100 protein-coding genes and 1 pseudogene (2 of these 101 only partly in view) are annotated in these 230,686 nt (G+C 73.2%); 34 read left to right on the forward strand and 67 right to left on the reverse strand.

The genetic code is table 11. The annotated features are described in order from the left end of the window. The 4 genes and pseudogenes from OG494_RS13735 to OG494_RS13750 form a co-directional block, all read right to left on the reverse strand. A pseudogene (locus OG494_RS13735) lies at positions 1 to 1,380 on the reverse strand (SDR family NAD(P)-dependent oxidoreductase) (its annotated part extends 4,758 nt beyond the left edge of the window); the annotation flags it as partial. Positions 1,381 to 1,434: 54 nt separating this feature from the next. Further along, entirely contained in the window at positions 1,435 to 21,528 is a 20,094-nt protein-coding gene (locus OG494_RS13740; RefSeq protein ID WP_328455590.1) for a type I polyketide synthase, read from the reverse strand. 187 nt (positions 21,529 to 21,715) lie between these two features. After that, entirely contained in the window at positions 21,716 to 41,929 is a 20,214-nt protein-coding gene (locus OG494_RS13745) for a type I polyketide synthase (protein WP_328455592.1), read from the reverse strand. Between the two features lie 23 nt (positions 41,930 to 41,952). Next, positions 41,953 to 50,349: a type I polyketide synthase gene (locus OG494_RS13750; protein WP_328455594.1), complete on the reverse strand. Its 8,397-nt coding sequence runs from the start codon at positions 50,347 to 50,349 to the stop codon at positions 41,953 to 41,955. Between the two features lie 290 nt (positions 50,350 to 50,639). On the opposite strand from OG494_RS13750, the gene OG494_RS13755 reads away from it, so the two are divergent. Genes OG494_RS13755 through OG494_RS13765 form a run of 3 tightly spaced genes read left to right on the forward strand, consistent with a single transcriptional unit; the run spans position 50,640 to position 53,821 of the window. Further along, positions 50,640 to 52,049, forward strand: a complete 1,410-nt coding sequence (locus OG494_RS13755; protein WP_328455596.1) for a glycosyltransferase — start codon at positions 50,640 to 50,642, stop codon at positions 52,047 to 52,049. Positions 52,050 to 52,074: 25 nt separating this feature from the next. Further along, positions 52,075 to 53,064: an ATP-binding cassette domain-containing protein gene (locus tag OG494_RS13760; RefSeq protein ID WP_328455598.1), complete on the forward strand. Its 990-nt coding sequence runs from the start codon at positions 52,075 to 52,077 to the stop codon at positions 53,062 to 53,064. Further along, positions 53,054 to 53,821 (forward strand): ABC transporter permease, encoded by a 768-nt coding sequence (locus OG494_RS13765; protein WP_328455600.1) that lies wholly within the window; start codon positions 53,054 to 53,056, stop codon positions 53,819 to 53,821. Before OG494_RS13760 ends, OG494_RS13765 begins: the two co-directional genes overlap by 11 nt. A gap of 267 nt (positions 53,822 to 54,088) precedes the next feature. On the opposite strand, the gene OG494_RS13770 is transcribed toward OG494_RS13765, so the two are convergent. The 4 genes from OG494_RS13770 to OG494_RS13785 form a co-directional block, all read right to left on the reverse strand. Then, positions 54,089 to 63,733: an SDR family NAD(P)-dependent oxidoreductase gene (locus tag OG494_RS13770; protein WP_328455602.1), complete on the reverse strand. Its 9,645-nt coding sequence runs from the start codon at positions 63,731 to 63,733 to the stop codon at positions 54,089 to 54,091. A gap of 7 nt (positions 63,734 to 63,740) precedes the next feature. Continuing rightward, positions 63,741 to 89,210, reverse strand: coding sequence for a type I polyketide synthase (locus OG494_RS13775; RefSeq protein WP_328455604.1), 25,470 nt, complete (start codon positions 89,208 to 89,210; stop codon positions 63,741 to 63,743). 26 nt (positions 89,211 to 89,236) lie between these two features. Further along, complete coding sequence (locus OG494_RS13780) at positions 89,237 to 116,377, reverse strand: type I polyketide synthase (protein WP_328455606.1); 27,141 nt, start codon at positions 116,375 to 116,377, stop codon at positions 89,237 to 89,239. Positions 116,378 to 116,566: 189 nt separating this feature from the next. Next, positions 116,567 to 117,601 (reverse strand): GDP-mannose 4,6-dehydratase, encoded by a 1,035-nt coding sequence (locus OG494_RS13785; protein WP_328455608.1) that lies wholly within the window; start codon positions 117,599 to 117,601, stop codon positions 116,567 to 116,569. Positions 117,602 to 117,796: 195 nt separating this feature from the next. On the opposite strand from OG494_RS13785, the gene OG494_RS13790 reads away from it, so the two are divergent. Continuing rightward, positions 117,797 to 118,855, forward strand: a complete 1,059-nt coding sequence (locus tag OG494_RS13790) for a DegT/DnrJ/EryC1/StrS family aminotransferase (protein ID WP_328455610.1) — start codon at positions 117,797 to 117,799, stop codon at positions 118,853 to 118,855. 165 nt (positions 118,856 to 119,020) lie between these two features. On the opposite strand, the gene OG494_RS13795 is transcribed toward OG494_RS13790, so the two are convergent. From OG494_RS13795 to OG494_RS13840, 10 genes are all read right to left on the reverse strand, one after another. Continuing rightward, positions 119,021 to 119,305: an HPr family phosphocarrier protein gene (locus OG494_RS13795; protein ID WP_328455612.1), complete on the reverse strand. Its 285-nt coding sequence runs from the start codon at positions 119,303 to 119,305 to the stop codon at positions 119,021 to 119,023. Between the two features lie 37 nt (positions 119,306 to 119,342). Next, the gene (gene ptsP, locus OG494_RS13800; RefSeq protein ID WP_328455614.1) at positions 119,343 to 121,010 is read right to left on the reverse strand and encodes a phosphoenolpyruvate--protein phosphotransferase; all 1,668 of its coding nucleotides are present in this window, start codon (positions 121,008 to 121,010) and stop codon (positions 119,343 to 119,345) included. 36 nt (positions 121,011 to 121,046) lie between these two features. Further along, positions 121,047 to 122,105: a zinc-dependent dehydrogenase gene (locus OG494_RS13805; protein ID WP_328455616.1), complete on the reverse strand. Its 1,059-nt coding sequence runs from the start codon at positions 122,103 to 122,105 to the stop codon at positions 121,047 to 121,049. Then, positions 122,102 to 122,557 (reverse strand): PTS sugar transporter subunit IIA, encoded by a 456-nt coding sequence (locus OG494_RS13810; RefSeq protein ID WP_328455618.1) that lies wholly within the window; start codon positions 122,555 to 122,557, stop codon positions 122,102 to 122,104. The genes OG494_RS13805 and OG494_RS13810 overlap by 4 nt, the downstream gene beginning before the upstream one ends. Further along, complete coding sequence (locus tag OG494_RS13815; protein ID WP_247051679.1) at positions 122,547 to 122,855, reverse strand: PTS lactose transporter subunit IIB; 309 nt, start codon at positions 122,853 to 122,855, stop codon at positions 122,547 to 122,549. Before OG494_RS13815 ends, OG494_RS13810 begins: the two co-directional genes overlap by 11 nt. Positions 122,856 to 122,889: 34 nt before the next feature. Further along, entirely contained in the window at positions 122,890 to 123,999 is a 1,110-nt protein-coding gene (gene mtlA / locus OG494_RS13820) for a mannitol-specific PTS transporter subunit IIC (RefSeq protein ID WP_328455622.1), read from the reverse strand. Between the two features lie 92 nt (positions 124,000 to 124,091). Continuing rightward, the gene (gene pfkB / locus OG494_RS13825) at positions 124,092 to 125,027 is read right to left on the reverse strand and encodes a 1-phosphofructokinase (protein WP_328455624.1); all 936 of its coding nucleotides are present in this window, start codon (positions 125,025 to 125,027) and stop codon (positions 124,092 to 124,094) included. Positions 125,028 to 125,386: 359 nt separating this feature from the next. Next, positions 125,387 to 126,109, reverse strand: a complete 723-nt coding sequence (locus tag OG494_RS13830) for a helix-turn-helix transcriptional regulator (RefSeq protein ID WP_328455626.1) — start codon at positions 126,107 to 126,109, stop codon at positions 125,387 to 125,389. A gap of 327 nt (positions 126,110 to 126,436) precedes the next feature. Beyond that, the gene (locus OG494_RS13835) at positions 126,437 to 129,256 is read right to left on the reverse strand and encodes a helix-turn-helix transcriptional regulator (protein ID WP_328455628.1); all 2,820 of its coding nucleotides are present in this window, start codon (positions 129,254 to 129,256) and stop codon (positions 126,437 to 126,439) included. A 6-nt stretch (positions 129,257 to 129,262) separates the two neighbouring features. After that, complete coding sequence (locus OG494_RS13840; protein WP_328455630.1) at positions 129,263 to 132,181, reverse strand: AAA family ATPase; 2,919 nt, start codon at positions 132,179 to 132,181, stop codon at positions 129,263 to 129,265. 268 nt (positions 132,182 to 132,449) lie between these two features. On the opposite strand from OG494_RS13840, the gene OG494_RS13845 reads away from it, so the two are divergent. Continuing rightward, positions 132,450 to 133,085 carry a DUF742 domain-containing protein gene (locus tag OG494_RS13845; RefSeq protein WP_328455632.1) on the forward strand — a complete coding sequence of 212 codons (636 nt, stop codon included), beginning with the start codon at positions 132,450 to 132,452 and terminating at the stop codon, positions 133,083 to 133,085. A 51-nt stretch (positions 133,086 to 133,136) separates the two neighbouring features. Further along, the gene (locus OG494_RS13850; RefSeq protein WP_328455634.1) at positions 133,137 to 133,802 is read left to right on the forward strand and encodes an O-methyltransferase; all 666 of its coding nucleotides are present in this window, start codon (positions 133,137 to 133,139) and stop codon (positions 133,800 to 133,802) included. Positions 133,803 to 133,875: 73 nt separating this feature from the next. Here the strand turns inward: OG494_RS13850 and OG494_RS13855 are convergent, their stop codons facing one another. The 7 genes from OG494_RS13855 to OG494_RS13885 all read right to left on the reverse strand — a co-directional run bounded on the left by OG494_RS13855 (position 133,876) and on the right by OG494_RS13885 (position 141,001). Beyond that, the gene (locus tag OG494_RS13855; RefSeq protein ID WP_328458937.1) at positions 133,876 to 134,946 is read right to left on the reverse strand and encodes an HAD-IIIC family phosphatase; all 1,071 of its coding nucleotides are present in this window, start codon (positions 134,944 to 134,946) and stop codon (positions 133,876 to 133,878) included. Between the two features lie 26 nt (positions 134,947 to 134,972). Further along, on the reverse strand, positions 134,973 to 136,094 hold the full coding sequence (locus tag OG494_RS13860) for an acyl-CoA dehydrogenase family protein (RefSeq protein WP_328455636.1): 1,122 nt from the start codon (positions 136,092 to 136,094) through the stop codon (positions 134,973 to 134,975). Then, a complete protein-coding gene (locus OG494_RS13865; protein WP_247051670.1) occupies positions 136,087 to 136,362 on the reverse strand; it encodes an acyl carrier protein in 276 nt (91 codons plus the stop codon). Before OG494_RS13865 ends, OG494_RS13860 begins: the two co-directional genes overlap by 8 nt. Beyond that, entirely contained in the window at positions 136,359 to 137,222 is an 864-nt protein-coding gene (locus OG494_RS13870) for a 3-hydroxyacyl-CoA dehydrogenase family protein (protein ID WP_328455639.1), read from the reverse strand. Before OG494_RS13870 ends, OG494_RS13865 begins: the two co-directional genes overlap by 4 nt. 162 nt (positions 137,223 to 137,384) lie before the next feature. Then, complete coding sequence (locus OG494_RS13875; RefSeq protein ID WP_328455641.1) at positions 137,385 to 137,633, reverse strand: hypothetical protein; 249 nt, start codon at positions 137,631 to 137,633, stop codon at positions 137,385 to 137,387. A gap of 249 nt (positions 137,634 to 137,882) precedes the next feature. Beyond that, positions 137,883 to 140,651: an AAA family ATPase gene (locus OG494_RS13880; protein ID WP_328455643.1), complete on the reverse strand. Its 2,769-nt coding sequence runs from the start codon at positions 140,649 to 140,651 to the stop codon at positions 137,883 to 137,885. Positions 140,652 to 140,725: 74 nt separating this feature from the next. Next, positions 140,726 to 141,001, reverse strand: a complete 276-nt coding sequence (locus OG494_RS13885; protein ID WP_328455645.1) for a hypothetical protein — start codon at positions 140,999 to 141,001, stop codon at positions 140,726 to 140,728. 186 nt (positions 141,002 to 141,187) lie between these two features. On the opposite strand from OG494_RS13885, the gene OG494_RS13890 reads away from it, so the two are divergent. Further along, complete coding sequence (locus tag OG494_RS13890) at positions 141,188 to 141,994, forward strand: thioesterase II family protein (RefSeq protein ID WP_328455647.1); 807 nt, start codon at positions 141,188 to 141,190, stop codon at positions 141,992 to 141,994. Positions 141,995 to 142,037: 43 nt separating this feature from the next. Further along, positions 142,038 to 142,799: a DeoR/GlpR family DNA-binding transcription regulator gene (locus OG494_RS13895; protein WP_247051664.1), complete on the forward strand. Its 762-nt coding sequence runs from the start codon at positions 142,038 to 142,040 to the stop codon at positions 142,797 to 142,799. A 7-nt stretch (positions 142,800 to 142,806) separates the two neighbouring features. Here the strand turns inward: OG494_RS13895 and OG494_RS13900 are convergent, their stop codons facing one another. Next, entirely contained in the window at positions 142,807 to 143,967 is a 1,161-nt protein-coding gene (locus OG494_RS13900; protein WP_328455649.1) for a cytochrome P450, read from the reverse strand. Between the two features lie 167 nt (positions 143,968 to 144,134). Here OG494_RS13900 and OG494_RS13905 point away from each other — a divergent pair, with 167 nt between their 5' ends. From OG494_RS13905 to OG494_RS13915, 3 genes are all read left to right on the forward strand, one after another. Further along, positions 144,135 to 144,395: a hypothetical protein gene (locus OG494_RS13905; RefSeq protein WP_328455651.1), complete on the forward strand. Its 261-nt coding sequence runs from the start codon at positions 144,135 to 144,137 to the stop codon at positions 144,393 to 144,395. Positions 144,396 to 144,444: 49 nt separating this feature from the next. After that, on the forward strand, positions 144,445 to 146,265 hold the full coding sequence (gene glmS, locus OG494_RS13910) for a glutamine--fructose-6-phosphate transaminase (isomerizing) (protein ID WP_328455653.1): 1,821 nt from the start codon (positions 144,445 to 144,447) through the stop codon (positions 146,263 to 146,265). Positions 146,266 to 146,361: 96 nt separating this feature from the next. Next, on the forward strand, positions 146,362 to 147,219 hold the full coding sequence (locus tag OG494_RS13915; protein ID WP_328455655.1) for an NAD-dependent epimerase/dehydratase family protein: 858 nt from the start codon (positions 146,362 to 146,364) through the stop codon (positions 147,217 to 147,219). 305 nt (positions 147,220 to 147,524) lie between these two features. On the opposite strand, the gene OG494_RS13920 is transcribed toward OG494_RS13915, so the two are convergent. The 6 genes from OG494_RS13920 to OG494_RS13945 form a co-directional block, all read right to left on the reverse strand. After that, on the reverse strand, positions 147,525 to 148,190 hold the full coding sequence (locus tag OG494_RS13920) for an HAD family hydrolase (RefSeq protein ID WP_328455657.1): 666 nt from the start codon (positions 148,188 to 148,190) through the stop codon (positions 147,525 to 147,527). Positions 148,191 to 148,207: 17 nt separating this feature from the next. Continuing rightward, positions 148,208 to 149,083, reverse strand: a complete 876-nt coding sequence (locus OG494_RS13925; protein ID WP_328455658.1) for a LysR family transcriptional regulator — start codon at positions 149,081 to 149,083, stop codon at positions 148,208 to 148,210. A gap of 42 nt (positions 149,084 to 149,125) precedes the next feature. Continuing rightward, on the reverse strand, positions 149,126 to 149,878 hold the full coding sequence (locus tag OG494_RS13930; protein WP_328455659.1) for an alpha/beta fold hydrolase: 753 nt from the start codon (positions 149,876 to 149,878) through the stop codon (positions 149,126 to 149,128). A gap of 19 nt (positions 149,879 to 149,897) precedes the next feature. Further along, a complete protein-coding gene (locus tag OG494_RS13935) occupies positions 149,898 to 150,266 on the reverse strand; it encodes a DoxX family protein (protein ID WP_328455660.1) in 369 nt (122 codons plus the stop codon). 59 nt (positions 150,267 to 150,325) lie between these two features. After that, positions 150,326 to 152,677 carry a glycosyl hydrolase family 95 catalytic domain-containing protein gene (locus tag OG494_RS13940; RefSeq protein ID WP_328455661.1) on the reverse strand — a complete coding sequence of 784 codons (2,352 nt, stop codon included), beginning with the start codon at positions 152,675 to 152,677 and terminating at the stop codon, positions 150,326 to 150,328. Positions 152,678 to 152,789: 112 nt separating this feature from the next. After that, the gene (locus OG494_RS13945) at positions 152,790 to 153,995 is read right to left on the reverse strand and encodes a lipase family protein (protein WP_328455662.1); all 1,206 of its coding nucleotides are present in this window, start codon (positions 153,993 to 153,995) and stop codon (positions 152,790 to 152,792) included. 111 nt (positions 153,996 to 154,106) lie between these two features. Between OG494_RS13945 and OG494_RS13950 the strand changes: the two genes are divergently transcribed. Then, positions 154,107 to 154,718, forward strand: coding sequence for a TetR/AcrR family transcriptional regulator (locus tag OG494_RS13950; protein ID WP_328455664.1), 612 nt, complete (start codon positions 154,107 to 154,109; stop codon positions 154,716 to 154,718). A gap of 36 nt (positions 154,719 to 154,754) precedes the next feature. Beyond that, positions 154,755 to 156,185 (forward strand): carotenoid oxygenase family protein, encoded by a 1,431-nt coding sequence (locus OG494_RS13955; protein WP_328455666.1) that lies wholly within the window; start codon positions 154,755 to 154,757, stop codon positions 156,183 to 156,185. On the opposite strand, the gene OG494_RS13960 is transcribed toward OG494_RS13955, so the two are convergent. From OG494_RS13960 to OG494_RS13970, 3 genes are all read right to left on the reverse strand, one after another. Further along, on the reverse strand, positions 156,182 to 156,943 hold the full coding sequence (locus tag OG494_RS13960) for an SDR family oxidoreductase (protein WP_442874403.1): 762 nt from the start codon (positions 156,941 to 156,943) through the stop codon (positions 156,182 to 156,184). The genes OG494_RS13955 and OG494_RS13960 overlap by 4 nt on opposite strands. A gap of 97 nt (positions 156,944 to 157,040) precedes the next feature. Then, positions 157,041 to 160,646 carry a discoidin domain-containing protein gene (locus tag OG494_RS13965; RefSeq protein WP_328455668.1) on the reverse strand — a complete coding sequence of 1,202 codons (3,606 nt, stop codon included), beginning with the start codon at positions 160,644 to 160,646 and terminating at the stop codon, positions 157,041 to 157,043. A gap of 332 nt (positions 160,647 to 160,978) precedes the next feature. Then, entirely contained in the window at positions 160,979 to 161,413 is a 435-nt protein-coding gene (locus OG494_RS13970) for a winged helix-turn-helix transcriptional regulator (RefSeq protein WP_328455670.1), read from the reverse strand. Positions 161,414 to 161,546: 133 nt separating this feature from the next. On the opposite strand from OG494_RS13970, the gene OG494_RS13975 reads away from it, so the two are divergent. Beyond that, positions 161,547 to 162,743, forward strand: a complete 1,197-nt coding sequence (locus OG494_RS13975) for a thiolase family protein (RefSeq protein WP_328455673.1) — start codon at positions 161,547 to 161,549, stop codon at positions 162,741 to 162,743. Between the two features lie 12 nt (positions 162,744 to 162,755). Here OG494_RS13975 and ligD read toward each other — a convergent pair whose 3' ends face one another. Beyond that, positions 162,756 to 163,697, reverse strand: coding sequence for a non-homologous end-joining DNA ligase (ligD, locus tag OG494_RS13980; RefSeq protein ID WP_328455675.1), 942 nt, complete (start codon positions 163,695 to 163,697; stop codon positions 162,756 to 162,758). Positions 163,698 to 163,736: 39 nt separating this feature from the next. Between ligD and OG494_RS13985 the strand changes: the two genes are divergently transcribed. Beyond that, positions 163,737 to 164,573 carry a PHP domain-containing protein gene (locus tag OG494_RS13985; RefSeq protein ID WP_328455677.1) on the forward strand — a complete coding sequence of 279 codons (837 nt, stop codon included), beginning with the start codon at positions 163,737 to 163,739 and terminating at the stop codon, positions 164,571 to 164,573. 207 nt (positions 164,574 to 164,780) lie between these two features. Here OG494_RS13985 and OG494_RS13990 read toward each other — a convergent pair whose 3' ends face one another. The 7 genes from OG494_RS13990 to OG494_RS14020 all read right to left on the reverse strand — a co-directional run bounded on the left by OG494_RS13990 (position 164,781) and on the right by OG494_RS14020 (position 181,324). Continuing rightward, on the reverse strand, positions 164,781 to 166,820 hold the full coding sequence (locus OG494_RS13990) for an MDR family MFS transporter (RefSeq protein WP_328455678.1): 2,040 nt from the start codon (positions 166,818 to 166,820) through the stop codon (positions 164,781 to 164,783). A gap of 334 nt (positions 166,821 to 167,154) precedes the next feature. Then, positions 167,155 to 167,610 (reverse strand): GNAT family N-acetyltransferase, encoded by a 456-nt coding sequence (locus tag OG494_RS13995; protein WP_328455680.1) that lies wholly within the window; start codon positions 167,608 to 167,610, stop codon positions 167,155 to 167,157. A 47-nt stretch (positions 167,611 to 167,657) separates the two neighbouring features. Next, positions 167,658 to 168,821, reverse strand: coding sequence for a glycosyltransferase (locus tag OG494_RS14000; protein ID WP_328455682.1), 1,164 nt, complete (start codon positions 168,819 to 168,821; stop codon positions 167,658 to 167,660). Next, positions 168,821 to 169,627 (reverse strand): alpha/beta fold hydrolase, encoded by an 807-nt coding sequence (locus OG494_RS14005; RefSeq protein WP_328455683.1) that lies wholly within the window; start codon positions 169,625 to 169,627, stop codon positions 168,821 to 168,823. The genes OG494_RS14000 and OG494_RS14005 overlap by 1 nt, the downstream gene beginning before the upstream one ends. Next, a complete protein-coding gene (locus OG494_RS14010; protein ID WP_328455685.1) occupies positions 169,624 to 169,929 on the reverse strand; it encodes an acyl carrier protein in 306 nt (101 codons plus the stop codon). The genes OG494_RS14005 and OG494_RS14010 overlap by 4 nt, the downstream gene beginning before the upstream one ends. Further along, on the reverse strand, positions 169,926 to 174,233 hold the full coding sequence (locus OG494_RS14015; RefSeq protein WP_328455687.1) for a type I polyketide synthase: 4,308 nt from the start codon (positions 174,231 to 174,233) through the stop codon (positions 169,926 to 169,928). The genes OG494_RS14010 and OG494_RS14015 overlap by 4 nt, the downstream gene beginning before the upstream one ends. Before the next feature lie 5 nt (positions 174,234 to 174,238). Continuing rightward, positions 174,239 to 181,324 (reverse strand): SDR family NAD(P)-dependent oxidoreductase, encoded by a 7,086-nt coding sequence (locus tag OG494_RS14020; protein ID WP_328455689.1) that lies wholly within the window; start codon positions 181,322 to 181,324, stop codon positions 174,239 to 174,241. A 778-nt stretch (positions 181,325 to 182,102) separates the two neighbouring features. Between OG494_RS14020 and OG494_RS14025 the strand changes: the two genes are divergently transcribed. Together OG494_RS14025 and OG494_RS14030 are read left to right on the forward strand one after the other, a co-directional pair. Beyond that, the gene (locus OG494_RS14025) at positions 182,103 to 183,224 is read left to right on the forward strand and encodes a threonine synthase (protein ID WP_328455691.1); all 1,122 of its coding nucleotides are present in this window, start codon (positions 182,103 to 182,105) and stop codon (positions 183,222 to 183,224) included. Further along, positions 183,221 to 183,838 carry a helix-turn-helix transcriptional regulator gene (locus OG494_RS14030; protein WP_328455693.1) on the forward strand — a complete coding sequence of 206 codons (618 nt, stop codon included), beginning with the start codon at positions 183,221 to 183,223 and terminating at the stop codon, positions 183,836 to 183,838. Before OG494_RS14025 ends, OG494_RS14030 begins: the two co-directional genes overlap by 4 nt. Here the strand turns inward: OG494_RS14030 and OG494_RS14035 are convergent. Continuing rightward, positions 183,835 to 184,737, reverse strand: coding sequence for a glutaminase (locus tag OG494_RS14035; RefSeq protein WP_328455695.1), 903 nt, complete (start codon positions 184,735 to 184,737; stop codon positions 183,835 to 183,837). The two genes, OG494_RS14030 and OG494_RS14035, sit on opposite strands and share 4 nt — an antisense overlap. 170 nt (positions 184,738 to 184,907) lie before the next feature. Between OG494_RS14035 and OG494_RS14040 the strand changes: the two genes are divergently transcribed. From OG494_RS14040 to OG494_RS14050, 3 genes are all read left to right on the forward strand, one after another. After that, positions 184,908 to 186,299 carry an amino acid permease gene (locus OG494_RS14040; protein ID WP_328455697.1) on the forward strand — a complete coding sequence of 464 codons (1,392 nt, stop codon included), beginning with the start codon at positions 184,908 to 184,910 and terminating at the stop codon, positions 186,297 to 186,299. 155 nt (positions 186,300 to 186,454) lie between these two features. After that, positions 186,455 to 189,268: a glycoside hydrolase family 2 TIM barrel-domain containing protein gene (locus OG494_RS14045; protein WP_328455699.1), complete on the forward strand. Its 2,814-nt coding sequence runs from the start codon at positions 186,455 to 186,457 to the stop codon at positions 189,266 to 189,268. 60 nt (positions 189,269 to 189,328) lie between these two features. Next, positions 189,329 to 189,949: a hypothetical protein gene (locus OG494_RS14050; RefSeq protein ID WP_328455701.1), complete on the forward strand. Its 621-nt coding sequence runs from the start codon at positions 189,329 to 189,331 to the stop codon at positions 189,947 to 189,949. A gap of 18 nt (positions 189,950 to 189,967) precedes the next feature. On the opposite strand, the gene OG494_RS14055 is transcribed toward OG494_RS14050, so the two are convergent. Continuing rightward, positions 189,968 to 190,657, reverse strand: coding sequence for a TetR family transcriptional regulator (locus OG494_RS14055; RefSeq protein WP_328455703.1), 690 nt, complete (start codon positions 190,655 to 190,657; stop codon positions 189,968 to 189,970). Between the two features lie 90 nt (positions 190,658 to 190,747). Between OG494_RS14055 and OG494_RS14060 the strand changes: the two genes are divergently transcribed. Then, positions 190,748 to 191,893 (forward strand): FAD-dependent monooxygenase, encoded by a 1,146-nt coding sequence (locus OG494_RS14060; RefSeq protein ID WP_328455705.1) that lies wholly within the window; start codon positions 190,748 to 190,750, stop codon positions 191,891 to 191,893. 110 nt (positions 191,894 to 192,003) lie between these two features. Here OG494_RS14060 and OG494_RS14065 read toward each other — a convergent pair whose 3' ends face one another. Further along, positions 192,004 to 192,681 (reverse strand): NUDIX hydrolase, encoded by a 678-nt coding sequence (locus tag OG494_RS14065; RefSeq protein ID WP_328455707.1) that lies wholly within the window; start codon positions 192,679 to 192,681, stop codon positions 192,004 to 192,006. 85 nt (positions 192,682 to 192,766) lie between these two features. Here OG494_RS14065 and OG494_RS14070 point away from each other — a divergent pair, with 85 nt between their 5' ends. The 5 genes from OG494_RS14070 to OG494_RS14090 all read left to right on the forward strand — a co-directional run bounded on the left by OG494_RS14070 (position 192,767) and on the right by OG494_RS14090 (position 197,264). Continuing rightward, positions 192,767 to 193,768: an SPFH domain-containing protein gene (locus OG494_RS14070; RefSeq protein WP_328455709.1), complete on the forward strand. Its 1,002-nt coding sequence runs from the start codon at positions 192,767 to 192,769 to the stop codon at positions 193,766 to 193,768. Further along, positions 193,765 to 194,634, forward strand: coding sequence for a hypothetical protein (locus tag OG494_RS14075; protein ID WP_328455711.1), 870 nt, complete (start codon positions 193,765 to 193,767; stop codon positions 194,632 to 194,634). Before OG494_RS14070 ends, OG494_RS14075 begins: the two co-directional genes overlap by 4 nt. A gap of 140 nt (positions 194,635 to 194,774) precedes the next feature. Beyond that, the gene (locus tag OG494_RS14080; RefSeq protein WP_328455713.1) at positions 194,775 to 195,080 is read left to right on the forward strand and encodes a DUF6403 family protein; all 306 of its coding nucleotides are present in this window, start codon (positions 194,775 to 194,777) and stop codon (positions 195,078 to 195,080) included. Then, on the forward strand, positions 195,073 to 196,398 hold the full coding sequence (locus tag OG494_RS14085) for a hypothetical protein (protein ID WP_328455715.1): 1,326 nt from the start codon (positions 195,073 to 195,075) through the stop codon (positions 196,396 to 196,398). Before OG494_RS14080 ends, OG494_RS14085 begins: the two co-directional genes overlap by 8 nt. After that, on the forward strand, positions 196,395 to 197,264 hold the full coding sequence (locus tag OG494_RS14090) for a hypothetical protein (protein WP_328455718.1): 870 nt from the start codon (positions 196,395 to 196,397) through the stop codon (positions 197,262 to 197,264). The genes OG494_RS14085 and OG494_RS14090 overlap by 4 nt, the downstream gene beginning before the upstream one ends. On the opposite strand, the gene OG494_RS14095 is transcribed toward OG494_RS14090, so the two are convergent. From OG494_RS14095 to OG494_RS14160, 14 genes are all read right to left on the reverse strand, one after another. Then, a complete protein-coding gene (locus OG494_RS14095; RefSeq protein ID WP_328455720.1) occupies positions 197,252 to 199,474 on the reverse strand; it encodes a glycoside hydrolase family 15 protein in 2,223 nt (740 codons plus the stop codon). The two genes, OG494_RS14090 and OG494_RS14095, sit on opposite strands and share 13 nt — an antisense overlap. A gap of 258 nt (positions 199,475 to 199,732) precedes the next feature. Beyond that, positions 199,733 to 200,431: a TetR/AcrR family transcriptional regulator gene (locus OG494_RS14100; RefSeq protein WP_328455722.1), complete on the reverse strand. Its 699-nt coding sequence runs from the start codon at positions 200,429 to 200,431 to the stop codon at positions 199,733 to 199,735. 35 nt (positions 200,432 to 200,466) lie between these two features. Continuing rightward, on the reverse strand, positions 200,467 to 201,567 hold the full coding sequence (locus OG494_RS14105) for a glycerate kinase (protein ID WP_328455724.1): 1,101 nt from the start codon (positions 201,565 to 201,567) through the stop codon (positions 200,467 to 200,469). After that, positions 201,564 to 201,941: an allophanate hydrolase-related protein gene (locus OG494_RS14110; RefSeq protein ID WP_328455726.1), complete on the reverse strand. Its 378-nt coding sequence runs from the start codon at positions 201,939 to 201,941 to the stop codon at positions 201,564 to 201,566. Before OG494_RS14110 ends, OG494_RS14105 begins: the two co-directional genes overlap by 4 nt. Before the next feature lie 8 nt (positions 201,942 to 201,949). Continuing rightward, a complete protein-coding gene (locus tag OG494_RS14115) occupies positions 201,950 to 203,401 on the reverse strand; it encodes an NCS2 family permease (RefSeq protein ID WP_328455728.1) in 1,452 nt (483 codons plus the stop codon). Between the two features lie 125 nt (positions 203,402 to 203,526). Continuing rightward, on the reverse strand, positions 203,527 to 204,009 hold the full coding sequence (locus tag OG494_RS14120) for a nucleoside deaminase (protein ID WP_328455730.1): 483 nt from the start codon (positions 204,007 to 204,009) through the stop codon (positions 203,527 to 203,529). A 7-nt stretch (positions 204,010 to 204,016) separates the two neighbouring features. After that, the gene (gene pucD, locus OG494_RS14125) at positions 204,017 to 206,320 is read right to left on the reverse strand and encodes a xanthine dehydrogenase subunit D (RefSeq protein WP_328455733.1); all 2,304 of its coding nucleotides are present in this window, start codon (positions 206,318 to 206,320) and stop codon (positions 204,017 to 204,019) included. Continuing rightward, positions 206,317 to 206,787, reverse strand: a complete 471-nt coding sequence (locus tag OG494_RS14130) for a (2Fe-2S)-binding protein (RefSeq protein ID WP_323327814.1) — start codon at positions 206,785 to 206,787, stop codon at positions 206,317 to 206,319. Before OG494_RS14130 ends, pucD begins: the two co-directional genes overlap by 4 nt. Then, entirely contained in the window at positions 206,778 to 207,647 is an 870-nt protein-coding gene (locus OG494_RS14135) for an FAD binding domain-containing protein (RefSeq protein WP_328455735.1), read from the reverse strand. The genes OG494_RS14130 and OG494_RS14135 overlap by 10 nt, the downstream gene beginning before the upstream one ends. A 259-nt stretch (positions 207,648 to 207,906) precedes the next feature. Next, positions 207,907 to 209,598, reverse strand: a complete 1,692-nt coding sequence (gene gcl, locus OG494_RS14140) for a glyoxylate carboligase (protein WP_328455737.1) — start codon at positions 209,596 to 209,598, stop codon at positions 207,907 to 207,909. A 1-nt stretch (position 209,599) separates the two neighbouring features. After that, a complete protein-coding gene (locus OG494_RS14145) occupies positions 209,600 to 210,487 on the reverse strand; it encodes a 2-hydroxy-3-oxopropionate reductase (RefSeq protein ID WP_328455739.1) in 888 nt (295 codons plus the stop codon). After that, the gene (locus OG494_RS14150; protein ID WP_328455741.1) at positions 210,484 to 211,302 is read right to left on the reverse strand and encodes a hydroxypyruvate isomerase family protein; all 819 of its coding nucleotides are present in this window, start codon (positions 211,300 to 211,302) and stop codon (positions 210,484 to 210,486) included. The genes OG494_RS14145 and OG494_RS14150 overlap by 4 nt, the downstream gene beginning before the upstream one ends. 107 nt (positions 211,303 to 211,409) lie before the next feature. Next, a complete protein-coding gene (locus OG494_RS14155) occupies positions 211,410 to 211,928 on the reverse strand; it encodes an NADH-quinone oxidoreductase subunit NuoE family protein (protein ID WP_328455743.1) in 519 nt (172 codons plus the stop codon). Continuing rightward, positions 211,925 to 212,914 carry a 2-dehydropantoate 2-reductase gene (locus OG494_RS14160; protein WP_328455745.1) on the reverse strand — a complete coding sequence of 330 codons (990 nt, stop codon included), beginning with the start codon at positions 212,912 to 212,914 and terminating at the stop codon, positions 211,925 to 211,927. Before OG494_RS14160 ends, OG494_RS14155 begins: the two co-directional genes overlap by 4 nt. Before the next feature lie 249 nt (positions 212,915 to 213,163). On the opposite strand from OG494_RS14160, the gene OG494_RS14165 reads away from it, so the two are divergent. Next, a complete protein-coding gene (locus OG494_RS14165; RefSeq protein ID WP_328455747.1) occupies positions 213,164 to 213,901 on the forward strand; it encodes a GntR family transcriptional regulator in 738 nt (245 codons plus the stop codon). A gap of 31 nt (positions 213,902 to 213,932) precedes the next feature. Here the strand turns inward: OG494_RS14165 and OG494_RS14170 are convergent, their stop codons facing one another. The 4 genes from OG494_RS14170 to OG494_RS14185 form a co-directional block, all read right to left on the reverse strand. Continuing rightward, positions 213,933 to 215,312: an OFA family MFS transporter gene (locus OG494_RS14170; protein ID WP_328455749.1), complete on the reverse strand. Its 1,380-nt coding sequence runs from the start codon at positions 215,310 to 215,312 to the stop codon at positions 213,933 to 213,935. A gap of 102 nt (positions 215,313 to 215,414) precedes the next feature. Then, a complete protein-coding gene (locus OG494_RS14175) occupies positions 215,415 to 217,541 on the reverse strand; it encodes an acetate--CoA ligase family protein (RefSeq protein ID WP_328455751.1) in 2,127 nt (708 codons plus the stop codon). Beyond that, complete coding sequence (gene frc, locus OG494_RS14180) at positions 217,542 to 218,771, reverse strand: formyl-CoA transferase (RefSeq protein WP_328455753.1); 1,230 nt, start codon at positions 218,769 to 218,771, stop codon at positions 217,542 to 217,544. A gap of 11 nt (positions 218,772 to 218,782) precedes the next feature. Then, a complete protein-coding gene (locus OG494_RS14185; RefSeq protein WP_328455755.1) occupies positions 218,783 to 220,513 on the reverse strand; it encodes a thiamine pyrophosphate-binding protein in 1,731 nt (576 codons plus the stop codon). Between the two features lie 322 nt (positions 220,514 to 220,835). Here OG494_RS14185 and sucC point away from each other — a divergent pair, with 322 nt between their 5' ends. From sucC to OG494_RS14215, 6 genes are all read left to right on the forward strand, one after another. Continuing rightward, the gene (gene sucC, locus OG494_RS14190; RefSeq protein WP_328455757.1) at positions 220,836 to 221,981 is read left to right on the forward strand and encodes an ADP-forming succinate--CoA ligase subunit beta; all 1,146 of its coding nucleotides are present in this window, start codon (positions 220,836 to 220,838) and stop codon (positions 221,979 to 221,981) included. A gap of 3 nt (positions 221,982 to 221,984) precedes the next feature. Continuing rightward, complete coding sequence (sucD, locus tag OG494_RS14195; protein WP_328455758.1) at positions 221,985 to 222,866, forward strand: succinate--CoA ligase subunit alpha; 882 nt, start codon at positions 221,985 to 221,987, stop codon at positions 222,864 to 222,866. Then, positions 222,866 to 223,345, forward strand: a complete 480-nt coding sequence (locus OG494_RS14200; protein WP_328455760.1) for a beta-class carbonic anhydrase — start codon at positions 222,866 to 222,868, stop codon at positions 223,343 to 223,345. The genes sucD and OG494_RS14200 overlap by 1 nt, the downstream gene beginning before the upstream one ends. Further along, positions 223,345 to 224,160 (forward strand): LysR family transcriptional regulator, encoded by an 816-nt coding sequence (locus OG494_RS14205; RefSeq protein ID WP_328455762.1) that lies wholly within the window; start codon positions 223,345 to 223,347, stop codon positions 224,158 to 224,160. Before OG494_RS14200 ends, OG494_RS14205 begins: the two co-directional genes overlap by 1 nt. A 4-nt stretch (positions 224,161 to 224,164) precedes the next feature. Further along, positions 224,165 to 225,100, forward strand: a complete 936-nt coding sequence (locus tag OG494_RS14210; protein WP_328455764.1) for a LysR family transcriptional regulator — start codon at positions 224,165 to 224,167, stop codon at positions 225,098 to 225,100. Positions 225,101 to 225,203: 103 nt separating this feature from the next. Continuing rightward, positions 225,204 to 226,361 (forward strand): NAD-dependent formate dehydrogenase, encoded by a 1,158-nt coding sequence (locus tag OG494_RS14215; protein ID WP_328455766.1) that lies wholly within the window; start codon positions 225,204 to 225,206, stop codon positions 226,359 to 226,361. A gap of 40 nt (positions 226,362 to 226,401) precedes the next feature. Here the strand turns inward: OG494_RS14215 and OG494_RS14220 are convergent, their stop codons facing one another. Beyond that, positions 226,402 to 227,697, reverse strand: a complete 1,296-nt coding sequence (locus tag OG494_RS14220) for an MFS transporter (RefSeq protein ID WP_328455767.1) — start codon at positions 227,695 to 227,697, stop codon at positions 226,402 to 226,404. Between the two features lie 911 nt (positions 227,698 to 228,608). Beyond that, the gene (locus OG494_RS14225; RefSeq protein WP_328455768.1) at positions 228,609 to 229,019 is read right to left on the reverse strand and encodes a histone-like nucleoid-structuring protein Lsr2; all 411 of its coding nucleotides are present in this window, start codon (positions 229,017 to 229,019) and stop codon (positions 228,609 to 228,611) included. A 208-nt stretch (positions 229,020 to 229,227) separates the two neighbouring features. On the opposite strand from OG494_RS14225, the gene OG494_RS14230 reads away from it, so the two are divergent. After that, positions 229,228 to 230,115: a class I SAM-dependent methyltransferase gene (locus tag OG494_RS14230; protein ID WP_328458939.1), complete on the forward strand. Its 888-nt coding sequence runs from the start codon at positions 229,228 to 229,230 to the stop codon at positions 230,113 to 230,115. 32 nt (positions 230,116 to 230,147) lie between these two features. On the opposite strand, the gene dinB is transcribed toward OG494_RS14230, so the two are convergent. Continuing rightward, positions 230,148 to 230,686, reverse strand: the end of a protein-coding gene (dinB, locus tag OG494_RS14235; protein WP_328455770.1) for a DNA polymerase IV. 652 nt of this gene lie beyond the right edge of the window; only the last 539 of its 1,191 coding nucleotides appear in the window; its start codon lies off the right edge, out of view; it ends in the stop codon at positions 230,148 to 230,150.

A 230,686-nucleotide genomic window follows, 5' to 3' on the forward strand; every position in this document is an offset into this window, starting at 1 on the left:
GGCTTCAACCGGCAGGGCCTGTTCCAAAACAACATGGGCGTTGGTGCCGCTGACGCCGAACGACGAGACGGCGGCCCGGCGCGGAGCTCCGGTGCGAGGCCACGGCCGGGACGTCGTCAGCAGCTCGACGTCACCCGCGGCCCAGTCGACGCGCGACGACGGCGTCTCGGCGTGCAGGGTGCGCGGCAGGACGCCGTTGCGCATGGCCAGGATCATCTTCATCACGCCGCCGACACCGGCGGCGGCCTGGGTGTGCCCGATGTTCGACTTGAGCGAGCCCAGCCACAGCGGCCGGCCCTCGGGCCGGTCCTGACCGTAGGCCGCGATCAGCGCCTGGGCCTCGATCGGGTCGCCGAGCGACGTGCCGGTGCCGTGGGCCTCGACGACGTCCACTTCGGACGGTGAGAGTTTCGCGTCGGCCAGCGCCTGGCGGATCACCCGCTGCTGCGACGGGCCGTTGGGGGCGGTCAGGCCGTTGGACGCGCCGTCGGAGTTGACGGCCGAGCCGCGCAATACGGCCAGGACCTCGTGGCCGTTGCGCCGCGCGTCGGACAGCTTTTCGAGCGCGAGCATGCCGACGCCTTCGGACCAGCCGGTGCCGTCCGCGCCCTCGGCGAACGCGCGTGAGCGGCCGGTCGGCGACAGCGCGCCCTGGCGGCTGTACTCGATGAACACCATCGGCGTCGACATCACGGCGACGCCGCCGGCCAGCGCCAGCGAGCACTCGCCGCGGCGCAGCGCCTGGGCCGCGAGGTGCATGGTGACCAGCGACGACGAGCACGCCGTGTCGACGCTGACGGTCGGGCCCTCGAAGCCGAACGTGTAGGAGATCCGGCCGGAGGCGACGCTGCCGGCGCTGCCGTTGCTCTGGTAGCCCTCGAGGTCTTCGGTGACACCCTGCAGCGCGATCGCGTAGTCGTTGTACATCACGCCGACGAACACGCCGGTGTCGCTGCCGCGCAGCGTGTGCGGGTCGATCCCGGCGGATTCGCAGGCCTCCCAGGAGGTTTCGAGCAGCAGCCGCTGCTGCGGGTCGGTGGCCAGCGCCTCACGCGGGCTCATCCCGAAGAACGCCGGGTCGAAGCCGCCGGCGCCGTGCAGGAAGCCGCCCTCGGCGGTGGCGGACGTCCCGGGGGCGCCGGGTTCGCCGAGCAGGTCGGCCAGCGGCCAGCCGCGGTCCTCCGGGAAGCCGGAGATCGCGTCGACCCCGCCGTCGACCAGCCGCCACAACGCTTCGGGCGTGTCGACGTCGCCGGGGTAGCGGCAGCTCATGCCGACCACCGCGATGGGTTCACCGCCCGCGGATTCCGCCTCCACCAGCCGCTCGCGCGTGCGGGTCAGATCGGCGGTCACCCGCCGGAGGTAGTCGAGGAGTTTGGCCTCGCTCATCGAACCATCCGTTCGGTCCGGCTGCGGCGTCTCGGTCGCCACTGGTCACCTCACACCCAGGTCGTTGTCGATGAACGCGAACAGGTCGTCGGCGGTGCTGAGCTCCGGGACCGACGAGTCGCCGGCGTCGCGGGCGTCGCCCGAGCCGGTCCACTTGACGAGCAGGGCCTGCAGCCGCACGGTGATCGCGGCGCGGGCGTCGTCGTCGGCGTCGACCGCGGACAGCAGGTTTTCGAGCTTCTGGAGTTCCGCCAGTGCCGGGCGGGCGGCCGCGCCGTCGCCCAGCGCGGACGTGACGAGCAGGTCCGCCACCCGCGTGATGGTCGGGTGGTCGAAGACGAGCGTCGCCGGCAGCCGCAACCCGGTGCGGGCTTCGAGGCGGTTGCGCAGTTCCACCGACGTCAGCGAGTCGAAGCCGAGTTCGGTGAAGCTGCGGTCGGGCCCGACGGCGTCATCGTGGCCGAGCACGGCCCCGACCTGCTTGCCGACCAGGCCGATCGCGAACGGCAGCCGGTCGTCCTGGGGCAGTTCGGCCAGCCTCGTGGCCAGGTCCGCTCCCCCGGGTTCGAGGGCCGCGGCCGCGGCACGCCGCGGTGCGGTGGTGACCAGACCGCGCAGGGCCGGCAGGAGCGGGTCCTGCCCGCGCAGCACGGCGAGGTCGAGCCGCAGCGCCGCCACTGCGGGTGACGTCGTGGCGAGGGCGGCGTCGAACAGCGCGACGCCCTCTTCGGTGGCCAGCGGGGGCATGCCGGACCGCTGCATCCGTGCCAGCTCGGCGTCGGTGAGCGCGCCGGTCATGCCGCTGCCGGCGTGCCAGGCGCCCCAGGCGATCGAGACGGCCGCCTGGCCCGCGGCGGCCCGCTGGTGGGCGAGCGCGTCGAGGAAGGCGTTGGCGGCGGCGTAGTTCGCCTGCCCGGCCGCGCCGAGCGTGCCCGCGATCGAGGAGAACAGGACGAACGCGCTCAGGTCGCGGCCGGCGGTGAGTTCGTGCAGGTGCCAGGCGGCGTCGACCTTCGGCGCGAACACCGTGCCGAGCCGCTCGGGCGTCAGGGCGCCGAGGACGCCGTCGTCGAGGACGCCGGCGGCGTGCACGACGGCGGTCAGGTCCGGCACCGTGCCCAGGACGGCGGCCAGGGCCGCGCGATCGGCGGCGTCGCAGGCCGCGACGCGGACGTCCGCGCCCAGCTTGGCGAGTTCGTCGACGAGGTCCGGGACGCCGGGGGCGGCGTCACCGCGGCGGCCGAGCAGCAGCAGGTGCCGCACACCGCGTTCGGTGACGAGGTGCCGGGCGAAGGTCGCGCCGAGCCCGCCGGTGCCGCCGGTGATGAGGACGGTGCCGTCGGGGTCCCACAGTGCGGGTTCGGCGGCCGGTTCGGCCCCGGCCAGGCGGGCCGTGTGGAGGTGACCGTCGCGCAGCGCGACCTGCGGTTCTCCGGCCGCGAGGGCGCCGGCCACGGCGGCCGCCGGGAGATCGCCGTCGTCGAGGTCGAGCAGGACCAGGCGGCCCGGGTTCTCCAGCTGGGCCGCGCGCAGCAGGCCCCAGACGGCGGCCTGCGCGAGGTCGACGTCTTCGGTGCCGACCGCGACGGCGTGGCGCGTGACGACCACCAGCACCGCACCGGCGGCCCGGTCGTCGGCGAGCCACTGCTGGGTCTGGAGCAGGACGTCGGTCGTGACGGTGCGAACCGCCACGGGCACCGGCATGCCGGGCGGAGCCGCGGTGACCGGCAGCAGGACGACCGGCGGCACGGGCTCGGCGGACTCCAGCAGCGCCACCAGGCTCGGGTACTCGTCGGCGCCTTCGGACGTCAGGCCCGGTCCGGCGATCACCGACGTGCCGGCGGTGACGAGCGTCGCTTCCGGCAGCTGCGGCCAGGTGAGCCGGTAGCCGGTCGTGGTGCGCGCCGGGACGGCGATCCCGGTCGGGACGGCCCGCAGCGCCAGCGACTTCACCGCCACGACGGGCGTGCCGTCCACAGTGGACGCGGTGAGGGCGATGGCGTCGCCCTCCTGCGGCGTGATCCGGACCCGCAGGCCGGTCGCGCCGGCGGCCAGGAAGGACGCGCCGGACCAGCTGAACGGGAGCCGTCCGGCGCCGTCCGCGGACAAGCGGGTGAGCGACGCGGCGTGCAGCGCGGAGTCCAGCAGCGCGGGGTGCACAACGAACGACGCGGCTTCATCGCGGTCGTCCTCGGCGAGGGCGACCTCGGCGTAGACGTCGTCGCCGTGGCGCCAGGCGCGGGTCAGCCCCTGGAACATCGGGCCGTACCCGAGGCCGCGCTCGGCCATCGTGTCGTAGAAGCCTTCGAGGTCGACGGCTTCAGCACCCTCCGGCGGCCAGGTGATCGGGTCGGCGGGCTCGACGTCGGCGGCGGGCACGAGCGTGCCGCTCGCGTTCCGGATCCAGGCCGCGTCCGGGTCGCCGTCGGCCCGCGAGTAGATCCGCAGCGAGCGACGGCCTTCGTCGTCCGCTCCGGCCACCGCGACCTGCAGGACCACGCGGCCCGCGTCCGGCACGACCAGCGGGGCTTCGAGGGTGAGCTCGTCGACCTGCGGGCAGCCTGCCTGGTCGCCTGCGCGGACGGCGAGTTCGAGCAGCGCCGTGCCGGGGACCACGACGGTGCCGCCGACGGTGTGCCCGGTCAGCCACGGCTGCGCCGCGACCGAAAGCCGGCCGGTGAACAGCAGCCCACCGGTGTCGGGCAGCTCGACGGCCGCCCCGACCAGCGGGTGCCCGGCCGCCCACAGCCCGGCGGCGGAGACGTCGCCCGCCTGGGCGAGCAGGCCCTGCGGCCAGATGTGCTGGTGCTGGAATGCGTAGGTCGGCAGCGGGACGGTCCGCGCGGGGCCGAACACCGCGGGCCAGTCCGCGGTGACGCCGGCGACGTGCAGCCGGCCGAGCGCCTCGGTCGCCGCGGTGGCTTCGGGCCGGTCGCGGCGCAGGAGCGCGACGGTGGTCTGACCGGCGTCGAGCGACTCGGCGGCCATGGCCGCCACGGTGCCGTCCGGGCCGATCTCGGCGAAGACGGTGACGCCCAGCTCGGCCAGGCGGCGCACGGCGGGGCCGAACCGCACCGGGCGGCGGACCTGCTCGACCCAGTGGTCGGCGGACGCGAGGACTTCGGCGGTGACCAGGTCGCCGGTGACCGTGGAGACGATCGGCACCGTCGGCGCGGCGGCCGTCAGCCCGGCAACGACCTTGCGGAAGTCGTCGAGCATTCCGTCCATCCGGGGTGAGTGAAAGGCGTGGCTGACACGCAGGCGGCGGATCTTGCGGCCGTCCGCGGCGAACCGCGCGGCGATCTCCTCGACGCGCCCGGCCTCGCCGGACAGGACGACCGACGACGGCCCGTTGACCGCGGCGAGGGCGACCTCGTCCTCGCGGCCGTCGAGCAGCGGCCGGACCTCGTCCTCGGTGGCCTGGACGGCGATCATCGCGCCGCCCTCGGGCAGCTGCTGCATGAGCCGGCCCCGGGCCGCGACCAGCGTGCAGGCGTCGTCGAGGCCGAACACGCCGGCGACGTGGGCGGCGGCGATCTCGCCGACCGAGTGCCCGGCCAGGTACTCCGGCTCGACGCCCCAAGAGCGGACCAGCCGGTACAGCGCGACTTCCAGCGCGAACAGCGCCGGCTGCGCGTACCGCGTCTCGTCGAGCGCGGCCGCGGCCTCGGTGCCCTCCTCGGCGAAGAGCAGTTCCCGCAGCGGGCGGTCGAGTTCGCGGTCGAGCCGGGTGACGACCTCGTCGAGAGCGTCGGCGAACGCCGGGAAGGCGTCGGCCAGTTCGCGGCCCATCCCGGCTCGCTGGCTGCCCTGACCGGCGAAGAGGAACGCCGGCACGGCTTCCCCGGAGGTCCCGGTGACAAGGCCGGCCGAGGAGCCACCACGGGCCAGAACCTCAAGCCGCGCTTCGAGTTCTTCGCGGGTGCTGCCGACGATGACGGCCCGCTCGGCGAAGTGCGTCCGGGTCGTGGCGAGCGCGAGGCCGAGGTCGGCGGCGGACGCGGGGTGGGCCTTGGTGTGTGTGAGCAGCCGTTCCGCCTGGTCGCGCAGGGCGTCCGGGGTACGGCCGGACAGGAGCCACGGCACGACCGCGGGTTCCGGCCGGACGTCCACCGGCGCCGCCGCGACGGTGGGCGGCTGCTCGATGACGGTGTGGGCGTTGGTGCCGCTGATGCCGAACGACGAGACGGCCGCGCGGCGCGGGCGGCCGCGGTCGGGCCAGGCGCGGGACTCGGTGAGCAGCGCGATCGTGCCGTCCGACCAGTCGACGTGCGTGGACGGCTCGGTGACGTGCAGGGTGCGCGGCAGCGTGCCGTGGCGCATGGCCTGGACCATCTTGATGATGCCGGCGACGCCGGACGCGGCCTGTGTGTGGCCCAGGTTCGACTTGATCGACCCGAGCAGCAGCGGGTCGGCGTCGCCGCGTTCCCGGCCGTAGGTGGCCATCAGCGCCTGGGCCTCGATCGGGTCACCCAGCGTCGTGCCGGTGCCGTGCGCCTCGACGACGTCGATGTCCGAAGTGGACAGTCCGGACGCGGCGAGCGCCTGGCGGATGACGCGTTGCTGCGAAGGGCCGTTCGGCGCGGTAAGGCCGTTGGACGCGCCGTCGGAGTTGACCGCCGACCCCTTCACCACGGCCAGGATGTCGTGGCCGTTGCGGCGGGCGTCCGACATCCGTTCCAGGACGAGGATGCCGGCGCCTTCGGACCAGCCGACGCCGTCGGCGGTGTCCGAAAAGGACTTGCAGCGGCCGTCGGCGGAGAGGCCGCGCTGGCGGCTGAAGCCGATGAACGTGCTCGGCGTGGACATCACGGTGACGCCGCCGGCGAGCGCGAGCGAGCATTCCCCGTTCTGCAAGGCGCGGGCCGCGAGGTGCAGTGCGACCAGCGACGACGAGCACGCCGTGTCCACGGTCAGCGTCGGGCCTTCCAGACCGAGCGCGTAGGCGACGCGGCCGGAGGCGACACTCGGCGCGCTGCCGTTGCCCTGGTAGCCCTCGGTGTCCGGGCTGCCCTGCAGCAACATCCCGTAATCGGAGTACATGACGCCGACGAACACACCGGTCCGGGACCCGCGCAGCGACGCCGGATCGACGCCGGTCCGCTCGACGGCTTCCCACGACACTTCGAGCAGCAGCCGCTGCTGCGAGTCCGTGGCCAGGGCTTCACGCGGGCTCATGCCGAAGAACGCCGGGTCGAACTCCCCCGCCTCGTGCAGGAAACCGCCGCTGCGGGTGTAGGACGTGCCGGGGTGGTCGGGGTCCGGGTGGTAGATGCCTTCGACGTCCCAGCCGCGGTTGGCCGGGAAGTCCGAGACGGCGTCGACGCCGCCGTCGACCAGGCCCCACAGGTCCTCGGGCGAGGTGACGCCGCCCGGGTAGCGGCAGCCCATGCCGACGATGACGATCGGGTCGTCGTTGACAGCCTTCGCCGGGACGACCACCTGGGCGGGCACGTCGGCCTCACCGGCGATCTCGCCGATCAGGAACGCGGCGAGCGCGGCGGGGCTCGGGTAGTCGAAGGTTAGGGTCGCGGGCAGGCGCAGGCCCGTCGCGGCGTCGAGGCGGTTGCGGAGTTCGACGGCGGTCAGCGAGTCGAAGCCGAGCTCGCGGAACGGGCGGTCGGCGGACACGCCGGCCGACGTGCTGTGCCCGAGCACCGCGGCGACCTGCCCGCGGACCAGGTCGAGCACCGCGCGGGACCGTTCGGCGGGGTTCATCCCAGCGAGCGGGTCGTCCAGCCGCGGCAGGTTGGCCGCGGTCTGGCGGACCGGCGTCCGGACCAGGCCGCGCAGCAGGTGCGTGACCTCGGGCTGGACGCTGAGCGCGGCGAAATCGAGCCGGACCGGCAGCACGGTGTCGAGACCGGTGGCGCAGGCCGCGTCGAACAGGGCCAGTGCCTGCCCGGGTTCGAGGGCGGGCATGCCGGACGCGGCCATCCGCCGCAGGTCGGTGTCGGTGAGGGTGGCGGTCATGCCACCGGCGCGGGACCACGCGCCCCAGCCGAGCGACAGCGCCGGGAGGCCGGCCGCGCGACGGCGCCGCACGAGCGCGTCGACGGCGGCGTTGGCCGCGGTGTAGTTCGCCTGCCCGGCCGCGCCGAAGGTGCCCGCGACCGAGGAGAACACGACGAACGCGGCGAGGTCGCCGGTCAGGTCGTCGAGGTGCCAGGCGGCGTCGAACTTCGGCGCGAACACCGTGTCGAGGCGCTCGGGGGTGAGGGAGCCGAGGATGCCGTCGTCGAGGACGCCGGCGGCGTGCACGACCGCGGTCAGCGGGTGCGCGGCCGGGATCTCGGCGAGGACCCGCGCGAGGTCGGCGCGGTCGGCGACATCGGCCGCGGCGGCCGTCACCTCGGCACCCGACTCGGCCAGCTCGGCGATCAGGTCCGCCGCGCCCGGGGCGTCCGGGCCGCGACGGCTGACGAGCAGCAGCCGCCGGGTGCCGTGCGTGGTCACGAGGTGGCGGGCCAGGGTCGCGCCCAGTCCCCCGGTGCCGCCCGTGATCAACACGGTGCCGTCGCCGTCCCAGGCGATCGGCGTGACGTCGTCGCGGCGCGGGGCCCGGGCGACGCGAGCGGCGGTGATCTCGCCGGCACGCACGCGCACCTGGGGCTCGCCAGTGGCGAGGACGGCTGCGAGGGAGTCGGTGTTGTCGGTGTTGTCTACGTCAGCCAGCACGAACCGGCCGGGGTTCTCGCGCTGAGCCGAGCGCACGAGGCCCCAGACGGCGGCGGCCGCGAGGTCGGTGTCGGCCTCGGTGGTGACGAACACCAGCCGTGAGCCGGTCAGTTCCGGCGCCGCCGACCAGGCCTGCAGCAGGGCGAGCGCGTCGACGGTCGCGGCGCGGACACCTTCGGGGTCGCCGGCGCGGGCCGGGACCGGGTAGATGACGACCTCGGGTGCGGCCGCGACGACGGCGGCGAAGTCCGGCAGGTCGGCGCCGAGGACGGCCCAGTCCGGGCCTGCTTCGACGTCCGGGCGGGGTACCGGGATCCAGTCGAGGTGGTAGAGGGAGTCGGTGTCGTGGCCGACCTTGGCCACGGCCGCGGGGCGCAGCACCAGCGAGTCGATCGTGGCGACCGGGTCGCCGGCCGCGTCGCGCAGTTCGATCGCGACGGAGTCCTCGCCGCGCCGGGTGATCTTGGCCCGGACGACGGCGGCGCCGCTCGCGTGCAGCGTGACGCCGCTCCACGCGAAGGGCAGCCGGCCACCGTCCACTTCGGTCAGTCCGGCGTGTTCGGACGCGTGCAGGACGGCGTCGAGCAGCGCCGGGTGAACGCCGAACGCCGCCGCGTCGCGCTCGGCTTCCTCGGGCAGGACGACGTCGGCGAAGACCGCGTCCTGCCCGCGCCAGACGGCTTTGAGGCCGCGGAACAGCGGGCCGTAGGCGAACCCACCGGAGGCGAGGCGTTCGTAGAAGCCGTCCAGGGAGACGGGTTCCGCGTCGGCCGGCGGCCAGGTGCGGTCGCCGTCGGTGGGCTGCGTCGTGCCGGTGCCGAGGCGGCCGCTCGCGTGCCGCGTCCACGGCTGCTCGCCGCCGCCGGCGGGGCTGGAGTAGACGGCAAGGTCGCGGTCGCCCGCGGACCCGGCTGGGCCGACAACGACCTGCAGGCGCACAGCGCCCTCGGGCGGCAGGACCAGCGGGACTTCGAGGGTGAGTTCGTCGACGCGGGCGCAGCCGACCTGGTCGGCGGCGCGGATGGCGAGGTCGAGGTAGGCGGTGCCGGGCAGCAGGGCCGCGCCGAGCACGAAGTGGTCGGCCAGCCACGGGTGCGTCCGCAGCGAAAGCTGGGCGGTGAACAGGAACCCGCCCGAGCCGGGCAGTTCGACACCGGCGCCGAGCAGCGGGTGTCGGGCGGCGGTCAGGCCGACCGAGCCGAGGTCACCGGGGACCGCGCCGGTGGTGCGGGGCCAGTAACGCTCCCGCTGGAACGGGTAAGTGGGCAGGTCCGGGCCCGACCCGGCGGCCGGCCCGAAGAAGGACGTCCAGTTCACGGTCACACCCGCCACGTGCAGGCGGCCGAGTGCCCGGACGAGGGCGATTTCTTCGGCCTGGTCGCGGCGCAGCAGCGGGACACACGCGACGTCGGCGGCCAGGGACGCGGTGGTGGCGGCGGACAGCGAGCCGTCCGGGCCGAGTTCGACGACGGCACCGGCACCGTACTCGCCGAGCGCGGCGACGGCGTCGGCGAACCGGACGGGCCGGCGCACGTGGTCGACCCAGTACTCCGGCGAGCGCAGCTCGGCAGCTTCGGCGAGGCGGCCGGTCACGGTCGACACGATCGGCAGCCGGGGCTCGCCGAACTCCAGGCCGGCCAGGACGGCGGCGAAGTCCTCGAGCATCGGGTCCATCAGCGGCGAGTGGAAGGCGTGGCTGACCGAGAGTTGCCGGACGCGGTACCCAGCGGCGGTCAGGGCGGTGCTGCTGAGCTCGACGGCGTCGGCCGTGCCCGCGATGACGACTGCGTCGGGGCCGTTGACGGCCGCGATCGACGTGCCGTCGGCCAGGAGCCCGCGGACGTCGGCCTCCGGCGCGCGCACCGAGGCCATCGCCCCGCCGGCCGGGAGCGCGGCCATCAGCCGGCCGCGGGCGGCGACGAGCGTGCAGGCATCGGCGAGGGACAGGACCTCGGCGACGTGGGCCGCGGCGATCTCGCCGACGGAGTGGCCGACGAGCCAGGACGGCTTGACGCCGAAGGATTCCAGCAGCCGGTACAGCGCGACGCTCAGGGCGAAGGTGGCGGGCTGGGTCCAGTCGGTCCGGTCGAGCAGCGCGGCCTCGGGGGTACCCGGCTCGGCGAACAGGACTTCCCGCAGCGGGCGGTCCAGGTGCGGGTCGAGGTGGGCGCAGACGGCGTCGAGCGCGTCGGCGAACACCGGGAACCGCCGGTACAGCTCGTGTCCCATGCCGGGACGCTGGGCACCCTGACCGGCGAAGACGAACGCGCTCTTGGCCCGCGACCGCGCGGGCGGACCGGCGGGGGTCTCCCCCGCGGCGAGGGCGGCGAGTTCGGCCAGCGGATCGTCGCCGACGATCGCGGCGCGGTGCTCGAAAGCCGTGCGCGTGGTGGCCAGCGCCCGGGCGAACCCGACGGGTGCGGGCTCCGCGGACAGGAGGTCGTGCAGCTGCCCGGCCTGCGCGGCGAGGGCCTGCGGGCTGCGCGCGGACAGCAGCAGCGGCACGGTCGCGGGCTCCGCCGCGACGGGAGCTTCCGGCGCGGGCGGGGCTTGTTCGAGGATCGCGTGGGCGTTGGTGCCGCTCAGGCCGAACGACGAGACACCCGCGCGGCGCGGGCGGCCGGTCTCGGGCCAGGTCTGGTGCTCGGTCAGCACCTTCACGGCCCCGGCGGTCCAGTCGACGCGGCTCGAGACCTCGTCGACGTGCAGCGTCCGCGGGAGTTCGCCGTGGCGCAGGGCGAGGATCATCTTGATGACCCCGGCGACACCCGCGGCGGCCTGGGTGTGGCCGAGGTTGGACTTGACGGCGCCGAGCCACAGGGGCTCGCCGTCGCGGTCGCGGCCGTAGGTGGCCAGCAGCGCCTGCGCCTCGATCGGGTCGCCCAGCACCGTGCCGGTGCCGTGGGCCTCGACCGCGTCGACGTCCGATGTGGACAGTCCGGCGTCGGCCAGGGCCTGGCGGATGACGCGCTGCTGGGCCGGGCCGTTGGGGGCCGTCAGGCCGTTGGACGCGCCGTCGGAGTTGACGGCCGTGCCGCGCAGCACCGCCAGCACCGGGTGCCCCAGCTCGCGGGCGGCGGAAAGCCGCTCCACCACGAGCATGCCGGCGCCTTCGGACCAGCCGGTGCCGTCGGCGGCGTCGGCGAAGGGCTTGCAGCGGCCGTCCGCGGCGAGGCCGCCCTGGCGGGCGAACTCGGCGAAGGAGTTCGGGGTGGACATCACCGTGACGCCGCCGACGAGTGCGGCGCCACACTCGCCGCGGCGCAGGGCCTGCGCAGCCCAGTGCAGCGCGACCAGCGACGACGAGCACGCGGTGTCGACGGTGACCGACGGCCCTTCCAGGCCGAGGGTGTAGGACAGCCGCCCGGACATCACGCTCGCGGTGTTGCCGGTGGCGAGGTGGCCCTGGACGTCTTCGCCGGAGGTGGCGAGCAGGTTCACGTAGTCCTGGCCGTTGGTGCCGACGAACACGCCGGTGTCGCCGCCGCGCAGGGTGGCCGGATCGATGCCGGCGCGCTCCAGCGCTTCCCACGAGACTTCCAGCAGCAGCCGCTGCTGCGGGTCCATCGCGACCGCTTCCCGCGGCGAGATGCCGAAGAAGTCCGCGTCGAAACCCGCGACGCCGTCGAGGAAGCCGCCGGTCAGCGCGTACTCGTAGCCCGACGCCAGCATGCCGAGGTCCCAGCCGCGGTCGTCCGGGAACGCGGCGATGCCGTCTTCGCCGCCGGCGAGCAGGCGCCAGTAGTCCTCGGGACCGTCGACGCCGCCGGGGAACCGGCAGCCCATGCCGACGATGACGATCGGGTCGTCGTCCGCCGCCGCGGCGCCCGTGACCAGTCGGACCGGCGTTTCGAGGGTGCCGGCCAGCTCACCGAGCAGGTACTCGGTCAGCACCTCGGGGGTCGGGTGGTCGAAGACCAGCGACGGCGGCAGGTCGAGCCCGGTCGCCAGGGTCAGCGTGTTGCGCAGTTCGACCGCGGTGAGCGAGTCGAAGCCGAGGTCGCGGAACGCGCGGTCGGCCGCGACACCGCCGGTCCCGGCGTGCCCGAGGACCAGGGCGACTTGTTCCAGCAGCAGGCCGAGCAGGAAGTCGAACCGGTCGTGCTCGGGCACGGCCGCCAAGCGGGCGCGAAGGCCTTCGTCGCCGCGCGGCGACGAGCCGCGCAACGCCGCCAGGACGTCTTTCGCGGCCGGGATGCCGCTGAGCAGCGGGCTCGGCCGCAGCCCGGAAAGCACGGGTGCGTAACGGTTCCAGTCGATGTCGGCGACGGCGACCGTGGTGTCGTCGTGCCCGAGCGCCCGCTCCAGCGCGGCGCTCGCGCGTTCGGGGTCCATCGGTGTGAGACCACCGCGGCGGGCGCGCTCGGCGACCCCGGCTTCGAGCATGCCGTCGCCCGTCCACGGGCCCCACGCGACGGATGTCGCGGTCAGGCCGAGGCCGCGGCGGTGCTCGGCGAGCGCGTCGAGGGTCGTGTTCGCGGCCGCGTACCCGGCCTGGCCGGCGGACCCGAAGGTGCCGGCGACCGAGGAGAACAGCACGAAGTTCGCGAGGTCGGCGGTGCGGGTCAGCTCGTGCAGGTGCATCGCCGACGTGACCTTGGCGCGGTGCACGACCTCGAGCTGGTCCGCGGTGAGCGTGTCGAGGACGGCGTCGTCGAGGACGCCGGCGGTGTGCACGACCTCCGTCAGCGGCCGGTCCCCGGGGATCGCGGCCAGCACGGCCGCGAGGGCGTCGCGGTCGGCGACGTCGCACGCGGCGATCGTCACCTCGGCGCCCAGCTCGGTCAGCTCGTCGCGGAGTTCAGCCGCGCCTGGTGCGTCGGCCCCGCGGCGGCTGAGCAGCAGCAGGTGGGTGCGGCCGGCGCCGGCCAGGAGACGGGCGGTGACGGCGCCGAGCGCTCCGGTGCCGCCGGTGATCAGGGTGGTGCCGCCGGTGACGTCGGCGCGCGACCGGCGGGTGGTGACCGGAGCGGCGACGACGCGGCGGCCGAACACCCCGGCGGAGCGGATCGCCAGCTGGTCCTCGCCGTCGGCACCGGCCAGCGCGGCGGAGAGACGTCTAGGCACCTCGGTGTCGAGGTCACCCGGGAGGTCGATGAGGCCGCCCCAGCGCCGCGGCAGTTCGAGCGCCGCGGCGCGGCCGAGACCCCAGACCGCGGCCTGGGCGGGCCGGGCGACCGGCTCGCCCGGCGAGACGGCGACGGCGTCGCGGGTCACGCACCACAGCGGCGCGCCGATCCCGGCGTCCCCGAGGGCCTGCAGCAGCGTGTTCGTCGCGGTCAGCCCGGCCGGGACGCCGGGGAAGCCGGATTCGTCCAGTGCCAGCAGGGAAAGCACCCCGGTGACGTCGTTCGTCAGGAGCGCGGCGACCCCGGCGCGGTCCAGCGCCGGGTCGAGGACCAAGGGTGCCGTGCCGAAGTACCCGGCGACGGTGGTGACCCACGGGTCGTCGGCCAAGGCAGCCGGCACGACGACGAGCCACGACGTGTCGAGGGCGCCGGAACGGCCGGCGTTGACCGGGGTCCAGGTCGCGCGGTAGCGCCATCTGTCCACAAGGGACTCGTCGGCGCGGGAGCGGCGGTAGGAGGACAGGGCGGGCAGGATCGCGCCGACGGAGGCGTCGTCGACGTCGAGGCGCGCGGCGAGGCCGGCGGTGTCCAGGCGCTCGACGGCGGCCCAGAACTCGGCGTCGGCGGACTCGGCGCCGGCCGGGATCGCGGGGGCGGCCGGCGGCCAGAACCACTCGTGCTGGAAGGCGTAGGTCGGCAGGGTGACGCGGCGGGCGCCGGTGCCGGCGTAGAAGGCGGGCCAGTCGACGCGGGCACCCTCGATGGACAGCTGCCCGAGGGCGCCGACGAGCGTCTCGACGTCGTCGCGGTTGCGGCGGGCGATCGCGACCGCGGGCACGTCGGGGAGGATCTCGGTGACCATCGCGGACAGCACGGCGTCCGGCCCGACCTCGACGAACAGGCCGGTCCCGGCCTCGCGCAGCCGGGTCGTGACGTCGGCGAAGCGGACGGGCTCGCGGACGTGGGCGACCCAGCGTTCCGGGTCGGTGACGTCGCCGTCGGCGATCAGCGGCAGCGTCGGGGCGTGGAAGGTCAATCCCGCCACGACCTCGCGGAACGCCGGCAGCATCGGGTCCATCAGGGCCGAGTGGAACGCGTGCGAGACCGTCAGCCGTTTGGTCTCCTCGAAGTGGCCGGCGGCGGCGAGCACGGCCGCCTCGGTGCCGGAGAGCACGACCGAGCGCGGGCCGTTGACCGCGGCGAGCGAGACGTCGTCGTCCAGGTACGGGGCGACCTCGTCTTCGGTGGCGCGGACGGCGACCATCGCGCCGCCCGGCTCGAGCCGCTGCATCAGCGACGCGCGCGCCGTGACCAGCGTGCAGGCGTCCTCAGCGGACAGCACCCCGGCGACATGCGCCGCGGCGATCTCGCCGACGGAGTGGCCGGCGACGAAGTCGGGCCGGACGCCCCAGGCGGCGAGCAGCTTGGCCAGCGCGACCTCGACGGCGAACAACGCGGGCTGGGCGAACTCGGTGCGGGACAACGCCTCGGCGTCGTCCGACCAGAGGACGTCCCGCACGCGCGGGTCGAGGCGGTCGAGCAGCTCGTCGAGGGCGGCGGCGAACACCGGGTACCGCTCGTAGAGCCCGCGGGTCATCCCGGGTCGCTGGGCGCCCTGGCCGGTGAAGACGAACGCGGTCTTCGGGATCGACTTTGCTTCACCCAGGCTGACCAGCGGAGACGGCCGCCCGCCGGCCAGTGCGGCCAGGCCGTCGGCGGCCGACGCGGCGTCGGTCGCGCGGACGACGGCGCGGTGGTCGAAGGCCGACCGTGTGGTGGCGAGGGAGAACCCGAGGTCGGCCAGCGGGGTCCCGCTGACGACGTCGAGCAGGCGGGCGGCCTGGTCGCGCAGCGCTTCGGGGGTGCGGCCGGTGACGACCAGCGGCACGCAGCTCAGCTCGGCGGGCTCGCCGGCGACGGGCGACGCGGCGGGCGGCTCTTCGATGATCGTGTGGGCGTTGGTGCCGCTGATGCCGAACGACGAGATGCCGGCCCGGCGGGGGCGGCCGGACGAGGGCCACGGCTGGGCGTCGGTGAGCAGTTCGACGTTCCCGGCGGTCCATTCGACGTGCGTCGAGGGTTCGGTGACGTGCAGGGTGCGTGGCAGCGTCTCGTGGCGCATGGCCTGGACCATCTTGATGATCCCGGCGACGCCGGCGGCGGCCTGCGCGTGCCCGATGTTGGACTTGATGGAGCCCAGCCGCAGCGGGGTCTCGCGGTCCTGGCCGTAGGTGGCGAGCAGGGCCTGGGCCTCGATCGGGTCACCCAGGGTGGTGCCGGTGCCGTGCGCCTCGACGACGTCGACGTCCGCAGTGGACAGTCCGGACGCGGCCAGCGCCTGGCGGATCACCCGCTGCTGCGAGGGGCCGTTGGGGGCGGTCAGGCCGTTGGACGCGCCGTCGGAGTTGACCGCCGAGCCGCGCACGACGGCGAGGATGTCGTGGCCGTTGCGGCGCGCGTCCGACATCCGCTCCAGGACGAGGATGCCGGCGCCTTCGGACCAGCCGACGCCGTCGGCGGTGTCCGAGAAGGACTTGCAGCGGCCGTCTTCGGCGATGCCGCGCTGACGGCTGGAGGCGATGAACGATCCCGGCGTCGACATCACGGTGACGCCGCCGGCCAGGGCCAGGGAGCACTCCCCCTGCCGCAGGGCCTGCGCGGCCCAGTGCAGCGCGACCAGCGACGACGAGCACGCGGTGTCGACGGTGACCGTAGGCCCTTCGAGGCCCATCGTGTAGGCGATCCGGCCCGAGGCGACGCTCGGCGCGCTGCCGTTGCCTTGGTACGCCTCGGCTTCCGGGCTGCCCTGCAGCAGCATCCCGTAGTCGGAGTACATCACGCCGACGAAGACGCCGGTGCGGGAGCCGCGCAGCGACACCGGGTCGACCCCGGCACGCTCGACGGCTTCCCAGGAGACCTCGAGCAGCAGCCGCTGCTGCGAGTCCGTGGCGATGGCTTCGCGCGGGCTCATCCCGAAGAACGCCGGATCGAACTCCCCCGCCTCGTGCAGGAAGCCGCCGCTGCGTGTGTAGGACGTCCCGGGGTGGTCGGGGTCGGGGTTGTAGAGGCCTTCGACGTCCCAGCCGCGGTTGACCGGGAAACCGGACACCGCGTCGACGCCGCCGTCGACCAGGCCCCACAGGTCTTCCGGCGAGCCGACTCCGCCCGGGTAGCGGCAGCCCATGCCGACGATGACGATCGGGTCGTCGGACACCGGGCGCAGCGTCGCCGGCGTGTCCGGCGTCTGGGCGGCGCCGCCGGTCAGTTCCCGGTCGAGGTGGGTGGCCAGGGCTTCGGGGGTCGGGTAGTCGAAGACGAGGGTCGCGGGCAGGCGCAGACCGGTCGCGGCGTCGAGGCGGTTGCGCAGCTCGACGGCGGTCAGGGAGTCGAAGCCGAGGTCCTTGAACGCGCTGCGGACGTCGACGGTGTCGGTCGCCGCGTAGCCGAGCACGAGGCCCGCTTCGGCGCGGACGAGGTCTTCGAGGACCCGCGCCCGGTCGGCCGGGTCGAGTGCGCCGAGGCGTTCGGCCAGCGCGGACGCCGGGACCGCGCCGGCCGCGGCCCGCGCGCCGCCGGGCACGAGCCCGCGCAGCAGCGGCGGGATGCCCGGACGACCGCGCAGGGCCGCGAGGTCCACGCGCATCGGCAGTACGGCGGGTTCGTTCTCGGCCAGCGCGGCGTCGAACAGCGCGAGGCCCTGGGCGGGGTCGAGAGACGGCAGGCCGGCGGCGGCGAGGCGGCGGTGGTCGGCGTCGGACAGGTGCGCGGCCATGCCCGCGTCACCGGCCCAGGCGCCCCAGGCCAGGGACAGGCCGGGCAGGCCCGACGCGCGGCGGCGCTGGGCGAGCGCGTCGAGGAAGGCGTTGGCGGCGGCGTAGTTGCCCTGGCCGGGGCTGCCGAGCACACCGGCGGCCGAGGAGAACAGGACGAACGCGCCGAGGTCGTGGTCGCGGGTCAGCTCGTGCAGCGCCCAGGCCGCGTCGACCTTGGCGCGGAAAACGGTGGCGACGCGTTCGGGCGTCAGGGTTTCGATGACGCCGTCGTCGAGGACGCCGGCGGTGTGCACGACGGCGCCCAGCGGGTGCTCGGCCGGAATATCGGCCAGCAGAGCGGTCAGCGCGTCGCGGTCGGCGGCGTCGCACGCCACCACGGACGCCTGCGCGCCGAGCGCGGTCAGCTCGGCGACGAGGTCGGTCGCGCCGGGCGCGTCCGGGCCACGACGGCCGGCGAGCAGCAGGTGCCGGACGCCGTGCTCGGTGACCAGGTGCTTCGCGACCAGGCCGCCCAGTCCCCCGGTACCACCGGTGACGAGGACCGTGGCGCCGTCCGGGATGCGCGACGCGGCAGGCTCGCCGACGGGCAGCCTGGCCAGCCGCGGCAGCACGATGCCGCCGTCGCGGATCGCGGCCTGGGACTCGCCGGAGCCGAGCAGCCGCGGCAGGACCGCGGCGAGGTCGTCGGGGTCGGTGACGTCGACCAGCACGAACCGGTCCGGGTGCTCGGCCTGGGCCGCGCGCACGAGACCCCACACCGCCGCGGCGGCGGGATCGACGTCGTCATCGGAGAGGACCGCCTCGGCGCCGCTGGTGACGAACACCAGCCGCGAGCGGCCGAAGTCCTCGTCGGCGAGCCAGCTCTGCAGCAGTTCGAGGGCCCAGGAGGTGGCGGCGTGGGCCGCGGCCGCGTCGCCCTCGCCGGTCGGCACCGGGGCGAGCACGACGGCGGGCGGGGTGTCGGCGGCGATCCGGATGGTGCGCAGGTCGTCGAACACGGCCGGGGCGGAGAAGCCGAAGTCCGCGCCGTGGCCGAGGAGCACCCAGTCCGCGTCGTCGGCGGGCTTGGTCATCGAGACGGCCGGGACCGGCGTCCACACCGTGCGGAACAGCGATTCGTGGCGGGTGGCCCGGACTTCGCCGGCGCTGACCGCGCGGAAGGTGAGCGATTCGGCGGCCAGCACGGGGTTGCCCGCCGCGTCGGTGACCGCGACGGAGACGGCGTTGTCGCCGGCCGGGGCGAGCCGGGCTCGCAGCGTCGAGGCGCGAGTGGGCTGCACGCCGACGCCGCGCCAGGAGAACGGGAGGCCGTCGCGGTCTTCGTAGTGGGCCGACGCATGCAGGACCGCGTCCAGCAGCGCCGGGTGCAGGCCGAACGACGACGCCTCGGCCTCGTGCTCCGGCGGCAGCGCGACCTCGGCGTAGATCTCCTCGCCGACGCGCCAGGCGGCGCGCAGGCCGCGGAACGCCGGGCCGTAGTCCAGGCCCTGGTCGACGAGCCCGTCGTAGAAGCCGTCGAGGACGATCGGCTCGGCCCCGGCGGGCGGCCACTGCGGGCCGATCGTGGCGGCCGGGGCGCCGCCGACGCCGAGGCGGCCGCCCGCGTGCCGCACCCAGGTCTGGGCGTCGCCGTCGTCCTGCTGTGAGAAGACGCTCAGCGAGCGGCTGCCGTCGACGTCGGGCGGGCCGACGACGACCTGCAGCCGCACCCCGGTCGTCGCGGGCAGGACCAGCGGGGCCGCCAGGGTGAGTTCTTCGACGCGGGCGCAGCCGACCTGGGCGCCGGCGCGGCCGGCCAGCTCCAGGAACGCCGTGCCGGGCAGGAGTTTCGCGCCGAGGACCACGTGCTGACCCAGCCACGGCTGGCGGTTCACCGACAGCTGGCCGGCGAAGAGGAACCCGCCCGACTCGGGCAGCTCCACGGCGGCGCCGAGCAGCGGGTGCCCGGCCGCGTCGAAGCCGTGCCGGCTGAGGTCGCCGCCGGTGCCGGCTTCGAGCCAGTAGGTGCGACGCTGGAAGGCGTACGTCGGCAGCTCGACCGTCCGGGCGCCGGTGCCCTCGTGCCACGCGGTCCAGTCGAACTTGCCGCCGCGGACGTGCCAGCGGGCCAGGGCCGAAAGGAGCGTGGTGGTCTCGTCACGACCGCGACGGGAGGTGGGGATGCAGTCGGTGTCGAGCGCCGGGTCGAGCAGCTCCGCCGTCATCGCGGACAGCGTCGCGTCCGGGCCGACTTCGAGGAAGGTGCGCGCACCGCGCGAGACGAGGTCCGCGACCGTGTCGGCGAACCGGACGGCGTCGCGCACGTGCGAGACCCAGTAGTCCACAGTGGACACGTCGCCGTTCGCGGCGAACGGGATCGTCGGAGCGGCGAACTTCAACCCGAGCAGCACCCCGCGGAACTGGTCGAGGATCGGGTCCATCAGCGGCGAGTGGAACGCGTGGGACACCTTGAGCCGCTTGGTCTTCTCGAAGTGCCCGGCCACGGCCAGCACGGCGTCCTCGGTGCCGGAGAGCACCACGGCCTGCGGGCCGTTGACGGCCGCGATCGCGACGCCGTCGGTCAGCAGCGGCAGCACGTCCGCTTCGGCGGCCTGCACGGCGACCATCACGCCGCCGGCCGGCAGGGCCTGCATGAGCCGGCCGCGGGCGGAGACGAGGGTGCACGCGTCGGCCAGGGACAGCACCCCGGCGACGTGGGCGGCGGCGATCTCGCCGACCGAGTGGCCGGCGACGTAGGCGGGCCGCACGCCGAGGGATTCGAGCAGGCGGTAGAGCGCGACCTCGAAGGCGAAGAGGGCGGGCTGGGCGACGCCGGTACGGTCCAAAGCAGACTCGTCGGCGCCGGTCAGCGCGTCGCGGACCGGCGGGTCGAGCAGCGCGAGGACCTCGTCGAGGGCCGCGGCGAACACCGGGAACGCGGCCGCGAGAGTGCGGCCCATCCCGGCCCGCTGCGAGCCCTGGCCGGTGAACAGGAACGCCGCGTCGCCGGTGTGCAGCGCCGAGCCGGTGTGCACGCCGGGGACGACGGTGCCGGTGGCGAGCGCGCGCAGGCCGTCGAGGAGCTCGTCTCGGGTGGTGCCGGTGACGACGGCCCGCTGCGGGAACGCGACACGGGTGTCCGCCAGCGAGTGGGCGACGTCAAGGGCGCTCTGGTCGCCGAGGTGGGCGAGCAGGCGCGCGGCTTGATCGCGCACGGCGTCCGGGGTGCGGCCGGAGATCGGCCACAGGTACCCGGCGGGCTCGCGCCGCGGCTCGGCCGCTTCGACCGGGGTTTCGCCCGGCTGCTCGAGGATGATGTGCGCGTTCGTGCCGCTGATGCCGAACGACGACACGGCCGCGCGCCGGGGCTTCCCGGTCTCCGGCCAGGGCCGCTGCTCGGTGAGCAGCGAGACGGCGCCGGCCGTCCAGTCCACATGGGACGTCGGGGCGTCGACGTGCAGGGTCTTGGGCAGGACGCCGTGGCGCATGGCCATGATCGTCTTGATGATGCCGCCGACGCCGGCCGCGGACTGCGTGTGCCCGACGTTCGACTTGAAGGAGCCCAGCCACACCGGCCGGCCGGCCGGGCGGTCGCCGCCGTAGGTGGCCAGCAGGGCCTGGGCCTCGATCGGGTCGCCGAGGACCGTGCCGGTGCCGTGGGCCTCGACGGTGTCGATGTCGGCGGGCGCGAGGCCGGCGTTGTCGAGGGCCTGGCGGATCACGCGCTGCTGCGACGGGCCGTTGGGGGCGGTGATGCCGTTGGACGCGCCGTCGGAGTTGACCGCGGACCCGCGGAGCACGGCGAGCACCTGGTGCCCGTTGCGGCGCGCGTCGGAAAGGCGTTCCAGCAGCAGCATCCCGGCGCCTTCGGAGAACCCGGCGCCGTCGGCCGCGTCGGCGAACGACTTGCAGCGGCCGTCGGAGGCGAGGCCGCCCTGGCGGTCGAACTCGCCGTACAGGCCGGGGGTCGCCATGACCGTGACGCCGCCGGCCAGCGCGAGCGAGCACTCGCGGGCCCGCAGCGAGCGGGCGGCCCAGTGCAGCGCGACCAGCGAAGACGAGCAGGCGGTGTCGACCGTGACGGCCGGGCCTTCCAGGCCGTAGAAGTAGGCGATCCGGCCGGAGATGACCGAGCATTCGGTGCCGGTGACCAGGTAACCCTCGACGCCGTCGGGCAGCGCGGCGAGGCCGCGGCCGTAGTCCTGCGACGCCGCACCGACGTACACGCCGCCGGCGCTGCCTTCGAGGCTGCCGGGGTCGATCCCGGCGCGCTCGAACGCTTCCCAGGCCAGCTCCAGCACGATCCGCTGCTGCGGGTCCATCGCCAGCGCTTCCCGCGGCGAGATGCCGAAGAACGCCGGGTCGAAGTCGCCGGCCTGGTGCAGGAATCCGCCCTGGTGGGCGCTCTCGGGCCAGCCACGGCCGTCCGGGAAGCCGGACACCGCGTCGACCCCGTCGGCGACCAGCCGCCACAGCTCGTCCGGGGACGCGACCCCGCCCGGGTAGCGGCAGCTCATCGCGACGATCGCGACGGGCTCGCTCGACGTCGAGAGGAGATTCTGGTTCTGTCGCCGCAGCTGCTGGTTCTCCTGGACGGCGACGCGCAACGCCTCGACAACTCGATCGGACCCGGCCGGCATAGTCTTCTCCACGGTGAGCGCATCGGTGTTGACGGTTACCTGGGTAGCGCCACCGCGTCGGCGTTCTCCTCTGGACCGGCGGCGGGCGAACGTCCTTCTTGGCGAGTGAGTCAACCGCACGGCAGACCCGGAAACGTCTAGTTGTTGCCCGTCCCCGGGGCCGCCATCCGGCCTAGACCCGCTGCTCTCAGTCCTGTCCGCCCAGCACGAAGCGGACGAGATCGTCCGCATCCATGTCGCCGATATCGCCGTCGTCGCCGGTCTCCGCCGCGGATTCCTCGTCGTAGGTCCGCTCCGACCGGTCGACCGCCTCCACCAGCAGGTCCATCAGGCCCAGCGAGCGGAGCTGGTCGAACGAGACCGCCGCCAGGAATTTCCGGACGCGGGTCTCCTCCTCGGACAGGGGACCGTCGTCGAGGTCGCCGAACAGCTCGCTGTGGAGGTGCCCGGCGATGGCGTTCGCGGTCGGGTAGTCGAACACCAGCGTCGACGGCAGCCGGACGCCGGTCCGTTCGGCCAGCACGTTCCGGACCTCGACGGCGGCGAGCGAGTCGACGCCCATCTCCCGGAACGCCTGCGACGGCTCGATGTCCGACCCGTCGCCGTAACCGAGCAGCTCGGCCGCCACCGACCGCACCAGCGTCAGCAGCGCCTCGCGCCGCTCCGCCGGCTCCAGGTGGGCCAGTTCCTCGTGCAGGGTCGCCTCGGCCACGACGGCGTCGCGTTCGACGATCGTGTCCGCGCCGAGTGCCTGCCGGACCTCCGGCAGCTCGCGCAGCAGCGCGCTTTCGCGGGGCAGGGTGAACGTCAGGGCGAAGCGGTTCCAGTCGAAGTCCGCGGCCAGCACGGAGCCCTGGAAGCCCAGGGCCCGGCCGAACGCCGTCATCGCCTCGGCCGGGGCCAGCGGGACCAGGCCGTGGCGCTGCATGTGGTCGAGCATGTCGCCCTGCATCGCCATCCCGGTCTCGCCCCAGAGCCCCCAGCCGAGCGAGGTGCCGCGCAGCCCGCGGCGCACCCGGTCCTCGGCCAGCGCGTTCAGGTAGGCGTTGGCCGCGGCGTAGGCGCTCTGCTTGCCGCTGCCGAGCATGCCCGCGACCGACGAGTACAGCACGAAGAAGTCGAGCTCCCGGTCCCCGACGAGCTCGTCGAGCAGCCGCGCTCCGGCCACTTTGGACTTGAGGACGGCTTCGACGTCGTCGAGGGTCAGGGCGACGACGTCAGCGCCGCCCTGCGGGACCCCGGCGGAGTGGACGACACCCCGCAGCGGGTGCTCGTCCGGGATCGCGTCGAGCAGCGCGGCGAGCTGGTCGCGCTCGGCGACGTCGCAGGCCACGACGGACGCCTCGGCGCCCCGCCCGGCCAGCTCCTCGACGAGCTCGGCGGCGCCCGGCGCGTCCGGGCCGCGGCGGCTGGTCAGCACCAGCCGCTTGACGCCGGCGTCGGCGAGCCAGCGCGCCGTCTCCGAACCGAGCGCGCCGGTGCCGCCGGTGATCAGGACGGTGCCGGGCCCGGCCAGGGCCGGGGTGATCACCGGGGTCTCGGCCGCGGTGGTGCGGCGCAGCCGCCGGCCGAGGATCCGGCCGGACCGCAGGCACACCTGGTCCTCGCCGTCGATCCCGGTGAGCACCAGCGGCAGGTTCTTCAGGTCGCCTTCACTCGGTTCGGCCGTGAGGTCGACCATGCCGCCCCAAGCCGCGGACAGCTCCAGGGCGACGGTGCGGCCGAAGCCCCAGACGGCGGCCTGTTCGACGGTGTCCGCCGCCGCCGGATGGTCCTCGACGCCCAGCGCCTCGCGCGTCAGGCACCACAGCCGGACGCCGGCCGCGAACCGGTCGGACTCCTTGATGAGCGCCTGGACCAGGACGGCGGTGAGGGTCATCCCGGCCGGGGCCGTCGGCGCGCCCGGCAGCGGTTCCGAACGCAGGGCCAGCAGTGAGACGACGCCGTCGAACTCGCCCGGCAGGGCGTCGATCCGGGCCGCGAGGGCGACCGGGTCGGGTTCGGCGACCGGCAGGACCGTGACGGCACCGGGCAGCGCGCCGAGCACCTGCCCGACCCACGGCTGGTCCTCGGTGCCCTCGGCGACGACGGCCAGCCACCGGCTCGGCGCCGCCGCTTCCGCCGGCACCTTGAGCGGCGTCCAGTCGATCCGGTACCACCAGCGGTCGATCGCGGCGTCGCTGCGCAGCTTCTCCCGCCAGGACGTCAGCGCGGGCAGGACCGAATCGAGCGCCGTCCGGTCGACGTCCAGCACCGAAGCCAGGGTGTCGACGTCGGCGGCGGCGACCGTGCTCCACAGCCGCGCGTCGGCGGCGCTCTCCCCCGCCTCGGGCGCGGCCTTCGGCTGGGCCTCGGGCCAGTAGTTCTTGCGCTGGAAGGCGTACGTCGGCAGCGGGACACCGGCGGTGACGCCGGCGCGCTCGAAGTGGGCGCGCCAGTCGATCGTGACGCCCTGGGCGTGCGCCCCGGCGACCGCGGTCACCATCCGGCGCCAGTCACCTTCGCCGGTGCGCAGGGTCTCCTGGAACACCAGCGGCTCGCCGGTGGGGTCCATGGTCTGCTCCAGCGCCATCTTCAGCACCGGGCTCGGGCTGGGCTCGATGAACGCCGCGGTCCCGTCGGCCACCATCGCGGCGGACGCGTCGCCGAACAGCACGGTCTGGCGGATGTTGCGGTACCAGTACCGGGCGTCCAGCTCGGCGGTGTCCAGCAGCCCACCGGTCACCGACGAGTAGAACCGCACGGTGCTGCTGCGCGGCGTGATCGGCGCCAGCTGTTCCAGCAGGTCGTCCTCGAGCAGTTCCACCTGCGGCGAGTGCGCGGCGAAGTTCACCCCGGCCAGGCGCCAGCGCATCATGCCGGCGGCCGACAGGCGCTTCTCCAACGCGGTCAACGCGCCTTCGTCACCGGAGACGGTGATCAGCTTCGGCCCGTTGACCGCGGCGATCGAGACTTCGTCACCGAGGTCGGCGAGCAGCTCGCGGACGTCGTCGACCGGCGCCACCACCGACAGCATCACACCGGTGCGGGCAAGCTTCTGCCGGATCAAGCGACTGCGCAGGGCAACTACCCGGGCGCCGTCGGACAGGCTCAGGGCACCGGCGACACAGGCCGCGGCGATCTCACCCTGCGAGTGCCCGACCACGGCGGCCGGCTCGACGCCGAACTCACGCCACAGCGCGGCCAGCGACACCATCACCGCCCACAGCGCGGGCTGGACGATGTCGACCTCTTGCAAGGCCTCGTCGTCCTCCAGGACTTCGAGCAGCGACCAGTCGACGAACTCGGACAGCGCCGCGGCGCACTCGGCCATCGTCCCGGCGAAGACCGGGGACGCGGCCAGCAGGTCGCGGGCCATCCCGGCCCACTGCGAGCCCTGGCCCGGGAACACGAACGCCGGGGCGCGGGTGCCGAAGGTGCGGCCGGTCACGACGTCCGGGGCGGCCTCACCGGCGGCGACGGCGGCGAGTGCGGCCGTCAGGCCCGCACGGTCCTCGCCGACCAGGACGGCCCGGTGCGGGAACGCCGACCGGCCGGCCAGCGCGCGGCCGATGGTGGCCGCGCCGGCGTGCTCGGGCAGGTGCGCCAGCAGCCGTTCGGCCTGGCCGCGCAGCGCGGCCGACGTACGGCCCGAGAGCACCCACGGCACGATCGCCGGGGGCGTCTCCGGCGCGGGCACGGGCACCGGCGCGGGGGCGGCTTCGAGCACGGTGTGGGCGTTGGTGCCGCTGATGCCGAAGGACGACACCGCCGCGCGGCGCACCCGCCCGGCGTCCGGCCACGGCCGGGCCTGCGACAGCACCTCGACGCCGCTGTCCTGCCAGTCCACGTGGGACGACGGGGTGGCGGCGTGCAGGGAGCGCGGGAGGACGCCGTGGCGCATGGCGAGGATCATCTTGATGATCCCGGCCACGCCGGCGGCGGCCTGCGTGTGCCCGATGTTGGACTTGACCGAGCCGATCGGCAGCGGGTTCTCGCGGTCGCGGCCGTAGGTCGCGATGAGCGCCTGCGCCTCGATCGGGTCGCCGAGCTTGGTGCCGGTGCCGTGCGCCTCGATCGCGTCGATGTCCGAAGTGGACAGTCCGGCCGCGGCGAGCGCCTGGCGGATGACCCGCTGCTGCGCGGGTCCGTTGGGCGCGGTGAGGCCGTTGGACGCGCCGTCGGAGTTGATCGCCGAGCCGCGGACGACCGCGAGGATCTCGTGGCCGTTACGCCGCGCGTCGGACATCCGCTCCAGCAGCAGCATCCCGACGCCCTCGGCGAAGCCCAGGCCGTCGGCGTCGTCGGAGAACGCCTTGCAGCGGCCGTCGGTGGCGAGGCCGCGCTGGCGGCTGAACCCGACGAACGTGCCCGGCGTGGCCATCACGGTCGCGCCGCCGGCCAGCGCCAGCCCGCACTCGCCGTTGCGCAGCGCCTGCGCGGCCAGGTGCAGGGTGACCAGCGACGACGAGCACGCCGTGTCGACGGTCAGGGTCGGGCCTTCGAAGCCGAAGGTGTAGGCGACCCGGCCGGAGGCGACGCTCGGCGAGCTGCCGTTGCTCTCGTAGCCGTCGGTGTCGGCCAGGTGGTTCAGCGTCAGGCCGTAGTCGTTGTACATCACGCCGACGAACACGCCCGTGCGGCTGCCGCGCAGGGTGGCCGGGTCGATCCCGGCGCCCTCGACGGCCTCCCAGCCGGTCTCCAGCAGCAGCCGCTGCTGGGCGTCGGTGGCCAGCGCCTCGCGCGGGTTCATCCCGAAGAACTCCGGGTCGAACTCGCCCGCGTTGTGCAGGAAGCCGCCTTCGCGGGTGTAGGTCGTGCCGGGGTTGTCGGGGTCCGGGTGGTAGAGCGAGGCGATGTCCCAGCCGCGGTTGGCCGGGAACGCGGTGATCGCGTCCCGCTCCTCGGTCAGCAGCTGCCAGAGGTCTTCGGGCGAGGAAACCCCGCCCGGGAACCGGCAGCTCATGCCGACGATGACGATCGGGTCGCCGGCCACCGCGGCGGGCACGGCGGTTTCGTCGGTCACCGCGCCGGAGCCGAGCAGGGCTTCGAGGAGGTGCCCGCCGAGCGCGGCGATGGTCGGGTAGTCGAACACCGCGGTGGCACTGAGCCGGACGCCGGTCGCGCCGTCGAGCCGGTTGCGCAGCTCGAGGGCGGTCAGGGAGTCGAAGCCGAGCTGCTGGAACGTCTGATCCGCGTCGAGCCCGCCGGTGTCGGCGTGCCCGAGGACCTGGGCGACCTGCGCGGTGATCAGCTCGCGCAGGGCCCGGACGCGCCCGGCCTCGTCGAGCGCGCCGAGGCGGCGGACGAGACCGACCGCGGCCTCACCACCCGCCGCGGCGGCGGACCGGCGCAGCGGGACGCGGATCAGGCCGCGCAGGATCGGCGGGACCTCGCCCATGGCCCGCAGCACGGGCAGGTCGAGGTGGACCGGCGCCAGGTCGGGCACGCCCGCGGCCAGGGCCGCGTCGAACAGCCGCGTGCCCAGCTCGGCCGGGATGGCCGGGGTGCCGGCGCGGGCCATCCGGGCGAGGTCGGCTTCGGTCAGCGCGCTCGTCATGCCGCTGCCGGCGGCCCACGGGCCCCAGGCGAGCGAGGTGGCAGGCAGGCCTTCTGCGTGGCGACGGCGGGCGAGCGCGTCGAGGAACGCGTTCGCCGCGGCGTAGTTCGCCTGGCCCGCGGTGCCGACCGTGCCGGCGACCGAGGAGAAGACCACGAACGACGTCAGGCCGAGGTCCTTGGTCAGCTCGTGCAGGTTCCACGCGCCCTGGGCCTTCGGCCGCAGCACGCGGTCGAAGCGCTCGGCGGTCAGCGAGTCGAGGACGCCGTCGTCGACGACACCCGCGCTGTGCACGACCGCGGTCAGCGGCTGCTCGGCCGGGATGCCGGCGAGCAGCGTGGCGAGGGCGTCGCGGTCGGCGACGTCGCACGCGGCGACGGTCGCTTCGGTGCCGTGCGCGGCGAGTTCGGCGATCAGCGCGGTGACCTCGTCGACGTCGCCGCCGCTGCGGCTGACCAGCAGCAGGCGGCGCATGCCGTGCTCGGAGGCCAGGTGCCGGGCGAACAGAGCGCCCAGTCCCCCGGTGCCGCCGGTGATCAGGACGGTCCCGTCGGGGTCGCCGAAAGCGTCGGCTTCGGCCACGGCGACGCGGGCGAGACGGCCACCGTGCACCTGACCGTTGCGCAGGACGACCTGGGGTTCGTCCGTGGCGAGGGCAGCGGCCAGGCCGGTTGTGTCGTCGGCGAGGTCGACCAGCGTGACGCGGCCCGGGTGCTCGGCCTGGGCCGAGCGCACGAGACCCCAGACGGCCGCCGCGGCGGGGTCGCCGTCGGTGGCCCCGCGGGTGAGGACGACGAGCCGGGTGTCCCGCAGCCGATCTTCGGCCAGCCATTCCTGGAGGAGTTCGAGAGTGCGGGACGTCAGGGCCCGGGCCGACTCGGCCGCGTTGTCGTGCAGCTGGTCCAGAAGCGGAAGGACGACCAGGTTCGGTGCGGCCGCGGCCGCCGCTTCGACGTCGGCGAAGACCGTCTCGATTCCGGCGGTGGTCAGGAGTTCTGTCGTGTCGCCCAGCACACCGGCCGTGGCGAAGCCGGACGGCTCCGCGGCCAGCGGGGTCCAGGTGAGCCGGTACAGGTGTTCCTGGCCCACCGGGCCGGGACGGGACGCGGTCAGCGGGCGCAGCCGCAGCGACGCGGCCTCCGCGACCGGCTGCCCGGCCGGGTCGGCGACGGCGATCGCGACGCCAGCGCCGGACCGGGAGATCCGGACCCGGACGTTCGCCGCGCCGGTCGCGTGCAGCTGGACGCCTTCCCAGGCGAACGGCAGCTCGGCGGCGCCGCTTTCGGTGCCCAGCAGGCCGATCGCGTGCAGGCAGGCGTCGAACAGGGCCGGGTGCAGGCCGAACGCGCCCGCCTCCCCTGCCTCGTCTCTCGGGAGCGCGACGTCGGCGAAGACGTCGTCGCCGAGCTGCCACGCGGCGGTCAGGCCGCGGAACGCTCCGGTGTAGGCCAGACCGGCGTCGGTGAGGCGCTCGTAGTGGCCGTCGAGGCCGACCTCGACGGCGCCGGCGGGCGGCCACTCCCCCGCGTCGAACGCCGTCGCCGGGCGTGCGGGCCCGAACACGCCCGTGGCGTGCTGGATCCACGCCAGGTCGTCGGCGGCCTCCGGTCGCGAGTGGACGGTGAGCGCGCGACGTCCGTCGGCGCCCGGCTCGGCCACGCGCAGCTGCACCTGGACGCCGCCACGCTCGGGCAGGACCAGGGGCGCGGTGAGGGTGAGTTCTTCGAGGCACGGCGTGCCGGCTTCGTCGCCGGCGCGCAGGGCGAGTTCGGCGAAGACCGTGCCGGGCAGCACCACGCTGCCGCCGACGACGTGCCCGGCCAGCCACGGGTGCCCGGACACGGACAGGCGGCTGGTCAGCAGGATCTCGCCCGAACCGGCCGGGCGCACCACGGCGCCGACCATCGGGTGCCCGCCGACGCCGAGGCCCGCGGCCGTGGCGTCACCGCGTGGGGTCGCGCCGCCCTTCGGCCAGAAACGTTCCCGCTGGAACGCGTACGTCGGCAGTGCGGTGCGCCGGCCACCGGCCAGCACCGCGGCCCAGTCGACCCGGACGCCGGTGACGTGCAGGCCACCGAGCCCGGCGAGCGCGGCTCGCGGTTCCGGGGTTTCCTTGCGCAGCAACGGGACCGTGACGGTGTCGGACGGGAGGGTCCCGGCGGTCATCGCCGACAGGACGCCGTCCGGGCCGAACTCGGCGAAGACGCGGACGCCGCGCCCGTGCAGGGCCGTGACGCCGTCGGCGAAGCGGACCGTGCGGCGGACGTTGTCGACCCAGTGGTCCGGGCCGACGGCGTCCAGCAGCTCGCCGGTCACCGTCGACATCAGCGGGATCTGCGGCGACGCGTAGGTCAGCGACTCGGCCACCGCGCGGAACTCGTCGAGCATCGGGTCCATCAGCGGCGAGTGGAACGCGTGACTCACCTTCAGCCGCGTCGTCTTCTCGAACTGCGCGGCGACGGCCAGCACGGCGTCCTCGACGCCCGCGAGCACGACGGCTTCGGGGCCGTTGACCGCCGCGATGGCGACGTCCTCGCCCAAGAGCGGGCGCACTTCTTCTTCGGTAGCCCGCACGGACACCATCGCGCCGCCGGCCGGCAGCGCGCCCATCAGCGAAGCGCGGGCACCGACCAGCGTGCAGGCGTCGGCCAGGGACAGCACACCCGCGACGTGCGCGGCCGCGATCTCCCCCACCGAATGCCCGAGCACGTAGTCCGGCCGTACACCCCACGACTCGAAGAGCCGGTAGAGCGCCACTTCGAGCGCGAACAACGCGGGCTGCGCGGAGGCGGTGCCGGCCAGTGCGCGGGAGTCCTCGCCCCAGACGATGCCGGCCCAGTCGCCGGGCAGCAGTTCGACGACCGCGTCCCAGGCCTGGGCGAACGCGGGGTAGCGGGCGTAGAGCCGGCGGCCCATGCCGAGGCGCTGGGCGCCCTGCCCGGCGAACAGGGCGGCGAGCTTCGCCGTCTCGTCCGCCTGGCCGGTGACGACGGCCGGGTGCGGCTCCCCCGCGGCCAGAGCTTCGAGCGCGGCAGTGAGTTCGCCGCGGTGCTCGGACAGCACCACCGCGCGCTGGTCGAACGCGGTCCGGCCGGTCGCGAGGCTGTAGCCCGCGTCGACGCGGTTCACGTCGGCGACGTGCTCGGCGAGCCGGGCGGCCTGCGCCCGCAGCGCGGGTTCGGTGAACGCGGACAGCGGCCACGGCACGACCCCGGCGTCCGGCGGCGCGTCCGGCAGGTTCGTGTCCGGGGCCTGCTCGATGATCGTGTGGGCGTTGGTGCCGCTGATGCCGAACGACGACACCGCCGCGCGGCGCGCCCGGCCGGTCTCCGGCCAGGGGCGGTTCCCGGTGACGACCTCGACGTCGCCGGCGGCCCAGTCGACGTGCGTGGACACCTCGCCGGCGTGCAGGCTCGGCGGGACGACGCCGTGCCGCAGCGCCTCGACCATCTTGATGATCCCGGCGACGCCGGCGGCGGCCTGGGTGTGGCCGATGTTGGACTTGACGGATCCCAGCAGCAGCGGGGTTTCCCGGTCGCGGCCGTAGGTCGCGAGCAGCGCCTGGGCCTCGATCGGGTCGCCCAGCGTGGTGCCGGTGCCGTGGCCTTCGACGACGTCGACGTCCGAAGTGGACAGTCCGGACGCCGCGAGGGCCTGGCGGATCACGCGTTGCTGCGACGGGCCGTTCGGGGCGGTGAGGCCGTTGGACGCGCCGTCGGAGTTGACCGCCGAACCCTTCACCACGGCGAGCACGGGGTGGCCGTTGCGGCGCGCGTCGGACAGGCGCTCCAGCAGCAGCATGCCGGCGCCCTCGGACCAGCCGACGCCGTCGGCGTCGTCCGAGAAGGACTTGCAGCGGCCGTCGGCGGAGAGGCCGCGCTGGCGGGAGAAGCCGACGAACGTGCCCGGGGTGGACATCACGGTGACGCCGCCGGCGAGGGCGAGCGTGCACTCGCCGGAACGCAGCGCCTGCGCCGCCCAGTGCAGCGCGACCAGCGACGAGGAGCACGCCGTGTCCACGGTGACGGCGGGACCTTCGAGGCCCAGCACGTACGAGACGCGGCCGGAGGCGACGCTGCCCGCGCTGCCGTTGCCCTGGTAGGCCTCGAGGTCGCCGCCGGAGACGAGGCTGTTGTAGTCGTTGTACATCACGCCGGCGAACACGCCGGTCCGGCTGCCGCGCAGGACGCGCGGGTCGATGCCGGCCCGCTCGATCGCCTCCCACGAAACCTCCAGCAGCAGCCGCTGCTGGGTGTCGGTGGCGACGGCTTCGCGCGGGCTCATCCCGAAGAACGCGGCGTCGAACTCGGCGGCGTCGTGCAGGAACCCGCCGTGGCGCGTGTAGGACGTGCCGGGGTGGTCCGGGTCGGGGTCGTAGAGGGAGTCGACGTCCCAGCCGCGGTCGGACGGGAACTCCGTGATGGCGTCGGTACCGCCGGTGACCAGCTCCCACAGCTGCTCGGGCGTGGTGACGCCACCCGGGTAGCGGCAGCTCATCGCGACGATCGCGATCGGCTCGTCGAGCGTGGCCGCCACGGCGGGTGTGGCGTCCTGGTGGTCGTCGTCCGCGCCGGCCAGCTGGCCGGTCAGGTGCCGGGCCAGCGCGGTCATCGTCGGGTAGTCGAAGACGGTCGTGGCCGGCAGCGCGACGCCGGACGCGGCGGTCAGCTTGTTGCGCAGGTCGACGGCGGTCAGGGAGTCGAACCCGAGCTCCTGGAACGTCTTCGCGGCCGGGATCGCGGCGGCGTCGGCGTGCCCGAGCACCAGGGCGACCTGGCCGCGCACGAGGTCGAGCACGGCCTCGGCCCGCTCGTGTTCGCTCAGCCCGGCCAGGCGGCGCACCAGGCCCGCGGCGGCCGGTCCGCCGCCGGCGAGACGGCGCCCGGAGACCCGCACCAGGCCGCGCAGCAGCGGCGGGATCTCCGGCTGGGTCCGGATCACCGGCAGGTCGAGGCGCACCGGCAGCAGCACGGCGCGGTCGGTGCTCAGCGCGCGGTCGAACAGCCGGATGCTCTGCTCCGGCTGCAGCACCGGCATGCCGAGCCGGGCCATCCGCTCGATGTCGGCGTCGCTCAGGGCCCGGGTCATCCCGGTCGCGGCGGCCCACGGGCCCCAGCCCAGCGACTGCGCCGGACGTCCTTCGCCGGTGCGGCGCAGGGCGAGCGCGTCCAGGAACGCGTTGGCGGCGGCGTAGTTGGCCTGCCCGGCGCCACCGAAGGTGCCGGCGACCGACGAGAAGGAGACGAACGCGGCGAGGTCGAGGTCGCGGGTCAGCTCGTGCAGGTTCCAGGCCGCGTCCACCTTGGGGCGCAGCACGGTCGCGAGCCGCTCGGGGGTCAGCGACCCGAGGACGCCGTCGTCGAGCACCCCGGCGGTCTGCACGACGGCGGTCAGCGGGTGCTCGGCCGGGATCCCTTCCAGGAGGGCTCGCAGCGCGTCGCGGTCGGCGATGTCGCAGGACCGCACCTCGACGTCGGCGCCGGCCTCGGTGAGGTCGGCGACCAGTTCGGGAGCGCCGTCGGCGGCCAGGCCACGGCGGCTGACGAGCAGCAAGTGCCGGGCGCCGCGCTCGGTGACCAGGTGGCGGGCCAGCAGCCCGCCGAGACCACCGGTGCCACCGGTGATCAGAACGGTGCCGTCGGGGTCCCCCAAGCCGTTAAGTTCGTGTGAGGCCGTCGCACTTTCATAGGGAAAGCTCGGCTCCGCGCGGGTGAGGCGGGCCGCGCGCAGGTCGCCGTCGACCAGCGTGACCTGCGGTTCGCCTGCGCCGAGGGCCGAGGGCAGCGCGGCCAGGGACTCGGCCGTGCCGTCGAGGTCGACGAGCACGATCCGGCCCGGGTGCTCGACCTGGGCGGTGCGGGCGAGGCCCCAGACGGCGGCCGCGGGCAGGTCGGCCCCGGTCGTCGCGCCGCGGGTGACGAGCACCAGCCGCGCCGCGGTGAACCGCTCGTCGGCCAGCCAGTCCTGCAGCAGGGCCAGGACGTGCGTGGTCAGTTCGTGCGTTTCCTGGACGACCTCAGCATTCTCGTCGCCGGCGACCGGATACACGACGAACGGCGGGACGTCGCCGTCGAACGCGAGCAGACCGGAGACGCGCGCCGCGTCCGGGAAGACCCCGGCGACGCCGAGCTGGTCGACACCCGCGACGGCGACCGCGCCGGTCTCGGGAGCGCCCGGGGTGAACGGGATCCAGTCGAGCTGGAACAGGGAGTCCCGGTCGGCGGTGTTGTCGACCGCGCCGGACGGCAGCGGCCGCAGCACCAGCGAGCGCACGGACGCGACGGGGGTCCCGTCGAAGTCGGTGACCTGCAAGGCAACCGCGTCATCCCCGGCGGGCGAGACCCGCACGAGCACCGAGGTCGCGCCGGCCGCGTGCACGGAGACGCCTTCCCACGCGAACGGCAGCGAACCGGGCCGGACGGCGGTGCTGAACGACGTCGCGTGCAGGCAGGCGTCGAGCAGCGCGGGGTGCAGCCCGAACGACGCCGCGTCGGCGTGCTCGTCCTCGGGTAGCCGGACTTCGGCGTAGACGTCTTCGCCGTGCCGCCACGCGGCGGTCAGGCCGCGGAAGGCCGGGCCGTACTCGAAGCCCTGGTCGGCGAAGCCGTCGTACAGCGCGGTCAGGTCCACTTCGTCCGCGTTGCCGGGGCGGCCGACCGGTTCCGGCGCGGGTTCGGCGGTGCCCAGCAGGGTGCCGCTCGCGTGCCGGGTCCACGGCTGGTCGATGGCGTCTTCGCGGCGCGAGTAGACGGTGACCGGCCGGTCGCCCGCCTCGTCGGGCGGGCCGACGGCGACCTGGACGTGGGTGCCGGTCTCGTCGGCCAGCACCAGCGGTGCTTCCAGGGTCAGCTCGCCGACGCCCGGGCAGCCGAGCTGGTCGCCCGCGCAGACCGCGAGTTCGAGCAGCGCGGTGCCGGGCAGCAGGACGGAACCGGCGATGCGGTGCCCGGCCAGCCACGGGTGGGTGGCGAGCGAAACCCGGGCGGTGAACAGGAAGCCGCCCGACTCGGGCAGCTCGATGCCGCCGCCGAGCAGCGGGTGGGCGACGGCGCCGAGGCCGATCGCGCCGACGTCGCCGGGCAGCACGGCCATCCGCGGCCAGAAGCGTTCGTGCTGGAAGGCGTAGGTGGGCAGGGCGAGCTGGTGGCCGCCGACGAAGTAGGCGTCCCAGTCGACGTCGACGCCGTGCCGGTGGAGCGCGCTGAGCGCGTCGACGACCGTCTCGATGTCCTCGCGGTCGCGGCGCAGGGCCGGGACCGCGACGGCTTCGGCAGGCAGGACGGCAGCGGCCATGGCGCTGAGCACGCCGGCCGGGCCGACCTCGAGGAACGCCGTGACGCCGTCGGCGACCAGGGCCGCGACGCCGTCGGCGAACCGGACGGCCTCGCGGACGTGACGCACCCAGTAGTCGGCGGTGCCCAGCTCGTCGCCGGCGATCGCGCCGGTCAGGTTCGACACCACCGGCACCTCGGCCGGGGCGTACTCGATCGTCTCCGCGATCGCGCGGAAGTCGTCGAGCATCGGGTCCATCAGCGGCGAGTGGAACGCGTGGCTGACCTTGAGCCGGCTGGTCCGGTGGCCGGCCTCGACGAAGGTCGCGGTGATCTCCGTGACGGCGTCCTCGTCGCCCGACAGGACGACCGACTCCGGCCCGTTGACCGCGGCGATCGACACTCCGGCGCGGCCTTCGATCGCCCCGGCGACCGCCTCTTCGGTCGCGTTGATCGCGACCATCGCACCGGTCGCGGGCAGCGCGGCCATCAAACGGCCGCGCGCCGCCACCAGGCGGGACGCGTCGGCGAGGGAGAAGACCCCGGCGACGTGCGCGGCGGCCAGCTCGCCGATCGAGTGGCCGAGCAGCAGGTCCGGCGTGACGCCCCAGGAACGCAGCAGGCGGTACAGCGCGACCTCGATCGCGAACAGCGCGGGTTGCGCGACGTCCGTCGGTTCGAGCGACGCGTCGGCGTCGAACATGCGCTCCCGCAAGGAGAACCCGAGTTCCGGGTCGAGGTGCGCGCAGACGTCGTCGAGGGCGGCGGCGAACGCCGGGAACCGCTCGTACAGCTCACGCCCGGCCCCGGCGCGCTGCGCGCCCTGGCCGGTGAACAGGAACGCGGTCCGCGCGCCCGGGGTGGCCGGAAGTGGCACGTCCTCCCCCGCCGCGAGGGCGGTGAGCGCGGCGACCGGGTCGCCGGTGAGCACCGCGCGGTACTCGAACGCGGTGCGGGTGGTGGCCAGTGACCACGCGACGTCCCGGGCGTCGGCGTCGCCGACCGCGGTCAGGAGCCGTTCGGCTTGGGCGCGCAGGGCTTCCGGGGTCCGGGCGGCCAGCAGCCACGGCGCGGGCCGGTCGTCCCGGGTCACCACGGGTGCCGGTTCGGCGGCCGGGGCCTGCTCCAGCACGACGTGGGCGTTGGTGCCGCTGATGCCGAACGACGACACGGCGGCCCGCCGTGGGCGGCCGGTTTCCGGCCACGGCCGGGTGTCGGTCACGAGCTGGATGTCGCCGGCGGTCCAGTCCACGTGGGACGACGGCGCGTCGATGTGCAGGCTCTTCGGGACGATCCCGGCGCGCATGGCGAGCACGGACTTGATCACGCCCGCGACGCCGGCGGCGGCCTGGGTGTGGCCGAGGTTCGACTTGACCGAGCCGAGCAGCAGCGGCTGGAACTCGTCGCGTTCCTGGCCGTAGGTGGCCAGCAGCGCCTGCGCTTCGATCGGGTCGCCGAGGGTGGTGCCGGTGCCGTGGCCTTCGACGACGTCCACTTCGGACGGTGTCAGCCCGGCGGCGCCGAGCGCCTGGCGGATGACCCGCTGCTGCGACGGGCCGTTCGGGGCGGTGAGGCCGTTGGACGCGCCGTCGGAGTTGACCGCGGAGCCGCGGACCACGGCGAGCACGGGGTGACCGTTGCGGCGTGCGTCGGACAGCCGCTCCAGCACGAGGACGCCGACGCCCTCGGACCAGCCGACGCCGTCGGCACTGTCCGCGTAGGACTTGCAGCGGCCGTCGGCGGCGAGGCCGCGCTGGCGGCTGAAGTCGATGAACGTGCCGGGCGTGGCCATCACGGTGACGCCGCCGGCCAGGGCCAGCTCGCACTCGCCGCGTTGCAGGGCGGTCGCCGCCATGTGCAGCGCGACCAGCGAAGACGAGCACGCGGTGTCGACGGTGACCGACGGGCCTTCCAGCCCGAAGACGTAGGAGATGCGGCCGGACAGCACGCTGCCCGCGTTGCCGGTGCCGAGGTAACCGAGCGAGTCGGCCGGGAACTCGACGTTCGCGCCGAGGTAGTCGTGGTACATGATCCCGGCGTAGACGCCCGTGCGGCTGCCGCGCAGGGTGCCCGGCCGGATCCCGGCGCGTTCCAGGGCCTCCCACGACGTCTCCAGCAGCTGGCGCTGCTGCGGGTCCATCGCGAGGGCTTCACGCGGCGAGATGCCGAAGAAGCCGGGGTCGAAGCCCGCGACGTCGTCGAGGAAGCCGCCGTCGCGGGTGTAGCTGGTGCCCGCGTGGTCGGGGTCGGGGTGGTAGATGGCGTCGACGGGCCAGCCGCGGTCGCCGGGGAAGCGCGAGATGCCGTCGCCGTCGCCGACGACGAAGTCCCACAGCTCGTCCGGGGACGTGATGCCGCCCGGGTAGCGGCAGCCCATCGAGACGATGACGACGGGGTCGGACTCGACGGCGGCCGCGGTACGCACCGGTGCCCGGTCGACGGCATCCAGGGAGCCGAGCGAGCCGACGAGTTCGTCGTGCAGGTGGCGGGCCAGGGCGAGGACGGTCGGGTAGTCGAAGACGAGTGTCGCGGGTAGCCGCAGGCCGGTCTCGGCCTGCACGGCGTTGCGCAGCTCGACCGCCGACAGCGAGTCGAAACCGAGGTCGGCGAACGACTGGGCGGGCTCGACCTGGCTGATCGAGCTGTACCCGAGCAGGCCGACGACGTGCGTGCGCACCAGGTCGACGAGCGCGCGCTGCCGGTCGGCCGGGGCCAGTGCGGCGAGCCGGGCGGTGAGGCCCGAGTCGGCCTTCGGGCGGCGTCGCGCCGAGCCGCGGACCAGGCGTCGCAGCAGCGGCGGGACCTCGGGCGCGGCCGAGAGCGTGTCGAGGTCGAGGCGGACCGGGGCGAGCAGGGCGTCGTCGGCGCCGAGCGCGGCGTCGAACAGGCTCAGCGCCTGGTCGAGGGCGAGCGGGGGCGTGCCGGCGCGGGTCATCCGCTCGATGTCGGCGTCCGCGAGGGTGCCGGCCATGCCGAGATTGCCGCCCTCGGACTCCCAGGGCGCCCACGCGCCCCAGGCCAGCGAGACGGCCGGAAGTCCTTGTGTGCGGCGGTGGTCGGCGAGGGCGTCGAGGAAGGCGTTGGCGGCGGCGTAGTTGCCCTGCCCGGCCGCGCCGAAGACCCCGGCGACGGACGAGAAGAGCACGAACGCCGTGACGCCGGGGCGGTCGGCGGTCAGTTCGTGGAGGTGCCAGGCGGCGTCGACCTTGGGCCGCAGGACGGCGTCGACCTGCTCGCCGGTGAGCGACGGGAAGGTCGCGTCGGCGAGGACACCCGCGGTGTGCACGACGGCGGTGATCTCGTGGTCGGCGAAGACCGAGGTCAGAGCGTCGCGGTCGGCGACGTCGCAGGCGAGCGCCGTGGCGTCGGCGCCCAGCTCGGCGAGGTCGGCGCAGAGGCGGTCGGCGCCCGGGGTGTCCGGGCCGCGGCGGCCGAGCAGCAGCAGCCGGCGGACGCCGTGTTCGGTGACGAGGTGCCGGGCGACCTGGCCGCCGAGCCCGCCGAGGCCACCGGTGACGAGCACCGTCGACGTCTCGTCGAACACCGGCGTCGCATCGGCGGTGACGGCGGCCCGCGCGAGCCGGGGCACGCACAGCTTTCCTTCGCGGATGGCGATCTTGGGCTCGCCCAGCGCAACGGCCGCGCTCAGCAGCTCCGCGGACGCGGGGTCGTCGTCCAGCTCGACCAGGGTGATCCGGTCCGGCTGCTCGGCCTGGGCCGAGCCCAGCAGACCCCACAGCGGTGCCGTGACGAGGTCGCCGTGGGTCACGACGACCAGCCGGGAGCGGGCGAACCGCTCGTCGGCCAGCCAGTCCTGGACGGTGCTCAGGGCCGTGTGGACGGCTTCCCGGACCGCACTGGGAGTTTCGCCGTCCGGGACGACCGGGGTGTAGCGGACGTGCGCCGGGATCTCCGGGCCGAAGTCGGCGCCGAGCGCGGGCCAGTCCGCGACGGCGGGGGCCGCACCGGCCGGGACCGGGACCCACTCGACCGTGAAGAGCGATTCGTGGCGTGCCTTGCGTCCGGTGTTCGTGGAAACCGGGCGCAGGGCAAGGGAATCCACCGTCGCCACGGGCTCGCCGGCGGCGTCGGAGACGTTCAGGGAGACCGAAACCGGGTTGGTCGCGTCGATCCGGACGCGCAGCGCGGACGCGCCGGCGGCGTGCAGGGTGACGCCGGACCACGCGAAGGGCAGCAGGCGGTCCGCGTCCTCGGCCCGGCCCGCCGCGCCGAGCGCGTGCAGGGCGGCGTCGAGCAGCGCGGGGTGCAGGCCGTAGGAGTCGGCGGCGGTCGCCTGACGCGGACGCGAGACTTCGGCGAACACCTCGTCGCCGCGGCGCCACACGCGCTCCAGGCCCTGGAACGCCGGCCCGTAGCCGAACCCGACGGAGGCGAGGCCGTCGTAGAAGCCGGTGATGTCGATCTCGTCGGCGCCGGCGGGCGGCCAGGCCTCCGCGGCCGGGACCGTGACCGGCTCCCCCGGAGCCAGGACGCCGCTGGCGTGGCGCTCCCAGGCCGTGTCCTCGGGTTCGTCGTCGAGTCGCGAGTGGACGGTGATCGGGCGGCGGCCGGCGTGGTCGGCCGCGCCGACGATCAGCTGCAGCCGCACCCCGCCACGCTCCGGCACGACCAGCGGCGCTTCGAGGGTCAGTTCGGCGACCTGCGGGCAGCCGACGCTGTCGCCGGCGCGCACGGCCAGCTCCAGGAACGCCGTGCCCGGCAACAGGATCGAGCCCATGATGACGTGGTCGGCGAGCCACGGCGTGGCCGCCGCGGTGAGCCGGCCGGTGAACAGGTACCCCTCGCCGTCGGCCAGGCCGATCGCGGTGCCGAGCAGCGGGTGCCCGGCCGCGGTGAGGCCGAGACCGGCCGGGTCGGTGGCCGCCGCGCCCGGCGGCGTCGCCTCGGGCCAGTAACGCTCGTGCTGGAACGCGTAGGTCGGCAGGTCCATCCGCTCGGCGCCGGTGCCGGCGTAGAACCCGGCCCAGTCCACGGGAACCCCGGCGACGTGCAGCGCCGCGACCGCCGTGGCGACGGTCTGCTCCTCCGGCCGGCCGGACCGCAGCAGCGGGACGCAGCGGACGTCGTCGCTCACGGTCTGCTGGGCCATCGCGCTGAGCACGCCGTCCGGCCCGAGTTCGACGAACCGGGTGACGTCGCGTTCGGCCAGCCACCGGACACCGTCGCCGAAGCGGACGGCTTCGCGGACGTGCGAAACCCAGTACGCCGGGTCCTGCAGCTCACCCGGCGTCGCGACGCGGCCCGTGCGGTTCGAGACGACCGGGATGCGCGCCTCGCCGTAGGTGATCCCCCGAGCTACCGCGGCGAACTCGCCGAGCATCGGCTCCATCAGTGGCGAGTGGAAGGCGTGGCTGACGCGCAGCCGCTTGGTCCGGCGGCCGCGCGCGGTCAGCTCGGCGGCGAGCTCGTCGATCGCCGTCTCATCACCGGAGAGCACGACGGAGTCCGGGCCGTTGATGGCCGCCAGCGAGACCGAGGCTTCACGACCGGCGAGCAGTTCGAGGGCTTCGGCCTCGGGGATCTCGGCGGCGAGCATCGCGCCGCCGGCGGGCAGCGCCTGCATGAGCCGGCCGCGGGCCGAGACGAGCGCACCGGCGTCCTCGAGGGAGAACACGCCGGCGACGTGCGCGGCGGCGATCTCGCCGACGGAGTGGCCGAGCAGGTAGTCCGGGCGCAGGCCCCACGACTCGGCGAGCCGGAACAACGCGACTTCCAGCGCGAACAGGGCGGCCTGCGCGTACTGGGTGTCGTCGAGGTTTCCGGCGCCGCGGACGACGTCGGTGAGTGCCGGGTCGAGGTGCGCGCACGCGGCGTCCCAGGCCTCGGCGAACACCGGGAACGCCTGGTACAGCTCGGTTCCCATGCCTACGCGCTGGGCGCCTTGGCCGGTGAACAGGAACGCGACGGCGCCTGCGGCGGCGACACCGGTGGTGCCGTTCCCGGCGGCGAGGGCGGCCAGACCTTGGCGGAGGTCGTCGAGCCCGGCGCCGGTGACGACCGCGCGGTGCGGCAGCGCGGCCCGGGTGGTGCCGAGCGAGTACGCCAGGTCCAGTGGCGCGACCTCTCCATCCACAAAGGACAGCAGACGCGCGGCCTGGGCGCGCAGCCCGGCCGCGTTCTTGCCCGCCAGGGGCCAGTTCAGCACGCCCGGGACGCGGACGTCCGGCGAGGACTCCCGCTCGGGGATCGCCGGGGCCTGCTCCAGGATGATGTGGGCGTTCGTGCCGCTGAGGCCGAACGACGAGACGCCCGCCCGGCGCGGGCGGCCGGTCTCCGGCCACGCGCGGGTGCCGGTGACCAGGGCCAGACCGCTGGAGTCCCAGTCGAGGGCCGGGGTCGGCGCGTCGACGCCGAGGGTCTCGGGCAGCACGCCGTGCTGCAGGGCGAGCACCATCTTCAGCACGCCGGCGACGCCGGCGGCGGCCTGGGTGTGACCCAGGTTCGACTTCACCGAACCGAGCCACAGCGGCTCGCCGGTGCGGTCGCGCCCGTAGGTCGCGGCCAGGGCGCGGGCCTCGATCGGGTCGCCGAGGGTGGTGCCGGTGCCGTGGGCCTCGACGGCGTCGACGTCGGCCGGGGTGAGCCCGGCGCCGGCGAGCGCCGCCCGGATCACGCGTTCCTGCGCCGGGCCGCTCGGGGCGGTGAGGCCGTTGGACGCGCCGTCCTGGTTGACCGCGCTCCCCCGCATGACGGCGAGGATGCGGTGGCCGTTGCGTTCGGCGTCGGACAGCCGTTCCAGGACGAGGACGCCGGCGCCCTCACCCCAGCCGGTGCCCTCGGCGCCGGCGGCGAACGAGCGGCAGCGGCCGTCGGGTGCGAGGCCGCGCTGGCGGCTGAAGGCGATGAACAACGTCGGGGTGGCCATGATCGTCGCGCCGCCGGCCAGGGCCAGCGAGCAGTCGCCGCGGCGCAGCGCGTGCGCGGCCAGGTGCATCGCGACCAGCGACGCCGAGCACGCGGTGTCGACGGTGATCGCGGGGCCTTCCAGGCCGAGCGCGTAGGCGACGCGCCCGGACAGCACGCTGGAGGCGTTCGCCGTGGACAGGTAGTCCTCGGCGCCTTCGGCCGCGCTGGCCGCGAGGTGGATGTAGTCCTGGAAGTTCGTGCCGGTGAACACGCCGGTCGACGAGCCGCGCAGCGCGGCCGGGTCGATCCCGGCGCGCTCGATCGCCTCCCAGGAGATCTCCAGCATCAGCCGCTGCTGCGGGTCCATGACCAGCGCTTCGCGCGGCGAGATGCCGAAGAACGCAGGGTCGAAGTCCCCCGCGTCGTGCAGGAACCCGCCGTGGCGCACATACGACGTGCCGCGCGTGGTGCCGTCGGCGTCGTGCAGCCGGTCGACGTCCCAGCCGCGGTCGTCCGGGAACTCGGTGATCGCGTCGCGGCCCCCGGACAGCAGCTCCCACAGGGCCTCGGGACTCGAAGCCCCGCCTGGGAAGCGGCAGCCCAGGCCGACGATCGCGATCGGCTCCTGGTCCGCCGTCTCGGCTTCGCGCAGCTTTTCGCGGGTCTCCTGCAGCTCCACGGTGACGCGCTTGAGGAAGTGCCGAAGCTTCTCTTCGTTGTCCATGAACCCTCGCCCATCGTGGCTGTTCACGAGATCCCGAACTCCTTGCCGAGCAGGTCGAACATTTCGTCGTCCGAGGCCGCGAGGACGACGTCGCCGGCGACGCGGTCGGACCGCATCCCGTCGAGCAGCCCGTGCAGCCGTCGGGTGAGGTCGTCCTTGCGGATGTCGCTGAGCTGGGCGCCCGCCAGGGCCCGTTCCAGCCGGTCCAGTTCTTCGGTCAGCGGATCGGCCGCGGGCCGGTCCGCCGGCACCAGCTCGGTCCGCAGGTACTGCGCGAGCGCGAGCGGCGTCGGGTGGTCGAAGACGATGCCCTGCGCCAGGTTCAGCCCGGTGCGGCGGGCCAGGAGGTTGCGGAACTCGACCGCGCTCAGCGAGTCGAAGCCGAGGCCGCCGAACTTGGCCTCCGGCTCGATCGCGTCGGGTGAGGAGTGCCCGAGGATCATCGCGGCCGCCGTCCGCACCGCGCGGGACAGCGTGCTGACCCGCTCCGGTTCGGACATCGCGGCGAGTTCGTCCACCAGGGACTCTTCCGTGGATTCCGGTTCGCGCCGAGCGGCCTCGACGGCGGCACGGGCGGCCGGGACCCCGTCGAGCAGGTGGGTCATCCGCATCAGCGCCATGCCCGGCGCGTAGCGGCTCCAGTCGATGTCGGCGACGGTCAGCGAGACGTCACCGCGGCGCAGGGCCTCACCGAGGGCGAGGAGCGCGCGTCTCGGCGCGAGGGCCGCGGCGCCACTGCGGCGCATGCGTTCCTGGATCGCCGGGTCGGCCGCCATGCCGACCTCGCCCCACGCGCCCCAGGCGACCGACGTCGCGGCCAGCCCGTCCCGGGCGCGTTGTTCGGCGAGGGCGTCGAGCACGGCGTTGGCGGCGGCGTAGCTGCCCTGGCCGGGCCCGCCGACGGTGCCGGCGATCGAGGCGAACAGCACGAACAGGCTCAGGTCGTGGTCTGCGGTCAGCTCGTGCAGATTGAGCGCGGCGGCCGTCTTCGGCCGCAGCACGGTCTCGAAACGGCCCGGGTCGACGGCGTCGACCACGCAGTCGTCGAGCACACCGGCGGCGTGCACCACGCCCCGCAGCGGGAACTCCTCCGGCAGACCGCTGATGAGGCCGGCCAGCGCGGTCTTGTCGGAGACGTCGCAGGCTGCGACGGTCACCCGGGCCCCGGCCGCGGTCAGGTCGTCGGCGAGTTCCCGCGCACCGGGCGCGTCGAGGCCGCGGCGGCTGGTGAGGACGATGTGCCCGGCGCCTTCGTCGGCGAGCCAGTGCGCGAGCTTCCCGCCCAGCGCACCGGTACCACCGGTGACGATGACCGTGCCGTCCTTCGGGACGGCGGCCCGGTCCGGGACCGGCGCTCCGGCCGGGGCGGGGACGAGACGGCGGACGTGCGCGCCGCCGGGGCGCAGGGCGAGCTGGTCCTCCTCCCCCGCCGCGGCCAGCGTCGCGGGCAGGCGGGTGAGCGCACGGGGGTCGAAGTCGGCGGGCAGGTCGACGAGACCGCCCCAGCGGCCGGGGTACTCCATCGCGGCCACCCGGCCGAGGCCCCAGACGGCGGCCTGCGCCAGGCTCCCGGCCGCGTCGGCCGGGCCGATCCGGACAGCGCCGGTGGTCACGCACCACAGCGGCGCGTCGACCCCGGCGTCGCCGAGGGCCTGGACGAGCGCGGCCGTCGTCGCGAGCCCGGCAGGCACCGACGGCGTGTCGGCCGCGGGTTCCTCGTCGAGCGCGACCAGGGACAAGACTCCTGCCGGGCGCGGGAAGCTTCCGAGCAGGGCGGTGATCCGGTCGTGGAGGACGTCGCGGTCGGGCGTGTCGACGACCAAGCGGACGGTGTCGGCGCCGAGCGCGTCCACGATGACGTCGATCCGCTCGTCGCCGTCGAGGGCAGCGGGTACGGCGACCAGCCAGTCTTCGCGGCGCGGCGCGGCGGTGGCCGTCAGGGGCTGCCAGTCGACGCGGTAGCGCCAGCCGTCGGTGATCGTGCGGTCCACGTGGCCCTTGCGGCGTGCGGAAAGCGCGGGCAGGACACGGGCGAGTTCGTCGGCGTCCGCGTCGAGTTCCGCGGCCAGTCCGGCGAAGTCGGCACCGTCGAGGGCGGCCCAGAACTCTTCGTCGCCACCGCTCTCCACCGGCGTCGCGACGGCTGCCGGCTGCGGCCAGAACCGCTCCCCCGCGAACGGGTAGGTCGGCAGGCTGACGCCGCGCGCGTCGGCTCCGGCGAAGAACGCGTCCCAGGCCACGTCGACGCCGTCGGTGTGCAGGCGGGCCAGCGCGGTGACGACCGTGGTCTCCTCGTCGCGGCCCGACCGCAGCAGCGGCACGAGCAGGGCGTCGTCCAGGGTCTCCGCGGCCATGCCGGACAGCACGCCGTCCGGGCCGACCTCGACGAACCGGGTGACCCCGCGGGCGGCGAGGTCGGCGACGACGTCACCGAACCGGACGGTCTGGCGGACGTGGTCTACCCAGTACTGCGCGGTGGCCAGCAGCTCGCGCTCGGGCCGCCCGGTCACGGCGGACACGATCGCCCGGCGCGGCACACGCAGGTCGAGCCCGGCGACGACCTTGGCGAAGTCGTCCAGCATCGGTTCCATCAGCGGCGAGTGGAAGGCGTGGCTGACGGTGATCCGCCGGGCCTTCTCGAAGTGCGCGGCGACGGCTTCGGCGGACGCTTCGGTCCCGGCGATCACGACGGACGCGGGCCCGTTAACGGCGGCGAGCGAGACGTCCGGGCCGAGCAGCGGCCGTACTTCGTCGGCGCTCGCCCGCAGCGCGATCATCGCGCCGCCCTCGGGCAGCTCCTGCATCAGGCGGGCGCGGGCGGCGACGAGCGTGCACGCGTCTTCCAGGGACAGCACCCCGGCGCCGTGCGCGGCGGCGATCTCGCCGATCGAGTGGCCGGCGAAGTGGTCGGCCCGCACGCCCCAGGATTCGATCAGCCGCAGCAGCGCGACTTCCAGCGCGAAGATCGCGGGCTGCGCCCAGCCGGTCGTGTCGAGCAGCGCCGCGTCGTCGCCGAAGACGACGTCCCGCAGCGGTCCGTCGAACTGCGCGCAGACCTCGTCGAAGGCGTCGCGGTAGACCGGGAAGCGGGCGTGCAGGTCGCGGCCCATGCCGAGCCGCTGCGAGCCCTGCCCGGTGAACAGCAGCGCGAGACCACCGTCGCGGGCGGTGCCCTCGACGACGTTCCCGGCCTCGTCACCGGCGGCCAGCGCGGCCAGGCCGGAGCGCAGCGCGGCCGGGTCGGCGCCGACGACGACCGCGCGGTGGTGCAGTGCGGCACGGTGAGTCGCGAGGGCGAGGCCAGTGGCGGCGAGCGGCGTGCTGTCCGTGTCGATCAGCCGGGCGGCCTGCACGTCGAGCGCGGAACGGCTCGCCGCGGACAGCACCCACGGGACGACCGCGGGCTCCGGGTCCGGCTTGCGTGCCGGGGCGGCCGGGGCCTGTTCCAGGACGACGTGGGCGTTCGTGCCGCTGACGCCGAACGCGGAGACGCCGGCGCGGCGCGGGCGTTCGGCGGCGGGCCATGGCGTCGGCTCGGTGACCAGCTCGATGGCGCCGGTCGTCCAGTCCACATGGGACGACGGCGCGTCGACGTGCAGGGTCGGCGGCACGACGCCGTGCCGCATCGCCTGGACCATCTTGATGATCCCGCCGACTCCGGCGGCCGCCTGGGTGTGCCCGATGTTGGACTTGAAGGAACCGAGCAGCAAGGGGTTCTCGCGGTCCTGGCCGTAGGTGGCCAGCAGCGCCTGCGCCTCGATCGGGTCACCCAGCGTGGTGCCGGTGCCGTGCGCCTCGACGACGTCGACGTCCGATGTGGACAGTCCGGCGTCTTCCAGCGCGGCGCGGATGACCCGGCGCTGGGACGGGCCGTTGGGGGCGGTGATGCCGTTGGACGCGCCGTCGGAATTGACCGCGGAGCCGCGCACCACGGCGAGGACCTCGTGACCGTTGCGGCGGGCGTCGGAGAGGCGTTCGACGACGAGCATGCCGACGCCTTCGGCCCAGCCGGTGCCGTCGGCCGCGTCGGCGAACGCCTTGCAGCGCCCGTCCGGGGCGAGGCCGCCCTGCTGGCTGGTGCCGAGGAAGTAGTTGGCGCTGGACATCACGAGCACGCCGCCGACGATGGCCAGCGAGCACTCGCCGCCCCGCAGCGCCTGGCTCGCGAGGTGCAGCGCGACCAGCGACGAAGAGCACGCCGTGTCGACGGTCATCGACGGGCCTTCCAGCCCGAGCACGTAGGACACCCGGCCGGAGACGGCGCTCGCCGCGTTGCCGAGGCCCGCGTGCGCGCCGACGTCGGCGTCGCTGCCGGCGAGCACACTCGCGTAGTCCTGGCCGTTGGTGCCGACGAACACGCCGGTGGCGCTGGCGCGCAGGCCGAGCGGGTCGATCCCGGCGTCTTCCAGGGCTTCCCACGACGTCTCGAGCACTTGGCGCTGCTGCGGGTCCATGGCGAGGGCCTCGCGGGGCGAGATGCCGAAGAAGGAGGCGTCGAAGCGGTCGATCTCGTCGAGGAACCCGCCGTAGGTGGTGGCGGACGCGCCCGCGGCGAGCGTGGCGAGGTCCCAGCCGCGGTCGGCGGGGAACGGGCCGACGGCGTCGTCGCCGTTCGAGACCATGGTCCAGAGGTCGGCCGGGGACCGGACGCCGCCGGGATAGCGGCAGCTCATCCCGACGATGACGACCGGGTCGTCGCCGCGCGCCCGGGTGCGGCGGACCGGGCCGGTGCGCTCGGCTTCCCCGAAGAGGCCGGCGAGCAGCAGCTGGGCGACGTCGGCCGGGGTGGGGTGGTCGAACACGAGCGTGGCCGGCAGGTCGAGGGTCGTCGCGGCGGTCAGGCGGTTGCGGAGTTCGACCGACATCATCGAGTCGAAGCCGAGGTCGGTGAACGGCTGGCCGGTGCCGACCGCGCCGGTGTCGCCGTGGCCGAGCACGGCCGCGACGGTGGTGCGGACCAGGTCTTCGGCCGCGCGGGTGCGGTCGGCCTCGCCGAGGTCGGCCCAGTTCCCGGCCAGCGGGCTGGCGGCGACGCGCGGCACGGGCCCGGCGGCCAGGCCGGACAGATCCGCCAGGCCGGTGCCGCCGGCGAACTCGACCTCGCCGGCCACGAACACCGGCCGGTCCGCGGAGTCGAGCAGGGCCAGGCTCACGGATGCGTCGCCGAGCGGCGCCACCCGCAGCCGCAGCCGGGTCATGCCCTGGGCGTGCAGGGAAACACCGCGCCAGACCCGGGGTTCCGGGGCGGGCTCGCCGTCGGCGACGCAGGCGCGCAGCGCCTCGGCCAGCAGGAGCGGGTGGAGGTCGAAGTGCCCGTCGAGGGTGTCCGGCAGGGTGATGTCCGTGCGGTACGCGCCTTCGGTCAGCACCGCGGGTTCCGGACCGGGGCCGGCGGCGAGGGTGCCGGTGGCGTGGTGGGTCCAGTCCGGCACGTCGGTGCCGGCGGGCGCGCTGTGGACGTCGATCGGGCGGCTGCCGTCGGCCTCGGGCGAGCCGACCCGCACCTGCAGCACCAGGGCGTCGGACGGGCCGAGCACCAGCGGCGTGGTGAGCGTCAGCTCGGCGATCTCCGGGCAGCCGAGGTTGCGGGCCGCACGCAGGGCGAGTTCGAGGAATCCGGTGCCGGGGAACGTGATCCGGCTTTCGTCGAGGTGCGCCGCGAGCCACGGCTGGGTGGCCAGCGAGAGCGTGCCGGTGAGCAGGGACTCGGTCGTGCCGGCGACGTCGAGGGCGGCGCCGAGCAGCGGGTGGCGGACGGCGGCGAGACCGAGCCCGGCGGCGTTGCCGGCCCGGACGGTGAGCGTGGGCCAGTACCGCTCGCGCTGGAACGGGTAGGTGGGCAGGTCGACCAGGCGGGCCCCGGGGAGCACGGCCGTCCAGTCGACGGTGCCGCCGCCGACGTGCAGCGCGGCGAGCCCGGTGACCAGCGTGGTGTCCTCGTCGTGGTCGCGGCGGGACAGGGGTACGACGACGGCCGCGTCGACCAGGCCGGACAGCACGGCGTCCGGGCCGATCTCGGCGAACCGCGTCACGCCGGCTTCGGTGAGCCGGGACAGGGCGTCGCCGAAGCGGACGGTGTCGCGGACCTGCCGGACCCAGTACTCCGGGTCGGTGACGTCGCCGGCCGAGACGACCGGGACGCGCGGGGCGGCGAAGGCGAGTTGCGCGACGACCTGGCGGAACTCGTCCAGCATCGGCTCCATCAGGACCGAGTGGAAGGCGTGCGAGACGCGCAGGCGACGGTGCTTGGCGAACTTCGCGGCGACCGCGACGACGGCGTCCTCGACGCCGGAGAGCACGACCGACTCCGGGCCGTTGACGGCGGCGATGTCGACGCCCTCCTCCAGCACCAGCTGAACGTCCACTTCGGACGCGCGCACGGCGACCATCACGCCGCCTTCGGGCAGCGCGCCCATCAGCCGGGCGCGGGCCGCGACCAGCGTGCAGGCGTCGTCCAGGGTCAGGACCCCGGCGACGTGCGCGGCGGCGATCTCGCCGACCGAGTGCCCGGCGACGTGGTCCGGGCGCACGCCCCAGGTGTCGAGGAGCCTCGCCAGCGCGACTTCGAAGGCGAAGAGAGCGGGCTGCGCGAACTCCGTCCGGTCGATCCGGTCGTCGCCGAGGGCGTCACGCAGGTTCGGGAACCTCTCGACGATCTCGTCGAAGGCGGCCGCGAAGACCGGGTGCACCTCGGACAGGCGGCGGCCCATGTCCCGGTGCTGCGCACCCTGGCCGGAGAACAGGAACGCCGTCTCGCCGCGGACCGCGGACGCCGTGGTGACGCCGGGAGCCGCGCCCTTGCTGAGCCAGCCACGCAGGGCTTCGCGCAGGGTCGCGGAGTCCGGGCCGACGGCGGCCAGGCCGTGTTCGAACCCGGCGCGCGTCACGCCCGTGGACAGAGCGACGTCGGCGGCGGGTGTGCTGTCGGCCGTCGCGGCGAGAAGGCGCTCGACCTGGGCCCGCAACGCCCTCTCGGAGCGGGCCGACGCGAACCACGCCACGGGACCGGTGGTGGTCACGGACTCGACGGGTTCGGGTTCGGGAGCCTGCTCGACGATCGTGTGGGCGTTGGTGCCGCTGACCCCGAACGACGACACCGCCGCGCGGCGCGGGCGGCCGGTCTCGGGCCAGGACACCTGCTCGGTGACCGGGGTGACGGCGCCGGCGGACCAGTCCACCTGGGACGACGGCGTCTCGGCGTGCAGCGTGCGCGGCACTTCGCCGTGGCGGATCGCCATGACCATCTTGATGATCCCGGCGACCCCGGCGGCGGCCTGGGTGTGGCCGAAGTTCGACTTGACCGACCCGAGCAGCAGCGGCGTCTCGCGGTCCCTGCCGTAGGTGGCCAGCAGGGCCTGCGCCTCGATCGGGTCGCCCAGTTTCGTGCCGGTGCCGTGGGCTTCCACGACGTCGACGTCGTTCGTCGTCAGGCCGGACGCGGCGAGCGCGGAGCGGATCACGCGTTGCTGCGACGGTCCATTGGGGACGGTCAGGCCGCTGCTGGCGCCGTCGGAGTTCACGGCGGTGCCGCGCAGGACGGCGAGCACCGGGTGGCCGTGGCGCCGAGCGTCGGAAAGCCGTTCCAGGACGAGGATCCCGGCGCCTTCGGACCAGCCGACACCGTCGGCGCCGTCGGCGAACGCCTTGCAGCGGCCGTCCGGCGCGAGGCCGCCCTGCTTGCTGAACTCCGCGAACGCCTCGGGCGTCGCCATCACCGTGACACCACCGGCGAGCGCCAGGGAACACTCACCGGAGCGCAGGGACTGCGTCGCCCAGTGCGCGGCGACCAGCGAGGACGAACAGGCCGTGTCGACGGTGACCGAGGCGCCTTCGAACCCGAAGGCGTAGGCGATCCGGCCGGACAGCACGGCGGCGGTGTTGCCGGTGCCGGTGTGCCCTTCGACGGTCTCGCCGGACGCGGCGAGGAGTTTGCCGTAGCTCTGGCCGTTGGTGCCGACGAAGACGCCGGTGCGGCTGCCGCGCAGGCTCGCGGGGACGATCCGGGCGCGTTCGAGGGCCTCCCAGGTGACTTCCAGCAGCACCCGCTGCTGCGGGTCCATGGCGAGGGCTTCACGCGGGGAGATGCGGAAGAACCCGGCGTCGAAGCGGTCGGGCTCGTCGACGAAGCCGCCACGCCAGGCGTCGACGTCACCGAGGCTGACGGTGCTGCGGTCGACGCCGGCGAGCAGCGCGTCCCAGCCGCGGCCCGCGGGCAGCGGCCCGATCGCGTCGGTGCCGGCCGCGACGAGGTCCCACAGCTGCTCCGGCGAGGAGACGCCGCCGGGGAACCGGCAGCCGATCCCGATCACCGCGATCGGCTCGGTCGCGGCCGTCTCGAACTCGCGGACGCGCTGCCGGGACCGGTGCAGGTCGGCGGTGACGCGCTTGAGGTAGTCACGAAGCTGGCTCTCGCTAGCCATCCTGGCCTCTCGGTGTCGTCCGGACGGGTCCGGCGGCGCCGGATCCCGGGGCCGGGTCCGGATTCCGCATCGCGTGATTCAAACCCACCCCGCGCCCGCAAACCCTTAGTCTTTCCGGCCGCACCCGGCGGCCACACCGGCCGACACGCGCGCGGGAGTGGTCGATTCGGTCCGCGAGTCGGCCGCTCCCCCAGCGCCGCGGACCGCGCGCAACAGTAGGTAAATCACGGAAACACCGCTGTTACGGTCGCCCGGTCCGCGCGCCCCCCGTCCGTGAAAGGTGCTCGACCATGAGCCGAGATCGGCGCCCGATCCTCTTCGTCAGCTCGCCGGACAGCGGACTGATCAACCCCCAGCTGGTGCTGGCGGCCGAGCTGTCCCGGCGGGACGTGCCCGGCCTGTACTTCGCCACGAGCGACAACCGCCGTGAGGAGGTCGAAGCGATCGGCGCCGACGGGACCGGCAGCACGGTCGCGTTCCGGTCGCTCGGCGCGCCGATCCCCGAGCTGTCCTCGGGCGCCTGGGACGACGAGACCTACGCGGCCGTCACCCAGCAGTCGCGCTGGAAGGCGCACAAGGCGCTGATGCGCCAGACGTTCGACACGCGTTTCCGCAACGCTTCCTACCGCGCGCTCGAGAAGATCGTCCGCGAGGTCGAGCCGGCGCTGATGGTGATCGACTCCCTGCTGCACGCGGGTTTCGAGCTGGCCGTCACCTACGGGATCCCGTACGTCGTCAGCGCGCCGTTCTCGCCGAGCAACCTCGTCAACAAGCTCCCGAAGACCTTCCCGGCCCCGCACTCCGGGCTGCCGCTGGACATGACGCCCCAGCAGCGCCGGGAGAACAACGCCTTCCGCCGCCGCCGAGGCCGTCTCTTCATCGCGGATTCGCTGCTGCGCAAGCGGGTCGTCGAGTACGTCAAGTCCAACAAGGAGCTGGGCGTGTCCCGCCTGGCCGCGAAGTACACCTCGCGCATCGACCAGGCCCGGCTGGTGTTCAGCTACACGCTGGCCGAGCTCGACTACCCGCTCGAGGTCCCGGAGCACTTCCGGATGCTCGGCGCGATCCTGCCGCCGATCCCGGAGCTGCCGGACGAGCAGGACGTCAAGGGCTGGCTCGACCGGCACGAATCCGTGGTGTACATGGGGTTCGGCACGGTCGCCCGGCTGGGCGCGACCGAGGTCGCGAACCTCGTCGAGGTCGTGCGGCGGCTCTACGGCGACCACTCCGTGCTCTGGCGGCTGCCGGCCGCGGCCCACAAGCTCCTGCCGGACGACCTGCCGTCGAACCTGCGGATCGAGAAGTGGCTGCCGTCGCAGCTGGACGTCCTCGCCCACCCGCACGTGCGCGCCCACTTCACCCACGGTGGCGGCAACGGGTTCGTCGAAAGCCTCTACTTCGGCAAGCCGCTGCTGACCCGTCCGCTGTTCGTCGACTGCTACGACCAGGCCGTGCGCGGCCGGGACCTCGGCGTCGGCCTGGTGGTCGACCGGCCCGAGATCGTCGACGTCGACGACACCGTCGCGAAGCTGACCGAGGTGCTGCGGAACCCGGAGTTCACCACCCGGGCCCGGGAGATCGCCCGGCTGCAGCACGAGCCCGGCCGCGGCCGGGAAGCCGCCGCCGACCTGCTGCTGTCCCTCGTCGCGGACGAGCACGCCGCACCCTCACCCACCCCGTCGGCCCGGCTCGCCCGGTGACCGGCCGGCGCACCCGGAGGTATCGATGATCAAGGCCCAGGGGCTGGCCCGGACCTTCACCGCGCAGGGCCGCACGGTCGAGGCGGTGCGCGGGGTCGACCTGGACGTCGGCGCCGGCGAGATCGTGGCGTTCCTCGGCCCGAACGGCGCCGGGAAGACCACGACCATGCGGATGCTGACGACGTTGATCAAGCCGACGGCCGGCACGGCCACGATCGCCGGTGCCGACCTGCTCACCGAGCCGACGAGCGTGCGCCGGCACATCGGCTACGTCGCCCAGGGCGGCGGCACGGTCGAGGAGCGCAAGGTCAGCGAGGAGCTGGTGCTGCAGGGCCGGTTGTACGGCCTGAACAAGACCGACGCGACCGAGCGGGCGCGGGAGATCTCGCACCAGCTCGACCTCGACGGCCTGCAGGAGCGCCTCACGGTGACGCTCTCGGGTGGCCAGCGGCGCCGGCTCGACCTGGCGCTCGGCATGGTCCACAGCCCGACGCTGCTGTTCCTCGACGAGCCGACCACCGGCCTCGACCCGCAGAGCCGCGCCCACCTGTGGAGCCACATCCGGCGGCTGCGCGACGAGCAGGGCGTCACCGTGTTCCTCTCGACGCACTACCTCGACGAGGCCGACGCGCTGGCCGACCGGATCCAGATCATCGACAACGGCGTGATCGTCGCCGAGGACACCCCGGACGCGCTGAAGTCCCGGCTGCTCGGCGACGGCGTCGAGGTCACGGTGCCCGAGGAGCTCGCGGACCACGCCGAGCTCGTCGTCGCCGGGCTGGGTTCGGCGGAACGCCTCCGCCGCGACGGCGCGACCCTGCACTTCCAGGTCGCGCACAGCGAGGAGGTCCTCTCGCCGCTGGTCCGGGCGCTGGACCAGGCGGACATCCCGCTGGTCGCCCTGCGCGTCCAGCGCCCGACGCTCGACGACGTCTTCTTCACCCTCACCGGCCGGAGCCTGCGCGAGCCGGCCGCCGCCGGACTCGAACCCGACGGAGTGACCGATGCTGCGTGAAGCGATCCTGATCTACCGCAGCGAACTCGCGGTCACACTGCGGAACAAGCCGTACCTGATGATGGGCATGATCCAGCCGGTGCTGTACCTGGTGCTGTGCGGGCCACTGCTGGCGGTGCTGGTGACACGCGCGCCGGGCACCCCGGCGGGCACGTCGTGGGTGGACCTGACCCCGGCGCTGATCGTCCAGATCGCCGCGACCAACGGCATCTACGGCGGCTACATCCTGCTGAGCAACCTCCGCAACGGCACCCTGGACCGGCTGCGCGTCACCCCGGTCAGCCGGACGTCGCTGAGCCTGGGCAAGGCCCTGCCGTCGGTGACGCTGTCACTGATCCAGAGCGTGATCATCCTGGTCCTGGCGGGCGGCGTCTTCGGCGTCTCGCTGAGCGTCGTGGGTGTCCTGCTGGTGCTGGCGATCGCGGCGCTGACGTCGATGACGATCGCCTGCTGCTCGCACGCGATCGTGCTGAAGCTGAAGAACGAGGACGCGTTCTCGTCGCTGGTGAACATCGCGATCCTGCCGCTGACGCTGCTGTCGGGCATCCTGCTCCCGATCACCCCCGACCGCGCGCCGACGTGGCTCTACGTCCTCTCGCGTCTCAACCCCCTGGCGTACATCGTGGACATCAGCCGGGCGAGCTTCCGCGAGACGCTCCCGCTGGTCCCGACGTTGATGGGCGCGGTGATCATCATCGCGCTGGCGGCGTTGGCCCTGCGCTGGAACACCCGCACCTTCCAGACCGAAACCGCCTGAGTTTCGCTTCACAGCCGGGCCGGGGACACGTTCCCCGGCCCGGCTTTCTGCTGCCCGCACCGTGTCGGCCGTTCCGGTACCGGCAGGCTCGCGTACCCAGACAGTCGGCTCGCGTACCCAGACAGTCGGCTCGCGTACCCAGACAGTCGGCTCGCGTACCCAGACAGTCGGCTCGCGTACCCAGAGGGTCGGCTGGCGTACCTGGACAGTCGGCACAACGGAACGGGGCCGTCGGCGTTAGCCGGCGGCCCCGTTTCGGTCTTGGGGTTACGAGAGTTCGGAGTCGATCAGGCGGAACAGCTCGCCGTCGCTGGCCGAGTCCAGGGAGTCGAGGAACTCGTCGCCGCCGGCGTCCAGGCGGTCCAGCAGCGCGCGGAGGCGGGTGGTCAGGGTGGTCACCGCGGCCGGTGGGAGGTCCGGGGTTTCCGCCAGGTGCTCGAAGCGGGCCAGTTCGGCCAGGACGCGTTCCGCGGGGTCGGTCGCCTCGGGGCTCAGGAGGTCGCGCAGGTGCTCGCTCAGGTCGCGGGGGTTGGGGTGGTCGAACAGGACCGTCGCCGGGAGGGTGAGGCCCGTCGCGTAGCTGAGGCGGTTGCGCAGCTCCACCACCGTCAGCGAGTCGAAGCCGATCTCGGTGAAGCCGACGTCCGGGTCGATCGCCTGCGGGGTGTTGTGGCCCAGCACGCTGGCCGCCAGTTCGCGGACCAGCCCCAGCAGCTCCTTCTGCTGCGCCGCCGGCTCGAGGTCACCCAGCTGCGGCACGAACGACCGCAGGCCCTCTTCGCTGATCTTGGCCGTGCGGCGGACCTTCGGGACCAGGCCGTGCAGCACCGGCGGGACGACGTGGCCGCGCAGGATCGCGAGGTCCAGGGCCACCGGGACGATCGTGGCCGCGCCGGAGCGAACCGCCGCGTCGAACAGGGCCAAGCCCTCCTCCGGACGCAGGCGCCGCATCCCGGACTTCTCCAGCCGCTGCGCGTCGACGTCGGCGAGCGTGCCCGCCATGCCGTCCGCCTGGGCCCACGGCCCCCACGCCAGCGACAGCGCCGGCCGACCCTCGTCGCGCCGCTGTTCGGCCAGTGCGTCGAGGAACGAGTTGGCCGCGGCGTAGTTGCCCTGGCCGACGCCGCCGAGCAGGCCGCTCGCCGACGAGTACAGGACGAACGCCGAGAGGTCGAGTTCGCGGGTCAGGTCGTGCAGGTGCCAGGCGCCGTCGACCTTGGGGCGCAACACCTTCTTGAGCCGCGCCGGGGTCAGCGAGCCGACGACGCCGTCGTCGAGGACGCCGGCCGTGTGCACGACCGCCGTCAGCGGGTGGTCGACGGGCACCGACGCGAGCAGGTCCACGACGTCCTCGCGGTCCGACGTGTCGCACGCGGCGACCCGGACGTCGGCGCCGAGTTCCTTCAGCTCCGCCACCAGTTCCGCGGCTCCGGCGGAGCCGAGTCCGCGACGGCTGGCGAGCAGCAGGTGCCGGACGCCGTGGGTGGTGACGAGGTGCCGGGCCAGCAGGCGGCCCAGTCCCCCGGTGCCGCCGGTGACGAGCACCGTCCCGGCACCGAGGTCGAAGTCCGCAGCCGCCGCGGCAGGCGCTCGCACCAGGCGAGCCCGGTGCGGGACGCCGTCGCGGACCGAGATCTGGGTCTCCCCCGACGCCACGATCACCGGCAGCAGGTCCGCGTCGGAAGTCCCGAGGTCGGCCAGCAGGAACCGGCCCGGGTTCTCCGACTGCGCGGCCCGGACCAGCCCGTGCACCGCGGCAGCGACCGGGCCGCCGCCGCGGGTGACGAACACCGCCGGGACGCCGTCAAGGCCGTCGGCAGCCAGCAGGAGCTGCAACTGGTCCAGGACGGTCGTGGTCGCCCGGTGCGTGACGGCGGCCAGGTCGTCGCCCTCGGTCGCGACCGGGATGACGAGCACCGCGTCGTCGCTCGCCGCGGCCACCAGACCGGGCAGGTCGGCGTGCGTTTCGGCGTCCGGGAAACCCGCGGCGTCGCCGAGCACGAGCCAGCGGGCCGCCCGAGGCGACGGCGTTTCGGGCAGCGGCGTCCACTCCAGGTGGAACAGCGAGTCGGAGCCCGATTCCCGCGGCGCGACAGCGGCTTCGCCGAGCACCACCGTCTCCGCCGAGGCGACGAGCGCGCCGGCGGCATCGGTGAGGTCGAGCGTGATCGTGTCTTCGGCCGTGCGCCGGACGTGGACGCGAGCGGCCGCCGCGCCGGTGGCGTGCAGCGCGAACCGCGTCCAGCCGGTCGCCGCGCGGGACGTCGAATCCAGCAGCGACACGGCTTGCAGCGCCGCGTCGAGCAACGCCGGGTGCAGCCCGAACTTCGCGGCGTCGTCCTGCCGCTCGGCGGGCAGCGCGATCTCGGCGAACACCTCGTCCGCCCCCAGCCACGCCGTCCGCAGGCCGCGGAACGCGGCGCCGACGACGTGCCCGCGCTCGGCGAGCCCGTCGTAGAAGTCCGCGAGATCGACTTCGGTCGCGTCGGGCGGCCACGTCGGATCGACCGCGGGTTCGCCGGCCCCCATCGAGAGCCGGCCGGACGCCGTGCGCGTCCACGACGCCTCGCCGACACCCTCGGGCCGGGTCCAGATGGTTAGAATCCGGTCGCCCGCGGGGTTCGCGGCGCCGACGACGACCTGGGCGTGCACCCCACCGACTGGCGGGAGGGTCAACGGCGTCTCGATGGTCAGCTCGTCGACGACGTCGCAGCCGACCTCGTCACCCGCCCGCACGGCGAGTTCGACGAACCCCGCCTCCGGGAACACGATCGTCCCCTCGACGGTGTGGTCGGCGAGCCACGGCTGCACCTGCGGCGACAGCGCGCCGGTGAACAGGAACCCGCCGGACTCCGGCAGCGCGACCCCGGCGCCGAGCAACGGGTGCTCGGCGGAGTGCAGACCGGACAGGCGCAGGTCGCCGCCCGCGCCGTGGAACCCCTCGGGCCAGTACCGGTCGGCCGCGAAGGGGTAGGTGGGCAGGTCGACCGGGACTCCGCCGCCGAAGAACGCGGCCCAGTCCAGGGGCACGTTCCGGGCGTGCAAGCGGGTCAGCGCGGTGGTCAGCGCGCGGCACTCGTCGCCGTCGGCGCGAACGGCCGCGACGACCTCCCCCGTGTCCTCGGCCAGGCTGTCGGCCGCCATCGCGGCGGCGACGCCGTCCGGGCCGACGTCGAGGAACGTCGTCGCCCCCGCCTCGGCGAGCGTGGTGACGGCGTCCGCGAACCGCACGGCCTCGCGGGCCTGGCGCACCCAGTACTCCGGCGAGTCCAGCTCGGTCGCGAGGACGCCGGTGACGCCCGAGACGATCGGGATCGACGGCGCCGCGAATTCCAGCTCCGCCACGACCTTGCCGAACTCGTCCAGGGCGGGCTCGATCAGCGGCGAGTGGAAGGCGTGCGAGACCGACAGCCGCCGCGTCTTCGCGAAGTGCGCACCCAGCGCGAGCACGGCTTCTTCGGTGCCGGAGACGACGACGGACCGCGGGCCGTTGAGAGCGGCGATCGCGACGTCGTCGGTGAGCAGCGGCCGGACCTCGTCCTCGGTCGCCACGAGCGACAGCATCGCGCCGCCGGGCGGCAGGGCCTGCATGAGGCGACCGCGCGCGGCGACCATCCGGCACGCGTCGGCCAGGCTCAGCACGCCGGTGACGTGCGCGGCCGCGATCTCGCCGATCGAGTGTCCCGTCACGAAGTCCGCCCGCACGCCCCACGACTCGAGGAGCCGGTAGAGCGCGACTTCGAAGGCGAAGATGGCGGGCTGGGCGTAGCCGGTTTCGTTGAGCAGATCGGTCTGCATCACCTCGCGCAGCGGGCGGTCGAGTTCGACGTCGAGGTGGGCGAGCACGGCGTCGAGCGCGTCGGCGAACACCGGGTACGCGGCGGCGAGGTCGCGGCCCATGCCCGGGCGCTGGCTGCCCTGTCCGGCGAACAGGATCGCGAGCTTCCCGCCGGCCGGTCCGGCCGCGGTGGGCGCCCGGGTTCCGCGCGCCAGCACGGTGAGGCCGTCGAGGAGTTCGTCACGGTCGCCCGCGACGAGACCGGCGCGGTGGTCGAACTGCGTACGGCCCGCCAGCGCCGCGGCCAGGTCGGCGACGGCGACGTCCGGGTGCTCGGTGACGAACGAGGCGAGACGCTCGGCCTGCGCCGCGAGCCGCTCGGGCGTGCGAGCCGAGACCACCACGGGCACCGGACCGGCGACCGAAGCAGGCGTCGAGTCCAGGGCCGTGGCTTGTTCCAGGATCACGTGGGCGTTGGTGCCGCTGACACCGAACGACGACACACCCGCGCGACGCGGCCGCCCGGTCTCGGGCCAGTCCTGCTGGTCGGAAAGCAACGTGACGGCGTCCGGCTGCCAGTCCACTTTGGACGTCGGCGCGTCGAGGTGCAGGGTCTTCGGCAGCACGCCGTGGCGGATCGCCTCGACCATCTTGATCACCCCGGCGACGCCGGCGGCGGACTGCGAGTGGCCGATGTTGGACTTGATCGAGCCGAGCAGCAGCGGCCGTTCACGGCCGGTGCCGTAGGCGGCGATCAAGGCCTGGGCCTCGATCGGGTCGCCCAGCTGCGTGCCGGTGCCGTGCGCCTCGACGGCGTCGACCTCGGTGCCGGTCAGGCCCGCGTTGGACAGGGCCTGGCGGATGACGCGCTGCTGCGACGGCCCGTTGGGGGCGGTGAGGCCGTTGGACGCGCCGTCGGAGTTGACCGCGGTCCCGCGCACGACGGCGAGCGGGGTGTGGCCGTTGCGGACGGCGTCGGACAGGCGCTCCAGCAGGAGCAGCCCCGTGCCTTCGGACCAGCCGGTGCCGCCCGCGGCCTCGTCGAACGACCGGCAACGGCCGTCGGCCGCGAGGCCGCCCTGGTAGCTGAACTCGACGAACGCGCTGGGCGTCGCCATCACCGTGACACCGCCGGCGACGGCCAGGGAGCACTCCCCGGACGCCAGGGCCCGTGCGGCCATGTGCAGCGCGACCAGCGAAGACGAGCACGCGGTGTCGACGGTGACCGACGGCCCTTCGAGGCCGAAGAGGTAGGAGATCCGGCCGGACAGGACGCTCGTGGCCGCGCCGGTGAGCAGGTGCCCGGCGAGTTCCGGTGGCGGCGAGTAGCCGTTGCCGGAGCCGCCGACGTAGACGCCGGTGTCGCTGCCGCGCAGGCTGTCCGAGCCGATTCCGGCGCGTTCGAACAGCTCCCAGGCCGCTTCGAGCAGCTGGCGCTGCTGCGGGTCCATGGCGAGCGCTTCGCGGGGTGAGATGCCGAAGAAGCCGGCGTCGAAGTCTGCGACGCCGTCGACGAACCCGCCTTCCTGGACGTACGACATGCCGCCGCTGAGGCCGAGCAGATCCCAGCCGCGGTCGACGGGGAACTCCGTGATCGCGTCGGTGCCGTCGGCGACGAGGCGCCACAGGTCCTCGGGCGAGCGGACGCCGCCCGGGTAGCGGCAGCTCATGCCGACGATGACGATCGGGTCGCCGTCGACGATCCCCGACGCCGCCGGGGCGGCCGTGAGGTCGCCGCCTCCGAGCAGTTCGGTCGCCAGCAGGCGCGCGACGGCGTCCGGGCGCGGGTGGTCGAACACGAGCGTGGAGGGCAGCGTGAGGCCGGTCGCGGCGTTGATCCGGTTCCGCAGCTCCACCGAGGTGAGCGAGTCGAAGCCGAGGTCGCGGAACGGGCGGCGGGCCTCGATGGCGGCGCCGCCCGCGTAGCCGAGCAGGCCCGCGACCTGGTCGCGGACGAGGTCGAGCAGCGCGTCTTCGCGTTCACGCTCGGACAGCCCACGCAGCCGGTCCAGCAGCGCCGACGCGGTCGAGACGGCGTCGGCGGACGGCCCTTCCGCCAGTTCACGTACCTCGGGCAGTTCGTCGAGCAGCGTGCCCGCGCGGCGGGAGGTCAGGGCCGGGACGAACCGGTCCCACCGGACGTCGGCGAGCACGACGGCGGTGTCGTCGTGGGCGACGGCCTGGCCCAGCGCGAGCAGCGCCTGGTCCGGGTCGAGGGGAGGCAGGCCGCGGGCTCGCAGGAACTCGGCGGTCTCTTCATCGGCGGCGACGCCGGTGCCGGCCCACGCGCTCCAGGCGATCGACGTCGCGGCCAGGCCGCGGTCGCGGCGGTGGCGGGCCAGGGCGTCCAGGCCGGTGTCGACGGCGGCGCGGTCGCGCTGGCCTTCGGCGCCCCAGATCGCGGACACCGACGAGAACAGCACGAACGCTTCGAGGTCGTGGTCGTGCAGCACGTCGTCGAGGAGGACGGCGGAGTCGTAGGCACCGGCTTCCGCCATCCCGGCGGTGTGCAGCACGGCGGTCAGGGGCCGATCCTCGGGCACGGTGGCGAGCAGGGCGGTCAGCGCGTCGCGGTCGGCGAGGTCGTCCGGGCCCGCGTGCAGGACGTGGGCGTCGGTGAGCCAGCGGGTGACGTGCTCGCCGAACCCTTCGTGGCCGCCGGTGACCAGGACGGTGCCGTGCGGGCGCCACGGCTCGGCCGCTCCCCCGGCCGCGGAGCGGACCAGACGGCGGCCGAACAGGCCGGAGGCACGCACGGCGACCTGGTCTTCGGGCCCGCCGACGGCGGCGGCGAACCGGGCCGTGGCCCGGGCGTCAAGCATCTCGGGCAGGTCGATCAGGCCGCCCCAGGCGCGCGGGAATTCCAAGGCCAGCACCCGCCCGGCGCCCCAGAGCGCGGCGCGGGCGGGGTCGCGCACCGGCTCGGACCGGCCGACCGACACCGCGCCGCGGGTGACGCACCACAGCGGCACGACGGCTTCGGCCTCGGCCAGGGCCTCGGTGAGCGCGGCCGTCGTCGCGAAGGACGTCCCGTCGAGGTCGAGCAGCGAGAGGACGCCGGTGTAGTCCTGACCCGGCAACGCGTCGCGCAGCGCGTCGACGGCGTCGGCCTCGACGCGGACCTGGACGGCGTTCAGCGTGTCGAGGGCTTCCGCGATGTCGGCGGGCAGGTCGGTGGGGACGAGCGCGAGCCACCGGCCCGGCGCGGACGTCTCGGCCGACAACGGCTTCCACGTGATGCGGTAGCGCCAAGCGTCCACAGCGGACTGTTCGCCGCGGCGGCGTCGCCACGACGAGAGCGCGGGCAGCACCCGGGTGAGCGCGTCCTCTTCGACGTCGAGGGTGGTGCTGAGCGCGGCGAAGTCGGCGTCGTCGACGGCGGTCCAGAACTCCGCCTCCGCCGGGTCCGCGGCCGTGTCGGCCGAAGCGGGCTCGGGCCAGTAGTACTCGTGCTGGAAGGCGTAGGTGGGCAGCGGGACGATGTGCGCGCCGGTGGCCAGCAGCGTCTTCCAGTCCGGGCTGACGCCGCGGACGTGCGCCTCGGCGACCGAGGTCAGGAACCGGTCGAGGCCGCCGTTGTCACGGCGCAGCGTGCCGGTGACGACCGCGCGGGCCTCGGCGGATTCGGCGGTGTCCTGGATCGCGACGGCCAGCACCGGATGCGAGCTGATCTCGAAGAAAACCTGGTACTGCAAGGAAAGCAGCTCACGGACGGCGTCTTCGAAGCGGACGCGCTGACGCAGGTTCCGGTACCAGTAGGCGGCGTCCATCTTGGTCGTGTCGAGCCAGTCGCCGTCGACCGTGGAGAAGAACGGGATGTCCGACTGGCGCGGCGCGAGCCCGGCCAGCGCGGTGTGCAGCTCCTGCTCGATCAGCTCGACGTGCGCGGAGTGCGACGCGTAGTCGACGTCGACGCGGCGGACGCGGATCTCGGCCGTCGTCAGCTCGGCGATGAGCTGCTCCCCCGCCTCCGGGTCCCCGGCGACGACGACGGACGACGGGCTGTTGACCACGGCGACCGACAGCTTGTCCGCATAGGCCTCGAGCCGCGTTTCGACGTCGGCGACCGGCAGCGCCACCGAAATCATGCACCCGGCACCGGCCAGCCGGCGGGCGATGGCCTGGCTGCGCAACGCGACGACGCGGGCGGCGTCGGCCAGGCTCAGCGCGCCGGACACGCACGCGGCCGCGATCTCGCCCTGGGAGTGACCGACGACGGCGTCCGGCCGGATCCCGGCGGACTGCCAGAGCGCGGCCAGGCCGACCATCACGGCGAACGACGCGGGCTGGATGACGTCGACCCGGTCCAGCTTGGGCGCGTCGGCGGCACCGCGCAGGACGGCGGTCAGCGACCAGTCGACGTGGGCGGACAAGGCTGCGTCGCACTCGGCGATCCGGGCCGCGAACACCGGCGACTCGGCCAGGAGCCGCGCGCCCATGCCGGCCCACTGCGCGCCCTGGCCGGGAAAGACGAAGACGATCTGGCCGTCGACGTCGGCGGCGCCGGTGGTCACCGCTGGGTCCGGGGTGCCGGAGGCGAGTGCCGCGAGGCCCACGCGGGGGTCGTCGGCGACGATCACCGCGCGGTGGTCGAGGGCGGCGCGGGACGCGGCCAGCGACCACGCGAGGTCGGGCGCGTCGAGGTCGCCGTCGCCGAGGTGGGCGAGCAGTCGGGCGGCCTGGGCTTTCAATGCGGCTTCGGTGCGGCCGGCCAGGACGAACGGGCGGACCCCGGCGGGCGCGACTTCCCCGCCGGTCGCTTCGGCGGGCGCGGCCTGTTCGAGGATGACGTGGGCGTTGGTACCGCTGATGCCGAACGACGAGACGGCGGCGCGGCGCGCGCGGTCCACCTCCGGCCAGGCGGTGTTCTCGGTGACGACCTCGACGGCGCCCGCGGTCCAATCGACCTGCGACGACGGGCCGTCCAGGTTGACCGACTTCGGCACCACGCCGTGGCGCAGCGCCTGGACCATCTTGATCACGCCCGCGACGCCGGCGGCGGCCTGGGTGTGGCCGATGTTCGACTTCACCGACCCGAGCAGCAGCGGCGTCTCGCGGCCGCGGCCGTAGGTGGCCAGCAGGGCCTGCGCCTCGATCGGGTCACCCAGCGGCGTGCCGGTGCCGTGGCCTTCGACGACGTCCACATCGGACAGTCCGAGGCCGGCGCCGGTCAGCGCCTGGCGGATGACCCGCTGCTGCGACGGGCCGTTGGGGGCGGTGATGCCGTTGGACGCGCCGTCCTGGTTGACCGCGGATGCACGCAGCAAGGCCAGGACTTCGTGGCCGTTGCGGCGCGCGTCCGACAGGCGCTCCAGCATGACCAGGCCGACACCCTCGGACCAGCCGACGCCGTCCGCGGCGTCCGCGTAGGACTTGCAGCGGCCGTCGCGCGCGAGGCCACCCTGCGCGGAGAAGTCGACGAACGAGCCCGGCGTCGCCATGATCGTGACACCGCCGGCGAGGGCCAGGTCGCAGTCCCCCGCGCGCAGCGCCTGCGCGGCCCAGTGCATCGCGACCAGCGACGACGAGCACGCCGTGTCGATCGTGACGGCCGGGCCTTCGAGGCCGAGCGAGTAGGAGACGCGGCCGGACATGACGCTGCCCGCGGTGCCGACGCCGAGGAAGCCGAGGGCCTCTTCGGGGAACTGGGCACCCTGGCCGTAGTCGTGGTACATCACGCCGGCGAAGACGCCGGTTTTGCTGCCGCGCAACGAAAGCGGGTCGACGCCCGCGCGTTCGATGGCCTCCCACGACGTCTCCAGCAGGAGTCGCTGCTGCGGGTCCATCGCCAGGGCTTCGCGCGGCGAGATGCCGAACAGACCGGGGTCGAACTTCCCGGCACCATCGACGAAACCGCCTTCGCGGACGTACGAGCGGCCGCGCTCGGAGCCGAACAGGCTGTCAAGGTCCCAGCCGCGGTCCTCCGGGAACCCGGCGATGCCGTCCCCGCCGTCGAGGACGAGGTCCCACAGGTCTTCCGGCGACCGCACGCCGCCCGGGTAGCGGCACGCCATCGACACGATCGCGACCGGTTCCTGCTCCGCCGACTCCAGCTCCTCGACCCGCTTGCGCGTCTTGGCGAGGTCGGCGGTGACCCACTTGAGGTATTCGACGAGCTTCTTGTCCTCGGTCATGGCGGCCTCAGCCTTCCTGGTCGAAGGGGGACCCGGGTGCGTCACCGAGCCGGCCCAGTTCGTTGTCGATGAAGGCGAACACCTCGTCGGTGCTGGCCGCGTCGATCCGGTCGGTGACGTCTTCGGGCGCGGCCGCGCCGCCGATCTTCGCCAGGATCCGGCGCAGCCGGGCCGCGACCTCGGCCTGGGCGACGTCGTCGGCCGAGCTGGCCTCCATCAGCTCGTCGAGCCGGTCGAGCTCCGCCGGCAACGACGTCGCCGCGGCGGGAGCGGGCGCGAGCTCGGTCCGCAGGTACCGGGCGAGCCCGGCCGGGGTCGGGTAGTCGAAAACGAGCGTCGCGGACAGCGTCAGGCCGGTGGCCGCGGCCAGGCGGTTGCGGAACTCGACGGCGGTCAGCGAGTCGAAGCCGAGTTCGCGGAACTCGAGGCCGCCGTCGATCCGGTCGGCCGGGTGGCCGAGCACGGCCGACACCTGGGCGCGTACGAGCGTCAGCAGCGTCCGGTCCTGCTCGTTCTCCCGCATCCCGGCGAGCTTCAGGCGCAGGTCGCCGGCCGCGGCCCGGTCGGCCTCGGCGGCGGCGCTGCGCCGGCCCGGACGGCCGATCGGCCGCAGCAGCCAGGGCAGCTCACCGCGCGTACGCAGCACCGGCAGGTCGACGAGCACCGGCACGAGCGCCGACTCGGTCGACGCCACGGCGCGGTCGAACAGCTCCGCACCCTGCTCACGCCCGAGCGGCGGCATCCCGCCGCGGACCATGCGTTCGCGCTCGGCGTCGGTCAGGTCGCCCGTCATCCCGGTGTCCCAGGCGCCCCAGGCCAGCGACAGGCCGGGCAGGCCCCGGTCGCGGCGCAGGTCGGCGAGGGCGTCGAGGAACGCGTTGGCCGCCGCGTAGTTCGCCTGACCCGGCGTGCCGATGGTGCCGGCGACCGAGGAGAACAGGACGAACCCTTCCAGCGGCAGGTCGGCGGTCAGCTCGTGCAGGTGCCAGGCGGCGTCGAGCTTCGGCGCGAACACCGTGTCCAGGCGCTCGGCCGTCAGCGAGCCGACGACGCCGTCGTCGACCACCCCGGCGGTGTGCACGACAGCGGTGAGCGGATGCTCGGCCGGGATGCCCGCCAGCAACGCGGCCAGGGCGTCGCGGTTAGCGACGTCGCAGGCCTCGACGCGGACGTCGGCCCCGGCGGTCTCGAGTTCGGCGACCAGCTCGGCGACGCCGTCGGCGGCCGGGCCGCGGCGGCTGGCCAGCAGCAGGTGCCGGGCGCCGCGGCTGACGAGGTGCCGGGCGAAGACCCGGCCCAGGCCACCGGTACCGCCGGTGATGAGCACGGTGCCGTCGGGGTCCCAGGTCGTCTCGGTGGTCTCCAGGGTCGCGCGGGCCAGGCGGGCCACGTTGAGGACGCCGTCGCGCAGGACGAGCTGAGGTTCGCCGGTAGCGACCGCGGCACGCAGCGCGTCCGCGTCGGGCTCGTCGACGTCCAGGAGCACGAACCGGCCGGGGTCCTCCGACTGGGCCGAGCGCACCAGGCCCCAGACGGCGGCGGCCGCGACGTCGGTGCGGCCCGGACCGGCGGCACCGCGCGTCACGAACACGACCTTGGTGGCCGAGTCCGTCTGGAGCTGGTCGAGCACCGACGCGGTGAGCGCGTGCGCAGAGGCTCCGGCGTCCGCTTCACCGGCCACCGGGACGGCGACCACTCCGGCACCGGACGCCACGGCGGCGGCCAGGTCCGGGTGGGAGTCGCAGCCCAGGGTCTCGGCCAGGCCGAAGCCGTCGCCGACCACGGCCCAAGTGCCGTCGTCCGGCTCGGGAACCGGGACGGGCAGCCAGTTCAGGCGGAACAGCGGGTCGGCCGCGTCCGGCGCGGTGGCCGCGCGGAGGGTGACGCCGGTGGCGGACAGGACGGGCTTGCCCGCCTCGTCGGCGATGGTCAGGGACACGGAGTCGCCGCCGGCGGGCGAGATCCGGACGCGGGCGCGGCTCGCGCCGGCCGCGTGCAATGACACGCCGGTCCAGGCGAACGGCAGCCCGGCCGGAGCGCCTTCGCCGAAGCCGATGGCTTGCAGGGCGGAGTCGAGCAACGCCGGGTGCAGCCCGAACCGCGCGGCCTCCTGGCCCTCGGGCAGCGCCAGCTCGGCGAAGACGTCGGCGCCGTCCTGCCAGACGCGGCTGAGGCCCTGGAACGCCGGCCCGTAACCGAATCCGGCCTCGGCGGACGTTTCGTAGAAGCCCGTCAAGTCCACTTCGGACGCTTCGGCGGGCGGCCAGGTCTCGGGGATCGGCTCGGCGGCCACCGCCTGCGGCGCCAGCGTGCCGGTCGCGTGGCGGACCCACTCGTCGCTGTCGTCGGCGCGGGAGGAGATCGTCAGCTCGCGACGGCCGCCTTCGTCCGGCTCCCCCGCGGACAGCTGCAGGACGACGGCGCCGTCCGGCTCGAGGACCAGGGGCACGGACAGGGTCAGGTCGGCCACCGACGCGCAGCCGACCTCGTCGGCTGCACGCACGGCCAGTTCGAGGAAAGCCGCGCCCGGGAACAGGATCCGGCCGCCGATGACGTGGTCGCGCAGCCACGGCTGGGTGGCTGCGGACAGCCGGCCGGAGAACAGGACGCCGAGCGAGTCGGCCAGCGTCACGGTCGCGCCGAGCAGCGGGTGGCCCGTCGGTGCGAGGCCGAGGCCGGTGGCGTCGCCCCCGGCGGCCGGCAGCGGCCAGAACCACTCGTGCTGGAACGCGTACGTCGGCAGGGCGACGCGGTGCGCGCCGGCGAAGTAGTCGTCCCAGCCGACGGCGACGCCGGCGACGTGCAGCCGCGCGATCGCCTCGGTGACCGCGACGGCTTCGTCACGGTCCTTGCGCAGCAACGGGATCACGCTCGCGGACGGCTCGTCGACGGACGCGGACAGGGTCGCGTCCGGGCCCACCTCGGCGAAGACGGTGACCCCGGCTTCGGTGAGCCGCTCGACCGCGTCGCCGAAGCGGACGGTGTCGCGGATCTGGCTGACCCAGTACTCCGGCGACGTGACGTCCCCGGCCGAGACGACCGGCACGCGCGGCTTCGCGAACTCCAGGTTCGCCACGACCTCGCCGAACTCGGCGAGCATCGGCTCCATCAGGACGGAGTGGAAGGCGTGCGACACCCGCAGGCGGCGCTGCTTGGCGAACTTCGACGCCACCGCGACGACGGCGTCCTCGTGCCCGGACAAGACCACCGAGCCCGGGCCGTTGACGGCCGCGACGTCGACGCCCTCGCCGAGCAGCGGCAGGACGTCCGACTCGGACGCGCGCACCGCGACCATGACACCGCCGGTCGGCAACGCGCCCATGAGCCGGGCGCGGGCGGACACCAGGGCGCACGCGTCGGGCAGGGAGAGCACGCCGGCCACGTGGGCGGCGGCGATCTCGCCGACGGAGTGCCCGGTCACGAAGTCCGGGTGCACGCCCCAGGACTCCAGGAGGCGGAACAAGGCGACCTCGAAGGCGAACAGCGCGGGCTGCGCGAACTCCGTGCGGTCGATCAGGTCCGCGTCGCCCAGTGCGTCGCGGACAGCCGGGTCGAGCTGGGCGAGGATCTCGTCGAACGCGCCCGCGAACACCGGGTACACCTCGTGCAGGCGGCGGCCCATGCCGATCCGCTGCGAGCCCTGCCCGGCAAAGAGGAACGCGACCGGCGGGGCGACCCGCGCCTCACCACGCACCACTCCGGCGGGGGTCTCACCGGTGGCCAGGTCACGCAGGCCGCTGACCAGGCCGTCGAGGTCGTCGGCGACGACGGCCGCGCGCTGGGCCAGCGCCGCGCGCGTCACCGCGGCGGAGTAGGCGAGGTCGGCCGGGGCGAGGGTCTCGTCGGCCTCGATCCGGTCGGCCAGGCGTGCGGCCTGGGACCGGAGGGCCTCCGGAGTCCGCCCGGAGACGACGACGGGCACCGGGCGGGACACCGGGCTCACGGCACGCGGCGCGGGCCGGTCGGCCGGGGCGGGCTGCTCCAGGATGACGTGCGCGTTGGTGCCGCTGATGCCGAACGACGACACCGCGGACCGGCGGACGCGGTCCACCTCGGGCCAGGAAGTGTTCTCCGGCACCAGCGAGACCGCGCCTTCGGTCCAGTCCACGTGGGTCGACGGCTCGGCCGAGAACCGGGACTGCGGGACGACGCCGTGGCGCATGGCCTGCACCATCTTGATCACGCCCGCGACACCGGCGGCGGCCTGGGTGTGGCCGATGTTCGACTTCACCGAGCCCAGCAGCAGCGGCGTCTCCCGGTCACGGCCGTAGGTGGCCAGCAGGCTCTGGGCCTCGATCGGGTCGCCCAGAGGCGTCCCGGTGCCGTGGCCTTCGACGACGTCCACATCGGACACCGACAGCCCGGAGACCGACAGCGCCTGGCGGATGACTCGCTGCTGTGACGGGCCGTTCGGGGCGGTCAGGCCGTTGGACGCGCCGTCCTGGTTGACGGCGGAGCCGCGCAGCACGGCGAGGACTTCGTGGCCGTTGCGACGCGCGTCGGACAGGCGTTCCAGCATGACCAGGCCGACCCCTTCGGCCCAGCCGACGCCGTCGGCGGAGTCGGAGAACGACTTGCACCGGCCGTCACCGGCCAGGCCGCCCTGCGCCGAGAAGTCCACGAACGCGCCCGGCGTCGCCATCACGGTCACGCCGCCGGCGAGCGCCAGCTCGCAGTCACCGGCCCGCAGCGCCTGCGCGGCCCAGTGCATCGCGACCAGCGACGACGAGCACGCCGTGTCGATCGTGACCGCCGGGCCTTCCAGGCCCAGCGCGTAGGAGACGCGGCCGGACATCACGCTGCCCGCGGTGCCGATCCCGAGGAAGCCGAGGGCCTCTTCCGGGAACTGCACACCCTGGCCGTAGTCGTGGTACATCACCCCGGCGAAGACGCCGGTGCGGCTGCCCCGCAGCGAAACGGGGTCGACGCCGGCGCGTTCGATCACTTCCCAGGACGTCTCCAGGAGGAGGCGTTGCTGCGGGTCCATCGCCAGCGCTTCGCGCGGCGAGATCCCGAAGAGCCCAGGATCGAAGCTTCCCGCACCACCGAGAAAACCGCCTTCACGAACATAAGAACGTCCCCGATCCGCCCCGAAGAGGCCACTGAGGTCCCAGCCGCGGTCGGCTGGGAAGGGTCCGACGCCGTCGCCGCCGGTCAGGACCATGTCCCACAGGTCCTCCGGCGACGTCACGCCGCCGGGGTAACGGCAGGCCATCGACACGATCGCGATCGGCTCGTCGGCCACTGGCGTGGTCGTGGTCCGCGCGCGCAGCACCGGCGCGGCGTCCGCGCCGGACAGCTCGTCGCGGAGGTACCCGGCCAGCACGACCGGCGTCGGGTGGTCGAAGACCAGCGTCGCGGGCAGCCGCAGGCCGGTCGCGGAGGCGAGGTGGTTGCGGAACTCGACCGCGGTCAGCGAGTCGAAGCCGAGGCCGCGGAACTCGCGGGCGACGTCGACGGTGGCGGCGTCGAACCCGAGCACCGCGGCGACCTGCGCGCGGATGACGTCGAGCAGCACCTTCTGCTGCTCCCCCTCGCGCAGGCCGGACAGCCGGTCGCGCAGCGCGTTCGCGGTCGGCGTCGACCGGCCCGCACCGCGGCGGCCCGGGCGGCCGACCGGGCGCACCAGCCACGGCGGCTCGGCCTGCGAGCGGATCAGCGGCAGGTCCATCAGCACCGGCACCAGGGCCGGTTCGCCGGATTCCAGGGCGCGGTCGAACAGCTCGCAGCCCTGCTCGACCGGCAGCGGCGGCATGCCCGCGCGGGTCATCCGCTCGCGGTCGGCGTCGGTCAGGGTGCCGGTCATGCCGGTCTCCCACGCGCCCCACGCGAGTGAAGTCGCGGCCAGGCCGCGGTCGTGCCGGTGGGCGGCGAGCGCGTCGAGGAAGGTGTTGGCGGCGGCGTAGTTCGCCTGGCCCGGCGAGCCGATCGTGCCGGCCACCGAGGAGAACAGCACAAACGCGGCGACGTCGCCGGCCAGCTCGTGCAGGTGCCACGCGGCGTCGGCCTTCGGGCGCAGCACGGTGTCGAGGCGGTCGGCGTCGAGGGAGCCGATGACGCCGTCGTCGAGGACACCGGCGGCGTGCACGACGGCCGTGAGCGGCCGGTCGGCCGGGATGCCGGCGAGCAGCGCGGCGACGGCGTCGCGGTCGGCGAGGTCGCAGGCCTCGACGCTGACCTCGGTGCCGTGCGCGGCGAGTTCGGCGACCAGCTCGACGAGCCCGTCGGCGGCACCGCCGCGACGGCTGGCCAGCAGGACGTGCCGGGCGCCGTACTCGGCGGCGATGTGCCGGGCGAACACCCGGCCCAGGCCACCGGTACCGCCGGTGATGAGCACGGTGCCGTCGGGGTTCCAGGCGGCACTTTCACGTGAAAGTGCCGCATTCGGACGGCCGAGGCGGGCGACGCGGGCGGTGCCGTCGCGCAGCAGCAGCTGGGGTTCGCCGGTGGCCACCGCGGCGGGCAGGCCGGGCAGGGACACGTCGTCGACGTCGGCGAGCACGAACCGGCCCGGGTCCTCCGACTGGGCCGAGCGCACGAGGCCCCAGGCGGCGGCCGCGGCGAGGTCCGTCGGGGCGGTGCCGACGGCGCCGTGGGTCACGAAGACGACCCGGCCGAGGCCGCGTTCACTCGCGGCCTGCACCACGGCCAGGACGTCGGCGGTGACGCGGCGGAGAGCGTCGGGAACGTCTCCGGTGCCGTGGACCGGGACGACGAGGACGTCCGGGTCCGCGGCCAGGGCGGCGTCGAGGTCCGGGTACTCCGGGCCGAGGTCGCCGAGGCGGGTGTCGCGGCCGAGCACGGCCCACAGGCCGTCCGCTTCGCCGGCGGGCACCGGCAGCGGCACCCAGTCCAGGCGGAACAGCGGCTCGGGACCGGAGGCGGCCTGGGTCGTCGCACGCAGCGTCAGGGCGTCGACCGAGAGCACGGGCGCGCCGGACTCGTCGGTCAGGGTGAGCGCGACGGCGTCGTCGGCGGCCCGGGTGATCCGAGCGCGGACCTTCTCCGCACCGGTCGCGTGGAGCACGGCGCCGGCCCAGGAGAACGGCAGGCCGCCAGGGACGGAGTCCACAAAGGACACCGCTTGCAGGACCGAGTCGAGCAGGGCCGGGTGCAGGCCGAACGCGTCGGCGTCCTCGCCGGGCAGCTCCGCCTCGACGAAGACTTCGCCGTCGCGCAGCCAGACGCGCTGCAGGCCCTGGAACTCCGGGCCGTACGCGAACCCGGCACCGGCGAAGTTGTCGTAGAACGCGGTGAGGTCGACCGGCTCGGCGCCGGACGGCGGCCACTCGATGTCCGGTGCGGCGGTCGGCAGCGTGCCGGGGGCGACGATGCCGGTGCCGTGGCGGACCCATTCGGCGTCCGGGCCCTCGGCTCGCGACGAGACGCCGACCTCGCGACGGCCCGAAGCGTCAGGGGCGCCGACGACGAGCTGCACCAGGCTGGCGGTGTCATCGAGCACGAGCGGCGCGGCGACGGTGAAGTCCTCGACCTGGCCGCAGCCGACCTGGTCCCCGGCCCGCACGACCAGCTCCAGGAAACCGGCGCCCGGGAACAGGACCTGACCGCCGATGACGTGGTCACCCAGCCAGGGCGTCGTCTTCAGTGACAGCCGGCCGGAGAACACCAGGTCACCGGACCCCGCGACCTCGGTGATCGCGCCGAGCAGCGGGTGCCCGGCCGCGGTCAGGCCGAGGCCGCCGAGCTGGCCCGCGCCGGCCACGAGCCGCGGCCAGAAACGCTGCCGCTGGAACGGGTAAGTGGGCAGTGCGACGCGCCGGGCGCCGGTGCCCTCGAACAGCGCGGCCCAGTCGACGGAAACGCCGGCGGTGTGCAGCGCGGCCAGCGCGGTGACGGCGGCCGTCTCCTCGTCGCGGCCGGCGCGCAGCACTGGTGCGAGGACCTGGTCGTCGCCGTCGACGAGGGCGGTGAGCACGGCGTCCGGGCCGAGTTCGACGAACGCGCTGACGCCCGCGTAGGTGAGCCGGGTGACGGCGTCGGCGAAGCGGACGGTGCCGCGGACCTGGCCGACCCAGTACTCCGGCGACGTGACATCGCCGTCGCACACCACCGGGACGTCCGGCTCGGCGAAGGTCAGCGTCTCGGCGACCGCGCGGAACTCGGCGAGCATCGGGTCCATCGCCGCGGAGTGGAAGGCGTGGGACACGGTGAGCCGCTTGGTCTTTTCGAACCGCGCGGCGACGGCCAGCACGGCATCCTCGACACCCGAGAGCACGACGGCCTCGGGTCCGTTGACGGCGGCGAGCGAGACGTCGTCGTTGAGGAACGGCCGGATGTCGTCTTCGGTGGCCCGGATCGCCACCATCGCGCCACCCGAAGGCAGGGCCTGCATCAGGCGGGCACGGGCGGCGACGAGCGTGCAGGCGTCGGCGAGGGACAGCACGCCCGCGCAGTGGGCGGCCGCGATCTCGCCGACCGAGTGCCCGGCGAGGAACGCGGGCCGCACGCCCCACGAGCGCACGAGCCGGAACAGGGCCACTTCCAGCGCGAACAGCGCGGGCTGCGCCCAGCCGGTCTCGTCGAGCGCGGCCGCGTCTTCGCCGAAGACGACGTCGCGCAGCGGGCGCGGCAGCTCCGTGTCGAGGTGGGCGCAGACGGCATCGAAGGCGTCCGCGAACACCGGGAAACGCTCGTAGAGCCCGCGGCCCATGCCGAGCCGCTGCGAACCCTGGCCGGTGAAGAGGAACGCGGCCGTGCGCTCGCGGGCGACGCCACGGGCGACCTGGTCGCCGGGGGCGAGCAGCACCGCGCGGTGCTCGAACGCCGCCCGCGTCGTGACCAGGGAGAATCCAGTGTCGATCGGGTCGAGGTCGCGGGGCAGGGCCGCGAGCTGCGCGTCCAGGGCGGCTTCGGACCGGCCGGACAGCACCCACGGCACGACACCCGGGGTGACGTCGCGGCGCGGTTCGACCGGCACGGAGACGGGCGCCTGCTCGATGATCACGTGGGCGTTCGTGCCGCTGAGGCCAAAAGAGGACACAGCCGCGCGGCGCGGGTGGCCGTTCTCGCGCCACTCGGTCGCCTCGGTGACCAGCCGGATGTCGCCGCCCGTCCAGTCCACATGGGACGACGGCTCGGTGACGTGCAGCGTCGCGGGCACGAGTTCCCGTTGCAGGGCAAGGACCATCTTGATGATCCCGGCGACACCGGCCGCGGCCTGGGTGTGCCCGAGGTTGGACTTGACCGAGCCGAGCAGCAGCGGCCGCTCGCGGTCCCGGCCGTACGCGGCGAGCAGCGCCTGGGCCTCGATCGGGTCGCCCAGGGTGGTGCCGGTGCCGTGGCCTTCGACGACGTCCACTTCGGACGGCTGCAGCCCGGCCGACGCGAGCGCCTGCCGGATCACGCGCTGCTGCGAGGGCCCGTTCGGGGCGGTGAGGCCGTTGGACGCGCCGTCGGAGTTGATGGCCGAGCCGGCGACGATCGCCAGGACGTCGTGACCGTGGCGACGCGCGTCGGACAGCCGCTCGACGACGAGGACGCCGACGCCTTCGGACCAGCCGGTGCCGTCGGCGGAGTCGGAGTAGGCCTTGCAGAGGCCGTCCGGCGCGAGGCCGTTCTGGCGGCTGAAACCGACGAAGCTGACCGGCGTGGACATCACCGTGACGCCCCCGGCGAGGGCGAGTTCGCACTCGCCGGCACGCAGGGCCTGGGCGGCGAGGTGCAGCGCGACCAGCGACGACGAGCACGCCGTGTCGATCGTCATGGCCGGGCCTTCGAGGCCGAGCGCGTAGGACAGCCGGCCGGAGACGACGCTCGCCGCGACGCCGGTGCCCGCGTGGGCCTCGACGTCGGTGGCGGAGTTGACGATCACCCCGGCGTAGTCCTGGCCGTTGGTGCCGACGAACACGCCGGTGCGGCTGCCGCGCAGGCCGCTCGGGTCGATGCCGGTCCGCTCGACGGCCTCCCACGACGTCTCCAGCAGCAGCCGCTGCTGCGGGTCCATGGCGAGGGCTTCACGCGGGGAGATGCCGAAGAACTCCGGGTCGAACTCGGCCGCGTCGGGCAGGAAGCCGCCGCGGTCGACGTAGCTGCTCCCCCGGCCCTGGCCGCCGAGGGCGGTCATGTCCCAGCCGCGGTCGGCGGGGAAGCCCGTGATCGCGTCGCGCCCGTCGGCGAGGAGGTCCCACAGGTGTTCCGGGGTCCGGACGTCGCCGGGGAAGCGGCAGCTCATGCCGACGATGACGATCGGGTCGTCGGTGACCAGGCCGGGCGTCAGGGCGACGGGCAGGTCGGTGCCGTCCCCGATCAGCTCGCCGAGCAGGAATTCGGCCAGGGCGGCCGGGTTCGGGTGGTCGAAGACGAGGGTGGCGGGCAGGCTCAGGGCGGTCGCGGTTTCCACGCGGTTGCGCAGTTCGATGGCGGTCAGCGAGTCGAAGCCGAGGTCGGAGAACGCCCGCGTGGCGCCGATTTCGCCGGTGCCGGTGTGACCGAGGACGGCCGCGACGTGGTCACGCACGAGGTCCAGCAGCACGGTGACGCGCTCGGCCGCGGGCGAGGTGAGCAGGCGTGTGGCCAACGCGCTGGTGCCGGGCGCCGGGGCCGAGTCCAGTTCGGCGACCACGCGGCGGACCGCGGGGAGGTCGGCCAGGAGCGGGCTGCGGCGGATGCTGAGCAGGGAGCGCAGGACGTCGGCGTTCTGGATGTCCGCGACGACGAGCTGCGCGGCGGGCCCGCCGGCGTCGGCCAGGACCGTGGCGGCCAGGTCCGGGTCGAGGCCGCCGCCGAGGCCGGCGGCCATGCCGTCGCCCGCCCAGGCGCCCCAGGCGATCGACGTCGCGGCCTGGCCGCGGGCCCGCCGGGTTTCGGCGAGCGCGTCGAGGACGGCGTTGGCGGCGGCGTAGTTGGCCTGGCCGGGGTTGCCGACGGCGCCGGCGACCGAGGAGAACAGGATGAACGCGTCGAGGTCGCCGGCCAGCTCGTCGAGCAGGACCGCGGACTCGACCTTGGCGCGGAACACCGCGGCGAAGCGGTCGGGCGTCAGGCTGCCGAGCACGCAGTCGTCGAGCACCCCGGCCGCGTGGATCACGGCGCTGGGGCGGTGCTCGGCGAGCAGCGCGGTGAGCTGGGCGCGGTCGGCGACGTCGCAGCGGGCGATGACGATCCGCTCGTCGTCGCCGGGTTCGCCACCGGAGCGGCTGGCCAGCACGACCCGCTGGGCCCCCTGGGCCAGGAGCCACTTCGTGACGTGGCGGCCGAGCGCGCCGGTACCGCCGGTGACGAGGACGGTGCCGCGGGGCTGCCACGGCGAAGGCGCGGCAGCGGCCGGAACGAGCCGCCGCCCGTAGACGCCGGAAGCGCGGACGGCGATCTGGTCGTCGTCGCCTTCCAGGGCCCCGGCGAAGCGGGTGAGCAGCCGTGCGTCGAGGTCGGCGGGCAGGTCGGCGAGACCGCCCCAGCGGCGCGGGTATTCGAGGGCCGCGACGCGGCCGAGGCCCCAGGTCGCGGCCTGGGCCGGAGCGGTGAGGCGGTCGGCCGGGCCGGTGGTGACGGCGCCGCGCGTGACGCACCAGAGGGTGGCGTCCGCGCCGAGGTCGTCGAGGGCCTGGACGAGGGCGGTGTTGCCGGTGAGGCCCGTGGCTTCGTCGAGCGCGAGCAGCGAGACGACGAGGCCCGCGACCCGGTCGCGCAGCAGGTCGGCGAGGGTGTCGCGATCGGCGTCGGCGGGGACCTCGAGGGTCGTGCCGAGGGCGTCGGCGACCTGCCGGGCCCACGGGTCGCCGGCGTGGGACGCGGGGACGAGCACCAGCCGCTCCCCCGCGGTCGCCGGCGTGACGTCCAGGGGACGCCACTCGACGCGGTAACGCCAGCCGTCCACAAGGGACTGTCGCTGCCGCCGGGCCCGCAGCGCGGACAGGGCGGGCAGGACGGTTTCCAGGGCGGGGGCGTCGACCTGGAGGTCGGCGGCCAGGTCGGCGAGGTCGCCGCCTTCGACGACCGCCCAGAAGGCGTCGTCACCGGTCGAGGTGCGGACGGCCGCTTCCGGCCAGTAACGACGGTGCTGGAAGGCGTAGGTGGGCAGGTCGACGGTCCGCGCGCCGGTGCCGGCGAACCAGGCGGTCCAGTCGATCCGCACACCCGCGACGTGCAGCGCGGCAACCGCGGTGGCGACCGCGTCGCGCTCGTCCCGGCCGCGGCGCAGGACGGGGACGGCGGTCGCGCCGGGCACGTCGACCAGCCCGGTGAGGACGGCGTCCGGCCCGACCTCGACGAACGTCGTGACCCCGGCGTCGGCCAGCCGGCCGACGGTGTCGCCGAACCGCACGGTGGCCCGCACGTGCTCGACCCAGTACTCCGGCGACGTGACGTCTCCGGACGCGACCACCGGCAGCTGCGGCTGCGAGAACTTCAAGGCCGAGACGACCTGGCGGAACTCCGCCAGCATCGGGTCCATCAGGTGCGAGTGGAACGCGTGGCTCACCTTGAGCCGCTTGGTCTTCTCGAACCGCGCCGCGACCTCGAGCACGGCGGCTTCGACGCCGGACAGCACGACCGAGCGCGGGCCGTTGACCGCGGCGATGTCGACGCCGTCGATCAGCACGGCGCGAACGTCCTCTTCGGACGCTTCGACCGAGACCATGGCGCCGCCGGCCGGCAGCGCCTGCATGAGCCGGCCCCGCGCCGAGACCAGCGCACACGCGTCGGCCAGCGACAGCACACCCGCGATGTGGGCAGCGGCGATCTCGCCGATCGAGTGGCCCGCCACGTAGTCGGGCCGGATGCCCCACGAGTCCAGGAGCTTCGTCACCGCGATCTCGATCGCGAACAGCGCGGGCTGCGCCCAGCCGGTCTCCGCGATCAAGCCCGCGTCGGTACCCCAGACGACGTTGCGCAGCTCCGGGTCGAAGTACGCCAGCACCTCGTCGAGGGCCTCGGCGAACACCGGGTACGTCTCGGCCAGCTCGCGGCCCATGCCGAGCCGCTGCGCGCCCTGGCCGGTGCACAGGAACGCCTGGACGGGCTGGTGCGCGGTCTCACCGGTGACGGCCCCCGCGGCGAGCTCACCGTCGGCGAGGGCCCGCAGCGCACGGACGGCCGTGTCGGTTTCGTCGGCGACGATCGCCGCGCGGTGCGCGAAGCTCGTCCGGGTGGTGGCCGCCGCGAAGGCGACGTCGAGCAGGTTCGAATCGCCGGCCAGGACACTCAGAAGCCGTCCCGCTTGGGCGCGGAGCGCGTCCTCGGTCCGGCCGGAGACGAGCAGCGGCACCGTCGTCGCGGCCGGGGTCTCGCGCGGCAGCTCCGGAGCGTCCTCGGGGGCCTCGATGATGATGTGGGCGTTGGTGCCGCTGATGCCGAACGACGAGATCCCGGCGCGGCGAGCGCGGCCGGCGGCCGGCCATGCGGTGGCCTCGGCCACGACCTCGACGGCGCCGGCCTCCCAGTCCACATGGGACGACGGCTCGCCCACGTGCAGCGACTTCGGCACGATCCCGTGCCGCATCGCCTCGACCATCTTGATGATCCCGGCCACGCCGGCGGCGGCCTGGGTGTGGCCGAAGTTCGACTTGATCGAGCCCAGCAGCAGCGGCGTTTCCCGGTCCTGCCCGTAGGTCGCCAGGAGGGCCTGGGCCTCGATCGGGTCGCCCAGCACCGTGCCCGTGCCGTGCGCTTCGACGACGTCGACGTCCGAAGTGGACAGTCCCGCGTTGGCCAGCGCCTGGCGGATGACCCGCTGCTGCGACGGGCCGTTCGGCGCGGTCAGGCCGTTGGACGCACCGTCCTGGTTGACCGCGGAACCACGCACGACGGCGAGGATCCGGTGGCCGTTGCGGAGGGCGTCGGACTGGCGCTCGACCACGAGCAGGCCGACACCTTCGGACCAGCCGGTGCCGTCGGCGTCGTCGGAGAACGCCTTGCAGCGGCCGTCCGGGGCGAGGCCGTTCTGGCCGCTGAAGCCCACGAACCCGCCGGGCGTCGCCATCACGGTCACGCCGCCGGCCAGCGCCAGCTCACACTCCCCGGCGCGCAGCGACTGCGCGGCCAGGTGCAGCGCGACCAGCGACGACGAACACGCCGTGTCCACCGTCATCGCCGGGCCTTCGAGGCCCAGGACGTACGACAGGCGGCCCGACGCGACGCTCCCGGCGATGCCGGTGCCGGTCTGCCCGCGCAGGTCGGCGTCGGTGCTCAGCAGCAGGTCGGAGTACGACTGCCCGTTCGTTCCCACGAAGACGCCGGTCCGGGAGCCGCGCAGCGTGGACGCGTCCAGTCCCGCGCGCTCGAACGCCTCCCAGGAAACCTCCAGGAGCAGGCGTTGCTGCGGGTCCATCGCGACCGCTTCGCGCGGCGAGATGCCGAAGAAGCCCGCGTCGAACTCGGTCGCGTCGTAGAGGAACCCGCCCGCCTGCGTGTCGCTGCCGGCGAGCGAGACGACGTCCCAGCCGCGGTCGGCCGGGAAGCCCGAGACGGCGTCACCGCCGGAGGCCACCAGGTCCCACAGCTCGTCGGGGCCGGTCACGCCGCCCGGGAAGCGGCACGCCATCCCGACCAGCACGATCGGGTCGCCTTCCACGGCCGCGGTCGTCACGACGGCGTCGGCGCCGCGGGCGCCGAACAGCTCGCCCAGCACGAAGCCCGCCACCGCGACCGGCGTCGGGTAGTCGAAGACCAGCGTGGACGGCAGCCGCAGCCCCGTCACCCCGGCCAGCCGGTTGCGGAACTCCACCGCCGTCAGGGAATCGAAGCCCAGCTCCCGGAATTCGCCGGTGGTGTCGACGTTCTCCGGTGCGTGCCCGAGCACGGTCGCGACCTCGGCGACCACCCGGCCGGTGAGCACGCGCAGCTGCTCGGGCTCGCGCATCCCGGCGAGCTGCTCGCGCAGCGACCCGCGGACGTGCGCGGCGTCGCCACCGGCGCGACGCCGGCCGGGCTGGGTGACCGGGCGCAGCAGCCACGGCAGCTCACCCTGGGCGCGCATGGCCGTCATGTCCACGCGCATCGGGACGACGACGGCGCTCGGCGAGCGGGTCGCCCGGTCGAACAGCCGCATGCCGTGCTCGACGGTCAGCGGCGGCACGCCACCGCGCGCCATCCGCTCGCGGTCGGCGTCGCTGAGGGTGCCGACCATGCCGGTTTCCCAGCCGCCCCAGGCCAACGAGGTTGCGACGCGGCCTTCGGCGTGGCGGTGGGCGGCGAAGGCGTCGAGGAACGCGTTGGCGGCGGCGTAGTTGCCCTGCCCGGCCGAGCCGACGGTGCCGGCGACCGAGGAGAACACCACGAACGCGGCCAATTCCAGGTCGCGGGTCAGCTCGTCGAGGTGGACGACGGCGTCGGCCTTGGGCCGCAGCACGCGGTCGAGCCGGTCGGCATCGAGGGACGCGACGACGCCGTCGTCGAGGACGCCGGCGGTGTGCACGACGGCCTTGAGCGGGTGCTCAGCGGGGATCCGGCCGAGGACGGCGGCAAGCTGGTCGCGGTCGGCGGCGTCGCAGGCCTCGACCGTGACGTCGACGCCCGAAGTGGTCAGCTCGTCCCGGAGTTCCGCGGCACCAGGCGCGTCGAGGCCGCGGCGGCTGGTGAGCACGAGGTGGCGGATGTCGTAACCGGCGACGAGGTGGCGGGCGAGCTCGCGGCCCAGGCCACCGGTGCCGCCGGTGATGAGCAGCGTGCCTTCGGGGTCCCAGCGCGGCGGCAGCGTCAGCACGATCTTGCCGATGTGCCGGGCACGGCTCATGAACCGGAACGCCGGGCCGCTCTGGCGCAGGTCCCAGCTGCGGATCGGCAGCGGCGTGAGCACGCCGTCGCCGAACAGCCGCAGCAGCTCGACGAGCAGCTCCTGCGTCCGGTCGGGACCGGCCTCGCCGAGGTCGAACGCGCGGTAGCGGATCCGGCTCAGCGCGGCGGCGTCGCGGACGTCGGTCTTGCCCATCTCGAAGAACCGGCCGCCGTCGGCGAGCAGGTTCAGCGACGCGTCGGCGAAGTCGCCGGCCAGGGCGTTCAGGACGACGTCGACGCCGGTCCCGCCGGTGACCCGGCGGAAGGCGGCCTCGAAGTCCAGGGTCCGGGAGGAGGCGATGTGGTCGTCGGCGACCCCCAGCTCGCGCAGGACGTGCTGCTTGCCGGAACTGGCCGTCGCGAAGACCTCGGCGCCGAGGTGGTGGGCGAGCTGGATCGCGGCCATGCCGACGCCGCCGGCGCCCGCGTGGATCAGGATCTTCTCGCCCGGCCGCAGGTCGGCCAGGTCCACGAGCGCGTAGTAGGCGGTGAGGAAGACCAGCGGCACGGACGCGGCGGTCCGCGAGGACCACTCGGCCGGCACCGGGGCCACGTACCGGGCGTCGAGGGTGGTGTACGGGCCGAACGGGCCCGGCATCATGCCGAAGACGCGCTCGCCGACGCGGGCCGGGTCGACGCCCGGGCCGGTGGCCTCGATGACACCCGCGCCCTCGGCGCCGAGCTTGCCGGCCTCGCCGGGGTACATGCCCAGGACGTTCAGCACGTCGCGGAAGTTGAGGCCGGCGGCCTCGACGCGGACGCGGATCTCCCCGGGTGCCAGGTCTTCGAGGACCTCCGGGCACGCTTCGGCGGTCAAGCCGTCGATCCCCGCGGCACCGGCGGTGAGCCGCCACGCCGGTACCGCGGGAGGCAGGATGTCGCCGTTGCCGGCGAGGCGCCCGAGCCGGGCGACGCGGATGCTTTCGCCGCGGACGGCGAACTGCGGTTCACCGGAGACGACGAACCCGGTGCCCGGCAGCGCCGCGCCGGGTTCCAGGTCGACCAGCACGAACCGGTCGGGCTGCTCGGACTGCGCCGAGCGGATCAGGCCCCAGGTCGCGGCGGCGGCGAGGTCGGCGATGCGCTCGCCCGGGTCGACGGCCACGGCGCCGCGTGTCACGAAGACGATGCGGCCGGCTCGCTCGTCGGTGAAGGCGTTCTGCAAGACCGAAAGGACCCGCGCGGTGACCTCGCGGACGGCGGTGAGAACGTCGCCGTCGCCCGCGACGGGCACGAGCAGGACGTCCGGTTCGAGGGACAGGGCCTGCTCGAGGTCGGCGCAGCGCCGGGCGACGGGCGCCAGCAGCGGGTCGTCGCCCAGCAGCGCCCACGTGCCGGCCGGGGCGTCCTTGGCCAGCGCGGCCGGGATCCAGGTGGTCTGGAACAGCGACTCGTCGTCGGCGCTGCGGGGCGTGGCTTCGCGCAGCTGCAGGGATTCGGCCGACAGCACGGGCGCGCCGGTCTCGTCGGCGACGGCGATGGCCACCGACTCCTGGTCGACGGGGGTGATCCGGGCACGGATCCGGGTGGCGCCGGTCGCGTGCAGGGAGACGCCGGACCAGGCGAAGGGCAGGCCGGGGGCGATCGAGTCGAGCCGGTGGATGGCGTGCAGCACCGAGTCGAGGAGCGCGGGGTGCAGGCCGAACGCGTCGCTGTCCTCGGGCAGCGCGGCTTCGACGAGCAGGGCTTCGCCGTCGTTCCAGGCCTTCACCAGGCCGCGGAACGCCGGACCGTACTCCAGACCGTTGTCGGCTAGTTCGTTATACAGCGTGGTGACGTCCACCTCGGCCGCGCCGGCCGGTGGCCAGTCGCCGACCGTGGCGGCCGGGCGTTCGCCGACCGCGACGACGCCGGCGGCGTGCTGCGTCCACTCCGCGTGCGGGTCGGTGCCGCGGGAGGAGATGGTCAGCTCGCGCAGGCCGGCGTCGTCGGGACCGCCGACGGTGACCTGCAGCAGGGTCGGTTCGTGCTCGCGCAGCCACAGGGGCGCGGCGACGGTGAGGCTTTCGACGGCCGAGCAGCCGACCTGGTCGGCGGCGCGGACGGCGAGGTCGAGGAACCCGGTGCCGGGGAACAGCACGTGCCCGCCGACGACGTGGTCGGCCAGCCACGGCTGCCCGGCCAGGGACAGCAGGCCGGAGAAGACGACGCCGCCGGAGTCGGCGAGGTCGACGGCGAAGTCGAGCAGCGGGTGCCCGGCCGGGGTGAGGCCGAGGCGTTCGACGGCGCCGCGGCCCGGCGTCACGCTGGGCCAGTAGTGCTGGCGCTGGAAGGCGTAGGTGGGCAGGCCGACGGTCCGGGCGCCGGTGCCGGCGAACCACGGCGTCCAGTCGACGTCGACGCCGGCGACGTGCAGCCGGGCCAGCGCGCCGAGCAGGGCTTCGGGCTCCGGGCGGTCCTTGCGCAGCAACGGCGTGACGACCGCTTCGGGTGCGTCGACCATCGCGGAGAGGACGCCGTCCGGGCCGACCTCGAGGAACGCGGTGACGCCGGCCTCGGTGAGCCGGCCCAGCGCGTCGGCGAACCGGACGGTGTCGCGGACGTGACGGACCCAGTACTCCGGCGAGGTGACGTCGCCGGTGGTGACGAACGGGATGCGCGGCTGCGCGAAGGTCAGCGTCGAGACGACCTCGCGGAACTCGTCGAGCATCGGATCCATCAGCCCGGAGTGGAAGGCGTGGCTGACCTTGAGCCGCTGGGACTTCGCGAACCGGGCGGCGACGGCCAGGACGTCGGCCTCGACGCCGGACAGCACGACCGAGCGCGGGCCGTTGACGGCCGCGAGGGAGACGCCGTCGGTGAGCAGCGGGCGAACGTCGGATTCGGACGCTTCGACCGCGACCATCGCGCCACCGCGCGGCAGGGCCTGCATGAGGCGGCCGCGCGCGGTCACCAGGGTGGCGGCGTCGGCCAGCGACAGCACACCCGCGATGTGGGCGGCGGCGATCTCGCCGATCGAGTGGCCGGCGAGGTGCGCGGGCCGGACGCCGTGGGCCTCGGCCAGGCGGGCCAGTGCGACCTCGACGGCGAACAGCGCGGGCTGGGCCCAGCCGGTTTCGGCCAGGAGGCTCGGGTCGTCGCCCCACAGGACGTCGCGGACGCCGGGGTCGAGGTGGCCGAGGACCTCGTCGAGGGCCGCGGCGAACGGCGCCGACGTGGCGTGCAGCTCCCGGCCCATGCCGAGCCGCTGGGAGCCCTGGCCGGTGAACAGCAGCGCGACCGACGGGGTCGTGGTGGCCGCGCCGGTGGCGGCTTCGCGGACGCCGTCGACGGTGGCGAGGAGGACGGTGCGGTGCGGGAAGCTCGTACGCGTGGTGACGAGCGAGTGGCCGACGTCGAGGCGGTCGAGGCCGGTCTCGGTGATCCGCGCGACCTGCGCGGCCACGGCGGCCTCGGTCTTCCCAGAGATCACCCACGGCACGACCGGCAGCTCACGGCGTTCGGCGTCCGGCTCGGCGACGGGCTCGGGCGCTTCGATGATGACGTGCGCGTTGGTACCGCTGATGCCGAAGGACGAGATCCCGGCGCGGCGAGCGCGGTCGGCGGCGGGCCAGCTGACGGCCTCGGTGACGACCTCGACGGCGCCCGCGTCCCAGTCCACATGGGACGACGGCTCGCCGACGTGCAGCGACGGCGGCACGGTCCCGTGCCGCATCGCCTCGATCATCTTGATGATCCCGGCCACACCGGCGGCGGCCTGGGTGTGCCCGAAGTTGGACTTGATGGAACCCAGCAGCAGCGGGGTTTCCCGGTCCTGACCGTAGGTCGCCAGCAGGGCCTGGGCCTCGATCGGGTCGCCCAGCACCGTGCCGGTGCCGTGCGCCTCGACGACGTCGACGTCCGAAGTGGACAGTCCCGCGTTGGCCAGCGCCTGACGGATCACGCGCTGCTGCGAAGGGCCGTTCGGGGCGGTGAGGCCGTTGGACGCGCCGTCCTGGTTGACGGCCGAGCCGCGGAGCACGGCGTGGATCCGGTGGCCGTTGCGGAGCGCGTCGGACTGGCGTTCCAGCACCAGGACGCCGACGCCTTCGGACCAGCCGGTGCCGTCGGCGTCGTCGGAGAACGCCTTGCAGTGACCGTCCGGGGCGAGGCCGTTCTGGCCGCTGAAGCCGACGAACCCGCCGGGCGTCGCCATCACGGTGACGCCGCCGGCCAGCGCGAGGGAGCACTCCCCCGAGCGCAGCGACTGGGCCGCCAGGTGCATCGCGACCAGCGACGACGAACACGCCGTGTCGACGGTCATCGCCGGGCCCTCCAGGCCCAGCACGTACGAGAGGCGGCCGGACACGACGCTGCCGGCGATACCGGTGCCGGTCTGGCCGCGCATGTCGACGTCGGCGGTGAGGAACAGGTCGGAGTAGGACTGGCCGTTGGTGCCGACGAACACGCCGGTCCGGGAGCCGCGCAGGCCGGTGGCGTCGAGGCCGGCGCGTTCGAACGCCTCCCAGGACACTTCCAGCAGCAGGCGCTGCTGGGGGTCCATCGACATCGCCTCGCGCGGCGAGATGCCGAAGAAGCCCGCGTCGAACTCGGCCGCGTCGTAGAGGAAACCCCCGGCGCGGGTGTCGGAGCCGGCCAGCGCGGCGACGTCCCAGCCGCGGTCGACCGGGAAGCCCGAGACGGCGTCGCCGCCCGAGGCGACCAGGTCCCACAGGTCCTCGGGACCGGCGATGCCGCCGGGGAAGCGGCACGCGACGCCGACCACGACGACCGGGTCGTCCGCGAGCGCGCCCGTGTTCGCCACGACGTCGTCGACGCCGCGGGCGCCGAACAGCTCGCCCAGCACGAACTGCGCGACCGCCGTCGGGGTCGGGTGGTCGAAGACGAGCGTCGCCGGCAGGCGCAGGCCCGTGACGGTGGCCAGCTTGTTGCGGAACTCGACCGCGGTCAGCGAGTCGAAACCCAGTTCGGAGAACGACTTCCCGGCGCCGACAGCGGTGGCGTCGGCGTGGCCGAGCACGGCCGCGGCGCGACTGCGGACGAGGTCGACGACGGCGGTGAGCCGGTCGGCCTCGGACAGCTCGCGCAGGCCGCGGGCGAGGTCGCCGGCGGCCGCGGAGGTGGCGACCGCGGCCGAGCGGCGGGTGCCGCCGACCAGGCCGCGCAGCAGCGGCGGGAGCTCGTCGAGCAAGCGCAGCGCGGCGAGGTCGACGGCGACCGGGACGACCAGCGCGTGCGGCAGGGTCAGCGCGGTGTCGAAGAGCGCGAGGCCGTGGTCGAGTTCGAGGGCCGGCATGCCGGTGCGGGCCATCCGCGCGCGGTCGGCCTCCGACAGGGAGCCGGCCATGCCGCCTTCGACCGCCCACGAGCCCCACGCCAGGGAGAGGCCAGGCCGGCCGGTGGCACGGCGGTGGGCCGCGAGGGCGTCGAGGAAGCTGTTGGCGGCGGCGTAGTTGCCCTGCCCGGCGCCGCCCATGATCCCGGCGACGGAGGAGAACAGCACGAACGCGGCGACGTCGCCGGCCAGCTCGTGCAGGTGCCACGCGGACGCGGCCTTGGCGGTCAGGACACGAGTCAGCCGCTCGGGGGTGAGTGCGGTGACGACGCCGTCGTCGAGGACGCCGGCCGCGTGCACGACGGCGGTCAGCGGGTGCTCGGCCGGGATCGCGGCGAGAGCCGTTTCGAGCGCCGCACGGTCGGCGACGTCGCAGGCGGCGACGGTCGCGTCGACCCCGAGGGCGGCCAGGTCGTCGCGGAGGTCCTGCGCGCCCGGGGCGTCCGGGCCGCGACGGCTGAGCAGGAGCAGGTGCCGGACGCCGTGCTCGCGCACGAGGTGCCGGGCGAGTTCCGCGCCGAGACCGCCGGTGCCGCCGGTGATCAGGACGGTGCCGTCCGGGTTCCACGCGCGTGCCTCGGCGCCGGTCATCCGGGCCCGGGCGAGTCGCGCCGCGCGGACATCGTCGCCGCGCAGCGCGAGCTGCGGTTCGTCGAGCGCGAGGGCCCGCGCCACCGCGTCGGCCGACGTCTCGGCGTCGACGTCCACCAGCACGAACCGGCCCGGGTTCTCGGCCTGGGCGGTGCGGATCAGGCCCCAGACGGCCGCGGCGGCGAGGTCGTGGATCGGCTCGCCGTCCTCGACCGCCACGGCGCCTTCGGTCACGAACGCCAGCCGGGCGTGCGCGAAGCGTTCGTCGGCCAGCCACTCCTGGGCCAGCACCAAGGCCCGCGTCGCCAAGCCGTCCAGGGGGTCCGACGCCGTGAGCCGGGCCGTGACGACGGCCGGGACGTCCGCCAGGTCGGCGAGCGGGCCGGTCAGCTCGGTGACGACGAGCGCGTCCGGCGGCAGCACCACCGGCGCCCAGCGCGGCTCGAACAGCGAATCCGCACCGGTGAACGTCACGGTACCGACGGCTTCCGCGTGGACCGACCCGACCGACGCGACGGGCTGCCCGGCCGCGTCGGCCAGGGCCAGTGAAACGCCGTCCTCGCCGTGGCGGATCCGGACGCGCACCCGGGCCGCGCCCGCGGCGTGCAGCGTCACCCGGGTCCACCGCGTCGGGTAGCCGCTTAGGCCGGCGGCGTGCAGCGCGCTCTCCAGCAGCCGCGGGTGCAGGCCGAACGCCGTGGTGTCGTCTTCGCCGAAGAGCACCTCGGCGAACACGTCGTCGCCACGGCGCCACAGGCCGCGCAGCTCCGGAAGGTCCGACGTCAGTTCTTCGGCGTCGGCCGGCGGCCACTCGGCCGTCGCGAAGTCTTCGTGGTGCCCGCCGGTGGCGAGCACACCTTCGGCGCGGCGGACCCAGCTGCCGACGACCGACCCGGCGGGCCGGGTGTGGATGTCGAGGCGGCGGCGGCCGGTCGCGTCCGGCTCCCCCACCGACAGCTGCAGGTCGACGGCGTCGTCGGCGGCCAGCTCCAGCGGCGCGCCGAGGGTGAGTTCCTCCACCAGGTCGCAGCCCAGGTCGAGCCCGGCCCGCAGGGCCAGTTCGAGGAACCCGCTGCCGGGGAACCGCGTGCCGGTCAGCCACGGGTGGGTGCGCGCGGACAGCCGGCCGGTCAGCAGCAGGCCGTCGGACTCGGCGAGGGTGAGCGACGCGCCGAGCAGCGGGTGCTGAACCGGCGTGAGGCCGAGCCCGGCCGCGTCGGCGACGGCGTCCACAGTGGACGGCCAGTAGCGCTCGCTCTGGAACGGGTAGGTGGGCAGGGCCACGCGTCGCGCGCCGGTGCCGGCGAAGAACGCCGTCCAGTCGATCCGGACGCCGGCCGTGTGCAGGGCGGCCAGCGCGGCCGTCAGCGTCTCGGGCTCGTCGGCGTCCTTGCGCAGCAACGGGATGGCGGTCGCGTCGTCGGCGTTCAGGCCGACCAGCGGGGTGAGCACGGCGGCCGGGCCCAGCTCGGCGAACACCGTCGCGCCCCGCTCGGCGAGGCGGCGCACGGCGTCGCCGAAGCGGACCGGTTCGCGGACGTGACGCACCCAGTACTCGGCCGAGGTGACGTCGCCACCTGCGACGAACGGGAGCACCGGCTCGGCGAAGGTCAGACCGGTGACGATCTGCCGGAAGTCGCCCAGCATCGGGTCCATCAGCCGCGAGTGGAAGGCGTGGGACACGGCCAGCCGGCGCGGCCGGTCGAACCGCTCGGCCACCGCGAGCACGGCGTCTTCGGTGCCGGACAGCACGACGGACGTCGGTCCGTTGACCGTGGCGACGCACACGTCGTCGCCCAGGTACGGCCGGACGTCGGCTTCGGACGCCCGCACCGCGACCATCGCGCCGCCCGCGGGCAGCGCCTGCATCAGCCGGGCGCGCGCGCTGACCAGCACGCAGGCGTCGTTCAGGGACAGCACGCCGGAGACGTGCGCCGCGGCGATCTCGCCGACGGAGTGCCCGGCGACGAAGTCGGGCCGCACGCCCCAGGACTCGAGGAGCCGGAACAGCGCGACCTCCACGGCGAACAGCGCGGGCTGCGCGTGCCCGGTGTCGTCGAGGGCACCGGCGTCGGCACCGGACAGGACTTCGCGGACGCGCGGGTCGAGCAGGTCGAGCGTCGCGGACAGGGCGTCGGCGAAGACCGGGAACCGGGCGGCGAGGGTGCGGCTCATGCCGAGCCACTGCGCGCCCTGCCCGGAGAAGACGTACGCGAGGGCCGGCGGCTGGTCGGCCGAGCCTGTGACGACTCCGGCCGCTTCACCGTCGTCCAGCCAGGACGCCAGGGCGGCCCGCGGGTCGCCGCCGACGACCGAAAGCCGCTCTTCGAACGACGAGCGGGTGGTCGCCAGCGACCACGCCACGTCCAGGGGGTCGCGGTCCTCGGTGGCCGAGAGCACCTGGGTCACCTGGGCCCGCAGCGCGGCCGGAGTGCGCCCGGACAGCAACCAGGGCACGGGAATCGAGGCCCGCGGAGTCTCCTCGGCGACGGTCGGTGGCGGGGCCTGCTCGATCAGCGCGTGGGCGTTCGTCCCGCTGACGCCGAACGACGACACACCGGCGCGACGCGGGCGGCCGGTCTCCGGCCACGGCGTCTGCTCGGCCGCCAGGACAACGCTGCCGGACTTCCAGTCCACGTGCGAAGACGGCTCAGCGGCGTGCAAGGTCTGCGGCACCACACCGTGCCGGATCGCCTCGACGGTCTTGATGATCCCGGCGACCCCGGCCGCGGCCTGGGTGTGGCCGATGTTGGACTTGACCGACCCCAGGAGCAGTGGCGTTTCGCGGTCCTGGCCGTAGGTGGCCAGCAGGGCCTGGGCTTCGATCGGGTCGCCGAGTTTCGTGCCGGTGCCGTGGGCCTCGACGACGTCGACGTCCGAAGTGGACAGTCCGGCGCACGCGAGGGCCTGACGGATGACACGCTGCTGCGACGGGCCGTTCGGCGCGGTGAAGCCGTTCGACGCGCCGTCGGAGTTCACGGCGGTGCCGCGGACGACGGCGAGGACCTCGTGCCCGAGGCGCTGGGCGTCGGACAACCGCTCCAGCACCAGCACGCCGACACCTTCGGACCAGCCGGTGCCGTCCGCGTCGTCGGAGAACGCCTTGCAGCGGCCGTCGCCGGCGAGGCCGCCCTGACGGCTGAACTCCATCAGGGAGCCGGGTGTCGACATCACGTTGACGCCGGCGGCGAGCGCCAGCGAGCACTCCCCCGCCCGCAGCGCCTGCGCGGCCAGGTGCACCGCGACCAGCGACGACGAGCAGGCCGTGTCGATGGTGACGACCGGGCCTTCCAGACCCAGCGAATACGCGAGCCGGCCGGAGATCGCGCTCGCCGCGATCCCGGTGCCCACCGAACCGTCCGCGTCGGCGAGCGAGCGGACCATCAGGTAGGCGTAGTCCTGGCCGTTCGTCCCGGCGAACACGCCGGTCTTGCTGCCCCGCAACCGTTTCGGGTCGATCCCGGCCCGTTCGATCGCCTCCCAGGACACCTCCAGCAGCAGGCGCTGCTGCGGGTCCAGGGACACCGCCTCGCGCGGCGAAATCCCGAAGAACCCGGCGTCGAAGTCGGCGACGCCGTCGAGGAAACCACCGGCCTGGCTGACGCTCATCCCGCGCTCGTCGACGCCGGCGCCGGTGACCGCTTCGAGGTCCCAGTCGCGGTCGGCGGGGAACGGCCCGATGGCGTCCCCGCCGTTCGCCACCAGGTCCCAGAGGGCCTCCGGGGAGCGGACGCCGCCGGGGAACCGGCAGCTCATGGCCACGATCGCGATCGGCTCCGTCGACGCGGCCAGCAACTCCTGGTTCTGCCGCTTGAGCCGTTCGGACTCCTTCATGGCGGCACGGAGTGCTTCGACGACCCGGTCGTTCGGCGTGGACATGTGTCAGCTCCGTAGGTTCATCGGGATCAGGTGGCCTCACCGTCGAGCGCGGCGCGGACCAGGTCGTCGAGCGACATCCCGTCGATGTCTTCGCTCGCCTTCCCGGTGCCGCCGACCGGGTCCGGGACCTGCCCGGCCAGGCGCCGCAGGGGTTCCAGCACGCCGATCTCACGCAGGCGGGCCAGGGGTACCGTCGCGAGCAGGGCTCGCAGTGCCGCATCGTCGTCACCGGTGTCGGGCACCAGCTGGCGGACCAGGTCCGCCGCCAGCACCGCCGGGGACGGGTGGTCGAACACCAGCGTCGCGGGCAGTTCCAGGCCGGTCGCCGCCGCGAGCTGGTTGCGCAGCTCGATCGCGCTGAGCGAGTCGAAGCCCAGTCCGGAGAACGGCCGTTCCGGGTCGACCGCGTGCGGCCCGGCGAAGCCGAGCACCGCGGCGACCTGGGTGCGGACGACGTCCAGCGCGGCCTTCTCGCGGTCCACCGCCGGCAGTTTCGCCAGCTTGTCCCGCAGGGCCCCGGAGACGTCGACCGGTGCTTCGGCCGTGAGCCGGTGGTACTCGGGCAGGTCGGTCAGCAGCGGGCTCGGGCGGGCCGCGGTGAACGTGCGCAGGAACGTGGCGTGGTCGATGTCGGCGACCACCGGGGTGGCGTCGCTCGCCAGCACGACCTGCGCGAACGTGGTGAGCGCGAGGTCCACCGGCACCGGCCGGGTCCCGGTGCGCTTGGCGCGCGCGGCGGCGTCGGCGGTCTCGGCCATGCCCGCTTGCCAAGCGCCCCAGGCGATCGACGTGCCCGGCAGCCCGGCCCGGGTGCGGTGTTCGGCGATCGCGTCGAGCACGGCGTTCGCCGCGGCGTAGTTGGCCTGGCCGGCGTTGCCGACCGAGCTGGACGCCGAGGAGAACAACGCGAAGACCTCGAGGTCGAGCTCCAGTTCGCGGGTGACCTGGTCGAGCACCCGCGCCGAGTCGGCCTTCGCCGCGAAGACAGCGTCGAACCGGTCGGCGTCGTAGCTTTCGAGGACACCGTCGTCGAGCACGCCGGCCGCGTGGACCACGGCGGACAGGGGCGCGTCCGCCGGGACGTCGGTCAATAGGGTGCGCACGGCGGCCGCGTCGGTCAGGTCGCACGCCACGATCGACGCGCGCTCGCCCAGCTCGGCCAGCAGTTCCGTGGCGTCGGGGGTGTCCGGGCCGCGACGGCCGGTCAGCACGACCTTGGCCGCGCCTTCGTCGAGCAGCCAGCGGGCCAGCCGCCGGCCGAGCGCGCCGGTGCCGCCGGTGACGACGACGGTGCCGTGCGGACGCCAGGCCTTCGGGGCCGCACCGGACGGCGTCCGGACGAGCCGGCGGGCGAACACGCCCGCGGCCCGCACCGCGACCTGGTCCTCACCGCCGGCGAGGATGCCGCCGAGCCGGGCGACCGCGTGGTCGTCGAGCTCGCCCGGCAGGTCGATCAGGCCGCCCCAGCGGCCCGGCTGTTCGAGCGCGGCCACCCGGCCGAGGCCCCAGAGCGCGGCCTGCGCCGGCGAGGTGAGCCGGTCGGACGGGATCGCGGTGACGGCGCCGCGGGTCAGGCACCACAGCGGTGCGGTGCTGCCGGTCCCGGCGAGGGCCTGCAGCAGCGCGGTGGTCGCCGCGACCCCCGCCGTCGGCGAGGATTCGTCGAGGCCCAGCAGGGAAACGACGCCGGCGACGTCGTCGAACCCGCCGAGCGCGGCGGTCAGCGACGCGCGGTCGGTGCCGGTGACGTCCATGCGCTCGGCACCGAGGGCCTTGACCACACCGGCGGCCCAGGCGTCCTCGGCGAACCCGGCCGGCACGAGGACCAGCCAGGTGCCGTCCGGGACGACGCCGAGGGAGCCGCCGAGCGGCTTCCAGGCGATCCGGTAGCGCAGGTCGTCCACAGTGGACTGGGTGGCGCGGCGGTGCTTGAGGTCCAGCAACGCAGGCAGGACGGCGTCGAGCGCGGCGCGGTCGACACCGAGATCGGCCAGGGACTCGGCGTCCAGCTCCGCCCACAGGTCCTGGCTCGTACCCGCGGTGACCTGCGCCTGGTCCGGCCAGAAGCGTTCGTGCTGGAACCGGTAGGTGGGCAGGTCGACCGGCCGCGCGCCGGTGCCGGCGAAGAACTCCGCCCAATGGACCGGAGTGCCCGCGACGTCGAGGCGCGCCAGCGCGGCGACCACTGACGTCTCGTCCGGGCGGCCCTTGCGCAGCGCGGCGGTGACCGTGGCGGACTCGCCGGCGAACGAGCGGGTCAGCGCCGCGAGGGTGCTGTCCGGCCCGAGTTCGAGGTACTTGGTGACGCCGAGAGCGCCGAGGGCGGCGACCGCGCCGGTGAAGAGCACCGGCCGGCGGGCGTGGTCGACCCAGTACTGCGCGTCCTGGATCTCCGGCCCGGCCGGGGAGGCCGTCACGGTGGACACGATCGGGAGCACCGCGGGGGCGTATCCCACCCCCGCGGCGACCCGCCCGAAGTCGTCCATCATCGCGTCCATGTGGGACGAGTGAAACGCATGGCTGACCCGCAAATGTCTAGTCTTTCCGCCCGCCGCCGCGACGGCCCCGGCCACTTCGGCCACGGCGTCCTGGTCGCCGGAGACGACCACCGCGTCGGTCCCGTTGACCGCCGCGATCGACAGCCGGCCGGCGGACCCGGCGACGAGGCGCTCGGCTTCGGCCTCGGTGGTCTGCAGTGAGACCATCGCCCCGCGCGGCAGCTCCTGCATGAGCCGGCCGCGGGCGGCGATCAGCGTGCAGGCGTCGGCCAGGGACAGCACCCCGGCGACGTGCGCGGCGGCGAACTCGCCGATCGAGTGCCCGACGAGGTAGTCGGGCCGCACGCCCCACGACTCGACGAGCCGGAACAGCGCCACTTCCAGCGCGAACACCGCGGGCTGGGCCCACCGGGTCTCGGCCAGCAGGTCGGCGTCGTCGCCGAACATCGCCTCGCGCAGCGAACCGGGCAGTTCCAGGTCCAGGTGCGCGAACACGGCGTCGAGCGCCTCGGCGAACACCGGGAACCGCGCATAGAGGTCGCGGCCCATGCCGGGACGCTGAGACCCTTGCCCGGAGAACAGGAACGCGAGCTTCCCGCCCGTCTGCGGGCCGGTGAGCACCAGCGGCGACGTCGTCCCCGCGGTGATCGCGGCGAGCCCGGTCAGCAGCTCCTCGCGGTCCTCGGCCACGACGGTGGCCCGCGCCTCGAGCCACGCGCGGGTGGTCGCCGCGGAGTACGCGACGTCGGGCAGTGCCAGCTCCGGGCGCGCGGCGAGGTGGTCCCGCAGCGCGCGGGCCTGGGCCCGCAGGCCCTCGGGCGTCCGCGCCGACAGCCTGACCGGCACGGCCACGGCGTCGGCCGGCTCCCGGCTCGGCGTGGGAGGTGCCTGTTCGAGGATGAGGTGCGCGTTGGTGCCGCTGGCGCCGAAGGCCGAGATCCCGGCGCGGCGCGGGCGGCCGGTGGCCGGCCACGGCGTGCTCTCGGCCAGCAGCGACACCGTGCCCGCCGACCAGTCGACGTGCTCCGACGGGCGGTCGACGTGCAGGGTCCTGGGCAGCAGCCCGTGCCGCATGGCCAGCACCATCTTGATCACCGCGGCGGCGCCCGCGGCGGCCTGGGTGTGCCCGAGGTTGGACTTGACCGAGCCGAGCAGCAGCGGCCGGTCCCGCTCGCGGCCGTAGGTGGCCAGCAGGGCCTGCGCTTCGATCGGGTCGCCGAGCTTGGTGCCGGTGCCGTGGGCCTCGACGGCGTCCACTTCGGACGCCGCGAGCCCCGAGACGGCCAGGGCGCGGGTGATCACGCGTTGCTGGGCCGGGCCGCTGGGGGCGGTAAGGCCGTTGGACGCGCCGTCGGAGTTGACGGCCGAGCCGCGCACCACGGCGAGGATCGTGTGCCCGTTGCGCCGCGCGTCGGATTCGCGTTCCAGCACGATCATCCCGACACCCTCGGACCAGCCCGTGCCATCGGCGGCGTCGGCGAACGCCTTGCAGCGCCCGTCGGCCGACAGCGCGCCCATCTCGCCGAACTCGACGAACCCGGCCGGGCTGGACATGATCATCACGCCGCCGGCGACGGCGAGCGAACACTCCCCCGCCCGCAGCGCCTGCGCGGCGAGGTGCATCGCGACCAGCGACGACGAGCACGCGGTGTCGACGGTGACCGACGGGCCCTCCAGCCCGAAGGTGTAGGAGACGCGGCCGGAGAGCAGGCTGCCCGCCTGGGCCGTGGACTGGTGGCCCGCGGTGTCGGTCGGCGGCCGGTAATCGCCGGAGCCACCGCCGATGTAGACGCCGGTGTCGCCGCCGCGCAACGCCGTCGCGTCGACGCCGGAGCGTTCGAACGCTTCCCACGCCACTTCGAGGACGAACCGCTGCTGCGGGTCCATCACGATGGCCTCGCGCGGCGCGATCCCGAAGAAGCCGGGGTCGAACTCGGCCGCGTCGTGCAGGAAGCCGCCTTCCTTGGCGGCACTGCTGCCGGGGCCGTCGCCGGTCAGGGTGGCCAGGTCCCAGCCGCGGTCGGCCGGGAAGCCGCCGACGACGTCACGCTCGTCGACGATCGCCCGCCAGAGCTCTTCCGGCGAGCCGATCCCGCCGGGGTACCGGCAGCTCATGCCGACGATGACGATCGGGTCACCCGCGACCGGCGCGGCCACGCTCACCTGCGCCACTTCGGCCTCGCCGATCAGCTCGCCGAGCAGGAACGCGGCCAGCTCGCGCGGGGTCGGCCGGTCGAAGACCAGCGTCGCCGGGAGCCGCAGGCCGGTCTCGGTGCTGAGGGCGTTGCGGAGGTCCATCGCGGTGAGCGAGTCGAAGCCCAGCGCGGAGAACGCGCGGTCGGTGTCGATCTCGGTCGTGTCCGGGTGCCGCAGCACCTCGGCGACGGCCGTCTTCACCACGTCCAGCACGACGTCGGCCCGGTCGCCCGCGGACTGGGCGAGTAGCCGGTCGCGCAGGCCGTGGGTCCGCTCGCCGGCCTCGGCCGGGCTGTGCAGCTGCGCCAGCAGCGGGCTCGGGCGCCGCGCGGTGAACGCCGGGCCGAACCGCTCCCACCGGACGTCGGCCACGACAGTGGTGACGTCGTCGGCGCGCACGGCCGTCGTGAGCGCGGTGACGGCGGTCGCCGGGTCGAGCGCGGGCAGGCCGCTGTCGCGCAGGTGGTCGAGGTCCTCGTCGGCGCCTTCCCACGCCGAGAACGCGACGACCGCCGCCTTCTCGCCGCGGTCGCGGCGCTGGCGGGCGAACGCTTCGAGCGCGGCGGCCTCGGCGGCTTCGTCACCGCGGCCGCGCACGCCCCACACCCCGGCGATCGAGGTGAGCAGCACGAACGCATCGAGTTCCTTGCTGTCCAGCAGGTCCGCGAGGTGCCGGGCGCCCGCGAGACCTTCGCCGTGGATGACGGCGTCGGGCGGGAACTGCGTGAGCAGGTCGCGCAAGGTATCCGGGTCGGCCGTGGCGCCGCGGACGACGTGGACGCCGTCGCGCTCGGCGAGCCGGTCCGCGATCGCGGTGGCCGGGCCGTCGCCGGTGACGAGCACGGTGCCGAACGGCTCCCAGTGCTCGCCGGGCGCGCCGGCGCGGGTCAGGCGGCGGCCGTAGGCCCCGGCCGCCCGGACGGCGACCTGGTCCTCGTCGCCGGCGAGCACGCCGGCAAGCCGGGCCGCGGTCCGCGCGTCCAGGTCGGCGGGGACGTCGACGAGCCCGCCCCAGCGCACCGGGTCGTGCAGCGCGGCCACGCGGCCGAAGCCCCACAGCGCGGCCGTTTCCGGCGACGCGATCCGCTCGGCCGGGGTCACGGCGACCGCGCCCCGGGTCACGCCCCACACCGGCGCGTCGAGGCCGGCGTCGTCGAGCGCGGCCAGCAGCGCGCGGGTGTCGGCCACGGTGTCGAGCAGGGACACGATCCGCGTGGCCCGCACCTGCGTCAGGTCGGCGTCGGGGCGGTGGACCTCGGCACCGAGCACGTCGGCGACCTTCGAGGCCCACTCGATGTCCGGGCCGGTGATGACCACGACATCGGCGGCGTCAGCAGCGCCGACGGTGACGGGCTGCCAGGTGATCCGGTAGCGCAGGTCGTCGGCGGCGGATTCGGCGTCGCGCTTGCGGCGCCATTCGGCCAAGGCGGGCAGTACGGCGGTGAGCGCGGCCGGGTCGACGTCCAGGGCGGTCGCCAGCTCGGCGCCGTCGGCGCGGTCGACCGACGCCCAGAACTCGGCGTCGACGGCGGTCCCGGTCACGACCGTGGCGGGTGCGTCGGGCCAGTAACGACGGCGTTGGAAGGCGTAGGTGGGCAGCTCGGCGCGCCGCCCGGCGGTGCCGGCGAACCAGGCCGCCCAGTCCGGGTCGATTCCGGCGGTGAACAGCGTGCCGAGTGCCGTCGCGGCACTGTCCTCTTCGGACTTTCCGCGGCGGAGCACCGGCACGACGACTCGGTCGGCCGCCTCGGCGACGAGCGGCGTCAGGACGGCATCCGGCCCGATCTCGACGTACAGCGAGACGTCGGACTCCGCGAGCCGGTCCAGGGTGTCGCCGAACCGGACGGTGTCACGCACGTGCCGCACCCAGTACTCCGGCGACGTGACGTCACCCGACGTCACGACCGGGATCGACGGCGCCGCGAACCGCAGGCCCGCGACCACCGTGCGGAACTCGTCGAGCATCGGCTCCATCAGGTGCGAGTGGAACGCGTGCGAGACCGCAAGCCGTTTGCTGCTCTCGAAGTTCGCCGCCACGGCGAGCACGGCGTCCTCGGCACCGGACAGCACGACCGACTCGGGCCCGTTGACGGCGGCGAGGTCGACGCCGTCGGTGAGCCGGACATCGGCCTCGGCCGCGCGGACGGCGACCATCGCGCCGCCCTCGGGCAGCGCCTGCATGAGCCGGCCGCGAGCCGCGACGAGCGTGCAGGCGTCTTCGAGGGACAGCACACCGGCGACGTGGGCGGCGGCGATCTCGCCGATCGAGTGCCCGGCGACGAAGTCGGGGCGGATCCCCCACGACTCCAGGAGCCGGAACAAGGCGACCTCGACCGCGAACAGCGCGGGCTGGGCCCAGCCGGTGTGGTCCAGCTCGGCCGCGTCGTCGCCCCAGGCGACGTCTCGCAGCGAGCCGGGCAGCCCGGCGTCGAAGTGGGCGCAGACCTCGTCCCACGCCTCGGCGAACACCGGGAACCGGTCGTACAGCCCGCGGCCCATGCCGAGGCGCTGGGCGCCCTGGCCGGAGAACAGGAACGCGCTCACGCGCTCGCGAGCGACACCGCGAGCCACGACCCGGCCGTCGGCCAAGACGGCGCGGTGGTCGAGCGCGGCACGTCCGGTGGCCAGGGTGAACCCGGCGTCCAGGGCGTCGGTCTCGACGTCGGCCAGCAGGGCGAGCTGCGCGTCGAGCGCGGCCGCCGAGCGGGCCGACACCGGCCACGGCACGACCGCCGGGCAGGTCCCGGTCACCTCGTCGCGGACCGGCGGCGCCTCCAGGATCACGTGGGCGTTGGTGCCGCTGACGCCGAACGACGACACGGCCGCGCGACGTGGGCGGCCGGTCTCGGGCCACGCGGTCGCCTCGGTGACCAGCCGGACCGCACCGGCCGTCCAGTCCACGTGGGACGACGGCTCGCCGACGTGCAGTGTCTTCGGCACGGTGCCGCGGCCGAGGGCCAGCACCATCTTGATGACGCCGGCGGCGCCGGCGGCGGCCTGGGTGTGGCCCAGGTTCGACTTCACCGAGCCGAGCAGCAGGGGCTCTTCGCGCTGGCGGCCGTAGGTGGCCAGCAACGCCTGGGCTTCGATCGGGTCACCGAGGGTGGTGCCGGTGCCGTGCGCCTCGACGACGTCGACGTCCTCAGTGGACAGTCCGGCGTTGGCCAGGGCCTGGCGGATCACGCGTTGCTGCGACGGGCCGTTCGGGGCGGTGAGCCCGTTGGACGCGCCGTCCTGGTTCATCGCCGAACCCCGCACCACGGCGAGGACGTCGTGGCCGAGACGGCGCGCGTCGGACAGCCGCTCGACCACGAGGACGCCCGCGCCCTCGGACCAGGTCGTGCCGTCGGCGGCGTCGGAGAAGGCCTTGCAGCGGCCGTCGGCGGCGAGGCCGCCCTGGGCGTCGAACTCGACGAAGGAGAACGGGCTGGTCATCACCGTGACGCCGCCGACCAGGGCCAGCGAGCACTCGCCCGAGGCGAGCGACTGGGCGGCCCAGTGCAGCGCGACCAGCGACGACGAGCAGGCCGTGTCGACCGTGACGGCCGGGCCTTCCAGGCCGAGCGTGTAGGACAGCCGGCCGGACAGCACGCTCGCCGTCGTGCCGGTGGCCATGTGCCCGGCGACGTCCGCGCCCGAGGTGAGCAGCAGGCCGGTGTAGTCCTGGCCGTTGGTGCCGACGAACACGCCGGTGTCGGAGCCGCGCAGCGTCGCCGGGTCGATCCCGGCGTGCTCCAGGGACTCCCACGACGTCTCCAGCAGCAGCCGCTGCTGCGGGTCCATCGCGAGGGCCTCGCGCGGCGAGATGCCGAAGAACCCGGCGTCGAAGTGCCCGGCGTCGGGCAGGAACCCGGCCTGGCCGGCGCCGATCGTCGAGAGATCCCAGCCGCGGTCGGCCGGGAACGGCCCGATCGCGTCGCCGCCGCCGGCCAGGAGGTCCCAGAAGGTGCGCGGCGAGGTGACGCCGCCGGGGAAGCGGCAGCCGATGCCGACGATGACGACCGGGTCGGTCGTGTCGGCCCGGGTGGCCGCCGTGGTCGTGGTGAGTTCGGTGGTGCCGACCAGTTCGCCGAGCAGGAACGCGGTCAGCGCGCGCGGCGTCGGGTGGTCGAAGACCAGCGACGACGGCAGCGCGAGGCCGGTCGCCGCGCCGATGCCGTTGCGGAGTTCGACCGCGGTGAGCGAGTCGAAGCCGAGGTCGGCGAACGCGGCGTCCGGCGCGACCGCGCCGGCGTCGGAGTGCCCGAGGACCATCGCGACCTGCGTGCGCAGCAGGCTCAGCAGGTGCTTCTCGCGGTCGGCGTCGGGCAGTCCGGCCAGGGTGGTGCGCAGGTCGCCGCGCTCCCCCGCCTCGCGGGCCTGGCTGAGCACGGCCTTCGCCGCGGGCAGGTCGGCCAGCAGCGGGAACGGCCGGCCGATGGTGAACGCCGGGATGAAGCGGGTGAAGTCGATGTCGGCGACGACGACTTCGGCGTCGCCGGCGCCGATCGCGCGGCGCATCGCCGCGATCGCCCGGTCCGGCGGCAGCAGGGCGAGCCCGCCGCGGCCGACGCGGTCCTGCACCCCGGCGTCGCCGCCGAGCATGCCGGCGCCCGCCCAGGGACCCCAGGCGATCGACGTCGCGGCCTTACCGGCCGCCCGGCGGCGGGCGGCGAGCGCGTCGAGGTAGGCGTTGGCGGCCGCGTAGTTGCCCTGCCCGGCCGCGCCGAACGTGCCCGCGGTGGAGGAGAACAGCACGAAGGCGTCGAGGTCTTCGGTCAGTTCGTCGAGGTTCTCGGCGCCGGTGCACTTCGGGCTGAAGACGGTCGCGAACTGGGCTGGGGTCAGGGAATCCGTGGTGCCGTCGTCGACGACACCGGCGGTGTGCACGACGGCGTTCACCGTCGGGAGCGACGCGATGAGTGCGGCCAGGGCGTCGCGGTCGGCGACGTCGCAAGCTGCGATCGTCACGCGCGCTCCGGCTGCGGTGAGTTCGGTTTCGAGGTCGGCCGCGCCGGGCGCGTCCGGGCCGCTGCGGCTGACGAGCACCAGGTGGTCCGCACCGGCCGTGGCGAAGCGGCGCGCGACTTCCGCGCCGAGCCCGCCGGTGCCGCCGGTGATCAGGACGGTGCCGCGCGGGGTGTAGGCCGTGACCCCGGCGTCGGTGACCGGGGCCGGGGCGAGGCGGCGGGCGAAGACCCCGGACGGCCGGACGGCGACCTGGTCCTCGTCGCCGATCCCGGCCAGGACGGCGAAGAGCCGGTTGACCGCGCGGGTGTCCAGGGTTTCGGGCAGGTCGACGAGGCCGCCCCAGCGCTGCGGCTGCTCCAGCCCCAGCACCCGGCCGAGGCCCCACAGGGCCGCACCCCGCGGGTCCGCCGCGGGGTCGGCGGCACCGACGCTGACGGCGCCGCGGGTCGCCCACCACAGCGGCGCGGCGATCCCGGTGTCACCGAGCGCCTGCGCCACGGTGAGGGCCCTGTCGGTCTCGCCCAGCAGAGAAAGGACGACATCTGTGTCTACTTCGGACAGACGAGCGGCCAGGGTCTCGCGGTCTTCGTTGCCGACCTCGAACCGGACACCGTCCACAGCGGACAGGACCGACTCGGCCCACGGGCCGGGTCCGGCGGGCACGACGACCAGCACGCGGCGCGGGGTCGCGGCCTCGGTGCGCACCGGCGTCCAGACGACGCGGTAACGCCACGTGTCGGCCTCGGACTCCGTCCGGACCTGGCGCCGCCAGGCGGTGAGTGCGGGCAGGACCGTGCCGAGCGCGTCGCGGTCGACGTCGAGCGTGGTGGACAACGAAGTGACGTCGGCGGCTTCGAGAGCCGTCCAGAAGCCGGTGTCGGCTTCGGCCGTGGACTCCGCCGGAGCGGACTCCGGCCAGTAGCGGGTGCGCTGGAAGGCGTAGGTGGGCAGGTCGATCCGGCGGGCGCCGGTGCCGGCGTAGAAAGCGGCCCAGTCGGGGCGGACGCCGTGCGCGTGCAGCTCGCCGAGCAGCGCCGCGACGGTCTCGCCCTCCGGCCGGTCGCGCCGCAGCACGGGCCGCACGGCGACGGCCGCGTCGGTGACGCTCTCGCCGACCATCGCCGACAGCACGCCGTCGGGCCCGAGTTCGACGTAGGCGGTGACGCCGGCGTCGTGCAACGCCGTGATCGCATCGCCGAACCGGACGCCCTCGCGGGCGTGGCGGACCCAGTAGTCCGGAGTGGACACCAGCTCGGCGTCACCGAACCCACCGGTCACCCCGGAAACGAAGGACAGATCGGGTGCCGAGTAGGTGAGCCCGGCGACGGCCGCGCGGAACTCGTCCAGCATCGGGTCCATCGCCGCCGAGTGGAAGGGGTGGGAGACGGTCAGGCGACGGGTCTTCGGGAACTGTTCGGCGAACGCGAGCACGGCGTCCTCGGGACCGGCGACGACGGTCGCCCGCGGCCCGTTGACCGCGGCGATGTCGACGCCCTCGGGCAGCAGGGCCCGCACGTCGGCCTCGGCCTCGCGGATCGCGACCATGGCGCCGCCGGACGGCAGTGCCTGCATGAGGCGGCCGCGGGCGAGCACCAGCGTGGCGGCGTCGGCCAGGGAGAACACCCCGGCGACGTGCGCTGCGGCGATCTCGCCGACCGAGTGCCCGGCGACGTGGTCGGGCCGCACGCCCCACGACTCCAGGAGCCGGAAGAGCGCGACCTCGATCGCGAACAACGCGGGCTGGGCGTAGCGGGTTTCGTCGAGCAGCGCGGCTTCCGGCGTGCCCGGCTCAGCGAACAGCAGGCCGTGCAGCGGGTGTTCGAGGCCGGCGTCCAGGTGGGAGACGACCTCGTCGAGCGCCTCGGCGAAGACGGGGAACCGCTCGGCCAGCTCACGCCCGGCACCCGGGCGCTGGCTGCCCTGCCCGGTGAACAGGAACGCGGTGCCGGGACCGCCTGTGGTGCCGCGCAGCACGGACGCCGCGGGCTCGTCGGCGGCGACGGCGGCGAGCCCGTCGAGGACGTCGTCGTGCGTGGCGGCCAGGACGACCGCGCGGTGGCTCAGGTCGGCTCGGGCCGTGGCGAGCGAGAAGCCGAGGTCGGCGAGCGCGGGCTCGGGCTGGTCGGCCAGCCAGGTGCGCAGCCGCGCGGCCTGGGCGCGCAGGGCTTCCGGCGTCCGGGCGGACACGACCAGCGGGACGGTCCCGACGGTCTTGGGCTCGGCTTCGGCTTCCTCGATCTCGGCGGCGGAGGCCTGTTCCAGCACGGTGTGGACGTTGGTGCCGCTCAGGCCGAACGACGAGACGGCGGCGCGGCGCGGCGCACCGGTCTCGGGCCAGTCAGTCTGCTCGTCGAGCAGCGCGATGGTCCCGCTCGACCAGTCGATGTGCGACGACGGCGTGCTCGCGTGCAGCGTCTTCGGCAGCACGCCGTGGCGCATCGCCATGACCATCTTGAGGACGCCGGCGATGCCGGAGGCCATCTGCGTGTGGCCGATGTTGGACTTCACCGAGCCGAGCAGCAGCGGGCGTTCGCGCTCACGGCCGTAGGTGGCCTGCAGCGCCTGGACCTCGATCGGGTCGCCGAGCGCGGTGCCGGTGCCGTGGCCCTCGACGACGTCGACGTCCGAAGTGGACAGACCCGAGTTGGCCAGCGCCTGCTTGATCACGCGCTGCTGGGACGGCCCGTTCGGCGCGGTCATGCCGTTGGACGCGCCGTCGGAGTTCATCGCCGAGCCGCGGACGACGGCCAGGATCTCGTGGCCGTTGCGCCGCGCGTCGGACAGCCGCTCGACCAGGACCAGGCCGATGCCCTCGGCGAGGCTCATGCCGTCGGCTTCGTCGGAGTAGGCCTTGCAGCGGCCGTCGGGCGCCATCGCGCGCTGGCGGCTGAAGCCGATCCACGGCGCGGGCGTGGCCATCACGGTGACACCGCCGGCCAGCGCCATCGTGCTCTCGCCGTTGCGCAGGGACTGGCAGGCCAGGTGCAGCGCGACCAGCGACGACGAGCAGGCCGTGTCGAGCGTGACGGCCGGGCCTTCCAGGCCGAACAGGTAGGCGACGCGGCCGGACAGGACACTCGACACCGAACCGGTGATCATGTGGCCTTCGGAGCCCTCGGCCGCGTTGAGCACGGTCGAGCCGTAGTCCTGGTAGCTGGAGCCGATGAAGACGCCGGTGCGGCTGCCGCGCACGGTCGCCGGGTCGACGCCGGCGCGTTCGAGGGCCTCCCACGAGACTTCCAGCAGGAGCCGCTGCTGCGGGTCCATCGAGAGTGCCTCGCGCGGCGAGATGCCGAAGAAGCCGGCGTCGAAGTCCGCGGCGCCTTCGAGGAAGCCGCCGAGCGTCGAGTAGGTCTTGCCGCTGCGGTCCGGGTCGGGGTCGAACAGCCCGGCCGCGTCCCAGCCGCGATCGGCCGGGAACGACGAGATCGCGTCCCCGCCGCCGAGCACGAGGTCCCACAACGCTTCCGGCGAAGCGACACCGCCGGGGAACCGGCAGCTCATGCCGACGATGGCGATCGGCTCGTCGACCATCGCCCGCGTGACGACGGTCTCGGCGGTGTCCGATCCGTCCAGAGTGGACAGGATGAACCCGGCCAGCGCGTCGGCGTTCGGGTAGTCGAACACGACGGTGCTGGGCAGGCTCAGGCCGGTCACGACTTCGAGGCGGTTGCGCAGGTCGACGGCGGTGAGCGAGTCGAAGCCGAGGTCACGGAAGGCGCGGTCGGCCTCGACGGCGTCCCCACCGGCGTGGCCGAGAACGGTGGCGGCTTCGGCACGCACGAGGTCGACGACGAGCCGGCGTCCCGCCGCGGCGGGCAGCGCCCGGACCCGGCCGGCGAACGCAGCGACGTCGGCCGTCTCCGGCGCGGCCTCGGCGAGCTTGCGGACCGCGGGCAGCTCGGCGAACAGCGGGCTGGGCCGCACCGACGTGAAGACCGGGTAGTACCGCTCCCAGTCGAGGTCGGCGATCATCAGCGACGTCTCGTCGTCCTCGAGGGCGCGCTTCAGCCCGGCCAGGGCGAGGCGCGGTTCCATGAACTGCAGGCCACTGCGCAGGATCCGGCCCGGGTCGACCCGGCCGAGCTCGCGGTCGTCGGCCCAGATGCCCCAGGCGATCGTCGTCGCCGGGACACCGCGGGCGCGCCGCTGCTCGGCGAGGGCGCCGAGGTAGGCGTTGGCCGCGGAGTAGGCGCCGTGGTCACCGCTGCCCCAGACGCCGGCGGTCGAGGAGTACATCACGAAGTGCTCGAGTTCACCCTCGTCGAGCAGCTCGTCGAGGACGGCGTCGAGGTTGGCCGCGCCGGTGACCTTGGCGTCGAGGACCTCGGCGAAGGCGGTGGGGTCGGTGCCGGTCAGCGGCGCGAGGGCGATGTGCGCGGCGGTGTGCACCACGGTGGTGATGCGGCGGCCTTCACCCTTGAGCCGGGTGATCAGGGCGGCGACGGCGTCGCGATCGGTGACGTCGAGGGCGACCACTTCGGCCGAGCCGAGTTCAGCCTGGAGAGCCGCGGCACCAGGCGCGTCGAGGCCGCGGCGGCCGGTCAGGACGACGTGCTCGACACCTTCACCGGCGAGCCAGCGGGCGAGGTGCGGGCCGAGGGTGCCGGTGCCGCCGGTGACGATGGCGGTGCCGTGGGCGCGCCAGGTCCGTTCCGGACGGCGCCCGGCGACGGGAGCGGGCACGATCCGGCGCGCGAACACGCCGGAGGCCCGGACGGCGAGCTGGTCCTCGTCGCCGGACCCGCTCAGCACGGCGGCAAGCCGCCGAGCGGCCGCGGCGTCGAGGGTCTCGGGCAGGTCGATCAGCCCGGCCCAGTGCCCGGGGTGTTCGAGGGCGGCGGACCAGCCGAGGCCGTGCACCTGTGCCTGGGCGGGATCGCGGACGGGGTCGGCGGGCCCGGTGGAGACCGCGCCGCGGGTCAGCGCCCAGATGGGGATCGCCGGGTCCGTCTCGGCGACAGCCTGGACGAGCGAGAGGGTCCGCAGCAGCCCGCGGTCGAGGCCGGGGTGCCCCGTCGGCGCGTGGTCGGCGGCGAGCAGCGAGACGATGCCGGTCACACCCTCGGTGTCGCCGAGCGCGCTCGTCAACGCCGCGCGATCGGAGTCGTCGACGAGCGTCACCAGGCGCACCTCGGCGCCGTGGCCGCGCAGGGCATCGGCGACCTCGCCATCCGCGTCGTCGCCGATGACCAGCCAAGTTCCGGACAGGGTTCCGCCGGCCGGGCGGGCCGGGCGCCAGGCGACGCGGTACCGCCAGGCGTCCACAGTGGACTCTTCGTCCCGGCGGGCGTGCCAGGCCGACAGTGACGGCAGCACGTCTTCGAGGGCACCTCGCTGGTGCTCGTCGAGGTCCAGCAGCCGGGTCAGCTCGGCGGTGTCGGCGCGGCCGACCGCCTGCCACAGCTCGTCGTCGGCCGGGGCGCCCGCCATCGCCGGCGCCGCTTCTTCGATGGCCCAGTAGTGCTCGTGCTGGAACGCGTAGGTGGGCAGGTCGGCGCGGCGGCCGCCGGTCAGGGTGTCCGCCCAGTCGACCGCCACCCCGCGGGTGTGCGCCTCGGCCAGGGACTTCAGGAACCGGTCGGGCCCGCCGTCGTCGCGGCGCAGCGTGCCCAGCGCGGCGACCGGGACCCCTGCCGCCTCGGCCAGTTCGCCGATCGCCATGGTGAACACCGGGTGCGGGCTCGACTCGACGAACACCGGGTGGCCGTCGGCGACCGCCGCGGACAGCGCCGCGCCGAACTCGACGGTCCCCCGCAGGTTGCGGCACCAGTAGTCGCCGGTCAGCTCGGTCGGCTCGACGAGCCCGCCGGTCACCGTCGAGTAGAACCGGACGCCGGTCTCGCGCGGGGCCACCGGTGCAAGTAGTTCGGCGAGCTCGCCGGCGATCTCGTCCACCTGCGGCGAGTGTGCCGCGAAGTCGACGCCGTCCAGCCGCCAGCGCATCATGCCCGCCTTCGCGAGCCGCCGTTCCAACGTGGCCAGGGCGTCCGGGTCGCCGGACACGGTGACCGAACGCGGCCCGTTCACGGCCGCGACGGCGATCCGGTCGGCCAGCTCGGCGATCAGCTCGCGGACGTCGTCCGCGGCGGCAACGACCGACAGCATCGCCCCTCGGCCGGAGAGCCGCTCGGCGATCAGCCGCGACCGCAGCGCCACGATCCGGGCGCCGTCCTGCAGCGTCAGAGCCCCGGCGACACACGCCGCGGCGATTTCGCCCTGCGAGTGCCCGATCACGGCGACCGGCTCGACACTGTGTTCGCTCCACAGGCTCGCCAGCGAGACCATCACGGCCCACAGCACCGGCTGGATCACGTCCACCCGGGCCAGCGCCTCTTCGTCGCGCAGTACTTCCGGCAGCGACCAGTCGGCGAAGTCCGCCAGCGCGGCGGCGCATTCGGCCATCCGGCCGGCGAACACCGGCGACGACGCGAGCAGTTCGCGGGCCATGCCCGGCCACTGCGAATCCTGGCCGGGGAAGACGAACACGGGTGCGGCGGTGCGCTTGGCGACCCCGCGCACGAGCGCGGCGTCGGCGGCGTTCCCGGCCAGTGCGGCGAGGCCGCGGCGCAGGTCCAGCGGGTCTTCGCCGACGACGACAGCGCGCTGTTCGAACAACGACCGCGTCCCGGCGAGGGACCAGCCGACGTCCACCGGCCGCGTCGCGGGGTGCTCGTCGAGGTGGCGCAGCAGCCGCAGCGCCTGAGCCTGCAGGGCGGGCGCGGTGCGCGCGGACAGCGGCCAGACGACCGGTCCGGACACGGCTTCGGGCTCGGCCGGGACGTCTTCCGGTGCGGGGGCTTCGATGATCGCGTGGGCGTTGGTACCGCTGATGCCGAACGACGAGACGCCGGCCCGGCGCGGACGTCCGGTCTCCGGCCACTCGGCCTGTTCGTGCAGCAGCTGGACCGCGCCGGCCGACCAGTCGATCTTCGTGGACGGCTGATCGACGTGCAGGGTGCGCGGCAGCACGCCGTGGTGCATCGCGTGCACCATCTTGATCAAGCTGGCCACGCCGGCGGCGGACTGGGTGTGCCCGATGTTGGACTTCACCGAGCCGATCAGCAGCGGCCGCTCGCGGTCGCGGCCGTAGGTCGCCTGCAGCGCCTGGACCTCGATCGGGTCACCGAGCGCGGTGCCGGTGCCGTGCGCGTCGAGCGCGTCGACCTCGGCCGCGTCGAGCCCGGCGTTGGACAGGGCCTGGCGGATGACCCGCTGCTGCGAGGGCCCGTTGGGGGCGGTGAGGCCGTTGGACGCGCCGTCGGAGTTGACCGCGGTGCCGCGCACGACGGCGAGGACCTGGTGGCCGTGGCGGCGGGCGTCGGACAGTCGTTCCAGCACGAGGATGCCGACGCCTTCGGCGAGGCTCATGCCGTCGCCGGCTTCGGAGAACGCCTTGCAGCGGCCGTCGGCGGCCAGCGCGCGCTGGCGGCTGAACGCGACGAACGGGTCGGGCGACGCCATGATCGTGGCGCCACCGGCCAGCGCCAGGGAGCTTTCCCCGGCACGCAGGGACTGGCAGGCCAGGTGCAGCGCCACGATCGAGGACGAACACGCCGTGTCGACGGTGACCGATGGGCCCTCGAAGCCGAACAGGTACGACAACCGTCCGGAAAGGACACTCGGGATGGTGCCGGTGACGAGGTGGCCTTCGGAGCCTTCGCCGGTCGAGGTGCCGTAGTCCTGGAAGCTGGAGCCGATGAAGACGCCGGTCCGGCTCCCCCGCACCGAAGCGGGGTCGACGCCGGCGCGTTCCAGGGCCTCCCAGGAAACCTCGAGCAGGAACCGCTGCTGCGGGTCCATGGACATGGCTTCACGCGGCGAGATCCCGAAGAAGCCGGCGTCGAACTCGGCGGCGTCCTCCAGGAACCCCCCGAGCGTCGAGTAGGTCTTGCCGCCCCGGTCGGGGTCCGGGTCGAACAGGCCCGCGGTGTCCCAGCCGCGGTCGGCGGGGAACGACGAGATCGCGTCCACGCCGCCCACGACGACGTTCCAGAGGTCCTCCGGGGAGCCGACGCCGCCGGGGAAGCGGCAGCCCATGCCGACGATGGCGATCGGCTCGTCGACGGCACCCGGTGTGACGACGACGTCGCCGACGGCCGGACCGTCGATCTCCTCACGCAGGAACGCGACGAGCGCCAGCGGGGTCGGGTAGTCGAACACCAGCGTCGCGGGCAGCGACAGACCGGTGGCGTCGGCCAGCCGGCGGCGGAACTCGACGGCGGTCAACGAGTCGAAGCCGAGGTCGCGGAACGCGCGGTCCTCGTCGATCGCGTCGGCCGTCACGTGCCCCAGCACGGCGGCGGCGTCGACGCGCACCAGGTCCAGCAGCGCGCGGTCGCGTTCGGTCTCGGACATCCCGGCGAAGCGGGCCGCGAAGGCGGTCACGGCGGTGGCCGCGACCGGCTCGGGCTTGCTCTCGACGAGTTCGTCGAACAGCCGGCTGGCGCGGGTCGCGGTGAACACCGGCAGGAAGGTGTCCCAGGTGATGTCGGCGACGACGACGGCCGTGTCGTCGCGCAGCAGGGCGCGTTCCAGCTCGGCGAGCGCCGGGGCGGTCGGGAGGAACCCGAGGCCGCGGCGGCTCAGCTGGCCGGCGACGTGCTCGTCGGTGGCCATGCCTTCCTCGGCCCAGGCGCCCCAGGCGATCGACGTCGCCTTGCGGCCGCGGGCCCGGCGGGCTTCGGCGAGCGCGTCGAGGTAGGCGTTCCCGGCGGCGTAGGCGGCCTGGCCGCCACTGCCCCAGACGCCGGCGACGGAGCCGAAGAGCAGGAAGAAGTCGAGGTCGTGCCCGGAGAGGAGGACGTCGAGGTGCGCCGCGCCCTCGGTCTTGGCGGCCATGACGCGGGTGTACTCGGCGAAGTCGGCGCCGTGGATCGGATCCATCGCCTGCGCGATGCCCGCGGTATGCACGACCCCCGTGAGGTCCAGGCCGTCGAGAAGGTTTTCGACGGCGGCGCGGTCGGCGATGTCACAGGCGGCGATCGTCACCCGGGCACCGGCCTCGGTGAGTTCGGCTTCGAGTTCGGCGGCGCCGGGTGCTCCCGGGCCGCGACGGCTGACGAGCACGAGGTGCTCGGCTCCGGCGGCGGCGAGCCACCGCGCGACGGACGCGCCGAGCGCACCGGTGCCGCCGGTGACGAGCACGGTCCCGGAAGCGCGGAAACGCTCGGTGGGTTCGGCGGGCAGATACCGCCCGATCCGCCGGCCGAAGGCCCCCTGGGCCCGGATCGCGACCTGGTCCTCCCCACCGGACGCGGCGAGCACGGCGGCGAGCCGTCGCCCGGCGGCGGGGTCGAGGGTGGCGGGCAGGTCGATCAGCCCACCCCACAGTGCGGGCTGTTCGAGCGCGGCGGTCCGGCCGAGCCCCCAGATCCGCGCGGCGACGGGGTCGGGCGCCCCTTCCCCGGCGGTGACGACGGCGCCGGCGGTGAGCGTCCACAGGCGAAGGCCGAGGTCGGCGTCGCCAAGAGCCTGAACGAGGGTAAGCAGATCCCGCAACCCGGCATCCCCGGCGGCGGGCAGGTGGAGGACGCCCTCAGCCGGCCCAGCCACGGCAAGCGCCGCGGCCAGTCGCGCACGCTCGTCCAGATCCGTGAATGGCACATCGAGGGACTTAGAGTCCGTGAATGTGCCATTCACGAACTTCGGAGCGTCCAGAGCCGACAGAACCACACGCTTGATCGTGGCGCCGTGGGTGGTCAGGGCCGACGCGATCTCGGTGCCTTCGTCGGCGGTCGACGTCACCAGCAGCCAGGTTCCCGGCAAGGAAGGGTTCTCCGCCGTGCGGAACGGATGCCACTCGGTGCGGTAACGCCACGATTTCGCCGTCTCCTCCGCCGCTCGGCGGTCACGCCAGCCCGAGAGGGCCGGCAGCAGCGTCGTCAGGGACTCCTGCTGGTCGTCGCCCAGGTCGAGCAGGCCCGCCAGTTCCGCTGGGTCGCCGCGGCCGATCGCCTCCCACAGCGGGCCGTCCGCCGTGGCGGCCACGGACCGCGCCGGGACGGCGGCAGCCCAGTAGTGCTCACGCTGGAACGGGTACGTCGGCAGCTCGACCGGCGCGCCCGCGCGGCCGAGGTAGGCCGGCCAGTCCACCGCGCAGCCGCGCGTGTGCAGCACGGCGAGGGCGGCGACGGCGGACTCCACCTCCGGACGGTCCTTGCGCAGCAACGGGATCGCGCCCGGCTGGTCGATCATCGCCGACAGCACCGCCGACGGTCCGAGTTCCAGGAACGTGGAGGCATCCGAGCGCGAGATCGTCTCGGCGAACCGGACCGTCGCGCGCACGTGCTCGACCCAGTAGCCCGGCGACCGGACGTCGCCCTGGGCCACGAACCTCAGCGACGGCTCGGCGAAGTCCAGCCCCCGCACGACCTCGCCGAACTCCGCCAGCATCGGGTCCATCAGGTGCGAGTGGAACGCGTGCGACACGTCCAGGCGCTTCGTCCGCTCGAAGCGCGCAGCGACCGCGAGCACGGCGTCCTCGACGCCCGACAGCACCACCGAGTCCGGGCCGTTGACCGCCGCGATGTCGACGCCGTCGGTCAGGCCTGCGCGAACGTCCTCTTCGGGCGCCTGCACCGACACCATCGCGCCGCCGGCGGGCAGGGCCTGCATCAGCCGCGCCCGTGCGGACACCAGCGCGCACGCGTCGTCCAGGGACAGGACGCCCGAGACGTGCGCCGCCGCGATCTCGCCGATCGAGTGCCCGGCGACAAGATCCGGGCGGACGCCCCACGACTCCAGCAGCCGGAACGCGGCCACACCGAAGGCGAACAACGCGGGCTGCGCGTTCCCGGTCCGCGCCAGCGCGGCCGGGTCGTCACCCCACACCACGCCCCGCAGGCCCGGCTCGCACCGGTCGAGGACGTCGGTGAAGACGTCGGCGAACACCGGGAACCGCGAAGCCAGCTCACGCCCCATGCCCAAGCGCTGGGCGCCCTGGCCGGGGAAGACGAACGCAAGCCCGCCGGCCGCGGTCGTACCGGTGATCAGGCCGGGCGCCGGGTTTCCCGCGGCGAGCGCGGCCAAAGACGAAGACACGTCGTCACCGAGCACCACGGCCCGGTGCTCGAACGCCGTACGCGTGGTGGCCAGGGACCACGCAAGGTCGAACCGGCCCGCGTCGATCGACGCCACGTTCGCGGCCTGCTCACGCAGTCCGCCGGCGGTCCGGGCGGACAGCAGCAGCGGCGCGGCCACGGCGTCCACGGGCGTCACAACCGGCGAGGCTTCGACGAACGGCGCCGCTTCGAGGACGACGTGTGCGTTGGTCCCGCTGATGCCGAACGACGACACCGCGCCACGCCGGGCGCGCCCGGTCTCCGGCCACGGCGACGCCTCGGCGAGCAGCGAGACCGCGCCCGCACTCCAGTCCACATGGGACGACGGCGCGGCCGCGTGCAGCGACCGGGGCACGGTGCCGTGCCGCATCGCCATGATCAGCTTGATCACCCCGGCGACACCGGCCGCAGCCTGCGTGTGGCCGATGTTGGACTTGACCGAGCCCAGCAGCAGCGGGGTTTCCCGGTCCCGGCCGTAGGTCGCGAGCAGCGCCTGGGCTTCGATCGGGTCACCGAGGGTCGTGCCGGTGCCGTGTCCTTCGACGACGTCGACGTCCGAAGTGGACAGTCCGGCGCCGGCCAGCGCCTGACGGATCACCCGCTGCTGCGATGGGCCGTTCGGCGCGGTGAGGCCGTTGGACGCGCCGTCCTGGTTGACGGCCGAGCCGCGGACCAGGCCCAGCACGCGGTGGCCGTGCCGGCGGGCGTCCGAGAGCCGTTCGAGCACGAGCACGCCCGCGCCTTCGGACCAGCCGACGCCGTCGGCTTCGTCCGAATAGGACTTGCAGCGGCCGTCGGGCGACAGGCCGCGCTGGCGGGAGAACTCGACGAACGAGTTCGGGGTGGACATCACGGTGACGCCGCCGGCCAGGGCGAGGGTGCAGTCGCCGGACCGCAGGGCCTGCATCGCCCAGTGCATCGCCACGAGCGACGACGAACAGGCCGTGTCGATGGTGACGGCCGGGCCTTCGAGGCCGAGCGAGTAGGCGACCCGGCCGGAGACGACGCTCGACGCCGTGCCGCTGCCTTGGAAGCCTTCGAAGTCGCCGCCGGCCATGACGAGGCCGTAGTCGTTGTACATCACGCCGGCGAAGACGCCGGTGGAGCTGCCGCGCAGGCGTCGCGGGTCGATCCCGGCGCGCTCGATCGCCTCCCACGAGATTTCGAGGAGCAGCCGCTGCTGCGGGTCGGTGGCTTCGGCTTCGCGCGGGCTCATCCCGAAGAACGCCGGGTCGAACTCACCGGCGTTGTGCAGGAAGCCGCCTTCGCGGGTGTAGGAGGTGCCCTTGTGGTCGGGGTCCGGGTTGTACAGCGCGCCCAGGTCCCAGCCGCGGTTCACCGGGAACGTCGACGTCGTGTCGCGACCCTCGGCCACGGCCGCCCACAGGTCCTCCGGCGAGGCGATGCCGCCGGGGAAGCGGCAGCTCATCCCGACGATCGCGATCGGGTCGTCGTCGGCCGCGGCGCTCCGGGTGAGGACCGCCGCGCGACCGTCGTCGCCGAGCAGCTCGGCCAGGATGTGCGCGGCCAGCGCGGCGGGTGTCGGGTGGTCGAACGCCGTCGTGGCGGGCAGGCGCAGCCCGGTCGCGGCGTCGAGGCGGTTGCGCAGCTCGACCGCGGTGAGGGAGTCGAAGCCGAGTTCGGAAAAGGACCGCTCCGGGTCGACGGCCGCGGCTCCGGCGTGCCCGAGCACGCCGGCGACCTCGCGGCGAACCAGGTCGGCGACGCGCGCCGCGCGGGCCACATCGTCCAATGTGGACAGCTGGTGGGCCAGTCGGCCGGCCCCGCCCGCGGTCCGCACGGCCCGGCGGCTGCCGCCGACCAGCGACCGCAGCACGGCGGGCGGCTCCGGCCGGGCGCTCAGCACCGGCAGGTCGAAGCGGACCGGGACGACGACGGGCTCGTCGGCGGCCAGCGCCGCGTCGAAGAGTGCGACGCCTTCGGCCTCGGTGAGCGCGGGGATGCCCATCCGGGCGAAGCGGCGCAGGGTGCCGTCGCCGGCCATGCCGGCTTCACCGGCCCACGGGCCCCAGGCGAGGGACACCGCGGGCAGGCCGGCGTCGCGGCGCACCTGGGCGAGCGTGTCGAGGAAGGCGTTGCCGGCCGCGTAGTTGGCCTGCCCGGCCGCACCGAGCGTGCCGGCCAGGGACGAGAACAGGACGAACGCGCTCAGGTCGTGGTCGCGGGTCAGCTCGTGCAGGTTCCAGGCCGCGTCGGCCTTGGGCGCCAGCACGGTGGCGAGCTTCCCGGCGTCGAGGGTGCCGAGCAGGCCGTCGTCGAGGACGCCGGCCGCGTGCACGACGGCGGTCAGCGGGTGGGCGGCGGGGATGTCCGTGAGCAGTGCGGCCAGCGCGGCGCGGTCGCTCGCGTCGCAGGCGACGACACTGACGTCGGCGCCCTGACCGGCCAGCTCGGTGAGGAGGTCGTCGGGCGCGACGCCGCGGCGGCTCGCGAGGACCAGGTGCCGGACGCCGTGCTCGCGCACGAGGTGGCGGGCGATGATCCGGCCCAGTCCCCCGGTGCCGCCGGTGATCAGGACGGTGCCGTCGGCGTCCCAGCCACGCGGCTCGGCGGGCACGGCCCGCACCAGCCGGGGCACAAGCACGCGTCCGGCGCGGATCAGGGCGCGCGGCTCGCCGGTCGACAGCGCGGTCGTGACGGCGTCGGCGGACGCCGGCTGCTCGTCGGTTTCGATCAGGACGAAGCGGCCGGGGTGTTCCTGCTGGGCGGCCAGGACGAGCCCGCGCACGGTCGCCGCGGCGGGCACCCCGGCCGGGATGACCAGGGCCAGCCGCCGGTCGTCGGCCGCTTCAACACGCGCCTGCAGGAGGCCGAGCGCGTGCGCGGCGAGGACGCGTGCCGCCGCCGGGGTCTCCCCCGCCGGGACGTCGAGGGTGACGACGTCGGCGTCGGCCGGGTCGGTGATCCCGGTGACCGGCTCGGTCCAGTCGATCCGGTACAGGCCGCCGCCGGTGCCGGCGGCGAAGGATTCGGCGGCGATCGGCCGCACGGACAGGCCGCCGGCCACCGCGACCAGGTCGCCTTCGGGCGTCGACAGGATGAGGGACAGCGAGTCGTCACCGGTCTTGCGCAGCTCGGCCCGCAGCACGGTCGCGCCGACCGCGCGCACGGCGACGTCCCGCCAGGAGAACGGCAGGCCGCCGTCACCGGCGAGGAACGCCGTGGCGTGCAGGGCCGCGTCGAACAGCGCGGGGTGCAGGTCGAACGTCTCGGCTTCGACGGCGTCGGGCAGCGCGACCTCGGCGAAGACGTCGTCACCACGGCGCCACGCGGCCCGCAGGCCGCGGAACGCCGGGCCGTACTCGCGGCCGTCGTCGATGCCGTCGTAGAACCCGTCGAGTTCGACCGGGGTCGCGTCCGCGGGCGGCCAGACCGCCTCCGGGATCACGATTTCCGGGGTGACCGCGGTGAGCCGGCCGACCGCGTGGGACGTCCAGTTGCCGCTGACCTCCCCGTCCGGGCGCGAGTGGACGGCCACCGCGCGGCGGCCGTCGTCGTCCGGCGCGCCGACCCACACCTGGACGACGACGCGCTCGTCGGCGCCCAGCACGAGTGGCCGGGTCAGGGTCAGTTCTTCGACGTCGGGGCAGCCGGTCTCGGCGCCGGCGCGGACGGCCAGCTCCAGCAGCGCCGTGCCGGGCACGACCACCGCGCCGCCGACACGGTGGTCGGCCAGCCAGGCGTGCGTGCCGGCCGACAGCCGGCCGGTCAGCAGCAGCCCGCGGGCGTCGGCGACCTCGACGGCGGTGCCGAGCAGCGGGTGGTCGACGCTGCGCAGGCCCGCGGAGCGCAGGTCACCGCGGCCGCGGCCGGTGTCGCGCGGCCAGAACCGCTCGTGCTGGAAGGCGTAGGTGGGCAGTTCGGTCCAGACGGCGCCGGTCCCGGCGAAGAACGCGGCCCAGTCGATGGTGACGCCGTCGCCGTGCAGCCGGGCGAGGGCCTCGGCCGACGACGTGAGTTCGTCGCGGTCCTTGCGCAGCACCGGCACGGCGAGTGCGTCCGGAACGTCGACCAGCGGCGTCAGCGCGGCTTCCGGCCCGACCTCGACGAACCGGTTCGCGCCCGCGTCGGCGAGCCGGGCGAGGACGTCGCCGAAGCGGACGGTCTCGCGGACGTGACGCACCCAGTACTCCGGGTCGGTCACCTCGCCGGCGACGACCAGGGTGCGAGCGGGCTCGGCGAACGTCAGGCCGGCGACCACCTCGCGGAACGCGGGCAGCATCGGGTCCATCAGGTGCGAGTGGAACGCGTGGGACGCGCGCAGCCGCGTCGTGCGCTCGAAGCGGGACGCGACGGCCAGCACGGCGTCTTCGTTACCGGACAAGACAACCGCGCGAGGTCCGTTGACGGCGGCGATACCCACACCGTCGACCAGCTCAGCGCGGACTTCGTCTTCGGTGGCCCGGACGGCGACCATCGCGCCGCCGGCGGGCAGGTCCCGCATCAGCCGGGCGCGCGCGGACACCAGCGCACAGGCGTCGTCGAGGGACAGCACGCCCGCGCAGTGGGCGGCGGCGATCTCGCCCGCCGAGTGCCCGGCGAGCAGGTCGGCGCGCACGCCCCACGACTCGAGCAGGCGGAAGAGGGCGACCTCGACGGCGAAGATCGCCGGCTGCGCCCGGCCGGTGTCGGCGAGCGTGTCGGCAGCGTCGGCACCGGTGCCCCAGACGACGTCCCGGAGCCCGGGCTCGAGCCGGTCGAGGACCTCGTCGAACGCGGCGGCGAAGACCGGGTGCGCGGCGTACAGCTCGCGGCCCATCCCCAGGTGCTGCGAACCCTGGCCGGTGAACAGGAACGCGGTCTTCGCGCGGGCGCGCGGCGAACCGACGACACCGGACTCCCCCGCGGCCAGCGCCTGCAAGGCGTCGGCCACGGCGGCGCGATCGGCACCGACCACGGCGGCGCGGTGCTCGAACGACGTCCGCGCGGTGGCCAGGGAGAACGCGACGTCGGCGAGCGGCGCGGCGCCGTCCGCCAGCTGCCGCGCGAGCCGTCCGGCCTGCTCTCGCAGTGCCTCGTCGGTCTTGCCGGAAACCAGGAACGGCACCGGCCGCTCGACGACGGCACGCGGCTCGGCGTCCTCGGCCGGCGCCTGCTCGATGATCGCGTGCGCGTTGGTGCCGCTGAGCCCGAAGGACGACACGCCCGCGCGGCGGGGCTCCCCGCTCTCGGGCCACTCGGTCGCCTCGGTGACCAGGTCCACCCGGCCCGCGCGCCAGTCCACATGGGACGACGGCGTGTCGACGTGCAGCGTGGGCGGGACGACGCCGTGGCGCATGGCCAGGACCATCTTGATCACGCCGGCGACGCCCGCCGCGGCCTGGGTGTGGCCGAAGTTCGACTTCACCGAACCGAGCAGCAGCGCACGTTCGCGGTCCTGCCCGTAAGTCGCCATCAGGGCCTGGGCCTCGACCGGGTCGCCGAGCTTCGTGCCGGTGCCGTGCGCCTCGACGACGTCGACCTGGCCCGGTGTGAGCCGGGAGCTCTTCAGCGCCTCCCGGATGACGCGCTGCTGGGAGGGGCCGTTGGGGGCGGTCAGGCCGTTGGTGGCGCCGTCCTGGTTGACGGCGCTGCCGCGGACCAGGGCGAGCACGGGGTGGCCGTGGCGGCGGGCGTCCGACAGGCGTTCGAGCACGAGCACACCCGAGCCCTCGGCCCAGCCGGTGCCGGCGGCCGAATCGGCGAACGAGCGGCAGCGGCCGTCCGGGGACAGCCCGCCCTGGCGGCTGAACTCGACGAACGTGGTCGGGGCGGACATCACCGTCACGCCGCCCGCGACGGCGAGCGTCGACTCCCCCGACCGCAGCGACTGCGCGGCCAGGTGCAGCGCGACGAGCGACGACGAACACGCGGTGTCGACGGAGACGGCCGGGCCGACCAGGCCCAGCACGTACGACAGCCGGCCGGACAGGACGCTGTTCGTGTTGCCGGTCAGCAGGAAGCCCTCGGACGGCCCGGCGGCGCCGGTCAGGTACTCCTGGGCCATCGCGCCGACGAACACCCCGGTCCGGGTGCCCTTGAGCGACGACGGCGCGATGCCGGCGCGCTCGATCGCCTCCCACGTCGTCTCGAGCAGGATCCGTTGCTGCGGGTCCATTTCGGCCGCTTCGCGCGGCGAGATGCCGAAGAAGCCGGCGTCGAACTCGGCGGCGTCGAGCAGGAAGCCGCCGGACATCGCCGCCTCACCGCCGGCCGCGGCGAGCGCGCCGAGGTCCCAGCCGCGGTCGGCGGGCAGCCCGGTGACGCCGTCACGCCCCGAGCTGACCAGCTCCCAGAGGTCTTCGGGACTGGTGACCCCGCCGGGGAAGCGGCAGCTCATCCCGACGATCGCGATCGGTTCGACCGCGCGGGTCTCCAGTTCCTCCAGCCTCTGCTGGGTGCGCACGAGATCGGCGCTGGCCCGCTTGAGATAGCTCCGGAGCTTCTGTTCGTTGTCCATGAATCAGCAACCCATCCCGACACGACGGCGAGCGGTGGCGCCCCGGGACGGCTGCCGCAGAGGCAGTCCGGCGCACGGCCGGCTTCCGCCCGGGGCGCGAAAAATGGTTTTCTGCGGCGGAAATCGTCCTCGGCGGCACATCGCCCGGGCCGCGACCGCCGAGTTCTTTCCGGGACCGGCCGGGGCCGGCTACCAGACGGCGGCGGTCAGCGCCTCGCCGAGGTCCAGCTCCCGGGCGGTCTGGTGCAGGTCGGATTCGACCATCATGCGCATCAGCTCTTCGAACGGCACCGACGGCTTCCAGCCCAGATCGGCGCGCGCCAGCGTGGCGTCGGCGCACAGGGTCTCGACCTCGGCGGGCCGCACCAGACTGGGGTCCACGACGACGTAGTCGCGCCAGTCGAGATCGGCGGCGGCGAACGCGATCTCGGCGGCGTCGCGGACGGTGTGCATCCGGCCGGTGCCGATCACGTAGTCGCACGCCTCGTCCTGCTGCAGCATCAGGTGCATCGCCTGGACGTAGTCACCGGCGAAGCCCCAGTCGCGCACGGCGTCGAGGTTGCCGAGACGCAGCTCGTCCTGCAGGCCCAGCTTGATCCGCGCGACGGCGTTGGAGATCTTGCGCGTCACGAACTCGATCCCGCGCCGCGGCGACTCGTGGTTGAACAGGATGCCCGAGACGCCGTACATCCCGTAGGACTCGCGGTAGTTGCGCGTGATGTAGTGGCCGTAGGCCTTCGCGACGCCGTAGGGGCTGCGCGGGTGCAGGATCGTCTTCTCGTTCTGCGGGGTCTCGGCCGCCTTGCCGAACATCTCCGACGACGACGCCTGGTAGAACCGGATCTGGCTGCCCGGCGCGGTGGTCCGCGACTTGTCCAGCCCGGAGACCATCCGGATCGCCTCCAGCACGCGCAGCACGCCCATGCCGTTGACGTCGGTGGTGAGCTCGGCCTGCTGCCACGACATCGGCACGAACGAGATCGCGCCCAGGTTGTAGACCTCGTCCGGCTGCACCAGGTCCACGGCCCCGACGAGACTCGCCTGGTCCAGCAGGTCGCCGTGGACGAAGTTCAGCTCGGCGGCGATCCGGCTGACCCGGGACTTGCGCGGGTTCGCCTGACCGCGCACCAGGCCCCACACGTCGTAGCCCAGTGCCAGCAGGTGCTCGGCCAGGTAAGAGCCGTCCTGTCCCGTGACACCCGTGATCAATGCTCGTTTCGTCATAGCTCTCCCACGTTCACCGGCCAACCGGCCGTGCTCGCGGCCGCCCGGCACCGCCGCTGATCCGCTCGATCACACACCCGCGCCGCCCTGGAAAACATTGGACAATCCGTGCGGCCATCGGGAACTACTGGTGATTTCCCGTCTTCAGCGGGTCCATCCTGCAGCTTTCCGGTAGCCGAGGCATGCGAGGACCTGATGGCATTCCGATATCCCGTCTCCCAGCCCCATCTCACCGGCCGTGAGATCTACTACGTCACCGAAGCGGTGACGACGGGCTGGATCTCCTCCCAGGGCCCGTTCGTGCAGCGCTTCGAAGAGACCTTCGCCGACTGGAACGGCCAGGGCCACGGCGTCGCCTGTTCTTCGGGGACGACGGCGCTCACCCTCGCCCTGCGTGCCCTCGGCATCGGCCCCGGCGACGAGGTGCTGGTCCCGGAGTTCACCATGATCGCGTCGGCCTGGGCGGTCACCTACACCGGCGCCACACCGGTCTTCGTCGACTGCGGCGACGACCTCAACATCGACGTCGCGCAGCTCGAAGCCAAGATCACCCCGCGCACCAAGGCGATCATGCCGGTGCACATCTACGGCCGGCGCTGCGACATGGACGCGATCATGGACCTCGCCTACCAGTACAACCTGCGGGTCGTCGAGGACTCGGCCGAGGCCCACGGCGTCCGACCGGTCGGTGACATCGCGTGCTTCTCCTTGTACGCCAACAAGATCATCTCGTCCGGCGAGGGTGGTATCTGCCTGACGAACGACGCGCGGCTGGCCGAGCAGATGAAGCACCTGCGCGGCATGGCCTTCAGCAAGGCCCACGACTTCGTCCACAAGAAGCTGGCCTACAACTTCCGGATGACCAACCTGCAGGCCGGCGTCGCGCTGGCCCAGGTGGAGCGGATCGACGAGATCCTCGAGCTGCGGTCCCGGATCGAAAAGCAGTACGACGAACGGCTTTCCGGTATCTCCGGGATCACCCGCATGCCGAGCCGCGACGTCCTGTGGATGTACGACCTGCTGGCCGAGGGCCGCGACGAGCTGCGCGCCCACCTCTCGGCCGCCGGCGTCGAGACGCGGCTGTTCTTCCAGCCGATGAGCCGCCAGCCGATGTACCTGGACCCGTCTTGGCCCGAGCTCAACGCGGCCCGCCTGGCCGCCCGGGGCTTCTACCTGCCGACCTACGTGGGCCTGGAGGAGAGGGACCAGGACTTCATCGTGGACCGCGTCGCGGAGTTCTACGGCAGCAACTGAGACGACGGAAGCCCGCCGGGAAACCGGCGGGCTGTGTCAGGTTTGGGGACCGGTGAGCCGTCCGGACAGTGACCAGGACGGCTCACCGGCGTTCGTAGGCCGGAGGAGTACTCCGGCGGTGCGGTGGGCCGGCAGACCAGGGGGTCGCCTGCCGGACCACCGACGTCAGCCGGCCGGCTGCTCGGCCGAGTCGAGGTCGCGCGCCAGCAGCTCGACGATCTCCGCCACCGCGGCGTCGGCGCCTTCGCCCTCGGCCGAGATCACCACTTCTTCGCCGCCGCGGACGCCGAGGGCCATCACACCCAGGATGCTGGTGGCGTCCACCAGCTTGTCCTCGGTGCGGCCGATCTTCACCGGCACCGGCTGGCGGCCGGCCGCCTCGACGAGCAGCTTGACCGGACGCGCGTGCAGCCCGACCGGCGAGCCGATTACCACCTTTTTACTGGACATTCCCGATTCCCATCTCGTGGAGAAAGCTTGTGCCGCGTCAGCCGGCCGTTGTGGCGGAGAACTCTTCCGCGATCCGGCGCGCCGCCGGCACGTCGGACGCGGAGAGCACCTCGCGGGCGAGGGTTTCGCACTGTTCGAGGGTGTAGTCCTTCAACGCGGCGCGGACCGCGGGCACCGCGGACACCGACATCGACAGACTGGTGATGCCCAGGCCGGCGAACACCGGGGCCAGGCCCGGGTCGCTGGCCGCCTCGCCGCAGATGCCGGCGGACTTGCCGGCCTCCTTGGCCGCCGCGGCGACGTTCGCCACGAGCGCCAGCAACGCCGGCTGCCAGGGGTCGAGCAGGTCCCCCAGCTCACCCAGCATCCGGTCCGCGGCGTAGGTGTACTGCGAAAGGTCGTTGGTGCCGATGCTGACGAAGTCGACCTCCGCCAGGATGTCCGCCGCCCGGATCGCCGCGGCCGGCACCTCGATCATCACACCGGCCTGCCCGATCCCGTGCTCGCGGGCGAGGTCGCGGAACGCCGCGGCCTCCGCCGGCGTGGCGATCATCGGCGCCATCACCCGCACGTCGGCCTCGTGGTCGGCCGCCGCCAGGCTGATCGCCTCCAGCTGCGCGGTGAGCAGCCCCGGGTTGCGGACGCCGACGCGGTAGCCGCGCACGCCCAGCGCCGGGTTCGGCTCGTCCTCGGTGTTGGCGAACGGGATGTACTTGTCGGCGCCGGCGTCCAGCGTGCGGATGACGACCGGCCGGCCGGCGAAGCCGCGCAGCACCTCGCCGTACGCCGCCCGCTGCTCCTCGACCGTCGGGGCCTCGGTGCGGTCCAGGAACAGGAATTCGGTGCGGAAGAGCCCGACCCCTTCGGCGTCGGCCGCCGCGTCCTGCTCCACCCCGCCGGCGCTGCCGACGTTGAGCAGCAGCTTGACCGGGTGGCCGTCGGCGGTGGCGCCGGGGCCGCTGTGCGCCGCCAGCTTCTCCTTCAGCGACGCCGCTTCCGCCTCGACCTGCCGGACGTAGTCGTCCGTCGGGTCGACGACGACCGTGCCGCGCCCGCCGTCGACCGCGATCCGCTGCCCGTCCGCCAGGCCCGCGGCGCCGGCGCAGCCGACCACCGCGGGGATCCCGAGAGCGCGGGCGACGATCGCCGTGTGGCTGGTCGGGCCGCCCTTCTCGGTGACGATGCCGAGCACCTTCGCCGGGTCGAGCAGCACCGTGTCGGCCGGGGCGATGTCCTGGCCGACGAGGACGAACGTGCCGTCGACGTCCGGGATGCCGGGCTGGGCCAGGCCCAGCGCCGCGGCGATCGCCCGGTCCCGGATGTCGATCAGGTCGGCCGCCCGCTCGCCGAGGTAGCCGCCGATGGCCTCCAGCGCGGCCACGTGCTTGCCGAAGGCGTCGCGGATCGCCCAGGCGGCGGGGCGGCCGGCGGCCACCCCCTCCTGGATCCCGGTCCGCAGCGTCGGGTCCTGCGCCATCATGATCTGGGTGTCCATGATGGACTTGGACTCGCCCGAAACCGTTGCCGCGCGCTTTTCCAGGTCCGCCACCGCCGCGTCGAGCGCTTCGGTCGCCGCCGCCAGCTCCTCTTCGGGAGCCGACGGCGTGTCCCAGTGCTCCGGCAGGACCGGGGGCGGCGTCAGCCGCACCACCGGCCCGGCGGCCGCGCCCGGGCTCGCCGGGTTGCCGCGCAGTTCGTCAACCACCGTTGGTCGCCTCCTTGGGGTTCGGGCCCTCACCGCTCACGCGGGGACGGCCGCGCCCGGCTCGATCGTCACCTTGATCGCCTCGCCGCTGCTGACGATGTCGATCGCCTTCAGCACGTCGGACAGCGGCAGGTGGTGGGTGATCAGATCGTCGACCGGGACCTTGCCCGACGAGATCAGCTCGAGCGCCTGGCGGTTGTGCTCGGGGCTGGATCCGTTGGCGCCGTAGATGGTCAGCTCGCGGTAGTGCACCAGGTTCGAGTCGCACGCGATGATCGGGTTGTCCTTCGGCAGGCCGCCGAAGAAGCTGATCCGGCCACGGCGCGCGGTCATCTTGAGCGCGTCCTCCTGGGCCTTGCCCGCCGCCGCGGCCGTGATGACCACGTCCGCGCCGTCGCCACCGGTGAGCTCGAGGACCTTCGCGACCGGGTCTTCCTCGGCGCCGCAGATCGCGGCGTCGGGCTTGACCAGCTCGGCGGCCATGTCGAGGCGGCCGCGGTTCAGCTCGACCAGGTACACCGCCGCCGCGCCCTTGGCCCGGGCGAGCCGCACGTGCAGGCAGCCGATCGGGCCGGCGCCGACGACCACGACGACGTCGCCCTCGCCGACCTGCGCGAAGCTCTGTCCATTGAGGACACAGGCCAGCGGCTCGGCGACGGAGGCCTCCGCGTAGCTGACGCCGTCCGGGATCCGGTTGACGCCGTCCACTTTGAGGACCTGCTTCGGCACGATCATGTACTCGGCGAAGCCGCCGTCGAAGTGGTAACCCATCGACAGCTGGTTGGGACAGACCTGCTGCAGGCCCTTGCGGCACTGCTTGCACTCACCGCACGGGATCGCGGCGATGACCTGCACGCGGTCGCCCGACTCCCAGCCGGAGACGTTCGCGCCGGTCTCGACGACCTCGCCGGCGATCTCGTGCCCGATCACGCGCGGCGGGTCGATGTGGTGGTGCCCGTGGCGGAAGATCTTCAGGTCCGTGCCGCACGTCGAGGTGTTGTGCACCCGGATCTTGATCTCGTCGGGGCCCGGGTTGGGCTCGTCGGCGTCTTCGACCCGCAGGTCACCTGGCGCGTAGAAACGTGCCACCTTCATTCGGAGAACTCCTCGTCCATCTGGTTCAACAGTCGCAAGATCGTCTCGGCGTCCGGTGCTTCCCGCAGCTGCCGGACCTGCTCGCCGTCCATCAGGATCCGGGCGAGCGAGGACAGGATGCCGACCTGCTCGGACCCCTTGGCCGCGATGCCGACGCACAGCCGGACCTCGTTGCCGTCCCAGTCGACCCCGTCGGGGAACTGGAGGATCGCGAGCGCGGTCCGCTTCACGAAGCGGCGGGACTCGTCGGTGCCGTGCGGGATCGCGACGCCCTCGCCCAGGAAGGTCGAGACGGAGCGCTCGCGCTCGTGCATCGCGTCGAGGTAGCCCGGCTCCACCGCCCCCAGCTCCAGGAGCTTGCGACCCACCTGCGTGATCGCGTCGGCCTGGTCGGGGGCGGCGCAGCCGATGAGGACCGACTCGGCGCTGAGGATGGAAGCGTCAGTCGGCAAGGGAACCGCCGTCCCGGATCGCCTGCTCGACCTGGTCGAACACCGGGTCGCCCAGGAAGCTCTGGAACCCGAGGATCACCGCCGTGGTGTTGGCCTTGCGGGCCCGCTTGACCAGGGTGCTCTGGCACAGCACGACCTGGGCGTCACCCGGGATCTCGTTGACCGGCGTGTGCTCGACCTTGACCGAGTAGGGCTTCAGCCGCTTGGCCAGCTGGGACGCGACCATCACGCTGCTGCCCATCCCGGCGTCGCAGGCGATGATGACCTTCTTGACTTCCTTGCCTTCGATGCTGCTCACAACCGCACTTCCTTCCTTCGATCGACGATGATCGTCAAGCCACCGCTCCGCCTTCGGCGACGGCGAGTTCCCGCTCTTCCCTGCGGGCATCCTTGCCGAACTTCAGCAAGGCCGCAGCGACGATGAACGATACGACCGCCGCGATCAGGACCCCGGCGACCACGCCCAGGTAGCCACCCTTCGGGGTCACCGCGAGGACCGCGATGATGCTGCCCGGCGACGGCGTCGCCGTCAGGCCCGCGTCGAAGATCGCGAACGTCGCGACACCCGCGGCGCCACCGGCGATCGCGGCCAGGATCAGGCGCGGGGTGGCCAGGATGTACGGGAAGTAGATCTCGTGGATGCCGCCCAGGAACTGGATGACGATCGCGCCCGGCGCGGTGGCCCGCGCGCTGCGGGCACCGAAGAAGGTCAGCGCCAGCAGGATGCCGAGACCGGGGCCGGGGTTCGGCTCGATCAGGAACTCGATGGCCTTGCCGTCCTTCAACGCGTCGGCGACGCCCAGCGGGCTCAGCACACCGTGGTTGATCGCGTTGTTGAGGAACAGCACCTTGGCCGGCTCGACGATGATCGAGACCAGCGGCAGCAGGTGGCCGTCGATCAGGGCCTGCACGCCGTTGCCGAGGCCCTTGGTGATGCCCTGCACGACCGGGCCGATGCCCAGCAGGCCCAGCACCGCCATGATGCCGCCGATGATGCCGGCGCTGAAGTTGTCGACGAGCATCTTGAAGCCCGGCGCGGTCTTGCTGCCGACCTTGTCGTCCCACAGCTTGATGAGGAAGCCGCCCAGCGGCCCCACGATCATCGCGCCCAGGAACATCGGGATCGACGCGCCGACCGCGATGCCGACCGTCGCGACCGCGCCGACGACCGCACCGCGCTGGCCGTGGACCAGCCGGCCACCGGTGTAACCGATGAGCACCGGCAGCAGGAAGTTGATCATCGGGTCGACGAGCTCGGCGATGTGGGCGTTCGGCGTCCACCCGCTCGGGATGAACAGCGCGGTGATCAGGCCCCAGGCGATGAACGCGCCGATGTTCGGCATGACCATGCTGGCGAGTTGACCGCCGAAGCGCTGGATCGAGACCCGTGCGCGCTCCGCCCTCGACGGAGTTTCGTCGTCGATCTCCGTGGTGGTAGTCATCGTTGGCTTCCTCTTCTGGAAAGGTGATTTGAGGGTTGCGCCATCACGGGATGGCGGTGGCCGGAGCGAGCCGGTTCCGTTGTGCCGTAAGGCTATTCACGAATCTTCTCGTCCCAGCCGGGATGCGGGTCCACCCGCACTCGACGTGCCCCCACGTCTTCGGGACCCGGCATCGTGCTGCCCGGGAGCGACACCGCGGCCGCACCCCAGGCGACGGCTGTGGCCAGCGCTTGCGGGCCACTCCCCCCTGCCGCCAGGAAACCGGCGAGCATCGCGTCGCCGGCACCGACCGAGCTTCGCGGTTCGGCCGATGCGTTGGCGCACCAGATCCCCGCGTCTTCGACCAGCACGGCACCTTTGCTGCCGAGACTGGCCAAAACCGTGCCCGCGCCCAGAGAGCGCAGTTCCTGTGCGGCGTCCACGACGTCCCGCACGGTGTCGAGCTGCCGGTCGACCGCTTCCTCGAGCTCGTCGAGGTTCGGCTTGACCAGTGCCGGCCCGGCCTTCACGGACGTCCGGAACGCCGGGCCGCTGGTGTCGACGACGACCCGGACCCCGCTGGGGGCCAGGCGCGCGATCAGCTCCGCGTAGAAGTCTTCGCCCACGCCGGGCGGCAGACTTCCCGCTGCCACAACCCATTCCGCGTCGGCCACGTTGGCCAGCAGGACGTCGCACAGGGTCTCGATCTCGCGTCCGCTCAGGTGCGGGCCGATCTCGTTGACCTTCGTCACGGTGGCATCCGGCTCGACGACGCTGATGTTGCTGCGCACGGACTCTTCCGTGCGCACCCGGACCACGTCGATGTTGTAGTCCTCGAGCAAGCTGATCAGCTGGTCGCCCTCGGCGCCGCCGGCGGGAACCACCGCGCGGGCCTTGAGTCCGTTGCGCACCAAGGCACGCGCCACGTTGATGCCTTTTCCGCCCGGCTGGACGCTGGCGCCGGAGGCACGGTGCAGACCACCCCGGATGAGCCGGTCGACCTCGACCGTCCGGTCGACGCTCGGGTTCGCCGTCAGGGTCACGAACACTTCGGTACACCTCCGCCGAGAACTCTTTGGTTTGAGTGATATTGCCTGTGTTCGCCTGTGTTTGCAAGACCCGATCGCGACGAATATCCAACCGTTACCATCCGTCCACCTGGCGACTGTCACCGTACGCAGCCAAAACTCTCGTTTCTGTGCTCCCTTGTGTACAGGAAGCGACGAACGAGCAAAGCCACACAAAGCCACACGTGGGCGGTGACCCGGGTCACGAGCCCACATCGCGCGACCGGCTCGGGACATGGTCCTGGTCGTCACAGCGAAGCGGGCCGCACGCCCACCCGTCTCGCGAGTGCACCTGCGGCCCGCCCTCGGCGTCACCGGTCCGGCCCGTCACCACCGGCGGGTCACCGGACGAAGTCCGGCAGCGCGCGCGGCGGCCAGGAACCGACCCCGAAGATGCCCATCGAATAGGCCTTCGAGATCAGCGCGGGCCGGTTCTTGACCTTCATCTTCCGCAGCAGCGTCGTCACGTGGTATTCGACGCCGCCCCGGCTCATGTAGAGATTGGCGGCCAGCTGAATCGTCGAAACACCCGACGCGACGCCCTCGAGAATGCGGGCGTCCATCTCGGTCAGGATTTTCTTCCGGCTGACCGCGACCTGGTTTTCCCGGTCGGACTTGTCCGGCCGGAACACCACGGTGAGGCTGTCGAGCCGGTCGCCCACGCTGTGCACGGTCGAACCGAGGAAATCGCCGCTGAGCGTCGTGCCGTTGTCCCGCATGACCAGGATGCGCTCGGAGAACCGGGTGCGCTCACCGCGGACCAGCAGGCGGAGCTGCTGCTCGACCTTGTCCCGCACACTGGGGTGCAGCAGATCGCAGAGGCTGGTTCCGGTGACGCCGTCCGACGTGCGTTCGAACACCCGGAAGAATTCCATGCTGGCCGAGACAATGCGCAGCCGGTGGTCGAGGTTCACCATGCACATTTCCGGGGTGACCGGCCGAGGGGCCGGCTTGCGCGGCGCGGGACGGCTGATTCGCTCCAGCGCCGAAGCCAGGCCGATACCTGTGACCGCGTCTGCGACGTCTGCACTCATGAAGGGATTCCTCTCTTCGGCGAGAAGCACTCCGACAAGAAAGCCGGGTACTGGTGGCGATCGTGTGGCCACATCTCCGGGGTGACGCAGATCATGTTAGGCACGGCCGATTAGCAGGGGCAACAGCTGCCGGACACCTGGCCTTAACACTGTGGTGCGCCCCCGTTGGGGGTACGGAGGTACGGAGTGCGGTGCGGTGCGGTTCGGTACCGAACACCGGTGGTGACCCACGCACAGCCGCATCTTGGCCTCGGCCAGGGGATTCGCAGGTGAAGGGGGGTCCGAACCCCCGCACCGCACGCGGCGTGCGGTCCGTACCCGGCGGGTGCGGTACCGCACCACGGCGCGGTGCGGCGCTCAGTCGAGCTCGGCTTCGCCGAGGTGGTCGATGAGCTCGGCCCGCCCGCTGACCTCGAGCTTGCGGTAGGTACCGGTCAGATTCTTCTCGACCGCGCGCCGGGTTACCCCCAGAGAGTCCGCGATCTGCTGGTTCGTCCAGCCGCGCACGACCAGGCGGGCCACCGCGGCCTCCGCCTTCGTCAGGTTTTCCAGACCGCCGCCGGAAAACCGCAGCACGGGGCCGTTCAGCTCGGTCTCCCCCGTGCCGTCCAGCCAGGTCGCGCCGATGGCCTTGGCCAGTTCCCGGCTCTCCGCAAGGAATCCCGCCGCGTCCGGATCACCGGAGTCGAGCAGGCGGGTACCGAGGATCACCGAGGTGCGGGCACGTTCGGCGAGGTCTTCGGACTCGCGGATGATGCTCGCGGCCTCGTGGAGCAGGTCGATGCCGTCGGCGCCGCCGGTCAGCATTCCCTGCAACCGCAGGGAACGCCCGACGCTCAGCGGGCTCCCCCACTGCTGGGCGACGATGTCCTCCGCCGCGGCGTGCGCCTGCGCGGCCGGCAGGTCGCCCATCCGCTGGCGCACCAGCGCGGCCCAGGTGCGCCACGGGTACTGGGGCGTGTTGACCCAGCCCTCGCGCTCCAGCCGCCGGCCGCAGTCGAGGAACCGGCCCAGTGCCGTGGCGGGATCGCCCCGGACCAGGTCGATCATGCCGCGGGTCAGCCGGCGGGCGGCGAACACGCGGTGGTCGGTGCTGTCCATCGGCACCGCCAGCAGGCGCTCGCCGAGCTCGGGATCCTGGGTCTCCAGGGCGATCTGGGCCAGCGTGGTGACCGACAGCGCGAGCGCGTCCGGCCAGGTTTCGTGGTCGGCGCCTTCGAGGACGCCCAGCGCGATCCGCCGGGCCTTGGCCAGATCCCCTTGCGCCCGTTTGACTTCCGCGGTCTCCGCGGCGATCAGGTGCGCGGTGTCCTGCCACCGGCGCTGGGTCGCCTGCTCAGCCGCCGCGGCCAGCGCGGGTTCGAGGACGCTCGCCGTGTCGGCGGCCACCAGCGTGGTGACGAGAAGCGGCAGGGCCGTGTAGGCGTGCGCCGGGTCGAAGGGTTCCTCGGTGACCAGTCGCTTGAGGACGGTCTCGACTTCGTCGGCCGCCACGCTGCCGGACAACGCGGCGGAGTGCAGCAGCACGACGGCGAGCTCGCGGCCGGCCGGCGAGTCGAGCCGCTCGGCCGTCTCCAGCTCGCGCAGGCGGGCCAGCGCGGCGTCACCCTGTCCCGGCGGGCGTGTCCCCGGGTACCAGGACCGCGCTTCCGCCCGCAGTTCCAAGTCCGTTCCGCCCGCCGGATCCGCCTCCCGCAGCACGGATTCGACGGCCGTGCGGACGGCCGCGCCGAGCGCGGGCACCGTCACCGCGAGGCCGGGCGGGATCCACAGGGCCGCTTCCGCCTGCGCGGCCCCGGCGGGCAGCAGCGACAACGCCTGCGACACGTGCCGCGCCGACGCGATCAGGTCGAAACCCCGTTCGGCCGCGGCGAGCTCCACCATCAGGCGGCCGCGTTCCTCGCTGTCGGGCGAGGTGTTGAGCAACGCCCGGCGCAGGTAGCGCGCGGCCAGGTCCCCGGCGCCGCGCTCCAGCACGGTCGCCGCTGCGGAGCTGAGGATCCGGACCTCCCACGGATCCTCGGCCGCGCCGACCTTCATCAGCTTCTCGGCGACGCGCTCGGCGGGCCGGCCGTGTTCGTAGAGCAGCCGTGCCGCCCGGCGGTACAGGACTTCGCGCAGTTCCACCGGGATCGCCGGCTCGACGCCTTCCCGGACCGTGGCGTTGGCGAACCCGATCCGGCGGTCGTCGTGGACGAGCAGTCCGAGGCGTTCGAGGCTCTGCAGCGCGGACTTGTACTCGACCTCGTCGAGGCCGGCCAGGTCGGCGGCGAGCTGCGGCTCGGCCAGGTCGCCGAGGACCGCGACCGCGCGCACCAGCGCGAGCACCGCGGGCGGCTGCGACCCGAGCGACAGCATGATCCGGTGGTCGAGCAACCGCTCGGCTTCGGCCGTGGCCGCCGCGATCTGCGCGGCGATCGGGCGCAGGCCCTCGCCGACCAGTCCGGTGAGGACGGTCGCGACGTTCGCCGGGTTGCCGCCCGAAACCCGGTGCAGCATCGCGGTGAACGGTTCCTCGGCGCGTTCGCCGAACGCGACCTCGGCCATCGACGCGACACCCTCGGGCGACAGCGGCGCGGGGACGACGATCCGCGCGGCCGCGGTGACGAGTTCGTGCACCAGCGCGTACTTCGGCGCCTCGCACTCCTCCGCCACGGCCAGCGCGAGCAGGATCCGCGACCCGCTGAGCCGCTTGGCCAGGTAGGCCAGCAACCGCAGCGAACCGTGGTCCGCCCACTGCAGGTCGTCGACGATCACCACGACCAGGTCGTCGTGCGACATCGCGTGCACCACCGTGTGCAGTCCATAGAGGACGGCTTCGGTGGGCAGGTTGTGCTCGTGGCCGTTGGTGACGAGGCGTTCTTCGGTCAGCGCGCGCAGGATCTGCTCGGACGCGCCCTGGAACCAGCGCTCGCGCTCGGCCGTGCCGGCCGCGACGAGCACCGGACGGCACAGCTGCTGCGCGATGCCGAACGCGAAGTCCTCTTCGAGCTGGGTCGCGTCCGCGCGCAGCACCCGGGCGCCGGCGGCCAGGGCCGACGCGGTCGCGTCGCGGAGCAGGGCCGACTTGCCGCTGCCCGCCGGTCCGCTGATCAGCAGCAGCGAGCCGTCGCTGCCCGCGGCCGCGTTCAGCGCGGTCGCTATCGCGGCCCGCTCGGCGTCACGCTCCAGTAGCACCGGTCATCAACTCGCCGCGGAATCGGGACTCATGAGCTCGGTCAGCTGCCGCCGCCCGGTCACCGTCAGCTTGCGGTAGATCCGGGTCAGGCGCAGTTCGACGAGCCGGCCGCTGAGCCGCAGCGCCCGCGCGATCTCCGGATTCGAATGGCCCGCGGCCGCGAGCGCCGCGATGCTGGCCTCCTCTTCGGACAGTGAACCGACGGGATCGCCCGCCGCCGGCGCGACGGTGCTCGTGGTGGTGCTGCGGGTGAGCCGGCCGGACACGTCGCGGATCTTGGCCACGAGTCCGGCGGGCAGCAGCAGCGGCCGGATCGTGGCGACCCGGCCCAGCAGCGACGCGGCTTCCGCCGGGTCGCCGTCGTCGAGACACGCGCCGGCCAGGTCGGTCACCGCGGTCAGGAACTCGACCCGCAGCGGCGATCCCTCCAGCAGCGCGACCGCCTGCTCCAGCGTGGTGCGGGTTTCGGCGCCGTCGAAGACCTCCGCCAGGTACAGGCTCGCGGTGCCCCGGCCGCTCGGCGCGCCCCAGGTTTCGGCGCGCGCCAGCGCTTCCCGTGCGATCTCGGCCGCCGCGCCGGATTCGCCGAGGCGGGCCAGCGCGACCGCCACGCCGGTGCGCCACGGCAGGTCCACGGCGTTGCCCTCGCGACGGGCACGCGTACCGCGCCCGGCCGCGCGGAAGTCTTCGAGTGCCGCCGCCGGGTCGCCGGTGGCGAGCCGCACGGCCCCGCGTCGCAGCAGGAAGTACGCGGCGGCCATGCCGTCCTCGGCCCCGGCGGGCAGCGGATCGGCGACGGCCTTTTCGGCCTCGTCCAGCCGCGTGCCGGCGAGCGCGAACTCGGCCCGCACCGCCAGCAGCCGGGACACCGAGCGCGGGTGCCAAGCCCGTTCCGGCAACCGGGTTTCCACCGCTTCGAGGTCCGCTTCGGCCTGCCCGAGGTTGCCGCGCCGCAGTTCGCAGCGGGCCCGCATCAGCAGCGCGTTCGCCGCGGCGGCCCGGGCCCCGACGCGGGTGGCGTCCTGCAGCACGTCGGTCAGGCCGAGCACGGCTTCGGTGAGGTCGTCGGTGCAGAACAGCACCCAGGCGGCCTGGATCCGCAGACTGGACGGCAGTTTCCCGGACCGCGGCACGAGCGCCAGCCGGGCCAGCTCGCGCGCCCGGTCGAACTCCCGGCCCCGGCCGGCCAGCTCCGACGCGATCGTCGCGGCGACCGCCGGGTCCTGCGCACCGGGCTGGGCCGCGGGCGCCCCGAACACCGGCGTCGGCACGACCGGGCCCGACACGGAGTCCTCCTGCGCCAGCCAGCCGAGCGCGGCGAGCGCCGACGTGCCGGCGTCGAAGGCGCTGCGACGACGCCAGGTCGCGGCGATCGCGCGGTGCGCGGTGCGGGTGTCGCCCCGCGAAAGCAGGTGGTCGGCCGCGTCGAGCAGGACGGCACCGGAGACCTCGGGCCCGGCGTCGAGCAGCACCCGCTGCAGCCGCAGGTCGCTCAGCTCGGGCTGGTCGGCGACCTCCGCCAGGGCCAGGCCCAGCATCAGCTTCCGGCGTTCGGCCTGGCTGACCGGTTCACGCAGCGCCCGCGTGAGCAGCCGGGCCGCGCCGTGCCGGTCGCCGATCGCGCGGCGCTGCTCGGCCGCGCGCCGCAGGGTGGCGACCGCCCAGGTCGTGCCGATCGGCCGGATCGTCGTCAGCAGCTCGGCGAGCTGGTCGTCCGGGACCGCGGCGCGGTAGGCGAGCTCGGCCGCGCGGGCCGCGAGGTCCGCGCGCTCGGCGGAGTTCAAGGTGCCCAGGGCGGCGTCCGCCGTGCCGTCGTCGACCACTCGCGGTTCGGCGCCGCCGAACACCAGGCCGAACCCGCTGAGCATCCGCGAGGCGGCCTCGGCCGAGCCGGTCAGCGGGCCCGCCAGTGTCGTCACGAGCTCGAAGTCGAGCAGGCCGCGGCACATCGCGATGGCCCGCAGCAGGTTCAGGGCGTCGGCCGGGAGCGCGGCGATCGAGACGGCGAGGTCGGCGTCCCGCAGGTCGCCCAGGTGCGCGATGACGGCGGGCAGGCGCTCGGCGACCGGCTCGAGCCCGGCGGCGGAGAGCCGTTCGAGGACCGGGGCCACCAGCGCCGGCTTGCCCCCGGTGGCGAGGTGCAGCCCGGCGACGAACCGCGCGTCCGGGCGGGTGCCCGGGAAGCGGTCCGCGACCAGCTGCCGCAGGCCCTCTTCGGTCAGCGGCCGGACGACGACGGTGTCCACCCCGTCGGCCCGCACGGCGGCCGAGCGCGAGCCGGCCTGCATCACGGCGCGGACCAGCAGGATCGGTGCCTGCTGCAGCCGGTGTTCCATGGCCTCGAGCCAGGCTCGCGAGCCCGGGTCGCACCACTGCGAATCGTCGACGGCGATCAGGAGCGGCCCCTGGCTGGCGACCCCCACGAAGTCCCCGCACAACGTCGGGATGGTCCGCTCGGCCAGCGCCCGGCCGCAGGTGCGCGTGCCACTGTCGAGCCGGCAGCCGGCGCCCGCGATGTCCGCGGAGAGCTGGTTGATGACGCCGCGGTGAACGGTGGACTCGGCGGGGGTGCAGCGGGCGAACGCCGTGATCATCCCGGCGACGCGCGCTTCGCGGACGGCCGCGGCGAGCAGCGCGCTGCTGCCCGCGCCGCGCGGGCCGACCACGACCACCCGGCCCGACCGGCCGGCGACCGCGCCGCGAATCCCCCGCCGCAGCACGGCGATCTCGTCTTCGCGTTCGACCAGGCGGACGTCCCCGGCGCGCCGGGCGCGGCGTTCGAACTCGCCCCGCCACGGGAGGGTCAGCACGGACGGGGCCGCGGGGCCGTCCCCACCGGCCGGGCGCTCCCGGACGGCGGGCACCGCGACAGAGCGGACGAGCGCGTCCGCCATCGCCGGTTCGGCCCTACCTGGTCCGGGCAACACCATCACCCTCCGACCCACACAGCGGCTCGTCGCCGCCGCTCACCCATCGTTGCGTCGAGCGACTTGGCCTCCCAGCGTAGGACCCAGAATGTTGGTTTAACAAGCCCGGCGCCTTCGTTTTGTCTGCACTTGGGCCTCGTGGACAACGCACTACCCACGAAGTCCCAGGAAAACCCACGTCTCTGGCGGCGATACTTGACAGGCCTGACCGCCCGGTGGTCAGGCTGTGCGCCGCGCCGCACACGGACTTTACGGGGCCAGAAACATGAATAAGAATCGTAAACGCCGCCCCAGCAAGATCGAATACCACCCGCTGACCTTCGGCGGCTGGGGCGACTACGACCTGTGGGTCGAACATGGGTTCACACCCAAACCCAAGTCCGAGCCGACCGCCGCGAGCCCGGAACCGGGCACGAACGGGGCCGAAGCGGGCACGGCGGTCACGACCGAGCAGGTCAAGCCGCCCCAGCCCGCCGAACCTCCCGTACCGCTGGGACCGCTCGGACCGACCTGGCCGAAGACCGAGAGCCCCGCCCGGGAGCCGCTCGGCATGCGCGAGGCGCCGCGCCCGCGGCCCTACGTCCGCGGCACCCGCCCGCCGCGGCCGGGGCCGCGCCACCCCCTGCCGCCCGAGGTCATGCTGACCACGACCGGGCGGCACCGCGGCGCCACCGGGCTCGACCCCGACCTCGCGGCCGTCTGCCGGATGTGCCAGATCCCGACGTCGGTGGCCGAGGTCGCCGCGTACCTGATGCGGCCGCTGGACGTCACCCGCGCGCTCGTCCTGCAGGGCATCCGGGACGGGCTGCTGCTCGCGCGCGGCGTCGACCTGGGGGTCACCGACCGGCCGCCGCTCGAGCTGCTGCACCGCGTCCACCAGGGCCTCCTGCGGCTCGGCTGAGCGGCCGACTTACTAGACAGTTCCAGGTAGCCGCGCCCCTACGCTCACGCCATGGCGAGCCAACTACTGGCGTCCTCCGACGTGCTCACGTACGTGAGCGACCATTCCCGTGCCGAGGACGAGATCCTGCGCGAGTTGCGAGAAGAAACGGCGTCGCTGCCGATGGGTGCGGCGATGCAGGTGTCCGCCGAGGAGGGCCAGTTGCTCGCGCTGCTGGTCAAGCTCACGCGGGCGCGAACGGTGGTGGAGGTCGGCACCTTCACCGGGTACAGCTCACTCTGCATGGCCCGGGCGCTGCCCGACCGCGGCCTGCTGATCACCTGCGACGTCACCGACCGCTGGCCGGCCTTCGGCCGCCCCTACTGGCGCCGGGCCGGCGTCGAAGACCGGATCGACCTGCGGATCGCCCCGGCGACCGCGGTACTCGACTCGCTGTTCGCCGAGTACGGCCCCGGCTCCGTCGACCTGGTCTTCATCGACGCCGACAAGGCGGGTTACGCCGCCTACTACGAGGCCGCCCTGATGCTCCTGGCACCGGACGGGCTCGTCGTCGTCGACAACACGCTGTTCTTCGGCCGGGTCACCGATCCGGCCGCCCAGGACCCGGACACGGTGGCCATCCGCGAGTTCAACCGCTTCGTGCGGGACGACCCGCGGGTGGAGATGTCGCTGCTGCCGGTCGCCGACGGCATGACGCTCATCCGCAAGGCGAGCTGACCCCCCGAACCCCCGAAAACCGAAGGCCGCCGCGGGATTCCCGCGGCGGCCTTCGGTTTTACCGTTGCGGCGCTCAGTGCACGCTGATCCGCTCGGTGAGGTCGGGGGCCACCAGGGCCACGGTCGTCGGCTCTTCCTGCGGCACCGGCTCGAGGTGCAGGCGCTGCAGGCCGTCCAGGCCCGGGTCGGCGAGCACGGCCTGGCACGCGCACGCCTCGTCGGCGAACCCGGTGAAGCGGTAGGCGATCTCCATCATCCGGTTGCGGTCGGTCGGCCGGAAGTCGGCCACCAGGTGCGCGTCGGCGGTGGCGGCCTGGTTGATCAGCCAGCGCAGGATGATCGAGCCGGCCCCGAACGACACGACCCGGCAGGACGTCGCGAGCAGCTTCAGGTGCCAGACCTCGTGCCCGGTCTCCAGCAGCAGCACGCCGACGGCGCCGTGCGGCCCGAAGCGGTCCTGCATGCTCACCACCAGCACCCGGTGCCCGGGGTCGTCGATCAGGGCGCTCAGCGCCTCGTGGGAGTAGTGGACGCCGGTCGCGTTCATCTGGCTGGTGCGCCGGGTCAGTTCCTCGACGCGCGTCAGCTCGGCGTCGGTCGCCGGGCCGATCGTCATCTTCAGGTCCAGCGACCGCAGGAAGTCCTCGTCCGGGCCGGTGAAGCCGGCCTGCGCCTCCTGGCGGCGGAACGACGCCTGGTACATCTGCCGGCGCCGCCGCGAGTCGACGGTGACCGTGGCCGGGCTGAACTCCGGCAGGGACGCCAGTTCCAGCACCTTCTCGGCGCGGTAGGTCCGCACCTGCGGGAGGTGGAACGTCACCTCGGCGAGCTCGGCCTCCTGGTCGTCGACGAAGGCGATGGTGTCGAGGGCGAACTTCAGCTCGTCCGCGATCGCCCGGATGGACTCCGACTTCGGGTTCCAGCCGATCCGCGGCAGCACGAAGTACTCCGCGAGGCCCAGCTCCTCCAGCCGCGCCCAGGCGTGGTCGTGGTCGTTCTTGCTCGCGACGGTCTGCAGGATGCCGCGCGCGTCCAGGGTCCGCACGAGCTCCCGGATCGGCTCGGGGATCTGGACCGAGCCGTCCTCCAGCAGTGTCCCGTTCCACAGCGTGTTGTCGAGGTCCCACACGAGACACTTGACCATTTGCGTGCTTGCCACCGGACTCCTCCTTAGCCGCCGCTGTTCGCGAGGACACGCGTGTGCCCCGCCAGGATCAGCTGGCAGATTTCGTTGCTGCCCTCGATGAGTTCCATGAGCTTCGCGTCGCGGTGCGCGCGGGCGACCACGTGGCCGTCCTGCGCGGCGGCCGAGGCCAGCACCTGCACCGCCGCCGCGGCACCGCGTGCCGCGCTCGTCGAGCTGACGTACTTCGCCAGCACGGTCGAGACCACCATCTCCGGGGAGCGCTGGTCCCACGCCCGGCTGGCGTGCTCGCACACCCGGGTCGCGGCCTGCTCGTCGGCGAACAGGTCGGCGAGGTGACGGGCCACCAGCTGGCGGTCGGCCAGCGGGATCCCGCCCTGGTGCCGCTTGCCCGCGTGGTCGCCGGCCGCCCTCAGGCAGGCCCGCAGGATGCCGACGCACCCCCAGGCGACCGAAATCCGGCCGTACGCCAGCGCCGTCGTGACCAGCATGGACAGGTCGACGCCGCCGCCGCCCAGCAGGGCGGAGCGCGGCAGCCGGACGTTGTCGAGCCGCACGGTCGAGTGACCGGCCGCCCGGCACCCGCTGGGGTAGGGGATGCGTTCGATCGACACGCCTTCCGCGCGGGCCGGGACGACCACGGCGGCACCCAGCCCGTCGAGCTCGCCGACGACGACGAGCAGGTCGGCGTAGGCCGCCGCGGTGATCCAGACCTTCTCGCCACTGATGACGATGTCGTCACCGTCGGCGCGCACGGTCGTCGCCACCGAAGACAGGTCGCTGCCCGCGGCCGGTTCGCTGAACGCGACCGCGGCCAGGTCACCCGAGGTCAGCCGGCCGAGGTACTTCGCCCGCTGGGCCCGGTCCCCGAACCGCTGGATCGTCCACGCCGCCATGCCCTGCGACGTCATCACGCTGCGCAGCGAGCTGCACAACGCGCCGGCGTGCGCGGTGAAGTGTCCACTGTGGAGGCTGCTCGCGCCGAGACCGCCGAAGTCGGCGGGCACCTCGGCGCACAGCAGCCCGCGGGCGCCGAGCCCGCGGAGCATGTCGACGGGCAGCAGGCCCTCGACATCCCACGCGGCCGCCCGGTCGCCGACCAGCGCGGTCAGCTCGCCGGCCGCACCGGCGAGCGGGTCCTCACTCATCGAGCAGGCGCCGGACGAGTGCGGACATGCCGTCCACGGTGCGGAAGTTGTCCAGCTTCAGGTCCGGGCCGACGATCGCGATGCCGTAGGTCTGCTCGAGGAACACGACCAGCTCCATGGCGAACATCGAGGACACCAGCCCGGTGCGGAACAGGTCCTGGTCCGAGGGGACCTCCTGGTTGATGCGCCCGGCCAGGAAATCCTTGATCTGCTGGGCGACGACCTCCGGCGTCCGCGCCGGGGTTTCGGTGGTGGAGACGTCGTTCACTGGAACACCTTCCCGTACTCGTAGAACCCTCGTCCGGACTTCCGGCCGAGGTGGCCTTCGGCCACTTTGGACTCCAGCAGCGCGCACGGCAGGTGCCGCGGGTCGCCGGTGCGCTCGGACAACAGGCGCAGCGCGTCGGCCAGGTTGTCCAGGCCGATCAGGTCCGCGGTGCGCAACGGGCCCGTCGGGTGGCCGAGGCAGCCCTGCATGAGCTCGTCGACCGACTCGACCGAGGCGGTGCCCTCTTCGACCAGCCGCGCGGCGTCGTTGATCTGCGGGTGCAGCAGCCGGCTCGTGACGAACCCCGGGGAGTCGTTCACGACGATCGGGCGCCGCTTCAGCCGCTCCAGCAGCGCCAGCACGTTGGCGAGCGTGTCGCCCCCCGTCCGCGGGCCGCGCACGACCTCGACGGTCTGGATGAGGTACGTCGGGTTCATGAAGTGCGTCGCGAGCAGGTCCTCCGGGCGCTCGACCGCATCGGCGAGCTCGTCGACCGGGATGCCGGAGGTGTTGGTGATCAACGGGGTCCGCGGGGCGACGAGCCCCGCGATCCTGGCCAGTACGTCGGCCTTGCTCGACGCGTCTTCGATGATCGCTTCGACGACGGCCGTCGCGCCCTTGGCCGCGGTCAGGTCCGTCGTCGCCGTCAGCTCACCCGGTTCGACGTCGGGGAACGCACCCATCAGGCGGCCGTGCCGCAGCTGCTGGTCCACCCTCCGCCGCGCCAGGTCCAATGCTTCGTCGCCGGCTTCGACCAGTGTGACCGGAACCCCGTGTCCCAGTGCCATCGCCGTGATGGCCGATCCCATCACGCCGCCACCGATCACGGCCGGGTGATCCTGCGCTTGTCCGCCCACCACCGCGCCTCACAATCCTCGGGACATTCCCTTGTGCGTTGGGAGGGTCTGTCACGAGTGCGCGAACGGTCAACGAGCCGCGGTCAACTCTAGGGTTTTTCCGCCGCCACGGCGGTTTCCGGGCGGAGAGCCCACTATCCATCCGGTACGGGGAACCGTTCGGGCTCAGGACTCCAGCACGCCGATCGCCGCCAGGTCACCCATCCACGCGCGGATCGAATCGGCCAGTTCGCCCGGTTCGAGATCGCATTCGGGCGCGAGGGTCAGCGCCGCTGCACCGGGGTCCCAGCCGTGCTGGGCCAGCGCGATCCACATGGCCGCGCCGATGCCCTGCGCGAGCACCCGCTGCTCACCGGACGGGAGCGACATCTCGAGCACGCCGGCGTCGTCCACGACCACCGCCAGTCCCGCCACCGGCCGCATTCCGCTCCCCGTTTTCTCCCGCTTCCGATCCCCGGCGGATCCCCCTGCCGGATCCCATCGTCAGCGCCCTCGAACCACTGCCAAGGGAACGCTATCACCGCAGGTCGGGAGCAGACCAGGACGTTTGTCACGTATTGTGGTTCCCACTCGGCGGGACACCCTCGCATTCTCGCACGCGTTTACGCGGATCGGACGGGAATACCCACACCACACGCGGAGCCGATTATTACCCGTTGTCCGTCAGGACAATTCGGCGCCGGCGAGCGCGGGCTCGGGCGCCAGCAGGCCCTGGGAGAAGAGCTCCTGCAGGTGGGCGCGGCCGTTGACGCCGAGTTTGCGGTACACGCTCGTCAGGTGGATTTCCACCGTCCGCAGGGCCAGCAGGAGCCGGTCCGCGATCTCGCGGTTGGTCGCGCCGGCCGCGGCCAGGTCCCCGACCCGCCGCTCCCCCACCGTCAGGACGTCGGTGACGTTCCCGGTCACGGCGTAGTTCCGCCCGCCGGACGCCGTCACGCCGGCCCGGGCCCGGTCCGCCCGGCCCCAGAACCCGGCACGCACCGACAGGTCGACGGCCGCCCGGTAGTGCTTGCGGGCCCCGGGGTGGTCGCCCGCTTCCAGCAGCGCCTGGCCCAGCAGGATTTCCGCTTCGGTCCGGTACCAGGACGCCGGGGTGCCGGCGAGCACGTCGGCGGCCGCGGCCAGCCGTTCGACGGCCGCGGCGCCCTCGGCCGTGAGGCCACGCCCCAGCAGGGCCAGGCCCCGCGCGGACGCCGTGCCCCAGCTCCGGGCCAGGTCCTCGCCCTGTTCGACGAGTGCGATCGCCTCGCTCCGCCGGCCGAGCGTGACGAGCACGCGGGCGGCGTCGAGCCACCACGGCGCGAAGACCGGGTTGTGGACGCCTTCCTCCCGCAGCAGCCGGCCACACGTCAGGAGGTGGCCGAGCGCGGTTTCGTGGTCGTCGCCCAGTTCGCACAGCCAGGCCCGGGCCAGCAACCGGTGCGGCAACCGGAGGACGGCGGTGTCCGGGCCCTCGCGGTCGGCCCGGGCCAGCGCCTGTTCCGCGCCTCCGACGTCCCCCTGCCGCAGCAGGATCAGCGCCTGGGAGACCAGTGGCGCCGTGGCGAGTTCCGGACTGCCGTCCCCGTCGGCGAGCCGGACGGCGGCGGTCGCGTCGGAAAGCGCCCGGGCGAGGTCGCCGGCGCCGCAGCTGAGCCACGACTGCGCGGTCAGGGCGGTGATCGCCGGCCAGCCGGCGTCGTCGCGCGGCGCGTCGGGGACGAGGTCTTCGAGGGCGCCGAACGCCTCGTCCACCTCGTCGGCGAGGTAGAGGACGTAGGCGGCCAGCGACGCGGACCAGAGCACCGCGGGTTCCGGCCGGTCCAGGGCCCGGCGCGCGCACGACACGGCCGTGTCGCGGTCGGTGCCCGCCAGCATGTGGGCCACCGAGGCCAGGGCGAGCACACTCGTCTCGGCCGGCGTCTGACCACCCAGCCCGGACATCGCGGCGAGCCGGCCGTCGAGCAGGCCCAGGGTCCCCGGCTGTTCGAAGGCGACCACGAGCAGCGCGCCTTCGAGCTCGGTGCGCAGGCCGCGGCCGTCCTCCGGGGCGGTGCCGGCGGGCTCCGCGTCGAGCTCGGCGAGAGCCGTCGTCAGCAGCCGGGTCGCCTCGCCCGCTTCCCGGGCCGTCAGCGCGGCCTTGGCCAGCTGCAGGGAGATCAGCGCGCGGCTGCGGGTGTCCTCGGCCAGCTCCGCGGTCCCGGCGAGCGTCGCGTACGCGGCCAGCGGGTCGCGCACGCCGACCACGCGGGCGAACTCGATCCGGGTCGGCACGTCCTCGGGGCGGTCGGCGACCAGCACCCCGAGGTAGCGGGCCGCGTCGGTGTGCCGGCCGGCCCGCTCCGCGGCGCGCGCGGCCTCGGCGAGGACGTCCCGCATCCACTGCTCGGGCAGCCGTCGCCGGCCGAGCAGGTGCGCGCCGACGTCCTCCGCGGGCCGGCCGCGGTCGTTGAGCAGGCGGGCGGCGGTCAGCCGCGAAGCGGTGAGCCGTCGTTGCGGCATCCCGGCCAGGACACCGGCCCGCGCCTCGGCGGAGGCGAACCCGTGGCCGGCCGGGTCGAGGACGTGCTCGGCGGCCAGCACCCGGATCGCGTCCCCGACCAGGGGTTCGGGCACGCCGCTGAGCAGGGCGACCAGCTCGACGTCGGCCCGGTCGAGCACCGCGGCGGCTTCGGCGACGCAACCCACGTACGCCGGGCGGGCCGCGAGGATCCGTTCCACGAGGCGGGCGTGGGCGCCCGGGGCGAGCAGCCGGGCCCGCGCGGCTCCGTCGTCGTCCGGCGCGAAGCCTTCGGTCCGCAGCGCCCGGCACACCTGGCCGAGCAGGGACGGGTTTCCCCCGGTCAGCGCGGTCAGGTCGGCGGCGAAGCCGGGCTCCGGCCGGATCGGCCAGAGCTCCGTGACCAGCTCTTCGACGACCGCCTCCCCGAACCCGGCCAGGTCGATCGTCGCGACGTCACCCGGCGGCAGCGCCAGCGGCGGCCAGACGGGCAGGTCGGCGGGCCGCTGCGCGACCACGAGCAGCAGCGGCAGTTCGGCGCCGCGGTGCAGCTGGTGGGCCAGCACCCGCAGCGAAGCCTCGTCACAGCAGTGGAAGTCGTCGAGCACGAGCACCGCCGGGCGGGTGGCGGTGACCTCGGCCAGGCACCGGCCCAGCCGCCGCGACACCAGCGCGACCGGCGTGCCGTCCCCGCCCGCGCCACCGGGGAGGAGTTCCTCGACGGCGCGTTCGGCGGTCGCGCGGCCGGGACGGCGGCACGTGGCGCGCAGGACCGTCGCCCGGTCTTCGAGCTGCTCCGCGAACGCGTCCAGCAACGTGGTCTTGCCGGTGCCCGCGGCACCTCGGACGCGCACCAGCGTGGCCGCGCCGGCGCGCGCGTTGGCGAACGCCGAGCTCAGGATCTCCAGCTCACGCCGGCGGCCGGTCATCCGCGCCGCGGTCCCACTCGCCACACCGGGCATCCCGCACCTGCTTCCCGCGCCATCGAGGTCAGCGATTCGAGGTCAGTGATTCCGAGGTCGACGACTCACTGGTGCCGTCGGCCGCCGAGCCCTTCGTCGTCCGCGCCGTGCCACATGTCCGGCCGGTACGGCGTGTCGGGCACGACGATCCGGTCGAGAGCCTCGATGCCCTCGCGCGCGGCGGACGGCGGCAGTTCACGCAGCCCCGCGTCGATCCATTCGAGATCGCTCAGCAGCCGGCGCATCGAGTGCGTGTCACCGTGGATCCGGTGCAGGGACTGGACCGCCCTGCGCAGCTCGGTGGCCTTGCGCCGGGCGAGGGCGAGCGCGTCACCGGTCATCGGAGCTCCTCTCGGGGCGGTCGGGCGCGGCCGGGAAACGGCCGTACGCGCAGGCTAGGCGGGCCCTGACCCGGAAAACCGTGGATCTCACGCGTTCCGTCGCGGGTGACCGGCAACACTAAGGTTTCCGTTGCGGCGGCCTGGGTTTACTGGTGACCCGTAAGCACGCCGAAAGGAACACGCCTCGTGAACATCGCGGACAACGCCACGACGCCGTGGATCCGCCGCTACCACCAGGCGGCCGAGGCAGGGACCCGGCTGGTGTGCTTCCCGCACGCCGGTGGTTCCGCCAGCTACTTCCACCCGGTCTCCGCCCGGTTCGCGCCGGACGTCGACGTCGTTTCCCTGCAGTACCCCGGCCGCCAGGACCGCCGGCGCGAACCCTGCGTCGACACCATCGCCGGCCTGGCCGACCTGGTCACGACGGAACTGCTGGCCCTGTCGGCGAAACCGACGGTCTTCTTCGGCCACAGCATGGGCGCGGTCCTGGCCTTCGAAGTCGCGCTGCGGCTCGCGGACCGCGGCGCGCCGGGGCCCGGCGCGCTGATCGCCTCCGGCCGCCGCGGCCCGTCGACCCACCGCGACGAACGGATCCACGAGCGCGACGACGACGGGATCATCGCGGAGGTCAAGGACCTCAACAAACAGGACCTCACGGTGCTCGGCGGCGACGAGATCCTCCGGATGGCCCTGCCGGCCATCCGGAACGACTACCGCGCGATCGAGACCTACACCTGCGCCGCGGACCGCCGCGTCGGCTGCCCGGTGACCGTCCTGATCGGCACCGACGACCCGAAGGTCACCGCCGAGGAGGCGGAGAACTGGCGCGACCACACCGACGGCGCGTTCCGGCTGGAGGTTTTCCCCGGCGGCCACTTCTTCCTCGCGCGGCACCAGGGCGCCGTCAACGGCGAGATCCTGCGTGAACTGCGGGCGCTGCAGGCCCCCGTCGAGGAGACCCCGGCGTTGCTTTCCGGACGTGATTCAACATAAACTCACATCGCCGGCAACACGCACCGACATGAAGGGGGCGGCGATGTACGCGGAGGAGCGTCAGCAAATGATCCTCGAGCGTGCACGTACGCGGGGCAGAGTGGACGTCGCCGAGCTGGCGGGCGAGTTCACCGTCACCACCGAAACCATCCGCCGCGACCTCACCACGCTGGAGCGGCACGGATCGCTCCGCCGGGTGCACGGCGGGGCGATCCCCATCGAACGGCTGGGGTTCGAACCCGCGTTCACCACGCGCGAAAGCGTGATGACGGCGGAGAAGAAGCGCATCGGCAAGGCCGCGCTGGCCGAACTGCCGTCGGAGGGCGCGATCCTGCTCGACGCCGGGACGACCACCGCGCACCTGGCCGAGGCCCTGCCGATCGACTGCAACCTCACGGTGGTCACGAACTCCGTGAACATCGCGCTGTCGCTCTCGAAGCGCCCCAACCTGACGGTCATGCTGGTCGGCGGCCGGCTGCGGGCCCGCACGCTCGCGTCGGTCGACGCCTGGGCGCTGCACGCGCTGAGCGAGACCTTCGTCGAAGTGGCGTTCATGGCCACCAACGGCCTGTCAGTGGAGCGTGGCCTGACCACCCCGGACCCGGCCGAGGCGATGGTCAAGCGCGCCTCGATCGCCGGCGCCCGCCGCGTGGTCCTGCTCGCCGATCACACGAAGGTCGGCAACGACCACTTCGCACGGTTCGCCGAACTGTCCGAAGTGGACACGTTCATCACCGACGGCGGCATCGATTCCACCGTGGCGGCGGAGATCGAGCGCGAAGGCGTCAACGTCCTGACCGCCTGACGCCGCCCTACCAGCGCGCCGGGAGCTCGTACAGTCCGAAGAGGACACCGTCGTGCTTGAAGTTCAGCTCGTCGGCCGGCACGGCCAGGCGCAGCCGCGGGATCCGGGCGAACAGCGTCGTCAGCGCGACCTCCATCTCCAGGCGCGCCAGGTTCTGGCCGATGCACTGGTGGATGCCGTACCCGAACGCGACGTGACTGCGCGCGGACCGCGCCGGGCAGAACTCGCCGGGGTCGTCGAACACCGTCCCGTCGTGGCCGGCCGCCAGCCCGAGCGGCGCCACGCCCTCGCCGCGGCGGATCAGCTGGCCCGAGATCTCGAGGTCCTCGGTGGCGACGCGCAGGCTGACGACGTCGGAGATCGAGTAGAACCGCAGCAGCTCCTCGACGACCCCCTCGTGCCCGATCCACTGTGGATTGTCGAGCAACGTGACCACACCGAGGGACAGCATGTTCGCGGTGGTCTCGTGGCCGGCGACCAGCAGCAGCATCGCGACGCCGCGCAGCTCGTCGTCGTCCAGCACACCCCCGGCGAGCAGCCGGCTGATCAGGTCCTCCCCCGGCTCCGTCCGCTTCGCGGCGATGAGCTCGGTGAGGTAGGTGGTGATTTCGCCGAGCGCGACCTCACGCTGGCGCGCCGTCGAGGCCAGGCTGACCAGCACGCGCGTGCGGGACTCGAAGTGCTCGTGGTCCTCGTAGGGCACACCCAGCAGCTGGCAGATGACCAGGGAGGGCAGCACGAGGCAGAAGGCGGACACGAGGTCGGCGGCGTTGCCGGCGGCGAGCATCCCGTCGATCAGGTCGTCGACGACCTGCTGGATGCCCGGGCGCAGCTCCCGCACCTTGCGGACGGTGAACTCCGGGATCAGCAGCTTGCGGTAGCGGGTGTGCTCCGGCGCGTCCATCGCGACGAACCAGCCGGGGACCGCTTCGGGCGCCCCGCCGGTGGCCGGGAAGCCGGGCAGCGCCGGGTTGGAGCTGAGCCGCGGGTCGGTCAGGGCGGCCCGGACGTCTTCGTGCCGGGTGACCAGCCAGACCAGGTTCCCGCCGGGCAGCATGGTCCGGCAGAGCCCGGGCTTGCCGCGCAGCTCGGCGTAACCGTCGGGCGGGGAGGTCTGGCCGGGCCCGCGCCGGGGGAAGCTCACCACGCCGGATTCCGTGCTCACCATGCGGGTTGTTGTACCGCCCGGCTGCCCTCCAGGGCTGCTGCGACGGCGGAAGTCTGCAAGAACCCCTAGTTCGCCCGCACGTTGACCCATTCCGCGTTTGTCGCAATTCTTGCCCGATATCGGGCAAGAATTTGGCACTCACGACGTTGCCGTGCATGATGGGCGCCATGGAAGACGCCTCACTCGTCGATCAGGTCGCGCTGTCCACGGGCTTGTCGCCCGCGGTGGCCGGGCGCGTGGTCGAGGACGTGCTGGCGTTCTACCGGGAGACCGCCGAGCAGTACGTCCGGCGCCGGCACGCGGAGCTGCAGACCGAGGGGAAGAAGAACCCCGAGATCTTCCCGCTCGTCGCCGGTGAGCTGGACGGCCGGCTCGTCGCGCCGCCCACCCTGTCCGAGCGGCAGCTGCGCCGCATCGTCTACGGCTGACCGGGCCCGCCCCGGTCCCCGTCCCCTGCTCCAGTGAGGTCTCCCCGGCATGTGCGGAATCGTCGGATACATCGGCACCCAGAACGCGGCCCCGATCCTGCTCGAAGGGCTCACCCGCCTCGAGTACCGCGGCTACGACTCGGCCGGGATCGCCGTGCTCGGCACCGGCGGCCAGAGCGTGCACCGGATCACCGGCCGCGTCCGCAACCTGGCCGCCGCGCTGCCGAAGCGGCTGGCCGGCAAGGCCGGCATCGGGCACACGCGCTGGGCGACGCACGGCGGGCCGACCGAGGCCAACGCCCACCCGCACGTCTCCGAAGACGGCCGGATCGCCGTGGTGCACAACGGGATCATCGACAACGCCGACGCGCTGCGCGAGCAGCTCACGCGCGCCGGCGTCACGCTCGCCTCGGACACCGACACGGAGGTGCTCGCCCACCTGATCGCCCGGTCCGAGGCCGAGACGCTGGAAGACGCGGTCGTCGAAGCGGTCTCCCGGATCTCCGGCACGTACGCGATCGCGGTCACCGACGCGAGCCGCCCGGACCGCGTCGTCGTGGCGCGCAACGGCTCCCCGCTGATCGTCGGCGTCGGCGACAAGGAGATGTTCGTGGCCAGCGACCTGGCCGCGCTCGTCCGCCACACCTCCAGCGTCGTGCACCTCGCCGACGGCGAGTTCGCCAGCGTCACCGCCAAGGGGTACCGCACGTTCACCGTCGAGGAGGCCGACACCGGCCGGCCGCCGACGGCGATCGACATCGAGGCCGACGACCTGGACCTCGGCGAGCACAGCCACTACATGTACAAGGAGATCCAGGAGCAGCCCGAGTCGGTGGAGCGGATGATCCGCGGCCGCCTCGACGAGCGTTTCGGCGTCTCCCGCCTGGACGGCCTGAACCTGACGCCCCGGGAGCTGCGCGGCTTCGCGCGGGTGAAGATCCTCGGCTGCGGCTCGGCGTACTACGTCGGCCAGATCGGCGCGACGATGATCGAGGAACTCGCCCGGATCCCGGCCGACGCCGAGGCCGCGTCCGAGTTCCGCTACCGCAACCCGATCATCGAGGCGGACACGCTCTACATCGCGGTCAGCCAGTCCGGGGAGACGGTCGACACCGCGTTCGCCGTCGAAGAGGTCAAGCGCAAGGGCGGCCGCGTCATCGGGCTGGTGAACGTGGTCGGCTCGGCGATCGCGCGCGCCTGCGACGGCGGCCTGTACCTGCACGCCGGCCCGGAGGTGGCCGTCGCGTCCACGAAGGCGCTGACGAACATGGCCGTCGGGTTCGCGATGCTCGCGCTGGCCCTCGGACGGGTCCGCGACCTGTCCAACGCGTCCGGCCAGCGGATCGTCGCGGCGATCCACGCGCTGCCGGACCAGATCCGGGCGGTGCTCGCCGAGGAGAAGCTGATCGAGGAGCACGCGCGTGCCTGCGCCGACGCGAAGAGCCTGTTCTTCGTGGGCCGGGTCCGCGGTTTCCCGGTGGCGCGCGAAGGGGCCCAGAAGTTCAAGGAGGTCTCCTACCGGCACGCCGAGGCGTACCAGACGTCGGAGCTGAAGCACGGCCCGCTGGCGCTGATCGACGCCTCGGTGCCGACGGTCGCGATCGTGCCGGCGGACGAACTCGCGGAGCGCAACCTCGGTGCCCTGCAGCAGATCCGGGCCCGCTCGGGACCGGTGCTGGCCGTCACGCACGAGGACGTCGACTTCGGCGCGCTGGACGTCCCGCGTCTGGTGGTGCCGAAGACCGAGCCGGAGCTGGACCCGATCCTGCTGACGATCCCGCTGCAGCTGCTGGCCTACCACGCGGCGCTGGCGCTGGGCCACGACATCGACAAGCCGCGGAACCTGGCGAAGTCCGTCACCGTGGAGTGATGCCCCGCGGGTATCACAGCGGCCGGAAAGGGTCTTGGACGCGGGCGCGGAACGGGCCGAGAGTCGGAGGGGAACCACGACGAAAGGTCCCTTGCGATGAAGGTCTTCCTCACCGGCGGCTCCGGCTACGTCGGCCGCCCTGCGATCCGGGCCCTGATCCGGCACGGCCACGAGGTGAGCGCGCTCGCCCGCAGCGACGCCGCGGCCCGGACGGTCGCCGACCTGGGCGCCCGCCCGGTGCCCGGCGCCCTGACGGACCCGGCCGTCCTGCGCGCCGCGGCCGCGTCCGCCGACGGCGTCATCCACCTGGGCCAGCACTACGGCGACGACACGGCCCAGGTCGACGACGCGGCGGCGTCGGCGATGCAGGACGGCCTCGGCGACCGGGGTGTCTACGTGCACACGGGCGGCGTCTGGGTCTACGGCGACACGAACGGCGTCGTCACCGAGGACGCGCCGCAGAACCCACCGCGCATCACGGCGTGGCGGCGCGAGAACGAGGACCGCGTCCTCTCCCGCGCCGGCCGTCCGGTGCTGGTGATGCCGGGCCTGGTCTACGGCCACGACGGCGGCCTGGCCGAGACGTTCTTCACGGCCCCGGCCCGCGAGCGCGGAGCGGTCCCCCTGATCGGTGACGGCCGCAACCACTGGGCGCTGGTGCACGCGGACGACATCGCGGAGCTGTACGCGCTGGCGTTGCAGGCGCCGGCGAAGTCGGTGTACGCGGGAGTGAGCGGCGAGAACATCCGCCTGGCGGAGATCGCCGAGGCCCTCAGCTCGGCGGCCGGCTGCCCCGGCCGCTTCGAGCACCTCACCCCGGCTCAGGCCGAGGAGCGGATGGGCCCGATCGCGGAGGCGTTCGCCCTGGACCAGCAGCTGACGCCGGCGCGGGCCCAGGCGGAGCTGGGCTGGGCACCCTCCCACCTGGACGCGTTGTCGGAGCTGCGCGGGTAAGGGGCCGGCGCGGCAAAAGGTACGTGATCACCCGATGCCGCGCCGCCTCCCTCAGGCCGATCTTCGAGGCAGGAACCAACGGCCGGAGGAAAGCCATGCGAGGCGACTGGATCTACGACTGGGTACAGGTCGAGATGGACTACCGCACGGGCGGGACCGAACGGCGAGCACCGGTTCGCCGCACACGCCCGTCCCGCTCGTGGACGGCGCTGCGGTCGGCGTTGTCCACCACACCGAAGCAGCCGGCGGCACGGCCAGGACGGCTGGCGTTGCCAGAGGGGAAATGACGCCGGACGGCATGACCGTCAGCCCATCCGGTGCACCCGTTCCACGGTCTCCAGGAGCCCGGCCAGCCCCGGCAGCACAGCGTCCGCGACGGCCGGGTCCTGCGGGTCACCGTGCCGGTTGATCCAGACGCGCCGGATCCCCAGCTCCCGCGCCGGGACCATGTCGTGGAAATGGCTCTGCGCCACGTGCACCCAGTTCTCCCGGCTCGCGCCGAACGTCGAGGCGAACCGCTCGAAGTGCCCGTGTCCCGGCTTGTACCCGCCGACGTCTTCCGCGGTGACGACGGCGTCGATCGGCACCGCCAGCCGCCGCTCGGTCTCCGCGATCAGGTCCCGGTCGCAGTTGGTCAGCAACGCCAGCCGCCAGCCGGCCGCGCGCAGGTCCGCGAGCGCGGTCCGGGTGTCGGGGAACACCGGCCAGTACGGGAGACCCGTGCCCAGCACGGAAGCGTCGTCGGGCAGCAGGTCCAACCCGGCTTCGGCGGCCGTGCGCCGCAGGGACTCCGCCAGCACCTCCCGGTAGCGCCGGACGGGGACCTCCGCCTGGACGCGCGGTTCGATCCGGTTGTAGACCTCGAGCAGGTCGCCGCCGCGGCCCGGGAACAGCAGCTCGATCCCGGTCGCGATGCCGTGCCGCCAGTCCACCAGTGTGCCGAAGCAGTCGAACGTCGCCCAGCGGATCATCAGGCCCAGCCTCTCCGTCAGTCGGTCACCTGGTCGAACCAAGCCGTCGCGATCTCGGCGAACTCGAAGATCGGCCGGGACCTGCGGGTGACCACCCAGGCGAGACACACCTCGTTCGGCGGGAGGTCCGCGATCGGGACGTGCGCGACGTCCGGCCGGGTGTAGTACTCCGACGTCGAGAGCGGGATGACCGCGATCCCCGTCCCCGCCGCGACGTGCTCCAGCTTCTCCTCGACGCTCCGGAACCCGCGAAACGGCAGCGCCGTCCCGTCTCGCAGTTCGGCCGCGACCTCCCGCCATTCCGGCACCGCACCCGGGTCGTTGAGCAGGTGCTCGTCGGCCAGGTCGGCGATCAGTACCGAATCCTTCCCGGCCAGCCGGTGGTCGGCGCGCAGGACCGCGACCCGCGGCTCGCGGAACAGCGGCCGCACGGTCAGGCCGCGCGGGTCGACCGGCAGCCGCACGACGCTGACGTCGGCGCGGCCGTCGTGCAGGACCTCGACTTGGTCTTCCCAGGTCGTGCGCACCAGGCCGACGTCGAGGGCCGGGTGGCGGGTGGTCAGTTCGCGTACGGCACCCGTCACCGTGATCCCCGGCATGAAACCGATCGTGAACGACGACGTCCCCCGCGCGGCCAGCGCGACCCGGCGCCGCAGGGCGTCGGCGGTGGCCAGGAGGGGGCGGGCGTCTTCCAGCAGCTGCCGGCCGGCCGGCGTCAGCTCCGTGGATCGCCGGTCCCGCACGAAGACCTGCGCCCGCAGTTCGGTTTCCAGCGCGCGGATCTGCCTCGACAACACCGGCTGCGCGATGTGCAGCCGCTCGGCGGCCCGGCCGAAGTGCAGTTCTTCGGCGACCGCCACGAAATACCGCAGCTTCCGCAGGTCGACGTCCACCAGCGGCCTCCGTTCCGGCGAGTCGGTGAGACCTCCAGGGTATTAGGCGTTGGCGTCGAGGAACCGCCGCAGGTGCGGGTTCACCTCGTCCGGGTGGGTGTAGCTCAAGAAGTGCGCCCCGTCCTCGACCACGACCAAAGACCCCTGAGGCAGCGCCGACACCAGTTCGGACGCCCGATCGACCGGGTACGCCAGGTCCGATGTGCCGTGCAGGACCAGGGCCGGGCACGCGATCTCGCCCACCCGGTCCAGCACGGCGTCGCGATCGACGAGGGCCGTCATCGCGTAGGTCAGCTGGTCCGCCGGAACCGAGCCCCAGCGCCGCTTCCACTCCCCCACCTCCGCCGGGCCGAAGCAGATCGTCGCGACGCCGTCGAGGACCTCCGGCGGGGCGCCGCCCGACACCCAGGCGTCGAGGACCGCTCGGTAGCCCGTCGCCACCGCCGGGTCTTCCGCCGCGGCCGAGGTGCCGAGCACCGCCAACGCGCGAACCCGGGAAGGAGCCAGCAGCGCCGTCCGCAACGCGACGAACCCGCCCTGGCTCGTGCCGACGACCGCCGCGGACGTGACGTCCAGGTGATCCAGTACCGCCAGGACGTCGCGCGCCACGTCCCAGTAGTCGAACGCCTCCGAAGCGGTCGTGCCGCCGTGGGCCCGCTCGTCGACCGTGATGCAGCGGAAGCCGTCCAGGGCCGGCAGTTGCGCGGCGAACATGCGGCCGTCCATCAGGAAGCTGTGCAGCAGCACGACCGCCGGGCCGGAGCCGCCGTGGTCGGTGAAGGCGGGAAGCGTCATCGATCCTCCGGAAGAACGGTCAGCCGGCGAACCGGCCCACGGCGACGAACGCCGCCAGCACCAGCAGCACGACGTTCATCGGCAGCGCCTTGGTCTCCTTGCGGCGCCCGTGCACGATGATCGCACCGATCTGGACGATCGCCAGTCCGGTGGCCGCGAGCGGGGTCAGCACCGGCGCGATGTCCAGTGCCCACGGCAGGATCAGGCCGATCGCGCCGACGATCTCGATCGCGCCGATCCCTTTGATCGCCGCCGCGGAGAAGTCCGCCGTCCACCCCATGTTGGGGTTGTCGAGGAGCTTCTCCCGCGGGGTCACGAGCTTCATGCCCCCCGCGCCGAGGTACAGGGCGGCCAGCACACCGGCGACGATCCACAGGGCGAGGTTCACGGTGACTCCAGACTCCGGAAATGTGATTGAACACTACATCACTTTCCGGAGGGCAGCCCTCAACTTGGCGCGATCGTGACCGACCCGCCGGGCCGCAGGGTGACGACGCGCTTCCACGCGCCGGCACGCACCTCGGTCCGCGTCCCGCCGACGCTGCGGATCACCGCGCGGGTCACCTTGCCGTCGCGCCACGCGACGTCGACCTCGAACCCGCCGCGCGCGCCGATCCCGGTCACCTTCCCCGAGCGAGCCCACGCCGACGGCAGCGCGGGCAGCAGCTCCAGCACGCCCGGGCGCGAGTACAGCAGCATCTCCAGCGCCGCGGTGGGCGCGCCGAGGTTCGCGTCGATCTGGAAGATCGTGTAGCTGCCCTGGCTGTACATGTCGAAGAAGTTCGGCGCGGTGCCGTTGCCGTTGGCCACCGACGGCCGCATGACCGTGAGCAGCAGCTGGTACGCCTTGTCCGCGTCCTTCAGCCGCGCCCAGCACGCCGACCGCCACGCGGTCGCCCAGCCGAAGCTGTCCATCCCCCGCGCGGTCAGCAGGGCACGCACCCCGCCGAGCAGCTCGGCGGACGACGTGTCCGTCGCGATGCGGTCGCCCGGGAAGAACCCGATCAGCGGCGACAGGTGCCGGTGCGTGGTCTCGCCCAGGTTGTCCGGCGACATCCACTCCTCGAGCCAGCCGGTCGCCGGGCTCACCTTCGGCAGGTACAGCTGCCGCTGCAGCCCGGCGATCCGGTCGCCGTACGCGCGATCGCGTCCCAGCGTCGTGGCCGCCGAGCGGTAGTGCTCGAACAGGTCCCAGACGATCTCCTGGGAGTACGTGTTCCCGAGCGTGTCCTGCGGGCCGTGTTCCGGTGACCAGTCGTGGTCGTCGACCAGCACCTCGCGGCCGTCGACGGTCGTCGTGACCAGCCGCGCCTCCCAGAACTCGGCGGCCCCCTTGAGCAGCGGGTAGATCCGCGCGAGGTAGGCCTTGTCCTGGGTGAACGCGTAGTGGTCCCACAGCGAGTTGCACAGCCACGCGTTGCCGGCGGGATGCCACCACCAGCCGGAGCCGCCGTAGATGTTGGTGGAGAACGCGATGGCCCAGCCGCCGATCTTGCCGCTGGTGTTGCGGAAGCGGTTTCTCGGGTCGTTGAAGGACCTCTTCGTGGTGTCCGTCCACACGGGAAGCTGCGAGAGGCAGTAGTCGGCCAGCGCCGTGAAACTGCCCGGCAGCGCCGCGCGGTCGGGCAGCCAGTAGTTCATCTGGAGGTTGATGTCGGTGTGGTAGTCGCTCATCCAGTCGGGCGTGTTGTTGTTCTGCCACAAGCCTTGCAGCCCCATCGGCAGGCCGTCGCGCGAGCCGGTGATCGTCAGGTAGCGACCGTACTGGAGGTAGGACGCTTCCAGCTCCGGGTCCGGCGTGGCCGGCTCGTCGTGCCGCGCCACCAGCCGCGCCCACGTGTCCAGCGAGCGCTTCGACGCCGGGGAGGCGCCCAGGTCGACGGTCATCCGGTCGTAGAGCCGCCGGTAGTCCGCGACGTGCGTCGCGAGCAACGCGCCACCCCCGGCGCGCAGCGCGCGAGCCGCCTTCTGCTTCGACAGCACCAACGGATCCAGAGCGGCGTCGAGGAACTTCCGCGCCGCGTCGGGCACGTAGTTCGTGCCACCCGAAAGCACGACGACGACCTCGCGGCAGCCGGTGAACACCACGTTGTTCCCCTGCTGGGCAACGGTTCCACCCCGGCTCGACGCGGCAGCGGCGCACGCGTACTTCAGCCCGTTGGCGAAGGTCGCCGCGAACGCGGGGCCGCTCAGCACCTCGTCCCGCGTCGGCTCCAAGGCGACCGTGCCGGTCAGCGTCCCGCGGCCTTCGCCGGTCAGCCGGACGACCACGACGTCGTCGGGGTGGCTCGCGTAGACCTCCCGCCGGTACCGGGTGCCCTGGCACGTGTAGGCGACGGTCACCAGGCCGTTGCTCAGATCGAGCGTCCGCCGGTAGTCCGTGACGCCGACGTGCGCCGGCACGGAGATCCGCGCCTTCGCCAGCAGCCCGAGGGTGCCGAACTTCTCGCGTTCGTACGGGAACTGGCCGTCGTCTTCGAGGACCTCGTTGGCGCCGCCGGTCCAGAGGGACGCGTCGGACAGGTACAGGAAGTCGGCGGCCGGGTCGCCGCCGACAAGGGCACCGATCCGACCATTGCCGATCGGCAGGCCCTGTTCGATGATCTTGTCCTCGGCCGCGGGCGACGGGTACCACAGGGTCGTCGCCCGGCTGTCGGGCACGAGATCCGCGACAGCCGGGCGCACGACATCTGCGCTTGCGACAAAAGGACGAACGCCACTCAGGGCGATCCCGGCGCCGACCGCGCCACCGAGCTTGAGGAAGGTGCGGCGCGACGGCGGAAGGGAGGGGTTCGACATGTCGGATCCGTTCGGCGTTGAAGGCGGGGACCGGCTTGCAGCCCGCCAAACATATGACCTATCCGGATCCGAGGTCAAGATTCTTCGTAATTAATCCGATATTATGAAGATCTCAGCAGCTCGACGGCGCGGGCTTCCCGGCCAGCCGGTCGTGGACGTAGGCGAGCGCCCCGGGCGCACCCTGCACCGCGACGGTGACGTGGTCGCCGATCGGGATGCGGCGGTACTGGATCGTGACGCCTTCCGCGCAGTACTTCCGGACCAGCGCGTCCACCGGCGGCGTGAGCGCCAGCTCGTCGAAGATCCCCTGGTAGAAGTACGTCGGCGAGCCGGGTTTCCGGGTGCCCATGATGTTCTGCGCGATCACGTTCCGCACGGCCGGCACGTCGAGCAGCTGCGGCACGGTCGTGTAGTCACTCATCCGATGGAACGCCTGGGTGACGCTGAACTGGGCGATGCACTGCTTGCCGACGTCCTCGAACGCCTGCTTGCCGCGCGCGTTGAGCAGCGTGGCCGTGTCGATCTCCGGGTACGCGCGGCTCAGCCCGACCGCCGCGCCGATGTAGATCCCGGCGAACACACCACCGTCGATGCGGCGGGCGACGTACTCGATGTCCGCGGGCACCCCACCGGCCGCGACGCCGGCGAACTTCAACTCCGGCGCGTACGCCGGCTGGACCTCGTTGGCCCACTGGCTGGCCAGCGCCCCGCCCGAATAGCCCATCAGCGCCGTCGGGGTCGCGGGCCCGGAAAGCCCGGCGGGCGCGAACGACTGGGCCGCGCGGATGCCGTCGATGACGCCGTGTGCGGTGTTGAGCCCGGCCGTCCACTCGGACCGTGGGCCCTCGTAGTCGGCGGTCACGACGGTGTGGCCCGCGGCGAGCAGCGGCACCATCAGCGCCAGTTCCTCGGCGGGCAACGCCGTGCCGGTGGCCAGCACGTACGACGGTGCGCAGTCGAGGCTGAGCCCGTCCTGCGCGGTCTGGTACGAGACCAGCGTCTTCGAGGTGGACGACGCCGGCTGCATCACCGTCGCGACGTCGGCGATGGCCGCGCCGCGCGTGTCCGACGAGCGGTACTTGACCTGCCAGGCCCGGATCGGCACCGGCAGGGTGAGCGCCCGGATCGTGATCGGGCGCGAGTCGAGGATCGTGCCCGGCGCGACGTCGGGGAACGGCGACGGCTGGGCGTAGAAGGGATCGGCGGCGGGGTTCGGCGGCAGCCCGGCGGCGGACGCGGCGGCGGGGGCGACCAGGGCGGCCGCGGCGAGGACCGCGACGGTGAGGATTCGGCGGATGTCGGCGCTGACAGTGGGCACGGGACCTCCCGGTTTCGATACCGACCGGTATCGTGTGTCCGATTTACCAGATGACCTGCGTCACAGTCAACGAAGGACGCCCAGGTGAGGGAGGCGGTAGCGTTGCGCTCCATGACCGGCCCCCCACGCCGCCGCCCGAGCCGCGCCGAGACCCGGCGGCGGATCATCGACGCCGCCACCGCGGTGTTCGCCCGCCAGGGCATCGCCGCGACGTCGCTCAACGACGTCGCGGCCGAGGCCGGCCTGACCAAGGGCGCCGTCTACTCCAGCTTCACCGGTCGCGACGACCTGGTGCTGACGATCATGGAAGAGCACATCGTCGAACGGATGGAGGGCGCGACGACCGCGTTCACCGACCGGGCCGACCTCGACGAGGCCACCACGGAAGCCGGGGCGCGGCTGCTCGCCGGGATCGACTCGGACGCCACCTGGCACCGGCTGCTGCTGGAGTACTGGGGTCTGGCGATGCGGAACCCGGCCGTCCACAAGGGACTCGCGGAGCGCCGCGCCCGGCTGCGCGACGCGATCACCGCGGCCATCCGCAAGGCCGCCGCCCAGCACGGGGTCGAGCTGCCCCTGGCACCCGAGCACCTCGCGGTGGTGGTGCTGGCCCTGTCCAACGGCCTCGCGGTGGAACGTGGTGTCGAGCCCGACGCGGTCCCGTCGTCGCTGTTCAGCGACGTGCTCAAACTGCTCGTCACGCCCCGGCCGGCCGACGTCTAGGGGTTTCCAGGTGCGACGAAAGGTCTACTACCGGTGATGACCAATCCCTTCCTCGAAGGCAACTTCGCCCCGATCAGCCAGGAGCACACCCTCACCGAACTCGAGGTCACCGGGACGATCCCGGACTTCCTCGACGGCCGCTACCTGCGCAACGGCCCGAACCCGCTGTCCGAAGTGGACCCGGCGGCGTATCACTGGTTCATGGGTGACGGCATGGTCCACGGCGTCCGCCTGCGCGACGGCAAGGCCGAGTGGTACCGCAACCGCTGGGTGCGCAACCCGTCGATCGACGCGATCCTCGACGGCGACCGGCCGCGCCGCACCCCGCACGGCCTCAGCGCCAACACGAACGTCATCGGCCACGCCGGCAAGACGCTCGCCCTGATGGAGGCCGGCGCCACGATCTGGGAACTGTCCGACGAGCTCGACACCGAGGGCCGCTGCGACTTCGACGGCACCCTCTCCGGCGGCTACACCGCCCACCCCAAGCGCGACCCGCGGACCGGCGAACTGCACGCCGTCTCCTACTCGATGGCCAAGGGCAACAAGGTCACCTACTCCGTGATCGACGCGGCCGGCCGGGTCCGGCGCGAGGTCGACGTCGAGGTCACCGGCGCGCCGATGATGCACGACTTCTCCCTCACCGAACGGCACGTCGTCTTCTACGACCTGCCGGTGACCTTCGATGCCGGCATGGCGACCGCGGCGATCCCGTCCCGGGTGCTGCGCACCACCGCCCGCCTCGTGCTCTCGGCGGTCATCGGCCGGGTGCGGATCCCCGACCCGATCACCGCGCGGCTGGCCACGAAGATCGCGGCCAACGGCGGCCTGCCCTACCACTGGAACCCGAAGTACCCGGCGCGAGTCGGCGTGATGCCGCGCGAAGGCGGCAACGGCGACGTCCGCTGGTTCGACGTCGAGCCCTGCTACGTCTTCCACCCGCTCAACGCCTACGACGACGGCGACAGCGTCGTGCTCGACGTCGTCCGGCACCCCCGGATCTTCGACCGCGAACTGCACGGGCCCGACGAGGGCGTGCCGACGCTGGACCGGTGGACCGTCGACTTCTCCTCCGGGAAGGTCATCGAGGAACGGCTCGACGACCGCGGCCAGGAGTTCCCCCGCGTCGACGAGCGGCTGGTCGGGCTCCGGCACCGTTACGGCTACGCGCCCGCCGTGAGCAGCGGCGCGACCCCGTCGGAGGCCTTGTACAAACACGACTTCTCGAACGGCTCGTCGCAGGTGCGGTCGTTCGGGGCCGGGCGCACGCCGGCGGAGTTCGTTTTCGTGCCGCGTGCCGAAGACGCCGCCGAGGACGACGGTGTCCTGGCCGGTTTTGTCCACGACGCGGCCACCGAACGCAGCGAACTGACGCTGCTCGACGCCGCCACGCTGGAGACGGTCGCCGCGATCCACTTGCCGGACCGGGTGCCGATCGGCTTCCACGGCAACTGGGTGCCGAGCTAGCGCTTCCGGTACCCCAGCACCCCGGCGTCGGCCTGCTCGGACAGGTACCGCGCGAACGTGATCCGGCCGTCGAGGTGGTCCGGCGTGAGGTGGCCGCCGCCGGCGTACGCCCGGAACGTCTCCCCCGGGAGCTTCACCGAGACGATCCTGCGGCGCCGCCCGCTCGCCTCGGCGACCGCCTGGGCCAGCTCGGCCGCCGCCAGGATCTCCGGGCCGCCGAAGTCGTCGACGCGGCCCACCGGGTCGCCGGTGGCCAGGTCGGCCAGGCGCGGCGCGACGTCGCGGACGTCCACGGGCTGGAAGCGCACCCGGGGTACGGGCAGCACCGGCAGCCGGGACGCGCCCGCGAACAACGTCCGGACCAGCGCGTGGAACTGCGTGGCGCGCTGGATCGTGTACGGCAGACCGGACGCGGCGATCAGCTCCTCGGCCGCGAGCTTGCTCCGGTAGTAGCCGAGCGGGACGCGGTCGACGCCGACGATCGAGACGTAGACCAGGTGCGGTCCGCCGGTCCAGCGCGCGGCCTCGACCAGCGTCCGCGCGAGCGCCGTCTCGTGCCGGAAGTCGGTGGCGCAGTGGACGACGGTGTCGACGCCGGCCAGCGCGCTGTCGACGCCGCGCCCGGTGCGCAGGTCGCCGGGCACGACGTCCGGCCCGGGCCGTCTGCTGAGGACGCGGACCTCTTCGCCCGCCGCGCGCAGCCGCTCGGCGACCACCCTGCCGAGCTGCCCGGTGCCGCCGGTGACCAGGATCCGCACGAGGCCCACCTCCACCCATCAACGCCGTCAAGGCCACCTTACGGGCGTCTGTCGCCCGTAAGGTGGCCTTGACGGCACTCTTTTGATCAGGTGCGGGTCAGTTGCGGACGATGGTGAACGTGCTTGTCGTGTTCCGGATGTCCTGGGCGTTGTTGCTCAGCGTGAGCCCGGTGAACGTCGCCGAGCCGACGGCCGGGCCCTGACCCGGTTCCGGCAGCTCGTTGGCCCAGATGCCGATCCCGGACTTCGCGTCGAAGGCGTCCCCGCTGCGCTGGGCCCCGCTGATGTTCACGTTGGTGAACACGGTGTCCTGCACGGAGTTCTGCGGCTGCCCGCCGACGTAGTTCGTCTGGAACATGATCCCGCTGTAGGTCGGGCTCTGGATGTCCACATCGGACACCCGGATCCCGCGGAACTCCTTGGAAGCGGAGAACATCCAGATCGCCGGGAAGGTCTGCTGGCCCCAGAAGTGGCCACCCGCCCGCACGAGCGAGGCGTTCTGGACCGTCGTCGGCTGCGGCCCGAACCCGAGGAACGGGTAGCCGAAGTCGAGCGAGCTGATCGTGATCGCCGAGTACGTCAGCGTGTCCGCGATGTAGAGGTTGCGGAAGGTGTTGTTGTACCCGCCGTAGACCGCCAGCCCGGCCGCGCGCCACGGGGTGAGCGCGGTCAGGTTCTCGAACACGTTGTCGTACTGGTTGCCCTGGTTGATGTCCGTGGCGGCGAACAGCGCGAAGCTGTCGTCACCGGTGGACCGGGCTTCGTCGTTGACGACGTGGTTCCCGGTGCTCCCGTTCGTGAGGTTGATCCCGTCGGCGAACGTGTCGCGGATCCGGGAGTTCTTGATCGTGGTGTTGTCCACATTGGTGCCCCACACCATGACCACCTGGTGCTCCACCCAGATGTTGTCGATCGTCAGGTTGGCGACGTTGGCCAGGTTGAACACCTTGCCGGGGCCGTCGATGCGGGAGGTGTAGTTCCCGAACACCGCGAACCCGCTGACCGTCGACCCGTTGGCGGTCGACTGGACGTCGAAGCCGATGTCGGTGTTCTCCTGCCCGGCGGGCGCGGAGAACTTCGTGAACCACGGCCCGGCGCCGATCAGCGTGATCGCCTTGCCGTAGACGTTCACCTTGCTCGAGAGCGAGTAGTTCCCGGTCGGCAGGTAGACCCCGGTGAGGGTGCTGTCCTGCCGGACCTTGTCCAGGGCGGCCTGGACGTCCTGCTGCGTGAACCCGGCGGGGACGGCGAAGTGCGCCGGGTCCGGGTTCGCCTGCGCGGTGGCCTGCTCGAAGTTCACGAAGTCGATCGCGTAGTTCGTGCTGTTCGCCGCGTCCTTCTGCAGTTTGATCCTGCTGCCCGCCGGCACGGTGGTGCCGAGCAGCGCGCTGGCCTCGTCGTAGATGTGGCGCGGCCCGGTGCCCGGCGAGTTGCCCGGGCCGGTTTCGGCGCCGTAGAGCCACGCGTAGTGCGAGGTCAGGTCGATCGCCTTGAGGAAGGTGCCGTTGACGTAGACGTCGATCGTCGAGTTGATCCCGCCGCCACCCGCGGAGTCCGGGATGGAGAAGCGCGTGACCAGCGTGTTCGTCGCCGACCGCGTGGTGAACTCCACCGACGAGCCGGTCGAGTTCAGCGTGACGGCCTTGCGCCCGGACGCCTCGCCGGTGAGGTCGCCGATGGTGCGGTTCGGGCCGACCACGGCCGCGCCGCCCGCGAGGACGCCGTCCTCGGCTTCGTACATGTCGTAGGGCATGTTGGCGCCCTGGCCGACGAACAGCGACTGCGAGCTGGTGTTGTTGGCCTGCTTCACCGGCAGCTCGTTGGCGTCGTTCGCGACGACCGTCTTCACGGTGTACTTGCCGTTGGCCGCCGTCCACGTGCCGACGTTCACCGGCGACGCCGTGGCCCCGGCCGCGATCGCGCCGGTGTACGAGCCGGTCAGCGTCTTCACGACGGTGCCATTCGTGTCGGTGAGCGTCACGGTCACGCCGTGCGCACCGGACGCCGACGCGATCGTGCCCTGGTTGCGCAGCGTCACGCTGAAGGTCACCGTGTTGCCCGCCGACGGGGTGTTCGGCGACCAGCCGGTCGCCGCGACGAGGTCGGAGCTCTGCACCGGGCTGACGACGAGCGCCGTCGAGCCGGTGAACGAGTTGTTGTTCTCGTTCTGCTCGATCACGGCGTTGGCCTCGTCGACCTTCGCGGTCAGCTGGTAGCTGCCCGCGTTCTGGGCGCCGATGTTCGCCGACACCGTCGTCGACGCTCCGGCCGCCAGCGCGCCGACCGCGGCGGTGCCGACCTTCGTGGTGCCGAGGTAGAGGTTGACGTTCGTCGCGCCCGCGGCCACCGTGCCGGCGTTGCGGACGGTCGCCGACGCGGTGATCGCGTCGGACTCCACCGGGTTCTGCGGCGACCAGGAGACGCCCGACACCGTGAGGTCCGGGTTGGGCGCGGGGACGCCGATCACCTGGAACTCCGCGGCCTGCCCACCGCCGGCGCCGGAGTTGGCGGTGACGCGCAGCCGGACGTCGGCGACGCGGCCGCTCAGCGGGATGGTGACGCTGTTCCCGGTGCTGGGGTTGAAGTTGTACGTCTGCGCGGCGGCCAGCGTGGTGAACGTCGAGGACGCCTGCTCACGGCCTTCGACGGCGATGGTCTGGGTGCGCGGGCCCCACGAGGCGTCCGGGTTGAGCTTGACGACGACCTGGCTGAGGTCGGCGTTGGAGCCGAGCCCGACGGTCAGCAGGTTCGGGTAGGTCCCGCCGCCGCCCTCCCAGTAGGTGCTGGTCGAGTTGTCGTTCGCGTTGGCCGCGACGAACGTGAACTCCGTCGACGACGCCGTGATCGGCTTGCCGACCGCGAGGTTCGTGCCGACCTGGGTGCCGTTGCGCGTCACCGTGTTGCTGTTCGCCGACTGGTTGCCCGCGGCGTCGTGGGCGCGGACGTAGTAGGCCACGGTCGTGCCGTCGGGCTGGTTGTCCGTGTAGGTCAGGACGTTCCCGGCGACGCTGCCGCGCAGCGCGTTGTTCGCGTAGACGTCGTAGCCGGTGACGCCGATGTTGTCGGTCGAGGCCGACCAGGTGAGCCGGAGCTGGCCGCTCGCGGGCGCGGTGTAGGCGAGGTTGCCGGGCGCGGACGGCGGCTGCGTGTCACCGCCGGAGGTGCTGCCGTGCACCTCGAACTCGGACAGCTGTGCGGCCGGCCAGCCGGTGTTGGCGGTGACGTTCAGCCGGACGTAACGGGCACTGGCGGTGAGGTTGATCGTCACGGTGTTGGCCGAGGCCGGGTCGAACCGGTAGCCGGCCGACGCGACGACGTCGCTGAAGCTCGTGCCGTTCGTGCTGCCCTGCACGGTGAGGGTTTCGGTGCGCGCCTCCCAGCCGGCGGGCAGCTTGAGCACGACCTGCGCGACGTTCGTGGTGGCGCCGAGGTCGGCCTGGATCCACTGCGGGAACTGGTTGTTCGCGCTTTCCCAGTAGGTGGCCTGGTTGCCGTCGCCGATGTTCGACGCGGGGTATTCGCCGAGCTGGCTGCTGGCGGTGTAGGTCGCGGAGGCGGCTTGGGCGGCGGCCTGGACCGCTTGGTCCACCGCGGGGACGGCGGTCGCGGCCGGGGCGCCGCTCGCCGCGACGGCGGGTGCCGCCAGGAGCAGGGACAGGGCGGCGTAGGTCGCCGCGCGCGACAGGAGTCGCTTCGTTCTCATTGAGGTTCCTCTGATCCGGGGAAGAGGGAGACGCGGGGAGCGAGGACCGGCCCGCGGGGCGCGGGCACGGCGGAGACCGGGGAACGGGCGGGCGCGACCGGCCGGGTCGGAGGCGCGCGCGGGCAGGGCGAAGCAGCCGTCATGGACACCTCGGCGTTGAGGAGCTGGGCGGGATCTTCCTGACTGCTGCCTCGATTTCTCGGACACTTGTCAGGTTCTTGCACTGATTCGTTCAAGAGTTACAGTGACGGGGGTCTCAAGTCAACGCCCAAACGGCCGGAAGGCCCCCTCGCGAGTGCGAGGGGGCCTTCCGGGAGAACGGAGGTCGGACGTCAGCGCACGGCGCCCAGCCGGATCGCGTGGGTGCCCGGCGCGTTGACCGGCTCGCCGCAGTGCTCGCACACGGTCACCGCGCGCAGTTCGGCACCGCAGGCGTGGCGCCAGAGCGTGGGCGGTTCGCCCTGGTGGACGTACTTGTCGCCCCAGGCCATCAGGCCCAGCAGGATCGGCTGCAGCGCGCGGCCGGCTTCGGTCGGGTAGTACTCGTGACGCGGCGGGTGGGCCTCGTACTGGACCTTCTCGAGCACGCCCGCGTCGACGAGCTTGCGCAGCCGCGCGGCGAGGATGTCGCGGCTCGCGCCGGTGTTCTCGGCGATCTGGTTGAACCGCCGCTCCCCCAGCATGATCTCGCGCAGGGCCAGCAGGCTCCACCGCTCGCCGACGACCTCGAGAGCCTCCGCCACCGAGCATTCACGACCACGCCGCACGACGTCACCTCCACGGGTTGAAAATCCAACCTAGCACGTCAAGGTCGTGTGACGTGTCGAACAGGTAAGTTGTGGAATCCAACCTGCCGGCGTATACCGAACCTATCCCCCGATCTGCGAGGAGGCAGACGCCATGACGGACGCGGTGATCGTCGACGCGGTACGGACCCCCATCGGCAAGGGCAAGCCGAACGGGACACTGGCCGGGGTGCACCCGGTCGACCTGCACGCCCACGCGCTCCGCTCGCTCGTCGAGCGCACCGGCGTCGACCCGGCCCGGATCGACGACGTCATCAGCGGTGCCGTCGGCCAGATCGGCGAGCAGAGCATGAACACCGCCCGCTGGGCCGCGCTCGCCGCCGGCCTGCCGGAGTCGGTGCCCGCCGTGACCGTGGACCGGCAGTGCGGCAGCAGCCAGCAGGCCGTCCACTTCGCCGCGCAGGGAGTCATCGCCGGCGCGTACGACGTGGTGATCGCGTCCGGCGTCGAGTCGATGAGCCGGGTGCCGATGGGCAGCCAGGTCGCCGGGCGCGACCCGTTCGGCCCGCAGGTCGCCGCGCGTTACCCGGACGGCCTCGTGCCGCAGGGCATCAGCGCCGAACTGATCGCGGCCAAGTGGGGCCTCGGCCGCGCGCGGCTGGACGAGTTCTCCGCCGAAAGCCACCAGCGGGCCGCGAAGGCGTGGGCCGACGGCAAGTTCGCCCGCGAGGTCGCACCGCTCAAAGCTCCCGGACCCGACGGCGTCCTCGTCGACGTCACGACCGACGAAACCGTCCGGCCGGGCACCACCCCGGAGATCCTCGCCGGGCTGAAGCCGGCGTTCCGCGCCGACGTCTGGGAGCGGAGCTTCCCGGACCTGGACTGGCGCGTCACGGCGGGCAACTCCTCGCCGATCAACGACGGTGCCGCCGCGCTCATGATCACCAGCAGCGAGACGGCCGCGGCGCTCGGATTGCGTCCGCGAGCGAGGATCCGGAACTTCGCCGTGGTCGGCGACGACCCGCTGTACATGCTCACCGGCGTCATCCCGGCGACCCGCAAGGTCCTGGACCGGGCCGGGCTTTCGGTGTCCGACATCGACGCCTTCGAGGTCAACGAGGCGTTCGCCAGCGTCGTGCTGGCCTGGCAGGCCGAGATCGGCGCGGACCTGGCGAAGGTCAACGTCCACGGCGGCGCGATCGCGCTCGGCCACCCCCTCGGCGGCAGCGGCGCGCGGCTGATGACGACGCTGCTGTCGGTGCTGGAGGAAACCGGCGGCCGCTACGGCCTGCAGACGATGTGCGAGGCGGGCGGCCTCGCCAACGCGACGATCATCGAACGCCTCGACTGATCGGGTCTGCCGTCAGTCTTCGGGCGGCTCTTCGACGCCGTCGCGGTCGGCCCACTCCAGCAGGGTGTCGAGGGAGAACACGGCGTCGTCGATGCCCGCGTGGAGGTCACCCAGCTCGGCGAAGCGGGCCGGGACGGTCGCGATGGTGAAGTCACCGGGCTCGGCGTCGTCGATCTCGTCCCAGCGGATCGGCGTCGAGACGGTGCCCTCCGGGTTGCCGCGCACCGAGTAGGCGCTGGCGATCGTGTGGTCGCGCGCGTTCTGGTTGTAGTCGACGAACAGCGTGCGCGGGTCGCGGTCCTTGCGCCACCAGGTCGTCGTCACCTCGTCGGGCGCGCGCCGTTCCACTTCGCGGGCGAAGGCGAGTGCCGCGCGGCGGACGTCGGAGAAGCCCCAGCGCGGCTCGATCCGGACGTAGACGTGCAGCCCCCGCCCGCCGGACGTCTTGGGCCAGCCGACGGCACCCAGCTCGTCGAGGACTTCGTGCGCCACGTGCGCGACCCGGCGGACGCGGTCGTAACCGCACTCGGGCATCGGGTCGAGGTCGATGCGCCACTCGTCGGGCTTTTCGGTGTCCGCACGGCGGGAGTTCCACGGGTGGAACTCCACTGTGGACATCTGCACCGCCCAGGCGACGTGCGCCAGCTCGGTGACGCACAGCTCGTCGGCGTGCCGGTTGTAGCGCGGGAAGTCCACCCGGACGGTCTCCAGCCACGGCGGCGCGCCGTTCGGGACGCGCTTCTGGTGCACCTTCTCCCCCGCCACCCCGGACGGGAAGCGGTGCAGCATGCACGGCCGCTCGCGCAGGGCGTTGACGATGCCGTCGCCCACCGAGAGGTAGTAGTCGACCAGGTCGAGCTTGGTCTCGCCGCGAGCCGGGAAGTACACCCGGTCCGGGTTCGAGATCCGCACGGTGTGCGGCCCGACCTCCAGCTCAACCGCCTTCTGCGCCATACCGAGACGCTAGCCCAAAAACCGCGTTACGGTGATCCGGTGAGTCTGCCGCCGGACGGCCACGTCCACACCGAATGGTCCTGGGACACGGTCACCGGGTCGATGCTCGGCTCGTGCGAACGCGCACTGGAGCTGGGGCTGCCGTCGGTCGCGTTCACCGAGCACGCGGACCTCACGCCGTGGCTGATCCCGGAGCCGATCCGCCCGCAGCTGCCGGACCACTTCCGGGTGCGGCTGCGCCCGGACGGCGTCCTCGAGCCGCCCGACCTGGACGTCCCGGGCTACCTGGCGTGCGTCGAGGAGTGCCGCGAGCGGTTCCCGGACCTGCGGATCCTGTCCGGAGTGGAGCTGAGCGAGCCGCACTGGCACCGCTCGCGCGCGGACGCCCTCCTGGCTTCTCACGACTTCGACCGCGTGCTGGGCTCGGTGCACTCGCTGCCGGGCGACGACGGACACCACCAGGAGCTGACGGTGGTGTCCGGCCCGCCGGCGGACATCCTGCGCGCGTACCTGACGGAAGTGCTGGGCTTGGTCGAGTCGACGGCCGACTTCGCGGTACTCGCGCACATCGACTACGCCCTGCGCTCGTGGCCCGCCGAAGGCCCGCCGTTCGTGGCAGCGGACTTCGAGGAGGAGTTCCGGACGGTGCTGCGCGCCCTGGCCACCAGCGGACGGGCGCTGGAGGTCAACACAAAGGTGCCGCTACCGGGCGAAGTGGTCCGCTGGTGGTTCGACTTGGGTGGCGAAGCGGTCGCCTTCGGCAGCGACGCCCACGAGCCGGGCCTGGTCGGCCACGGCTTCGCGACGGCCGCGGCCCTGGTGGAATCGTGCGGCTTCCGCCCCGGCCAAACCCCGCACGACTTCTGGCGCCGCTGACGTCACTTTCACGTGAAAGTGCCATCCCCAGGTGGTCACTTTCACGTGAAAGTGCCGCAGACTCCCGCCGTCACCCGAATGCGCCCGCCCCAGTGACGGCCCGGACGTCACTTTCCCTAGGAAAGATGCGTCTCGGGGCCGCCTGGACGCATCTTTCCTAGGGAAAGTGGCGCTTTGCGCAGCAAAGCTTCACTCGAACGTGGTGGGTCAGGCCAGGGCGTGGCGGCCGTAGGCGCGGACTTCCGTGCTCTGGTCCAGCAGGCGGGTGGCCACCCGGCCGATCGCGGCGTCCAGTTCGGCGCGGTCGCCCGTGCCCCAGTCGCCGAGACGGGACGCCAGCCAGTCGTGCCACGCGCGGACCACCTTGGCGAACTCCTCGCGACCCGCCTCCGTCAGCTCCCAGCCGCCGCTCGCGTACCGCAGGTGGCCGGTCAGCTCCAGGCGGTTGAACGCCGGCTCCAGCACCGGTGCCGGGACGCCGAAGTGCTCGCCGATCGCCCGGAGTGTGGCCGGTTCGCCGCGGCGTTCGCGCAGGTGGACCTGCAGCAGGCACCAGATGCCGCCCTCGTCGAGGTCGCTGCCGGCGCGCTCGACGATCGCCGGGGCGACCGTGCGGCGCTCGCGGAAGAAGAGCGTCGCGACGGCGCGTTCCAGCTCGCGGTCGTCCGTGCGGGCCTCCGGCATCGCGAAGCCGTCGCCGAGGTCCGGCGCCGCGGCACGCGCGGTGTCGCGCAGCGGGACCTCCTTGAGGAAGAACGCCAGCGCGAACGCCACGAGACCGACCGGCGCGGCGGCGAGGAACACGACGTGCAGCGAGTCGCTGTAGGCCTGGATCACCGGCGCCGACACGGAGTCCGGCAGCGCGTGCAGGGCGCTCGGGATCTGCGTCACCCGTGGATCGACGCCGGGTGGCAGCGGATGGGCGGCCACCGCCGCGGCCAGGTTCGGCGCCAGCTGGTTCGCGTACACCGTCCCGAAGATCGCCGCGCCGAACGAGCTGCCGATCGACCGCAGGAACGTGACGCCCGAGGTGGCGACGCCGAGGTCGGCGTAGTCGACGGTGTTCTGCACGGCGATGGTCAGCACCTGCATGCCGAGCCCGATGCCGAACCCGAGCACGGCCATGTAGGCCGACGCCTCCCAGAACCCCGTGTCCGTGTCGAGCCGGGAGAGCAGGTACAGCCCGATCGTCATCCCCGCGGCGCCGACCAGCGGGAAGATCTTGTAGCGCCCGGTCTTGCTGACGGCGTTGCCCGCGGCGATCGACGCCACCAGCAACGCCAGCACCATCGGCAGCAGCCGGACCCCCGACGTCGTCGCCGATGTGCCCTGGACGTACTGCATGTACGTCGGCAGGTAGGACAGCGCGCCGAGCATCGCGAACCCGACGACGAAGCTCATGATGCCGCCGACGGTGAACACGGGGTTCCGGAACAGCCGCATCGGCAGCATCGGTTCCTTCGCCCGTAGTTCCACGAAGACGAACGCCGCGAGCAGTACCACCGAGCCGATCGCCATCCCGATGATCGCCGGCGAGCCCCACGCGTACTGCGTGCCGCCCCAGCTGGTGACGAGCGTCAGCCCGGTCGCGGCCAGGCCGATGAGCAGGATGCCGAGGTAGTCGATCACCGGCTTGACCGCGGCGCGCGCGTTCGGCATCGCCGAGGACGCGACGATCAGCACGACGATGACCAGCGGGATGTTGACGTAGAACGCCCACCGCCACGACAGGTGGTCGACGAAGAACCCGCCCAGCATCGGGCCGGCGACGGTCACCACGCCGAACACCGAGCCGAGCACACCCTGGTACTTGCCGCGTTCGCGCAGCGGGACGACGTCGGCGATGAGCGCGGTCGAGGTGACCATCAGCCCGCCGCCGCCGAGGCCTTGCACCGCGCGCCAGACGATCAGCCAGACCATGCTGTCGGCGAACCCGGCGCAGAACGAGCCGATGCCGAAGACGATCACCGACAGCTGGAACATCAGCTTGCGGCCGAACAGGTCGCCGAGCTTGCCGACGACCACGGTCATGATCGTCTCGGCCAGCAGGTAGGACGTGACGACCCAGGACAGGTGCCCGGCGCCCCCGAGGTCGCCGACGATGGTGGGCAGCGCCGTCCCGACGATGGTCTGGTCGAGCGCGGCCAGCAGCATGCCGAGCAGCACGGCGCCGAAGACGGCGTTGACCCGCCCCTTGCTCAGCTGTGCGGGCGCCGGCTCGTGGGCGACCTCCGCGGTGGCCGTCATGGCACCCTCCTCGCTCGGCCTCCCAAGCTAGTGCGCGGGAGCGGCCGACGCGGAGTCCACTGTGGAGAGTCACCCGTTCCGGTGAAACGTCGGAGGGTCCCGGGGCGGCGGTTCCAGCGCTCCGGCGAGTTCGGCACAGCGGCTACATGAGTCTGCCGCGGCTTGTCGTGAGTGTTTAGGGCGGTTCTAACCGCCCTAAACACTCACGACAAGCATGAGCGCGCAAGCCGTCAGCCGACGTCGGTCGGCGCCACGGTCTCGTGGGCCGGCTCCGCGTCGACGTCGTCGACCACGACTGCCCGGCCGTCCGGGATTCCCTTGGCCCGAGCACGGCTCAGGCGGTCCGCCGCAACGTGATGTCGAACGGCTCGAAGCCCTGGGCCCGGTAGAACTCCAGCGCGCCTCGGTTCGCCGCGAACGCCTTGACCCTCGTCTCGTTCGCCCCGTTTTCCGCCGCCCAGGCGAAGAAGGCGGCCACGAGCTCGCTGCCGACCCCGGCGCGGCGGTGGCCGGGGTCGACCCGCAGGCTCTCCAGATCCGCCGTCACGGCGCCCGGCCGCAGCGGGTTCGGCCGGCACAGCCGCCCCACCAGGTGGCCACCGCCGCCGGCGGCCAGCAGGCAGAGGCAACCCGGATCCTTGACGAGGTCGACGTAGTAGGCCGTGCCCTCGCGAGCCGGCCAGCCGGTGTCCATGAACGGGTCGCGGACACCGCCGTCCTCGGCGAACAGCCCCGCCACCGACGCGACGAGCTGGAGTACTTCTTCGGGCGTGCACACGGAGACTGTCATGCCGGACACCGTAACCCGGCCATTTTTTCCGTGTAAATAACAACCTTTCACGGCCGCAGGTGCGCCAGGCTCTCCAGCGCGAGCTGCTCCAGGTGCCCCGCCGCGGCCGGGCTGCCGCCCGCGGCGCGGAACGACGCCGCCAGCGTCTCGGCGGCCCGGCGGTACGACGGCTCGGCCAGCACCTCGTCGACCGCAGCCCCGATCCGGTCCGCGTCGGCCCGGCCGAACCGCAGGCGGACGCCCGCGCCTGCCGCGGCCACCTGGGCGGCCACGATCGGCTGGTCGTCGCGGATCGGCGCGACCACCAGCGGCAGGCCGTGCCAGAGCGACTCGCAGACGGTGTTGTGCCCCGCGTGGCACAGCACGGCGTCGACGCGCTCCAGCAGCGGCAGCTGCGGGACCCGCGGCCGCACCAGGACGTTCGGCGGAACGGCCCCGAGCGCTCCGCCCGGGTCCACGACGACGGCCCGGGCGGCCCGTCCGGCGAAGGCATCCACAGTGGACGCCAAAAAAGCGGTGCCCGCGTCGGTGTTCGCGGTGCCGAGCGTGACGAGCACGGTGGGCCGGTGCGGTTCGAGCCACTCCCACGGGAAGTCCGTTGTGGACAGACGGCCGGTGACGGACGGCCCGACCAGCCGGACGTTCGGCGGCAGCGCGACCGCGCCGAGCAGTTCGCGGGTGGTGAAGGCGAGCACGCCGTGCGGTGAAAACCTCGGGTCCGCCGGGCCGCCGCCGATCCGCGAGCGCAGCCCGTCGAGCAGCCCGGCCACCCAGTCCGCGACCTTCGGCATCCCGGCGAGGGGGTCGACCAGCTCGGCCGACGTCGTCGCGGAGGTGACCCACGGCAGGCCGCGGGCGTCGGCGAGCAGCCCGCCGGCGAGGGCCTGCTGGTCGGCGACGACCACGTGCGGCCCGAACGCGTCGATCGCCGCGGCCACGCCGGGCGCCATCGCGTCGGCCAGCGGGACGAGGAAGTCCTGCCAGAGGAACCGCAGCGCGGCGGGTCCCTTCAGCTCGGGCGGCCGCTCCGGCGCGTCCGGCGGCAGCGCGCAGGAGAACACGAGCGCGTCCGGGCCGGCCAGGTGCCACAGCAGCTCGTCGTGCCCGGCCCAGGCGACCTCGTGGCCGCGCGCGGTGAGCTCGGCGGCCACCCCGGCGGCCGGGTTGACGTGCCCGACCAGCGGCGGGACGACGAACAGGAAGCGGGCCACTACCGCACCCGGGCCGGGAGCCAGGAGACGTCGCGGACCCACTCGAAGATCAGCTCGATGGTCTCGGCGGTCCGCTCGACCAGCACCGAGTGGCCTTGGTCGGGCAGCACGACGGTCCGGCAGTGGTCGAGGTGTTCCTCGAAGTGCGGCACCTGCGCGGCCAGCCCCGAGTCGCCGCCGAAGAGGGCGAACACCGGGCAGCGGACGTCCGAGAGGTCCGCGTCGATGGTCGCGCTGCGCGGGATGTCGTCGGCGATCGTGGTCGTCTGGAGGATCCGGTTGGCCGCCTTGGACAGCCGCGCGGTGTGCGCGCCGTGGTTGTCCTTGATCCAGCCGATCACGTCGGCGATGGCGAGGCGGGTCTTCGCGTCGGCGAGGCCGTCGGCCATGTGCCGCGTCCACGCCGCCGTCGGTGGCTCGGCCTCGATGGCGATGACGCTGGCGACGCGGTCGGGCCGGGCGGCGGCCAGCCCGAAAGCCACCGAACCGCCGAACGAGTTGCCGATGACGTGCACCGGCCGGGTGATCCCGAGCGCGTCGAGGACGTCGACCAGGTCGACGACGAACGATTCGAGGCGGTAGCCGCTCTCGGGTCGGGTCGTGCGGCCGTGCCCGCGCAGGTCGTACATCAGCACGTCGAGGCCGCGTTCGGCGAAGGCCGGCCCGAGGGTGAAGTAGTAGCTGGCGAGGCTGTCGGTGAGCAGGCCGTGGACGCACACCACGATCGGCGCGTCGCCGTCGAGCGGGACGTCGGGGGTCAGGCGCTGGACGTGGACGTCGAGCTCGCCCGCCCGGATCCGGCTCACGGTCGCTCCCGCAGCGAGGCGACGATGTAGCGCACCAGCTCGCCGACGGTCAGCGCGATGATCTCGTCGAGGTCGCGCTCGGCGATGAACGTCGCGAAGTTGACGCGCTCGCCGTAGTGCTCGCGCAGCTGCCCGGACAGCGCCACGAGGTCGACGCTCTCCAGCTCGAGGTCGTCGTGGAACGTGGTGTCCATGGTGATCTCCGCGTCGTCGAGGCCGTACTCCTCGAGCAGCTCACGCAGCATTCCGCCGAGCTGAGCGAGCACCGCCGCCTCGCCGGTGGCCGTCGTCTCGATGCTCATTCCGCAGTCTCCTTCGTCTCCTCGGTCCAGGCCACGACGTACCGGCGCGGCGGTGCGCCCGGCAGGTTCGCGGTCTCGGTGCAGCGGACGTGGTGGTCGCGCCCGGCCACCCGGACGGTCAGGTCTTCCGGGGCCGCCGCGACGACCTCGAAGTCGCGGGGTTCGCCCCGCAGCCCGGTGCCGCGCAGTTTCGCGACGGCTTCCTTCGCGGTCCAGAACCGGGCGAACCAGACGTCCGGATCGCCCTCCTGGGCCGCGAACAGCGCTCGTTCGGCCGGCCCGAACGCGGCGTCCACAGTGGACTCCGCGCGCGGCGCGATCTCTTCGACGTCGATCCCGCACGGGCCGTACCTCGCGATCGCCACGCCGGCCTCGGCGCGGTGGGCCACCGAGATCGTCACCTCCGGCAGCTCCCGGCCGTACGCGCCGGTCGCGTGGGGGCGGCCCGCGTCGTCGTTGCCGATGCTCAGCTCGGCCGGGAACATCTCGGGTTCGCCGCGCGCCCAGAGGAACTGGCGGACGGCGTCCTTCGCGGCGATCCGGCCGAGCAGCCATTGACGGCGGCCGCGCGGTGGGCGCCGGTCGTAGGCGCCGCGGTCCGGGCCGGCGAGGTAGTTGCGCATGATCAGCTCGCGCGTCGCCAGGTCCGGCCACTGCTCGTGCACCAGCGCCCAGCCGCCGGGTTGTTCTTTCGACAGCGTCGAGCGCTCGGGGGTCCGGTCGGCCTGGCGGATCTCCGGGTTGCTGTCGAACCGGCGGTCACGCCAGCCGGTGAACTCGGCCCAGACCTGTCCCTTGTGGACAAGCTGCATGTCGGCGTCGAGGAATTCGTCGGTCAGGGAGGTGATCTTGACCAGGCACTCCAGCCGCTCCCCCGGCGCCGGGTGCGGGCCGTGGAACCGGATCTCGCGCATCGCGACCGGGAAGACGGTGGTGCGTTCCGGCAGCCGGGACATGATCCAGTAGCCGAGCACCTGGCCGACGTTGTCGAGCAGCGCGCCGGGCGCGGCCGGGGTGGTGAGCACGGCGCGGACGTGCCGTTCGCCGACCGCGGTCAGCTCGGTGACCCCCTGGAAGCGCGGGCCGTGGAACATCCAGCGGTCGTCGTACAGCTCGCGAGCCCGGGTCCCGGGGACTTCCTCGGCCGACGCCGGGAAACACCACGGCGCAACGCCGGCGGCCGGATAGGACCCGGCCAGCTCGACGACGGCTTGGGAGTAGCTGCCCAGCGCAGCGAACACCCGGTCATGACCTCGGGGCACGACGTGCACCGGCACGGTGACCGCCGGGATCGCCGTGATCCACTGGTTCAGCCGGACGTCGTGGACCGCGACCGCGCGGCGGCCGGGCGCGGCCTGCTCGGCGAAGCCCATCAGGTGGTCGATCACCGTGGTCGCGGGCACGACGGGCCAGCGGTCGCCGGGGTCGGCCCGCGGCGGCTGCTTGAAGAAGCAGTGGTCGAGCAGGTACGGCATCGTCTCGACCGAGACGTCCAAGGTGGTCCGCAGCTCGACCGGCGGCGGCAGCCGCCGGGACGTGCTCTTCCGCCCGCCGAGCACTGTGGACGCCAGATTCGCGGTGTCCCGCAACAGGGCCGCGAACTCGTCCGCCAGGGGTCCCTTCCCGGCCAGGACGTCCACAGTGGACGCTTGGGTCAGGCGGGCGCCGACTTGCGCGCGGGTCCGGTCGTCGAGGGTGATGACGTGCCCGCCGAGGTCGAGCTTGACGGCCTTGCGAATCGCGGCCCGGGCCTGGCCCGGCAGGGCCGTGCCGTCGAGGGACGCGCCCTCGGCCCACAACGCCGTGGCGACGCGCAGCAGCTGGGCGAGGCCGGGCCGGTGCGGCGAGTGCGCGGCGACGACGAGGTGGTCCTTGCCGTGCAGGGTGTCGCCGATGAGCGAGCCGAGCTGACCGGCGCCGACCTGCACGAACGCCCGGAACCCGGCCGCGTGCAGCGTCTCGGCGAGCGGCCGGAACCGGACCGGTTCGAGCAAGTGCCGCACGAACAGCGCACGGACGTCGGCCTCGGCGGCCGGATACTCCGAGACCGTCGTCGCGGACCAGATCGGCACCCGCGGCGGGTGCAGGGTGAAGCCGTCGGCGGCCTCGCGGATCGGGCCGAGGTAGGGCCGCAGCATCGGGGTGTGGAAGCCGGACCGGAACGGCAGGACCTGGGAGACGGTCCCGGCTTCCCGGAACGTCTTCACGAGCGCGTCCACGGCCGCGGCGGGACCGCAGACCATCGCCTGGTTCGGGGAGTTGTCGTGGGAGAGCACGACGTCGTCACGCCCGCCCAGCTCGGCGAGCACCCGGGGTGCCGGAGCGCCGATCGCCGCGAAGGCCAGGCCCGGCACGACCAGGCTGTCCGGGTCGAACCCGGCGAGGAAGGCGTCGATCTCGGCCGCCGTGTGCATCCCGGCCGCGGCCATCGCGGTCCATTCGCCGAGGCTGTGGCCGGCGACGGCGTCCGGCGTCACGCCCATCCGCCGCAGGGCCGCTTCCAGGAGCCGGCCCAGCTCGAACACGGCGGCGCCCTGGCGGCCGACGTCGCCGACCGCGGCGTCGGAATGCTGCCACGGAAGGTCGAAGTGACGGGCGACGTCTCCGCAGTTCAGGGCCAGTTCGGCCTCCAGCCCGGGGAAGACGAACGCGATTTTGCCCCCGCCCGGGCCGAGCAACGGCCGGTCGGTGAACCAGACGTCGTTGCGGCCGCGCCACGGCCGGCCCCGGCCGACGGCCTTGCGGGCCAGGGCCAGGCGTTTCTCGGTCGGGTCGACGATGCCGAGCCGCACGGGCCCGGCGCCCTCCGGCGCGGTGAGCACCGCGCGATCCGGTCCGGACAAGACCTCACGCAGCGCTTCGACGGTCGGCGCGGCGAGCCGCAGCACGCGTTCGGCCTCACGCACGACGACCGGGGCGGCCCGGTCGGGGGCCTGCTCCAGCACGACGTGGGCATTGATGCCGCCGAACCCGAACGCGTTGACCCCGGCGCGGCGCACGGCCGCGTCCCACGGGCGTGCGGTGTCCAAAGTGGAGAAACGGGTCTTTGCGAGGGCGGGGTTCGGGTCGTCGCAGTGCAACGTCGGCAGCAGGACCCCGTGGTGGACGGCGAGCGCGGCCTTCACCAGCCCGGCCACGCCGGCCGCGGGCATCGTGTGGCCGATCATCGACTTCACCGAGCCGAGCACCGCGCTGCCGTCCCGGCCGAACACCTCGGCGAGCGTGGTGAGCTCGGCGGCGTCACCGGCCGGGGTCGCCGTGCCGTGCGCTTCGAGCAGGCCCAGCGAGTCCGGGTCCCGCGGGTCGAGCCCGGCCGCGGCCCAGGCCTGGCGGACGGCGCGGACCTGGCCGCCGGAGTCCGGGTTGGCCAGGCTGGCGGTCCGCCCGTCCGAGCCGACGCCGGTGCCGGTGACCACGGCGTAGACGCGGTCACCGTCGCGCTGGGCGTCGACGAGCCGCTTGAGCACGACGACGCCGGTGCCCTCACCGATCAGCACACCGTCGGCGTCGCGGTGGAACGGCCGGATGCGCTCGGACGGCGACAGCGCGCCGAGCTGGGTGAACACGCTCCAGAACGTGATGTCGTGGCAGTGGTGCACACCGCCGGCGAGCACGACGTCACAGCGGCCGGAGGCGAGTTCGCGCACGGCGTGGTCGACCGCGATCAGCGACGACGCGCACGCGGCGTCCACGGTGTACGCCGGACCGCGCAGGTCGAGCCGGTTGGCGACGCGGGACGCGGCCAGGTTGGGCACGAGCCCGATCGCGGATTCCGGCGCCTCCGGGCCGAGCTGGTCGGTGAAGGCCTGCCGGACGGCGTCGAGGCGGTCGGCGTCGAGCTCCGGCAGCAGCTCGCCGAGGGTGCGCACAAGCTGGCTCGCGGTGCGGACGCGCTGGTCGAGCCGGACCAGGCCGGGCGTCAGGTACCCGCCGCGGCCGAGGATGACGCCGACCCGGGAGCGGTCGCCGGGCAGCCGGTCGGGGCCGCCGGCGTCGGCCAGGGCCTGCGCCGCGACCCGCAGCGCGATCAGCTGGTCGGGCTCGGTGGCGGGGATCGAGTTGGGCATGATCCCGAACCCGGTGACGTCCACTTCGGCCAGTTCGTCGACGAACCCGCCGCGCCGGCAGTAGATCCGGTCGGCGCGCCGCTCGGCGTCCGGGGCGTAGTGCGCGCCGTCCCACTTCCCCGCCGGGACCTCGGTGATGGCGTCGACGCCGCCGACGAGGTTGCGCCAGTAGGTGTCGAGGTCCGGCGCGCCGGGCAGGAGCACCGACATCCCTACGATCGCCACGGGGTCCGGCATCCGCGTCACCAGCCCGAGGCGGTGTGGACGACGGCGGACGTCTCCGGGCGGCCCCACGCCAGCTCGCGCAGCAGGCCGAGGGTGCCTTCCTCCGGGTCGATCAGTTCGATGCCGCGGCGGGCGTACTCGCGCATCAACGCCGGCGTGACCATGCCGTCGTTGGTGCCGGTCGGCGCCCACGGTCCCCAGTGGACGGTCACCGCGCGGCCGGCGGGCCAGCGGCGGCCGAGGGTCTCGAGGGCGTCGTTGGCGGCGGCGTAGTCGGACTGGCCGCGGTTGCCGAGCGCGGCGGCGATACTGCCGAACAGCACGACGAACTTCGGCTCGTCGGGCAGGTCCGCCGTCGCCTCCAGCAGGGTCTTGGCACCGTCCACTTTGGTCCCGTAGACGCGGGTGAACGACTCCGGTGTCTTCTCGGCGACGAGTTTGTCCTCGATGACGCCGGCCGCGTAGACGATGCCGTCGAGACGGCCGTGCTCGGCGTGGATCTCCTTGACCGCGCGGTGCACGGCCTCGGCGTCGAGCATGTCGACGGACTGGTAGCGCACCGGACTGCCGAGCGATTCGAGCCGTTTCAGGGTGTCGCGGACTTCGCGTTCGCCGAGGACGCGGCGCGCCGCGCGTTCGATCTCGGCCGGGCTCTTGAGACCGCTCGCGATCAGGGCGGTGCGCAGCTCCTTGGCGTCCTTGGCCTGCGGGTACTCGTCCTCGGTGGCCGGTACGGGTGTCCGGCCGACCAGTTCGAGGCGGCAGCGGGACGCGGCGGCGAGCGTCGCGGCGAACCGGGCGGTGATGCCCTTGGCCCCGCCGACGAGCAGGACGACCGAGTCGCGATCCAGCCCGGCCGCGGTCGCTTCGGCGGTGCCGTCGCCCGCCGGCCCGGCGCCGCTGCTGCCGAGCAGGCCGAGGCTCTCCTCGGTCAGCCGGAGCCCGCTGCGGTTTTCGCCGTCGCGGAGCACGACCGGTTCGCGGTCCACAGTGGACAACTCGGCGACGATCTTTTCGGCCTGGTCGGCAACGTTCGTGCCCTGTGGTTGCTCGACGACCCGGGCGATCATGTCCGGGTATTCGCGGGAGACGCTGCGGTAGAAGCCGCGCAGGCCTTCGCCGGGGCCGGCGGTGAGCAGCCAGGTGGGGTTCGCGGCGAGGGCGTCTCGGTAGCGCGGGAACGCAGCGGGCAGCACCGGCCCGGCGTCGGGGAGGTCGATCACGCCGTCGAAACCCGGGCGGACGGCGTCGGCGATCTCGGCTGTCGCGCCCAAGGCGGCCAGCCGGGTCCGGACCGCTTCGGCCAGCGCGCCGGTGCCGAGGACCAGGAACTTCCGGCCGGTGACGTCGGGGGCGGTGGCGGGCGCGAGGGCGAACTCGGTCATGACCAGGCGTTTCGGCGCGACGATGACCGGCTGCGGTGCGGTTGCGGCACCGACCGGGACCGGTTCGGGTCCGGTTCGCGGTGGCTCGACGATGGCGGGTCTCCGCTGGTCGGGTGCCCCGCCCACGAGCCCGGCGATCGTGGCGGCGGTGCGGGCCTTGGCGAGTTCCTCGACGTCCCCGTCCGGGTCGAGCCCCAGCCGCGTGGCCAGCTCACCGGCGATCTCGGCGCGCTTGATCGAGTCGATGCTCAGGTCGGCTTCGAGATCGAGGTCGGGCTCGATCATGTCCGCGGGGTACCCGGTCCGGTCGGCGATCACGTCGACGACGGTGTCCAAAACAGACCGCACGGGCACCGCGACCGACGCGACGGGCTGCGGCGCCCCGGCCCCGATCAGCTCGGCGATCGACGCCGCCGTCCGCGCCTTCGCGAACGTCTCGATATCCTCACCGGCGTCCAGACCCAACCGCGACGCCAACTCGCCCGCGATCTCCGCGCGCTTGATCGAATCCACACTCAAGTCGGCTTCCAGATCGAGATCCGGCTCGATCATGTCCACCGGATACCCTGTCCGCTCCCCGATCACCTCGATCACCGTGTCCAAAACGGACCGCACGGGCACCGCGACCGGCGACGGCGCACCCGGTCCGATCAACTCCGCGATCGACGCCGCCGTCCGCGCCTTCGCGAACGTCTCGACGTCCTCACCGGCGTCCAGACCCAACCGCGACGCCAACTCGCCCGCGATCTCCGCCCGCTTGATCGAATCCACACTCAAGTCCGCTTCCAGATCGAGATCCGGCTCGATCATGTCCACCGGATACCCCGTCCGCTCCCCGATCACCTCGATCACCGTGTCCAGGACGGACCGGACCGGAGCCGGAACGGGAGTCACCGGGACGGCGACCGGGAGCACTTCGACGACCTGGGCGACCGCCGCCGGGACGTCCGTGCCGAAGTAGCCGAGCAGGACGTCGCGCTGGGCGGCGATCATCTCGCGGCTCGTGCGCAGGAAGTCCGCCACCATCGCGTCCGAGGTGCCCGCCGCCACCGGGGAAACCGGCGCCAGGACCTCGGGAAGCCGTTCCGCCGGGCGCAGCGCACCCGCCGGGATCACGCCGTCCGCGGTGCGGAGGAGGTGACCGTCCACCGTCCACCCGGGACGCTTCGGCCGCGGCACCGAAGCCGCGTCGACCGCGTCGCGGCCGCGGAAGAGCCAGCCCGTCTCGACCGGCACGCCGGACACCGCCAGCTGGGCGAGCGCGCTGAGGAAGCCCGGCACGCCGCGGCGGCCTCGCTGCTCGAACCCGATCGTCCGGTGTGGACGGTCGCCGAGGATCGCGGTGATCTGCTTCGCCAGCACCGCGCCGGGGCCCGCCTCGACGAACACCCGCGCTCCCGCCGCGTACATCGCCTCGATCTGCTCGACGAACCGGACCGGCGAGCCGATCTGGGCGGCCAGTTCGCCGCGGACGTCGTCCGGGTAGGGCGCCGCGGTGCGGTTGCTGTAGACCGGGATGGCCGGCCGGACGACGCCGATCGCTCCGAGGGCTCGGCCGAACGTCTCCCCCGCGGCCGCGACCAGCGGGCTGTGGAACGCGCACGCGACCGTGATCCGCTTCGCGCCGAGCCCGGCGGCCCGCAGCAGCCCGACGGCCGTCTCGATGTCGGCGGTCGGGCCGGAGATCACGGTCTGCGTCGGCGAGTTGTGGTTCGCCAGAACGACTGTGCCCAGTTCGGCGATCACCTTGCCGACGTCGGCGGCGGACGCCGAGACCGCGGCCATCGCGCCCGGGTCCGACGCCGGGATCGCGTCGAGGATCGCTTCGGCCCGGGCGTGGCTGGCGTGCAGCAGCGCTTCCGGGGTGAGGGCCCCGGCCGCGGAGAGGGCGATCAGCTCGCCGTAGCTGTGGCCGCCGGTCATCGCGGGCCGGACGCCGGCGCGGGTCAGCAGCCGGAACGCGGCCAGCCCGGCGAGGCCGAGCGCGGGCTGGGCGACGCGGGTGTCGGTGACGCGGTCGACCGCGGCCTGGCGGGCCGGCTCGCCGAAGGCGGCGGGGCCGAACACCGTCACGGCGGTGGCCGGGTCGAGCCGCAGGTAGCGCTGCAGCTCGGGGAACGTGACGAACAGCTCGGCGAACATCCCCGGCCGCTGGCTGCCCTGGCCGGGGAACAGCACCGCGACCTCACCCGGCTCGAAGTCCCCGACGCGGTACACACCCGGCGCGTCGGAGCCGGACAAGGCCTGACGCAGCGACCCGGCCAGTTCGTCCACATCGGACGCGACGACGGCCAGCCGGACCCGGCCCGAGGCCTCGGACCGGCGGGACGCGCTCAGCGCGAGGTCCCGCAGACGCCACGGCTGCTTGCCCGCCGGGACGTCCTCGACCAGCGCCAGGAGATCCCGCGCGGCCGCGTCGGTGGCGAAGGTGAACAGCTCCGCCGGCCACTCGTCGCCGACCTGGGCGGGCAGGACGCCATCGTGCGCGCCCAGCACGACGTGGAAGTTGGTGCCCCCGAAACCGAACGCGCTGACCCCGGCGATCCGCTCGGCGGCCGGCGCGCTCCACGGCTGCGGCGCCGACTGGAACACGAACGGGCTGGTCGCGGCGTCCCACGCCGGGTTCGGCGCGGTCACGTGCAGGGTCGGCGGTTTGACGCCGGTGTGCAGCGCCAGCGCCGTCTTGATCAGCCCGGCGAGGCCCGCGGCGCACTTGGTGTGGCCGATCTGGGACTTCACCGAACCGATCGTGCAGCCGCCCGGCGCGGCCCCGGCCTCGGTGAACACCTTGGTCAGCGTGCCGAGCTCGGTCCGGTCGCCGACGACGGTCCCGGTGCCGTGCGCCTCGACCAGCCCGACCTGCGCGGGCGAGACGCCGGCGTTGCGGTAGGCGCGGGTCAGCGCGGTGTGCTGGCCTTCCGGCCGGGGTGCGGTCAGCCCGAGCGCGCGCCCGTCGGACGCCGCGCCGACGCCCTTGATCACGGCGTACACCCGGTCGCCGTCGCGTTCGGCGTCGGAGAGGCGCTTCAGCGCGACGCACGCGACGCCTTCGCCGAGCGCGATGCCGTCGGCCGCGCTGTCGAACGTCGCCGAGCGCCCGGTCGGGGAAAGGGCGTGCGCCGAGGCGAAGAGCAGGTAGTCGTTGATGCCGTTGTGCAGGTCCGCGCCGCCGCACAGGACGAGGTCGCTGGTGCCGGCGGTCAGCTCCTTGCAGGCGACGTCGACGGCGGTGAGCGACGACGCGCAGGCCGCGTCGACGGTGTAGTTCGCGCCGCCGAGGTCGAGCCGGTTGGCGATCCGGCCGGCGATGACGTTGGCCAGGACACCCGGGAACGAGTCTTCGGTGATCTTCGGCAGCCGCTCGTCGAGCCCGGGCGGCAGTTCGCCCACGTAGGAAGGCAAGACGGTCCGCAGGCTCATCGCGTTGGACAGGTCGCTGCCCGCTTCGGCGCCGAACACGACGGACGTCCGCGTCCGGTCGAAGGCACGCTCGCCGTAACCCGCGTCGGCGAGCGCGCGGTGCGCGGCTTCGAGCGCCAGCAGCTGCACCGGTTCGATGCTGGCCAGCGACGACGGCGGGATGCCGTAGCGCAGCGGGTCGAACCCGATCTCGGGCAGGAACCCGCCCCAGCGTGACGGCGTCTTCTCGCCCTGGCCGTCGGGGTCGTAGTAGAGGGTGGTGTCCCAGCGCTGCGGCGGGACTTCGGTGACGGCGTCCGCGCCGGCCAGGACGTTCGCCCAGAACGACGCCAGGTCCGGGGCCTGCGGGAACATGCAGGCCATCCCGACGATCGCGACGTCGAGGGGTTCGGGGGCGGGCGGCTCCGGCGTGGTGACGCCGAAGCCGGCGGCCCGCTCGCGCAGGAAGGCGTTCGCTCCCTCCCCGACCGCGGTGTGCAGTTCGGCGATCGTGGTGACGGCCGAGCGCAGCACGGCGACCTCGCCCGCCATGAACATGCCTTCGGCCAGCTGCCGGTCTTCGCCGACCTCGCGCAGGTCGGCGCCGACGCGCTCGATGCCCTTGCTCGCGAGGCGGAGGCGGCCGACGTTGAGCGTCTCCAGCCGCTCCCACGCGTCGCGGCTCGGCACCCCTTGCTCGGCGAGGTCGGCCTTGAGCGCGGCGTACTCCTCGGTGAACGGGCTGCGGACGCAGCGGGTGGCGTGGCCGGGCGCGGTTTCGAGCAGGTCGGTGTGCCGGGCCGCCAGGAGCTGCCGCTGGAACAGCGGGAGCACGGCGCCGGCGTCGACGGCTTCGTGGGTGAAGAGGTAGGCGGTGCCCATGAGGACGCCGATGGCGGCGCCGCGGGCGGCGACCGGCGCGGCGAGGGCGGCGACCATCGCGGCCGAGCGTGCGTCGTGGATCCCGCCCGCGAACAGGATCTGCAGGTCACTGGCGGCGTCCGGGGTGGTGGCCAGGAAGTCGCCGAGGACGCCGAGCTGGGCCTCCCAGAGCGGGAAGCTGGTGCGCGGGCCGACGTGACCGCCGCATTCCGAGCCTTCGAAGACGAACTTGCGCGCGCCGGCTTCGAGGAACTGCTTCAGCAGGCCGGGCGAGGGCACGTGCAGGAAGGTGGCGATGCCGGCGTCTTCCAGCGCCGCGGCCTGGGCCGGGCGGCCGCCGGCGATGATCGCGTGGCTGGGCCGCAGTTCGCGGATCACCTCGAGTTGCGCGGCCTTGACGTCGTCGGCGGCGAAGCCGAGCACGCCGACGCCCCAGGGCGCGCCGCCGACCGCCTCGCGCGTACGCTCCAGGACTTCGCGGGTCTGCTCCGGGCCGGACAGCGCGAGCGCGATGAACGGCAGCGCCCCGCCCGCGGCGACCTCGGCGGCGAACGCGGCCTGGTCGCTCACGCGGGTCATCGGGCCCTGCGCGAGGGGCAGGGTGGTGCCGAACGCGCGGCTGCCCGCGGTACCCGGGCCGAGCACCGGGACGTCCGAGCGCAGCGCGTCGCCGATGGCGTCGCGGAGGCCGCGGACGGCCGCGGTCACCGTGCCCCAGCGGTCGCGGAACCGGGTGGCGAGGAAGACGTCCTGCCCGGCCTGGATCGGTGTCACGCCTGTCCCGCGGCGGGACAGCACGCGGACGCCGTCGACGACCACGGTTTCGGAGCCGTCGAGGCCGGTGACGGCGGTGGTCAGGGCCGACGGCAGTTCCGCCTCAGGCAGCAGCGCGAGCTGGGTGTCGACGACGACGCCGGCCGCGCCACCCGCGAGGGCGGCGGCCGCGGTGTGCGGGCCGATCCCACCCGCCGCCCACACCGGGACGGGCACGTCGGCCAGCAAAGCCTGGAGTAACACGAAAGTGCTCAGCTCACCCGTCCGGCCGCCGCACTCGTGACCGCGGGCGATCAAACCGTGGGCGCCACCGTCGACCGCCCGCGCGGCCGACGCGCGGCTCGTGACCTCGGCCAGCACCCGTCGTCCCGGGAAGTCGCGCGCAGTGCACGGCGAGTCTTCGGTCAGCAGGACGGTGCTTGCGGCCTCGGGCAGGTCCGTGCCCGCGGGCAGGCGCGCGAGCCGGATCCCGAACGCCGGGAGCCCCCATTCCGCCAGCAAGGCGAGCTCTTCCGCGGCGACGCCGGCCGGGCCGGTGAGGTCGAGCACGCCGAGTCCGCCACCGCGCGCGGCGGCCGCGACCCCGCGCGCGGAAGGCCACGCGAGCGGCGAGACGGCGACGACCGGCACGGCCGGTTCGCGGTCGTCTTTCGAGACACGCATGGGAACTCCCGCTACAACCGAAAGGGTGATGGGGTAACGGGGAGTACTTAAGCGCGTTCATCCGGTTCCGTCAACAACCCACCACGAATTCATGGTGGTTGTGCAGAAAATTCGGGAGCGACCAGGCCGGAGACGCAAGAATTTAACGCGGCCGTCACGTACCACCAGCCGAGATCGTGTGCGGATTGCCTTGTACAGCGGTCAATAGTCCCGCCACGATGGCCATACACCGTGGTCGGCGTGGTCCACACCTCCGGACGGGGCAAGCCATCTCACCCGCTGGACGCAACGGGACTGCCCACACCGGACCACTCCATCCGGCGGGTCCGCCGTTTCCCCGACGCCAACACCAAGTGTCGCGACGGTAAAATCGACCACACCGGAGGGCCCGTCACGGCATTTGCGCGGAACTGTGCGCCGGATCACGCGGGCACTATTCACCCGGCATTTTTCCGGACGTCCGGAAGAATGCTTCCCGAATGCGCAAACGCACCCGCCACTCCCCCGCGAGTCCACTGTGGATTCCCCGGAGCCCCGGATTCCGCGTGTTCACACGCCCCGGGCGACCGCACCCGGGCACCCCGCACCCCGGCCGACCTGGGCGACTCCCGGTATTCAGTCCGCCACCTTCGGTATCTCCGACACCGGCCGGCGAGGCGCCGAGATCGAAATCCTCACCCGGCGCGTTACGGATCTTTCCTGAGAAAAAGCTGAAAACATTTCGCGTACTTGTCGGTAACCGTAGACACGTCGTCTACCCTTGGACCAACTGTTCAGCGTGGAGGTGGTCGTGGAGTACTGGTACGCCGACGAGCGGTCGGGGGCGCGCTACCCGGCTGACCCACTGCGCTGGCGGGGTGACGACGGCGCCCCGCTGACCGTCGCCCCGCTGCCCGGCCTGGCTCCCGGCGACGTCGACACCGGCGTCCGGTCGCTCTGGCGCTACCGTGCGGCTCTGCCTGGCGACCTGCGTCCGCTCTCACTCGGCGAGGGCTGCACGCCGCTGGTCCGGCAGCCGTGGGGCGACGGCGAGGTCCGGTTCAAGCTCGAGTGGTTCAGCCCGACCGGCAGCTTCAAGGACCGTGGTTCCAGCGTCATGGTCGCGGCGCTGGCCGGCGCCGGCGTAAAGGACCTCCTCGAGGACAGCTCGGGCAACGGCGGCTCGTCGGTCTCGGCCTACAGCGCCGCCGCCGGGATCGCGGCGACCGTACTGGCGCCCGAAGGGACGTCCGCCGCGAAAGTCCTGCAGACCCGCGCGTACGGCGCGACCGTCGAACTTGTGCCCGGCACCCGCGACGACACCGCCGCCGAGGCGGTCCGCCGCTCGGCAACGACGACCTACGCCAGCCACAACTGGCACCCCTTCTTCCTGCAGGGCACCAAGACCCTCGCCTACGAACTGTGGGAGGACCTGGGGTTCCGCGCGCCGGACGCGGTCGTCACGGTCGCCGGCGCCGGCAGCATAGTGCTGGGCCTCGACCTCGGGTTCGGCGAACTCCTCGACGCCCGTTCGATCGCGCGACGGCCGCGTCTGCTCGTCGCGCAGCCCCGCAACTGCTCCCCGATCGACGCCGCGTTCCACGACCGGCGGCCGCCGCCGTTCGCCCCGACCGTCGCCGAAGGCACCGCGATCCGGCACCCGATCCGGCTCCCCGAGGTCGTCGCGGCGATCCGGCGTTCGGGCGGCGGCACGGCCGCGATCGAGGAGGACGCCATCGCCGCGGCCGCCCGGCGCCTCGCCTCCCTCGGTCTCTACGCCGAGCCGACCAGCGCGAGCGCCGCCGCGGCGATCGACGTGTTCCGCGAACGCGGTGTGATCCGGCCGGGCGAGACCACGGTCGTCGTGCTCACCGGATCCGGGCTCAAGGCGCCGGACAAGCTGCGGGAGCTGCTCGGATGACCGAAGACGAGCTGCTGCTGCGGGAGGCGGAGAAGATCGCGCACGCCGTCGGCCGGATGTTCCCCGGGCTGTGCGAGGTCGTGCTGCACGACCTGCGCGACCCGGCCCGCGCGGTGCGCGCGATCGAAGGCGGGTTGTCCGGCCGCGCCGTCGGCGACCCGGCGACCGAGCTGGGCCTGGCGCGCATCGCCGACCCGGACTTCCCCGACGTGCTGCAGAACTACCCGAACCGCTTCCCCGACGGCCGCCCGGCCAAGAGCACGTCGATCGGCATCCGCAATTCCGGCGGCGAGTACGTCGCGGCGCTGTGCCTCAACCTCGACATCTCCCTGCTCGGCTCGGCCGCCCACGCCCTGACCCGCCTCACCCGCACCGACGACCCGGCGCCGCTGACCGAGACCCTGCAGGCCCGCACGGCCGATGACTTGCGCGCCTTGGTCGAGGACTACGCGGCCGAGCGCGGCCACACCCCGCTCACCCTGCCGTCGGCCGCGAAAAAGGACCTGGTCCGGGTGGTGAAGGCGCGCGGGTTCCTGGAGCTGAAGAACGCGGTGCCGGCACTGACCGAGCTGCTGGGGATCTCGCGGGCGAGCGTCTACAACTACCTGCGCTAGAAGACCGACCAGCCGGTCAGCGTGGTGAACCGGTCGAGGGCCGCGACGCCGGCGACCGAGTTGCCGCGCGCGTCCAGGCCCGGGCTCCAGACGCAGACCGCGCAGCGGCCCGGGACGATCGCCACGATCCCGCCGCCGACGCCGCTCTTGCCCGGGAGGCCGACGCGGTAGGCGAACTCGCCCGCCGCGTCGTAGGTGCCGCACGTCAGCATCACCGCGTTGATGCGCTTCGCCGAGCTGAGCCCGAGCAGGCGGGTGCCGTCGTTGCGGACGCCGTGGCGGGCCAGGAAGAGCGCCGAGCGCGCGACGTCGCGGCAGGACATCGCGATCGAGCACTGCCGGACGTACTGGTCCAAAACGGACGGTACCGGGTTGCGCATGTTGCCGTAGGACGCCATGAAGTACGCCAGCGCGCGGTTGCGGTCGGCGTGCCCGGCCTCCGACGCGGCGACCTCGGCGTCGATGTCGATGTCCGCGCGGCCGCTTTCCGCGCGCAGGAACGCGAGCAGCGCGCCCACCGCGTCGCCGTGACAGGTGAGTTCGTCGGTCACCACCAGCGCGCCCGCGTTGATGAACGGGTTGCGCGGGATGCCGTCCTCGTGTTCCAGCTGCACCAGGGAGTTGAACGGATCGCCGGACGGTTCGCGGCCGACGCGCGTCCAGACGTCGTCGCCGCGGGCGAGCACCAGGGCGAGGGTGAAGACCTTCGACATGCTCTGCACGGAGAACGGCCGCAGCCAGTCCCCCGCGCCGTGCACGCCACCGTCCACATCGGCCACCGCGATGCCGAACCCCGGCCGGACCCGGGCCAGGGCGGGGATGTAGTCCGCGACGGCGCCGCGGCCGACCTCGGGCGCGACGTCGTCGGCGATCCGGTCCAGCAGCGCCGCGAGGTCCACGGCCGTAGCGTAGGAGGCCCGCGCGACGCGCGAACACCGGGGTCGCGGGTGAACTTGTCAAATCGAAACGGGAAATACGGGGAAAACCGCCAAGGTGATCTCTCGCACACCTTAAGTCTTCCTTAGTGTGCTTGGTCACTTGCCGCTAACGCCTCTAGCGTCTGGCAACCATGGATTCCTCGCTGCTCACCGAAAAAGGTGAAAGCTACTCGAAAGCGCTCGGCAACCGCCAAGTGCAGATGATCGCCATCGGCGGCGCGATCGGCGTCGGGCTGTTCCTCGGCGCCGGCGGCAAGCTCCACCAGGTCGGCCCGTCGCTGATCTTCTCCTACGCGATCTGCGGGGTGGCCGCCTACTTCGTGATGCGCGCGCTCGGCGAGCTCGTGCTGCACGAGCCGAGTTCCGGCAGTTTCGTGACCTACGCCCGGAAGTTCATCGGGCCGTGGGCCGGCTTCGCCTCCGGCTGGATGTACTGGGTGAACTGGGCGATGACCGGGATCGCGGAGATCACCGCGGTCGCGATCTACGTCCACAAGTGGCTGCCGGACGTGCCCCAGTGGATCACCGCGCTCGTGGCGCTCGGTGTGCTGCTGGCCGTGAACCTGCTGTCGGTGAAGCTGTTCGGCGAGCTCGAATTCTGGTTCTCGGTGGTCAAGGTGCTGGCCATCGTCGTTTTCCTGATCACCGCGGTCGGCCTGGTCTTCACCAGCGCCGACATCGGCGGCACCCCGGCCGGCGTGCACAACCTGACCGACCACAGTGGATTCTTCCCGGCCGGCATCGGCGTCGCGCTGATGACGCTGCAGGCGGTCATCTTCGCCTACTCGGCCATCGAGGTCGTCGGCATCGCGGCCGGCGAAACGAAGAATCCGCGCCAGGTCCTGCCCAAGGCGATCAACAGCGTCGTCTGGCGGATCGGCGTGTTCTACGTCGGTTCGGTGCTGATGCTGGCGATGCTGCTGCCCTGGCCGTTCTACAACGGCGACGAAAGCCCGTTCGTCACGGTGTTCAGCCGCCTCGGCATCCCGGGCATCGGTGACGTGATGAACGCCGTCGTGCTCACCGCCGCGCTCTCGAGCGTCAACTCCGGGCTCTACTCCACCGGCCGGATCCTGCGGTCGCTGGCCGACAAGGGCGAGGCGCCGGCGTTCGTCGGCCGGATGAACCGCCGGCACGTCCCCTACGGCGGCATCATGTTCACCTCGATCGCCTACCTGCTCGGTGTGGTGCTGAACTACCTGGTGCCGAAGGAGGCGTTCGACATCGCCATCGCGATCGCGTCCCTGGGCGTGATCACGACGTGGGCGACGCTGATCTTCTGCCAGATGCGGCTGCGCCAGGCGGCGCTGCGCGGCGAGCTGGAACGGCCGTCGTACCGGATGCCGTGGGCGCCGTATTCCGGCTGGGCGACGCTGGCGTTCCTCGCGTTGGTGGTGGTGCTGATGGGCTTCTCCGACGGCGCCGAGAAGATCGCGTTCTACTCGATCCCGGTGCTGGCGATCGTGCTGGTGGTCGGCTGGCGGGTCATCTCGAAACGCCGCGAACGCGTCCCGGCCGAGTAACGGCCGGGTGGGTGAAGGCCTCCTCGACGGCAACCCCGAGCCGCGAGGAGGCCTTCACGCGTCCGAGCCCCCGGCGGGGCATACTCGGTCGTCGGCGGGTGGGGATCCACGACGTCGCCCGCACGGCCGGCGCCATGAAGGGCTGAAAGGACGTCATGTCGTACGTTGAAGACCCGGCCCCCGGCCACGGCTCGGTGCCGCCGCGCGCGGCTTTCACCTCCGACGCCCCGGCGCTGTCGCTGAGCGGCACCTGGCGGTTCCGGCTCTCCCCCGCCGTCGCCGCGGCACCCCGCGGCGTCGAGCGCGACGACTTCGACGACTCGGCGTGGGACGAGCTGCCGGTCCCGTCGATGTGGCAGCTGCACGGGTACGGCAAACCCGCCTACACGAACGTGCACTACCCGTTCCCGGTCGACCCGCCGCACGTGCCGTCGGACAACCCGACCGGTGACCACCGGCGGCGGTTCGACCTGCCCGCGTCGTGGCCCGCCGGGCCCGCGGTGCTGCGCTTCGACGGGATCGACTCGTGCGCCCGGATCTGGCTCAACGGCACCGAACTCGGCGTCACGAAGGGCAGCCGGCTGCCGTCGGAGTTCGAGGTCGGGCCGCTGCTGCGGCCGCGGGACAACGTCCTGGCCGTGCGCGTGCACCAGTGGTCGGCCGGCAGCTACCTCGAAGACCAGGACATGTGGTGGCTGTCCGGGATCTTCCGCGACGTCACGCTGCTGGCCCGGCCGGCCGGCGGGATCGGCGACTACTGGGTCCGCGCGGACTACGACCACACCACCGGGCTCGGCACGGTCCGCGTCGAGACCGACGCCGACGCGCTGCTCAGCATCCCCGAGTTGGGGGTGTCGGATCACCCTGCCGGGTTACCGCTGGAGCTGCCGGTCGAGCCCTGGAGCGCGGAGTCGCCGCGGCTGTACGACGGCTCGCTGACCACGGCGGCCGAGCGGGTTCCGGTGCGGATCGGGTTCCGGACCGTGACGATCGACGACGGGCAGCTGAAGGTCAACGGCCGCCGGCTGCTGCTGCGCGGGGTGAACCGGCACGAGCACCACCCCCGCACCGGCCGGGTCGTGCCGCGCGACGTCGCGCTGGCCGACGTCCTGCTCATGAAGCGGCACCACATCAACGCCGTCCGGACCAGTCACTACCCGCCGGACCCGGCGTTCCTCGAGCTGTGCGACGAGTACGGCCTCTGGGTGATCGACGAGTGCGACCTGGAGACGCACGGCTTCGGACCGCTGGACTGGGAGGGCAACCCGAGCGCCGAGCCGCTGTGGGCCGACGCCTACCTCGACCGGATGCGGCGCACGGTCGAGCGGGACAAGAACCGGCCGAGCGTGATCCTCTGGTCGCTCGGCAACGAGAGCCACACCGGGCCGAACCTCGCACGGATGGCCGAGTGGACGCGCCACCGCGACCCGACCCGGCCGGTGCACTACGAGGGCGACCACGACTGCTCCTATGTGGACGTCCACAGCCGGATGTACGCGACCCACGCCGAGGTCGAGTCGATCGGGCTCCGCGAGGACGGCAACGCGCGGCGGCGTGACCTGCCGTTCCTCCTCTGCGAATACGGGCACGCGATGGGCAACGGCCCGGGCGGCCTGCTGGAGTACCGGGAGCTGTTCGAGCGGTACCCGAACTGCCAGGGCGGGTTCGTCTGGGAGTGGCTCGACCACGGCCTGCTCGCCGGTGACCACTTCGCCTACGGCGGCGACTTCGGCGAGACGATCCACGACGGCAACTTCGTCATCGACGGGCTCGTCTTCCCCGACCGGACGCCGTCGCCGGGCCTTGGGGAGTTCGCCAAAATCATCGAACCGGTCCGGATCGAAGCCGGTGCCGACGGCGTCCGGGTGTCGAACCACTACGACTTCGTGAGCACCGCGCACCTCACGTTCACCTGGGTCCTGGAGGACGAGGGGATCGCTGTCGCGGACGGCGTTCTCGACGTCCCTGTCGTCCACTCCGGACAGAGCGTCGGCGTTCCCCTCCCCCGGTTGCCCGTGACCCGTGGGGAAAGCTGGCTGACGGTTTCGGCGTCGCTGACATCGGCGGCCGCGTGGGCGCCGGCCGGCCACGTCGTCGGCTGGGGTCAGCTGCCGGTGTCGCCCGCGCCCGCCGTCGAGCGACCGGCGCGTCGCGGCCCGGTGTTCCGCACCGCCGGCCGGCTGCTGCTGGGTGCCGGCGAGTTCGACCCGGTGATGGGCCGAATGACCGCGCTCGGCGGCCACCCGGTGCACGGGCCGCGGCTCGACCTCTGGCGGGCGACCACGGACAACGACCGCGCCGAGTCGGCTTCGGAGTGGCGGGAGGCGGGGCTGCACCGGCTGCAGCACCGGGTGATCGCCGTCGACGCCGACGGGGACGACCTGGTCGTGCGCACCCGGGTCGCGCCGCCCGCTCAGGCATTCGGGCTGTTCGCGGACTACACGTGGACGGCTCTCGAAGAGGGGTTGCGGCTGCGCGTCGAGATCACGCCCGACGGACTCGAGGGCACGCTCCCCCGGCTCGGTCTGGCGATGGCGGTCCCCGGCTCGCTGGGCACGGCGGAGTGGTTCGGCGGCGGCCCCGGCGAGGCGTACCCGGACAGCCGCCAGGCGGCGCGGATCGGCCGGTTCTCCCGCAGTGTCGACGGCCTGCAGACGCCGTACGTCTTCCCGCAGGAGAACGGCAACCGCGTCGACGTCCGCTGGCTGCGCCTGACGGACGCGGAAGGCACCGGGATCCGCGTCGACGGCGACCCGTCGTTCGACTTCACCGCCCGCCGCTGGACGGCGGCCGCGCTCGAAGCCGCGCGGCACACGCCCGATCTGACGGCGGGCGACCTGGTGCACCTGACCCTCGACGTCGCCCAGCACGGCCTCGGCTCGGCGTCCTGCGGGCCGGGGGTGCTGCCGCGGTACCGGCTGGTGGCGCGGAAGACGGAGTTCACGCTGAGCTTCGGTGTCGCAAATTGAGACCGCCGGGGCGCGCCGGATGCGGTGTGGTGGAGGTTCAGAGCGACAGGAGCGTCCCGGATGACCCAGCCCACGACCGCCCCTTCGAGCGCCCGGCTGCTGGCGACGCCCGGTGCCCTGGGCCTGGCCGATCTCGTCGGGATCTTCGACGACCTGCAGTTCACGCTGAAGTGCTGCGAACGGCTGGTGGCCGAGCTCGAACGGCCCCCGGGCCGGCTGGACGCCGTGCTGGTCGAGGCGCTGTGGGTGTCCGCGCTGAACTCGTACGCGCGCTGCTTCCGCACCGGTGACCGCGGCATGGGCCTGACCGTCGAGGACGTCAAGGCCACCGAGGTGCCGGGCGAGGTCGCCGAGTGGCACGAACTGCTCGGCCGGATCCGCGACTTCGCGATCGACGGCGCGGTCAATCCGCGTGAGGACTACTCGGTCGGCGTCTCACAATCCGAGGCCGGTAAAGCCGCGGGCATCGTCATCACCTCGGCTTTGCGGCCGCTGGTGGACGACGTGACGGTCCGCCAGACCGGCCGGCTGGCCTTCGAGCTGAGCCGCCTGGTCGACGAGCGGATCAAGGAGCAGCAGCAGAAGGTGTTCACGGCCGCCGAGCGGATGACGGCGGAGCAGCTCTCCGCGCTGCCCGCCATCGAGGTCGCCGTGGACCCGGCCGCCGCGCCGTCTCAATAAGTCTCATAAGTCGTCTCACTATTCCGCGTCCGGCAGGTGCCGGTAGATCGTCGCGCGGGAGACGCCCAGCGCCGTCGCGATGTCGGCTGCCGGGTGGCCGGCGTCGTACAGGCGGTGGGCTGCCTCGATCGTCTCCGGGCTCATCACGCTCGGCCGGCCCCGGCGGCCGCGTGACGTCGGCGGGGTACCGAACAGCCGGGCCACGCCGTCCAGGACCGCGACGCGCAGTTCCTCGACCGGCGCGTCGGCGAACAGGACCACCGGGTCACTGAGCATCGCGATCGCCTGTGCCGCGCGGACCTGGGCCGCCAAATCCGCGTCCGGGCCCGCGACCAGCACGTTCGCCTTCAGCATGCCGTCGCGGAAGCGCTCGAACACCGCCTTCGACGCCGTCAGGCCGAGGTCCCGCAGGTTCATCCGCAGCAGGTAGCGGTGGCTCAGCCACACGTCGAGGACGCCCTCGATCGCCGCGGCGCGCGGGTCGGCGGCGGCCTCGGCCTTCTCCATCGTCGCCTCGAGGTCGTCGAGCAGCGGCTCGGCCAGCGCCGTGACGATGTCGGCCTTGCCGGGGAAGTGGTAGAGCACCGCGGTCTTGGTGACGCCGACGCGTTCGGCCAGCTCACGCACCGACGTCGCGTGGTAGCCGCGCTCCGAGAACTCTTCGAGCGCGGCGCGCAGGATCCGGGCGCGGGTGTCGGCCTCCGTCATCCCCCGAGCCTAGCCGCTTGCCTGACCGCCGGACAGTGGCGTACCGTCACGACTGACCGATGGTCAGGAACATCATCCAGGGGGAACATAATGAACGAGCAGACGGTACTGATCTCCGGCGCCGGCGTCGCCGGGCCGACACTGGCCTACTGGCTGGCCCGCGCGGGCTACCGGCCGACCGTGGTCGAACGCGCCAAGGGGTTGCGCTCGAGCGGCAGCCCGGTCGACGTCCGCGGGCCCGCCACGCACGTAGCGGCCGAAATGGGCATCACCGCGAAGCTGCGCGAAGCGAGCACCGACGTCACGGCGTTGAAGTTCGTCGACGACGCGGGCCGGCGCACCGGACGGGTGGCCACGAGCGTGCTGGGCAGCGGCGACGACGTCGAACTGTCGCGTACGGATCTCGCGGCGATCCTTTATGGGACGGCGGCGGACCGCGCCGAGTTCGTCTTCCACGACTCGATCACCGAGCTGCACCAGGACGACGGCGGCGTCGACGTCACCTTCGAGCGAGGTACGCCGCGGCGCTTCGACCTGGTGATCGGCTCGGACGGCCTGCACTCGGGGGTGCGGCGGCTGGCGTTCGGGCCGGAGGCGGCGTTCGTCGAGCACATGGGCGTCTACATCGCGACGCTGCCGCTGGCCGAGCCGCCCGCCGACCGCACCGAGCTGGTCATGTACAACTCGCCGGGCCGGGCGGTCGCGGTCCACCCGGCACGCGGCCACGCGATCGCGGCGTTCATGTTCCGCGGCGCCGGGGTGCCGGGGTTCGACTACCGGGACACCGCGCGGCACAAGGAAATGCTCGCCGAGGCGTACGCCGGCGCGGGCTGGCGCGTGCCCGGCCTGCTGGAGCAGGTCCGCGACGCCGACGACCTGTACTTCGACTCGGTGAGCCGCGTCCGGATGGACCGCTGGGCCACGGGCCGGATCGTCCTGGCAGGCGACGCCGCTTCGTGCGTCTCCCTCTTCGGCGACGGTTCGACCTTGGCGATGGCGGGCGCGTACACGCTGGCGCAGGAGCTGGGCCGGACGCCGGCCGACCCGGCAGCGGCGTTCCGGCGGTACGAAGCCGAACACCGCAAGCTGGTGGAACCCAAGCAGCGCAACGTCTCCGCGGCCGCGGCCATGCTGATCCCGGCCACGCGAAGGGGTCTCGTGGCCCGCAACCTCGGCACACGCCTGCTGCCGCTGGTGTCCGCGGCCCGCCGGCTCGTGCCCGCGCGAGCGGCCTGACCGCAACCAGTGTTCGGCGGCGACTCTCCAGGAGCATGTGCGTGCGCCACCCGATTTCGCCGGGCGACCGCCGGTCAGGCGTCAGGTCATCGAACTCCGGCAGACGTGCGTCAGCCGCGCAGCATCGGCGGGTACAGCAGTTCCGCCTTCCCGCGCCGGTACAGCTGCGCCGGGCGCCCGCCGTCGCGGGTGGTCGTGCGGCCGGTCGGTTCCAGGAGCCCGTCCGCGCCCGTCACCTTGCGGTGGAAGTTGCGGGGGTCGAGGCGGGTGTCCCAGACCAGGTCGTAGACCCGGCGCAGCTCGGCGACCGTGAACTCCGGTGGGCAGAACGCCGTCGCCAGCGGTGAGTACTCCAGCTTCGCGCGGGCGCGCTCCAAGCCGTCCGCGAGGATCCGGTCGTGGTCGAAGGCCAGCTTTTCGGCGGCCAGCGAGCGGACCGGGGCCCAGCGGGCCTCCGCGGCGTCGGTGCCCGCGCGCGGGGTCGGGAGGTCGGGGGCCAGCGCCAGGTAGGCCACCGTGACGACACGCATCCTCGGGTCGCGGTCCGGGGCGCCGTAGCCGGCGAGCTGTTCGATGTGGACGGTGCCCGGCGCCAGGCCCGTCTCCTCCGCCAGCTCGCGGCGGGCCGCTTCCTCGAGGTCCTCGTCCTCCCGGACGAAGCCGCCGGGCAACGCCCAGCCGCCGAGGAACGGCTCCACTCCCCTGCGGACCACGAGGGCGCACAGCTCGTCCCCGGTCAGGGTGAGCACGACGAGGTCGGCGGTGACGGCGAACGGCGGGTGACCCATGCCACCACCTTAGCCGGTAATCGTCAGCTTGACGATTAGGCCGTCGACCCCATATCGTCATCTCGACGATAAGAGGAGGTTCCAGATGGCCGACATCAACCGCCGGTTCGGGTTCCGGCACCTGCGCGGCGCCCCGACCGTGCACATCCGCCACTACCGCCGCGGCAAGCTCGCGCACGACGGGCTCGGGCTGTCGTTCTGGTACCGGCCGCTCACCGCGGTCGTCTCGGAGGTGCCGGTCGACGACCGCGAGCTGCCGCTGCTGTTCCACGCCCGCACGGCCGACTTCCAGGACGTCACCGTGCAGCTCGCGCTGACCTTCCGGATCGTGGACCCGGCGCTGGCCGCGCAGCGGATCGACTTCTCGATCGACCCCGACACCGGGCGCTGGAGAAGCGACCCCCTCGCCCAGATCAGCGGGCTGCTCACCGAGAACGTCCAGCAGTACGCGGTCGAGGTGCTCACCCGCACTCCCCTGGCCACCGCGCTCGTCGACGGCGTCGGCGCCGTCCGCGACCGGATCCGCGCCGCGCTCGCCGACGAGGACACCCGCCTCTCGCAGACCGGCTCGGCGGTGCTCGACGTCCGCGTCGTCTCCATCCGCGCCGAGCCGGAGGTCGAGAAAGCCCTGCAGACGACGGCGCGGGAGAAGGTGCAGCAGGAGGCCGACCGGGCGACGTTCGAGCGGCGCGCGCTGGCCGTGGAGCGCGAGCGGGCGATCAGCGAGAACGAGCTGCAGAGCCAGATCGAGCTGGCCCGCCGCGAAGAGCAGCTGCTTGCCCAGCGCGGCGCGAACGCCCGGCGGCAGGCCGAAGAGGCCGCGCAGGCCAACCGGATCGACACCGAGGCGCAGGCGTCGCGGGAGGAGCGGTTGACGCAGGTCAAGGCCGACGGCAAGCGGGCGCTCGGCGAAGCGGAAGCGGCCGGTGAGGCGGCCCGGCTGGCGGCCTACCGTGACCTGCCGGAAGGCGTGCTCACCGGGCTGGCGCTCAAGGAGCTGGCCGGGAACCTGCCGCAGATCGACAGCCTGGTGCTCACGCCGGACCTGCTCACGCCGCTGCTGACCAAGCTGGGCGTGCGGTCGTGAGCCTCGCCCCGCGCGTCGTGCTGGTGCACCGGCGCACCGAGCTGGACGAGCTGCTCGCCCGGCACGGCACCCGCGGCCAGGCGGAGTTCTTCCTGCGCACGCGCGGCCGTGACCTGGCGGAGGTGACCGAGGCGGACGCGGCCGTGCGTGCGGCTCTGTCCGCGGCGTCGGCGGCGATCCCGCTCGATTGGCGACGCGGCGACGTCGAACGCGGCGACCTCTCGCGGTTCCTGTTCACCCCCGAGGACGTCGTCGTCGTGGTCGGGCAGGACGGGCTGATCGCCAACGTCGCCAAGTACCTCGACGGCCAGCCGGTCATCGGGATCGCGCCGGGCGCGCCCGGCGTCCTGGTGCGGCACCCGGCCGCCGCGGTCGCGGACCTGGTGCGCGCCACCGGGAACGTCGAGCACCGGACGATGGCCGAGTTCACCGCGGACGACGGCCAGCGGCTGCTGGCGCTCAACGAGATCTACCTCGGGCACGCCGGGCACCAGACGGCCCGCTACCGGCTGGGAGTCGGTGGCGGGCCGGCGGAACGGCAGGCGTCGTCGGGAATCCTGGTCGGCACGGGCACCGGCGCGACCGGCTGGTGCGGCTCGGTGTGGCAGGAACGCCGCAGCCCGCTGCGCCTGCCGGCCCCCGGCGAGACCCGGCTGGTCTGGTTCGTCCGGGAAGCGTGGCCGTCGCCGACGACCGGGACGTCGCACACCGAAGGCGAGCTGACCTCGGCACCGCTGACGGTCGAGGTCGAGTCGGACCGCCTGGTCGCGTTCGGCGACGGCCTGGAGACGGACAGCGTCACCCTGACGCGCGGGCAGAAAGCGACGTTCGTCCCGGCGGCGAAGACCGTCCACTTGGTCCGGTGACGGCCGGCCCGGCACGCCGAGGGGGCGCGCCGGTCCGGTCCGAGCCGCCTGGGACACGATGCGGCAACGTTGTCACATTCGCGGGGCCGGACCGCCAGAATGATCTCCTCGGCGAAGATCAAGGCTCGAAGGTGGACCGGATGACGTGGGTGGTGTGGGTGCTCGCCGCGGTGCTGGTCGTCGCGGCCGGGTCCGGGGTGGTCGCCGTGCCGCGGCTGCGCGAGCGGGACCTGCGCCGGCGGACCGCCTGGTCGGCGGCGCGGGCCGCGATCGACAGCGCCGGGGTGAGCCGGGACGCCGCGACGGACCCCCAGCCCGAAGCCGAGCAGCTGCTGGCCCGCGCCGAGACCATCGCCGCCGCGCAGGGCGGTCCGCGAGCGGCCCGGGCGGCGCGGGACCACGCGCGGCGGGCCGACGCGCTCTGGCGGGCGGCCGCCCGTGGCTGACCGGATTCGCTGGATCCTGCTCGCCGTCGCCGGGGCCGTGCTCGTGACGTTCCTCCTGGTGCAGCAGCAGAGCACCGACGTCAGCTACGGGCAGGCGCCCGCGGCGAGCGACCCGATCCCCGAGGGGTCGGCCGGCGAGCTGAGCGGCGCCACCGTCCCCTCGGCCGAGCAGCTGAGGGCGATGGTCAAGGACTCCCCCGTCGTGCGGCTGCCCGGGGCGATCGCGACCTGGGACGACCAGGCGGTGAAGGCCGCGGCCGGCAGCGCCGGCGTCCGCGTCGTCGTGGCGCCGCCCGGCCTGCCGAAAGACGCCCGCGCCCGGGTGAAGGACGTCGAGGACGCGACCGTCCAGGTGATCGGCACCGAGGTCACCGGCGGGGCGCTGCAGGCTTCGCCCGACCGCGCGTCCGAGTGGATCCACCAGTTCGCCACCGGTGACGTCACGGAGTCGCTGACCACCCTGGCCGCCCACCTGAACCACCAGCCGGACGCGCCGGACCAGCCGGCCCTCGCCCGGCGCGACCCGAACGCCGGCGAGCTCGCCGACGTCACCGCGCAGCTGCGCGGCACCGGCCGGTTCATCGCCCCGGGCGCGACGCTGAAGGATCCGCCCGCGACGACGGCCGCGTTCCCCGGCGCACAGCCGCTGTACGTCGCTCTGCCGCAGCAGCCGGCCGGGCAGCCGCTCGTCCGCTTCGGCCCGGCGCTGGCGAAGGAGTTCCCCGGCCGGCCGATCGTGGTGATGTACGGCCAGTGGGTCGAGTACGACGGCCCGTCGGCCGCCGCGTTCGCCGACGTCGCGACCGCGAGCTTCTACGGCCAGTTCGCCGACCGGCTCAGCACCTACGCCTACCCGCAGCGCAACGTCCTGGGCGCCTGGCTCAACCGCGTCACGGCCATCCGCTACGCCGGGCTGTTCGACCGCCCGCTGCCCTACACCCCGTTCGACCCGCTCCGGGTCGCGCTGCCCGCGCTGCCGTGGCTGTTCGCCGCCTGCGCGGTCGGGTTCCTCGCCCTTTCGGCCCGCCGGATGACGCGGCCGGGCCGGCCCGCCGGCACCCGGGTGCCGGCCCGCCTGACCGGGCTGACCGCGCTCGCCGTCGAGATCTCGGGGCTCACCGGCGGCGCGTCGGCCACGTCGCTCACCCGCGGGATCACCCAGCTGACGGCGGCGCGCGAGGCGTTCGACAAGAAGCTGCCGGACAGGCACGTGCACGGCCTGCTCGACGCGGCCGAGTCCGATTTGGACACCACGGCCGGGTTGCTGGACCGCCCGGAGTACCGGCCGGCCGAGTTCCTGCGGGGGAGGCTCGCGTGAAGCGCTTTTTCCGTTCCGCGTTCGGGATCGCCGTGCTCGGCTGCCTCGTGCTGGCGGGCTGGGCGGTGTGGTCGGCGGAGGTGTTCGACGGGCCGGTCGCCCGGCAGCTGCGGACGGCGTCGGTGTACGCCGCCCCCGGCGTCGCGATCGACCGGCCGGCCGCCGAACGCGTGATCGGCAACCGGCGGCTGGTCGTGGGTTTCCTCGCGCCGGGCGCGGACCTGAGCGACGCGTGCGACAGCCTGGGCGGCGCGGTCGACGGCACCCTGGCCGTGATGCTCAGCCGCGACGGCGACGACTTCGAGAAGTACGGCTGCTCCCGGCTGCCCGGGAGCGACGACGAGAACTTCGGCAAGGCCTTCGTCGCGGAAACGATGATCGGCAACGGCATCGACGCCTTCGCCGACCGCCCGGTGGACGCGCTGAAGGTGCTGGTCGTCAACTACGACCTGCTGGTGCACTCCGGCGCGATCCCCGACGGCGGCCGCACGGTCAGCCCGTCGCTGCCGCGCTACCTGGTCGCCGCCGCCGCGGTCGTGGCCGTGGTGCTGGGCTCGCTGGCGCTCTACCTCGCCGCCCGCCGGACCGCGCGCACGGCCCTGGCCCGGCAGGAACGCCGTGACGCGGAAGCGGACGCGCGGACGGAACTGTCGGCGGCCGCGGCCGTGCTGGCCCAGGAGATCATCGACCTGGACAAGCGCTACGCGCGGGAGAAGAGCGCGAGCAAGTTCGGCCGCGGCTACCGGAGCCTGGTGTCGGACTACGCGTTGCTGCTGCCGGACCTCGGCCGGGAGACGCCCGAGCTGCGGGCCCGGGTCGAGAAACTGCTGACCCGGGCCCGGAAACTGGGTGCTCAGGTGCCGTAGCGGGCCTTGACGATCGACGGCGTGTCGAGGTTGTGGCCCGCGTCCATGTTCTGCGCGAGCCGGAGGTACTGGCCCTCCGCCCACATCAACGGGCCCGCGCTGCCGGTCGGGCGGCCGAGGCCGAAGCAGCCGACGTCGGCGCGGTCCCAGACCTGCTCCGGGACGAAGTAGCCGTCGTTGGCCGAGTCCGCCATCGACTTGAGGTAGACCGCCGCCGACCGGCCGTTGGCCAGTTCGTACTGGCCGCGCTCCCCCGACAGCACCGGCCACAGCCGCCCGAACCGCTGCGCGCCGCCCGCGGGCCAGCCCGTGCAGTTCGACGTGCTCTCGCCGTAGTTGTCGTGGGCGTAGCGGTGGAAGTAGACGTCGCCGTTCGGCAAGGTCACCTGCACCGCCGAGTTGCCGTCGGACGCGGCGGCCGTCGGGGCGACCGAATTCGCGATCGTGGGGTCGTTCGCCGGGCGGACGCCCAGGCGCACCAGGTCAAGGAAACCGAAATCGGTGACGTCGTGCTCGTAGAAGCAGCCTTCGTCGAAGCAGATCGTGCCGGTGTCGTTCGGGTTGCCGCTGCGGTCGAGGCGTTCGTAGTACGTGTGGCCGCCCCAGTAGCCGGACGTCGTGACCGTCCAGCCGGCCAGGGAGTTGCGCCACGAGTCCGCAGTGGACTCCCACGACGTCGCGCTCGCGGTGTCGCCGTTGGCCCGCGCGATCGCGCCCGCGGCGACGAGCCCGGCGATCTCGGCGGCGATCGACGACGGCGACTTGCCGTACTGCTCCTCCCACCGCTCGGTGGTGTCCGGCCCGGTCGCGACGATGTGGTTCGCCGTCGTCTTGACCTTCGCGTAGGTCGAGGCGTCGGTGACGCCGGTCAGCCAGGCCAGCAGGATCGCGTCGGCGTCCTGGTCGAGCTGTTCGCAGCAGCCGAGCTGCTGCGCACTCGCCCCGGCGACACCGGAAACCGGACTGTAGCGCGGGAACGAACCCGCCGGGTACGTCACGCCGTCACCCGCGGTCGGGCTGCCGATCCACTGCGAGTTCCACAGGAACTGGGCCATCCGCTTGGCCTGCGCGGTGTCGCCGGCGGCGAGCAGGCCGGTCGCCTGCTGGTAGAGGTCACGGCCCCAGACGCGGTGGTAACCGTCGTTGAGCTGATCGCCGTTGGTGTAGTCGCCCCACGGCGTCGCGAGGCCCGCGACGCTCGCGCCCGGGTGCTGCTTGTCCTCGGCGGTCTTGAGCGCCATCGCCGCGACGTAATAGGCGCGACGGCGCTGGGTGTCCCCGGAAACGCTGGCGGGGGCGGGTTTCAGGCTGCCGACGTAGGAGTTCCAGCCGGAGCGGTAGGCACTTGAGGTGGCGGCGAAACCGCTGCTCAGCGACCCGCTCGCGGCCGACGTCGCCGCCGCCGCGGTGCCGCCGTAACCGAGGGCGACGGTGAACGTCGTGTCCGCGCCGACCGGGATCTGTCCACATTGGACGACGTTGCCGGTGCCGGCGATGTTGTCGAACTGGTTGTTCAGGGTCTTGTCGGCGCGCAGGTCGGTCAGGCAGTCGCTGCCGGCGCCGGTGTAGCCGTTGTCGTGCGCGGTGAACCCGGTCGAGACGCGCAGCGCGGAGACGACGGTGGTGGCCGCGCCGCCGAACAGCGTCTCGGTGCCGCTCGCGAGGAGACCGCTGCCATCCCACCAGGCGTTGTCGTGGGCGCCGCCGCCGGCCATCGACGGATTGGCCAGGAGGTAGAGCCGGTAGCTGCCGCCGTCGAGGGACTGGAAGCGGGTGTTCGTGACGAGCGTGGCGCGGGCCGGGTCGGTGACGTAGTCGGTGGTGATCCGGTACTTCCCGCTCTTGGCGGTGTTGGTGACGGTGTACTGCAGCGCCTTCTCGTCGGGCATGGTCACGACGTGGTTGGTGTTGTCGCGTTCCAGGTCGACGAAGCTGGTCCCGTCGGTGACGACGTACTGCATGTCCTGCATGTTCGGGACGTCGGCGCGTGGGTAGAACACCTCCGACGTCACGCCGTTGGCGACGGTGAACCACACCGGGCTCGCCGTCGTCGCCGAGGTGCCGAGGGCGGACTTGTTGCCGGTGGCCCAGGACGCACCACCGCCGCAGCAGTCGGTCGCCGTGCCACTCGCGAGGGCCGTGCCGGGTACGGCTCCGGCGAGCAAGACGCTCGCTCCGGCGCAGGCCAGGACGGCTTTCCACCTGATCATCGGGACCCTCCGACGTCGTTGTCGCAATATGTTGTGGGCCGCAACATATTGAGCCACGGAGCGATGACAGGCAATGTCCGATAGTTCTGAACCGATCCAGCCCTGCGCCCATCACCGGCCCAGCCGTTCCCGACGCTCCACCGGAGTGGCCGACACGTCGCCCGGAACGGCCAACACGGCACCCACGCCGACGCGGAAACCCCCATCCCCCGCGTGTTGGCCACTCCGGGCAGCGTGTTGGCCGGTGCGGGGCGGCGGTCAGGCGTTCGCGATGCGGTCCAGCCATTCGGCCAACAGCACCCGCTCGGCCTCGGTCAACGCTGTTGCCGCGGGGAGGCCGGCGTGCAGGGCGATCGCGCGGCCCGCGAGGTCGTTCGCGCCCGACGGCGCTGTCGCGTCGGTCAGGATCCGGGCCAGCACTGTCTCCCGGGCCGTCGCCGAGAGCTCGGGATCGCGTTCGGCCACCGGCGTCGCGATCTGGGTCAGCACCACACCCATCCCGGTCGCGTGGACGAGCCGGGCCGCGCGTTCGACGCTCACCCGCAGCCGGCCCGCTTCGGCGACTCTCGCGACGATGGCGTGCAGCATCGCTTCGGCCTCCCGCGCCGCCGGGGAGGTGCGGCCCGGGCGGGCGTCGCCGTACATCAGCACGTAGAACTCCGGGCGGGACAAGCCGAACTCGATGTGCAGGTCCCAGCCGCGCCGGAGGTCCTCGACCGCGTCGCCGGTCGAGCCCAGCTCGCGCTTGCTCGCCAGGTACTCGTCGAAGCCGTACGCCGCGACCGCGTCGAGCAGGCCGTCCTTGTCGCCGAAGAGCCGGTACAGCGCCGGCGGCTGGACACCCGCGGCCGCACTCACCGCCCGGGTCGACAAGCCGTCGCGGCCCTCGGCGACCAGCAGGGCCGCCGCGGCCTCGAGGATCCGCACGCGGGTGTCCGCCGCCGTCTTCGTCGCCATGGTTCCGATGATAACAAAACCGGAGTAACAGCTGTTCAGAGCCGGTCCACGGCGACCCGGTGGGCCAGCCGGCGCAGCAGCGTGAAGGCGTCGGCCATGCAACGGGCCGGGTCGGGCTCGAGGTCCGTCAGCGCGTACGCGGCCGAAAGCCCCGCGCCCGGAAGCTCCTCCGCGGACAGCTGACAACGCCCGGCGACGGCGACGCACGGGATGCCCTTGTCCGCCGCGGCCCGGGCGACGCCGGCCGGAGCCTTCCCCGACAGCGTCTGCTGGTCCAGTGATCCCTCGCCGGTGATGACCAGCGAGGCCCCGGCCAGCGCGTCGTCGAAGCCGAGCAGGTCCAGCAGGAGCGCGATCCCGGGCCGCATCCGGGCGCCGAGCACCGCCAACGCGGCGAACCCCACTCCCCCGGCCGCACCCGCGCCCGGCCGGTCGGCGTACTCGGGACCGGCGTGGGACGCCCAGTGCCGCAACGCCTCGTCGAGCACTTCGACGTCGTCCGGCACCGCCCCTTTCTGCGGTCCGTAGACAAAAGCGGCGCCACGGAGACCGAACAGCGGGTTGTCGACGTCACTCGCCAGTTCGATGTCCACTTCGGACAAGCGTGGGTCCAGACCGGACAGATCCAGCGCGGCGAGCCTGCTCAGGGCCGCGCCGCCCGGCGGCAGCTCGTGGCCCGCGCCGTCCAGGAGCCGGGCGCCCAGTGCGGCCAGCATCCCGGCGCCGCCGTCGGTGCAGGCGCTGCCGCCGACGCCGAGCACGATCCGGCGGCAGCCCGCGTTCAGGGCGGCCGCGATGACGTCGCCAGTCCCGGCGCTGGTGGCGGTGAGCGGCTCAGGCGAGCCGGGCAGCCGGTGCAGCCCGGAGGCCTCGGCCAGCTCGACGACGGCCGTGTCGCCGCGCACCGCGTAACAAGCGGTCAACGGCCAGCCGGTCGGCCCGCGCGCCGGCACCCGCACCCGGCGGAAGCCGGCGGCGACGGCCGCCTCGACCGTGCCGTCACCGCCGTCCGCCACCGGGAGGCACCGCACCGCGAGGGCCGGGTGGACGTCGGCGAGGCCCTGGGCCACCGCCGACGCCACCTCGGCCGCGGTCAGCGACCCCTTGAACTTGTCCGGCGCGACGAGGACCTTCACACGCTCGCCTTGTACGCCCGCCAGTCGCCGACCTCGGTGATGTCGCGCAGGGCGACGTGCGAGGTGTAGGGCCGCCGCAGCAGCATCGCGAACGCCGAGCTGCCGTCGGCCAGCTCCACCACACCCAGCTCCAGCTCGTGCGGTTCGGACGGGAGTACCTTGTCCCGCAACGCGTCCAGCGAGACGTCGTACACCTCGCCGGTCACCTCCGCGCCGCCGTGCGACACCGGGTACAGCGCCGGGCACTGCTCGCCGACGGCGTAGAACCGGTACTTCGCCGCGGTCTTCGCCGTCGCGACGAACGGCGATCCGTCCAGCAGGTGGTGCAGGGGCTCGCCACGCATGGCGCCGCCGTTGAAGAACATCAAGGCCATCGGAACTCCTAACGGAAGAGGGCTTCGACGCCGTCGACGGCGAAGTACACCGCGAACACCAGCGCCAGCAGGGAAAGCAGCCAGCCGGCCTCGCGCCACTTGCCGCGGCCGATCTTGATCAGCACGAACGCGATCAGGCCCGCGCCGACGCCGTTGGTGATCGAATAGGTGAACGGGATCAGCGCGGCGGTCAGGAACACCGGGATCGTGTAGTCCGGGTCGTGCCACGGGATGTTGCGGCACTGGGCGACCATCATGCCGCCGATGACGACCAGCGCGGGCGCCGCGGCCTGGGCCGGGACGACCCCCGCCAGCGGGGTGAACAGCAGCGTCCCGGCGAACAGCAGCCCGGTGATGACACTGGCGAGGCCCGTCCGGGCGCCCTCCCCGACGCCGGCAGCGGACTCGAGGAAGACCGTGTTCGGTGACGATCCGGTGACGCCGCCGGCGATCGCGCCCGCGCCGTCGACCAGCAGGATCCGGCCCATCCGCGGCACCTTGCCGTTCTTCGACAGCCCGGCCTCGTCGGAGACGCTGGTGATCGTGCCCATCGCGTCGAAGAACCCGGACAGCACCAGCGTGAACAGGAACACCGTGGCCGCGAGCGCCCCCGCCGAGGCGAACCCGCCGAAGAGGTCGATGTGGCCGAAGAGACCGAAGTCCGGCGCCGCGACGACGTGGTCGGGCAATGCCGGGGAGGTGAGGCCCCAGCCGCCGACGCCGAACCCCTCGTGCAGCACGACGGCGAACACCGTCGCCACGCCGATGCTGATCAGCACCGCGCCCGGCACCTTGCGGGCCATCAGCACGATCATCAGCAGCAGGCCGAAGCAGAACACCACGATCGGCCAGCCGTGCAGGTGCCCGCTCGCCCCGAGGCGCACCGGGACGGTGGTCTCCGCCGCGTCCGGCACCCGGGTCACGAACCCGGCGCTGACCAGGCCGACCAGGGCGATGTAGAGCCCGATACCGACGGTGATCGCCGTCTTGAGCGGCCGCGGGATGGCGTTCATGATCCGCTCGCGGACGCCGCTGACGGCCATCAGCACGATGCAGACGCCCTCCAGCACGACCAGCCCGAACGCCTGGGCCCAGGTCATCGTCGGCGCCATCTGGAACGCGACGATGCCGTTGATGCCGAGGCCAGCGGCCAGCGCGAGCGGCGCGTTGCCGACGAGTCCCATGAGGATGGTCATCACCGCGGCGGCCAGCGCCGTCGCCGTGGTGACCTGCGCGGCGGAGAGCCGGGCGCCGGTGATGTCGGTGGCGGCGCCGAGGATGAGCGGGTTGAGCAGCACGATGTAGGCCATCGCGACGAACGTCGTGAGACCGCCGCGGACTTCGCGGCCGATCGTGCTCTGCCGGGCCCGGATCTCGAAGAGCCGGTCGAGCAGCGTCCTGCGGCCCGGGGGTTCGGGTACTTCGTCGCGTACGGGGTCCTTGATTTCTACCTGGGTCATGCGTCCTGCCCTTGCCGGTGGGTGTGCTCGGCCAGGCCAAGGCACCACACCGTGCCTGGGCGAGCGGGACGATCTCTTCGGGAATGCTCCGGTCAGCTGGCCTTGTGGGTCAGTAAGCGGTGAGGTCAGTAGTCGGTGCGGTCGCTCTTGTCGAGCCAGGCCGCGAAGGGCGCGAAACCGTCCTTTGCGGACAGTCGCGTGACGGGGACGGTCCACGTGTCGCGGGGACGGTCGAAGAGCTCGTAGAAGGCACGGTCGTCGAAGCCGGCCTTGGCCGCGTCGTCGCGGTCGGCGGCGTAGACGACCTTGTCGACGCGCGCCCACAGCGCCGAGGACAGGCACATCGGGCAGGGCTCGCAGCTGGAGACGAGCACACAGCCGTCGAGCGTGAACGTGCCCAGGGCCTGGCAGGCCGCGCGGATGGCGACGACCTCGGCGTGCGCGGTCGGGTCGAGGTTCGCGGTGACGCGGTTGACGCCGGTGGAGACGATCTCGCCCTCCTTCACGATCAGCGCGCCGAAAGGGCCGCCGCCGTTCGCGACGTTGGTCTCCGCGATGCGGATGGCTTCCGCCAGCCACTCGGTCTCGGTGGACAGGGAGGTGGTCATGGTTTCCTCAGGTTCCGGTGATGTGCTCGGGGCGGATGGGGACGCGCGGCAGCTCGAGGCCGGTGGCCGCGCGGATGGCGTTGGCGATCGCCGGGGTGGCGGAGATCGTGGGCGGTTCGCCGACGCCGCGGACGCCGTAGGGCGCGTGCGGGTCCGGCCGCTCCAGGACGTCGACGCGCATCGGCGGCATGTCGAGGATGGTCGGGATCAGGTAGTCGGTGAACGACGGGTTCCGCACCTTGCCGTCCTTGACCAGGATCTCCTCCATCACCGCGAGGCCGAGGCCCTGAGCCGAGCCACCTTGGATCTGGGCGACGACGGCGTCGGGGTTCATCGCCTTGCCGACGTCCTGGGCGCAGTCGAGCTGCACCACCTTGACCAGGCCGAGGTCCAGGTCGACGTCGACGACCGCGCGGTGGGCGGAGAAGCCGTACTGCACGTGGGCGTCACCCTGGCCGGTCTCCGGGTCGAGCGGGTAGGTCTTGCGGTGGTGGAACTCGCGGGTCTCCTCGACGGCCGTCTCGCCGAGCAGGTCGGCGAGGTCGGCGACGACCTCCCCGTCGGCCGCGACGATCTTGCCGCCGGCCAGGGTCGCGCCTTCGACGGCGCGGCCCAGCCGGAGCGCGGCCAGTGCGTACACCGCGTCGGCGACCGCGCGGCAGGCGTTGCGGACCGCGCCGCCGGTGACGTAAGTCTGGCGGGACGCCGAGCTGGAGCCCGCGTCGCCGACGCTCGTGTCGGCCGGGTGCACACTCACCCGCGTCAACCCCAGCTCGGTGCGGGCGATCTGCTGCTGCAGCGTCACCAGGCCCTGGCCGACTTCGGCGGCCGCGGTGTGCACGAGCGCGACCGGCTCGCCGCCGATCACCTCCAGCCGGACGCGGGCGGTCGAGTAGTCGTCGAGGCCTTCGGCGTAGGAGATGTTCTTGATCGTGACGCCGTAGCCGATGCCGCGCACGACGCCTTCGCCGTGGGTGGTGTTGGACGCGCCGCCGGGCAGGTCCCGGATGTCGCGCTCGCCCGTGGGTTCCGGCGGCAGTGGCAGGTCGCGGACGCGCTGGACCAGCTCGGCCACCGGCGCCGGGAAGTCGACCACCTGGCCGGTGACCACAGTGGACCCTTCGCTCATCGCGTTGCGGATCCGCAGTTCCGCCGGGTCCAGGCCGAGCGCGGCAGCCAGTTTGTCCATCTGGGACTCGTAGGCGTACGTCGGCTGCACCGCGCCGAGCCCGCGCATCGCGCCGCAGGTCGGGTTGTTGGTGTAGACGCCCCAGCCTTCGATGTGCGCGTTCGGCACGTTGTACGGGCCGACGCTCAGCGTGGTGCCGTTGCCGACCACGACCGGGGTCTTCGAGGCGTACGCGCCGCCGTCGAAGTACATCTTCGCGCGGACGTAGACGAGCTCGCCGTCCTTCGTCGCCCCGTGTTCGTAGTACATCTTCGCGGGGTGGCGGTGGACGTGCCCGAAGAACGACTCCAGCCGGTTGTAGCTCATCTTCACCGGGCGGCCGGTGCGCAGCGCGAGCATGCACGAGTGGATCTGCATCGACAGGTCTTCGCGGCCGCCGAACGCGCCGCCGACGCCGGACAGCGTCAGCCGCACCTTCTCCAGGGGCAGGCCGAGCGCCTTCGCCGTCTGGCGCTGGTCGACGTGCAGCCACTGCGTGGCGAGGTAGAGGTCGACGCCGCCGTCCTCGGCCGGCACCGCGAGGCCCGACTCCGGGCCGAGGAACGCCTGGTCCTGCATGCCGATCTCGTAGACACCGGACACCACGACGTCCGCCGTCGCGGCCGGGTCGCCCTTGACGATCCGCTGGTGGCGGACGAGGTTCCCGCCGGGGTGCAGCTTCGGCAGCGTGTCGTCGTGCGCGGCCCGCTCCGGGTCGGTGATGGGCTCGAGGACGTCGTACTCGACGACGATCTCCTTGAGCGCCTGCCGGGCGATCTCCGGGTGGTCCGCGGCGAGGATCGCGACCGGTTCGCCCTGGTAGCGGACCAGGTCGCCGGCCAACGCGGGGGTGTCCTGGTACTTGAGGCCGTAGACGTTCTCGCCGGGGACGTCCTCGTGGGTGAGCACCGCGTGCACGCCCGGCTGGGCCAGCGCGCGGGAGACGTCGAGGCGGACGATCCGGGCGTGCGGGTGCGGACTGCGCAGCGTGGCGCCCCACAGCATGTCCTCGTGCCACAGGTCGGAGGAGTAGGCGAACTCGCCGCGGACCTTGAGCGTGCCGTCCGGGCGCAGCGGGCTCTCGCCGATGCCGCCGGCGATCGTGTCCTGCAGCTCCTGCGGGGAGCGGGCCGGGGCGCTCAACGGAGCGCCTTCTTCGCGGCGGCGTCGCGGACGGCGTCGAGGATCTTCTCGTAGCCGGTGCAGCGGCAGAGGTTCCCGGCCAGCGCCTCGCGGATCTCGACGTCGCTGGGGTCGGGGACACGCTCGATCAGGTCGTGCGCGGCGACCAGCAGGCCCGGCGTGCAGAAGCCGCACTGGACGGCGCCCTGCTCCACAAAGGACTCCTGGACCGGGTCGAGCGCGTCGCCCTCGGCCAGGCCTTCGACCGTGACGACGTCGCGGCCCTCGGCCTGCCCGGCCGCGACCAGGCAGGCGCAGGCCGGCACGCCGTCGACGTAGACCGTGCACGAGCCGCATTCGCCCTGCTCGCAGGCGTTCTTCGAGCCCGGCAGACCGAGCCGCTCGCGCAGGACGTAGAGCAGGCTTTCGCCTTCCCAGACGTTGTCCGCCCGGCGGGGTTCGCCGTTGACGGTGACGTTCACGCGCACTTCGCGCTCCCTTCGCAGTATTCGCCCCAGGCCCAGGTCAGCGTGCGCCGCGCCATCACGCTCAGCGCGTGACGCCGGTACGCGGCGCTCCCCCGGACGTCGTCGATCGGTGAGGCGGCCGACGCGACCAGGTCGCCGAAGCGGCGTTTCACCGAGTCGTTGAGGGGCCTCGGCGCGTCCCAATCCAGCTCGCCGGCCAGGAACTCCTCGGCGTCGAGGGCCCGCCGGGGTGTCGGCGCGGCCGAGCCGACGCCGGTGCCGACCCGCTTTTCGGCGGGGTGCAGCGCCAGGCCGAAGGCGGCGACCGCGATGACCATTGCGTTGCGGGTGCCGATCTTGCTGAACTGCTGGGGCCCGGTGGCCGGGGCCAGCAGCACGCCCGTGATGAGCTCGTCCGGCTCCAGGACGTTCCGCTTCACGCCGATGTAGAAGTCCTTCGCCGCGACGATCCGGGTGCCGCGGACGGAGGCGATTTCGACCTCGGCGTCGGCGGCCAGGAGCGCCGGGTGCGAGTCGCCCGCGGGCGAAGCCGCGCCCAGATTGCCGCCCACGGAACCGCGGTTGCGGATCTGCGGCGAGCCGACGGTCCGCGAGGCCATCGCGAGGCCGGGCAACTTCGCGCCCAGTTCGGTGATGATCCGGGTGTAGGGCACGGCGGCCCCGATCCGGATCCGGCCGCCGTCGGTGCCGTGCTCGTGCAGCTCGCCGACACGGCCGAGGTCGAGCAGCGCGCCGGGGCGGCGGTGGTCGAAGTTGATCTCGACCATCACGTCCGTGCCGCCGGCGAGGGGGACCGCGCCGGGGTTCGCGGCCTTCGCGGCGAGCGCGTCGGCCAGCGAGGCGGGTCGGAGGAATTCCACTGTGGACGTCCTTTCGGGGGTGCTTCGTGAAGAAGTACACACGCTCGGCTGTGGCCGGGACCACGGCAAAACCCCTGAAAGAGGGGTGAATTTCGGGCCCGCGTTTGTACTTTCCGACAAGCGCCGTCCCGCGGACGCGGAAAGGCCGCCGTGCGAGGTCGGGGTTCTCGCACGGCGGCCGGGGTCACGCTGGGAGGTCGTGAGTGTTTAGGGCGGTTAGAACCGCCCTAAACACTCACGACGTGCTGCGGCAGACTGCTCAGCCTGCCGGTTCGAACTCGCGGACCGAGTCGAGGGCGGCGCCCATCGCGGCGTTGCCCTCGCGCTCGATCATGATCTCCACCAGCACCGGACGGCTGGTCCGTTCGGCCTCCTTGCGGGCCCATTCGAGGGACGTCCGGATCTCGCCGGGCTCGTGCACGCGGGTGCCCGAGCAGCCGTAGGCCTCCATGATCTTCACGTTGTCCGTGCCGATCGCGTCGTAGTGGATGTCGACCTCGAAGTTCATCTCGTAACCCGTCTCGGCCTGGCGGATCAGGCCGAGGTACTCGTTGTTGAGCATGATCAGCACGAATCCGACGTCGTACTGGGCCGCGACGGCCAGCTCCTCGACGAGGAACTGGAACCCGTAGTCGCCGACGACACCGACGACCTCCGCCTCGGGCCGTGCCTTCTTGACGCCGATCGCGGCCGGGATCTCCCAGCCGAGCGGGCCGGCCTGACCGCAGACCTGGTAGTGCCGCGGCTTGTGCGCCTGCTGGAACTGGCCCGACCAGATCTGGTAGAGCCCGATCGCGGTGACGAAGTACGTGTCCTCGCCGAAGGTTTCGTTGATCTCCTTGAAGACCCGGGGCGCTTTGATCGGCAGGGAGTCGAAGTCCTCCCGGCGGGGAAGCGCTTCCTTCAGCTCCGCGATCCGGCCGACCCACTCCCGCCTCGGCTCGATCGAGCGGCGGTCCAGGGCGGCCAGCAGCGCGTCGAGGAACTCGCGGGTGTCGGAGACGATCCCGAGGTCCGGGCCGAACACCTTGCCCAGCTGCGTCGGCTCGATGTCGACGTGGATGAACTTCCGGTCACCGCGGTAGACCGACAGCTCGCCGGTGTGCCGGTCGCCGAAGCGGGCACCCAGCGCGAGCACGAGGTCGGCCTCCAGGAAGGCGGCGTTCGCGTAGCGCTGCGAAGTCTGGATGCCGGCCATCCCGGCGAACAGCTCGTGGTCTTCGGGGAAGCTCCCCTTGCCCATGAGCGTCACCTGCACCGGGACGTCGAGCCGCTCGGCCGCGGCCCGCAGCTGCTCGCTCGCCTCGCCGAGCACGACCCCGCCACCCGCCAGGATCAGCGGCCGTTCGGCGGCCAGCAGCAGGTCGAGGGCGCGTTCGACACGCGCGGGCGCGGGCGTCACCGTGGCGACCGGCAGCGGCGAGTCGATCGAGGAATCCCACTCGATGTCCTGCTTCTGGACGTCGATCGGCAGGTCGATGAGCACCGGCCCCGGACGTCCCGAGCGCGCGATCCGGAACGCCTCGCGGAAGATCCACGGCAGCTGCGCGGCCTCCTTGACCTGCACCGCCCACTTCGTCACCGGTTTGGCGATCTCGACGATGTCGACCGCCTGGAACGCCTCCTGGTGCAGCTTCGTCGTGGCGGCCTGGCCGGTGATGCAGATCATCGGGATCGAGTCCGCGTGCGCGGTGTAGAGCCCGGTGATCATGTTGGTGCCGGCCGGGCCGGACGTGCCGATGGCGACACCGACGTTGCCGTTCGTCCTGGCCCAGCCGTCGGCCATGTGCGTCGCGCCCTCTTCGTGGCGGACGATCAGGTGCTCGATCGCGCGGCCTTGTAGGGCGTTATACAGCGGGAGGATCGCGGCGCCCGGGCAGCCGAAGACGGTGTCGACGCCTTCGCTCTCCAGGACGTCGACGACGGCTTGCATGGCAGGGATCCGTGGCATGTCACACCTCCGCCGGGACGCGGCCCGACAACTGTTCGACGACCTTCAGCAGGGCCGAGTGGTCCAGGGAGCCGTACCCCATGGCACGGCCGGCGGCGACGAGCTGGGCGACCAGGCCCGTCAGCGGAAGCGCGACGTCGGCCTGCCGGGCGGCGGCCAGCGCGATCCCCATGTCCTTGTGGTGCAGGTCGATCCGGAACCCGGGCGCGAACTGGCGGTCCACCATGGACTTGCGCTTGAGCTCCAGGATCCGGCTGCCGGCGAGGCCGCCGGCAAGCACGTCGAGGCCCGTCGCGGCGTCCACTCCGGACGCTTCCAGCAGCACGATCGCCTCGGCGACCAGGCCGTAGATCCCGCCCACGACGAGCTGGTTGGCGGCCTTCACGACCTGGCCGGCGCCGTGCGGGCCGACGTGCACGATGGTCTTGCCGAGCGCGTCGAACAGCGGCTTCGCGGCGTCGAAGTCGGCCGCGTCGCCACCGACCATGATGGACAGCGCGGCCTGCTCGGCGCCGGCCTGGCCGCCGGACACCGGTGCGTCGAGGACCCGAATCTTCTTGTCCCGCGCGAGGTTCGCGACCTCGATCGACGTCTCGGGCCGGATGGTGCTCATGTCGATCAGCAGCGTGCCGGGCGCGGCGGTGGCGAGGACCCCGCCCTCGCCGAGCGCGACCGCTTCGACCTGCGGGTGGTTCGGCAGCATCGTGATCACGACGTCCGCCCCGGCGACCGCGTCGGCCACGTCGGTGGCCGCGCGCCCGCCGGCGGCCTGCAGCTTTTCGCCGGCCGCGGCGGTGACGTCGAAGCCGCTGACGTCGTGCCCGGCCGCGACCAGGTGCGCGGCCATCGGCGCGCCCATCACGCCCAGTCCGATGAATCCCAGTTTCATGCTCGTCCCCTTCGGGTGATCGGCAGCCAGTCCAGCGAGGCGAGGGTGTCGGGTTCCGGGACGTACTCGATCCCGACGAACCCGTCGTAACCCGCCTTTTGCAGCTTCACGAGGTGTCCGCCGAGGTCGACGGTCCCGGTGCCGGGCTGGTGGCGCCCGGGCGCGTCGGCGATCTGCACGTGCCCGATCCGGGAAATGTGCGTCGTCGACAACGCGTCCAGGTCGTCGCCGTTGACTGCCAGGTGGTACAGGTCGGCCAGCAGCGCCACGTTGGCGCGCCCGAGGTCGTCGAGCACGGCCACGGCGTCCGCGGCGGTCTTGAGCGGGTAGCGATCGGCGCCGGAGAGCGGTTCGAGGACCAGCTGTGCGCCGATCTTCGCCGCGGCTTCGGCGGCGGTGGCGAGGTTGACCAGCGCCAGGTCGTCCTGCTTGGCGGGGTCTTCGCCGTCGAGCCGGTTGCCGTAGAGCGCGTTGAAGCTGCGGCACCCGGTGCGCTCGGCGATGCCGAGCGCGACGACGAGACTGTCGGCGAACTCGGCTTCCCGGCCGAGCCACGAGACCAGGCCCCGCTCCCCCGCCGCCATGTCCCCGGCGTAGAAGTTCAGCCCGCGCAACGCCACTCCGGCCCGCTCGATGGACGCGACGAAGGCGTCGACCTCATCGCGCGCCGGGACCGCCACGTCGAACGGCCACCAGTACTCGACGTCGGTGAAGCCCGCCGCGCGCGCCGCTCCCGCCCGCTCGAGCAGCGGTACCTCCTTGAACAGGATCGACAGGTTGGCGACGTACGGCAGGGTGTGCCCCTCTTCTGGCATCGCATCCTCAAATTTCGCTATCCGGAATTTTTCTTTCGCATATCGAGAATAGCCCGCGACCTGCGCCGAGGTCAACGGGTGGGGTCCGCCCTCGATCGCGGCACGCCTCACGCCCAGCGGCCGTCCACATCGGACTCGGGCACCAGCGGGCGCCGGGTGCTCAGCACCGCCGACGCGCCGGTCACCGGGGCGAGCAGTTCGCGCACGGCCGGGTCGCCGGCCTGGAACGCCAGCGCCGCGGGGGCTTCTTCGCAGGCGCCGAGGCACGGACCGTGCAGCCACATGACCCCGGCGACCGCCTTCCCCGCGGCGCCGACGTGCTCGGTGAGGACGTCGCACACGGTGTCCGCGCCGGCGTCCCGGCAGACCTCGCCGGTGCACACGCGCAGCTGCCTTCCCGGCCACTCCGCCAGCGAGAACAGCGGGTGGGCGCGGACGACCTCCGCCACCTCGGCCGGCTGAATCCCCAAGCTCGCGGCGATGAGACCCAGGGCGTTCGGGCTGATCCAGCCGATCCGGTCGCGTACCGCGTGCAGGGCGGGCAGCAGCTGGTCGCGGCCGGCGAACGCGCCGATCACCTCGCGTTCCTCGCGGGCCTGCCGGACGTCGGGGAATTCGCGCGTCATCCGACCGGAGCCGGCGCGTTCACCATGCGGTCGAGCAGGCCGATGGCGGCGTGGACGTGGCGCAGCGCGGGGGCCGGGACGCCGGTCAGCTCGGCCAGCTCGACGACCGCGCCGATGATCGCGTCGATCTCCAGGGGTTTGCCGGCTTCGAGGTCCTGCAGCATCGACGTCTTGTGGTGGCCGACGCGCCAGGCGCCGTCGATGCGCTTCTCGACCGACACCTGCGGGTCGCTGCCCGCCGCGCGGGCGATGGCGAGGGCCTCGGTCATCATCGTCGCGACGAGCGCGCGGGTGTCGTCGTGCTCGCACATCTGCGCAATCGTCGCCCGGGTCAGCGCCGAGAGCGGGTTGAACGCGACGTTGCCCATCAGCTTGACCCAGATGTCGTTGCGCAGCGCGGGTTCCACCGGCGCCTTGAGGCCGCCGGCGACCATCGCCGCGCTCAGGTCGGTGCAACGCGCGGAGATCTCGCCGTCCGGCTCGCCCAGGGAGAACCGGGTGCCCTCCAGGTGCCGGATCACGCCGGGTTCCTCGATCACCGTCGAGCAGTAGACGACGCAGCCGATCGCGCGGCGCAGCTCCAGCACGGCGGTCACCGCGCCGCCCGGGTCGACCGTCTCGACGCGACGGCCTTCGAGCGGATGTCCCTTCAGGCCGCGGAAGTACCACCACGGGATGCCGTTCTGCGCGGCGACGACCGCCGTCTCCGGGCCCAGCAGCGGTGCGAGGAGCGGACCGCTCGCGGCGTAGGAATTCGCTTTCAAGCCAAGGAAAACGAAGTCGACCTCGCCGACTTCGCCCGCGTCGTCGGTGACGTGCGGATGCGCGGTGAAGTCGCCACGCGGGCTGAGCACGCGGACGCCGTGCTCGCGCATCGCCGCGAGGTGGGCCCGCCGGGCGATCAGGTGCACTTCGGTCCCGCCGCGGTGCAGCGCGGCCCCGACGTAGGCGCCGATCGCCCCGGCTCCGAGAACAGCCACCTTCATGATGTGCCTCCCACATCGGTCCAGCACGTGATTGCATACAGTATCCTGAATTCAAGAGAGGGACCAGCTGCGCCACCCAGGTGGGGCAGCTCAGCGCGACAAATCCGGTACAACCGGTCATTTCACCTGGCGGCAGCTGATCCACTCGAACCGAAAAAGCCCACCTCGGGTGAGGGCCCGGGATTTTGCATACCAAAACCTGTATCCTGAGAGCAGACCATCGCGTTCCACTCCGTCTCGAGGTGTCCCGTGAGCCAGCCCGTATCCCCGCTCCCCGACCGCGGCCCGACCGGCCGCCGCACGGCCAAGGGCGCGCTCGGCTCGACCCCCGCCAAGCGCGTCGAACGGCCGGCGCCGCTGCGCCAGGTCGTCTACGAGGCCCTCGCCGAGCTGATCATCAACCGCACCCTCGAACCCGGGCAGCACCTCGTCGAGGCCGACCTGGCCGAGTACCTGGGCGTCAGCCGCCAGCCGGTCCGCGAAGCCCTGCAACGGTTGCAGAGCGAGGGCTGGGTGGACCTCCGTCCCGCCCAGGGCGCGTTCGTGCACCTGCCCACCGACGAGGAGGCCGACCAGCTGCTGAGCGTCCGCAGCGTGCTGGAGACCCACTCCGCGAAGCTCGCCGCCGGCCGGGCCACCGCGGACGACGTCAAACGCCTGCGGGAACTGCAGAACACCGGCCTCAAGGCGCTCGCCGACGAAGACACCGAGGGACTCGTCGCCGCGAACGCCGCCCTGCACGCGTGCATCACCGAGCTGTCCGGTAACGCCGTCCTGGCCGAGCTCATCGGCCTCGTCGACCGGCGGGTCCGCTGGTACTACACGCCGATCGCCCGGCCCCGCGGCCAGGACGCGTGGCACGAGCACGAAGAGCTGATCAACGCCATCTCGGCCAAGGACGCCGGCGCCGCCGAGCAGATCATGACCAAGCACACCGAACGGACCCGCCAGGCCTACCACGAACGTCCGGACGCGCCCCGGTCCTGATTTCCGCAGGACCGGGACGCGGGTCACCGGACTAGCCGCCCGTCGCGGCGGAAGGTCGCGCCACCAGCTCGGTTTCGGCGAGCTGGTGGTGCGTCCGCTTGGGCTGGCGCAGGAACAGCGTCAGCACCGCGGAAAGCAGCGCGATGCACCCGGCGAGGATGTACGCGCCCGTGTAGCCCCACGCGCTGATAACCCCTGCGGCGAGGCCACCACCGCCGACGCCGCCGATCAGTTTCGCGCTGTAGACCAGGCCGTAGTTCGACGCGTTGTTGTTCTCGCCGAAGTAGTCCGGCACGAGCGCCGCGAACAGCGGGTAGAACGCCCCGCCGCCGAACCCGGTCAGGAACGCGAACACCATGAACAGGACCAGGTTGTGCGTGTTCCCCGCGTACATCACGCCGAACTGCGCGCCACCGGCGATCACCAGCACGATGGTGAGCGTCTGCCGCCGGCCGATCCGGTCCGACACCCAGCCGACGACCGCGCGCCCGGTGCCGTTGACGATCGACAGCACCCCGGCCGACGACGCCGCGACGAACGCCCCGAACCCGCTCTCCTTGGCGAAGGGCACCTGGAAGTTGATGCCGAACAGCGAGACCCCGCCGATGATCACCAGGCACACCCACATCAGCGGGAGCATGCCGGTCCGGATCGCTTCCATCGGGGAGAACTGCTTCACCGCGGGCGGGTTCTTGGCCAGGCCGCCACTCTTGGTCCGCCGGTTGGCGGCCCAGTTCTTCGGGTCGACCTCCTGGGGCCACCAGCTCTTCGGCGGGTCCTTGAACAGGAACCCGCAGACTCCGACGACGAGCAGCATGTAGACGCCGATGACGTCGAGGATCACCGTGTAGTTCGTCGGGGTGAGGAACGCGGCGAACACGTAGATGAACGGGACGGCGCCGTAGGCGAACCCGCCGTTGACGAAGCCCGTCCTCGCACCCCGTTTCTCGGGGTACCACTTGCCGACCATGTTGATGCAGGTCGCATACACCAGCCCAGCCCCGGTGCCGCCGAGCATGGAGTACCCGATGAAGGCCACGGCCAGGTTTCCGCTGTGGGAAATGGTGAAGTAGCCGATGCCACTGCACACCGCGCCGGCCAGCATGGCCGTCTTCGCCGACACGATGTTCTTTTCGCGCAGCCGCCCGGCCGGGAACGCGACCCCGGCCTGGAACACGGCCCAGATGCTCGCCAGCCAGAACGCGTCGCTGAGCGACCAGCCGTACTTCTCTTCGAGGGTGCCTTCGACGGCGCCCCAGCCGTATTCGAAAACACTGACCGCCATCATGGCGATCCAGGGCAGCCACACCATCCAGCTTCGCGAACGCCCCATGATGTCCTGCGGCGTCTCGCCTACTCGGTAGACCCGTCCGTTCTCGTCAACGATCTCCTGGTACGTCGCTGCGGTCATAAGAGTTCTCTTTCGTCACCGTTGACTCGTGTCCCTCTGCGTGCCGTCGTGCGGTGGATCTTCGTCCCTTCCTGGTCGGTCGGACAGCCCCTGTGGAGTACTTCAAAGCAGTCCCGCGGCCCGCGCCCACCGGTACTTCGCGCCGAGTACGGCAACGGGCTTCTCGGTCGTGTACGGGTAGGCCACGACGCCGTGCTGGTAGAGGTAGTCGCTGGCTTCCTCGACTTCGACGTCACCCGAGAGCGACGCGACGACGGGCTTGTGGATGCCCTTCGCGCGGTACTCGGCGACGACTTCGGAAACCAGCTCGGCGAACACCATGGGCGGGGTGACGATGGTGTGCCAGTAGCCCAGGATCAGGGCGTGGACGCGGTCGTCCTCGAGGCCCAGTGCGATCGTGTTGCGGTAGGTCGAGGGCGGCTCGCCGCCGGTGATGTCCACCGGGTTGCCCGCCGCGCCGAACGGCGGGATGAACTTGCGGAACGCCGTGTCGAGGTCCGGCGGGATCTCCATCAGGCTCAGGCCGTTGTCGACGCAGGCGTCCGAGAGCAGCACGCCCGACCCTCCGGCGCCGGTGATGATGACGACGTTCTCGCCCTTCGGCGTCGGCAGCAGCGGGATACCCCGGGCGTACTCGAGCATGTCGTTCAGCCCGGGCGCCCGGATCACGCCGCTCTGGCGCAGGATGTCGTCGTACACCTTGTCGTTCCCGGCCAGCGCGCCGGTGTGGGAGCTCGCCGCCTTCGCGCCCTGCGACGTCCGGCCCGCCTTGAGCACGACGACCGGCTTGCGCAGCGACACCCGCTTCGCCGTCTCCGCGAACGAGCGGCCGTCCTTGAGGTCCTCGAGGTGCATGGCGATGAGCTCGGTGTGCTCGTCCTGCTCGAAGAAGGTGAGCAGGTCGTCCTCGTCGATGTCGGCCTTGTTCCCTACCCCGACGATCGAGGACACGCCCATCTTCGCCGAGCGGCTGAACCCGAGGATCGCCATCCCGATGCCGCCGCTCTGCGACGAGAGCGCCACGCCTCCTTTGACGTCGTAGGGCGTGCAGAACGTCGCCGACAGGTTCTCCGGCGTGTAGTAGTAGCCGTAGATGTTCGGCCCGAGCACCCGCACGCCGTGCTTGCGCGCGATCGCGACGACCTCGTCCTGCAGCGCGATGTTGCCGGTCTCGCCGAAGCCGGACGGGATGAGGATCGCGCCGGCGACGCCCTTCGCGCCCGCCTCCTCCAGCGCGGCCGCGACGAACTTCGCCGGGATGGTGAAGATCGCGACGTCGACGTCGCCGGGAACGTCGGTGATGCTCGCGTAGGCCTTGCGGTCGAGGATCTCGGTGGCCTTGGGGTTGATCGGGTGGATCTCCCCCGCGTAGCCGCCGTCGACCAGGTTCTTCATCACCGAGTTGCCGATCTTCCCGGCCTCGGCGGACGCGCCGATCACCGCGATCGACGCCGGTTTCATGATCCGCGTCATCGACGCGAGGATCTCTTCCTGGGTGAACCGCACCGGCTCCTTCGCCGCGTCCGGGTCGATCAGGATCCGGACGTCGACGGCGGTGGCGCCGGCCGGCGTGGCCAGCACCGGGTTGAGGTCCACTTCGGACAGCTGCGGGAAGTCGGTGACCAGCTGCCCGAGCCCGTGGATGACGCCGGCGAGGGCGTCCCGGTCGACCGGTTCGGCGCCGCGGACGCCGCGCAGGATCTCCGCGGCCTGGATGCCGTCGATCATCGAGAGCGCTTCCTCCGTGCTGGTCGGCGCCAGCCGGAACGTGACGTCCTTGAGGACTTCGACGAGCACGCCGCCGAGACCGAACGCGACGATCTTGCCGAAGGTCGGGTCCGTGACCGACCCGATGATCACCTCCTGGCCCTCGGTGAGCATCTGCTGCACCTGGACGCCGAGGACCCGCGCGTCGGCGTTGTACGCCTTGGCGTTCTCGACGATCTTCGTGAAGCCGGCCGACACCGCTTCGGGGTCGGCGAGGCCCACGAGCACGCCGCCGGCCTCGGTCTTGTGCAGGATGTCGGGCGAGACGATCTTGAGCACCACCGGCAGCCCGATCTCCAGGGCCTGCGACATGGCGTCGTCCGCGGTCGCGGCCAGGCGCTCGGCCGGGGTCGGGATTCCGTAGGCCTCGCAGACCGCACGCCCCTCGGGCGCGGTCAGCGACGATCGGCCCTCGGCCGCCGCCTGGGCGAGGATCTTTTCGACCGCTGCGCGATCCGCCACTCAGATCACCCCGGCCGAACGGAGTTTGTCCAGCTCGGCCTCGCCGTAACCGAGTTCGCCGAGCACTTCGTCGGTGTGCTCGCTCAGCAACGGCGACCGTTCGATCTCGACGGGTGAGTCGGACAGCTTGAGCGGGCAGCCGACGGTCTTGAAGCTGCCGCGCTCCGGGTGCGCGACCTCGACGACCGAGCCGAGCGCGGCGAGGGTCTCGTCCTCGATCAGTTCCTGCGTCGACAGGATCGGGCCGCACGGGATGCTGTGGGCGTTGAGCGCCTCCATCACCTCCCACTTGGTGTGCGTCTCGGTCCACTCCTCGACCAGCGCGAACACTTTGTCCAGTTTGGACAGCCGGACCTCCGGGGTGGACCAGGCCGGGTCTTCGGCCAGCTCCGGTTTGCCGAGCAGTGTCGTGAGCGGAGCCCAGCCGACCGGCTGGATGATGACGTAGATGTAGTCGTTCGGGCCGCCCGGCGCGCACTTCACCGCCCAGCCCGGCTGGCCGCCGCCGGACGCGTTGCCCGAGCGCGGGACCTCGTCGCCGAAGTGGTCGTTCGGGTACTCGCCGAGCGGCCCGTGCGCCAGCCGCTGCTGGTCGCGCAGCTTCACCCGGCACAGGTTGAGCACGGCGTCCTGCATGGCGACCTGGACGCGCTGGCCGCGGCCGGTGGACGTCCGCTGGTACAGCGCGGCGAGGATGGCGGCCACCAGGTGGATGCCGGTGCCGGAGTCGCCGATCTGCGCGCCGGTCGCGGTCGGCGGGCCGTCCTCGAAGCCGGTGGTGCTCATCGCGCCGCCCATGGCCTGCGCGATCACCTCGTACGCCTTGAAGTCGGCGTAACGGCCGGGGCCGAACCCCTTGATGGAGGCGTAGATCAGCCGCGGGTTGAGCGCGGCCAGCTTCTCCCACGGGTAACCGAACCGGTCGACGACGCCGGGGCCGAAGTTCTCGACCAGGACGTCCACTCCGGACACGAGCTTCTCGAAGACTTCCTTGCCCTCGTCGCTCTTCATGTTGAGGGTGATGCTGCGCTTGTTGGCGTTCAGCATCGTGAAGTAGAGGCTGTCCACCCCGGGCAGGTCGCGCAGTTGCCCGCGCGTGATGTCGCCCCGGCCGGGGGTCTCCAGCTTGATCACGTCCGCGCCGAGCCAGGCGAGCAGCTGCGTGGACGACGGACCGGACTGCACGTGCGTCATGTCGAGGACACGGACGCCCTCCAGTGCCTTACCCATCTTGTCTCCGCTCACTTGTACATGGTCTGGTTCATGGTTCCGGGGGCGTACACGTCCGGGTCGACCCAGACGTTGATCAGCGAAGGCTTGCCCGATTCGCGGGCCCGCTGCAGCGCCGGCGCGATGTCGGCCGGGTCGCGGACCTCTTCGCCGTGGCCGCCGAGCATCCGGGCGAACTCGTCGTACCGGACGTCGCCGAGGGTGTTGCCGACGCGTTCGCGCGGGAGGCCGTACTTCGCGGCCTGGCCGTAGCGGATCTGGTTCATCGACGAGTTGTTGCCGACGATCCCGACGAACGGCAGGTCGAAGCGCACGAGCGTCTCGAAGTCCCAGCCGGTGAGGCTGAACGCGCCGTCGCCGAACAGGGCGACGACCTCCTTGTCGGGCCGGGCGTGCTTGGCGGCCAGCACGAACGGGATGCCGACGCCGAGTGTCCCGAGTGGACCGGGGTCCATCCAGTGGCCGGGCGACTTGGGCTGGACGACCTGGCCGGAGAAGGTGACGATGTCGCCGCCGTCGCCGATGTAGATCGAGTCCTCGGTGAGGAACTCGTTGATCTCGTGCACGAGGCGGTACGGGTGGATCGGCGCCGCGTCGGAGTGCTGCAACGGCAGCCGCTTCTGCTTCGCCTTCTCCTCCACCGCCTGGAGTTCCTCGAGCCAGACCTTGCGCCCGACCGAGCCGTTGTCGTTGCGGCCCGACGCGGCCTCGGCGACCGCGGCCAGCACCTGGCCGGCGTCGCCGACGATGCCGAGGTCGATGTCCCGGTTCTTGCCGACGGTGCGGTAGTCCAGGTCGATCTGGACGACGGTGGCGTCCGGGGACAACCGCTTGCCGTAGCCCATCCGGAAGTCGAACGGGGTGCCGACGATGACGATGACGTCGGCGTTGTCGAAGGCGTACCGGCGCGAAAGCTGGAAGTGGTACGGGTCGCCCGGCGGCAGCGTGCCGCGGCCGGCACCGTTCATGTACGCCGGGATGTTCAGCGTGCGCACGAGGTCCACGGCGGGTTCGGTCGCGCGGGTCGTCCACACCTGGCTGCCGAGCAGGATCGCCGGCTTCTTGGCGTGCACCAGCAGGTCGGCCAGCTTTTCGATGTCGGCGGGGTCGCCCGCGTTGCGCGTGGACGCCCGGTAGCGGCCGGATTCGGGGATGCGCGCTTGGGACAGCGGCACCCGCGCGTCGAGGACGTCACGCGGGATCTCCAGGAACGACGGCCCGGGTGCGCCGGCGTAGGCCTCGCGGAACGCCATCGACACCAGGTCGGCGACGCGGGCGGTGTGCGGCACGGTGGCGGCGAACTTGGTGATCGGCGTCATCATGTCCACGTGCGGGAGGTCCTGCAGGGACCCCATCTTGTGCTGGGTGAGCGCGCCCTGGCCGCCGATGAGCAGCATCGGGCTCTCCGCGCGCAGGGCGTTGGCGACGCCGGTGACCGCGTCGGTCGTGCCGGGTCCTGCGGTGACGACCGCGCAGCCGGGCTTGCCGGTGATCCGCGCGTAGCCGTCGGCCGCGTGGGCGGCGACCTGTTCGTGCCGGACGTCGATGACCTTGATGCCCTCGTCGACGCAGCCGTCGTAGATGTCGATGATGTGGCCGCCGCAGAGGGTGAAGATGGTGTCGACGCCTTCGGCCTTGAGGGCTTTGGCCACCAGGTGCCCGCCCGAGATCTCCGCCGGCGCGGGTTCGGCGCCGTTCGTGGCCTGGGCGCTTTCCCCCGCGGTGGTGCCTGTGGTTGTCATTCGCTCGACTCCTCTGGTCCACGCCGGGTCTCTCTGGCCCGGCGGTCGCTCGTCGCCGCTCCCCTGTCCGGTCCTTCGGGGGTTCCGGGTGGCGGAGCCCCCGGCCCGGGCCGAAGGTCCGGTTGTTACAGCCGAGGTCAGCGGCCTCTTCGCGGCAGACTGTAGATTGCATACCGTATGGGGTAGGCATATAGTCGCCCTTCAAGCAGCCCGTGTCCAGGCCCATCCGCAGGGTTTTTCCCCAGCCCGAAGGGGTGCGATCGCCTGCCCGGACACGGCGGACCTCCTTGCCCTGCACCGCCGCGGAAAGGACGCCCCCCGCATGGACCTCTTCGAACACGAAGCCCGAGACCTCTTCGAGAAACACGGCGTACCCGTCCCCCGCGGCCGCGTCGCCGCCGCTCCCGCCGCCGCCCGCGACGCCGCCGTGGCGCTCGGTGGGCCGGTGGTGGTCAAGGCCCAGGTGAAGACCGGCGGCCGGGGCAAGGCCGGCGGCGTCCGCGTCGTGCGCACGGCCGACGACGCCGAGCAGGCCGCCGACGACATCCTCGGCATGGACATCAAGGGGCACACCGTGCACCGGGTGCTCGTCACCGAGGCGAGCGAGATCGCCGAGGAGTACTACGTCTCCTTCCTGCTCGACCGCGCCGGCCGCACGTTCCTGGCCATGGCGTCGACCGAAGGCGGCATGGACATCGAGGAGGTCGCCGCGACGAAACCCGAAGCGCTGCTGCGGGTTCCGGTGCACGCCCAGCACGGAGTGGACGCCGCCGCGGTTGCCGCGGCATTCCCCGCCGACGTCCGGGAGGAGGCCGCGGAAGTCGTCCGGAAGCTGTGGGACGTCTTCGTCGCCGAGGACGCCACGCTGGTCGAGGTCAATCCCCTCGCTCGCACGACGGCCGGGATCGTCGCCCTCGACGGCAAGATCACCCTCGACGACAACGCGGGCTTCCGCCGCTCGGCGTCGTTCGACGATCCCCACGACGGCGATCCGCTCGAGCGGGCAGCGCGAGAGAAGGGCCTCAACTACGTCAAGCTGGACGGCGACATCGGCGTGATCGGCAACGGCGCCGGGCTCGTCATGTCCACTTTGGACGTCGTCGCCGCGGCCGCGACCGCGGCCGGCGCGCGTGGGCCGGCGAACTTCCTCGACATCGGCGGCGGCGCGTCGGCCGAGGTGATGGTGGCCGGGCTGAGCGTGATTCTCGGCGATCCGCAGGTGCGCAGCGTGTTCGTCAACGTCTTCGGCGGCATCACCGCCTGCGACGCCGTGGCGACCGGGATCGTGCGCTCCCTGGAAGTGCTCGGCGAGCGGGCCACGAAACCGCTGGTCGTGCGGCTCGACGGCAACAACGTGGCCGAGGGCAGGCGGATCCTCGAACTGGCCGCGCACCCGCTGGTCACCGTGGTGGCCACCATGGACGACGCCGCCCGCGAGGCGGCGAAACTCGCGATCGCGGAGGTCTGACCTGTGGCCATCTTCCTGGACGAGAACAGCCGGATCGTCGTTTCCGGCATCACCGGCACCGAGGGCGCGAAGCACACCGCGCGGATGCTCGCCGCCGGGACGAACGTCGTCGGCGGGGTCAACCCGCGCAAAGCCGGCCAGCATGTCGAGATCGCCTCCGCGAAGCTGCCGGTGTTCGGCAGCGTCGCCGAGTCGATGGCCGCGACCGGCGCCGACGTCTGTGTGCAGTTCGTGCCGCCGCCGTTCGTCGAGGACGCCGTCGTCGAAGCCGTCGACGCCGGGATCGGCCTGGCGGTGGTGATCACCGAAGGCGTCCCCGTGCACGACACCGCGCGGCTGTGGGCGCACGCCGCCGCCGCGGGCGGGCGGACGCGGATCATCGGGCCGAACTGCCCCGGCGTCATCTCCCCCGGCAAGTCCAACGCCGGGATCATCCCCGCCGACATCACCGGCCCGGGGCGGATCGGGCTCGTCTCGAAGTCCGGCACGCTGACCTACCAGCTCATGCACGAACTGCGCGACATCGGGTTCTCCACCTGTGTCGGGATCGGCGGCGACCCGATCATCGGGACGACGCACATCGACGCCGTCGAGGCGTTCGAGAAGGACCCGGAGACCGACCTGATCGTGCTGATCGGCGAGATCGGCGGCGACGCCGAGGAGCGGGCCGCGGACTTCGTGCGCGCCAACGTGTCCAAGCCGGTCGTCGGTTACGTCGCCGGGTTCACCGCGCCCGAGGGCAAGACCATGGGCCACGCGGGCGCGATCGTCTCCGGCTCGTCCGGAACCGCGGAAGCGAAGAAGACGGCGTTGGAAGCGGCCGGGATCCGCGTCGGCCGGACGCCGAGCGAGACCGCGGCCCTCGCCCGTGAGCTGCTCGGCTGATGGCCGTCACCGACTCGCTCGTGCGGCACGCGCGTGCCCGCGGCCCGGCTTCCGGCCCGAAACGGCCGCGGCTGCGGGTTGCCGTGCTGGCCTGCATGGACGCCCGGATCAGCGTCCACCGGCTGCTCGGGCTCCGGGAAGGGGACGCGCACGTCATCCGCAACGCCGGTGGCGCCGTCACCGACGACGCGATCCGCTCGCTGACGGTCAGCCAGCACCTGCTCGGCACCCGCGAGATCGTGCTGCTGCACCACCACGACTGCGGGATGCGGACGTTCACCGACACGGAGTTCGCGCGGCAGCTGGAAGAGCGCACCGGGATCCGGCCGGGCTGGGCCGCGGAGACGTTCACCGACCCGGCCCAGGACGTCCGGCAGTGCATCGCGCGGCTGCGGGCCGGCCCGTTCCCGCCGCACACCGGCGAGGTGCGCGGGTTCGTCCTCGACGAGCGGACCGGCGCGCTGGACGAGGTGACGTGATGGACCTGCGCCAGCTCGCGGTCGTGGTGGCGGTCGCCGAGGAAGGTGGTTTCACCGCGGCCGCGCTGCGGCTGCACACCGTCCAGTCGACGGTGTCCACGGTCGTCCGGGCGCTGGAACGTGACCTCGGCACGCCGCTGTTCCACCGCACCACGCACCGGGTGGCGCTGACGCCCGCCGGCGAGGCCTTCGTGCCCGCCGCGCGGGCGGCCCTCGTAGCGGTGGAACGGGCCCGGGCGGCGATCTCCCCGGTGCACGGCCGGGTCCGGCTCGGGCTCGTCCCGGGCCTGCTCACCGACGTGCACCGGGTGCTCGCCGGCCTGCGGGACGCGCACCCGGGGCTGGCCGTCGAGGTCCGCCAGCTGGGCCGCGACGAGCCGGCCCACGCCGTCGCGGAGTCCACAGTGGACATCGCTGTGAGCGTGCCGGACCCCGGCGACCCGGCCGCGCCGCCCGGCACACCACTGGCCGGCGAAGAGCTGGTCCTGGTGACGGCTCCGGGCGGGTCGCGTTCGGCGCCGGCCGACCTGTCGGGGCTGGCGCTGGTGGACTTCCCGCGGGGCTGGGCGATCCGGGACGCCGTCGACCGCGCGTTCACCGGCCGCCGGGTCGCCCTCGAGGTCGACGACCTCACCGCCGCGGCCGGGCTCGTCCGCGGCGGGCTGGCGGCGTGTGTCCTCCCGGCCTCGGCGGCGGCGCGGTTCCCCGATCTGACGGTACGGCGGTTCGCGACGTCGCCGCTCTGGCAGCTCGCCGCGATCCACCGGGAGGACCCGCCGGCCGCCGTCGCCGCGGTGCTCGCTCACCTGGGCTGAACCCATGCTGCTGCGCCAGCTCGAATACCTCGTCGCGCTGGCCCGCGAGGGACACTTCGCCCGGGCCGCGCAGGCGTGCCACGTGTCCCAGCCGTCGCTCTCGGCCGGGATCCGGAAGCTCGAACGCGAGCTCGGCACCCAGGTCGTCCAGCGCGGCGCGCGCTATGCCGGGTTGACGCCCGAAGGCGAGCGCGTCCTGCTGTGGGCGCAGCGGATCCTGGCCGAGCGCGACGCGCTGAACGAAGATCTCTCGGCGATGCGCGACAGTCTCTCGGGGGTGCTGCGCGTCGGCGCCATCCCGACCGCGCTCACCGCCATGTCGATGCTCACCGCACCCTTCTGCGAGCGGCACCCGCACGCCCGGGTGACGCTGGAATCGTTGTCCTCGGACGAGATCGCCCGCCGGCTGACCGCGTTCGAGCTCGACGCCGGACTGACCTATGTGGACGAAGAGACGCCGCACGGGCTCCGGTGCGTCCCGCTCTACGAGGAGCGGTACCTGCTGCTGACGCCGTCCGACGGCGAGCTGGCCGGGCGCCGGCTGGTGCGCTGGGCCGAGGTCGCCACGCTACCGCTGTGCCTGCTCATGCCGCACATGCGCAACCGCCGCGTGCTCGACGCGCTGTTCGCCGAGGCCGGCGCCACCGTCGTGCCGGCGATCGAGACGGACACCGTCTCCGCGCTCTACTCCCACGTCGCCACGCACCACTGGTCCAGCGTCATCTCCCACGCGTGGCTGCACCTGTTCGGCGTGCCGCCGGGCATGCGCGTGGTGCCGCTCGAAACGCCGTCGCGGTCGCACCGGATCGGGCTGGTGGTGACGGCGGGCTCGCCCGAGCCGATCCTCGCCCGCGCGCTGCTCGAAGTCGTGCGCGGTGTCGACGTCCGCGGCACCCTCGACGCGTTGTTGCACCGGCACCTCGCCGAGCAGGCCCGATAGCCGGTGCCTATCCCGGGATAGAAACCTTCACGTTGACCCGCTCGTGTGCGCGGAGGACGGTGAAAGTACTTGTCCCGCAACGGAAACATTGGAGTGTGACGCCGTGGCAAAGGTGCTGTGCGTGCTCTACGACGACCCGGTGGACGGCTACCCGAAGACCTACCCGCGCGACGACCTGCCGCGCCTGGACGGCTACCCCGGCGGCCAGACCCTGCCCACCCCGCAGGGTGTCGACTTCACGCCGGGACAGCTCCTCGGCAGCGTCTCCGGCGAGCTGGGGTTGCGGAAGTTCCTGGAGGCACAGGGACACACGCTCGTCGTCACCTCCGACAAGGACGGCGACGACTCGGAGTTCGACCGCGAGCTCGCCGACGCCGAGATCGTGATCTCCCAGCCGTTCTGGCCCGCTTACCTCACCGCCGAGCGGATCGCGCGGGCGCCGAAGCTGAAGCTGGCCGTCACCGCTGGGATCGGCTCGGACCACGTCGACCTCGACGCGGCCATCGCCCACGGCGTCACGGTCGCCGAGGTCACCTACTGCAACAGCATCAGCGTGGCCGAGCACGTCGTGATGATGATCCTCTCGCAGGTGCGCAACTACCTGCCGTCGCACCAGGTCGTACTGGACGGCGGCTGGAACATCGCCGACTGCGTCGCACGCTCCTACGACGTCGAGGGCATGCACATCGGCACGGTCGCGGCCGGGCGGATCGGCACCGCCGTGCTGCGGCGGCTGGCGCCGTTCGACGTCCACCTGCACTACACCGACCGGCACCGGCTGCCGGCCGAGGTGGAGCGGGAGCTGAACCTGACCTTCCACCCGAGTGCCGCGGACCTGGTGCCGCACTGCGACGTCGTGACGATCAACGCGCCGCTGCACCCGGAGACCGAGGGCCTGTTCGGCGACGAGCTGATCGCGTCGATGAAGCGTGGCGCGTACCTGATCAACACGGCGCGGGCGAAGATCGCCGACCGCGACGCCGTGGTCCGCGCGCTCGAGAGCGGGCAGCTGGCCGGGTACGCGGGCGACGTCTGGTACCCGCAGCCCGCGCCGGCCGACCACCCGTGGCGGACGATGCCGTACCAGGGCATGACGCCGCACATCTCCGGGTCGTCGCTCTCGGCGCAGGCGCGCTACGCGGCCGGGACGCGCGAGATCCTGGAGGACCACTTCGGCGGGTCGCCGATCCGCGACGAGTACCTGATCGTCGACGGCGGCAAGCTCGCCGGCACCGGCGCGCACTCCTACTCGACGCGCTGAGCGGGTTCCGGTGGGCGGGACACGTCCCGCCCACCGGCCGCTACGCCGTGGGCAGCAACGACTTCGGCCGGCCGGGCTGGGTGAGGCGTCCGGTGAGCAGCGCCCCGGCGAGGCTCAGCACCCCGGCGACGGCGAACGCGCCCAGCAGGCCGACCGCGGCGAGCCCGACCCCGACGACCGCGCCGACGGCCTTGGCGCTGTAGAGGACACCGAAGTTCTGCAACGCCGATTCCTCGCCGAAGTACTCGCGCACCAGGCCGATCAGCAGTGTGTAGCAGCAGCCGTTGCCGAGCCCGGCCAGCGCGACACCCAGCAGCAGCCCGACGGTGTGGCGGTGTTCGCCCGAGTAGTAGAGGACGAACTGCGCGACGCCGCCGGCGAGCAGGGCCAGGCGCAGGATCCGGCGGCGGCCGAGCCGGTCGGCGAGGCGGCCGATGAGCAGGCGGCCGGACCCGGTGGCCGCGGCGAGCAGGGCCAGCGCGGCCGCGGCGAGCCCGGGACCGCTGCGCTCGGCCACGAACGTCGCCAGGTAGGCGAGATCGAACAGCAGCACGGCGGCGGCGAGCACGACCACGAGGTACAGCGCGAGGGTGGTGCCGCTGCGGAACAGCTCGGCGGGCCGGTAGTGCCGGATCGCCGGGTGCCGGTTGTGCGCCCTGTCCAGCGCCCAGGTGCGCGGCTCCGGCGTCGCGGGCCACCAGTGCCGCGGCGGGTAGCGCAGCAGGGCGCCGCACCCGGCGATCACGACGAGCACCACGGCGGCGGTCCCGTCGAGCAGCGCCGGCCGGACGTCCGGGAGCAGCGCGGCCAGCACGACGAACGGCACGCTGCCCCAGGCGAACGCGCCGCTGACGACGCCGGCGCTCGGGCCGGAGCGGTCCGGGAACCAGGCCAGCACGGCGCCGACGCAGGTGGCGTAGACGAGGCCGGTGCCGAGCCCGCCGAGCACCGAGTAGCCGAGGAACACGGTGAGCAGGCTGCCAGCGTGGCCGAGCGTGACCAGCCCGGCGGCGCACAGGACCGCGCCGAGGCCCATCGCCGCGGGGGCGGGCAGCACCCCGCGTTCGCGCAGCCACGCGGCCGGGAAGGCGATGCCGGCCTGGCAGATCGCCCAGAGCGCGAAGGTCAGGACGATCGCGCCGGACGTCCAGCCGTGCGCCCGGCTCAGCTCGGGCACGATCGCGCCGAAGCCGTACTGCTGCACGCCGGCGGCAAGCATGCCCGCCGCGGCCAGCCAGGTGATCCGGCCACGCGGCCGGCCCAGCAGCTCGAGGTCGGTCTCCCCGACCCGGTACCGCCGTCCGTAGACATCCCGGAGCTCGCGGACCTCGGACATCACGACCACCACCCGTTCGACTGCCGATTGTATGCAGTATGGAGTAGTCCGATTGTGCGCTCCGGTGGCCTGGATGTCCACAGACAGGAACCGATCGGCGGCCTGAGTGCGGATTCGGACGCTCTTGCCCGGCACGGGCGCGGGTTTCGCACGCGATTCGTTGCGGCGCAGGGATTCCGGCGGCGGCCGACAGGCCAGGCCGAGGAGGGAAGGCGGCCCGGTGGCCATCGAGGGAGGAGGCGGCCACCGGGCCAGTGCTCCGGCGCGGTACCGGCCGCGCGGAGCACTGACAGTCTGGCCAGCGGAGACCCCCTCCGACAAGCCTTTCGGCGCCTGGGAAAGTGTCAGGTTCCCTTCGATCACCGCAGGCCGGGCCGTCCCGGCGGCCGACTCGGTCACACGGAGAGAGCGGCAGACTTCGGTCCGATACGAGGGGCGGCACCCCACCGCGCCGGGCCATGTCCGACAGTGCTGTGTCGGCCGTTCCGGTCGCCGCGTCGGGCGATCCGGTCAGCACGATGGCCGTTCACGAATGGACGAGCCGCGGGCCAACGGCCACCCCGGTGACCGACAGGCCGCCCACCGGCTGAGCGGCGGGCGGGGCGCGCAACTCGGGGCGGCCACGCGGCCCGGCGCGGAGCACTCGAGCGGCGGGAGAGGCACGCATCGGAGCAAGTCAGTCGAGCACCATCGCCGCCGGGCGCCTCGGCGAGCGATCGGCTTTGCACGCCGCACAACTCAATCACCCGGCGACATAAGAGAAACAGCCGGATACCGACCAGGACGCGCGCCACCGATGGCGCTTCCCCGGTCGGCGTCCGGCTCCCGGAAGTTCGGCCGCGCTCGGGTGACCGGCGCCCCCAGGCGCCGGACCCGTTGCGCGGCAGGCGATCCGTGTCAGACGGACCGCGTCAGGCCTTCTTGCGGGTCGCGCGCTTGCGGGCCGGCTTGGCTTCGGCCGGCTCGGCCGCAGCGGCCTGGTGCTCCTCGAAACCGGCGATGATCTCGCTGGAGAGACGGCCTCGCTCGGCCACCTCGTAGCCGTTGTCCTGCGCCCACTCGCGGATCTGCCGGTTGCGCTCGCGGTCGGTGCCCGAACTCGCCGCGCCCGTCAGCGACTGCCCCGTCGCGAGCCGGACCTTGCGGCCGCCGATGCGCCGTGCGGCGCCGACGTAGCGGGCGAGCTCGTCCCGCAGCGCCGAAGCGTTCTCCTCGGAGAGGTCGATCTCGAAGCTCACCCCGTCGAGGGCGAAGGGGACGGTCTGGTTCGCCTCGCTCCCGTCGAGATCGTCCACCATCTCGACGTGCACCCGTTGCGCCATGGTTCGTCGTTCCTCATCTTCTCCAGAACACGGTCGGACAGACCCTAACCTGTCGAATCCCGTCCGGCACGCGGGGCGTCCACAATGGCCGCCCGGACCCCGGGACCGCCCGTGTACAGACGTGATCGCAACCTAGTCGGAATGGGCCTGATCTTGTAGAAATTCGGTTTTCGTGATATGCTCGAAATCAAATCGGTACCGTTGCGGGATGACTTCGCCCGATTCTCCCGTCAATGCGCCCGGCGTCAGCCGCACAGCGTTCACCGCGGCCGCCGCGCGAGCCGCACATTTGCTGGTCGACGCCGCACCGCCGCTCTTCTCGGACCCGCTCGCGGCGCCGTTGCTCGGCGCCCGCGCCGAAGAACTGCTGGCGTATCACCGGCTCCACGGTACCCACCCGATCCTCGCCGGCGCGCGAGCCGAGGCCGTCTGCCGCAGCCGGTTCACCGAAGAACGTCTCCTGCGCGTCAATTCCGGTATAGACCAGTATGTGATTCTCGGCGCCGGACTCGATTCCTTCGCCTATCGGACACCGCCCGGCCGGTTCCGCGTGTTCGAAGTCGACCGGCCCGCGACGCAGGCCGCCAAACGGGAACTCCTGGACGCAGCCGGCATCGCCGTGCCGGCTTCGGTGATCTTCGTCGCGGTCGACTTCGAAACCGATGCGCTCCGCGACCGGCTCGTCCAGAGTGGACTCGACCCGCGCCGTCCCGTGTTCGTCAGCTGGCTCGGAGTCACCATGTACCTGACCCGGGCGGCGATTCTGGCCACGTTGACGGTTCTCGGCGGTTTCGCCCCCGGCTCGGAAATCGTGGCCGACCACCTGCTCCCCGCGGAACTGCGCGACGCGGCCGGAAACGCCTACGCCGAAGCCGTCGCGCCGATGGCCGCCGAAGAGGGTGAGCCGTGGCACACCTTCCTCTCCCCCGCCGCCATGGCGGAGCTCCTGCGCGGCAACGGTTTCGAAGTGGTCGAACAGGCCGCTCAGCACGAGTGCGCCGGTTCGGGGGCCTGGAATCGCGACGACGCCCTGAAGCCGAGCCGGCTTTCCCACCTGACGCACGCGCGCATTCCCCTGTCGCGACGGGAAAGCTGAACACTTTCCCGTCGCGACGTCGATCTTCTCTGTCAATCGGGCAGTAGCGGCATCTCCGGCTCGTCCGGACGGCCCAGCAGCACGGCGCGGGTGACCGACGCCTTCCCGAAGCGGTCCCGCACCGAGTCGAGCGCCGAGTCCAGCTGGGTGGCCCGCCGGCGCTCGAACGGGAGGGCCAGCTGGACGTGGTCGTCGTCGGTCAGGTTGGACAGCGACGCGCCGAGCAGCGTGATCCCGCGGTCGGCGATCAGCGGCAGCGCGGCCTCGAGGAGCTCGCGCGCGGCCGCGAGCAGCCGGCCGGTGCCCTCGGTCGGCTCGTTCAGCGTGCACGAGCGCGTCGCCCGGGTGAAGTCGGCGAAACGCAGGCGGAGGGTCACCGTGCGGCAGATGCGGTGGGCCGCGCGCAGCCGCCGGGCGATGCGGTCGATCAGGGCCACGAGGACGACGTCCAGCTCGGCCGGGGTCCGCCGGCCGCGGCCGAGGGCCCGCTGCGCACCGATCGAACGGCGCCGCACCCCCGTCTCGACGAGGCGGGGGTCGCGGTTGTGCGCCAGCTCGTGCAGGTGCCGCC

This window comes from Amycolatopsis sp. NBC_00438 (assembly GCF_036026695.1).
Lineage (GTDB): Bacteria > Actinomycetota > Actinomycetes > Mycobacteriales > Pseudonocardiaceae > Amycolatopsis.

Excerpts from the sequence above, each read along its gene's own strand:
- OG494_RS14045 (WP_328455699.1), top strand. The coding sequence starts at position 186,455 with ATGTCGTACGTTGAAGACCCGGCCCCCGGCCACGGCTCGGTGCCGCCG.
- OG494_RS13965 (WP_328455668.1), bottom strand. The coding sequence starts at position 160,646 with ATGAGAACGAAGCGACTCCTGTCGCGCGCGGCGACCTACGCCGCCCTG.
- OG494_RS13900 (WP_328455649.1), bottom strand. The coding sequence starts at position 143,967 with ATGGTGAGCACGGAATCCGGCGTGGTGAGCTTCCCCCGGCGCGGGCCC.
- OG494_RS13930 (WP_328455659.1), bottom strand. The coding sequence starts at position 149,878 with ATGACGCTTCCCGCCTTCACCGACCACGGCGGCTCCGGCCCGGCGGTC.
- OG494_RS13905 (WP_328455651.1), top strand. The coding sequence starts at position 144,135 with ATGGAAGACGCCTCACTCGTCGATCAGGTCGCGCTGTCCACGGGCTTG.
- OG494_RS14070 (WP_328455709.1), top strand. The coding sequence starts at position 192,767 with ATGGCCGACATCAACCGCCGGTTCGGGTTCCGGCACCTGCGCGGCGCC.
- OG494_RS13750 (WP_328455594.1), bottom strand. The coding sequence starts at position 50,349 with ATGGCTAGCGAGAGCCAGCTTCGTGACTACCTCAAGCGCGTCACCGCC.
- OG494_RS14080 (WP_328455713.1), top strand. The coding sequence starts at position 194,775 with ATGACGTGGGTGGTGTGGGTGCTCGCCGCGGTGCTGGTCGTCGCGGCC.
- OG494_RS14030 (WP_328455693.1), top strand. The coding sequence starts at position 183,221 with ATGACCGAAGACGAGCTGCTGCTGCGGGAGGCGGAGAAGATCGCGCAC.
- OG494_RS14040 (WP_328455697.1), top strand. The coding sequence starts at position 184,908 with ATGGATTCCTCGCTGCTCACCGAAAAAGGTGAAAGCTACTCGAAAGCG.
- OG494_RS14150 (WP_328455741.1), bottom strand. The coding sequence starts at position 211,302 with ATGCCAGAAGAGGGGCACACCCTGCCGTACGTCGCCAACCTGTCGATC.
- OG494_RS14225 (WP_328455768.1), bottom strand. The coding sequence starts at position 229,019 with ATGGCGCAACGGGTGCACGTCGAGATGGTGGACGATCTCGACGGGAGC.
- OG494_RS14065 (WP_328455707.1), bottom strand. The coding sequence starts at position 192,681 with ATGGGTCACCCGCCGTTCGCCGTCACCGCCGACCTCGTCGTGCTCACC.
- gcl (WP_328455737.1), bottom strand. The coding sequence starts at position 209,598 with ATGCCACGGATCCCTGCCATGCAAGCCGTCGTCGACGTCCTGGAGAGC.
- OG494_RS13920 (WP_328455657.1), bottom strand. The coding sequence starts at position 148,190 with ATGATCCGCTGGGCGACGTTCGACTGCTTCGGCACACTGGTGGACTGG.
- OG494_RS14200 (WP_328455760.1), top strand. The coding sequence starts at position 222,866 with ATGGCCGTCACCGACTCGCTCGTGCGGCACGCGCGTGCCCGCGGCCCG.
- OG494_RS14050 (WP_328455701.1), top strand. The coding sequence starts at position 189,329 with ATGACCCAGCCCACGACCGCCCCTTCGAGCGCCCGGCTGCTGGCGACG.
- OG494_RS13790 (WP_328455610.1), top strand. The coding sequence starts at position 117,797 with ATGGCATTCCGATATCCCGTCTCCCAGCCCCATCTCACCGGCCGTGAG.
- OG494_RS13995 (WP_328455680.1), bottom strand. The coding sequence starts at position 167,610 with ATGACAGTCTCCGTGTGCACGCCCGAAGAAGTACTCCAGCTCGTCGCG.
- OG494_RS14020 (WP_328455689.1), bottom strand. The coding sequence starts at position 181,324 with ATGCGTGTCTCGAAAGACGACCGCGAACCGGCCGTGCCGGTCGTCGCC.
- OG494_RS14185 (WP_328455755.1), bottom strand. The coding sequence starts at position 220,513 with ATGACAACCACAGGCACCACCGCGGGGGAAAGCGCCCAGGCCACGAAC.
- sucC (WP_328455757.1), top strand. The coding sequence starts at position 220,836 with ATGGACCTCTTCGAACACGAAGCCCGAGACCTCTTCGAGAAACACGGC.
- OG494_RS13770 (WP_328455602.1), bottom strand. The coding sequence starts at position 63,733 with ATGACCGAGGACAAGAAGCTCGTCGAATACCTCAAGTGGGTCACCGCC.
- OG494_RS14015 (WP_328455687.1), bottom strand. The coding sequence starts at position 174,233 with ATGCCGGACCCCGTGGCGATCGTAGGGATGTCGGTGCTCCTGCCCGGC.
- OG494_RS14230 (WP_328458939.1), top strand. The coding sequence starts at position 229,228 with ATGACTTCGCCCGATTCTCCCGTCAATGCGCCCGGCGTCAGCCGCACA.
- OG494_RS14110 (WP_328455726.1), bottom strand. The coding sequence starts at position 201,941 with ATGGCCTTGATGTTCTTCAACGGCGGCGCCATGCGTGGCGAGCCCCTG.
- OG494_RS14095 (WP_328455720.1), bottom strand. The coding sequence starts at position 199,474 with ATGATCAGGTGGAAAGCCGTCCTGGCCTGCGCCGGAGCGAGCGTCTTG.
- OG494_RS14115 (WP_328455728.1), bottom strand. The coding sequence starts at position 203,401 with ATGACCCAGGTAGAAATCAAGGACCCCGTACGCGACGAAGTACCCGAA.
- OG494_RS13975 (WP_328455673.1), top strand. The coding sequence starts at position 161,547 with ATGACGGACGCGGTGATCGTCGACGCGGTACGGACCCCCATCGGCAAG.
- OG494_RS13845 (WP_328455632.1), top strand. The coding sequence starts at position 132,450 with ATGAATAAGAATCGTAAACGCCGCCCCAGCAAGATCGAATACCACCCG.
- OG494_RS13850 (WP_328455634.1), top strand. The coding sequence starts at position 133,137 with ATGGCGAGCCAACTACTGGCGTCCTCCGACGTGCTCACGTACGTGAGC.
- OG494_RS13795 (WP_328455612.1), bottom strand. The coding sequence starts at position 119,305 with ATGTCCAGTAAAAAGGTGGTAATCGGCTCGCCGGTCGGGCTGCACGCG.
- OG494_RS14010 (WP_328455685.1), bottom strand. The coding sequence starts at position 169,929 with ATGAGCATCGAGACGACGGCCACCGGCGAGGCGGCGGTGCTCGCTCAG.
- OG494_RS13755 (WP_328455596.1), top strand. The coding sequence starts at position 50,640 with ATGAGCCGAGATCGGCGCCCGATCCTCTTCGTCAGCTCGCCGGACAGC.
- frc (WP_328455753.1), bottom strand. The coding sequence starts at position 218,771 with ATGGGTAAGGCACTGGAGGGCGTCCGTGTCCTCGACATGACGCACGTG.
- OG494_RS14155 (WP_328455743.1), bottom strand. The coding sequence starts at position 211,928 with ATGACGCGCGAATTCCCCGACGTCCGGCAGGCCCGCGAGGAACGCGAG.
- OG494_RS14205 (WP_328455762.1), top strand. The coding sequence starts at position 223,345 with ATGGACCTGCGCCAGCTCGCGGTCGTGGTGGCGGTCGCCGAGGAAGGT.
- OG494_RS13740 (WP_328455590.1), bottom strand. The coding sequence starts at position 21,528 with ATGCCGGCCGGGTCCGATCGAGTTGTCGAGGCGTTGCGCGTCGCCGTC.
- OG494_RS14120 (WP_328455730.1), bottom strand. The coding sequence starts at position 204,009 with ATGACCACCTCCCTGTCCACCGAGACCGAGTGGCTGGCGGAAGCCATC.
- OG494_RS14100 (WP_328455722.1), bottom strand. The coding sequence starts at position 200,431 with ATGGCGACGAAGACGGCGGCGGACACCCGCGTGCGGATCCTCGAGGCC.
- OG494_RS14210 (WP_328455764.1), top strand. The coding sequence starts at position 224,165 with ATGCTGCTGCGCCAGCTCGAATACCTCGTCGCGCTGGCCCGCGAGGGA.
- glmS (WP_328455653.1), top strand. The coding sequence starts at position 144,445 with ATGTGCGGAATCGTCGGATACATCGGCACCCAGAACGCGGCCCCGATC.
- OG494_RS13885 (WP_328455645.1), bottom strand. The coding sequence starts at position 141,001 with ATGACCGGTGACGCGCTCGCCCTCGCCCGGCGCAAGGCCACCGAGCTG.
- mtlA (WP_328455622.1), bottom strand. The coding sequence starts at position 123,999 with ATGACTACCACCACGGAGATCGACGACGAAACTCCGTCGAGGGCGGAG.
- OG494_RS13785 (WP_328455608.1), bottom strand. The coding sequence starts at position 117,601 with ATGACGAAACGAGCATTGATCACGGGTGTCACGGGACAGGACGGCTCT.
- ligD (WP_328455675.1), bottom strand. The coding sequence starts at position 163,697 with ATGGCGCAGAAGGCGGTTGAGCTGGAGGTCGGGCCGCACACCGTGCGG.
- OG494_RS14220 (WP_328455767.1), bottom strand. The coding sequence starts at position 227,697 with ATGTCCGAGGTCCGCGAGCTCCGGGATGTCTACGGACGGCGGTACCGG.
- OG494_RS13805 (WP_328455616.1), bottom strand. The coding sequence starts at position 122,105 with ATGAAGGTGGCACGTTTCTACGCGCCAGGTGACCTGCGGGTCGAAGAC.
- OG494_RS13950 (WP_328455664.1), top strand. The coding sequence starts at position 154,107 with ATGACCGGCCCCCCACGCCGCCGCCCGAGCCGCGCCGAGACCCGGCGG.
- OG494_RS13745 (WP_328455592.1), bottom strand. The coding sequence starts at position 41,929 with ATGGACAACGAAGAGAAGCTTCGGCACTTCCTCAAGCGCGTCACCGTG.
- OG494_RS14145 (WP_328455739.1), bottom strand. The coding sequence starts at position 210,487 with ATGAAACTGGGATTCATCGGACTGGGCGTGATGGGCGCGCCGATGGCC.
- OG494_RS13855 (WP_328458937.1), bottom strand. The coding sequence starts at position 134,946 with ATGGTCAAGTGTCTCGTGTGGGACCTCGACAACACGCTGTGGAACGGG.
- OG494_RS13915 (WP_328455655.1), top strand. The coding sequence starts at position 146,362 with ATGAAGGTCTTCCTCACCGGCGGCTCCGGCTACGTCGGCCGCCCTGCG.
- OG494_RS13775 (WP_328455604.1), bottom strand. The coding sequence starts at position 89,210 with ATGTCCACGCCGAACGACCGGGTCGTCGAAGCACTCCGTGCCGCCATG.
- OG494_RS14170 (WP_328455749.1), bottom strand. The coding sequence starts at position 215,312 with ATGACCGCAGCGACGTACCAGGAGATCGTTGACGAGAACGGACGGGTC.
- OG494_RS13780 (WP_328455606.1), bottom strand. The coding sequence starts at position 116,377 with ATGGACAACGAACAGAAGCTCCGGAGCTATCTCAAGCGGGCCAGCGCC.
- OG494_RS13895 (WP_247051664.1), top strand. The coding sequence starts at position 142,038 with ATGTACGCGGAGGAGCGTCAGCAAATGATCCTCGAGCGTGCACGTACG.
- OG494_RS13940 (WP_328455661.1), bottom strand. The coding sequence starts at position 152,677 with ATGTCGAACCCCTCCCTTCCGCCGTCGCGCCGCACCTTCCTCAAGCTC.
- OG494_RS13990 (WP_328455678.1), bottom strand. The coding sequence starts at position 166,820 with ATGACGGCCACCGCGGAGGTCGCCCACGAGCCGGCGCCCGCACAGCTG.
- OG494_RS14055 (WP_328455703.1), bottom strand. The coding sequence starts at position 190,657 with ATGACGGAGGCCGACACCCGCGCCCGGATCCTGCGCGCCGCGCTCGAA.
- OG494_RS14160 (WP_328455745.1), bottom strand. The coding sequence starts at position 212,914 with ATGAAGGTGGCTGTTCTCGGAGCCGGGGCGATCGGCGCCTACGTCGGG.
- OG494_RS14060 (WP_328455705.1), top strand. The coding sequence starts at position 190,748 with ATGAACGAGCAGACGGTACTGATCTCCGGCGCCGGCGTCGCCGGGCCG.
- OG494_RS13955 (WP_328455666.1), top strand. The coding sequence starts at position 154,755 with ATGACCAATCCCTTCCTCGAAGGCAACTTCGCCCCGATCAGCCAGGAG.
- OG494_RS13760 (WP_328455598.1), top strand. The coding sequence starts at position 52,075 with ATGATCAAGGCCCAGGGGCTGGCCCGGACCTTCACCGCGCAGGGCCGC.
- OG494_RS13860 (WP_328455636.1), bottom strand. The coding sequence starts at position 136,094 with ATGAGTGAGGACCCGCTCGCCGGTGCGGCCGGCGAGCTGACCGCGCTG.
- OG494_RS13765 (WP_328455600.1), top strand. The coding sequence starts at position 53,054 with ATGCTGCGTGAAGCGATCCTGATCTACCGCAGCGAACTCGCGGTCACA.